Genomic DNA, 230,686 nt, shown 5'->3' on the forward strand with positions numbered 1-230,686 from the left:
GATTTACGAACATAATAATCATTTCAAATCGTCACGCTCAAAAATGACTCTTAAAATACAGATTTACAATAATTTCAAAGAACTTGTTTTATTTTTTAGTGGACACTAGTGGGTTTTGTATTAAATAAAACTATGGTTTACAGGATATACAAACCAAAACTATTTAGAATACGGTAGGTTTCATTTAGGTAACGGTAGAAAGGGGTGTTGTTTTAGAAAATATAATCTAGATAACTGTCTTATTTGATGATTTCAAAATTAGCATCAGGATATGATTTTGCAAATTCGGTTGGGATTTTTGTTTTTACTTTTTTAATCTTTTATCTAGTAATTAATGCCCAAAGTTTATTAATAAAATTGTGCCCTATTTTTTTTAAATTTTGCATCTTTCATTTTTTTAAAATTATAACCAATATTTCCTCGTGTAATATTTCTAATTCCTTACTTCTAAAAATAAAAACATGAAATTTAAGGTGGCTTTAAGTTATAGGTTTTTACTTTTTAATAACCTTGCTCGTGAGAGTTCCTTGATCAGAATTTACTTTAAATAAATAGGTAGCTGATGGAAAACCAGAAACATCAATAACAGTAGTGTTGTCTAGTTTTTGATTTAATAGTATTCTACCGTTAATGTCTGACACTTGCAAATTAGCATTGTTCAAGTTGTTTAGCTCGATAGTGACATTGTTTGTGGTAGGATTTGGGTAAATTTTTAGGTTGTTTTTTACCACAAAACTACTAGTACTCAAAGTACCTACACTTATATTTACAGTTGAATTAGTGGTACCGCCCATAGTATGTGCAGTTATCACATAGTTAGTTGCTGGCGATGTACCTGTTGGGGTGCCACTTATTATTCCTGTTGTAGAGTCAAAACTTAAACCTGCTGGTAAATTTGGCAAAATTTCATAACCTGTAAGTGTAATTTTTCGTATTTTGTTATTTTGACGATCGGCTACATATATATTTCCTGAAGAATCTAATGCAACTCCTTTAGGAAAATAAAAAGAAGCAATTGCAAGTGAGCCATCAGTAGAACCTGGTACTCCATTATTACCAGCAACGGTAGAAACAATTCCAGCTGGTGTAATTTTACGAATACTTTGATTGAAATGATCTGCTACATATATATTTCCTTTAGCATCTATGGCAACACCTGAGGGTTGGTTAAAACCAGCGGTTGCAGCTGGGCCGTTAGTATAACCTAGTACTCCACTACCAGCAACGGTAGAAACAACACCAGCAGGTGTAATTTTTCGAATTTTAGTATTACCTGAATCTGCTACATATATAATTCCAGTACCATCTATGGTAACGCCAGAAGGGTCTGAAAAACTAGCGGTCGCAGCTGGGCCGTCTGTTGCACCCGTTGACCCATCACCAGCAAATGTAGAAACAACTCCAGCGGGTGTAATTTTACGAATTTTGTTATTGAAACTATCTGCTACATATATATTTCCTGTATCATCTACGGTAACGCCAGAACATCCGTAAAAACTAGCGTTTGCAGCAAGGCCGTCATTAGAACCCGCCAATCCACTACCCGCTATGGTAGAAACAATTCCAGTTGGTGTAATTTTACGGATTTTGCGACTACCTATATCTGCTACATATATATTTCCTGTAGCATCTATGGTAATGCCAGAAGGGCCGTAAAAACTAGCGGTTGCAGCTGGGCCGTCTGTTGCACCCGCTGATCCATTACCCGCAAAGGTAGAAACAACTCCAGCGGGAGTTATTTTACGAATTTTTTGATTGTAAGTATCTGCTACATATATATTTCCTGTAGCATCTACGGTAACGCCAGAAGGACGGTAAAAACTAGCGCTTGCTGCTGTGCCGTCTGTAGCTCCTATTGCTCCACTTCCTGCAAATGTACTTACTTTGCTAATAGGTATTGGGCAACCCGTATTAACTGGTGTTAGTGGACTTATGATTGTTCCAACTGAATAAGTGTTTGGAGTTGTATATGTAATAGCAGGCGTTGAAGTTATTGTAACCGTTACCGCAGTTCTAGAACTTTCACATCCGTTTAAAGTTTGTGTTGTATAATAAGTTCTGGTAATTAATGCTGTTGTTGTTGATAGAGCAGTTCCACCTGTAGGATTCATATACCATTTTATGGTAATTCCTGTTGCAACTAAATTGGCTACAGTTCCTGAATTACAAAATGTTTGCGCAGCAGCAGTTGAAGCAGGAGTGCTATTTATAGTTACAGATACCGCTATTCTAGCACTTTCGCACCCGCTTATCGTTTGTGATACATAATACGTTCCTGTAGATAATGCTGTTGTTGCAACTAAAGGCGTTGTACTTCTTGAAGTTGAATACCATTGAATTGTTGCTCCAATAGTTTCTGTAAATGTTAAGCTAGCTATCGTTCCTGAATTGCAAAATGTTTGTGCTGCAACCGTTGGAGCTGGAGTGGTATTTATTGTAACCGCTACCGCTGTTCTTGCACTTTCGCAATCGTTTAAAGTTTGCGATACATAGTACGTTCCTGTCGCTAATACAGTTGTTCCCGCTAAAACAGTACCTCCCGTTGGGTTTGAATACCATTGTAGGTCAGTTCCTGTTGCAACTAAATTAGCTACCGTTCCTGAAACACAAAATGCTTGTGCAGCAACCGCTGGAACTGGTGTGGTATTTATAGTAACCGAAACCGCTGTTCTTGTGCTTTCGCAACCGTTTAATAATTCACTTACAAAATAAGTGCCTGTTGCCAGAGCTGTTGTTGTAGGCAACGCTGTTTTTTCAACTAGACTTGTATACCATTGCAGTGTAGTTCCTGTAGCTGTCAAATTTGCAATAGTTGCTCCACTACAAAATGTTTGTGCAGCAGAAGTTGGTGCTGTTGGTGGTGGAGTAGTACTCACTGTAACTGCTACTGCAGTTCTTAAACTCTCGAAACCGTTCTCTGTTTGCGACACATAATACGTTCCTGTCGCTAATGGTGCAGCTCCTGCCAAAGCCGTACCTAATGTTGCGTTTGCATACCATTGTAGTGCCGTTCCTGTCGCAACTAGATTCGCTACTGTTGCGCTACTACAATAAGTTTGAGCTATTGCTTGTGGTCGCGATGTTGGGCAATTTATTAGCGTTGGTATGTTTTTATTTGCTGTAGTACCATCGCCAAGAACACCATATGCGTTATAGCCCCAAGAATAAGTGCCAGTAGCGTTTTGTATAAAGGAATGACTTGATCCAACCGACACAGTTTGTGCTGAAGTAGTTGATAACAAAGGTGTTGTTTGTATTGTCAAAGTACCATTTCCCAATTGCCCGCTACTATTAACTCCCCACGCCAATAATAATCCGCCAGTTTGTGTACCAACAGAAAAACCTGTGCCTCCTCGAACAGAAGTCCAAAGTGTTGACGTGCCTATTTGGGTTGGAACATTTTTTTTAACAGTAGTTCCGTCACCAAGTTCCCCATACTGATTTTTGCCCCAAGCCCATAATGTGCCATTAGTTTTTATTGCTAGCGAATGAGATTCCCCTGTGTCAATTGAACTCCAATTGGTATCTGTACCTATTTGTACCGGTGCGTTTTTTTGCACAAATGTTCCATCACCTAATTGCCCATCATTATTTGTACCCCAAGCCCATAAAGTGCCATCTGTTTTTAATGCTAAAGTAGAACTGTAGGTATAATTGGAAACATGTAATGATATAGAAGACCAATTTGTATCTGTACCAATTTGTGTGGGAATTAGTTTGGTTACTGTCGTTCCATCTCCAACCTGACCAACAGCATTGTAACCCCAAGACCATAAGGTGCCATCTGTTTTTATTGCCGTAGATACCTTGGTTCCTGCTGCAATTGTTAACCAATCCGATTGCATGCCAATTTGTTTAGGCAATATAGAAAAATCACCTGCAATTCCGCTTCCAAATGAACCGTCCGAGCTTAGTCCCCAAGCCCACAAAGTGCCATCTGTTTTTATAGCTAATGCGTGAATAGATCCCGCCGAAACGGCTTTCCAATTTGTACCAGTCCCAATTTGTACAGGGGTAGAAACATCACCTGCTCCGCCTGTTAAAAAATCACGCCCCCATGCCCATAAAGTTCCGTCTTGTTTTATTGCAAGGGTATTTTGATACCCCGTTGAGATAACTTTCCAGCATTGTGCATTTCCGTTTACTGCAAAAAGGAGTAAAAAAATAAGGAGTATAGTTTTCTTCATAGTTTCTAGATTTATATATCTAATAAAACTATGGGAAACTATATATACAAACCAAAACCCTTTAGAATACGGTAGGTTTCATTTAGGCAACGGTAAAAAAAAGTATTTCTATTGTAGAATTGTTACTACAAGTACCACTTTATGACCTTTACGAATGGCATTAGGAAAGGCATCTTGTTGTATAATTGAGAATGTTTTTTCGGGATAGGATCGTTGTAAAATTTCCATTCTTTCCTTAATAATTAATATCCCTTTTGAAATGTGACTTACATTATTTGGCTTAGTGTGGATTATCCCAAAACCGTTATCAATAACCGCTATGGTTAGCACATCTTTTTTTAAGTAAATGTTTATATCGATCTTTCCGTCATTTTCCTTTAAATGTGAAACACCGTGAAGAATGGCATTTTCTATGAAAGGTTGCACAATCATATTTGGTATTTTAGTTTGATAAATATCAATTTGATCATCAATATTGAAATCAAAATCAAAATTATTGAATCGTACTTTTTCTAGTTCTAAATAAATTTTTAGTCGTTTGATTTCGTCCTCTAAACTAATAAAAGGTTCTGAGGCGTGTGATAAAAACAACCGAACCAGTCGCGCCAGTTTTCCTAAATACTCACTACTTTTTTCTTTTTGATTGCTATTTACAAAATATTGGATTGCATTAAGGGAGTTAAATACAAAATGCGGATTCATCATTGCCGAAAGTGCACTTTGACGCAATTCTGCAACTTTGTTATTAGTTATAATTTCTTGCTGTTTCTTGCGCTTGATCTTTGCAATTTGATAGCGATAAATAAAATACATGAGCCCCAAAACGAGTATGTTAGCTATAAGAATAAACCACCATTTCAGATAGAAAGGAAAAGCTCTATGGATCTCAATTTTATTAGTCGCCCAATCTGAATTGACGTCCTTTACTCGAAAAATCAGTGTGTTTTGCCCATACGAAAGCGATTGGAAATCAACAGTCGTGCTTTGTGAATTTGTCCATGCAGTGGTGTTTATTTTATATTGAATTATTTGATTTTTAGGGGAATTGTAATTTTGAATTACCAGTTTTATCTTGACTAAATTTTGATCAGCAGGTATTTCTAATTTCTTAACTTTTGATTCATAATAAAACACATCAAATATTGGTTTGTCTGATTTTTTTTGAAGTGACACGTTGTTTATTTTTCCTAACCCATCTTTTGTGGCAACTAATAATTCATTATTAAAAAGGGCTACATTGTATACATCGTTATTAGGCAAAAAATTGTGTTTATTTAAAACCTGATTTCCATTTGCACTTATTTTAAACAAACCATTATTAGCACATAAATAAACAGCCTCACCAATAGGTTTTATTTTATGAATTACATCGATATTCATATTGTTGATTTGGGTAATCCTACCTACAATTTTTTCATTGTAAACCTTGTAAATACTATTGTTTGCAGCAATCCACATGGTGTCTTTTATAAAAATAAAATCTTCGATGTATCCTTTGATTTTAAATTTTAAATCCCTTTTTACAGAAATAAAATTGTCATCAAAAGTTCTAATATTTATTTTTTCGGAATTGTTAAAATAGTACTCATTTTGATATAAAATAATTTGTTTTATTTTCTCTTTTTTTTGAATTTTTGAACTGATGGATTTATAATCAAATTTCCCTTTTAGTAAAATGTTTATGGATGAATTTCCTGCAAAAACATAATGCTTTTCTCGTTCATTTTTTAAAAGTAGTTTACCAGTAACTTTTAATAACTGTAATTTTTTATCCCAATGTATGGGCTCTTGTAGGGGTAGGTATAAAATGGGGACATTGTTATAGTTGCCAATTCTAATTTCTAAGGATGAGTTCTGTAACAGATTTAATGTCTCGTTTTTATACGAATACAATCTAAATTTTGAAGAAACAAACAATGATTTTTTATCCTTTGAATGGGCAAATCCGTTAAAATAATTTTCTTTATTCTTAAATCGAAAAGTTTTTATTAAAGTATTTGGAATGCAAAAAAGCCCATTTTCATTGGTCGCAATCCATATTTTTCCTTTTCTGTCGCAATACAAAAAATTAATATTTTCAGTTGTGTTCAGTCCTAAATTCTCACTAATAGAACTCCAGTATTTGTTATTTAAAATGAAAAGTCCTTTACTCTGAATGCTTAACCAACAATTGTTTTGAAGATCTACAATAAAGTCATTTTTGTAAATTGGATTTACAGAAAGAGATTGGGGTAGTTTTATTTTTTTTATCACTACTCCCTTATAATCTATCAAAAAAAGAAAATTTTCATCTAGGACCCAAACCTCACTTTTTGTAAAAACTACTTTATGTATAAATCTGACTTCATTAGGTATTGGTACTTTATATTTTTTATAAATTAAATGATTGCCTATAACTTGAATTTCTTTCTTGTTTTGAACTAATATGGGAGGAGCTATTTTTTTTGAAATTTTAGAATTTTTAGATTTTGAAATTCTCCAGTCACTTTTGCTTACTTCGCTGTATGCGTAACATTTATTGGTATATCTGTTTTGCAAAGTGTAAAGAAAAAACTTGTCCTCAGTCTCTATAATTTGGGTGTGGTATTCTGAAAATACACTCGTGTTTTGAATCTTATTATTCTCATATTTTTGAAGTTTTGCTCCATAATTAATAAACCAAAGAACTCCTTTTTTGTCCACGTTAACAGCTACAATATAAGGATTTATTAATCCGTCTTTTACATTCAATGTTTTGAAATTATTTCCGTCAAAGAAAGTCAAGCCATTGTCTGTACCTAAAATAATTTCTCCGTTTTTATTTTCGGTGATACAATAAATAGAATTGGTTGGCAAGCCATCATCAGTAGTAAAATGGTTGAATTTATATTGAATTTGAGCATAGGAAAAGGATGAAAAAATTGTTGTAAATACTATTAAAAATACACTTTTCATTAATTATTTTTTTAAAAAATCATTTAATGTTTTGTAATTTCTTCTCGAAACAGGCAATTGTGTTCCTTCATTTAATTCCAAAAAATAAGCTTCTTTGGATACTGTTTTAGAAACAAATTTTAGATTCACAATAAAGGACTTATGAATTCTAAAAAAGTCATTTTTTAAAATGCTTTCAAAATGCTTTAAGGTTTTGGCAACGGTTAGTTTTCTTTTTTTAGTGAGATATATTGTCGTGATATTATCGAAACCTTTTAGATACAAGATTTCATCAAAATCTAAAATAGATTTTCCGCCTTCGTAAGTTAGTGTTAGTTTATTCGCGATGTCAGGTTTATATATTTCAGATACTTTTGCAATAGCAATCTTTAATTCTGAAATAAGTATGGGTTTCAAAATATAATCTAAGGCTCCAACACGAATGGCATTTATTGCAAAGTCTTCGTGTGCGGTGACAAATATTACCTGAAAGTTTCTCACAGGAAAATGAGCTAACAAATCGAATCCATTCTCTATCGGCATTGATATGTCTAAAAATAGTACTTGAATAGGATTGTTCTCTAAAAATAACTTTGCATCCTCAGTAGTTTGAAATAATCCTAGAATTTGTATTTCTGGGAAATTTTCAATCAAGATTATTTCTAAATTTTTTAGATTTAGGATTTCGTCATCTACAAGTATGGTTTTTATTCGTGTCATATATTCCCTAAATATAAAAAAAAGTGATTAGGAAATCATCTCTTTAGCATTTTTTTTGAGGGTTACTCAAAAAGCGGTTCACAGTTAATAGCTAAAATTGTATTTTAGAAATTGTATGGTTAAGCCTTTTAAATATTATGAGTTATTAAAAACGATTTGGTAAGTTTTGAATTGAAATAGTAGTTTCATTTGTACTTCAGAAAGTAACTAACAAAAGTTGTTTTTGAAGTACTAAAATCAGGAAGTTCTATCTATGTTAACAAGGCTGTTTGGAGTTTGATTTTAGTCAAATTAAAACAAAAAGAATACAAATCATATAAAGAAATCGACACTAATAAAAGTGCAGATACTAATCATTGATACCTATGCCTATTTAAATGCGTAGGAATTTGTCAAGACTGAAATAAAATGCTGTAAAGTTCAAAATTAGTATGGGAATATATTGGAGATTTACTGCAATACTTCAAACTAATGAACTTTCAAAAGGAGTTTATATCGTTCTAACAAGTATTGACGAAAAAGTAGTTGTCCAAAAACTGATCAAAGAATAAATTTGTTTGGATTAATAGTAGAAGAAAAATGTTAGAAAAATTCATTAGAATTATTGATGTACAACAATCATAAAAAAGCATTGGAGTTTTACAAACAAAGAATATAATTTTTCCAAATAAAAGAAAACCCGACTTGAGTTAACAAGTCGGGTTTTTTGATGCTTTGTAACGAGTTAATTTTTTATGATTTTTACTGTTTTTTTAATTTCACCTGATTTTACTTTTAAAAAATAAACGCCTGTAGATAAATTAGATGTATCAATTTCAGTACTTAAACTATTTAGTTTCTTGGTTAAAAGCGTTTCCCCTTTAACAGAGATAAAAGTAACTTCGTCAATAACGGAATCATTTGAAATTGTAATACCGTTTTTCACGGGATTTGGATAATAAGAAAAGTTTTTGAATGCCAATTCATCTATTCCTAATGTGCCTGATTTTACAGTTACCGCGAGTCTTTCTATACTTTCAATTCCATTGATGGTTTGTGAGGCATAATAGGTGGTTCCATCTACAATGACAGTAGTTAATGGCAAAGGAGCTTCACTTGTTTTATTTGTTTTTCCAGCCAATGGATTCTGATTCAAATACCATTTAATATTTTGACCTTCAATGACAAGATCAGCCAGTGTTTGACCAGCCTTAAATTCTATAGTTAATTTGGTTTGTCCATTTATTAAAGGTGAAGGCGTATTTACAACAATTGCATTTTGGGTTATACATCCATTATAATCTCTTGTAGAAACAAGGTAATTTCCTGGAGCTAGATTATTAAAGGTAGCATTAGCTGTGAAAGTCCGTCCATTATCTATTGAATATAAATAAGGTGGTGTTCCGCCAGATCCAGTAGCAGTTACAGATTGATTGTTGCTCACAGTTGTGACTGTTAAAGGACTTGGTCCTGTTACAGTTGTTGTAATAGTAGCCATGCAATTATTAGAATCTGTTACGGTTATGACATACGTTCCAGCTGGTAAACCTGTAAACATAGAACCGTTTTGGCTAGGTCCATTAATTAATGAATACCTATAAGGAATAGAGCCTCCAGCAGTAAATACTGTCACAGAGCCATCAGCGTTGCCGTAACAATTTACGTCGATTTTAGCAGCAACGATCACAAGAGGAGTAGGTTGATCAATAGTTATGACAATACTAGATGTATTTACACAACCAATGGCATCTTTTACATCGAAAGCGTAGGCACCAGCAACTAAATTATCAAAAACATTATTTGGTGTAAATGCACTTCCATTTTTAGAATACGTGTATGGAGCAGTGCCACCAGATGCTGTAACTGTTACAATACCTTTGCTTGTACAATCTATTTGTTTAACGATCGAAGCAGTAGGGATTAGAGCGGTGTTTACTATCAAATTAAAGTAATTTGTGGTACTGTTGCCAAGATTATTAATTCTTGCATAAATGGTTTGTGAAATTACTCCGTTAGCTGGAGTAACAGTAATTGTAAAACTGGTAGGGTTAGAGATTGCATTCGTACCGCTTGAGGCATCTGCGGCTGTAAGATGGTAGGTTACTGTAGTCTGATTAGGGTTTAAATTCCCAATTAGTAAAGTGTAGTTTTGTATTAAGTTAAAAATTTTATTGCCAGCACAATTCGTCAAATTAGCAACTTGAGCATAAAAACTTAATGACGTGAATAAAAAAAGGGAAAGTAAAATTTTCTTCATAAGTGAATGGTTGTTATAAGAATGAGAACAATTGTATGATTTTTAAGATAAATTATTTTAGCAAATATAAGCAATTGTTAAAGTAGTCAATGATTCCTTTTCCTTTCATCAAAATATCGGCGCCAATGATTCCATGAACGGGTTTTGCTTTGTGTTGCGTTAGCGCTTCATTTACATGTGATAAATCAAAAATAACGAGTTCAAAATTAGAATCTTTCCAAGAACCCAGTTGCAATTTATTTTTTAAAGCCAATTGTGTAAACATTCCCGTGGCTCCTGCTCCTGCAGCCTTAGTCTTTGATTTTTTGGCTTCTAATGCAAATAAATTGACACTCTCAAATCCCACGCAGCTATTTGAAGCTCCTGTATCCAGAATGAAATTCCCTGCTACACCATTGATTTTTGCTTTTATCAAAAGATGTTGTGTCTTGGTAATCTTGAATTTTATTATTTTGTAGTTTTCTTTTTTAAGAATATTTTGGAGGTTTTTCATTTTTGGAGCTTGTTGTAAAACAAAAATAAGCCAATCAGTAGCAACATTCCAATTCCGTAAAAGATATAATTTGTACTTTCAGTCTTATTTGTCAATGCGCCGTAATACACAAAAGCGCTCCAATAATAGGGTGATTTCTTCGTGTTTGATATGTTTTTATCGGCTAAAAAATCTAGTTTAGACTGGTGATTTGCCTCTAAATAGGAGTTGCCGTTATGGATATAGTGATAAAATTTGTCCATAAATAAAGCGGTTGTATAATCGTTTACTTTCCAGAGCGAGAATAACAAGTTTTGAGCTCCTGCAAATTGAAATCCTCTGGCAATGCTCATAGCACCTTCTGATTTGTATAGTTTTCCAATTCCCGTTTCGCAAGCGCTTAAAACAACTAAATCAGGATTGATATTTAAAGTATACAACTCCGAATATAAGATTTCCTGATCGTAAAATTTTATACTGGCAGGAGTTTCAGTATCTCCCGAAGATGCATGGGTAGACAAATGTAAAATGGAATAACTACCAGCATTTTCTTTAAAGTTTTTGAATGTAGCTGTGGAGTTTTGAAAGTACTTGCCTTTAAAATTATTTTTTATCGATTGCAATTCTTTTTTAGAATAGGTCAAAGTATAATTAGTTTTCTCAAAGATGGGAAACATACCCAAAACAGTTTTTTCTTGCTGTTGAATTGGTTTCTCATTTAAATAAAATGTGGCCGAATTAGTATACCCAATCTTGAAATCATGGAGTAAATAATGCATTTTAGCAAAATTTGTCGTTGAAGATTCTTTTGTTATCAACGCTTCAAAAGGTAGAAAATTCAAAATGCCATCAGGTATAATGATGAGGTTCTCCGCAATCGTATTTCTAGGTAATTTTAATAATTTATAAGTACTATTTCCATAATGATTATAGCCTGCAATATCATTTGTAATAGAATTAGCATTGTTAAAATAGTCGATAAATTGCATGATTTTTACACTCGTTTCAGCAGAATTGCTAAATGAGTTTAGGGAAATTGTATTATCAAGTATAGTAAAGGAATACATTTTATTATATCCCGAAAAATATTCTATCAGTGCAGCCTTGTCTTTTTTTAGTTTCAAATACAAGCTTTTCAAATCGATGTTTTCTTCACTACTACTTTGATTTTTGCTTCTGATTTTTTTTAGCGAAAGCATTAATTCGTTTTGGTTTTTTAAGGTTGCGTTTATTTGCGATACGTTTGCCATATCTCCTTTTTGTTGTTCTTTTAGAATGGTATTATTCCAATTTTGTAATTGTTCCAATTGTAATTTTTCTTCTCTAGAAGCTATTTTTTTATTAGAAAGAAAATTTCTTAAAACTCCAGATTTGGTTCGTTCCGCAAGTTGGAAAGCCTTTTCTATATAGGCGATTTTATTTTCTTTTTGGTACAGAGCCTCGTATATAGAAAGGCATTTTTCGGTACGATTTCTAATGCGAATTTGGCTAATAATTTTAGAGTTTTCATAAACGAGTAAGTTGGCAAACAAATCTTCGATTTGAAACGAATGTGCATAAGCTTGTAAGGCTTTTTTGGGTTGATTTTGTTCTAAAAAAATAACCGCCTGCAAATCAAGTGCGTCCAATAAAATTGTTTCGGCATAAAGGGATTTTGAGTTGGGTAAAATGCTTATTCGGTTAGAATAATTAGGAATTAATATCTTGAAAACATCAGAAATAATTTCGGTCGCTTCACCATATTTTTTTTGTTCCAATAACAAATTAGCTTCTTCGTATCTGAATTTGGCTAGTTTTTGAGGAGATACATTGGGGATTTCAGAAAAATAGTTGTTAGCTTTTTTAAAATAGGAATTAGCCAACTCGATTTTTCGCCATTGCAAATTCAATGCAGCTAAGTTTCGATAACAATTTGCAAGTGTTTCAGATTGCGATTTTTCAAATTGCAACAATTGGATTGCAGCAAAATAGGTTTTTTCTATTTTGTTGAAAATACTAGGAATTGGTTTAGATGAATTAGAGTGTTTATAGCTCCATACATAATTATTGCCCAAATTATTCAGTAGAATTCCTTTTTGAATGTTTGATAATCGCTCTGTTTGAATCGTTTTTTCAAGTAATTCTATTGCTAATAAACTTCGCCCAGAACTTTGATACACATTAGATAAATTTAAAATTGCTGCTAATTTCTGTTGCTGATTTTTAGCATTAGATGCAAGATAGAAGTATTGTTTAATAGTACTTTCTGCATTGTCGTAATCGCCTACAATGGTATATAAATTCCCCAATGGTTTCAAGCAAAACTCAACAATATCGTAATTTGTTAATTTATTTTTTTGAAAAACTTCTAAGGCTTTTTCATAACTGGAAATAGCTTGATTGGTTTTGCCAAATTGATTTTCATAGTAGGCTTTGTTGCAATTTAGAACAACGTAAGCCAAGAGAGTATTTTTGTTAGATGTCGCATCGAGCACAGTTGAGATGCTTTTATGAAACGTTTCTAATGTATTTAAATTTTCTTCAGTAGGATTTGCGGTAAACGCATCAAGGGCATTGTATATCCTATCTTCTACTGTATTTGGTTTTTGTCCAAAAATAGTTAGCGTGGTAAACAGTAGAAGAAGAAAAATATTTTTAACCATATAAGGAATGTAAGGTCATTTAAGTGTTGACTTTTGGGAGTATAATAGTGTGATAATTTCGTAATCGCACTTAATTATCACCTTAGATTTTAAAGATCGTAACGTAAAAAATCAGTGAGAATCCTTACCGCTAATTAGTTTTTTTCTAAAATTTCCAAATCCCATACAACTGAAAATAACTAAAATTTTCTTTAAAGTTTATAACATATCTTGCGCCTAAACTTGGACCAATTCTAGCAGCTCCAAGGGTTAAGTCTAAGATGAGACCACTTTTAATACTAGTAAAAGATTGAGAAGAAGCTGAAGATTCTGAACGAGTGCTGATCAAAAATTTATCGGTAATGCCTTCGTAGTTTTCTATTTTTTGGTTTGTATTTTGTTTGGCAGAAGCATTAATATTGGCTTGTACTCCTGCACCAACGCCAATGTAATTGTTGATGTTGTAGCGCAGCAATATAGGAACTTCCCAATTAACGTTTTCGTTACTTGTATTTGTGGTAGTGCGTTGCAATTGTCTGACTCCGTTTGGCGTCACTACAATTTCTTCTTGTTTTACAGTTGTATTAGAGTACGTATTTAGGCTATTTAAAAATTCTGCTTGCCAGTAATATCTGTAGGATTTAAAAGGCGAAACCGTTGTGCCCATAAAATAACTTTTAGAATTTTCTAAACTGGGATACCAGTTATATCCTGTTTTAATCCCTACAGAAATTCCCGGAAGGAATCGAGTGGTAGCATAATTGGTTAGGATAGGATCGTTCTTATCAAAAATAATTGCGGTTCTACTTTTGGTTTTTATTTTGTGAAAATCTTCACTGAACTTCATCGAGTATTTGACAAATCCTTTGGTGCTGTCAATTTCTTTGACATTTTTTTGGTTGCTGCCTGGAAGATAAATGTTTTTGAAAGTGAAAATGATTTGGTTTTGTTTTATGATTGTATCCAAGCAGCTCACGGTTGGTATTTCGTCTTTGGGACAAATAGGGCATTTGGGATACATATCCTCTATTTGAAAAGTTTTCTTGTCTAGCATAATCGGAATATCGGTTTCAAGTCGGATCATTCTTGCGGGCCCTTCACCGTTATTTTGAAAACGAGTTTTAAAATTCACCCTTTTAAAGCGGACCAATCTATAATTCATAAAGCTTCCGTTGGAGCCCATCTTATTTGGATCGTGAGAAGTTACAATTTCCATCTCCAGATTTTTAATCTTGTGGTTTTTAAAGCTTCGATTGGGGACAAATATACCGCGCATGGTAATCGTTGCACTAGTATCTTTAATCATTTCTGGAGTAGTTTGGAAAGTATAAAAAACATTGCGGGTTTCACTAGGATCGCAATCGTCAAATTCTAGAATAGAAACATTTTTATAGGTTTCGTTTGCTATTTTTAAACTTGCATCTAAGTCTTCTTCTGATGAAGTGTTTTTGTGTTTTTTGGCTGGAGCCAAAGGAGAGTCGGAAGCCAAATAGGAATCTGAATTGTCTAAGTCGTTTAGAGATACAATCGAATTTTCTTTGATTTCTCGTTCACCGGAATGTGTCCTGAAGTCAACCAATTCAAAATTATTGTTTTTGAATTGTTTTTCATTGTAAAAAAGATAGAGTTTACCATTAGAAACATAGTTTTCCATATTTTGATAACTCACAATTACCACGATTTCTTGCTCCGGTATTGGATCTCTATTTTTTTGAATTGCAAACCCATTTTGTTCTTCTATAGATGCAATATTTTTATAGGTATCAGTATCTATTTCATTTACAACGACTTTTTTAGGCCTGGTTGCTGGTGGTTTTCCGTTGTCATAATTGTTAGTTACGGTCAATCGGGAAGTATAGGTTCCTTTTTTTTTGTAGGTGTGTTTGGGTTCGGCGTCTTTGCTGTAATGACCATCTCCTAATTCCCATAAATAGGAATAACTGGGTTTAGGTGCGCCAGCAATAGGGATAAGTGGCGGAGTTTCTGGTTTGAAAGAAACGAGATTCCCTTTTTGATTGTAATTAATAGAAGCTCTTCGGGTGACCGTATCTTTAACTTTTGTTTGCGAAAACAACAGCATTGACCAAAGGCAAACGGCGAATACTAAAAGTGGTTTCATATTCTGGTTTTTTTTAGCCCTGATAGCAGTGGAAATCCTTTTTATTGGCCTTTTTGGCGAATAAAAAGATTGCAACGGATAGCAGGATTAGCTCCTAAGAACTAACTTATTTGGTTTAAATTGGCATTGGTGACTGTTAAAAATCTTTTAAATGTAAAAAAAAGTGGTGAGCAAATCACCACTTTTCTTTAAAAATATATTTTGTAAGTTATTGAATCGCATTGATTGCGGCTATTAATTGAGCTTCGGTGCCCACTGTAGTTTCAGCAAGAGTAAAGTTGTATACGGCTCCGGATGTAATTGTAACTCCTTTGATAGCATATTTCCATTGGCCATTTTCTTCTGTTACAAATATGATGTGACACGCTAAACCAACAGGTATTTGTCCGTAGTGCTCACTAAATAATCCAGCAGCAGTAAAGGTGTCTAATTTTGCAAGAGCATTTGTGCCTTCGCCATCATACGATAAGTAAATAGCACTATTGGTATTGTCATATCCTTCTGGAGCACCCACAAGAATCGATGTTTTAGGTCTTGGGTCGCTATAAAAACGATCTACATTAGTCCAGCCAAAGTTTCCAAAAGAAACGTAATATCCGTTCTGCATAGCTTCTACACCGCCTTTTACACCATTAGCTCCTGTAGCATCTCGAGCATCTTTCCACGCTAGTTCATCTTTAGTATCAATAACGCCTTCCCACAAAGTCATTAACGCATCTCTACCACCAGTTAACGTATTAGGAACGTTAAGGATAATGTTAGCAGTGGTTTTTAAATCGACTCCGCCTTGACTTGCTTTGATGAAAAATTCACCACCAGATTTTAGCATGGCATGACTTCCGTCTGTTTTAATTCCCATAGTAGGTTTGTTAGTAACTAACATGGATCCTTTGTCAAAAATTTCTACGTAAGTGATATCAATTGGTCCTGTTACAGGACTTCCGTTTTTAGTAAGTGCGTTTCCGTTTATGGTAATTGATACTCCTTTTGCTGATGTCAAGCTGATGGTTCCGTTTCCTGCTGTTGCAGTAAATTTTTGTATTTTGCCTGTTAAAGCGTCTTTTGTAATAGCAGTAAATTCAGCTGCTGAGGGTGGCGTGCTTGCCATTTCGTCATCGTTGTTACAGCTTACTAATGCAATTGTTGCTAAAAATACTAATCCGATGTTTTTAAAATTTGTTTTCATAATTTCTAATTTTTAAATTGTTGTTTACTTGTTTTTTAATAGATACTTTTTGGTTTGAAATTGTTACCCTGTTTTTCGATTTTTTATTTTGTTGATTTCTTGGGCTTCTTAACTATATCAATTTGTTGTAAAATTTGTTACCCTTGTTTTTGAAAATTAATTATCGTGTAATTAATGCCCAAAGTTTCGTGATGAAGTTAATCCCTATTTTTTTCAACTTTTTCATAATCTAAATGTTTTATAAGTTTCAATTGTTGATCTATACCGTTATATCAACTTGGGTTTATATTTGTTACCCCTATAATCTGAATTTATTTCAGATTCTTTTTTTTACATTAGCATATAAATATTTTTGTATGGCTAAAATTAAGCTTCATCCCGACCAGATGTATATTGAAGGACTTGCTAATAACAACTCGGCAGTTATTCAATCCATCTATAAAAAGTTTGTTCCTAAAGTTGTTTCTTATATCAGGAACAATTCTGGTGATGAAGATCAGGCGCAAGATGTAGTTCAAGAAGTTTTGATACTCTTGTTTAATCAGGCCAAAGCCAAAAAACTGCAGCTCACCTGTCCGTTTGATGCATACTTTTTTTTACTCTGCAAAAGAAAATGGTTAAATGAGTTGAAAAAATCAGTTAATAAAGGGGTAACATTACAAGAGGATTTCACATCTACTACTGAATCCACACAAGTAATGCTTGCCGAAACGGAACTTTTCGATGAGAAACAAGAACTTTTCGATTTGATGTTTCAAAAATTAGGCGATAAATGCAAGGAAGTTTTACAGTTGAGTTTTTCTTTACAATCTATGGAAGAAGTGGCCAAAAAACTGAATGTAACCTATGGTTATGTCCGCAAGAAAAAATCCTTGTGTACAGGACAGCTTACTCAGTGGATTCAAGAAACCAATCGCTTTAAATTATTAAAAAATTAACTAGCCATGAACGAGGAACAATATATTGTATTTGATCAATACCTTCAAGGAGAATTATCACGTGAAGAACAGTCACTGTTTGAGAAAAACGTAATCGAAAACCCAGAGCTGGCATCGGCATTCGAAACTTTTCAAGAAATACAAGGACAATTAGCAAATAAATTTGGAATCGAGCAAGAGCGAAATGCTTTCATAGCAAATCTGAAAACCATTGCAAGTAACCAGTCTGAAACCAATCGTCCAAAAGTGGTGTTTTTTAAACCGTGGATGTACGCCGTGGCAGCGTCGGTTGTTGTAATGATGGGATTGTTTGTTTCTCAATTTAATTCCAATCCAAGCTTTGAAGAGTATAACCAACACGAAAATGCTTATTTTACGGAGAGAAGTGAAGCAGATGGTACCTTAAAAAAAGCGGAGATTGCATTTAATGCCAAAGAGTATGCAACGGCAATTCCTATTTTTGAAGCACTCTTAAAGGTAAATAAAACTCCGGAAATTCAGTATTTTTATGGAATAGCATTGTTAGAAAATAATAATATAAAAGAATCTGAAGTTGTTTTTAAAGCACTACAATCAGGAAATTCCATTTATGTAAACAAGGCTATTTGGAGTTTGGCTTTGGCCAAATTAAAACAAAAAGACTACACATCCTGTAAAGAAATCTTATTGACTATTCCTGCAGATTATGAAAATTATGATCAAGTTCAGGATTTGATTCAGCAACTAGATTAGAATGCTGTTGCAACGATTTTCACTATCATTTTACCATTTCCTTTGCGCTAAATTGTGTCTTCTTTAGTAATAGTTGTAATTTTGCAGCCTTAAACAATACCATTGGAAGGACAGATAACAATCACCGATACGCATACCCATTTATACGCAGAGGAATTTGATCAAGACCGAAATGAAATGATGCAACGCGCTATGGATGCGGGTGTTTCTCGATTTTTTATTCCTGCAATCGATTCTACGTGTACGCAAGCCATGTACGACTTAGAAAACGATTATCCTGAAAATGTATTCTTGATGATGGGACTGCACCCAACGTATGTGAAGGATGATTTCTTGGAGGAATTACAGCATGTGGAGGACGAACTAGCCAAACGAAAATTCTATGCAATTGGCGAAATTGGTATCGATTTGTATTGGGACAAAACCCATTTGCCTCAGCAGCAAATCGCCTTTAGAAAACAAATTCAATTGGCAAAACACTACAAACTACCTATCGTGATTCACTGTAGAGAGGCTTTTAATGAAATATTCGAAATTTTAGAGGAAGAAAAGTCGGATGATTTATTTGGTATTTTTCATTGTTTCACTGGTACTTACGAGCAGGCATTACAAGCGATTTCGTATAATATGAAGTTGGGAATAGGTGGTGTGGTGACTTTTAAAAATGGAAAAGTAGATCAGTTTTTGAATCAAATCGAACTAAAGCACATCGTTCTGGAAACAGATTCCCCTTATTTAGCTCCGGTTCCATACCGCGGTAAAAGAAATGAAAGCAGTTATATTGTTAGTGTAGTCGATAAGTTGTCTCAAATTTATGCCCTTTCGGCAGATGAAATTGCGGCAATTACCACAGCAAATTCGAAAGCTATTTTTGGGATTTAAACTAGAATTTACCTTATTTTGATATTTTTTTTGTTCATTTGCCCACACAAAAATTGAGAACCAAAATGCAGAAATTTGACGCTATTCGGCCTTTTTATGATTCCGAAATAAACGAAGCTCTTCAAAACGTAGTGAATCATCCTATGATGAAAGCATTGATGAACTTTACTTTTCCAGATGTTGCTGATGAGGTGTGGAAAGAACAACTTCGAAAAACGCACTCCATTAGGGATTTTCAGTGTAATTTTATTTACCAATCTGTACAAAGAGTACTGGAAAAAAGTTCAGATGGCTTAACCACCTCTGGTTTTGAAAACTTACAACCCAATACTTCCTATTTATTTATATCCAATCATCGGGACATTTTATTAGATACAACCTTGCTAAATACCGCTCTGTTTGAGCATGGTTTGGTCATGACAGCATCGGCTATTGGTGATAATTTAGTCAAAAAGGCGTTTTTGAATACCTTAGCAAAACTAAACCGAAACTTTTTAGTACAACGCGGCTTAACGCCAAGAGAGATGTTGCAGAGTTCTAAATTGCTATCAGAATATATCGGGAACTTGTTACAGCACGAAAATAGATCCGTTTGGATCGCTCAACGCGAAGGTAGAACCAAGGACGGCAATGACGAAACCAATCCAGGTGTTTTGAAAATGCTCGGAATGGGTTCTGATGAAAAAAACTTAATGGATTATTTCAAAAAAGTAAAAATTGTTCCGGTTTCTATTTCCTATGAGTACGATCCTACTGATGCGTTGAAAATGCCACAATTAATGGCTGAGGCCAATAATGAAGTGTATGTCAAGGAAAAAAACGAGGATTTCATGACGATTCTTAGTGGCGCTCTGGGGCAAAAAAGACGCATTCATATTCACGTAGGCAAAGTTTTAGATACTGAAATTGATGCTATCAAGGCCGATAATGACAGTTCTAACAAGCAAGTAGTTGCTTTGGCACAAGTTATAGATGATGCTATTTTGGGTAATTACCAGCTTTGGCCAACGAATTTTATTGCCTACGACATTGTACACAAAACAGATCGATACGCACATTTATACAGCGAAAATGAAAAGTCATTATTTGAACGCCGTCTTGAAATGCGAATTGATCATGACAACCCAGTCGCTCTAGAGGGCTTTCTGGCTATGTACGCCAATCCGGTTGTTAGTACTTTAAAATATCATGATGTCTTATAAAGCGAAAATACTTTTGCTCTACACTGGCGGGACCATCGGTATGAGTAAAGATTTTGAGACAGGCGCGCTCAAAGCTTTCAATTTTAGTAAATTATTGCAGCGTATACCAGAGCTAAAACAGTTGGATTGTGAGATTGAAACCATTTCATTTGAAAATCCCATTGATTCCTCTAATATGAATCCGCAGGAATGGACTAAAATAGCCACCGTAATCGCTGATAACTACAAGCTATTTGATGGATTTGTGGTGCTTCATGGTTCTGATACGATGTCGTATTCTGCATCAGCATTGAGTTTTATGCTGGAAAATTTAGCAAAGCCAGTAATTTTCACAGGTTCTCAATTGCCAATTGGCGATCTGCGTACGGATGCCAAAGAAAATTTAATCACGGCTATCCAAATCGCTTCTTTGAGAAATGAAAACGGTCCGGTAATTAGTGAAGTAGGGCTTTATTTTGAATATAAGTTATACCGCGGGAACAGAACGACTAAGATTAATGCAGAGCATTTTAAAGCATTTACGTCACCTAATTATCCACAATTAGTAGAATCAGGAGTGCATCTAAAATGGAGCGCTGATCTTTTTTTACCAAAAAGTACTACAAGCGAAATTATAGTTCACAAAAACTTAGATACGAATGTAGCCATTATAAAAATGTTTCCCGGAATTAGCGAAGCTGTGCTCGAGGCGATTTTGAATATTCCAAATCTAAAAGGAATTGTTTTAGAAACCTATGGTGCAGGCAACGCACCAACCGAAGATTGGTTTTTAAATCTATTAAGAGAAGCAATTTCCACAGGTTTACACATCGTGAATGTTACACAATGTTCTGGCGGAAGTGTCAATATGGGACAATACGAGACTAGTACAGGTATGAAAGAAATAGGCGTTATCTCTGGAAAAGACATCACCACCGAGGCTGGAATTACAAAATTGATGTATTTATTGGGGCAAAATATTCCTGCAAAGGATTTCAAAACCGTGTATGAGACTTCTTTACGAGGTGAAATGATATAATATTAGATTTTGCTTTTCTAAACCAGATTTTTTTGTGTTATTTGCAAACCAAAATAGAGAGGTGTCCGAGTGGTTGAAGGAGCTAGCCTGGAAAGCTAGTATGTGGGTAACTGCATCGTGGGTTCGAATCCCATCCTCTCTGCAAAAAAATAAATGCTTCCTGCAAGGGGAGCATTTTTTGTTTTATGGCGTGGCAAACTTTTTAGTTTGTCTAAGCCATAAAACAAAAAAGGATCAGGCATTAAGTGCCGAGCATTAATTTTTTTGTGAGACGCCCTTCTTGGGATCAACGGAGTTAATCTCTAGCTATGGCGTGGCAAAATTTTTAGTTATTCTAAGCAATAAAACAAAAAAGAATCAGGCATGAAGTGCCGAGCATTATTTATTTGAGAGATGCTCTTCTTGGGATTAACGGAGTTAATCTCTAGCTATGGCGTGGCAAACTTTTTAGTTTGGATAAGCTAAAAAATTAAAAGAAGTAAATTTGTTTTGCAGGCGCCTGTCTAAGTAATCCGCGTTGTAAACGCTTTGTTTTCGTTAATTAAGTAAGTAGGTTGTCATTCCGACGAAGGAGGAATGGCAACAAACGCGAGCAACAAACAGAGATTCCTCCTTCGTCGGAATGACAAATAAACTCTTAACTTAATGACATTCAACGAGCATCAGTGAGGTTTTAAGAAAAATCAATGGGATGAAACAAATTATTACCTAAACCAAAAGGGACTAGCTTTAAATGCTGTAATCGTCCAATTATAATAGCTGGATGGGTTTGGAATTTTTTAGCGTATCTAATGATGTCACTTTCAGTCAATGATTGATTGCTAACAATCTCTTTTTCTTGTTGTTTATTCAAAAGATAATCAGCAGAAAATGCATTTGCGTCTTCTTCATAGACTTGGTTTTCGCCGTCATATTCGATATTCTCAATTGAAATATATTTTTTACCATGAAGTAAAATGTGTCCAATCTCATGGAAAAAAGTAAACCAAAATATATCATTTCTCTTATAACGCCCGCTTAATTGTACTAAAGGAACGTCGTTTAACCATCTTGTAGAGCCGTGAATTGGAGCTTTAGGCAAACAGGGTGTATGCACCACTTTAACCCCCGCATAATTGCATAAATCTTGTATTTGAGTGAAAAAGTCTGCAGGTTGAGAAACCATTATCGTTTTTACCTTTGGCAAAATTTCGGTTAATTTCTTTTTATTAAATTCAGGGATGTTCAAAGCTGCAGCTTGAATTTCCCCTTGCCGTAACCATGCTGCTATTGCTCCTGCATTTTCATTTTCTTTCAATGAAATTCTGAAATTCACTAGTAGTTTTTGATTGTGGTAAAAATCGTAATATCCTTTCGTATTAGAAACTGCAAAATACTCAAATAAGTGTATTACCTTTTCTTCTTTTTTTATAGTTGGTTTAACCCAACCCAGTGCAGCCATTTTAGCGTAAGGAAATGTTTTAGACCATGCCACACTTTCTTCAATTGTTTTTTGATATTCCACTCTAGCCAAGTATTCATCGTAGGTTCTTTGTCTATTAATCCAGAAATGGGAGGGGATTTTTAATACTTGTTCAAATAAAATTCCCATTTCGGGAGTGATGCTGCTTTTTCCATTCAAAACATCTGAGATTGTTTTTTCAGGTTTACCAGTTCTTACCGCAAATTCTTTTGCTCCCATTTCTTTTTCAGCTAAAATTTCAGCTAAAGTAGTTCCCGGATGTGAAACTGATTGAGGGTAATATTGGGTAATTGTTGCCATTTGTGTTTGTGTTAATGATAATCTTCAATTTCGATTATTTCGACTCCTTTTATCTCTATCCAGAGGTATTGACCATTTTCGTTGGTAGGGATCGGGTCTTCGTGAGGTTCAAAAATTAAACGATACGGATGGACTAAATTACATGCCCATTGTCCTTTTCTATTCCCAACTAATTCGTGGTAATTGCCAGGTAAATATCTAACATCTTCTAACGTTTGTGCTGCTGCTAAATCATCAAGACGCTGTTTGTATAAATTAGCTTCTCGTTTGCCAAGTTTTTTTTCTGCTAATCGATCATCGTTAGCATACTTTTTTAATTTGTTATCATCAAACGTAATTGTCATGCAAAAGTATATTATTTTATTAACAGTAAGTGTTAATTAAAATTATTTTTCATATCTCAATGGTATCAATTTCCTTCATAATCCTATCGGTCTCACTTATCGCCACAATAATCTTTTGATAATGTAAAATATTATTAACTGATAATTTTTCCTTTCTTACACGCGGTACAACCTATTTTTCATCTTTAGGCTTGGCAACATCTTTAGGCTTTAATGAGAATTGTGGCGTAGGAGCAGTTCTTCCTGCCGTAATTTCACCCCCTATATTTTCACTTTTATCTAGTTTTTCAATAGTTTCTTTCAATAAATTTATTGTCTTTTTATCAAGCATATTTTATTTTTTAGGATCATTATTTGGTCTGCTTTGAGGAGGTTGTGGAATTGTTCGACCCTTTTCTTCTGTTGAGGGTGCTGGTTGCGTCGTTGGTCTAGGTGTTGTTTTGTCGCTCATGTTGAATAAATTTATAGTTACAAATGTTAAAATGAAAATCACTCCAATTATTAAACTCCATATTGAGGTTCTATTTAATCGATTGATTATTGTATTACGCTTTTTTATGTTTTTAAAAACTTCCTCATACTTTTTCTCGTCAATTTCTTGAATTGTTAAATCAGAATCTATAATAGATTTATAGTGTGAGTAAAGATTGGAAAGTAATGTTACAACAAGAAGAATTAAACCAATGACATAAAATGCTTTAAATATTGTCCTATCAACGGTAATAATTTTTTCTAGAAAAGTTAATGATAATACAATTCCTCCCGAAGCTAGTAGGTTGATGTATTTCTCGAAATCATCTTGACTTTTACTTTTATTGTCATAAACTGCATTACGGTAATCTATCCAATCTTGTCTTTCTTTTTCTTCTAAATCTTCCATCTATATTTCAATGGTATCAATTTCCTTCATAATCCTATCGGTCTCACTTAGCGCCACAATAATCTTTTGGTAATGCAGAATGTCCTCAAAAGATAATTCTCGTTCCTTGCGGTCTTTAAGCCATTTTTGAGCGGGTTGGTAGCCACCGATGTAAAAGTTCCAAGCGACTTTGGGAACGTTGTCAAAATATTGGGTGTCGTTTATGTACACGCGCCCCATTGGTTCGACGGTATCATTATGGGTTATAGTGTCGTTCTCCATTACAAAGTTGCGTTGTTCGTACTTTGGTTTACCTACAACATTATCACCATCTTCGGGATATTCTGTGATGTAATTTTCTACTGTTTCACTTTCTAGTAAATGGATTTTACGTAATTCGCCACCTAATGCTACTAACTCATAAAACTTTTTAATATCAGTAGGATAAGGCACTCTTGGAAAATCTATTTTTAAAAACTCTTTGTATTTCTCTCTGTACGTTGGACTGTGTAATACCGCATAGATATAATCCAAAATATTTAGAGGTGTAAATTGATCGGTTTCTACGGTTGTCGTGCCATCAAATTCCTCGGGATTAAAATACATACCCAATTGCTCTCCAATTTGATTAACAATTTCCATGTTTAAGTTTGGCGTGCGAACTACTTCATCTAATAAGCTTTGTTGGGCGTTGGTTTCTGGATATAAGTATAATGGAAATGTATAAGGATTTGCATTAGCTGTTTCTGTTATATGTAAATCATTTATAATATTGGTTATAAATGTATGTTGATAATTTTCAGTTTGACATTGCCTATTTGTAATTAAGCCATAGTTAGAACCTTGTAAAAAATGTTTCATAACATTATAAACTGGATATGCTAAAAAACCTCTTACTTTATTAGTGTGATAAGTCCATTTAGTATCAAATGGTCGGTAATTTATTTTTGTGATAAATTCATCTTTAACTCCAAATTCAGAAATATTTTGTTTTGCTAGACTAACTTTTTGATCTCTACTTTCATTAATTACGTTGTATTTATTTTTTATTTCTTGTTCTGGTAATTCTTTAAAATCATTTAATATCTTAATCAAGTCGTTTTTATTCTCTTGGAATGCAATTTTATCTCTTTTTGAGCAAATTCCAACTCCATTTAAAATAAATAAATCTTTGATATTAAACCCTTTATTGTATACTTCGTTTAAATTAAAATTCTTATTAACAAAAAAATAATTTGGTTTTAAATTTAGTAACTTAATATATGGAATAGTTTTTAATGAATTTTCTGTAAGAAAATCATATTTAAAATCTCTTTTACCAAATAAATCATAATTGAAAATTTCACCTAACTCATCTTCTTTTTTCTTACCCGTCTTTATAAAAAGATTAATAGAAACACCTTGCATAATATCAAAGACATTCTGATCTACAGAACCATCTGGCGAAACTTCTTTTTTAGTAGAATTTCCATGTAAATCTATGGTGTAAATTTTATCAAATGAATTTAACAAACTCCAACGCATACCCCTAAAAGTCGGGTTGTCTAAAAAACTATGAGGATTGATAAAAGCTAAAATACCACTTCCGTTTTTATCGATAAGATGTTGCCCAAATCGAATAAATTTATTTTCATCAGCATTTATCCATTTTGAATTTCTTTCTTTTAATTTTTCTTTTCCTCCTGGTTCTTTTTTATAATCTTCCATGAGGTTCATAATCCATTCGCCTTTGTTTTTACTTTCGCCTAAATAAGGTGGATTCCCGATCACAACCATAACAGGAGCATCACGTTTTATAGCATTGGCTTGATCAGCTTCGTCACTCAACCAGCTGCTAAATAAAGTTTGTGTGTCGGGGTGGGCTTCTTCTAAACTATTGGTTAGGAAAATTCTAAAACGTTGGTCATCGGTGGGTTTGTAACCTGTTTCGGTTAGTAACATGTCCATTTTTAGGTGTGCCATAGCGTAAGAGGCCATTAGCAACTCAAAACCATTTAAACGTGGTATTAAATCATTAGTGACGTACTTGCTCCAAATGCCTTGTTGCCCTTTGAATTTCTTGTGAATGTGTTTTACCACTTCGGCCAGAAAGGTTCCTGTTCCGGTGGCGGGATCTAAGATTTGAACTTTGTGAACTTCGACTTCGGTTTCTACTTCTACAATTTTAGATTTAGCACCTGTACCAGTTTGGGTAACGGCTTTTTTCTTGATTTTTATTTTACTTGTATCGGCCAAACCTTGTGGTAAGTTGAACTCGGTTTTTAAAATATCATCTACAGCACGCACTATAAAATTTACTACAGGTTGTGGCGTGTACCAAACTCCACGAGCTTTACGCAAGGCTGGATTGTATTCTCCCAGAAAGGTTTCGTAAAAATGCACCACGGGATCTTCTTGCTTGGTGCTTTTCCCGAAGTTCTTCATAATATCCTCGACATCACTTGCCAAGAAAATAGAAATTAATTCATCTACTATCCAAACCAAGCGCGTATCTAAATCAAAACCTGCTATATCTTGAAATAATTTTCGTAAAAAAGGATTGCTTTTAGGTATAAGTGTGGCAGCTTCTTCTCTTGAAAAATTTTCTAATGTTGGGTCGTGATAACGAGCGGCAAACATTCCGTAGGCAATGGTTTGTGCATAAATATCGGCGAAAGCTTTATTGTCGATATCATGAATTAACATTTGCTGAAACGACAACATTTGCGATTTTAGTTGTGAACGGTTGTTATTTTCATCATCATTGATTAAAGATTTTTCAATAACATCGGCCATTAACTTTGCTTTACCGGCCATCATTTGCGCCAGCTTTGTGGGGCTTTTAATGGTTTGCGATATGGTTTCGGCAAAGTTTTTAATCAAGTTTTTAAACTGGTCGAAGTTTTCGGGAATGGCAACAATTTGCGTCTTAAATTCCCCTCCTTTGGAGGGGTGCCCATCGGGCGGGGTGGTTGCTTTAAGTTCTGCAATGGCTATTTTAGTAACAAATTCACCATCTTTATAAAAATGGAAATCCATGTAATCGGTAAAAATCAAATTGGTCAAACCCGCTTTGTATCGATCAAACTGTTCTTTGAGTTTTTTATCCTTTAGATCTACGCCAATATCTTTGGCTTCTACATACCCAACAGGAATGTCCTTGCGCGTCAATACATAATCAGGTGCTCCACAAGCCACTCTAGCTGGCTCATTCGTTACTAAAACATCTGGCAAAATAGCCATTAAAAGATTCTGCAAATCCCCACGGTAAGAGTGTTCTCGTGCGTTACCGGTTTGAAATAAAGTATTTATTTTAGTAATGTATTGTTCAATGGTCATGTAGCGAATTTTTCTTGTTTGATTTTTTACAGGCAGTAATCTCTTTAATAACAGTTTTAAAATCATGGTATTTTAAATGCTGGTATCAATTTTTGTAGGTACTGATATGTAATGATGCTTTACTATAGCGTTTGAAGGCTAAATGTAAGAAATTCGGAGTTGAATTTCATAATATCTTATCAACAAAAAAGAAATTGTACAATAAACACGGAACGGGAGTAGGGTTTTGACTTACTTACTGGCGCTGGTTCAATGTCATTAAGTTAAAGAATAATCCCTATGATTGTGTCATTCCTACCAAGGAGGAATGGCAACAAACGAGCGCAACAAACAGAGATTCCTCCTTCGTCGGAATGACAAATAAATACTTAGCTTAATGACATTGGGCCCTCGTTTGCAACACGTACGTACTTACCTTATAAAAAAAGTCGTAACGTTTTTAACACGGCTTACTACATCCGCGATCAGGTATTTACCAATCAAAATAGTAGAGGTACACTATTTAAATTTAGAGTGTCAAATGTAAACTTAGGTGTTTATTTACATGCTAAAGAGTAGCCTCTAGGTTATGAAGGGAATTATTTTAATACAGTAATAAATGTGCGCTGCATACTAAGGAAATGCTATCTTTGTTACTAAGTCTGTAGAGTAATCTAAGCCGTGTAATCCATTAAATTAAGTAGGATAGAATGATAAAAGTTCTAAAAAAATATAGAAACAGTTTTCTTGTAGGGTTTATTTTTATTAGTATGTCTGCTTTTGGTCAAGAGAATGAAACTCCTGAAGAAAAGGCAGTTGTTAAGGTAGATTCCTTATACCGCGAAGATCAGTTTTATTTTAGCATTACGTATAATATTTTGAGGGACAAACCAGCCAGTTTGTCCCAAGCTAAGTTTTCATCAGGATTCTCGGTAGGATTTTTAAGAGACATGCCCATTAATAAGTCTAGAACGGTTGCTGTTGCCTCTGGTGTGGGTTTCACCTACAACAACTTCAATCAAAATCTAGCGATTGCCACTGTGGGAGACAAGCAGTTGTATAGCTACATTGATGCCGAAACCACGTACAACAAAAACAAATTTTCGCAACTCTCCATAGATGTTCCATTGGAGTTCCGTTGGCGAACATCGACCTATGCGAGTCACAAATTTTGGCGCATTTACGGCGGATTAAAACTGAGTTATTTGCTCTACGACAACGCTATTTTTGATGGTGCTGGTGGCAAAGTTACTGTTACTGGCAATACCGATTTCAACAAAATGCAATACGGAACGTACATCTCTGCGGGATACAACACCATTAATTTATATGCGTATTATGGTTTGAATTCATTGTTTAAATCAGCTCAAGTAAATGGTGAGCCAGTAAACGTGAAGGCCCTAAATATTGGAATCATATTCTATATTTTATAACCAAAGAACAAGTAAAAGCAACTGTGGTACGGCGCCTAAAACAAACCCAAGTATTAATTCAGTATTAGTATGGGCTTTCATTTCTAAACGGGAGGAAGCCACAAATCCATTCAGGAGGAGGAGCACAGTGATTAAAACAGTATTTGGATTTTGAAAATGCAAACTCAGTCCAATTATAAAGACCGTTAACGAACTGATGGAGATCATGTGAAGACTCGCTTTTATATTGGCAAATAAAAGAATAAGGGCCAATAATGTACTCAAAAGTGCCGCTAAAAGGAAAAAATGTAACTCAGGATACCGGTCAATAGTAATGCTTTTTTTTACCAAAATAATCAGCAAAAAACAATGAATCAGTAACGGGATTTTTCGTTGGGATGCCTTGGCAAGCATTATCGAGTCTATATTACCAGCTGTTTTCAGTAATAAAAAAACCAACAAAGGCAATAGCACCGTTACCACCACAACTTGAAAAAACACAAATAATTTTTCCTGACTTGTAAACTCACTATCGGTAAAGAACAAGTAAAACAGTGCGGCCATAGCCGGAATGAATATCGGATGGAAAACATAAGAAAACAAAGGAAGAATTTTTTTCAAAGCATCTATTTTTAGCTAAAAACAAATATAAGTACTCTGCAAAAATAGTAAAACAATTGCTACTGTTTCGTGATAGAAATATAAAATATCGCTTGGTACAATCCATTCGGCAATATTCTTTTGGGCGTGTCGCGTTGTCTCGGCAAAAAGCCGCTACAAAGCGTCGGGCTTTCTGTTCCCGCTTTTTACAATCCCCTAAAAACGGGATTGTAAAAGAGCTCCACTACAATCCCTCACGCAAAAAAAAGACGTTCAATATAAAAAACTCGATCTCTTTTTTACATTTAGCCAGTACGTGTAGCGCTTCATTTTGAAAAGAAATGGTATTTTTGATTATCTTTTGTGTAATCCAGTGGTATAAACAATACCTCATACATCAAGAACTTATTTCAATCTTTTTCTATTTTCATGAGCAATAAAATTCTAAATAGTATACAAAACAGCACTTCATCTTTTGTGGGTAATGCTGCAGCTATAAAGCTAGACAACATTTCTATAGACAGCCGCTCGCTACAAAACGGTGTACAAACCTTGTTTTTTGCATTGGTAGGACCCAATAATGATGCGCATGCATACATCAAGGAGTTGATTGCAGTAGGAGTGCAGAATTTTGTAGTTACCCATATTCCAGAGGGATGTAAAGGAAATGCTAATTTCTTTGTTGTCGAAAATACTACGCGTGCTTTGCAAGAATTTGCAGCCAATTATCGGGGCTTTTTTAATTTTCCTATCATCGGGATAACGGGAAGTAATGGCAAAACGATTGTAAAGGAATGGCTAAATTTTTTATTGAGCCCAGATTATAACATCATCCGAAGTCCAAAGAGTTACAACTCGCAAATTGGTGTTCCGCTATCTGTTATAGCAATCAACGAGCAACACAATCTGGGGATTTTTGAAGCCGGAATTTCAACGGTTTCCGAAATGGAAAAATTAGAGCAAATTATCAAGCCTACCATTGGAATTCTAACAAATATAGGCACAGCACACGATGAAGGTTTTGCCAACAGTCAAGAAAAGATAAAAGAAAAATTAAAACTTTTTGAACACGTTCAGGTTTTAATGTACCATAAAAACGAAAGTATTGATGCGCATGTCAAGCCAAACATAAAAACATTTACATGGAGTTGGAATGATGCTGCTGCCTCAGTTTTAGTTTCCAAGAAAGTTGTTTTAGAGAATGTTATTTTGAAAATTCAATTGGGCAAAAAGCAGTTCGATGTCAAAATTCCTTTTCAAGATGAGGCATCAATCGAGAATGCAATCTCTTGTTTGATGGTTTTGTTATATTTTGAATACGATGAAGCGACTATTCAAAACCGAATGGAATTGTTATATCCCGTAGAAATGCGCTTGAAAGTCAAAAACGGAATCAATAATTGCAGTATTATCGATGACAGTTATAGTTCTGATTTTCAATCCTTAAAAATAGCATTGGATTTTCTAGAAAGTCAAAAACAATATAAGAAGAAAACCGTGATTTTGTCTGACATTTTTCAAAGTGGTTTGCCTAAGGACGAGTTGTATGATAAAGTGGTAGATTTGATTATTGCTCATAAAATTGATCGTGTCATCGGAATTGGTGAAACCATTTCGGCATTCAAAACTAAATTTGCCAATGCAGTTACTTATAAAAACACAGCTAGTTTTATAACTGATTTTGATACGCTCGATTTTAATAACGAAACCATTTTGATCAAAGGCGCGAGGACTTTTCAATTTGAAGAAATTGTTTATTTGCTGGAAGAGAAAACACACGAAACAGTGTTAGAAATTAATTTGAATGCGATAAGTCATAATTTAAATTTTTATAAGTCGAAGCTGAAACCACAGGTGAAAATGATGGTCATGGTAAAAGCGTTTGGTTATGGCAATGGCGGACTCGAAATTGCAAAATTACTCGAGCATCACAAAGTAAATTACCTGGGTGTGGCTTTTGCCGATGAGGGAATTGCGCTAAAAAACGGTGGAATTACGTTGCCTATTATGGTACTTAATCCAGAAAGCACTAGTTTTTCAGCTATAATTCAACACCAATTAGAACCAGAAATATACAGTCTTAAAGGATTGTATGCTTTTCTTAAATTAGCCAAACAAAAAAACTTATATCATTTTCCTATTCATATAAAAATCGATACCGGTATGCATCGCTTAGGTTTTGAGGAAAATACCATCAATGAGTTAATTGCTGCGCTACAAGGAAATGAAACAGTGCACGTAAAAAGTATCTTATCCCATCTCGCGACCAGCGATGATCTCGAACATATGCATTTTGCAAATACTCAGATTACTTTATTCGAAAAATTATCCTCAAAGCTGCTTCTTGAATTGCAAATAAAACCATTGCGGCACATTCTAAATACCTCAGGAATTAGTAATTTCAAAAACGCACAATATGATATGGTTCGATTGGGAATTGGATTGTACGGCGTGTCAAATGATGCCGAAGAACAAAAACAACTCGAAAATGTAGGTGCCTTAAAAACGGTTATTTCACAGTTAAGAACTATTTCGGCCGGAGAAAGTGTAGGGTATGGACGCCGTTTCATCGCCAATAAAACAACTACAATTGCTACAATTCCTATCGGTTATGCAGATGGAATCTCGAGAAGTTGGGGCAATGGTGTGGGACATGTTATGGTCAAAAATATAAAAGCCCAAATTGTTGGCAGCGTTTGTATGGATATGCTAATGATTGATGTTACGGGAATTGATTGCAGAGAAGGGGACGTAGTGGTACTTTTTGGTGAAAGCCTGAAAGTAAATGAAATTGCAGAAAAATTAAATACAATTCCTTATGAAATATTAACGAATGTATCTCAACGGGTAAAACGAATATTTTTCAGGGAATAAATGCTGCTGTAGTAGTTTCTTTGCTAAAGTGTTAAAATTTAAGTACGTTAGCATCTTCAAATAATTATAAACTTAAACTATTTTCTATGGGATTTTTTGGTGATTTTAAGGCTTCTTTAATGAAAGGAGACGTTTTAAGCTTAGCAACGGCAGTTGTTATTGGTGGCGCTTTTGGTAAAATAGTCGGTTCAGCTGTTGATGATGTCATTATGCCAATCGTTGGATTACTTACTGGTGGAACCGATTTCACAAAAAAGTTCGTAACATTAGATGGTAATAGTTATGCTGATTTAGCGGCTGCAAAAGCGGCTGGTGCTGCGGTGATAACTTATGGAAATTTAGTGCAAGCTATTATTAACTTTGTTATTATTGCTTTATTTATTTTTGTGGTGCTACGAGCTGCTGAAAAAGCAAAGAAAAAAGAAGTAGTTGTTGTTGCAGCTCCAGCGGGACCAACTCAAGAAGAGCTGTTGACACAAATTAGAGATTTGTTAAAAAAGTAATTTCCGCTACATTATATATTCTAATTTATCCTGAATATATTTCAGGACTAAACCGCTTCGTAACCGAGGCGGTTTTTCTTTAACAGTGTGTCTAAAATAGTATCGGCTTTTTTACCATTAAGAAATTAAGATACATTGAGAAGCACTTTAAAGCTTGATTTTCATAATTTCTTAATGGTTAAATAGTTATTTCACAAGTTCACTAAGCAAAAAGGAACAATAACTAGAGACAATTGTACTTTTTATTTTCATGCTTTTACTCAAATGTTACAAATTAAACATTTTGTTATTTTTTGTGAACCCACTTGTTTTGATTTCAATATTACTTACTTTTGCACTTCAAATTTAATATTCACCCGAGCCTGAAAAGCGAACGGACGAAGTAATACTAAAAATATACTATGAAAATAGCAGTTGTAGGAGCCACAGGAATGGTAGGCGAGATCATGTTGAAAGTTTTAGCCGAAAGAAACTTCCCAATAACAGAATTAATTCCAGTAGCATCAGAACGTTCTGTTGGGAAAGAGATTGATTTTAAAGGTCAAAAATATACCGTTGTGGGGTTGCAAACTGCTGTTGACATGAAAGCAGATATTGCTTTATTCTCCGCAGGTGGTGATACTTCATTAGAGTGGGCTCCAAAATTTGCGGCAGCAGGAACTACGGTTATCGATAATTCATCGGCTTGGAGAATGGATCCAACTAAAAAATTAATTGTTCCAGAAATCAATGCAAGCGAATTAACAGCAACAGATAAAATCATCGCTAATCCAAACTGCTCTACCATTCAAATGGTTTTGGTATTGGCTCCCTTGCACAAAAAATACAACATTAAACGTGTGATTGTTTCTACATATCAATCCATCACTGGTACAGGCGTAAAAGCGGTACAGCAACTCGAAAATGAATACGCAGGTGTTCAAGGAGAAATGGCCTATAAGTATCCTATTCACCGTAACGCGATTCCACAATGTGACTCTTTCGAGGACAACGGATATACTAAAGAAGAGATGAAATTGGTTCGAGAAACTAAAAAAATATTAGGGGATAATACCATTGCTGTTACGGCCACTGCGGTTAGAGTACCAGTAGTAGGCGGACACAGCGAAGCAGTAAATGTTGAGTTTACAAATGATTTTGATGTAAATGACGTGAGAAATATTTTGCATCATACCGATGGAGTAGTAGTTCAAGACAATACAGACACGTATACGTATCCAATGCCTTTGTACGCAGAAGGAAAAGATGCTGTTTTTGTAGGTAGAATTCGTAGGGACCTAAGTCAGGAAAACACTCTGAATATGTGGATTGTAGCAGACAACTTGCGAAAAGGAGCGGCTACAAATACCATTCAAATTGCTGAATATTTGATTGCAAATAAATTGGTGTAAGTTATACTTAATGTTAATGATACAAGGCGAACTACTGACATAAAACAGCTAGTTTGTTAAAAAACTACAACTTTCACCGTTGTAGTTTTTTGTTTTATTATCTTTGGCCGCAATGAAAAAGAAGTTTTCTATATTTAGTTTAGTGTTAACGATGACAGTGTTATTTTCGATGCTGTTTCAATCGGTGCATAAATACGAACATATAGCACAACAACTTTCTGAAGTTCAATGTGTTCACAAAAAAAACTCATCCACCGAAATAACGCATCAACATCATGGTTATGATTTTTGTGGTGTTTGTGCTTTTAAAGTGAGTAGTTTTACTTTTTTATTATTGCCAACCTTCGAATCCAATACTTCAGAATTACCTCTTAAAAGAAGTGCTTTCACATCTACTGAAATCACACAATTTTTCAAAGGAAGCCTTTTTGCGCTTCGAGCTCCACCCTTAGTTTAAATAGTATTTTAGAACAATATATCATTTTCAATTTTGGAAATGATTCACATGTTTATATATTTTGAACAAGGAAAATGCAAACAAAAATTTTTATTTTTATCTGCTGCTGTTTCTTTTGTGTCGTTGGTTCTGCACAAAATGCTGTAAGTGGTCAAATTACCGTTTCAGGAGGAATCCCTCTTGCAGGCAGTCACATACACATTGGAAAAAAGACAGTATCCTCGGATGTTTCTGGAAATTATACGATCAGAAAATTACCAACAGGAAATATCAAAGTGTTCGTTTCGTATGTTGGTTATAAATCTGTTGATACACTTGTAAATTTATTGGGTGACCAAGTTTTGAACTTTACTCTAAAAGAAAATACGGACCAACTTCAGGAAGTAGTCGTAAGGCAAAAAGCCAATACGCTGAACAAATCGATTTTGGAACAAAAGATCAAAACGGAAACAATTGAAAAATTTAGTAACCAGACTCTTGGAGATATTCTAAAAGAAGTAGCAGGTGTTTCAAGTCTTAAGACGGGAAGTTCCGTGGTGAAGCCCGTTATCAACGGTTTGTTTGGAAGTCGGGTTCCAATCATTAATAACAATGTACGATTAGAAGATCAAGAATGGGGAACAGAACATGCACCCAATTTTGATGTAAACGCTGCCGGGAAAATAACGGTGATTAAAGGCGCTTCCGGATTACAGTATGGCGGTGATGCCGTAGGAGGGTTAGTAGTTATAGAACCGATTTCGGTAAAAAGGGACACGCTGTTTGGCAAAACCATTCTGAATTTGGCGTCCAATGGCAGAGGCGGTTCCGTTAGTTCAAGTTTGCATAAAGGAAATGATAACGGATGGAGTTGGAACGCTTTGGGAACATTCAAGTATTCAGGCGACAAAGAAGCACCGGATTATGTATTGTCCAATTCAGGAAATCGGGAAGCTAATTTTTCTGGAGATGTAAAATTCACTGGAAAAAAATATGATATTTCCGGTTATTACAGTTTTTACAATACTACGATTGGTATTTTGAGTGCGTCGCATACTGGTAATGTAAACGATTTATACAATTCCATTACCAATAAAACTCCTTTCGTTGTGAATGATTTCACCTACACCATTAAAAATCCAAAGCAGAAGGTGCAGCATCATTTGGCTAAGTTGAACTACAACTATTATTTCGATGAAACGACTTCTTTGGCTGTGCAGTACTCTTTTCAGTTCAATAAGCGATTGGAGTTTGATGTACGAAGAGGAAATTCTAATGATGTAGCCGCTTTAGACTTGGAGTTGACCACGCACACCATTAATGTAGATTACAAAAAAACGTTACATGACTGGACTTTTAAAACTGGATTCAACACTTCCTTCCAGAATAATTTTGCAAATCCGGCCACTGGAATAGATCCGCTGATTCCTAATTTTGAACGAATCGAATTTGGAACGTATGGAATAGCGAGTTATGATTTGTCCGATAGCTTTTCTGTCGATGCAGGACTGCGTTATGACTTTTCGCGAGTGGATGCGGCTAAGTTTTATTATAAATCCAGATGGGAGGAAAGGGGTTACGAAACTGAATTTGCTGATTTTATAGTGCGTGAAGACGGTCTTAAATGGTTAGTAAAGCCTAGTTTTACATTTCATAATATCTCAGCCAGTGCAGGGTTTCACAAGGAATTTGAGGCAGATCTGAATTGGTATTCTAATATTAGCCTAGCGACAAGAAACCCAAATCCATCGGAGTTCTTTAGTGACGGTTTGCATCATTCTACGGGCATAATCGAGTTAGGAGATTTAGCTTTAGACAAAGAACAAGCAATCAAATTATCGACGACATTGCAGAAAAAATGGACTGCTTTCTCGGTTGAGGTGAATCCTTTTATCAATAGCATCCGTAATTTCATGTTCTTGCGTCCTATTGATTTTGAAACTACTACTCGTGGTGCTTTCCCTGTTTGGGAATACCAGCAGACCAATGCAAGATTGACGGGAGTTGATGTTCAAACCCATTGGAAAATAAGCAAACAATGGCAACATGATTTTGCCTTGGCCTATGTTAACGGGAAGGACATCACTAACAAGGAATCTTTAATCGATATTCCGCCCTTGAATGTGAGCAATAAAATTCAGTTTGCAAAAACGGAGTGGAATGATCTAAAACTCGAATTAAAGAGTGAAGTGGTGCTGCGTCAAAATCGATTTCCTGACAATAATTTCATTGCAAATATTATTGTGAATAATGAGTTGGTACCCGTTCTGGTAGACATCAGCACACCGCCACCAGCTTATCAATTGTTGCATTTTTATTCGGAAATGAAATTCAAAACTTTCGGTAAGACCAATGCAACGATCGCATTTTCTGTTCAAAATATTTTAAACACTAGTTACAGGGACTATCTCAACAGACAGCGCTTTTTCGCCGATGAAATGGGTAGAAACTTTCAAATTCAATTAAAATTCAATTATTAAAAAAGTAAAAAAACAAATAATCATGAAAAATTTAAAAATTGCAGCATTAACATTAGTATCCCTTTTCTCTTTAGCTTCTTGTAACAATGATGATCCTGTTGCGGTAAATGAAGAAGAAGTAATCACAACGGTGACTACAACTTTGACCGCTGGAAGTCAGACGGTGACTTTGACTTCAAGAGATCTTGACGGAGATGGGCCAAATGCACCTGTGGTAACAGTTTCTGGAGATTTATTGGTAAACACTACCTACACGGGAACAGTACGTTTCTTAAACGAGGCCGTGACGCCACTTGATGATATTACATTGGAGGTAAAAGAAGAAGGTGATGAGCACCAATTGTTTTTTCAAACTGCTTCAGCAATAGGAGCTTTTACTTATGCCGATGCCGATGTTAACGGTAAGCCTATTGGTTTGGCTTTTACTTTAAGAACAGGAGCAGCTGCTGCAACAGGAACTATTACTGTAGTTTTGAGACATGAACCACTTAAAAGCGCAGCTGGAGTTGTAACTGGAGATATTACAAATGCCGGTGGAGCAACAGACGCACAAATTACATATCCAGTAGTACTTAGATAGGTTTGAAACGATTTGTTATAGATTTTCAAAACGCTACTCGAAAGAGTAGCGTTTTTTGGTTTTAAGTGCAAAAAGTACGGATTACTATTTTAGTGCTTTTTTTGTATTATTGTATAAAGAATTGAATTAATTTTTATTTACCTAAATAATGATGCTACAAAACCAATCTGTAATTCCTGATATTAAAGCCATTATAGCAGCTTCAAAAGACAAAGCGATTAGAGCGGTAGACACTGAAAGAACATTGATGTACTGGCATATTGGGCAACGTATTTTCGAGGAGGAACAAAACGGAAAGGATCGTGCAGACTATGGAACCTACTTAATTAAATTTCTTTCTCAACAATTACAACCAGAATATGGGAGTGGTTTTTCAGTGAGGCAATTAGAGAGATACCGACAGTTTTACCGGATTTTTCCAATTGCGTCCGCATTGCGGACGCAATTGAGCTGGACACAATATAAATTACTTTTGGCAATTGATAATCAGTATAAAAGAGAATTTTATATTGCGGAAAGCGTAAAAAATAATTGGACGTCAAGACAACTCGAACGTCAAATTAACAGTAGTTTATACGAACGCCTTTTAATGAGCAATGATAAAGAAAGCGTACTCGCTGTTGCCAAAAATGAAAAACTGCCTTCGGATGCAAAAGAGATTATAAAAGATCCGATGTATCTTGAATTTCTGGGGTTAAAACGGGAAGCAGCTTACTATGAAAGAGATTTAGAAAGCGCTATAATTACTCATTTGCAAGATTTTTTATTGGAACTAGGAAATGGTTTTTCATTTGTGGCGAGACAAAAAAGAATTCACATTGACGGCGATGAATTTTTTACCGACTTAGTTTTTTATAATCGAATATTACAATGCTTTGTCATTGTCGAAATCAAAACAGATAAACTTACGCATCAGGATATTGGCCAACTACAGATGTATGTCAATTATTACGACCGAGTAGAAAAACTGCCTCGTGAAAATCCAACTATTGGAATTTTGCTTTGTGCAAATAAAAATGATGGAGTTGTAAAATTTACGCTGCCCGAAAACGAGAGAAATATTGTAGCCAGTCAATATAGATTATACCTACCTACTGAACAACAATTGCTAGAAGCTGTGAAAATAGAGTTGGAAAATTTTGATTCAGGAAAAGAAAATAAGTAAGTAAACGATATAACTGTAGCAAAATACGTTATTCGCAAGAGTAGCGTTTTTCTCTGCACCATAAAATAAGTCTTTAGGCTGTTGTTTTTTAACATGTAAGTCATATTAGTACAAAGCTCAAAACGTGACACAAACGAATTCGTTTTAAACATAAATGACCTTAAATGCCTAATATGGTTTATTATTTTTTTGCTGCACACGTCAATTATTTCTAAACTTAAAAAAAACTTATATGGTTAATTTTTTTACCTTCTAAGTTGTGCAAGTAGTAGTCACATTGTCATTTAATCCTAATCAAAAAACAAACACTTTTTTTGGTTTTATTTAAGACTTTCCCACCTTTACAACACTAACTATTTCCCTATTTTTGTAATAACCTAAAAAATTAACTAATGAAGAATTCCTTTTTAATAATGGCTGTAACCTCTGCAATGGCAACTTTTGGCCAAAATAAAAACGAAAAAATAACATACCCCACTACTAGCAAAGGGGCAACTGTTGATGCGTATTTTGATACGAAACTTCCGGATCCGTATCGCTGGCTTGAAGACGACAAATCAGCTGAGACAGGTGCTTGGGTCAAAGCCCAAAACGAAGTAACCTACGGATATCTCAACCAAATCCCGTTTCGTGATGCGTTAAAAGCAAGAATGGAAAAACTGTGGAATTACGAAAAAATAGGAGCGCCTTTCAAAGAAGGGAATTTCACGTATTACTATAAAAACAACGGTTTACAAAACCAATCGGTGTTGTATCGCAAAGATGCCAAAGGAACTGAAACTGTTTTCTTAGACCCAAATACGTTTTCTAAAGACGGAACCACATCGCTTGGCGGATTGGATTTCTCCAAAGACGGTTCAAAAGTAGCCTACGCTATTTCAGAAGGCGGAAGCGACTGGAGAAAAGTCATTATCATGGATGCCATGACTAATAAAATAATCGAAGACACGATTGTCGATGTAAAATTCAGCGGCGTGTCTTGGAAAGCAAACGAAGGATTCTACTATTCTAGTTATGATAAACCAAAAGGAAGCGAATTATCGGCAAAAACCGATCAACATAAATTGTATTTCCATAAGTTAGGAACGGCACAAAAAAACGATAAAGTAATTTTTGGTGCCGACCAAAAACGCCGTTACGTAGGCGGTGGTGTGACTGAGGATGATCGTTACCTTATAATTACGGCGGCAAATTCTACCTACGGGAATGAGTTGTACATCAAAGATTTGACAAAACCCAACAGTCCTATTGTGACTATTGTGGATAATTTCAAAAGCGACAACAACATCATCGAAAACGAAGGTGGAAAATTATTCATAGAAACCGACCTGAACGCGCCCAACAAACGCATCGTTACCGTGGATGTCAACAACCCAAAACCAGAAAACTGGAAAAATTTCATTGCCGAAACAGAGAATGTGTTATCTCCATCAATAGGTGGCGGTTATTTCTTTGCAAATTACATGAAAGATGCCGTTTCATTAGTAAAACAATATGATTATTCCGGAAAATTGGTTCGCGAAATCAAACTACCAGGAGTGGGAACAGCGGGCGGTTTTAGTGGAAAGAAAAAAGAGAAAAATCTTTATTTCTCGTTTACAAATTACATCACACCCGGTTCTATTTTTAGTTTAGATACACAAACAGGAACCTCTGTTGTGTATGAAAAACCAAAAGTAGATTTCAATACCGATTTGTATGAGTCTAAGCAAGTGTTTTATACCTCAAAAGACGGTAACAAAATCCCAATGATTATCACCCACAAAAAAGGATTAAAACTAGATGGAACCAACCCAACCATGCTTTACGGATATGGCGGATTCAACGTGAGTTTAACGCCAAGTTTCAGTATTGCCAATGCCATCTGGATGGAAAACGGAGGCGTTTATGCCGTACCTAATTTACGTGGCGGTGGCGAATACGGGAAAAAATGGCACGATGCAGGAACCAAAATGCAAAAACAAAATGTATTTGATGATTTCATTGCAGCAGCTGAATATTTAATTGCTCAGAAATACACTTCTTCACAATACCTAGCCATTCGTGGTGGGTCAAACGGAGGATTGCTGGTAGGTGCTACCATGACGCAACGACCAGATCTAATGAAAGTCGCTTTGCCAGCAGTGGGCGTGATGGACATGTTGCGTTACCACACCTTTACCGCAGGAGCAGGTTGGGCGTATGATTACGGAACGGCGCAGGACAGCAAGGAAATGTTTAGTTACATCAAAGGCTATTCTCCCGTACACAATGTAAAAGCGGGAGTTCAATATCCAGCAACAATGGTCACAACGGGCGATCACGATGATAGAGTAGTGCCGGCACACAGTTTCAAGTTTGCTGCCGAATTACAGGAAAAACAAACCGGAACCAACCCAACCCTTATTCGCATTGACATCAATGCAGGACATGGCGCCGGAAAATCCGTAGCAGCAACCATACAGGAAAACGTCGATATTCAGGCCTTTACCTTATTCAATATGGGCGTAACCGAATTGCAAAAATCACCTAAATAAGATTTATTTTTAGGAGCTTTTTCCTGCTGTACACTGTATCTTTTCCTCCGCCGAAAGTGGCGGAAGGAAAAGGATGCCGTTCCCATCAGGGCTAGGGCATTCGATTCCTCAAGACGATTGTCATTGCGAGGAACGAAGCAATCACATCACAAATTGATAAATTTTCAAAAAACGCTATTCTAAAGAGTAGTGTTTTTTTTGTAATTACCAAATTTTCATATAAAATTTTACTTACATATGAAGATTTTGGAATTAAATCCAGGTTAATATTTTTTTTATTAATAAATTTGAATGCTTTACAAATTTTCATGAAAAATAAATTTACCTACATAGATCTTTTTGCGGGTTGTGGCGGATTGTCACTAGGGTTGCATCAAGCTGGATGGCAAGGCATTTTTGCTGTAGAGAAAAGTCCTGATGCGTTTAAAACCTTAGAACACAACTTAATTAAAAATAAAAATCATTTCGATTGGCCAAAATGGTTACCTACAAAGGCTTTAGAAATAAATTCAGTACTTGATAGCTACAATTCTAAATTAGAAAAACTCAAGGGAAAAGTGACAATGATAGCGGGAGGACCGCCTTGTCAAGGGTTTTCTATGGCAGGAAAACGAAATGAGTTTGATTTAAGAAATGACCTTATAAACTCCTATATCAATTTCGTTAAAATTGTTGAACCTAAAATTATTTTCTTTGAAAATGTGAAGGGGTTTACAATGGAATTCAAGAAAAATAAAGAAAAAGGAGTTGCCTATTCTTCACAAGTGACTCAAAAGCTTGATGAATCCGGATATTATGTGAAAGGACAGTTGGTGAATTTTGGAGATTATGGAGTTCCTCAAAAAAGAACCCGTTTTATTCTTGTGGGCATAAAAAAGACTTTGAAAAATGCTACACAAGAAAAAGTCGAAAGCTTTTTTGACTCTTTAAAAGAAAATCGCTTTGATTTTTTAAAAGCCAAAGGCCTAAACGTAGAAACTAATTTACAAGATGCGATTTCTGATTTGTTCAAAGGAAACGGATTAAAAGAAACTCCAGATTTTCCAAGTTTTCAATCTGGAATTTACGGAAAAGAAAAAGGTAATTATCAAAAACTAATGCGCGAGGGGATTGAAAATACCATTGCGGATAGTCACCGTTTTCCAAAACATTCTCCAGTAATCATTGAAAGATTTAAAAATATACTGGAAGAAACTAAAGGCAGAAGAAATTTAAACATTAGTAAAGTAATTCAAGAGAAATATAAAATTAAAAAACGTACAGTTATTCCTCTGAATAGTATAGATAAAACTCCAACAATAACCACACTTCCAGATGATTATATACATTATTTAGAACCTCGTATTTTAACGGTTCGTGAATATGCAAGGATTCAATCTTTCCCTGATTGGTATAAATTTCAAGGGAAATACACTACAGGAGGAAAATTAAGAACTCAAGAAGTACCGAGATACACACAAATAGGAAATGCAATTCCACCACTTTTTACTGAACAAAGCGGATTGATTTTAAAACAACTTATTTAAAAGAATGCAAAATCCATTATCATTCAAAGTTAGTTCTGCTTTAAAGAATATCATAGGAAGTGATTTAATCAATGATGATTTTATTGCTGTTTTTGAATTAGTTAAAAATGCTTATGATGCGCATGCAACCAAAGTTGAGATTATATTTGAAGATATTTATTCTAGTAGAGGTAAGATAACCATAAAAGATAATGGTAAAGGAATGAACTATGACGACCTTATTAACAAATGGTTATTTGTAGCTTATTCAGCAAAGATTGAAGGAACTGAAGAAGATAGTTATGATTATCGTGATAAAATTAAAGTAAAAAGAGCATATGCAGGCGCAAAAGGAATTGGTCGTTTTTCATGTGATAGACTAGGAAGTAATCTTTATTTAGAAACCATAAAGGATGAAATAAATCCAAAAGTTGAAGTTTTAATAACTGACTGGAATAAATTTGAAGGAGATATTAAAGACGAATTTGTTAACATAACTGTATTACAAGAAACGATTGAAGAAAGTAATTATGATATTGAACACGGAACAATTCTTGAAATTACTAATTTAAAAAGTAAATGGAATAGAGAAAAATTTCTTCAATTAAAAGATGCTCTGTCAAGATTAATAAATCCTAATACGATTAATGAAAATGATTCATTTAATATAACATTAAAAGTAAAAGAAGAGGTTGAAAATGATAAAGATCAAATTTTAAAAAATAGAAAGCAAGTTAATCATCCTAAGAGTCCAATAGATCCAAATTTAGTAAAATACATAAAGATTGTCAATGGAGATATTCAAAATTTAATATTTGACACTTTAGGCATCAAAACTACTTACATAGAGTCAAAAGTTTACGATTCAGAAATAATTACTACTTTATTTGAAGCAGGCAAAATGGTTTATTCTGTAACTGAAGAAAATCCATTTAAAAACTTTAAAGATTTGAATTTTTCAATTTATTATTTAAATGTATCTGCTAAATCAACTTTTAGCAGGAGAATGGGGTTACAACCTGTTGAGTATGGACATATATTTGTTTATAAAAACGGTTTAAGGATTTTTCCATACGGTGAAAGAGCAAAAGATCCATTAAAAATGGACAATAGAAAAGCACAAGGACATAGTCGATATTTAGGAACTCGAGAAGTTATTGGTTATATTTCAATTGAAGGAAAAAACAATAATCTTCGTGAGACTTCAAGTAGAGGGGATGGATTAATAAAAACAGAAACTTATTTTGAATTAGAAAATTGGTTTTACGAAACTTTAAAGAAATTAGAGAAGTATATTATTGACGTTACTGATTGGGGAAATTCACTTTCTCCAGAAGAATTTATAAATTTTGATAATGTTTTCATCAAAAACAAAGGTCAAGAAAACGAAAAAATCAATGACATCAACGAAAACTTAAGAAAGTTATTAAATGGATTAACCAACTCTAAAAATGTTTTGCGATTTGAGGTTTCAGATGAAATATTAAGCATTTTAAATAAAAAATCTGAAAACTCTATAAATACAGTATTAAGTAATCTTACTGAACAAATTAAAACTGATTCTTTTAATAAAGACGAAGTCATTAGTACAATTAAGAAAGCTGAAAAAAAGATTGATGAATTACGTAAAGTAAAAGAAGAAGCAGAAGCAGAAGCTTTTGAAAAGTTAATTGAAAACGAAAAACTCTCCAAAGAATTAAGTGAAGAAATTACAAAAAAACTTTTTGACAACTCAATAAATAATAGAGATAAAGAAGATTTGTTGATGTTACAGCATCAAATTGTTCATACAGCTGGAAATATAACTTTTAGCCTTGATGAATTAATAAAATCAATAAATAGCAATATTTCTAAAGAAAAGCTTATTGAAGAAGTTCTTAATATTAATCTTGAGGTAAAGAAAATATTGAGTGCCTCTAGATTTGTTACAAATGCAGGATTTAATCTGGAAAGCGAAAAGATAACCGAGGATATTATTCAATTTACTTATGATTATGTTTTAAATAATTATATTCCTGCAAACTCATTTATTCATCAAAAACAGCCAATCAAAATAAATTTTGAACAACCACAAAATTTGAAAAAAATAATAAAATTTATGCCTTTAGAATTGACTGTTTTATTTGACAATCTTTTTACAAATTCTAAAAAAGCTAAAGCAAAAAATATTGATATTAAATGGTTGAAAAATAAAGATAGTTACGTATTGACATTTAAAGATGATGGTGATGGTATTCCTGATGAAATAAAAGATAAAATATTTGAGTTTGGTTTTACAAAAACAAATGGCTCTGGAATTGGTTTATCGTTAGCTAAACAGACTTTAGCTAAATTAAAAGCCGAAATAATTGTTAATACAGATTATAGTAAAGGTGTTGAATTCTTAATAAAATTTCCATTATGAAATTAAATTATAATATTATTTGGGTTGATGATAAAATAGATACCAGACCATACAAATCAATTAAAAAAGAAATATTTAATTTTATTACAGAGGAATTTTTCAATTGCAAAATAGAAGAAGCTGAGGATTTTAATGAATTTGTTCAATTGTTTACTGACAGCACAACCTATGACTTAATAATAACTGATCTATCATTAAACAGTGGAACAACTGGTAAACAAGTAATTGATTACATAAGAGATAATAAACATAATCATACTGAAATATTTTTTTATTCAGCAAATACTCAATTAAGACAACAGGAATTAATTAATAGTAATAGAATCACATTCTACCAACTTACAGAAGGGAACTATAACGAATTAAAGAATGAGATAATTGATTTAGTAAAATTGACAATTTCAAAATTTCAACATATTGTCTCAATGAGAGGATTAATAATGAACGAGGTGAGTTCTCTAGATGCTCAAATGTTAGACATCGTAAACACTTACATTGATAATACTGGAGAAGAAAGTATTATTAATAGTGTTATTGATGATTTAATAAGTTTTCATTCTGAAAAATTAAAAAATTCCGAAAAGTACAAACAACAAAATAATATTAGTAAAGTATTATCGGATCCAGTACTTTTTTCTTCATTTCAAAGAGCTAATGCAATTGAAAATATAATTAATGCGATTGGTTGTGAAAATTTTATAGATGATTTCAAAACAAATGTAATTAAAACTAGAAATAATTTTGCTCATGCTGTCTTCATAAAAGATAAAAAAACTGGGAGAGAATATTTTCAAGATAAAAAAGGAGGAATTGATTTTAATGAGGAAAAATGTAGAGATATTAGAAAAAACATCAATACTCACAAAGAAAATTTAGATAACTTACAATCAAAAATTGGTTAGATGAAAATTCGAAACCTCTGGACTCGTGAAGAATTAATACTTGCTTTTAATTTGTATTTAAAAATTGAATTCGGGAAAACTCATAAGGGTAATCCAAAAGTTATTGCTTTGGCAAATATATTAGGCAGGACGCCAAGTTCTATCGGGATGCGATTAGGTAATTTTGCAAGTGTTGATCCCTATCATCAGAAAAGAGGGGTAGGTGGTTTAAAAGGAGGGATGAATCAAGTTAAACCAATTTGGGATGAATTCTTTCATAATCAGGAAGAACTGGTTTTTCTCAGCGAACAAATTTTAGCTCAAAAAGAAAATACTTCCATAGAAAATAAATACCAAGATATTCTTTTCGACTTAAAAGGATTAAAAGGAGAAACGGTTATTCGTGAAGTGAAAACTAGAGTAAATCAGTCTGTTTTTAGACAAATGGTTTTAACAAATTACAATACTCAATGTGCAATTACGGGAATTGATATTCCTGAATTATTATTAGCAAGTCATATTGTTCCTTGGTCAAAAAATGAAAACGAAAGATTAAATCCAGAAAATGGAATATGCCTTTCTGCTCTCTATGATAAAGCTTTTGATAAAGGATTGATTGGTGTTAACTCAAGCTACCAAGTAATATTGTCAAATAGTCTAAAAAAGAAGAAGGAAACTTCTTTTTACCAAAATCATTTTGTTTCCATTGAAAATCAAAGAATTGTTGATGGAATTAAATATTTGCCACGAAAAGAATTTTTAGAATTTCACCTTGATACTATTTTCGAAAAATGAAAAAACCAAATTTATTTGCAATATACAGAAAAGGGGAACATCTAGGAAACGAAAGAGGGTTTTCAACTGCAGATGCAATAAAGAAATATTTGATTGCTTCATCTTTTGAAACTCTTTTGGATGATTCTGAATTTGTATCTCAATATTCAAGTAATCTTGCGGTTGAATATGTTCATTTCCCCAAGTTTAATTCTGATAAAAAAGAGATTTTAGAAGTCCAAAAAAGTAAATTTGATTATTGGGCATTCATAGAACAATACTGTCCAAAATATTCTTCATCTCATAGTGTTTTACTTAGTGATATTTTAACTAGAAAGCTTCATGGAGAAGAAATTTGTGAAGAAGATGAAGAATTAATAAAAGATTGGGATGTTAGAAAGGAATTATTTGAACTTGATAAAGAATTACTTTGTGAGGCTTTTGAAAACTTTTTCAATACTGTTTATCCTCAATAACTTCGATAATTAAGTGTGCTTTATTTTCACAATGTTTTATTAATTGGTTCGGTTTTTCATACTGCAATCGGTAAATTTGAGAATAGAACATTAAATAAATAAAAACATGACAGTACAAATCAACACAGACAACAATGTAGAAGGACACGCACGTTTGAAAGCGTATATAGCTGAGGAATTAGGAACCGCTTTAGCGCGTTTTGAAGATAAAGTAACCCGTTTAGAAGTGCATCTTGCAGACGAAAACAGTGATAAATTCGGAATCAACGACAAACGATGCCTTATCGAAGCCAGACCAGTAAATATGCAACCCGTTGCAGTTACCAATCACGCCGATACTACCGAAAAAGCTTTTCACGGTGCCTTAGACAAAATCAAAAAAGTGTTGGACACGGCTTTTGAAAAACAGAAAGCGTATTAAATAGTTGCCTTTTGGCAAACAAAAAAATGACACTGTCTAAATAAGATAGTGTCATTTTTTTTTGGTTAAGATTCTTTAGAATTGGGATAGTGGTTTTAATAATTTTAGCAGTAAATTAGGACTTTTAATTTAATATCGAAAGGCATTGAGAAGTAGCAATTTGAGAAAATGTAATTATAGAACAAAATGATGGAAAACATAAAATTATTTGAAAGCCAAAAAATACGTTCCTCATATGATAACGAACAAGAGAAATGGTTTTTTTCAATTGTAGATATTATTGCTGCTTTAACAGATAGTAATAATCCACAAGTGTATTTGCGCGTTTTAAAAAAACGACTTTTGGCTGAAGGAAATGAAACCGTTACAAATTGTAACGGTTTGAAAATGGTAGCTCCTGATGGTAAGATGCGTTTAACAGATGTTGCTGATACAGAGCAACTATTCCGTTTGATTCAATCTATTCCTTCACCAAAAGCAGAGCCTTTTAAACAATGGTTAGCTAAAATAGGCTACGAACGCATAGAAGAGAGTCAAGATCCAGAAAAGGCAATTGATCGTGCTATGGAAAATTATTTGAAATTAGGATACTCTACAGCATGGATTAATCAGCGTCTAAAAAGCATCGAAGTTAGAAAAGAACTCACCGATGAATGGGAAAATAGAGGTGTAAAAAAAGGGCAAGAAATGGAACGAAGTGGAATTCTTGAACTCCTTACAAAAAATAAAAAGCATGTAAGAAATTTGCCTCACTTACTGATATAATTACCCAAGCTTGGAGCGGAAACACAGTAAAGCAGTACAAGAATTTAAAAGGCTTAAAAAAAGAAAACCTAAGAGATAATATGACCAATTTAGAATTGGTATTAAATATGTTGGCGGAAGCAACCACAACAGAAATTAGTAAAGAAAATAATCCTAAAACATTTACTGATAATAAAAAAATGGCCCGAAAAGGAGGCGAAATTGCTGGAAATACCCGAAAGCAAATTGAAGAACAAACGGGTAAAAAAATTGTTAGCCCACAAAATGCTAAAGTTTTAAAAGAAGATAAGAATAAATTAAAAGAATAGTTCTAACAACAAATTGAATGCTTAACTAGTTTTAAAGTTGTTTTAAATAATAGCCTTTTGGCACGCCAAAAAAATGACACTGTCTTATGGAGATAGTGTCATTTTTTTTGGTTGCTATTTTCTGGAAAACAGAGCAAATTTTATTTATCAAATAGTAGAGCTGCTAGTTTTTCATCTCTTTTATACACATCTTCATAGAAATGAATCACTCCGTCTGCGTCTACCCATGCGGTAAAATAACCAATATAAACGGGTATTTTATTTTTGAGCGTGTACCAATATTCTTCTCCGCCGTTTATAGCAGTTTCTATCTTTTCAGGATTCCATTTTTTATCGTTTTTCATAATCATGGCAGCAAGTTCTTTTGGTTTGGCTACACGAATACAGCCGTGGCTAAAAGCGCGATCCTCTTTCCCAAATAAACTTTTGGAAGGCGTATCGTGCAAATAAATCGCATTCGAATTAGGAAATAAAAACTTTACTAATCCCAATGAATTTTCGGGTCCGGGTCTTTGTCTTACATAACTATCCTTCCATTCCATGTTGTGTTCAGCCAAGTAGTTTGGATTCTTCTCAATGGCAGGAAGAATCTCTTTCTTAAGTATACTGGCAGGCACATTCCAATACGGTCGAAAAACAATATATTTCATTGGTGCACTAAAAATTACGGTTTTGTTCAGCGCTTTTCCAACTACAACCTTAGATACTAATTCTGGTTTCCCATCTCGGAAAAAAGTTAATTCATATGCAGGTATGTTTACCACAATTAATTCGTTTGATTTAGTAATATCATTCGAAATCCATCGGCAACGTTCCATGTTGATCATAATGTTTTTAATGCGTTCAGCAACGGGCACATTCATGTATTTGATGTGCTCTGGTAATATTTTTTTGTTGAGTGTATTGCCACTTCTCTTTTTAAATTTTAATATTCCATCTGCTAATTCAGCGTCATAAACGGCGCTTTTAGAATCTCGTGAAATATCATTAGTAATAAAAAGACGTGTTCTTATTTGTGCAATTGCGGTGGCACTATCACCCACTTTATAAGACTTAACGGTTGAATCTAGTGCGATGGCTTTCCATCCTCCTTTTTTTTGTAGTGCTCGGTATTCTTGCAATACTTTTTTTAGCAGGTAATACTGTTTCAATACACCTTTTTCTTCTTTATTTATTAATGAAGGATTGATTAACAGCGAATCTAAATAATTGACATAGGATTGTCTTTTTCGAGGCAAAAACCAACCTAAATCTTGTGTTTTTTGAGTGCTGATGCCATCGTATACTTTATCTGCATAAAAAAAGTACAGCGCAGAACTAAACAATTCAGTGTTAATACTTGCTTTTTGATTGTCTTCTGGATTGTCATAAATATCATCTAATTTTTCCTTGTACGGAATTTCAGCTTCTAGTCCTTCCTGGCTCATGTTATTTACTTTGTTGTATAGCAAGCCAGCAAATTCATTGAGACCATCTTTATCAAACCAAATGTAATGAAACTGATGTTTGCGGTATAATTGTTCTACTTCGCTTTGGTAATTTTTTAGTTTTGGATATTTTTTAAAAAAAGTATTGATTTGAGTGCTGTCAAAAGCAACTTCAACGGTATTTAAACTTGGTGCACTTGCAGCATCATTGGGATTATTTTTCTTTTTACAAGAAACAATTGTCAACAGCATTGTAAAAACAATAATAAGTATTGGGGAACATAACTTTCTCATAATTGGAACTTTAAATCTTAAATTTTTCTGTTTAAAGCAATACAAAAGTACGTCAAAACTTGATATGTAATTTTGAATTAACAGGACTGGTCTGCATGCATATTTTTTTTTGAGACAGATTATTAAAAACAATTCAAATATAAAACATTGCAAATGAAACGATTGTATTTGTTTTTTTTATTTTTTAACAAAATTCTAAATTAAATCGAACCGTGAAAATCCAAAAATTATGAAAGGAATTAAGTAAATCTTCAAAGTTTTTTATTCCAAAAGGCGTAAGGTCTATTGATGTGTTATGTTGTCGAAACTATTATATCAAATCGATTCTTTCCGCTTCGCTCAAAAAACGCTGTAGTAAAGATGTAACTCTGTCTTGTGAATGCGCAGTAAAAGACAACACGGTAATGTCTCAAAAAATAGTGCTATTGCTTTACGTATTTTGGGTCTTGTGGGTTTGATCTCAAATGACAGTTTGTTGGTTGTGTAATTAGGTATTGTGCGATTGATTTCTGTATTGTGTGTTTTTATGCTACCTTTATTCGACACAAAAAAGGAGTACGCGCATACTACTAGCTTTTGATGGAGAAATAAAAATAATACCGAATAAAATGAAAAAACTACTAGCTGTTTTGACTGTAATAACCGTACTAGGTTGTAAAAGTGTGATGGTAAATCAAACCGATTCTATAAACGAAATCAATGTCACATTAGATGCTTGGCATAAAGCTGCAGCAGATGCTAATTATAATACGTACTTTAACTTAATGACTGATGATGCAATTTTTATTGGTACTGATGCAACAGAAAATTGGAATAAAACAGCATTTCAGGCCTATGCAAAACCACATTTTGATAAAGGGAAAGCGTGGAGTTTTACAGCTTTAGAACGCCATATTTATTTTGATAAAACAGGAAAAACCGCTTGGTTTGACGAATTGCTGAATACTCAAATGAAAATTTGTCGCGGCTCAGGTGTGTTAGTCAAAATAGGACAAGAGTGGAAAATAAAACAATACGTTTTGTCTATGACAATCCCAAATGACAATTCCAACAAAGTGATTGAATTGAAATCAGCAAGCGAGTCGGTTATTATCGATAAGCTTAAGGCTCAAGGAATAAAAAACTAAGAGCTGGTTCTGTTTTAAGTAAATAATAGATTTCGTTATCGAAAGTTGCCTGCTGATTTTTCATTTTTTTGCTACTTTGACATTCGGTCTTATATATTTCCTTAATTTTGCCGAAATATTCAAAAAAGTGGGAAGCAAAAATAAATTAAAGAGGTTCAAGGAAAACGAGACATTTGTTAATGTTTTTCAACCAACGAGAGAAGAGGTAGTAGGTGATTTATTTCCTTTGAAAGGCAAGTGGAATACAGAATTCTTCAAAAATGACAATCCATTAGTGTTAGAGCTAGGTTGCGGAAAAGGAGAATATTCTGTTGGACTTGCAGAACGATATCCGAATAAAAATTTCGTAGGAATCGATATTAAAGGAGCTCGTTTTTGGCGTGGTGCCAAGACTGCTGTAGAAACTGGCTTACTTAATGTTGCTTTTATTAGAACCCAAATTGAATTAATCAATCATATTTTTGCTGAAAATGAAGTAGATGAAATCTGGATCACTTTTCCAGATCCGCAAATAAAATACAAACGAACCAAACACCGAATGACAAATTCAGAGTTTTTGCAGTTGTATAAAAAAATCCTCAAAAAAGACGGAGTTGTTAACTTAAAAACCGACAGTGAGTTTATGCACGGCTACACACTTGGTTTACTTCATGGCGAAGGTCACGAAGTTTTATATGCCAATCATAATGTGTATGTAAACGAGGGAAGTCCTGAGGAAGTGACTGCATTTCAAACTTTTTATGAAAAACAATATTTGGAAATTAACAAAGCAATTACGTATATTCGATTTAAAATTAAAGAATAGTACTGCTTTTTTAATGTTTGTATTTTGCCTATGAATTTAATTACTTCCTTGTTTCTGGGTTTTGTTACTGCTTTTGTAGGGATTACGCCTCCGGGTTTGATTAATATGACAGCAGCTAAAGTGAATCTAAAGGAAGGTAAAAAAAGTGCCTATTGGTTCGTTCTTGGAGCGGTAATTATCATTTTCTTTCAGGCTGCTATTGCAATACTATTTGCACAATTTATAAAAGAACGTCCCGAAGTTATTGTACTGTTGCGCGAATTTGGTTTTGTAATATTTGCTTTATTGACAGTCTATTTTTTATTGATTGCCAAAAAGCCAAAGAAGAAAAAAGAAATAATTAAAAAAAGGAGCACTTCGACTCGTTTTTTTCTTGGTATGCTGCTTTCAGCGCTCAATTTTTTTCCAATTCCATATTATGTTTTTGTTAGCGTAACTTTGGCGTCCTATAATTTGTTTTATTTTGATACCACTTATGTCTTTATTTTTGTATCGGGAGTAGTATTAGGTTCTTTTTTGGTATTTTATTTTTACATAACTTTTTTTCAAAAAATACAAAATAAGACCGATTATTTAATGCGCAATATGAATAGCATTATAGGCGGTATAACGGGTTTGGTATCTTTGATCACACTAATAAATATTATCCGGTATTATTGGTAGTAGATTTTTAATCTTCAAAAAAGCAAACTTTCTTTTTATCAAACATAAAGCCATGTCCGACGATAACTTTTTTGAAAGGGTTTACGCTGTAGTACGGCAAATTCCATACGGCAAAGTGACCTCTTACGGCGCTATTGCAAAAGCTTTAGGCACAGCTCGATCCGCTAGAATGGTGGGTTGGGCCATGAATGCGTCTCATACTTTAGGTGATGTTCCAGCACATCGCGTGGTCAATAGAAATGGATTGCTAACTGGAAAATTACATTTTGACGGAACAAATTTGATGCAACAGTTGTTGGAAAACGAGGGCATTGTTGTTGTTAATAATCAGATTGTAGATCTTGATTCGGTTTTTTGGGTTCCCGAGATCCGAATGGAGTAGCAAACTTTTCTTTGATTATAAAAGTGTTGAATTGGTTGATAAATAGAAAAGCAGGGCTATAAGTAGTGGCAATTTGCAAATCAATAAATGCAATACAAATCCTTTAAAATAAGAACTTAAACTGCTATCTTTGTAATCTGAAATCAGATTAAATAAAGATAATATTCTGGTATGCAAATACTAATAGAAAACAGTTAAATAAAAATGAAATTAGAAAGAAAAGACATTCTTAAAGCATTAGAAACCATAACCATAGCTGGAGAAGGGAAAAACATGGTGGAGAGTGGCGCTATTGCAAATGTGATTACTTTTGGTGATGAAGTGGTTGTAGATTTAATCTTGCACACACCAGCAATGCACATTAAGAAGCGCGCAGAAGATGATATCAAAAAAGCAATTTTAGAATTAGTATCAACAGAAGCTAAAATAAAAATTAACAGTAAAGTTGACGTTCCAGACAAGGTAGAAATCAAAGGAAAAGCTATTCCAGGAATCAAAAATATAATTGGTGTTGCTTCTGGTAAAGGCGGAGTTGGAAAATCAACAGTAACAGCAAATTTAGCGGTGTCACTAGCTAAAATGGGTTTTTCAGTAGGAATATTAGATGCTGATATTTATGGGCCTTCGATGCCAATCATGTTTGATGTCGAGAACGAAAAACCAATTTCAGTTACCGTAGATGGCAAATCTAAAATGAAACCGGTAGAAAGCTATGAAGTAAAAATACTGTCAATAGGATTTTTTACAGCACCAAGTCAAGCAGTAATTTGGAGAGGACCAATGGCTTCTAAAGCGTTAAACCAAATGATTTTTGATGCAGATTGGGGAGAATTAGACTTTATGTTAGTCGATTTGCCACCAGGTACTGGAGATATTCACCTTTCTATTGTTCAATCCTTGCCTATCACAGGTGTAGTAATTGTAAGTACACCACAAGCAGTAGCTTTGGCCGATGCAAAAAAAGGAGTTTCGATGTTTATGTCTGAAGCGATAAATGTTCCTGTTTTAGGAATTATAGAAAACATGGCGTATTTCACACCAGAGGAATTACCAGAAAATAAATATTACATTTTTGGAAAAGAAGGCGCAAGAAATCTTTCTGAAGATCTTGATGTTGCCTTTCTTGGAGAAGTGCCAATTGTGCAATCCATTCGTGAAGCCGGAGATTATGGCCGTCCGGCAGCGATGCAAGAGGGTTCCGTTATCCAAACTGTTTTTGAAGAAATCACTAGAAATGTAGTACAGGAAGTTGTTAATAGAAATGAAAATTTACCAGCGACTGAGGCTGTAAAAATTACAACTATGGCAGGTTGTTCCGCAGTAAATAAAAAATAGAAATTAGAATCTTTTGAAAATTAATTATAATCTTTCAATTTTCTAATCTTTCAATCTTTAAATAAAGAAAATGACAACAGAAGAATTAACAATAGAAGTTCAAAAAGCACTCGAAGAAATTAGACCTTTTTTGAACTCAGATGGCGGTGACATCACACTAATTTCCATCGAAGATGATAAGCATGTAAAAGTGCGTCTCGAGGGAGCTTGTACCAGTTGCAGTGTCAACCAGATGACGTTGCGTGCCGGGGTAGAAACCACCATTAAAAAATTTGCTCCACAAATAGAAACTGTTGTTAATATCCTATAAACGGTATTAAGCGTTCCTTTTAAATAGAAAAGATAAAAAAGACCTATGTTTTTCTACTAAAAGCATAGGTCTTGCTATTGTCTCAATGAAACTCTCAACCCACAACTGATTTATGGATGTATTAATAAAGATAAAAGATAGAGAAGGAGTAGTACATGAATTGCAGGCTCCCACCGATATGGCTATGAATATTATGGAACTTTGTAAAGCGTATGAGCTTCCAGTTGAAGGAACTTGTGGCGGAATGGCTATGTGCGCTTCTTGCCAATGTTATGTTTTGAATGATGTGCCGCTGCCAGAAATGAATGATGATGAAGAGGCTATGTTATCAGAAGCATTTTATGTAAAATCAAATAGCCGTTTGGGTTGTCAAATTCCAATAACCGAAAGCCTCGAAGGATTAGAATTAGAGTTGGCTCCGGAAAATTAGTTTAAAAGCGAGAAGAAATTCTCGCTTTTTATTTGTAATCTTTTAAGTTGGTTGGACCTTCCAATACTTCTCTAACAACTTGCAAAATGCCATCTTCTTTGGTATCAATAAACCATTTTATTAGGGTGATCGTTCCTGCCACAATTTCTATGCCCGTAATACTTCTCGGATGTACACAACTTCCGTCATTGAAATAGGGTGTCGAATTTAGGCTTGGATAGGAGAAACTAGGGCGATGCGTGTGTCCAACTATTGTTATTTTACGACCGTTATTTTCACTCCATTTTTTGATGCGGAGTTCAATTTTTATGCGCTCCATATAATTTTTAGCAGGACTTGTTGGATCTGAAATCCCCCATATTTGCAATGGTTTCCATAATATTCGTACCATAAACCGATTGATTTTCCAACCGATGTAATTCATGAAATCAGCCTGATGGCCGTGTGTCAAAAACAATTCTTGATTGGTATCTTCATGAACTAAAACGAGTGCTTCATGACATTTAATACCAGTAAATAAAGGTTCTTCTTTGTCGTTTTGCGTATTGGTATAAGTAGAGAGTGTTTTTTGTGCGTGCGCGTTATCTTTAAAAGTCATTTCATGGTTGCCCCAAATTTTGTAATATCTTTTAGAATCATGAAATTTTTTAAGTAATAAATAAACGCTTTTGTGTGCCTCAAAAATGGTTTTAAAAAAGATGTTTTCCCAAAGTTCATCACCATCCCCGAGTTCAAAATAGGTAAATCCATCATTGTAATACTGGGTCATTGCATGAAAATAAACATTTCGATTGCTGGCAAAGTCATCGGCAAAGCTGTTGTCACTGCGATGGCAATCACTAAAGAGAATAAACTTCGATTGATCGTTAAAAGGAATTCTCTGTGCTTCTATAAAAGCTCTTGTTAATCGTTCTTGCGAAGCCATTTTTTTAATTTGAAAACTAAAGATAAACAAAATAGCCCTTAATGCTAGGGTATCTTTGAGGTTTCGTAATTCTAATGTTTTTAATTGTGAATTGCGGTAGTCGCTGTTGGGAACATTCGTTCTACAAATAATGAATAGGCCAGATCAGAAGGATGTAAACCATCTGAAGCCACTAAACTTTTATTAGCCAAACCCTGTCTAGTACTATCAGTGATGAAAATAAAAGAAATGGAATTTGCTTCACAATAATTTTGCGCATACTCATTGTAGCGGTCAATCTGTGATGAAATAGCAGCGGGGTTACTTGATGCTTGCCCAAAAGGAGTAAAAGCATAATCTGGTATCGAGACCACAATTACGTTGGATTTATCACCTTTTGCAAAAGCAATAGCTTTGTTAACAAGTTCAGGGAATTCTTTTTCATATAAAGAAAAAGGCTTGTTTTGATATTGGTTGTTTACACCAATAAGTAAAGTGACTAAATCGTAATTGGAAGATGGATTTTGAGCGCCAATAGCCGAAAGCAAGTTGGTTGTAGTCCAGCCTGTTTGAGCAATAATTTTGTGCGAATACGTATTTTTAGGATTTAGATTCACTAGTTTTTTTGATAGTTGCGCTGGAAAACAACATGTTTCACAAACACTTTCTCCTATGGTGTAACTATCTCCAAGAGCGAGATAAGTGTAGGCCTTACCTTGTATCGGCGGCGCGGTTTGTATTGTTTGAGAAACATCATTTTCTACACTACAGCTTACAATGATAAGCAACAAAAATAACGCAACTAGTACTTGAAAATTTTTTTTCATTATTTTGAAATTAATGGGAATTCGTTTCCAAATAATAGTTACGTATATAAGAAACTATTGGTTTTACGCCAGTTCTACTTTTAGAATAAGGGATTCTTCTATGGCATCCCACAATCCAATTCTTTTTTCTAAAGCCATTTTCGATACTTCTTCAACATCAGACCATTTTTGAGCATCAGATTCGCAAAGTTCCGTGATCATTTTCATGGCCATAGGTCCGTGATCATCAGCATCTAACTCGATATGTCTTTCAAAATAGTATATCAATTTGCTTAAATCAGTATCAGGGAAATTAGCCTGAAAATTTTTCAAAATAGCAGTAAACATACTCGGAATCAAATCTTCTCGTCCAAAAGTGAATGCTGCAGCAATTTCATGTGATTTTCCTTCCTCAATAACTCGGAAAGTAAAATCTAAAAAGGATTTAATATTGGGGTGTAAATTGCTTTTTTTGATCGCTACAAAAATATTTTTCAGTGAATTTACTTCTGTTAAAAAATGTTCAATTCCATTCGTGCTTGCTCCGCATGCTTTCATCGCTTCGATGTACATTTCATAATGACTAGAACGTTGGCCATCGATTGTCAAATCAGACTCTTCAGCAACCACAATCTCATTGATCAAATATCTAGTTTGTGGATTGGTTGTAGCGAACCACGGAGTTGTCGTACACGTTAATTTAGATTGTAAGGCTTTCAATAAAGACATAAAATCCCAAACGGCATAAACGTGATTTTCAAGAAAACAATGTAAATCCTCAATCGATTTAACTTTGTTGTACAAAGAATGTTGTAACAATAGTTCTTTTTGTGGCTGAATACTATTGTTTATTGTGTCAATATTCATAGGTGGTATTTTTTAACAAATGTAAAAAAGCTCCTTGTTTCCAAGAAGCTTTTGTAATCAATTTTACTAATTCTTTTATAACTGTTTAGTATTAAAAGAATATAAACTCTCGTATGTTAAGTTACGAATTTTCTATAATTCTGGTTTTTTTTAAAACAAAAATGATTTAATATATTTGATACTATTTAAATGCAGGAATTCCGGTAATATCCATTCCTGTAATCAATAAATGAATATCGTGCGTACCTTCATACGTAATTACAGATTCTAAGTTCATCATATGTCTCATTATAGAATATTCACCTGTAATTCCCATTCCGCCTAACATTTGTCGGGCTTCACGAGCAATATTGATGGCCATATCTACATTGTTTCTTTTAGCCATAGAGATTTGAGCGGTTGTAGCGCGTCCTTCATTTCGTAGAACACCAAGTCTCCAAGTTAGCAATTGTGCTTTGGTGATTTCCGTAATCATTTCGGCCAATTTCTTTTGTTGTAATTGTGTTCCTGCGATTGGTTTGTCAAATTGAATTCTTTCTTTAGCGTAACGCAAAGCGGTATCGTAGCAATCCATAGCTGCACCAATAGCGCCCCAAGCAATTCCGTAACGTGCAGAGTCAAGGCAGCCTAGTGGTGCACCTAAACCAGATTTATTGGGTAAAAGGTTTTCTTTTGGAACCTTTACGTTGTCAAAAATTAATTCTCCAGTTGATGATGCACGAAGGGACCATTTATTATGAGTTTCGGGAGTAGTAAAACCTTCCATGCCGCGTTCTACGATTAAACCGTGAATTCGTCCTTCTTCATTTTTTGCCCAAACAATAGCGATATCTGCAAAGGGCGCATTTGAAATCCACATTTTGGCACCATTCAATAAATAATGGTCGCCCATATCTTTAAAGTTTGTAATCATACTTCCTGGATCAGAACCGTAATTAGGTTCTGTTAAACCAAAACAACCCATGTATTCACCAGTAGCCAACTTTGGTAAATATTTCATGCGTTGTTCTTCGTTTCCGTATTTCCAAATAGGATACATAACTAACGATGATTGAACAGATGATGTAGAACGAACACCAGAATCTCCGCGTTCAATTTCTTGCATGATTAAGCCGTATGATATTTGATCTAAACCAGCACCGCCATACTCTTCCGGTATATAAGGACCAAAACCACCAATTTCTCCCAAACCTTTTATAATTTGTTTCGGGAATTCAGCCTTTTGAGCGTATTCTTCTATAATAGGAGATACTTCACGTTTTACCCAAGCACGTGCAGAATCGCGCACTAGTTTGTGTTCTTCGTTTAGTAAATCATCTAAGTTATAATAATCTGGAGATTGGAATAAGTCTGGTTTCATGGTTTTATGAATTTTATAGAGCACAAATTTACATAAAGAAATATAACAAAAGCATTAACAATTGTTATATTTTTTAAAAACTGGTTGTTTTGTACAATTAATTTCTAATGTACGACTAAAGTTTAAATTAAACGGACAACTACGAAAATTTAGGTTTTGTTTAAAAGAAGTTTTACATCTTCAAATAAAAATCCCTAGTCAACGTAATGTACAGTGGGGTATATTGATGTCTTGAAGTTTCAATAATTAGTTCGTCAACTGGAAAATTAGGAGTTTCACTTCGGCTAAAAGCCAATAAACTACGTTTGATCTCTGAATTTGGTGTTCCTTTTACGTGAGTAATTTTTAAAAGGTATAGTTCATACTCTTTGGCTATAGCCAAGAAATGAGCTTCTTCCTTATATGGAATGATTACGGAGAATATTCCGTTTTCAGACAGTAATAAATCTGCGGCCTCAATTAATTCTTCAAAAGGCATAGCGTCAGCAAAACGGGCTAGATCGCGCTGTTCGTTATCAGTTTTATAATCTTCAGTATAAAATGGAGGATTGGAAACAATTAAATCGTACTCGTCTTCAGGCTCTTCTATAAATTCGTCTAAGCCAGCATGAAAACAAAACAAGCGATCGCTCCAAGGAGAATTTTCAAAATTATCTACAGCTTGCTCGTAGGCGTCTTCGTCAATTTCTAAAGCGTCAATTTGTTCTGCGTTGCTTCGTTGTGCCAACATCAGTCCAATTATACCTGTTCCAGTTCCAATGTCTAAAATACTAAATGGATTGTTATCAATTGGCGTCCAAGCACCCAATAAAACGCCATCAGTACCAATTTTCATGGCGCAGCGATCTTGTTCAACAGAAAATTGTTTAAATTGGAATTTAGACATGAAGACAAAAAAATTAAACCATTAAGAAATTAAGGGAATTAAGAAAAAAACGTAATGAACCTTAATTTCTTAATGGTTCAAAAAATAAACTAAAGGTACATTTCAATTAACCCTTCTGGTAAATCCACGATGACTTTTTTGTTTTCACGATCAATTTTAACCAAGAAATGGTCAATCATAGGGATAAGAATTTCTACATCACCGTTTAAAACTTCAAATAGAGGCTGAGCTGTAGTGTCATTTATGGATTCAATTTTTCCAACAACGCCTAGTCTTTTGTCTTCGACCTCAAAACCTATTACTTCGTGGAAATAGAATTTATTGCCGGTAAGTTTTGGCAACATATTTAATGGAAGATATAAGTCGTTTCCAATAACCGCATCGGCATCTTCTTCGGTATTCATATCTTCAAAACGAATTCTAAGGAAATCGTTTTTGTGCAGCGAACTGCTTTCAATAAAAAATGGAACCAAGTGTTTGTTGCATTCAACAAACACTGATTCCAAGTTTTCGTATAACTCAGGTTCGTCCGTGTCTAAATATGCAAGAACTTCCCCTTTGAAACTAAATTTTTTAGCGATTTTACCTAAGTAGAAACAATCTTCTTTACGCATTGTCGCCTTCTAAATTATGCTTCAGTTGTTTCGTTATTTTCTTCTGCAGCAGGAGCTTCTTCAGCTTCAACTTCAGCAACTTCCTCTTCAACAGCAGGAGTTGCAGCAGCGATAGCATCAGCCTCAGCTTGTGCGGCAGCAGCTAAACGTTTAGCATTAACTTCTTGCTCTGCTTTGAAAGCTTTAGCTTTTTCAGCAACTTGTGCTTTAGTCAAACCTTCTTTCTTAGCATCAACTTTTCCAGCTTTAGCTTCTAACCAAGCAGCTAATTTTGCATCCGCTTGTTCTTGTGTCAAAGCACCTTTACGAATACCTCCATCAAGGTGGTGTTTCAATAAAGCTCCTTTGTAAGAAAGAATAGCTTTAGCAGTATCAGTTGGTTGTGCACCATTGTGCAACCATTTTACTGCACTTTCAAGGTTTAACTCGATAGTTGCTGGGTTTGTGTTTGGATTGTAAGTACCGATTTTTTCTAAGTATTTACCATCTCTTTTTGAGCGAGCATCTGCTGCTACAACCCAGTAAAAAGGTTTTTGTTTTTTACCGTGTCTTTGTAATCTAATTTTTACTGACATAATCTTGTGATTAAATTTTGAGGTACTCGACCTCGATTAATTAAGGGTGCAAAGATACATTTTTTATCGATAAATGCTAACTGCTGTACTATTTTAATGAAGTTTAGGGTATTAACCAAAGCGATAGTTTTGTTTTTTGTAGCAATTGTCTTTTATTTTAGGTCTAATGTCCTATTTTTGTTCCTCACAAAAGTGATTTATTATGAAAAAATATTTTTTGATAACCCTTGTTTTTTTTGGTTTGCTTTCCTGTGAGGACGACGTTCGTTTCAACAATCCTTCTTTTCAGGGTTTAAAAGACAATGTGTTTTGGAGAGGTGTGCGATCAAAAGCTACTATTGCTTCAGATGGATCCTTATTAATAGAATCCCTTATTGTAAACGAAACGATTTCTTTGAAAACTGCTGCTGCTGAGCCTCAAACTTATTTTCTTGGAACAAGTGAGGCAAGTAAAGCAATTTGTACCGTTACTGGTCCGGCTACTGGAATAGTAACATATACAACAGGTTTTGGTGTTGGTCAAGGCCAAATTATAATCACAGAATACGACGCTATCAATAAGACTATTACTGGGACTTTTAAGTTTAGTGCTGAAAACACCAATAGAAGTTCTCAAGCGAATGCAACTGTCAATTTTCAGCAAGGTGTTTTTTATAAAATTCCAGTGCAAAAACCTTTGGTTCCCTAATTTTTTTACTGTTATCTTATAAATACTAATCATTATATAGTTTCACTATTACAACTCTTATTTTTTTAAAAGTGAAATAAAACATAAATTAGCTAATATATAGTGGATTAGAGAAAAATAGCATTACATTTGTTGTATTATTTAAATAAGTACATATGAATATTTTTGTTGGAAGCCTTCCATTCAGTATTGAGGAAGCAGATTTAAGAGAGTCTTTCGAGGCTTACGGAGCAGTAGATTCAGTTAAAATTATCTCAGATAAATTTACAGGAAGAAGTAAAGGTTTTGGTTTTGTTGAGATGCCAAACGATGACGAAGCTCAAAAAGCAATTGACGAATTGAACGGAGCTACTGTTCAAGGACGTGCAATAGTAGTAAACAAATCTGAGCCTAAACCAGAAGGTGAAAGAAGAAGTTTTAACAATAACAGTCGTGGTGGAGATTCACGCGGTGGTTATGGTGGTGGAAACAGCCGTGGTGGAGACAACCGTGGTGGTGGAAACAGAGGAGGATATTAATATTTTTTTCTAGCTATAAAAAAAGGTGTCAATGAAAATTGACACCTTTTTTGTTTGGATACGGTAGAGGCGCACTGCAGTGCGTCTCTACAAAAAAACAATTTGTTTTACAAATTAGCAACCAACCAGTCGCCAACCTCACTCGTTTTATAAGCCTTAGAATTCTTAGCAGCTAAATCTTCAGTTACAATTCCTTGTTCTAAGGATTTGTTAACTACTGATCGAATGGAATTTGCTTCGTCTTTTAATCCAAAAGCATCTTCAAACATCATCGCTGCGGATAATACTGTCGCTAATGGATTTGCAATATTTAAACCAGTAGCTTGTGGATATGAACCGTGGATAGGTTCGTACAACGAAGTATGTTCTCCAACAGATGCAGAAGGCATTAATCCCATGGAACCAGAAATAACTGAAGCTTCATCGGTTAAAATATCGCCAAATAAATTCTCCGTTATTAAAACATCATATGAGTTCGGCCACTGCACTAATCGCATCGCAACGGCATCAACAAATTCATAACTTACCGTAACTTCTGGATACTCTTTTTCCATTGCTTGTACTGTTTCTCGCCACAGGCGCGAGGTTTCTAGAACGTTAGCTTTATCAACGCAGCATAGTTTTTTAGTACGAGTCATTGCTAGCTCGAATCCTTTTTTAGCTAAACGTTTAACTTCAGATTTGGTGTAAGTACAGGTATCAAAAGCTGTTTCGCCATTGTCTTTCCTTCCTTTTTCTCCAAAGTATATTCCGCCTGTCAGTTCTCGTAAAAAAATTAAATCCGTTCCTTCGATACGTTCTCTTTTTAAAGGAGAATGGTCAATTAAAGACGGGAATGTAAAAGTGGGACGTACATTAGCAAACAAGCCCAACTTTTTACGCATCAATAACAATCCTTGTTCAGGCCGTATTGGAGCGGTTGGGTCATTATCGTATTTGGGATGTCCCACAGCGCCAAACAAAACAGCATCTGCAGCTAAGCAGATTTCGTGGGTTGCATCAGGATAAGGAACGCCTACGGCATCTATGGCGCAAGCACCAGTAAGTGCAGGTGTCCAAGTGATTTCATGGTTGAATTTTTCAGCAATCGCGTCAGAAACTTTCACGGCTTCATTGATTACTTCGGGTCCTATTCCGTCTCCGGCTAAAAGTGCTATTTTTAATTTCATATTAATTGTGTTTTCCTCGCTCCAGCCCCCTGCGAAGGAGGCGGAGACTGGGTGTTGAAGGATTGGATTTGTCGTTTGTGTTGTATTTCTTTAATTTTATTTCAAATTTTCAAGCTCCAATTTCGGCTTGGCTCCCTCCCTTTCGGTTAGTTCTGAAGATTCGGGATTGGAGGGGATTACATTCAGCATTTTTTGTGTTGCAATAATGGCAGCAACGGTTTGATCAGAATCCAAACCACGCGTTTTAAACTCTTTTCCTTCGTTAGTCCATGTTATGATGGTTTCACATAAGGCATCAGAACTACTCCCGGGCGGAATCCGGACAGCATAATCAATCAGCCTTGGTAGTTCTAAATTTTTACTCTTATATATTTTTGCCAAAGCATTCATAAATGCATCAAATTGTCCGTCACCTTGCGCGTGTTCTTCAATGATTTCTCCATCAATTTTTAAAGACAAAGTAGTTGATGGACGCAGTCCTTTGGCATGCGATAAGATATACGATTCTACTACGATTCTTTCTTGGTATGACTGGCTGTCTAAAACATCTGAAATGATATAGGGTAAATCTTCCTTAGTAACCGTCTCTTTTTTATCACCTAATTCAATAATTCGTTGTGTGACAAGTTTAAGATCTTCGGGATTAAGTTGCAAGCCTAGTTCTTGTAAATTTTTTTCAATATTGGCTTTACCTGATGTTTTTCCCAATGCATATTTTCGCCTTCTGCCAAAACGCTCCGGAAGCAAATCATTAAAATACAAATTATTTTTATTATCTCCATCGGCATGAATTCCAGCTGTTTGCGTAAATACATTGTCACCTACAATTGGCTTGTTTGCTGGAATTCGGTAGCCCGTAAACGTCTCGACTAACTTACTTACAGAATACAAGGAAGATTCTTTAATGTTAATTACTACATGTGGTAAAAAATCATTTATTACAGCAACTGTACTTTCTAGAGGTGCGTTTCCTGCTCGCTCTCCCATTCCGTTTACGGTCACGTGGAGCCCATGAATACCTGCTTTTACTGCTTCCATAACATTAGCAATACTTAGATCGTAGTCGTTGTGTGCATGAAAATCAAAATGTGAGTTTGGGTATCGAGTTATGATTTTCGAAATAAATTCAAATGTTTCTGAGGGAATTAAAACGCCCAAAGTATCTGGTAGTAAGATTCTTTTGACGGGTTGTTTGGTTAAAAAGTCTAAATATGCAAACACGTATTCAGGAGAATTGCGCATTCCGTTACTCCAATCTTCTAAATATACATTGGTCTCTATATTATTTGCTGTCGCCAAAGCAATAGTATGTGCTATTTCAGTAAAATGTTGTTCGGGCGTTTTTTTTAACTGATGAGTTAAATGATTCAAAGATCCTTTGGTTAATAAATTTTGAACAATTGCGCCCGTATTTTTCATCCATTCGATAGAAAGTCCATTATCAACAAAAGTCAATACTTCGATTTGGTGGGCGTATCCTTTTTCTTTAGCCCAAGTCATTATCCCTTTTACACCTTGAAATTCACCTTCACTCACACGCGCTGAGGCAATTTCGATTCTATCAACTTGTAATTCTTCCAGTAATAATTGCGCAATGGTTAATTTTTCTGCAGCAGAAAATGACACTCCTGATGTTTGTTCTCCATCGCGAAGTGTGGTGTCCATTATTTCAATTTTTCTTTTTTCCATTATATATGTACTGCTAAAAGCGGCTGTGATTCTCATAATTAGAAGCTTTGCTTTTTTATTTTCTAAAAATTTAAAAGCAGCAATCTAGCTTGACAACAGTAGCAAGCGTAATATTGATAAATTATACTTGTATGTTTTTAGTAAGGAAAGGCATTGGCAAATTCAACAATTTCCTTTTTTATGTTTTGCAAATAGTCAATATCATCAAAACCATTCAATATGTTATTTTTTTTGTAACCATTAATATCAAAAGACTCTTTAGTGCCAGTTGCTAGTAAAGTGATCGTTTGTTCAGGTAAATTAATCTCCAATTCTGTTTTGGGATCTGCTTCGATAGCTTTGAAAATAGTTTCAGCAAATTCAGGGCTTACTTGCACCGGTAAAATGCCAATATTTAAACAGTTCCCTTTAAAAATATCTGCAAAAAAGCTAGAAATTACGGCACGAAAACCGTAATCATAAACTGCCCAAGCGGCGTGCTCACGGGAGGAACCAGAACCAAAGTTTTTTCCACCCACTAGAATCTTACCAGAGTAAGTGGTGTCATTCAAGACAAAATCTGCTTTTGGCGTATCATCTGAATTGTATCGCCAGTCTCTAAAAAGGTTGTCGCCAAAGCCCTTGCGTTCTGTTGCTTTCAGGAAGCGAGCTGGGATAATTTGATCGGTATCTACGTTTTCTATAGGTAGCGGTACCGCATTGCTTGTTAGGATATTAAATGTATCGTATGCCATTTTTATTTTTTATTAGCCCCCCAACCCCCGAAGGGGGAGTTGTTGGAGGCGAAAGTTGTTTTTTTAATTGTACTATTTATTATGTTGGGAATTCCCCCTTCGGGGATTAGGGGGCTTACATCAACTCTCTTGGATCTGTTAAAACTCCTGTGACCGCTGCTGCTGCTGCCATAATTGGACTAGCAAGTAAGGTTCTGGAACCGGGACCTTGACGTCCTTCAAAATTTCGGTTGGAAGTACTTACTGCATATTTTCCTGGAGGAACTTTATCGTCATTCATAGCTAAACAAGCGGAACACCCGGGTTGGCGCAATACAAATCCAGATTTGGTTAGGATGTCTAATAATCCTTCTTCTTTAATTTGTGCTTCCACAACATGAGATCCAGGTACCAGCCAAGCGGTTACATTATCTGCTTTTTGTCTTCCTTTTACAATTTCTGTAAAAGCTCTAAAATCTTCAATTCTACCATTGGTACAACTTCCTAAGAAAACAAAATCGATAGGTTTGCCAATCATCACATCGTTTTCTTCAAAACCCATATACGCTAAAGATTTTTTATACGTTTCGGCTCCACCTTGTTTTTGACTAGCGGTCGGAATAGTTGCAGAAATACCAATTCCCATTCCTGGATTTGTACCATACGTTATCATAGGTTCAATGTCTGCAGCATTTATAGTTACTTCAGAATCAAAAACAGCGTCCATATCGGTTTTTAATGTTTTCCAATATGCAACTGCTTTGGTCCAAGCTTCACCTTTCGGCGCATACAAACGTCCTTCTAGGAAATCAAAAGTTTTTTGGTCTGGAGCAATCATACCACCACGAGCCCCCATTTCGATACTCAAGTTGCAAACCGTCATGCGACCTTCCATAGACATGTCTTCGAAAACATCTCCTGCATATTCGACAAAATAACCGGTACCGCCTGAAGTTGTTAATTGAGAGATTATATAAAGCGCCACATCTTTAGGGCCAACACCTTTGCTCAATTTACCATTTACGTTAATGCGCATTTTTTTTGGTTTGGATTGCATGATGCATTGGGTTGCTAAAACCATTTCGACTTCAGAAGTCCCGATGCCAAAGGCAATAGCACCAAAAGCACCGTGAGTTGAGGTATGCGAATCGCCACAAACGATGGTAGCTCCTGGCAAGGTGATTCCGTTTTCAGGTCCTACCACGTGTACAATTCCATTTTGTGCATGTCCTAAACCCCAGTGTGAGATACCATATTCAGCAGCATTATCTTCAAGTGCTTTTAATTGATTCGCTGATAAAGCATCTTGAACCGGTAAATGTTGATTTATTGTGGGTGTGTTGTGATCCGCAGTGGCAAAAGTGCGCTCCGGATATAAAACTGAAATTCCTCTTTCTTTTAAACCTAAAAAAGCCACTGGGCTAGTCACTTCATGAATGAAATGGCGGTCAATAAAAAATACATCAGGTCCATCTTCAATTTTACGCACCACGTGTGCATCCCATACTTTATCAAATAGTGTAGAACTCATTTGTACTGTTTTTAATATTTCTTAGTCAAACTGACTGTGATTATAACTAATAAAGCAAATCTAAAAAAAGTATTAAATCTACATTTTTGAGTATTTCATTTTTTACGATGCCCAAAATCTCATCCGGATATTTATTAGTTAAATTTTGTCTTTTAGACTTCTTTTTTAGTACTGTGTTTTTTATTTTTATAAAATGTATCGACAGTTTTTTTATTTTTTGATAATTAAGAAATAGTTAGTATTCAGGTCTTAAAAGCCGTTATGATTGTGAATGTTTAATTAAATGGGATTAAAAGTGATTTTTTTTAATTTTAAATTCATTTTTTGACTTTTGTTTAAACTGTTTTTAAACTTGATTTTAGTAATAAGTCAACTTTTTTTTAATTGTATTTCAGTATTTTTTTCGATGAAATACTACGACATCCAAAAATTAATATGTAGTCATCTTATCTTTATAACAAAGTACGATTGAGGTGATTTGTTCCAATTGATTGTAGTTTTAGTAGGAGAATATTTTTGTAAAATAAATTTGTTTTTTGTTGATAACTTAGGTTCAGTTCTACTCAAAAAAAACTAAATTTGAAATTCATTTTTTGCGATTTTTTAAAATCTCAAACACTTCAAATCCAGATATGTACTTAATATTCGATACCGAAACTACAGGATTACCAAAGCGCTGGGGCGCACCCATTTCTGACACAGATAACTGGCCACGATGTATACAAATCGCATGGCAGTTGCACGACGATATGGGAAAAGTCATCGAGCATCAAGATTATTTGGTGAAGCCCGAAGGTTTTAATATTCCTTATGACGCGGAACGCATTCACGGTATTTCTACAGAATTGGCTGAGGCCGATGGAATTTCGTTGGCGGAAGTTTTAGAAAAATTCAATATCGCATTAGGCAAAGCCAAATTTATTGTGGGTCAGAATTTAGGTTTTGATATCAATATTATGGGTTGCGAATTTTACAGAATGGGAGTAGAAAGCCAAATGAGCTCGATGCCTATTCTGGATACGTGTACTGAAGTTACCGCTTCCTTATTGAAATTGCCAGGTGGTCGTGGTGGTAAATTTAAACTGCCTACGTTAACGGAACTGCACTCGTATCTTTTCAATAAACCTTTCGGTGAAGCGCACAATGCGACTGCCGATGTCGAGGCAACTACGCGTTGTTTCTTGGAGTTAATACGTCGCGAAATTTTCACCAAGGAAGAACTCGATGTTCCAGCTAGTTATTTTAAAGATTTTCAAAATAAGAACCCAAGTGAGATTAAACTCATTGGATTAAAACATATCAATCTCAAGGAAGCTTCGGATAAAATTCGTCAGCAGTTTGGAGAAAAACAAGCGCCAGCCGTTTCCAGAGCAGAACTTTCTAAGAATAAAAAGGGGCTTATTGATACTCCTTTCGTGCATTTGCACAATCACACGCAGTTTTCCGTTTTGCAGTCTACCATTAGTATTGCGGCATTGGTAAAAGCGGCAGCACAGCAAAAAATGCCTGCGGTTGCCATGACGGATCATGCCAATTTGATGGGTGCTTTTCATTTTGTCCGCGATATTTTATATCATAATAAGGCGGCTGAAGCCAAAAATAAAGCGGCTGTTGAAAATGGTGAAGAACCTACCGAAGTTCCGATGAAACCAATTGTAGGTTGCGAATTTTTTGTGTGTGAAGACCATAAAAACAAATCGGTTAAGGACAACGGATATCAAATAGTACTTTTGGCGAAGACCAAAAAAGGCTATCATAATTTGGCTAAAATGTCTTCGATTGCGTATACGGAAGGATTTTATTATGTACCTAGAATCGACAGGAAAGTCATTCAGGAATTTAAAGAAGATATTATTGTTTTGTCTGGAAACTTGTATGGCGAAATTCCAAATAAGATCCTCAACATTGGTGAAAACCAAGCTGAAGAAGCCTTGATCTGGTGGAAAAACGAGTTCAAAGACGATTTCTATATTGAGGTTATGCGTCACAATCAAGAAGATGAAAATAGGGTGAATGCGTCTTTGATTTCATTGGCAAGGAAACATGATGTCAAAATTATTGCGACAAACAATACCTTTTATATAGACAAAGAAAATTCGAATGCTCACGATATTTTACTGTGTGTGCGTGATGGCGAAAAGCAAACTACGCCTATTGGTCGTGGTCGCGGCTATCGTTACGGACTGCCCAATCAGGAATACTATTTCAAGTCTGGGGACGAAATGAAACAGCTTTTTGCAAATTTACCTGAGGCGATTTCGAATATTTCGGAGATTGTGGATAAGATTGAAATTTTCGATTTGGCTCGAGAAGTGTTACTTCCAAAATTTGAAATCCCGGTTGAATTTAATAATCCTGAAGACGCAGTCGATGGCGGAGTACGAGGTGAAAATGCGTATTTGAGGCATCTTACTTTTGAGGGTGCTAAAAAGCGGTATCCAGTAATTACTGAAGAAATTCAGGAACGATTGGATTTTGAATTATTGACCATTTCTAATTCTGGTTATCCTGGATATTTCTTGATTGTACAGGATTTAATTGCCGAAGCCAGAAGTATGGGCGTTTCGGTAGGTCCAGGCCGTGGTTCTGCGGCTGGATCGGTGGTGGCGTATTGTTTGAAAATTACGAATATCGATCCGCTAATGTACAACCTGCTTTTTGAGCGTTTCCTGAATCCAGATCGTGTGTCACTACCCGATATTGATATCGATTTTGATGACGAAGGCCGTAGTAGTGTAATGGATTATGTTATTCGAAAATATGGGTCGAAACAAGTAGCGCAAATTATCACCTATGGTAAAATGGCCACCAAATCGGCTATTCGTGATACGGCTCGTGTACTTGATTTACCATTATTCGAAGCCGATAAAATTGCCAAATTAATTCCGGGCATGATGCCTTCTAAGTGGAATTTGGCACGTTTTTTAAATGAAAAAGAAGACATTATAAAAAAAGCTGTTCGGCCCGAGGAATACGATAAAATTAAAGAATTAATAGGTCTTGCCAATGAAGATGATTTGGGTGGAGAAACCATTCAGCAAGCTAAAGTTTTAGAAGGGAACTTAAGAAATACTGGGATTCACGCTTGTGGAGTAATTATTACGCCAAGTGATATTACCAATTTTGTTCCTGTGGCTACAGCCAAAGATTCGGATTTGTATGTAACTCAATTTGACAATTCCGTCGTGGAAAGTGCTGGTTTATTGAAGATGGACTTCTTGGGTTTAAAAACCCTGACGCTGATAAAAGACACAGTCAAACTGGTAAAATACAGAACGGGAATTGATCTCGATCCAGATGCATTTCCAATTGATGATGTTAAGACGTATGAACTTTTTCAACGGGGAGAAACGGTAGGGATTTTTCAGTATGAAAGTCCAGGAATGCAAAAGTATATGAAGGAATTGAAACCAACGGTTTTTCCCGATTTGATTGCCATGAATGCCTTGTATCGTCCGGGACCTATTGCTTATATACCGAGTTTCGTAAAGCGAAAAAACGGTGAAGAAGAGATTATTTACGACCTTGAAGCTTGTGAAGAATTATTAAAAGATACCTACGGAATCACCGTTTACCAAGAACAAGTAATGCTTTTGTCCCAAAAACTGGCAGATTTCTCTAAGGGTGATGCTGACGTTTTGCGTAAAGCGATGGGAAAAAAACAGAAAGATGTTTTAGATAAAATGAAACCGAAATTTATCAGTCAGGCTGCCGCCAAAGGACATGCGGAAGATAAACTTGAAAAAATTTGGAAAGACTGGGAAGCTTTTGCGGAATATGCGTTTAATAAATCGCACTCGACATGCTATGCTTGGATTGCCTATCAAACAGCTTATTTAAAAGCGAACTATCCTGCTGAATATATGGCTGCGGTGCTTTCGAATAATATGAGTGATATCAAGCAGGTTTCCTTTTTTATGGAAGAATGCAAGCGAATGGGGCTACAAGTTTTAGGGCCAGATGTGAATGAATCGTTTTACAAATTCACTGTAAATGATAATTACGCTGTTCGTTTTGGAATGGGTGCTATAAAAGGAGTGGGTTCTGGGGCAGTTGCAACGATTGTTGAAAACAGAAAAGATGGAAAGTACAAATCGATTTTTGATTTAGCTAAGCGAATAGATTTGCGTGCTGCCAACAAAAAAGCGATTGAAAATCTGGCTTTGGCAGGAGGATTTGATTCTTTTTTGGGGACGACACGAGCACAATATTTTCATGATGATGGTGATGGAATTACCTTCTACGAAAAAGCGATTCGGTATGGTGTGAAATTTCAAGAAAATGAGAATTCTGCTCAAGTAAGTTTATTTGGAGATGCTAGTGACGTGCAGATTGCGGAGCCTATTGTGCCACCGTGCGAGGATTGGAGTACGATGGAGAAATTAGCAAAAGAAAAAGAGGTTGTTGGGATTTACATCTCGGGACATCCGCTAGACGATTATAAATTTGAGATGAAATATTTTTGTAACGCGAAGTTAGAAGCGTTGAGAAATATGGATCTTTACTTGAGTAAAAATTTGAGTTTTGGAGGAATTATCAATAATGTGCAGCATCGAATAGCTAAGAATGGCAAGGGCTGGGGCATGTTTACACTCGAAGGGTATGATGAAAGTTACGAGTTTCGAATTTTTGGAGAAGAGTATTTGAAGTTTCGTCATTTTTTTATTCAAAATAATTTTACGTACATGAAAGTGTTGGTAAAAGAAGGTTGGACAGATCGCGATACAGGTAAAAAAGGAGAGCCACGGTTGCAATTTGTTGAGGTCAAACAATTACAGGATGTACTGGAAACTTTTGCTAGAAAACTAGTTGTGCTTTTGAATATTGCCGATTTAGAGGCGGATTTTATTCATAAATTGAGTCATCTTTTTCAAGACAATAAAGGAGATAATACGGTTTCATTTGAAATCATGGAATTAGAAAAAATCAAGCGGATTGTTGAAAATGCAGCAACAAATATAGATAATGACGAAGAAGCCTTTGTAGAAGTAAATGACGATACTGAAATGGAAGGTAACGAGATTTTAGAGACAACAGTATTAGCAAAAGTAGAGGAGGTTGAAGAAATAAAAGTAATAACAAAGCTAACAATGCCGAGTAGAAAATTAAAAATTAAAATTTCGAATGAATTACTAATGGAGCTCGAAAAAATGCAAGTAAATTTTAAGTTGAATTAAATAAGTTCTTTTTCGTCTCTTTTTTCTATTGTAAATCATAGCGATATTTTTTCCTTCTAAATAAATACAGCTTTTTGGATTTTGCAACTTATTGATTATTAAATAATCATTAGTTTTAACATATTTCAGAAGTGATTTAATGAATAATTTTTAGTCTAAATGACCTATTTTTGCAAAAATGTTAAAAAAAGGTGTTATGAAAAAGATGTTATTTGTAGTGGGATTTATGATTTTTTCAATCGCGATGATTGGACAAACAGAGAAAAAAGAAAGTTGGTATTTTAAATTAGGAGGATCGTATTTTATGCAAACGGCGGCGACAGAATTTCCAGTGGTTTCAGGTCAGTTGCCAAACACGGATGTTTACGCTTCAAATGGAACAACTTTACTTTCAAGAGAAACAAATCACGGATCTTTTGGTGAAGGATTTAGAGTAGGTGTAACAGGAGGTTACCGTGTTTCTTCAAGGTTGGGTTTTGAGATGGGATTTAATCATTTTAAAAGCAACAGTAAAACTATGGTAGAAACCGTTAATAGGTTAGTGGCTCCTGGTCCTGTTTTCGCTTCAGGGAAAGCACAGGGAACAATTACCGCATTTGATTTGGCTCCAGCAATTGTTCTATTTTTAGGGGAATCGAAAGGTTTTGAACCATATACAAAAGTAGGGGTAATTGTGCCGGTTTCTGGAAATTTAACCATTGAAACAAACAGAACATATACAACTCCTAGTGGAAATGTAAATACATACTCTAAAGAAAAAGTATTGCCAAACCCAACTGTAGGTTTTATGGCAGTTGTAGGTACTTCTTATAAACTAGGAAAAAATATTTCAGTGTATGGAGAATTAGAATACCGTAATTTCACAGTACATGGAAAGTCTAAAGAAACAGAAGTTTATACAGAAAATGGAGTTGATAATTTAAATACGCCTACATCGTTTCGTCCCGATGCATCTTATTCTGTAAACCACGTTAATTATGTAGATCAAATTAATAGTACTTCAAATAACAAAGCGACAAATTCTGCCGGTTTTGATAGTACGAAAGCTTCTGATGATATAAGCTCTTATGTTGGTATTAGTGGTCTAGGTTTAACTCTTGGATTAAAATATAGCTTGTAAAATAGCTTTTATACGTGAAGGGATGTTTGTGAAAGCATCCCTTTTTTATTTTAAAAAAATAATATTGGAGAACACGGATTTTTAGCCCTGATGGTAGCGGCATCCTTTTCCTTTTTTCTTTAAAAAGGAAAAGATATAGCGAACAGCAGGAAATTGCTCCAGAAAAAGCATTAATTTATAAAGCAAATAGGTATTGATAATAGATTAATAGTCAAAACTAATTTACGAATAGTGTTTGATTTGTTTTTAATTTCTAAATTTGTAGTTGGGTTTGAAACATCAAAATAGTCAAACCATAAACTCTAAATAAAATATTATGGCATTAGCAATAACGGATGCTACTTTTGAAGAAGTAGTTTTGAAATCAGATAAACCGGTGATGGTTGATTTTTGGGCAGCATGGTGCGGACCTTGTAGAATGGTAGGTCCAATCATTGATGAATTAAGCAACGAGTACGAAGGAAAAGTTGTTATAGGAAAAGTTGATGTTGACGCAAACCAAGAATTTGCTGCTAAATACGGTGTTAGAAATATCCCAACAGTTTTGGTTTTTCATAATGGTGAAGTAGTAGGAAAACAAGTAGGAGTTGCTCCAAAGCAAACGTATGCTGATAGTTTAGATGCTTTGTTGTAAAATAGAGTAGGATTGATATAAAATCTACTGAGATTTAATTAAAAGGTTTGGCGCAAGTCAAGCCTTTTTTGTTTTAGTTAAATTTAATTCAGCTTCTCTATTGATTATTTTAATCTTTCAATCCTTAAATTATTAAATTTTTCATTCTTTTTAAATACATTTGAGATATGAAGATAGAATCGCAAATAGAGAAAATTTCCAGTTTTCAGCACCTAGAGTTGCTGGCTAATCAGGTCGTAGAAGGTTTTATTTCGGGTATGCATAAAAGTCCGTTTCATGGCTTTTCGGCAGAGTTTGCAGAGCACAAAGTCTACAATGTAGGCGAAAGTACCAAGCATATTGATTGGAAATTATATGCCAAGACCGATCGTTTGTACGCCAAACGATTCGAGGAAGAAACCAACCTGCGCTGCCATATTATTATCGATAATTCGTCATCGATGCATTATCCTAAATTGAAAGAGAACCAGCAGTTTTTTGAGAATAAAATTGGTTTTTCAGTTTTGGCCTCAGCAGTTTTAATGAATTTGTTGAAGAAACAGCGGGATGCTATTGGATTAAGTGTGTATTCAGATACTTATGAGTACTATGCGCCTGAAAAAGGTAGTGATCGCCATCATAGAATGATTTTGAATGCGCTAGAAGGATTATTGACAAAGCCAGTTGCTAAAAAAAGTACTGATACGGTTACCTTTTTGCATCAAATTGCTGAAAAGATTCACCGACGTTCCATGATTATCTTATTTACAGATATGTTTCAGTCCAGTGCTGATGGATCAGAAGAAGCCTTGTTTAATGCTCTGCAGCACTTAAAGCACAACAAGCATAAAGTAGTTTTATTTCACGTTGTCGATAACAAAACAGAGTTGAATTTTGACTTTGACAATGCTCCCAGGAAGTTTATTGATGTAGAAACAGGAGAAGAGGTAGCTGTTTTTGCCGATACAGTCAAAGAAGAATATGAAAAACAGGTGGAAAGTTACTTTAAAAAATTAGCATTGACCTGCTCACAAAACCGAATAAAGTACATTCCAGTAAGCGTTGGTGAAAATTTTGAAAAAATTTTAATGACATACTTAGTTGAAAAACAAAACTTTGGCTAAGAGATCTAAATTTTATCAAATATTTTTTAAAAAAACGCTTGTGTAAACGGAAATCTATTGTATCTTTGCCACCGCAATAACGCAGAGGTTTGGTAGTTCAGTTGGTTAGAATACATGCCTGTCACGCATGGGGTCGCGGGTTCGAGTCCCGTCCAGACCGCAATATTGGGGAAAGCCTTTCGTAACAGAAAGGCTTTTTTGTCCCTTTAAGGTTTTTAACGTTAGTTGTGTTGTTTGCTACGAATTTGTAACTCGTAGCGGGTTTAGTAGTTAGACCAATGAAAAGCTTTCCACCCTGGTGGATAGCTTTTTTGATTTTAAAGTAGGTTCGTTTGCTGAATAAAGAATCTAAATCACTTTAAAAGAGCTCGGATTTATGTTGCCAAACAATCCACAAAAACAATCCCAAATACAGTACGCAAAGTATAAATTTCATGAAGCTTGATGCTAGAAAGCCTATGAACGAACCTACGGCTGCTTTTAAAGCGCGTTTGTGATCATTGAGATCAAATATAAGCTCACCTATCAATGCGCCAATAAAAGGTCCAATAAGGAAGCCAAAAGGTATTGGAGCAAGAATACCAACGATTAATCCAATAGTAGTTCCCCATACCCCATAAGAGCTGCCGCCAAATTTTTTAGTGCCTTTGGCTGGGATTACAAAATCTAAAACAGAAATAATTATTGTAATTAACAATGTAGCGCCTAAAACCCAATAATTTGCTGGTACAGCAACTGTAAAGTACAAGAGTAGTAATCCAACCCAACTTAATGTAGGTCCAGGCAAAACGGGTAAAAAACTACCCAAAACCCCTAAAATCATACAAATAAAACCAAGAGCAAAAAGCAGTACATCCATACATTTATTTTTAGTAATTTTGAAAATACAAAATCAGCATTGTATTTAACTCATGAAACAGGTCCAATTTAATAAAGCATTATCGATTATCGTCTTTTTTACTTGTTCGTATTGGACTATACATGCCCAAGAAATAAAAGTTACGGATAAGGATATGTCTATAAAAGAAATTATTTACAATGAAAATAGAGTAAAAGTATTAAATTATTCTTTGAAAGAGTTTGATGCGCTTTTTTTTGAATTTTTTGATAAAAAATCAAATCCATCGCTACTGTTGACAAAACAGGAATTCTATACTTATACCATACAAATCGCTATTTTTTCAGATCGTTTGGCGGCATTGTATCCAGATCAAAAAGAAATTGCTGCTACAAACAAAAAGAAATGGTTTGCAGAAGCCTATGAAGATTATTTAGTTTTGAAAGCATCTCAAAAAAAATAAGTGTAATTTTAGATCCTATTAGTTCCATTCAAAAACAAAACCTTGAAGCAGTATTATCTCTTTTTCGTATTTCTCATTTTTAATTCCTGTCAATACTTTGACAAGCAAATCCCTTCGGAAAAGGAATTGTTACAAAAGGAATTGAAATCCATCAACTGGAAAGAAGTAGATGAATACCCATCGGTAGTTGATTGTGAAAAAATAGAAGATAAAAAGCAACGTCAACAGTGTTTTTTCGAAGTTTTAACGCAGCTGATTCAAGATAAGTTACGTGTTGATACCCTTTCAATTCTTTATCCTGAACTGGACACAATAGAGGTAAAGGTCACTATTTTTCCTAATGCTACAATGCAATTCGAGCCTCAATTTCCTAAAGATTCGGTTGCCTATGACAAAACTAAAATCGATAGTATTCTTAAAGTCCGTTTAGTTGATTTTCCAAAAATTAATCCCGCCATCAAACGTGGAATTCCTGTGAAAACGCAATTTATACTGCCAGTAATTTTAAAAGTAGAGTAGTTTTATTGTTCTTAGCGAAGTTTAATGAGGAGCTATTTCCAGCTGTTCACTATATCTTTTTCTTTTTAAAGAAAAAAGAAAAAGGATGCCGTTACCATCTGGGCTATGGTTGTAGTGCAAATCAGAATCTTCTCCCCTTCCATTCGTATTCTCCAAACAAAGAATACAGAGCCACGCTTGTACTAAAAAAAGGATAGAACAAACTGCTCAAAATCAAATACCTGATTTTTTTTTTGGTTAAAAAACGATTGGTTTTGTAAATCAAAATGGTGTCTACAGTAAACTTTGATGCGATGATCAAAATGATAATCGAAATAGGTACTACACCAAAGAACCAAAGTCCAATACTTAAAACCCAACATAAATTCCCTGCAAATACTAGCAGTCCCAATCCCTTCCCGAAAGCACTCTGATACGAACTTGTTTTTGAGGCCCATCGAACGCGCTGATAGCACAATGATTTCCAATTATCCAATGGTTTTGTAATGACAATGTTATTTATAGATTTTAGATAGCTTACTTTTTCAGGGAATTTAGCAATCGCTTTTTGCAAAAGGAAAACATCATCGCCACTAGCAATTGTATCGTTTCCATGAAAGCCATTCAATTCCTGGAAAAAGGATTTGGTATACGCAAAGTTGGCGCCATTGCACATAAATCCTTTATTAATACCAAAACTCCCAATGGTAGCGCCTTGTAAACTTGCTATATCCAATTGCTGGAAATGATGTAAAAATGAATTGTCACAAGTATACGTTACTGCTCCGGCAATCATGGCAACATCATGAAGCTGAATGTAATTATCCAAGGTCAATAACCAGTTTTTATCAACTACACAATCGGCATCGGTGGTGATAATCCAGTCTGTATTTATAATTTGCATCGCGGTTACAATGGCATCTTTTTTAGGTGAATTGGAAAACCGATCGTTAGTTACGATTGAAACTTTAAACTTTAAACTTTTGACTTTAAACTTTTCCTTAGAATCATCATCAACTAGAATCACTTCGAATAAATCTATTGGATAATTCAACCTCGAAAAACTGTCTAATAGAAGCGGCAAGTTTTCATTTTCATCCCGAAATGGAATGATAATGGAGAATTTTGTTTTTGGCGTTAAGCCGATACTTTCGGTTGTATTCACCTTGGTAAAACCATAAATCAGTACTAGTATCGCCAAGCAATAGATGAGGGTTATGAGGAATAAAACAATTGGAATCATAATTATTTTATATAGTTTCGTCTTCCTCTCCTTTGGAGAGTCCCGAAGCTTCGGGAGGGGAGAGGATTTTAAAATTCAAGACAAAATAACTACCAATTACAACTGGTAATACCACATTGAGAAACCACATCAAAGTAGAAATGAAAATTACAATCCATTCGTTGACGCCTAAAATCCCAAAGAAATAAACAGCAACACTTCCTTTAACGGCAAAGTCCAAAAATTGAAAAGTAGGCAGCGAAGACGCTAGAAAATAAACAGATGAAATCGTAGCAATCATCGTGAGGTATGGCAAATCAACATCAAAAGCCAAAAATAAAAAGTAGTATTGGTGCGAGAAAACCAAATAACGACAAATACCCAAAAAGATGTTTTTTTGATGAATGGATTTTGGAATTTCATTAATCTTATGAATCAGTTTTTCGATTGAATAACCTTTAATTGTGATTTTTTTGACTAAAAATAAAACTAGGAAAAGCAGTAGTAGCACTGCAAGAAGCAGCACTGCCGTTTTTGTCGTAATCACATGGTATTGCGCATTAAAATACAACAACCCAATAAATCCAAAAATAACGGTTAGTATCATTTGGATTCCGTTACAAATTAGGTTCAGGAAAATTACTTTTTTTGTATTATATTTTTCGAAAAACAATGCTTTTCCAGCATATTCGCCTATTCCATTTGGTGTAAAAAGTCCGGCCGTTAATGCGCCAAGAACTTGTTTAGTTGCTTCGCCCAAAGATATTTTATGGATAAATGCTACTAGGTTTTGCCATTTCAAGATTTCAAAAAACCGATTTAAAACACTTAATAACAAAATAAAGGCGATCCCACCAATGGATTTATTTTTTTGAAATATAACAATGAATTTTTGCCAGTCGAGTTTGTCGTTATTGGCAAGTTGATTGTAAATAAAATAAAACGCACCGCCAACGATCAAAAGTTTGATTAGAACTACGAGTAATTGTTTAGTTTTGTGTGGAATTGAAATCATCGTTACAAAGAAACGAAAACTTTGAACTTCGAACTTTAAACTTTAAACAAATCTTTTGTCAAACGAACGCATCATATTAGGAATTGATCCTGGAACCACAATTATGGGTTTTGGATTGATAAAAATTGTCAATAAAAAAATGCATTTTTTGCAGTTAAATGAGTTGCAATTGTCCAAATACGACAATCACTATCAAAAACTAAAAATCATTTTTGAACGAACCATTGAATTAATTGATACACACAATCCGGATGAAATTGCAATTGAAGCTCCTTTCTTTGGCAAGAACGTGCAATCGATGCTGAAGTTAGGTCGCGCGCAAGGTGTGGCCATGGCGGCTGGACTTTCTAGAGACATACCAATTACAGAATACGAACCCAAGAAAATAAAAATGGCAATCACCGGAAACGGAAATGCTACAAAAGAGCAGGTAGCCAAAATGCTACAACAACTTTTAGGGCTGAAAGAATTACCTAAAAACCTTGATAGTACAGACGGATTGGCAGCAGCAGTTTGTCATTTTTTCAATTCTGGAAAAGTGATAGGTGAAAAAAGTTATACTGGGTGGGATGCTTTTGTGAAACAAAATGAGGAAAGAGTTAAAAAATAGCCAGACTATGCTTAGATAATCTAGCTACTAAATATTTGAAATTCTAATTACTTTATTTCTTCGTATTGATAATTAAAAGCACCATTGGTAATAGTGTAATTAGTATCGGTTTGATTTGTAAAATTCGAAGAGGTGGTAAATTTGAAGGTTCCTTTAACAATTTTTGTTTTGGCATTAACTTCTGTTATTGTAATAGTCCCTTCCTTAGTAAATTCAAATACATCATTTGAATTATCTGTTAAATCTATGGCGTGTGATGTAGGATTGTTTTCATCTGTGGTAAATGCATATGTTCCTACTGCAATTTTTGTCCTTTTTAACCAAATATTAATTTCAGGATCTCCAAATATTCCACCTTGACGACCTTGAAGCATAACAAAATCCTCTTTTGGATAATAAGACCAAATATTTGTAATAGAAAATAGGTTATTACCAAAAGGATTGTTGGCACTAAAAGATTTGCCATTAATTGTAGCTGTCATAGCAAATTCTGATTTGGTATCCGAGCTATTGTTGTCATCAGAAGAACAAGAAAAAATAATAAATGGTACGATAAGAAGTAATTGAGTAATTTTTTTCATAATAGAAATAATAAGTTTGGACAAATTTAGATAATTATTTCTATTTTAGTAAGAATATTAGTTAATTTAATTTTGGTAACATTCTGCTTAGAAAAAAAAATTATTATTTCCCGACAAAAGGAACGGGTACCCAATATTGTTATGAAGTTAATGAAGAATACTAGATTTAAAAGATAATTTTAATTTTATTAAGGATTAATGATATTTATTCAAGAGCAAGATTTAACTTGCTCTTTTTTTATTATGTCAGGAATCTACATTCATATCCCTTTTTGTAAGCAGGCATGTCATTACTGTGATTTTCATTTTTCGACTTCGATGAAGAAGAAAGAGGAGATGGTTATGGCTATTGCCAAAGAAATTCAAATGCGTAAAAGTGAGTTTGATAATCAAGAAGTCGAAACCATTTATTTTGGTGGAGGAACGCCAAGTGTTTTAACTTTTAAAGAAATTAATTTGTTGATTGAGTCAGTTTACAGTCATTATTCAGTACTTGAAAACTCCGAAATCACGCTCGAAGCCAATCCGGATGATTTGTCAAGTGAGCGAATAATTGAATTGTCTAAAAGTAAAATAAATCGTTTAAGCATAGGGGTTCAGTCGTTTTTTGAAGAGGATTTACAACTAATGAATCGCGCTCATAATTCGGCGGAAGCCAAAAAATGTTTAGAAGAAGCGACCCAATATTTTGATAACATTTCGCTGGATTTAATTTATGGAATTCCTGGCATGAGCAATGAGAAATGGAAACAAAATATCGAAACTGCACTGTCTTTTGGAATACCGCACATTTCAAGTTATGCTTTGACAGTAGAGCCTAAAACGGCGTTGAATAAACTGATACAAACGGGAAAAATTGCTGCTCCTAAAGATGAAGTAGCGCAAGAACATTTTGCTGTTTTGGTACAAACGCTCGAAGCCAATGAATTTATACACTATGAATTGTCAAATTTTGGCAAAGCCAATTATTTTTCAAAGAATAATTCGGCGTATTGGTTGGGGAAAAAATACCTTGGAATTGGTCCTTCGGCCCACAGTTATGATGGTGTTTCAAGAAGTTGGAATGTTTCGAACAATGCTATTTATTTAAAATCGATTCAAGAGAATAAATTGCCAAATGAAATAGAAATTCTTTCGATTACGGACCGGTATAATGAATATATTATGACTGGTTTGCGGACTATTTGGGGCGTTTCTTTGGATAGAATTGAAACCGAATATGGAATGGAATATTTAAACTATTTGAACAAACAAGTTCGTAAATTCTTGGAGGATGACTTGGTGTTTGTCGAAAATAATATCTTAAAACCTACCGCTAAAGGAAAGTTTTTGACCGATGGAATTGCAAGTGATTTGTTTTACTTAAATTTAGAATAGAAATTAACCACAAAGAAACAAAGATGGCACAAAGTTCACTAAGCTTTTGTGTGCCTTGTGACTTCTTTGTGAACTTAGTGTTTAAAGAAATATGATAGCAAGCATCAACAACGAATTTAAAATCGACTTATCAAAACCCATTGATATTTCGATTCCGTTAACGAATACCGATGAAAATCCAATTGCTTGGTATATCGAGAAGCCAGTCATTGAACCTGTAGTTTTTGGGGATTGGATAGGCAAAGTTTCGGAAGGGAAATCATCAACCAATTTCAACAATATTTTTTTCAATCCGCACGGACACGGAACGCATACGGAATGCTTGGGTCATATTACACGGGAATTTTACAGCATCAATCAATGTCTGAAACAGTTTTTCTTTATGGCTGAATTAATTTCGGTTCAACCAGAATTACAAGAGGAAGATTTGGTGATTTCTAGAAGCCAAATTGAAAAGGCTCTGAATGGTAAAACTCCTGATGCAATTGTTATTAGAACATTACCTAATTTAGAAGGGAAAAAGCATTTGAAATATTCGAATACTAACCCGCCTTATCTGGAGGATGATGCTGCGCGTTTCATTCGCAAAAGCGGAATAAAACATCTATTGATTGATTTGCCAAGTGTCGATAAAGAAAAGGACGATGGAAAATTAGTAGCGCACAAAGCTTTTTGGAATGTAACCGATGTTAATAATCTGAATGCTGATGCACGATTGGACTGTACGATTACGGAGATGATTTTTGTTTCAAATGAAGTGAAAGATGGTGCTTATTTGCTGAATTTACAAATTGCCTCTTTTGAGAATGATGCGAGTCCTAGTAAGCCTGTTTTGTACGCTATTTTGAAAGATGAATTATAAATTTTGAATGTAAATAACTTCAAAAAATGAACTTAGAAACCTACTACGAATATTGCTTGTCTAAAATAGGAGTGACGGAACATTTTCCTTTTGACGAAGATACTTTAGTTTTTAAAGTGGGCGGAAAAATGTTTGCATTGTCCTCTTTAAGTCAATGGGAAAAAGGACAACCATCTGTTAATTTGAAATGTGATCCAGAGCGCGCTGAGGAATTACGCGCCGAATACGATGACATTCAGCCTGGTTTCCATATGAGTAAAACCCATTGGAACACCATTGCTCTGAATGAATCAGTTTCGGATGCGCTTGTTAAAGAGTTGATAGATCATTCCTATGAATTGGTTTTCATAAGTTTAACTAAGAAAAATGCAAAACGAAATCCAAGAATTAGACAATTAGGCATTACTTTTGCGATTAAATGTCTAATAAAACTATAAACACTGATATAAATTCAGCTTATCATATGAAAGAACAATTTAAGAAGTTTTTAAACGAGGAACAAGATCCAAAGGCTATTGAAAAAATCGCTGCAAAATTGAGTGATTTATTAATGAAAAATGAAGAGATAGGGTATATCGCAGTGCAAAAAAAACCGGCTTTAACGGTTTTACCCGATGGTATTGTGATGACCAATAAAAGAATTATCATCTGTCAGCCTAAAAACCTAGGACTTTCAATGAATTTTATTGATTATACTTGGGATGAGATTGAAGGTACTTTTGTAAAAGAGAACATTCTGGGTTCTGAATTTTCGTTTACAACCAAAACCAACATGGAAGTTTCTATCGATTATATTCCTAAAATTCAGGCGCGTAAAATTTTTACATACGCAAAAGAGCAATTGGATGTTTTGAAAAGTGGTTCGGCATTACATGCGACAGTTATTAATGAAGTTCCTGAAATTTCGATAGAAGACGAAGTGGAGGTTATTGAAGAAATGGACACGGAAGAAGTGACTAGTTTTGCTGAAATAATGCCTGTTTCTCAGCCTCATTTCACTGCTGAAAATCACGATTTTGAATCGATTGCAACAAGTCCAAAAGACAAATCTTTAAGCGATTTATCACAAGATGAACTGTTTGAAAAACTACAGAATTATAAAAAATTACTAGACAACGGATTGATTCTACAAGGCGAATACGACGCTTTCAAAAAAGAGATTTTGAGTTTTATGTAAGTTCTCTTAAAGGTCGAAAGTCTTAAAATCAAAAGTCTTAAAGTTAGAAGGTTATTCTTGACTTTAAGACTTTTGACTTTTTAACTTGAGGATTACAGTGTTCTTTTTTGCTTTTCTACAAAATTATTAGATTGTAATTCCAGTAAATCAGTGGCGTTTTTTCGCTGTAAATCATACAGTTTTTTATCGTCAGCTATATCGCCGTAGACTTTGTCGTGCATCGTGGCGCTAGTTTTTACAAGCAGAGTACGTTGGTATTTATCTTGTTCAATAGTTGCTTTCAATGCGGTTTCAAGATCTTCCAGTTTATAATCGTATTCCCCTTTTGGAGATAAAAGTTTAGCAATAATTGGAGAAGTTTCAATGGCTAAAAACAAAAGCATAATAAAAAACGAAGGCAGCCATGGTAATTTATCCAAGGCATTGATTCGTGCCATTAAACCGTCAAATCCATCAATAATAGGCTGCGTTTCGGTAACTTTCTTATCTAAATCGGTTTGCAGCGTTTTAGTGTTTTTCTCCATAACAGCAATTTTAGCCAAGTTGGTTTTTTGCAAGGTGTCCAGTTCTTGTTTTGCTACATCATGTTTGGCTATTTTTTCTTTAAAAACGGGGCCTTTGCCTAGCTTTTTGGTTCCTGCAGTTCCTTCGGCTTCTGTGATGTACGTTTCATAAAGCGTATTGACTTCTTTCTCTTTGTTTGTGATTTCTAATTTTAGTTTATCGATTTCTGTTTTATTTTTATCCAAATCCGATTTGAAATAATTCGCTACTTCCTTTTTATTATTTAGAGCCATCGCATTTTTCTCTTTCAACAAAACGGTATTGATTTCTTTCTCGAAAATTTTAATTTCTAATGGTTTCGAAATGACAATCGCAATGATGATGGCCAAAATAATTCGTGGAGTAGCTTGTAAAAATTCAGCACCAAACTGGTCTCTTTTTCGAATAGTAGAAACAATAAAACGATCTAAGTTAAAAATTAGCAGACTCCAAACAATACCAAAAGCGATAGCGGGATAGATGCTGTCAAATACGGTGAATAAGGCATACGCACTAGCTAAAAAAGCCATTACTGCAGTAAAAAAAACAGTGGCGCCAATACCTACATATTTGGTTTGTTCGCCTTCTGAGCAGCCGTCAAGTAGATCTTTGTCTGCGCCAGAGCAAAGGATGAAAAATGATTTAAACATGATTGATTATTTTTTGATGATTGTTTACAAATTTAACGCCAAAAAATGAATCATGGTATAAATACTTGATTTGTTTTTGATTACGATAGTTTTTACAAAAAAATAGAGCCGCTCTTTACGAACGGCTCTACTGGATTTGAATTAATAGTAACTTAAGCGTTTGGTGCTCCTGCCATAATCTCGGCATTGGCAAATTCTTCAAATTTGGCGAAGTTAGCTTTGAATTTGGCGGCTAACTCTGCTGCTTTAATATCATATAATTCTGGGTCTTCCCAGGTGTTTCTTGGATTCAATATTTCACTTGGTACATTTGGACAGCTTTGTGGTTTTGCAATTCCAAATACTTTGTGGTTTTCATAAGCCACGTCGTCTAATTCCCCGTTTAATGCTGCGGTAATCATGGCGCGTGTATATTTCAACTTCATTCTGCTTCCTATTCCGTAAGGTCCGCCAGTCCATCCTGTGTTGATTAGCCATACTTTTACATTGGCATCTTTCATTTTTTTACTCAACATCTCTGCATATTTTGTTGGGTGAAGTGGCATAAAAGGTGCTCCAAAACAAGCAGAAAAATTTGGTTGCGGTTCCGTTACTCCTGCTTCAGTTCCTGCCACTTTTGCGGTGTAACCAGAGATAAAGTGGTACGCAGCTTGGCCTGGAGTTAGTTTTGCAATTGGAGGCAAGATTCCAAAAGAATCAGCTGTTAGGAAAAATATATTTTTCGGGTTTTCTCCAATAGATCCTTCTTGGATGTTGTCTATATGATAAATTGGGTAACTAACGCGAGTGTTTTGAGTGATTGAAACATCTTCAAAATCAACTGTTTTTGTTTCTTTGTCTAAAACTACATTTTCTAATATGGCGCCTTTTTTTATCGCTCTAAAAATATCTGGTTCATTCTCTTCAGTAAGGTTTATGACTTTAGCATAACAACCTCCTTCAAAATTAAAAACGGTGTTTTCATTGGTCCATCCGTGTTCATCATCACCTATTAATTTACGGTTTGGATCTGCAGATAAAGTTGTTTTTCCAGTTCCTGATAGTCCAAAGAAAATAGCAGTATCGCCACCTTCCCCTACATTGGCACTGCAGTGCATAGGTAATGTATTCTTGAAAACAGGTAAAATGAAATTCAAAGCAGAGAAAATTCCTTTTTTCATTTCTCCAGTATATCCGGTTCCGCCTATTAACACTACTTTTTTGGTGAAATCTAAAATAGCAAAATTGCTTTGGCGCGTTCCATCAATAGCAGGATCAGCCATAAAACTTGGAACGCAAAGTACAGTCCATTCTGGTGCAAAATTGGCAAGTTCAGCTGCTTCAGGTCGTAGGAACATATTGTAGCAAAATAAATTTGCCCATGGCGTTTCAGTGATTACGCGAACATTTAATCTATAATTTGGGTCAGAGCAAACGTATGCATCTCTTACAAAAACTTCTTTGTCAGCTAAATAAGTGGTTACTTTATTGCACAAAGCTTCAAAAGCAGCAGGTTCAAACGGAATATTTACTTTCCCCCACCAAACTAAATCTTCACTAATACTATCTCTTACGATAAAACGATCTTGAGGAGAGCGACCGGTATATTCACCTGTGTTAACCGCTAAAGCGCCTGTGGAGCTTTCTACTCCTTGATTAGTTTGTATGGTAATGTTGTGTAATTCTTCTGGAGATAACTGGTAGTGAATTTTGGTACTTTCAATTCCTAAATCTTTTAACGAAATCGATTGCGTGAAAAGGGTGTTGTTGTCCATAAATTTATTGTGTATAGTTACTTTTTTATAGAGTGCAAAAGTAGAAATTATATTTCAGTTAGTCTTTAATTCTTCTGATTTTGTGATTTTTATTTAACAGTGTTACTAATAAAAGTCCCCAAGCCATTATTAATAGTAGCCCGCCAATGGGTGTTACAAATCCGATGCGTTTAAAATCAAATGCCATAAGGTCATTTGTAGCCAATAAATAAATCGAACCAGAGAATAAAATCACGCCACTTAGTACTAAATAATAGATTGTTTTTTTAACCGCATCAGTTAATTCATCATATAAACCGATAAACAATAAAAACAACGCATGATACATTTGGTAGCGTACACCAGTTTCAAAAGTGGCCAACTGCTCTACCGCTAGGAATTTTTTTAAGCCATGAGCTCCAAAAGCGCCTAAAATAATGGCGATGATTCCCAAGATAGTGGCTGTTGTTACAATTTTTGATTTCATAGTGTTGTCTTTAATACAAAAGTATTTTATATCCCATACATATAAAAGGATTTGCGGGCTTAGTTTTACTCTACAAAGAAAAAATCGGCACTGTAATTTTGAATTTTAGAAATAAAACCGACTTCATTTGTTATAAATACAACAATTATGTATGTTTGTGTTACAAATATTTCAAAATGAGACAAATTTTAATCATCGGTGCGGGAAGATCAGCTTCATCTCTTATTCAATATCTTTTAGACAAATCCGAAAAAGAGAAGTTGCACCTTGTTATTGGTGATTTATCATTGGCTTTAGCCCAGCGTAAAACAAACGATCACAAAAACGCAACTGCAATAGCTTTAGATATTTATGATAATGAGCAACGAAAAAAAGCGATTGAAAATGCCGATATTGTCATCTCGATGTTGCCCGCTCATTTGCATATTGAAGTAGCAAGAGATTGTATTGTGTACAAAAAAAGTTTAGTTACTGCCTCCTATGTTAGTGATGCCATGCAGGAATTAGATGAAGCTGCCAAAGCAAATAATCTAATTTTCATGAATGAGATTGGACTTGATCCTGGAATTGATCACATGAGTGCGATGAAAGTGATAGATGCCATCAAGGAGAAAGGTGGCGAAATGATTCTTTTTGAGTCGTTTTGTGGCGGATTAGTTGCACCCGAATCGGATACGAATCTTTGGAATTATAAATTTACTTGGGCGCCGCGCAATGTGGTGCTTGCCGGTCAAGGTGGCGCTGCCAAGTTTATACAGGAAGGAACTTATAAATACATTCCGTACTGTAATTTGTTTCGCAGAACCGAGTTTTTACAAGTAGAAGGGTATGGTCGTTTTGAAGCATATTCTAACAGGGATTCGCTCAAATACCGCAGTGTGTATCGTTTAGATAATGTGCTTACGTTGTACAGAGGAACAATCCGAAGAGTAGGTTTCTCTAAAGCGTGGACCATGTTTGTGCAGTTAGGCATGACCGATGACAGTTACATAATGGAAAACTCAGAAAACATGAGTTACCGTGATTTTGTAAATTCATTTTTGCCGTATCACCCCACAGATTCTGTCGAAATCAAAACCCGTTTAATCTTAAAAATTGACCAAGATGACATTATGTGGGACAAGTTGCTAGAACTCGACTTGTTTAATCCTAATAAAATAGTGGGTTTGAAAGATGCTACACCCGCTAAAATTTTAGAAAAAATATTAACCGACAGTTGGACGCTCGAAGAAGACGACAAAGATATGATTGTCATGTACCATAAATTTGGTTATGAATTAAATGGCAACAAAGAGCAAATAGATTCAAAAATGGTTTGTATTGGCGACGATCAAACCTATACCGCCATGGCAAAAACAGTAGGATTACCCGTAGCGATGGCCACATTATTGATTTTGAATGGCAAAATTACCACGCCAGGCGTTCAATTGCCCATCCGCAAAGAAGTATATGAACCTATTTTAAAAGAATTAGAGGATTATGGCGTTATTTTCAAAGAAATTGCCATGCCGTATTTAGGATATAATCCAGATAAAGAGTTTAGTTAGAAGTAGTAATTATTAGTTTTTTTAGATTTTAGTTTGCTAAATCCGCTCCTTGTGATGTAAATCTACAGTTGCGGATTTTTTATGAATTTCAGCGAGTTTGTATTGGGATTTGGGCGTGACCCTGTAGTTGGCTTCGTCGTTCCTCCTAGCCACTTTGGGTCGGGCTGTTCGCTGCAATCTTTATGTTTCTTTAGAACCTGAAATAAATTCAGGTTAAAAAACACAAAGGATTTTCGCTGCCATCCCTCACGCAAGACATAGCAATGACGCGTCTTTTTTTTAATGACTTGTAAGAAAATCTTAATATATTTGAAAAATACGAAGTGAGGCAAACCTTTGTCAATATACATTGGTTTAGGTGTAAATATGAAGGTTTGTTTTGCTTATGAACTAGTTGTACGTCAGCTTAAAAAAAATCGTACTAAATAAAAGCCAAAAATGAAAGAAAAGCTAATTCAACTAAATAAGTCAAATAAAATTGAGAAATTTTCAATGTTCTTAATTTTACTTTTAATTCTACTTTTAGTTGCGATTTTCGCACAATACCATTTTACAAAATTAAATCTTACGAATCCGTTAATACCAAAATACATCGATTTTGAATTTTTTGAACCATATGCAAAAAAAGGTTTTATAATTTCAATTGGATTATTTATTGCTCTAACATTAAAATTCTTGAAACAAAATCTCTTGTCTTTAATCGTTTGTTCAATAATCATATGTGTTTATATTTTTACAGATTTCAATCCTGATTTTAGTAATTACACAAAATAAAAACTGAAAAATTCTATATCGTAATGAAAATTCGTAAATTTGAGATATGGAAAAAAAGAAATTTATAGAGCAACATTTTATTATAGATAGTTTGACTAATTCTATCTTAAATACAATCTCTGGCGACAGTTTCCAAACCGAAGTTATTCTACTTACAAAATCAGACTTAAAAGATATTATTAAAAAAAATGGTTGGAATTTTGATTGGAAATCTGAATTTAACGACATTAAAAAAGAAGTCTATAAATTAACCATTGAACATAATACAAATATTATTCAAGGATTATTAAGTATAACGATTGAAGCTGACCATATTTATATGGATTTATTAGAAAGTTCTCCATTCAACATTGGCGAAAACAAATTGTATGAAGGAGTTGCAGGAAATTTAGTTGCTTATGCTTGTAAGCTTTCTTTTCAGAAAGGATTTGACGGATTTGTTGCATTTACAGCAAAAACGCAATTAATTGAGCATTATGAAAAAACTTTAGGTGCATTTCATTTTAAAAATCAAAGAATGATTATTGATACTGATGCTTCAAAATTTTTGGTAGAAAAATATTTTAAAAACTAAAAATATGGGATTAATTAAAGAACCGAAAGGAATTGATTTTATTATTAAAAGCAAACCTTTGACAGATATAGAGCGAAAAGAAATTAGTGAATACATAAAATCGAAAAAAGAGCAATCTAAGACTCTTGAAGCGAAAAAAACTTTTATGAAACCGAAAATTAAGGTGTAAAATTTTGCCAATCGCCCAACAGCGAGAGATTCGTTGTGCGCGCTGCAGGAGCAATGAAACTCTGTTTGAATCCTCCATGGCGGACAAGCTGGAACCGGTCACTGGCAGGAACTATGGAGTTCTCTAAAATTTTTTAGAGATAATATAAAAAGGATTTAGCATCCTCTTTTTTTTGAAAAAGGATTTTTTGGGCGTGACCCTGCAAATTGCTTCGTCGTTCCTCCTCGCCACTATGGGTCGGGCAGTTCGCTGCAATCTTTGTTTTTTTTTAGAACCTGAAATAAATTCAGGTTAAAAAACACAAAGGATTTTCGCTGCCATCCGTCACGCAACGCATTTCAATGACGCGCCGTTTTTTACTAAATTTTAAGAAAATTTTAATATATTTGGGTAGCGCATTGCGAAACAACTTTTGCTAATCTACCCATGTTTAGGTGTATAAGAAGGTTTGTTACGCTTACATATCAGTTACCTGCAACCTTAACGCAACAGAATACTATGATAGACAAAATTGAATTAAAATCTGGATCATCTACAGGTCAGAAAAATCTAAATATTGACATTACACCTATAACTGTATTTGTAGGTCCGAATAATTCAGGAAAAAGCAGAATTTTAATTGAAATAGAAAACGCAATTAGAAATGGACAAGAACAAACTGGAGATTTAATTCTAAACAAAATAACATATACTTCTTTAATTGAAAATGAAATAGAAGAGGAAATTAACAACATAGAAGAATATCCCACATTAAATGACAATATTCAAAAAGGAAATAAAATTATTGGAAAACTTAATCCTCAAGATAATCAAGCTAAACGATTTGAAATAAATCCGCAAGATTTAATTAGAGAATCCTTAAACCCAAATTCACAAAGAAATTGGACTTTTCCAAAGTTCTTAAGTTTATACACTATTAGATTAGATGGAAGTAATAGATTAAATCTTTTAAGAGAACAAAGTGCTGGCGATTTACAATTAACACCTACAAATCATTTAGCTCATTTATTTTTAAATAACTCACTTCGGTCTGAAGTTAGAAGAATTATTTACGATGCATTTGAAAAGTATTATGTGATTGACCCAACTAAATCAGGATATCTAAGAGTTAGATTATCCGATACAGCACCAAAAACAGAACAACAAGAAAGAGGTTGGGATCAAGATGCTATTGATTTTCACAAGAAAGGTTTATTAATTGAAAACACTAGTGATGGCGTAAAAGCCTTTACAGGTATAATCACAACTATTTTAGCAGGAGATCCAAAAATAAGTTTAATTGATGAACCAGAAGCTTTTTTACACCCAGCATTGTCAAATAAACTTGGAAAAGAAATAGGACAATCATTACGGAATACAAATAAAAGACTTATTGCCGCTACACACAGTTCGTCTTTTTTAATGGGCTGTATTCAGTCAGGTTCTCCATTAAACATAGTCAGGCTAACTTATAAAAATGGAGTTGCAACATCTAGAATTTTAGAAAAGGAAAAAATTCTTTATTTAATGCGCCACCCTTTACTTCGTTCTACTGGTGTCTTAAATGGTCTTTTTTATGAAGCTGTAATTGTTACTGAAGCTGATTCAGACCGAGCTTTTTATCAAGAAATTAATGAAAGGTTAATAACAAAGAATGACCGTCGAGGTATTTCTAATTGTTTATTTCTGAACGCACAAAATAAGCAAACAGTATGGGATATTGTAAAACCTTTGAGAGAGTTAGGTATTCCTGCTGTAGGTATTGTAGATATTGATGTATTTAAAGAGGGTGGTCAAGTATTTACTAAATTACTTGAAGGAGCATATTTACCATCATTAAACCATAAATCTTTTCATAACCAAAGAAAAGAAATTTATGATAAGTTAAATGAAACAGAAAAAAGATGGAAAATTGAAGGTGGAATTGAGGTATTAGAGGGCGAAAATAAAGAAGCCTGTGAAAATTTTTTGAATCAACTAGATGAATATGGAGTTTTCATAGTTCGTAACGGAGAATTAGAAAGTTGGTTAAAGCATATGAAAATTGCTGGACACGGCTCTAAATGGTTAATTGATATTTTTTCTAAAATGGGCGAAAATCCTGATTCAAAAGATTACTTACAACCAGCAGGCAATGATGTATGGGAATTTATAGGTAAAATAAAAGAATGGATAGAACTTCCAACTAGAAAAGGTATTCCGAAATAAAAAAGGTAGCAGGTAACCGCCAATTTGAGTTATCTGGTATTTAGTGGTATTACCGTTTCGCATAAAGTTTTCGTTAAGCCGAAAATTGAGAGTTTACGAACTTCCAGCCATCTCAAAGCAGCAAAACGTTTAGTTTGATAAATCCGCTTCAAAAGAAGCGGATTTCTTTTTTACGATTATGATTTAGATTGAATCGTTATTGGTAAGCTGTACATTACTCTAACAGGGACGCCGTTCAGTTTTCCGGGAATCCAGTTCGGGCATGTTTTCAAAACACGTATGGCTTCTTCACCGGTTCCAAAACCAATATCACGTATGTTTTTTATGTCGCTTAAACTGCCGTCTTTTTCTATAACAAAGGTGATGTATACTTTTCCTTTTAAGTTAGGCTGCTTTGGAGTTTTAAAATTATTGCCAACAAATTTGTAAAATTCCATTATTCCTCCTGGGAAATCAGGTTTGGTAGTTATTCCTGCAGTATTGTAAATGTCAGTTTTGGTTGTCGCTTTAGCTTTATTTGGTTGCATTTTGATTGCTACTTCTTTGACCTTTTTTTTGCCCATTACTGTAATGTTAATTTCTTTACCTGGAAATTTCTTGTAGGCATTTTTTAAATTACTATTAAAATAGTTGTGTGTGTATAAATTATATTGATATTCTTGTGGATGTTTTTTTGTTCGTGCATTTTTGTAAATAAAACTTTTGGAGAATGATGCTATGTCATCAGCTTTGTATCTGTTTAATGTTGAGTTTGGGATATTTTTTCCGTCAATCCAAAAGGCACCATTTTTTTCGTTTTTCCAACTTTCAAATTCTTTTTTTGATGGTGACTTTTTTTGAGAAGGAGTTGGAAGATAGAATAGGAATCGTTTTTTTTCTTCTAAAGATAATTCTTCATATTTTTTATCAATTAGGATCTTTTTATTCTTGTCTTTAACAATTAATCGGACTCCGCTATAGTAAGAATCTCTTTTTTGTTTATCGGAAATGGTATTTTGCGCATTGCTTTTTGCATTGTTAACTTGTTTTTCTTGGGCAATACTTTCAACACATAAAAGTAAAATTAGACCAGTAAAACAAGGTAGCAAGATAATTTTTTTAAGTATTGCTTTTGATTTTGATGTGGTTTTTGTCATCATAAGTAATCGTTTTTTAGTTATTAAATAATTCAAATTACTGGCCAAGTAAAAAGTTTGGTTCTCGTTCGCTTTCGATAGCAATAAAGATTGATAGAACGGAACATTGTTATAGGATTTCACTACTTTCTCGTCAGCAAGAAATTCGTGGTTGAGTTGTATGGCTTTTTTGTAAAAAATAAAAAGAGGGTTGAACCAAAAAACGGTTTTCAATAGTTCGATGAATAAAATATCCAACGTGTGTTTTTGAGTCACATGCGTGAGTTCGTGCGTGTACAATTCGGCTTCGATTTGACGGTTGTTGTATTCCGTTTCGTTGATGAAAATCGTATTCAAGAAAGTATGCGGCAACGTTTTTTCGGGGACCAAAATCAATTTGGCATTCTTATAATTAATTGGTGTATTCATCTTCATTTTAGACGAAATCTTGATGATATTACTGAAAAAACGAATCGCCAAAACGAGTGTTACTACAGCATACAAACTCCATATTCCTATAACCAAATAGTTTGTTTCCTCCAGTATTACAGCACTTCCTTGCAGTATCAGGATATTTCCCGGATTGACTGTAGGCTGCGATATTTCCTGAATGACTTCGATAGTTATGAATGGAAGTACCATCGAAAAAACAATACTGAACAACAAGTAAAACCTATTGAAAACGTGTATTTTTTCTTTTTCCAAAAACAAATAATACACTGCCAGTAGCGCGAATAAAGTAATTGTCGATTTAATTAGAAAGTCGGTCATTTTTTCTTTTTTAGAATTTCACTGTCTATTATATATTTCTTTGCACCTCATTAATAATTACTGGTTTTGTAACTGTGCCTTCTTTTATTGTTTTCTCAATTACTTTGAAAAAAGCTTTTTTGTCTTTATCCTTTAAATGCTTTTCAAAATAAGAGTTGCTAAATAGTAGATAATGATTTAAATCAGTTTCAATAGATTTGCCATTTAAAGTTGGATTGTAATATCTTGAATATCTTACAATATAATGTGCGTTATATTTTTTTAAATCGATATTGTTGATTTTTTTGCCGTCTAATATTCCTGAAAATCTAGTGTCATTTATCCAGGCTTCAAATTCTTTGTTCGTTGGACTTTTCCTTTTGATTTCCGCTGGAGCATTGCCAATATAAGATCTCTTTTCATTTAGCGTAAGAACTTCATATTTTTTATTTATTAAGACTTTTTTGCGGTTGTCTTTTACAATTAATCGAACGTCTTCGTAATAGGCATCTCTTTTTTTATCCTCAGATAGTGAGGAATTATCCTTGTCATTTGCTGGTTGTGTAATTGTTTGGACGCATAAAAATAGTACTAGTCCAGTAAATAGCGGAATCAAAATGATTTTCTTAGCAATTGATTTCGAGCTTGATGTGGTTTTTGTCATCATGAGTAATCGTTTTTTAGTTATTAGATAATTCAAATTACTGGCCAAGTAAAAAGTTGGGTTATCGCTTGCCTTTGAAAGCAATAAAGATTGGTAGAACGGAACATTGTTATAGGAGGTCACTACTTTTTCATCGGCAAGAAATTCGTGGTTGAGTTGTATGGCTTTTTTGTAAAAAATAAAAATAGGGTTGAACCAAAAAACGGTTTTCAATAGTTCGATGAATAAAATATCCAACGTGTGTTTTTGAGTCACATGCGTGAGCTCGTGCGTGTATAATTCAGCTTCAATTTCACGGTTGTTGTATTCTGTTTCGTTGATGAAAATCGTATTCAGGAAAGTGTGCGGCAATATTTTTTCGGGAACCAAAATCAATTTGGCATTCTTATAATTAATTGGTGTATTTATCTTCATTTTAGACGAAATCTTGATGATATTACTGAAAAAACGAATCGCCAAAACGAGTGTTACTACAGCATACAAACTCCATATTCCTATAACCAAATAGTTTGTTTCCTCCAGTATTACAGCGCTTCCTTGCAGTATCTGGATATTTCCCGGATTGACTGTAGGCTGTGCTATTTCCTCAATGACTTCAATAGTTATAAATGGAATCACCATCGAAAAAACAAGACTGAACAACAGGTAAAACCTATTGAAAACGTGTATTTTTTCTTTTTCCAAAAACAAATAATACACTGCCAGTAGCACCAATAAAGTAATTGTCGATTTAATTAGAAAGTCGGTCATTTTTTCTTTTTTAGAATTTCACTGTCTATTATTTTCTTTAGATCTTCCAGTTCCGTTTGAGATAAATTGGTTTCAGTGGTAAAGAAAGAAGCAAATTGTGACGCCGAATTATTAAAGAAATTACTAATCAATCCGTTGACGTGTTTCGAGAAATAATCGGTTTTCTTGACCAAAGGATAATATTCCCGAGAGTTTCCAAATTCATTGTAGGCCACAAATTGCTTGTCGATCATTCTTTTTAATAAAGTAGCGATGGTTGTGGTTGCTGGTTTTGGTTTTGGGTAGGCTTCAAGCAAGTCTTTCATGAAGGCTTTCTCGAGTTTCCAAAGGTGTTCCATTACTTGTTCTTCGGCGTTCGTGAGTTGTTGCATGTTTATTTTTTAATTGGTGTAAATTTCTTGAATGGGTATTCCCTTTTCGTAGATTTTGGTTCCTAGCAAAACTCCTTCGGAGTCGTAAAATATCCATTCTCCTGTGGGTAGCCATTCTATTTTTGACTCGATTACCTCTTTTTTTGAAAATCCTATTTGTTGAATTTTTCCTGTATTGTGATATTTAATCACATGGCAACTGTTTTTTTTATATTTTTCTTTTGAAAGTAATCTATCGTTCATAAACTCTTTCCAAGTTCCAATTTTTTCTCCTTTTTTGTATCTTCCTGTTGCGACAGATTCGATATTCATGAAGTTTTCGGTTTGAATCCATTTACCTGTTTTTAATCCGTTTTTGGTTTGATTTATTTTGCAACTAGTCAAGCTTATGCAAAAAAGAATGATGATGATTATATACTGATTTTGGATTTTCATTTCTACAGATTAAAACATTGCTCTACAAATGTAGAATAAAAAATGAAATAAACAAATTTTTAAGAAAAATAATTTGGTGGTCAGGGATTTACAAGAGGATTTGGTGTTTAAGTCATGTTAACTCCTTAGATCGATTTAATAATAGGCTCTAATGTAGCCATAAGAATTTTGTTTATATTTAAAAAAGGCAAACGAAACATACACTCGATATGTTGACCAAGTATTTTAGTACCTAATAAGTTCGGTGTGAAATTTTAAATTTCAAATAGTGCATTTGAGATATGAAATATAAGAAATGGAGTTTAGAAAACCACTTAAATATCAAAAAGTGGAAAAAAGCGAAAGAAAATTAAAGTTAATCACACAAATCAAATATTACCTTATCATCTTGAAGTATAAAATTGTTGTTATTCCAAAACTTAGAATCTTCTTTAAGTGTAATATTCTGATTTATTTTTTGAAGATGGCGCTCAATTTTTTCTACATTGGAATATTTAACATCAATAGACATTACATTATTCACTAAAAAGTTTTCACTTAAAATTACATTATCGGCTATTGATGTAATTATTGATTTATTTATGACATTACAATAATTTATAAAATATTTACCCTCATGTATTTTATATGTAAAAATTATTTTATGCAGCATTTGAGCCATTTTGTCTTTTTCATTTTTGATTTCAGAAGGCTCTCTTACAACGCAATGTTCATATTTTAGTACCGCAAAAGTTTCAGTATCTATATATAATATTCCAGATGATTTTTTTGGAGCAGGATAACCATATCCGGTAGAATATGATCCAGGCGAATTATTGACGAAACTAATTTTATAAACTTTTCTATCGTTATATAGCAAGACTTCCTCTTTTTTTAAATTGTAAGAAGACGTTTTATATAGTACATTAGATTTACTCAATATTACATCTCTGTCAAAAATAAACGCAAAATTAGTTATTTTACCATACTGATTATTAATATTATCTTCAGCTAATGTACGCATTTGTTGTATTTCACCATATAATTCTTCGTCAGGTGTATTTACTCCTTTCATTCCATTAGAATTGTATGTATTTATAACCGCTTCTATGTTGGATGTAATTTTATTTTTTTTGATGATTTGAGTTCGGAAATAAAATTTTTGATTGTATGGATCTTGGTAATAGTTAAGTTCAATATTATTTCTTGCTTTTGTAACAATATCTTCGGCGGTCAATGATTTTCTTGCGGAATTAACGACAACTTCATCTAAAATTATCCCTTCAAATTTGTGTGATCTTAGTCTAATGTTTATCTGGTTTTTATTAGTACTTATTATGCTCGAAATATTGATTGTGTCCGTGGCGTATCCCATTGCGGAAATTATTAATTTGTCTTGAAAATCCTTTTTTTGAATAGTAAAACTAAAAGCACCATCTTTATTGGCAACAATACTTCTTTTAGTTTTCACTAGGGATACTTCTGCATTAGGTATTACTTTTCTATTTTTAGAATCTATTATTTTTCCAACAATAGAAAACACTTCTTCTTTAGAGTTGTTAATGACCGGTTTTGGATAACTTCTTATCTCTGGTTGGTATGATTTTTTAATAAACAGCAATCCATCAAATATAAAGCCCCATTTTGCCTTGAAAGGAATATTTCCTAATGCAGAACAATAATAGCTATTGTTGTCATTTTTATTAAACTCAAAAAAAGTTTTTGAAGTAGCTTTATCATATAGCTGATGCTCTATGCTATTAAATGGCGGTTGCAGTATAGGAAATGGTTTTTCATCTACAATACCGTATTCTCCTTCATAAGATGAAAAAGCAATGCTATAAATTTGCTCGCCAAAGTGCTTTTTTAGTAACTCGCCCATTGGAATTGCTCCTTCAAGTAATTTTGAGCCGTCACCTGTTTTGTAATCAGTATATCCAGTATTTTTTATTTCATTATTAGCATATTGTTTGAAGTAATCTTCTGTCTCGTCTGTATATTCAAATTGGTTGATTTTTTTAGAAAAATGGTAAGAAGCTCCCCAGCAAATCATCTTATCGTTAGGGTAAATTTCAGATAAAAAAATAAGATTTTTTGCCATTTGCTCATCTCTAGGATTTTGAACAGCAATTTTTTGTTTTTGTAATTGCATAATATCAAATGACACATCGGCAATTTTACTAATAAAAACTTGTTTCATTATTTTTTCATCAAAATTTACATTTTCAATTTTATTGAACGAATTCATTACAAAATCAAAATTTTTATAAAGTTCAAGGGAATCTTTTTTATTAGATGCTACATCTTCTAAATCCCTTGAAACAAATGATTTTTCTATACTTATGATTACATTTTCAGGAAAAGTAATTTTTCTATTTTGAAATAATTTTATTAAATCATCCATATAATGATTCTTAAATATAGACCCTTCTTGGGAATCAAAACCTAGAATCTTTATAGGATCATTTTGTTTTGCTCGTTCGTTTACATAATCCATTAAATTTTGGAATGCTTTTGTGTCAGACCATATTCCAAAAACAGCTTCACTGAAAATTGAAATGTTTGATTTGTTTTCAGAATACTGTTTAAATGCTTTATAATGGTCATAAAAACCACTTTCAAAAACAATTGTATTGTATCCCATTTTTTCGTGAAGGTATTTTACAATTTCAACTTTTTCGTCAAATGTAGCTCCGTCTCCATGTGATTGTTCTCCTAATAAAACTATCTTTTTTGATTTAATTACATTTTCTAAAAAAGAGTAATTATTCGCAGTGTTTATTATGAAAGACTTCCCTTCAATTGGAGTTTGAGGAAAAACAAGGTTGTAAAACAAGCTTATAAGAACAGTTGTGAATATTTTCATATTATTTTTGAATCATTTTAAGATACTATTTCGCAAATCGAAAGATACCGCCTTTCATTACGCTATTGTTTTGTAAATTTAATGATTATATTTTAAAGAAAATAAAGATAAAAAATGATTTCAAAAAACCATCAATGCTAAGTCGCTTGGATATGCATAAGGTGTACCTGATGGCGCAGAATTACTACGTCAGTTCGGCTAAAGCCTCGGGTGCATTCTGTGCCGACTGCTATTGAGAACAACCAATCAAAAAAACATTGCTCCATCAAACAAGAAAGAGTATAATTTTTTACACAATGTAGCTTCTTAATTGGTTTTGTTTGTTCAACTTTGCGGGCACGGAATGCAATTCCGCGCTATCAAATCGATAAATTTAGTACGTATTCGCGCGATCGGAGATTCTCAGGTGACTGATTTTAGTTTTTATCAACTAGTGTTTTGTAGCCATAACTTAGAATTTCTCGAATCGATTGAGAAATTTTAAACATCCACCAAACATTACTAATATACTTTTTATGGATTTTAGATTTACAAAATATAGCTTTATTAATGCGCTATGGTCATTGATACCAATTTTTCCAACTTGGACATTGTTTCCTGGTCTTCTCGCGGCAATGGGCTTAGAAAAAATCACTAGTAACTGTGAAACTGGCTATTTAATTGTTCTTTGGATTTCAGCAGTAACGGTAATTGGAATGATGGTTTTCTATGGCTATAGGTTGGACAATATTTTGCTAAAGACTGAAATTGAAGTTAAACGTAATTTTAGATTTTATTCTTTGATCATATATACCTTATCAAATACTGTTTTATTAATTACTTTGCTTGGTGTGGATTTGGCATGTTACGGAGACGGCCAAACCTTGTTGATGTGCATCTTTTCAGGACCACTTGCAAGCTTAGTTCTTATTGCTTTTGGGTTTCTATTGGATTTAAAATAAAGTATTTCCACAATTTTTCTACAACTAAAACTATCTTATCTCCTTTAAGAAATCTATCAACGAGCAATAGTTGCGTTAAGGATGGAAGTGGAAATCCTTTTTATTTTTTTGTTTCAAAAAATAAAAAGATTGAGAACGGACAGCCTGACCCGCTATTTTCGCGGGGAACGCCCAAAAAAAATCCGCCCTGTTTAGAGCGGATTTAGTATTTATGGAAAGGAATTTATTTTGATAACTCCACGAAATATTTATAAAACAACGGAATGGTTTCAATTCCTTTTAGGTAATTGAAGATCCCGAAGTGTTCGTTTGGCGAGTGAATGGCATCGCTGTCCAGACCAAATCCCATGAGGATAGTTTTGCTTTTTAGTTCTTTTTCGAATAACGCTACAATAGGAATACTTCCTCCGGAACGCACTGGAATTGCGGGAACGCCAAAGGTTTCAGTATACGCCATGTTTGCGGCTTTGTACCCAATGCTGTCTATTGGGGTTACGTAACCTTGCCCGCCATGATGCGGTTTTACGAGTACGGTTACGCCTGCAGGGGCAATGCTGGTGAAATGTTTGGTGAACAATTCAGTGATGTGCTCCCAATCTTGATTCGGAACCAAACGCATGGAGATTTTGGCGAATGCTTTGCTCGCAATGACGGTTTTTGCGCCTTCTCCGGTGTAACCGCCCCAGATTCCGTTAACGTCTAGTGTAGGCCGAATGGAATTTCTTTCGTTCGTTACATAGCCTTTTTCGCCGTAAATGTCGTTTAAGTCGAGTGCTTTCTTATAGTTTTCAAGGCTAAAAGGCGCTTTGGCCATTTCAGCTCTTTCCTCCGTAGATAGTTCTTCTACATTATCATAGAAACCGGGAATGGTAATGTGGTTGTTTTCATCATGAAGCGATGCAATCATTTTTGCCAACACATTGATTGGATTTGCTACGGCACCTCCGTACAATCCGGAATGTAAGTCGCGGTTTGGACCTGTAACTTCAACTTCTACGTAGCTTAATCCACGTAAACCAGTGGTGATCGACGGTTGCTGATTCGAAATCATTCCGGTATCTGAAATTAAAATCACATCGTTTTTAAGTTTTTCTTGGTTGCGTTCTACAAACCAGCTCAAACTTTTAGATCCAATTTCTTCCTCGCCTTCAATCATAAACTTGACATTACAAGGCAAAGTGTTGGATTGAAACATATATTCTAATGCTTTTACGTGCATGTACATTTGACCCTTGTCATCACACGATCCACGGGCAAAAATAGCGCCTTCGGGATGAATGTCGGTTTTTTTGATTACGGGTTCAAATGGGGGTGAAGTCCAAAGTTCCAATGGATCTGGTGGTTGTACATCATAATGTCCGTACACTAAAACGGTAGGTAAGTTAGGGTCGATGATTTTTTCGGCATACACAATTGGGTAGCCTGGTGTGTCGCAAATTTCGACTAGATCGCAGCCGGCTTTCTCTAAACTGGCTTTTACGGCATCGGCAGTTTCAAAAACATCATGTGAGTAGGCGGTGTCGGCACTTACAGATGGAATTTTTAGTAATTCGATTAACTCGTTGATAAAGCGATCTTTGTGTTCTTGAACGTATGCTTTAATATTTTCCATTAGGTGAATTTTGTTTGTATGTTCAAAAGTACAAAAAGAGTATGAATATTTTTTATCAAAATTGTTTTGAAAATAAGAAGTTAAGTGTATCTTTGCACCCACAATTGCGCGGATATGGTGAAATTGGTAGACATGCCAGACTTAGGATCTGGTGCCGCAAGGCGTGTAGGTTCGAGTCCTATTATCCGCACAAAAAAGTCCAAACGAAAGTTTGGACTTTTTTTGTGGGAATAGACGAGAAGTTCATCCCGAGATTATCGGGAAGGAGTATTATCCGCACAAAAAAAGCTTCTCAATCGAGAAGCTTTTTTTATAGTTTTATGTGTAATTTATTTGTTTTCTATCCACGCATTTATTTTCATCTCTAATAATGCTAATGGCATTACACCTGATTCTAATACTTTTTCATGGAATTTTTTAATATCAAATTTAGCTCCCATTTTAGTTTCGGCTTTTTTGCGGAGCTCCATTATTTTTAACTGACCAATTTTATACGAAAGTGCCTGTCCAGGAATAGCCATGTAACGCTCTATTTCAGGGATAATACTCGCTTCACTTTCGGCTTCATTGGCTAAGGAAAACTGGATAGCTTTCTCTCTCGACCAACCTTTAGCGTGTAAACCAGTATCTACCACTAATCGAACCGCTCGGTGCATTTCATTGCCCAGCATACCAAAATACTGATACGGATCTTGATACAATCCTAACTCTTTACCTAAACTTTCTGTGTATAATGCCCAGCCTTCGCCGTAAGCACCAAACCAATTGAATTTTCTAAAATCAGGCAAACTTTTGTTTTCCTGCTGCAAGGATATTTGGAAGTGATGACCCGGAATCGCTTCGTGCAAAAACAAATCTTCGTCACCATACATATTATAATTTGCTACATCTGGAATAGGAACATAAAAAATTCCTGGTCGCGTTCCGTCAGCCGTTCCTTGATTATACTCGGCACTCGCTGTTTGTTCTCTAAAAGCTTCTGTGCGTCTGATTTCAAATTTTGTTTGCGGTTGTAACGCAAATAATTTGTCTACGTTGGGTTTAATACGGGTGTAAATACTTTGAAAATTAGCAATAACCTCTTCTGGTTTGGTGAAAGGTTTTAGTTCTTTTTTGTTTCGAACCTCTTCAAAAAACTCGATTAATGTACCTTTAAAACCCACTTGAGTTTTTACCTTTTCCATTTCGGCTGTTAAACGGGCAACTTCTTTCAATCCTAATTCATGAATGGCTTCGGGAGTCATATCAGTAGTGGTCCATTGCTTTACGTAGGCAGCATATAAATCTTTTCCAAAAGGCAAACTGCCTATTCCGCTTGTTGTTCTAGATGCAGGAAGAAATTCCTTGTTTAAGAAATCAGCCATTTTTTTATACTTCGGAATCAATTTGTCATTGATGGTGGCAGTATACTTGGCGGTTAAATCTTTTTTGATACTTTCGGGGAAAGAGTCTGGCATCAGTTTAATGGCAGAGTAAAATAAATTATCTTCGATTTTGGGTGTCGCCATCTCTGCAAATTGCGGAATTAGTTTTACCGTCAGCGATTTTGGTAATACTACTCCTTTTGCCATTCCTTTTTTCATGTAGACCATTGCCGAATCGATCCAAACGGAGTACTTATCCATTCTCTTCAAGAAATTGGTGTAGTCTTGCTCTGTTTTAAAAGGTTGTGCGTTAGTTCCTCCTGCAAATTGTCCCATCGTAAGGTGTGTACCCCAAAATTGATGTACAGGAAGTAAATTGGTAGGCTGTTTGAGTAGATTTTTTCCAATCTCAACTTCCCATTTTATGATTTCGTAGCTGTTTTTTTCTTCCGCTGTTAAGTTTTCTTTTGAAATTGTATTTAATGCTGTTTCGTATTTGTCATAAAAAGCAGCTTGCGATTTTCTATAACTGTCTGTCATTTCAAATTGCAACTGATCGTTATATTGATTTTGACCACTTTGTGTTGCTCCTAAAGGATCCATAGCGTTTTTGTCGTCAAAATAGCTTTTTGTTAAACTTGTAAAATCTTGTTTTTTGTCTTCAGATTTACAATTAATAAGCAGCAACGATGCTGTTATTGAGAAGAAAAGTGTGGTTATTTTTTTCATTATTTAGATTTGATTATTAGTGAAGCTAATTTATCCAAAAATAATTAATTATTACCCCAAATATATTGCTATTGTAATGCGGTACATGGACTTTTTATATTTTCATTCCCTATCAGTCAAAAAAAATCCCATTCGGTTTAAAACGAATGGGTTCTTAGGTTTCTGTTTTGGGATATACGTAGAATACCAGATTTGAAAAAATCAATTTTTTATCCGTGATACACTCTCGAGGCAATTATTTTATTTTCTTTAATGTCTAGGACTTCCGCCACTTGCAGGTCAACTTCACCAGTAACAGTTCTGGTATATTCCATGAATACGCGGTCTCCATTTGCGGTAAGCGATTTTACTTTGTAGTTTAAACTGGGTAAGCGTTCAAAAGCATCTTTCCACCAGCTACGCAAAGCTTCTTTGCCGCTAACAAAACCATCACTTTCGGGATGTTGCATTTTTAGTTTTGGACTAAAATGTACTGCTTCATCATCGTATAAGGACAATAATTTTTCTAATTCTTTATTGTTGAAACTTTCAAACCATTTAAAAGCAATTGATTGTAATTTTTCTGGCGTCATACTATTGTAAGATTGTGTTTTTAATCAAAAAATCCCCTTTCGCTATGCGAAACGGGATTTACTATTTATAATTTGAAAATGTATTAAACGTTTTTCAAATTGATGATTTCTTGTTCGGTAAGCAACCTCCAGTTTCCTCTAGGTAAATTCTTTTTGGTTAAACCTGCAAAAGAAACTCTGTCGATACGCAGTACATCATAACTAAAGTGTTCAAAGATAGAACGAACAACTTTTACGTTAGCTGATCTTAATTGCAATCCGATTTCACTTTTTGCCTCGCCTTCTATGTAACTTACGTCTTCTACAAAAACACGGTGACCGTCTAGTGTTAATCCTTTTTGGATTTTTTCTAAATCTTCAAATTTTAAGTTTTTATCTAATGAAACTTGGTAAATTTTAGATGATTTTTGACTTGGTAATGTAAACTTACGAATCATGTCCGTGTCGTTCGTGAACAATAACAATCCTGTTGTGTTTTTGTCCATTCGTCCTACTGCACCAATTTTTGCAGTAGTAGAACCTTTTACCAATTCCAATACATTACGGTATTCCTGACCTTCGTCCATCGCAGTGGTGAAGTTTTTAGGTTTATTCAGCAAGATGTACACTTTTTTCTCTGGAGTCAATGTAGATCCATCAAAATTAACAACATCCCCTGGTTTTACCATGTATCCCATTTCGGTTACAGGAATTCCATTTACTTTTACAGTACCAGATTGAATGTAAATATCCGCATCACGACGCGAGCACGCACCAGAATTTGCAATATATTTATTCAAACGAATTTCGTCTTTTACTTTCGGTCTCTTTGGTGCTTGATTTGGTTTTTTCTCTACTTTATCAGTAGCGATATCGGCAACTTTAGTAGTAACTTTAACTTTTTTTGGCCCTTGGGCGCGCTTCTGCATGGCAGGTTTTGGCTTATTCGAACTTGGTCTTGAGCTAGCTGCTCTTGGACCACTTTTCTTATTATTGCCTTCCTTGTTATTCATAATATTCCAATAATTTGTGCAAAGATACTATTTATATACTTGACAATCAATAACCGCCAATTATAAAAACGTTAACTGGCTAGTTAGTAAGCTAATTAATATATTTAAGTATCGTTTTTTTTGGAGCTAATTCCCGCTATCCGTTGCAATCTTTTCTTTTTTAAAGGAAAAAAGAAAAGGATTTTCACTACTATCGGGGCTATCTTCAATGAAACATTTGGTAGTCTTTCAGAGTGTTTTTACAACGCTTTTAAATGCTAAAACTAGAATGAATCTAAACCGTCATCAACAATCTTTTCCCGTGCCATAAAACACTTGGATTAATCAAGACAATGCAAAAGACTCCAGCTACGATAAGAAATTTTAAAAGATTATGAAGCAACAAGAATTGTAGCTTAGTATTTGACTTCCACAGGTAAATCAGAAAAAAAATAAGTACTATCAAACAGGAATAAAAGTAGCCGTCCATGTAGCCTACATCGTAAATTTCGATCAAAAGATAAACAGGAAGTACTGTCAAAATAGTCAAAAGAGTAATTATTTTTTTTGATGTTTCCTCGCCGTAAACAATGGGAATCGTTTTGTAGTCGTTTACTAAATCCCCCTTAAGATTTTCTAAATCTTTAATCATTTCCCGAATGAGTAACAGCAAAAATAAAAAGGAGGCATGCGCAAAAATTACTCCAAGTTGCTGTTTGTAATTTTCAATTTCTTCAAATGGAATTCGGGTGTAAAAATACAGAAGTATCGCAAAAAAAGGCAAAACAGCGAGTAAAGCAGCCATTAGATTTCCTATGATTGGGTATTTTTTTATTTTATGGGAGTACAACCAAATGAAAAATATATATCCTGAAAAGAATAAAAATACACGCCACGAAACAAACAAAGCCATCAAAGCGACAATGAAATTAAGTGTAAAATAAACGTTTAATTTTGTTTTTTGACTCACCAATCGATCCAACATTGATTTAGTAGGGCGGTTGATTAAATCCTTTTGACTATCGTAAAAGTTGTTGATGATATATCCAGATGCAATCGTTAGTGAAGATGCGAAAACCAGAATAAATAAATTGTAATCGAGTAAAATATCGAGTGCTCTTATTTCAGGGGCCAAAATAAATACTGCCGAAAGATACTGGGCTAAAATAATGATGGGAATGTTGTATCCGCGCACAACAGAGAACAAACTTGCAATTTTCATTATTAGAAGTTTGTGTTGCCTGCTTAACATTTAGATTTATTTAATAAGATATGGTTCCCAATACTAAAGATACTGCTTTAGGTTTTCTTTTCCCTCTCTTTTGGAGAGGGTTTTGGAGAGGGTGACTAAAACTGATAAACTACTTCTAGTTTGTAATCTTTAAGAGAAGCTTTCGCTTTTTCTAAGTCCTCGGTAAAACCAAGAATGTAGCCACCACCGCCTGATCCACATAATTTTAAATAGTAATCGTTACTGTCAATACCTTGTTGCCAAATTCCGTGAAATTGCTCTGGAATCATAGGTTTAAAATTGTTTAAGACTACTTTTGAAAGCTTCTTAGTGTTCATGAATAGCGATTTCATATCTCCGCCTAAGAAATTTTCAACGCATGCATCGGTGTATTTAACAAATTGATTTTTCAACATGGTTCTAAAACCTTTGTCTTTTAGGTTTTCCATAAAGATATTTACCATCGGAGCGGTTTCGCCCACAATACCTGAATCTAATAAAAATACAGCACCTTTACCATCAAAACTTTGAGTAGGAATTCCCGTTGCTTCAATGTGATCTTTAGAATTAATTAAAATTGGAATACTCAAGTAACTATTCAAAGGATCTAAACCTGAACTTTTCCCGTGGAAAAAACTCTCCATTTGAGAAAAGATATTTTTTAACTGCAGTAATTTTTCACGGGTTAGGTTTTCTAAAACCGTGATTTTATTGTTTGCATATTTGTCGTAAATAGCAGCTACTAATGCGCCACTACTTCCAACTCCATATCCTTGTGGGATGCTAGAGTCAAAATACATTCCGGTTTCAACATCTTCTTTTAAAAGAGATAAATCAAAAGTAACAAGTTCTGGTTGCTCGTTTTGCAATGTTTCTAAATATGTAACAAAACGTTTCAAGTGACGGTTTGATTGGATTGCTTCGTGAGAGGGATTATCCTCTTTTTTTAGCGCACCATTATAAAAATTATATGGAATTGAAAGCCCTTTTGAGTCACGAATGATTCCGTATTCTCCAAAGAGTAATATTTTTGAATAAAATAAAGGTCCTTTCATATGTATTTTAAATTAACAATTTGGGGTTGGTAATTGTAATGTATTTATTTTTATATATCCAATTGATCGCCTCGATTGTCTTCTTGGATTTTAATTTCAATTTGTTCTTGTTCTTCGGCTGATAGTTCTGTCCAAACGGTTTGTTGTTGTTTTTCAAAAACGTTTCTTACAGCTTTTAATAAAGTGGCATCAGTAGTTGCAAGTAACATTTTGATCAATTCTATTTTTTCTGATTGAATATCCATCAACTTTTTTTTAAGAATGTTTAAAGATACACAAAAAAAGATTAAACAAGCGCTGCTCCGTTTCCTATTTGATCACAAATGTACTGCCCATTTTGACAATAGCCAACTAATTCGTCTTTAATAAATTGCAAAACTTTTTCGCTAACGTTTTCGGGATACAAAACATGTACATTGGCACCAGCATCTAGCGTGAAACAAACGGGTATTTGCGTTTCATTCCTAAATTTCCAAATAGCATTAATGATTTGTAATGTGTTTGGTTTCATTAAGATAAAATACGGCATCGAAGTCATCATCATGGCGTGTAATGTCAAGGCTTCGCTTTCTACAATTTTGATAAATGAGTTTAAATCACCACTTTCAAAAATAGTAATTAGCGCATTTAAATTTTCATGCGCTTGTGCAAATCGCCTTTCGGCAAAAGGATGGTTGTGCATCAAGTCATGACCAACGGTACTTGAAACTTGTTTTTCGCCTTTGTCAACCAGTAAAATTGTGTCTTGAAAATTCGAAAAATTAGCATGAATCGCATGCGGAAATTCTACTCCAAATAAGTCTGAACTTCTAGGAATATTGGCTTGGTTTCCCCAAACCACAACTTGTCCTTTTACACTTCGGCAAGCACTTCCGGAACCCAAACGGGCTAGTAAAGACGCTTTTTGATAGAAATAATCTTCAGACATTGCTGGGTTTAACGCTTTTTCGAGGCTCATTAAATTCATTGCCAAGGCTGCCATTCCTGATGCCGATGACGCAATTCCGGAACTGTGCGGAAACGTATTTTCGGTATCAATCGTAAAATGATAGTCTTTTAAAAACGGCAAATAGATTTCTATTCGCTCTAAAAACTTTTGAATTTTCGGTTTGAAATCTTCTTTAGGTTGCCCTTCAAAAAGCAAATCAAAAGAAAAAGAACCGTCGTTTTCTTTTTTTGCGAAAGCCAATTTGGTAATCGTTTTGCAATTATTCAATGTAAAACTCACCGATGGATTAGCTGGAATTTGATTCTCTTTTTTCCCCCAGTATTTTACAAGTGCAATATTACTGGGTGCGCTCCATTGAAAATTCCCGCTTTCAACAGTATTGGTATGTAATAATGGAATAAAATCGGTTGCTGCAATCATAAAAATGAAAAATTTACGCAAAGATACTTTTTTTGAGTTATTTGTTTATTCGATTAGATAGTTATTCAGTAGAAATATTTGAGTAAATTTGAACAATAAAAATAATCTATTTAGACCATCAAGAATTTTTTAATCATTAATTAGTTAAGTTTCATTAAAGTTTGATCTTAATTTTTTTTTATTTCTTAATGGTTATAATTGTAAAGTGAATACGAGAATCAAAAAAATCATATTTTCTTATAGGACTAATATGTTTTGAAAAATTAATATATTTTAAAAATATAAAAATGAATAAAATCACCCGAATATTAGCAGTTGTCGTTACGTGTCTTGCCATTGGTTATTTCTCTGGAATGGTTACTCGTTCAGCTATTACGACATGGTATCCTACATTGATAAAACCTAGTTTTAATCCACCCAATTGGATTTTTGCACCGGTTTGGAGTATGCTTTATGTGATGATGGGTGTGGCCGCAGGATTGGTTTGGGACCGAATAGAAGTTGAGAAAGAAGCCGTGAAAAAAGCGTTGCTTTTCTTTGCAATTCAATTGGCACTTAATGCTTTGTGGTCGTATTTGTTCTTCGGATTACAAAACCCAATGCTTGCTGGACTAGAAATAATTGTATTGTGGTTGATGATTTTTGAAACCTACATTCAATTTGCAAAAATTAATAAAATTGCAGGGTACTTGTTTATTCCGTATTTGGCGTGGGTGAGTTTTGCTGCGGTGTTGAATGGAAGTATTTGGTGGTTGAATAGATAGTTGGAAGTTTTTAGTTTTAGTCATTTTTTCATGGAATGAATAAACGCTAGCTTCTTTTAAGTTTCATAACTTTTTAAACTCAATATTCTTGGTGGATAAAAAATCCATCATCGATAAAACTGTACTATTTTCCAGTAGTGTTTTCGATTTTGGGTCGGCTTCACAAAACTGGAGGAAAATAGCTATTTCATCTGATTTTAATTTTAAAGTTTCGATATAAAATTTTTGGTCACAACTGGATTTAGCTAGTGTTATAAAATCTATATCGGTTATTGCTACTTTTTTAACTTCCTCTTTTTCTTTTAGGAATAGCTTAAGAATCATCCCTCCAATTCGCATTAAATCCATGCCGTTTTCAATACTCCCTGTGTAAACACCAGGATTTTTTAATTTTTTTGCATTTTTCTCTAATGTGTATTGATCAAGTTTGGCTTGTTCCCATTTTTCATCTTTACTTAGTTTTATTGATGGCATGCTTTGAACTATTACTTCTTTAAGTTCTTCGACTTTTGGGGATAATGAGATTTTAATGGCACCTTGGTTTAATACGGCTATCGAAATTTTCATTTCTTTTATTTCATGATTTTTAGCAACAAAAACCAATTGGTCGTTTACATTGATACCAATGGTAAACTTTCCTTCAGCATCGGTCAAAGTAACTGTTTTTGCGGTTGCGTTGATTACCTCAACTTTGGTTGCCGCGGTTTTGTCAAAGTAGACTTGCCCCCGAATACTTTTGTTTCCTTGTGCTAGCCCACTTTGATATAATATAAAAATGAAAATAGAAGCGAGTAGTTTTGTTGTCATAAAGATTTGATAATACGGGCGTAAAGTTATCAGAATCTTCTTAAATAAAACTTAGTGGATTTATAAACTCTTGTTAATACTGTTTTTAGATAGCATTAGCCACAATATACCCACTTGTCCATGCATTCTGAAAATTGAATCCGCCAGTGATGGCATCGATATTTACAATTTCTCCAGCAAAATATAGATTTTCATGCAATTTGCTTTCCATGGTTTTGAAATTGATTTCCTTTAAATCGATTCCACCAGCGGTTACAAATTCTTCTTTAAAAGTACTTTTTCCGTTGACTTGAAAAGTTCCTTTTGTTAATTGATTGGCTAGATTTTGCAAGTGCGTTTTCGACAAGTCGGCCCATTTGGTCTCCACTTCAATTCCGGAAGCAAGAACCAAGCTTTCCCATAGTCTATTGGTAATTTCGAAAGGGGATTTCTTAGAAACCGATTTTTTAGCGTGTTCCTGTTTTAAGTCTTTTAATTTTTTCTCAACATCCGCTGTGTCTTCATCATTCAACCAATTTACAAAAATGGTAAACAGATAATTTTTGTCATGCAAGATACGGGCGCCCCAAGCGGAGAGCTTCAAAATTGCCGGTCCGCTCATTCCCCAGTGTGTAATTAATAAAGGTCCTGTCGATGTGAGTTTGGTGTCTTTTACGGTTACGGTTACTTGTGCCGCAACTCCGGGTAATTCTTTTATTCTGGAATCTTTGATGTTGAAAGTGAATAGGGAAGGAACGGGGCTAACTACTGCATGACCAAAATTTTGAAGCATCTCCCAAACTTTCGGATTGCTGCCCGTGGCTAGAATTAACTTTTCGACAATATAATTTTCGGTTTGTGTTTCTATCTTCCAGACGTTTTCTTTTTTAAAAATAGATTGTACACTTTGTCCGGTAAGAAGCGAGATTCCTAGTTTTTGAGTTGCTTTCAAGAAACAATCAATAATGGTTTGTGACGAATTCGAAACAGGGAACATGCGTCCGTCTGCTTCAATTTTAAGTTCTACGCCATGTTTTTCGAACCATTCAATCGTGTCGCCAGAGCAAAACTGATGAAACGGACCACGTAGTTCTTTTTCCCCACGAGGGTAAAATTTCACTAATTCGTTCGGCTCAAAAATAGCGTGCGTGACGTTGCATCTTCCACCGCCGGAAATTCTAACTTTTTGCAAAACATCTGCACCGCGTTCTAAAATTGCGACTTTCAGTTTTGGATTTTTCTCCACAATATTAATTGCTGTAAAAAAACCCGCTGCGCCGCCGCCTACTATTATTATATCAAAATTCTGATTCATTTTTTAACCATTAAGAGAGTTAAGATTTTTAAGTTTACTCATCAGCTAACCTTGAAAAATATTCGTTAATTAAAGGTTTGCATGATTTTGTTATATTGAGAGTATTAAAATTGATGAGTAGCCCTTGTGGAATACTTAATAGTTTCATGTAGGTTAGTAGTTTAGCTTCATCAATTGGGTGAAATTTTTCAACTGTTTTTAACTCTACAATGATAGTGTCATTTACTAGTAAATCCAAACGTAATGGGTGCGCGAGTTCTAAATCATAGTAATTTATTTCAATATTTAATTGTTGTTTTACATTATACCCGTTTTTTTCTAGCTCATATTTCAAGCATTCTTCATAAATTTTTTCTAGTAAACCTGGTCCTAGTTTTTTATGAACTTTTATGGCGTAACCAATAATTTCATAAGATAATTGCGTTATCTCTTTTTTTGTCATAAACTTAATTATTTACCTCGTTGCTTAATTGACTTAAATCGCTTATTGGTTTAAAAATAAAATGTTGTTTGGAATAATGCCTCTGATAATATTAAAATTTAACTTCATTTTTTTAACCATTAAGAAAGTTAAGATTTTTAAGTATTTGTTGTAAAATAAACTATTTAACTCGTTACTTGATTGACTTAAATCACTTAATGGTTTAAAAGAAAATATTTTGTTGAGGATACAAAATTAAATTAAAATATCCTGGTTCATATTCTATTTGGGAAATCAGTGATGATTCCGTTTACGTGGAATGTTTTTATTTTTTGTATGTCTTCTAATTCATTGATGGTCCAGGGGAAAACCTGCAATCCTTTTTCTTGTATTTGCGCGGTGTTTTCTTTTGTCAATAAATGAAAATGTGGGTGAATGGATTTTGCCTGAATGAATTTGGCAAAAGCCAAAGCCAAGTCTAAATCGGTTTCTGTTAATACGCCAATAGGAATTTTATCATTTAAAAATGCCACTTGCTGCAACGCATTCCAATCAAAACTGGAAACTAAAAATCGGTCGTATTTCCAGCCTTTTTTAGCGACATACTTTTCAATTAGTGAAACTACTTTATCCGTAGCCTCATAACTTTTGATTTCAATATTGATAAAACAGTCTTGGTTTGCCAAATCAAAAACCTCTTTCAAAGTTGGAATTTTATGTGTACCATCTATTCGAAAAGCATTCAATTCGCGCAAAGATAATGTATTTACAAAACCTTTTCCGTTGGTCGTTCGGTCAATGGTTTCGTCGTGAATAACGATTATTTCACCATCAGTACTCAAATGCACGTCGAGCTCAATGCCGTCCACTTGCATGTCTAATGCTTTTTGGAAAGAGACTAATGTATTCTCAGGTTCATATCCTTTTGCGCCACGATGTCCAATTTTGAGCATTGTCTATAATTTTTGGTAAAGGTAAACATAAAAAAAAACGCCTTCATTTCTAAAGGCGCTTGGATGAAATTATTTTGAAAATTATTTATTTAATTCCAATAAAACAATATCGAATTCAGTATTGATTGTCACTTTTCCATTTACAACTCGTACTTCTTTTCCGGAGTATGCATCTGTTAATAAGGTGCCGTTCGCAAAAATGGTTTCAACTGAAATTTCTTTGGCACCAATTTTTAAATCCAATGCAACTACCACTTTATCGATATATTCTCCTTTAGAAAATGTTCTGGAAAAAGTATACGGTTGCGTCGAAATTTGCTGGTGAATTCCTGCTCCAACTGATGGATGATTTTTTCTGAATTGACCTAATTTTTGCCAATGCAACAATGTTTTTTGAGTTTCAGGATTTGATTTTATGGCCTCCCAATTCATAAAAGATCGTAAAGTTGCATCGCCTTGTGTTCCTTCAATTACTAATGAACGAGCGCTTTCGTCACCGTAATATACTTGTGAAACTCCAGGCGAAAGTAATAATTTAGTTCCTGTTTCTCTGTTTTTATTGCGTTTGGCATCAAATGGTGCGCCATCATCGTGCGAAGACATATAGTTCAAAACGCTATATTTTTTTAACTCATTGTTCAGCTTGTTTGAATATTTAGAGAAAATAAATTCATAGTCTTTCTGGGCATCCCATTTGAATTCGAAATTGATCATGTTGTTAAAACCATTGATGAAATAGTTTACTTTTTTGTCTCCAAAATCAAAATCTTGTCCGCCGCTAATTCCATAATTATAGACTTCGGCAATGGTGTAAAAGGAATTGTTGTCTAATACTTTTGTTGGGTTGTTTTTCTTCCAAGTTTCAAATGCGTACTCACATTGGGTCTTGAAATCGGCCCAAACCGTTTCATCGGTGTGTTTTACAGTGTCGCCTCTGTATCCGTCAATTCCGTATTCCGTAATATAATCCGTCAACCATTTGATGATGTAATATTTTGGAGCTCTTGGATATCCAGTGCGAGCAAAAAACGCATCGATTTCTTTTATTTCTTGTTCGTAGCGGCCTTCTTTTTTCCATTTTTCGGCAAGAAAAGGAGGTAAAGCAACATTTTGTAGACTCTCTGTTTTTATATCCGGAAGATTAGAAACTAGCGTGCAGGCAGTTGTGTTCTCAAACGATTTGTAATCGCAATTGGGTCCCGTTCTCACCCAGTCATTTGGCCAAACCGTATCTTCAGCAGTAACAGGTCCTGTATGATTGATTACACCATCCAGAATAATTCTGATTCCGTGTGCATGTGCTTTTTCTACTAATGCTTTTAAGTCTTCTTTGGTTCCAAAGTTAGGATCTAAGTTCGTCCAGTCTCTGGCCCAATACCCGTGAAAGCCATAACTTAAGCCTGTTCCTTCGTCAACACCATCGTGAATTTGTTCCACTATTGGTGTAAACCAAATGGCATTGATTCCTAGTTTATCAAAATAGCCTTCGTCAATTTTTTGAGAAATTCCTTTGATATCGCCACCTTCAAAACCACGAAGTTTTCCTGTCGTTTTGGTTCTATTGAAGTTTACATCATTTGAAGCATCACCATTGTTAAAACGGTCTGTCATCAGGAAATAAACATTCGCCCCTTCCCAAACGAAAGGTGTTCTGTTACTCTCAGCAATCTTTTTTGTGCTGGAACAACTGCTTAAAATTGTCATGGTTAATATTAAAAGTGTAATTGAATATTTTTTCATTTTTTTAGTATTAAATGATTTGTTTCTTAGCTGTTTGATGTGGTTTGTGTTACTTCAATTCTAAAATCAAAACCGATTTAGGTTCTATTATTATTTCGTTTGATACGTCAAATGTAAGTTCAGAAATGACATCTTTTCCTGTTTTGAAGTTCTTAATGTTTTCTTTGAATCTATCGGTTTTTATTGTTTTAGTTTCGTTGCTGTTGTTTATTAAAACCATCACTGTTTCATTATTGTTGTATCTAAAATAGGCATACACATTGTTCTCTGGAATGTAGTGCGTCATTTTTCCAGTATGAATAGCTGTTTTTGCTTTGCGCCAAGTGAATAATTTAGTCGTAAAATCAAAGTATTCGTTTTGGGTTGCAGTTCGTCCTTCTTTGGTAAATGCATTGTTCGAATCTCCATTCCAACCGCCGGGAAAATCTTGACGAATAGCTGCATCTCCCTTGTCCTTATTGCCTGCCATGCCTATCTCGCTACCATAATACAATTGTGGAATACCACGCATGGTTGCTAAAACGGTCATGGCCATTTTATATTTTCTTATGTCGTTTCCGTACGTTTCATTGATTCGATTGGTGTCATGATTCTCCGCAAAGATTAAGATGTTGCTTGGGTTTGGATATAGAAAATCATTAGTGAAATTGTCATACAATTTCATCATTCCTTTATCCCAACCGCCATCGTCTTCGTTGAATGCTTTTGTTGTGGCTTCGTAAAGTGTAAAGTCCATTACACTTGGTAAGTAAGAATTATAATTTTGGATGGCTGCAATTTTACTGTCCTTTTGCCAATACGCCATTTGCGCCTGACTTTGCATCCATATTTCGCCTACAATATTAAAATTGGGATATTCATCGGTGATAGATTTGGTCCAAGTTGCAATTCCTTTTGGATCTGAATAGTTATAGGTGTCTACTCTAAATCCATCCAAATCACATGATTCAATCCACCAAATCGCATTTTGAATGAGGTATTTTAAAGTTAATGGATTTTTTAAATTCAAATCAGGCATGGTGGGAACAAACCAACCGTCTATCGCTGTTTTTTTATCAATTTCAGCTGCGTTGATGTCATGAATTACTGTTCGCTTGTGATTGGTTTGGGTGTAGGTTTCAAATTGATTGATCCATTCTTTTGTAGGTAGATCTTTGATCATCCAATGTTCAATACCCCAATGATTGGTTACATAATCCATCACGAGCTTCATTTTTCGTTTGTGCATTTCTGCTGCTAGTCTTGCATAGTCTACATTGGTTCCATAGTGCGGATCAATTTTATACACATCAGATTGTCCGTAGGTGTGATACGAATAAGCTGCATCATTATCCTCGCAAAGTGGCGTACTCCAAATTGCAGTAGCGCCAAGTGACGCAATATAATCTAGGTTTTTTATGATTCCTTCAATATCGCCACCGTGTCTTCCGCCAGGTAATTCTCTGTTGTGTTTTTCTTTGGTATTGTTTTCATTATCGTTATTGTTGTTACCATTGGCAAATCGGTCAGGCATTAATAAATACATCATATCCGAAGAATCAAAGCTTTTGCGTTCTGCAGAATTTTCTCTTCGTTTCTTGAGACTGTATTTTTGTGTAATGGTTGCTGTGTTGTTTTTAAAAGTAAAATCTAAATCAGATGCAGTCACTTTTTTGGTGTCAATGGTGACAAAAATATAGTTGGGATTTTCGGTTTTTGTAATGTTCGTAATTTTTATACCATTAGAAACGGAAACTTTATTTTGTGCAATATCTTTCCCGTAAAATAGTATTTGCAATTCTGGATTTTGCATACCTGCATACCAAAAAGGAGGTTCCATTTTGTCGATTTGAGCGTTTAAAGTTAAAGACATAAAAAAAAGGAATAAAGTTGTTTTTTTTAGGAAGCTTTTATTTTGTAGCAATAAAGGAATCATTTTATTCATTATTAAGTCTGTTTTTAGTGTTTTAATTTTTTTCTCCTCAAGACGAAGTTGAATTCTCTCTTGAATTCTCTCTTGTATTTTAAATGGTTACAAATCAAACAATCCCAATGAAAATTGGGATTGTTTTTAATGTTACATGTCTTTTAATCAAATGTTAGAAGGAACGATACTTGCGAACAATTTTTGATTATACTGTAGCTAAATGTTCCGAGTTAACCAAAACTGGCTTTCCATTTACCATGATTTCTAATTCGTGATTGCCATCAACTGAAAAAATAGTCTCTTTATGATTGATTGCGACTGTCAAAATCTGGTTTCTGAAATTAATTTTAAACGAATACCCCTTCCATTCTTTTGGAATTTTTGGGGAAAAATGAAGCGTATCGTCTTTAATTCGCATTCCTCCAAAACCTTCCACAATGCTCATCCAAGTTCCTGCCATTGAGGTAATATGACAGCCTTCTTCCACTTCTTTGTTGTAGTCATCTAAATCCAAGCGTGAAGTTCTTAAATAGAACGTGTACGCCATATCCATTTTGTCTAATAAAGCGGCTTGAATTGAGTGTACGCAAGGCGAAAGTGAACTTTCATGAACGGTGAACGATTCGTAAAATTCAAAGTTGTTTTTCAGTTCTTCCTTGCTAAAATGATCTTCAAAGAAATAGAAACATTGCAAAACATCAGCTTGTTTGATGTATGGCGAACGTAAAATTCTATCCCAAGACCATTTTTGATTGATTGGTCTTTGGTTTGTGTCTAAATCGGCTACGCGAACCAATTCCTTGTCTAAGAAACCATCTTGCTGCAAGTAAACGTTATGTTCTTCCGAAAAAGGAAAGTACATAGCATCCGAAACTTTTTTCCAAGATTGCAATTCCGCGTCTGTGATTTTTACTTTTTCGGTAATTCTCTTGTGATCAACGGGATATTCCAGAGATACTTTCTGAATTTGTTCGTACGTATATTCCAAACACCATTTTGCAATATAATTGGTATAGAAATTATTGTTTACGTTGTTCTCGTATTCATTTGGACCCGTAACTCCAAGGATTACGTATTGGTTTAAATTAGTAGAAAAATTCGCTCTTTGATACCAGAAACGAGCAATACCAATAAGTACTTCTAATCCTTTTTCAGGAATGTAACTGTAGTCTCCTGTATATCTATAAAAGTTATAAATGGCAAAGGCAATGGCTCCGTTTCTATGAATTTCTTCAAACGTAATTTCCCATTCGTTATGGCATTCTTCACCGTTCATAGTAACCATTGGGTACAAAGCAGCGCCATTTGTAAATCCTAATTTAGCGGCATTTTCTATTGCTTTGTCTAATTGATTGTAGCGGTACGTCAATAAATTTCGGGCTACTTCTTGGTCTTTGGTTGCCATGTAAAACGGAATGCAATAGGCCTCGGTATCCCAATACGTAGATCCACCATATTTTTCACCAGTAAATCCTTTCGGTCCGATATTTAATCGAGAATCTTTTCCTAAATATGTTTGGTTCAACTGAAAAATATTGAAACGAATTCCTTGTTGTGCTTTTACATCGCCATCAATAGTAATGTCTGACATTTCCCAAATTTTCGCCCACGCATCAATCTGCTCTTGTAGTAATTGGTCATAGCCCAAAGTTAAGGCGGCTTGTATGGCTTTTTCGGCAGCGGTTACCGTGTTGTCATGGTTTAAAGAAACCGTGTAACCACCAATTTTCTGAATGGATGATTTTTGGCCTTGAGCCACAATTACATCATAGCTAAACTGAATTTTATCTGCAGTTGCGTCAATATTGGATGGCGAAATACTTGTTTTTTCACCATTTGTCAAAATGTTATTGTGCATGAAAGTGGTCACCTTGAAATACGTTTTGAAGGTTTGAGCCGTTACAAAAGCTTCATTTCCTGATTTTTTAACATCAAGAGGTTCCCAAAATTTTTCTTCCCAATTGGCATCTTCATTGCTAACACCAGCGTCGATATAGGGCTTGTAAACTATTTTTGAGTCCTTGTTCAAAGACGTAATTTCGTAATTGATAACTCCCACTTCGTCTAGAACGATTGATAGAAAACGACGAATAGAAACTGCGATTTCGGTTCCGTTATTTAAAGTAGCTTCAAAAGAACGATGGTACCAGCCTTCTTTCATGTTGAGTTCCCGACGAAAATTTTTCACGTTGGAACACGCATTCAGATCAAATTTTTCCCCGTTGATTTCAATATCGATTCCAATCCAGTTGGGTGCATTTAAAACTTTAGCAAAATATTCTGGATAACCGTTTTTCCACCAGCCTACTTTTGTCTTGTCGGGATAGTAAATTCCAGCAATATAACTTCCTTGGAATGTTTCGCCAGTATAATTTTCTTCAAAATTAGCACGTTGTCCCATAGCACCATTGCCAATGCTGAACAAACTTTCAGACGATTTCACGCGCTCTACATCAAATCCTTCTTCTATGATGGACCAATTGTCTGGTTTTATATAATCTTGATTCATTTTTTTCTAATTTAAAATTCAATGATTTTAAAATTCAAAGATTGTTATGGTTCACATACAATCTGATCCTTTTTTCTTGTTTTTGAATCTTGTTTTTTATTCTTTAATCAATTCTTCTATGAAGTGCGTGTCAATTGCGGTAAAATCTTTAAAGATATATTTTGCTTCATGCAACGTAGATGCTTCTCCAATTCCTATGCTGGTCATATTCCCAATATTGGCAGCCTGAACTCCCGCCACTGAATCTTCAAAAACGATCGAATTTTCTGGAGTAATGTTTAGCAATTTTGCAGCCATCAAGAAAACTTCCGGATCTGGTTTGGCATTGGTCACATCATTTCCATCTACAACTGCATCAAAATACGAAAGCAAACCTATTTTTTCTAGAATAGGTCGGGCATTCTTGCTAGCTGAACCTAGTGCAATAGGTTGGTTGTTGTCTTTCAGAAATTGTAAAATTGTAAAAACTCCTGGCAGAATTTCACTTTCATCCATATCAACTAAATACGATAAATAGTCTTCGTTTTTTTGAAAGAGCCATCGGTCTTTATCTTCTTGCGAAGTGGTTACTTTTCCTAATTCTAATATAATGTCTAAAGAGCGTACACGGCTAACTCCTTTTAATAATTCATTGTGCTCGAGTGTAAATTCGATATTCAATTCATTCGCGATTTTTTGCCACGCTAAATAATGGTATTTAGCCGTATCTACAATCACCCCGTCTAGGTCGAATATAAATGCTTTCGTATTCATTATTGTTGTTTTATTACGTCATCAACATCTTTTACTTTCACTACTAAAATTGCAGCAATCAAGAAGCTGATGCCACTTGTAACTAATGCAAATATGGCATTGTCATTGTATACATATTTAACTAACGGTCCGCCAATCAAGGCATTGATAATTTGGGGAATAACGATAAAGAAGTTGAAAATACCCATGTAAACTCCCATTTTCATTGGAGAGATTGATCCGGCTAATATGGCATATGGCATCGATAAAATACTTGCCCAAGCGATTCCAACACCAATCATCGATAAGATAAGCCAGTCTTCATTGGGTACAAAATAGACGGAAATTAATCCGAGTCCACCAATAATTAAGGAGATAGAATGCGTTAATTTTCGTCCTATTTTTTTTGCAATATACGGTAGTGCAAAGGCATAGAAAGCAGAAACTAAATTGTAAATTCCAAAAAGGACTCCAACCCAGTCTCCTGCGTTTTGATAAGCTTCACTTTTGCTGTCTGAAATAGGTAAGCCATAAATATGATGTGCTATAGCTGGAGTGGTGAAAACCCACATTCCAAAAAGACCAAACCAAGAGAAAAATTGTACCCAGCTTAATTGTCGCATTGTGGTAGGCATTTTTCTGAAATCTTCAAAAATGTCTGATAAACTGGATTCTTTAGCATTGGCATCTGCAATTTTAGTTTCCCGATGTGCCATTTCATCCTCAAATTGTAGTAATTCATCGGGAGAATATTCTTTGGTCGTAAATATGGAAACCAAAATCGAGCCAACAAGAATAATGGCTCCAATTACAAATGATAAAATCAAGTGCATAGGAACGCCGCCATCCTCATTTCGGTTGGAAACACCAAACCAATTTGTTAAAACATACGGTAACCATGAACCAATAACAGCACCAAAGCCAATTAATGCCGTTTGTACGCTAAACCCCAGTGTTCTTTGGTCTGTTCTTAAATTATCTCCCACTAAAGCTCTGAAAGGTTCCATGGCGATATTAAAAGACGCATCCATAATCATCAGCATTCCGGCACCAACCCATAAGGCAGGTAGAAAAGCGATAAAAATTTCGGCTTGAGGCATTAATATTAGTCCAATTGAGGCTAACAAAGCACCTACTAAAAAGAAAGGTTTTCTTCTTCCGAATTTCCCCCACGTTTTGTCGCTGTAATGTCCTATAATAGGCTGAACGATAAGTCCCATAAGAGGGGCAATTATCCAAAACCAAGATAGTTCATGTACATCTGCGCCAAAAATTTGAAGAATTCTGCTGGCATTAGCATTTTGAAGGGCAAAACCCATCTGTATTCCTAGAAATCCAAAACTCATGTTCCAGATTTGCCAGAAACTTAACTTACGCTTTTCCATTATCGTAATTTAAAAAAATTAATACGATAAGCGCTATGCTTATCAAAACTTACCTTATTTTCGAAGTAAAAGTTAAAGCTTTGATGGGTAAATATAAAAATATATTTTTAACTTTTGTTTGGGGTAAACAAAAATTCGAGATCTTTTTCAACTACAACCTTGTAGTTGCGAAAAATTAACATTTAAAGTTTAATAAGTTGATTCTCTTTCTATCAAATGGGTTTCAATTATCTCTGTTTTGTAATTTTCGTCCTCTTCCTCTTCTTCTGATTCGAGTCTTTCAATTAACATTTTGGCGGCTTTATTGCCCATTTTAATTCCATTCTGGCTTACAGTTGAAATAGTAGGTGTAGAATATTTAGAAATAATACCATCTGTGAAGGCAATAACAGCAAGGTCTTTTGGGACATTTAACCCAATTTTATTGGCAGTTTTGATAATGGTTACCGCAAAAAGTTCGTTTACTGCAAAAACAGCATCAATGGCTTTATCTTCTAATAATTTTCCAATGGTGATTTCGCAGGTATCAATGTCTTCAATTTTTATGATTAGATTCTCATTAAATGGAATTCCGTTGTCTAGAAGTGCTTTGATATAGCCATCGGTTCTCAGTTTACCCACAGATACGTAATCAACTGTGGTAACCAAGGCAATTTTTTTCCGTCCTTTATTAATCAAACTTTGTACCGCTTCGTAAGCAGCGTGTTTGTCATCGATAATGACTTTATCACAAAGAATATCATTGGTTACACGGTCAAACATAACTACAGGCATTCCTTGATTAATCACTTCGGTAATATGGTGAAAATCACCTCTGAATTGGGTCTCCTTAGAAAGTGACATGATAAAACCATCAATACTTCCATTAGCGAGCATTTCCATATTAAGAACCTCTTTGTCAAAGGAATCGTCCGAAAGGCAAATGATGACACTATAGCCGTGTTCATTGGCAACTTGTTCAATTCCATTGATGACCGTGGAGAAAAAGTGGTGTACAATTTCAGGAATAATGATTCCTATAGCTTTGGTCTTTCTATTTTTTAAGCTCAGTGCAATATTATTGGGTTTGTAATTATAAAATTTGGCAAAAGCCTGCACTTTGAGTCTGGTTTCTTCGCCTATTTCAAGGCTGTTTCGCAATGATTTTGAAACGGTAGAAATGGAAACGTCTAATTCTTTTGCAATTTGTTTCAGCGTTATTTTCCTTTTCATATTGTTTTGGGGGGAATAAATTTATTTCGTAATAAAGATAAAATTAAATTTTAGAAATGATAATTAAAGTGACAAAAAATTATGTAAATCAGAAAGTTTTCAACACTATTACGTTTTCGTAACTCAAATAAGAATTCCTATTGTTGGGGTATACTAAATTTTACATAAATTTAACATTCGAAGTACTAGTTAAACTTAAAACTAAACCAAAAAATTAAATTAAATTAAACAAAAAGTATGAAAACAATTTACAAAAAGTTGTTAATTTTAGTACTGCTACTCCCTTTTAGTATTCTGGCTCAGAATACTGTGGGTGGATCTGTTGTTGATAAAGTATCAGGACAGCCTCTTCCGGGTGTAAATGTAAATGTTCAAGGTTCCTCTAATGGTGTCTCAACAGGTTTTGATGGTACATATCAGTTGACAAATGTCAAAAACGGAGATAAAATATTATTTTCTTACATAGGATACAAAAATAGCGTTGTAGGCTATGCTGGTCAAAAATCACTAAATGTTACATTAGAAGAGGACGCCAATCAATTGAAAGAGGTTGTAGTACAAGTCGGTTACGGTACCGTTAAGAAAAAGGATGCCACAGGAGCAGTGACCGTTTTAAGTACTAAAGATTTTAATAAAGGAGCTAACGTTACTGTTGAAAACTTACTAAATGGTAGAGTTGCTGGTGTGACCATTAATACTAGTGGCGCTCCAGGTTCAGGTTCTCAAATTAGAATTCGTGGAGGTTCCTCTTTATTTGCAAGTAATGATCCATTAATTGTTATTGATGGATTGCCTATAGAGAATAACTCAGACAAAAACTTTGGTTCAACTTCTATTTTAGCATCATTAAATCCTAGTACTATAGAATCCATGACTATATTGAAAGATGCTTCTGCTACCGCAATTTACGGTTCGCGTGCGTCAAATGGTGTTATTATCATTACTACAAAAAAGGGAGGAAAAACACTTGCGGTAGATTACAACTTTCAATACGGAAGTGGGGAACTCGTTAAAACCACAGATGTATTTGATGCTGCGGCTTTCCGAGCAATTATTGCAGAAAAACGTCCTGCAGATGTATCAAAATTAGGAGCTGCTAACACTGATTGGCAAAAAGCGATTTATAGAAAAACAGATTTTGTTGACAACAATATTTCTTTGAGAGGAAATTTATTTAATGCGATTCCAACTCGTCTGACAATAGGGAATACGTATCAAGAAGGATTGCGATTAACGAATATGTTTAATAGAAGTACAGTTGGTCTAGCATTAAATCCATCTTTTCTTAAAGATCATTTGAAAATAAAGTTAAATGCTAATTACTCTAACGAGAAAAATAGATTTGCAGATGGAGTAGAAGGTGCAGCTATTAGATTCGACCCTACACAACCTATTTACAGTGCTGGATCAATCTATGGCGGTTTTTTTGAGTATTACAAACCTAGCAACGGTGAATTGTCTGCTCAATCACCGCGTAATCCAGTTGCTCAATTATTGCAAACTTTTGATAGAGGAATTAATAATAGGTTTTTTGGTAACTTTGAATTAGATTATAAACTTCATTTCTTTCCTGCTTTGAGAGCGGTTATAAATGCTGGTTTTGATCAAGCCAATGGAGAAAGATCCAAAACGGCTTCTAGATTTGCTGCTAGCTCAGGTGCAAATAACAATATTCCTTTTGGAACAAATGAATTTTCAAAAAGCGAAAGAAAAAACAAGCTGCTGGATGCTTATTTAGTGTACAACAAGACATTTGATAAACTTGTTTTTGATGCTACAGTAGGATACTCATATCAAAAATGGGATTCATACAATTATGTTTCAGGAAACACAAATGATGCAAATTTACAACCAGCTTCTGAAGGTGGTTTCCCGAGAACTACAATTGATATAGATAGAGTAAATGTTGGATTCTTTGGTAGATCTAACTTGAATCTTAATGATAAATATCTATTAACTGTATCATTTAGAAGAGACGGTTCTTCACGTTTTGATAAAAATAATAAATGGGCAAATTTCCCGGCAGCCGCATTTGCTTGGAAAATAAAGGAAGATTTACTGCCAAACTGCACTACAGTATCTGACTTGAAATTTAGAGTAGGGTACGGTATTACTGGACAACAAGAAGTTGGTAATAACAATGACTATTTACAACAATACAATCTAGGAAGCGGTAGCTCTCAATATTATTTTGGTACAGTTGCTTTGCCTATTGCGGTTTCGGCAAGACAAAGTTCGGATTTAAAGTGGGAAGAAACAACAACGTATAATGCAGGTTTAGATTTTGGATTTTACAACAATCGGGTTTCTGGAAGCGTAGAGGTGTTTTACAAAGACTCAAAAGATTTATTAGCAGATGTAGCTACGGCAGACGGAAGTAATTTTTCGAATAGATCTTGGCAAAACATAGGAAGTTTTATAACAAAAGGAGTCGAATTTTCTGTAAGTACAGACGTTGTAAGAACAGATGATGTAAATTGGAATTTAAATTTTAATGCTACCGCTTTTGAAAGAAAGCTCACTAGTTTAAATCCTGTTTCTATTTTTGTAGGAGATAATTTGGCTGGGACAGGAACGCAAGGTCAAGTGCATCAAGTAGGTTTTGCGCCTAACTCATTCTTAGTACATAAGCAACTATATGATGCTAGCGGTAAACCGGTTGAAGGTGCCTACGAAGATTCAAATGCTGATGGTATAATCAATTCAAATGATAAGTATATTTATAAAAATCCAGATCCAAAAGCAATTTTTGGTTTTGCATCTACCTTAAATTACAAGAATCTTGATTTCTCTTTTAATTTAAGAGCAAGTGTTGGGAACCGTGTTTTTAATGCAGTTAATGCTGCAAGAGCACAATACAGACAATTAGTACCCGATTCTCAATTAGGAAACATTCCAATATCTGTTTTAGATACTGATTTTACAACAACATCAAATGTAGTTTTATCAGATTTGTATGTAGAGAATGCTTCTTTTTTAAGAATGGATAACATCACATTAGGATATACATTCCCAAAATGGTTGGAAGGGAAAGCTTCTTTACGATTATTTGCTGGAATGCAAAATGTATTTGTAATTACAGATTATTCTGGATTGGATCCTGAGGTTGCTAATAACGGAGTTGATAATACCATATACCCTAGACAACGTTCTATTTTAGGTGGGGTTAATGTTAAATTTTAATAAACAGATCATGAAAAAAATAAAATTTATTTACGTTCTATTCGCATTCGCGGCATTGCAATCGTGTACTAGTGATTTAGATGTAGTTTCTGAGGACCCACGTGTTCTTTCTCCTGAAGAATTATTTGCTACGCCAAAAGGATACAAACAAGCACTTGCTGGAGTATATGGAAATCTTAGTTTAACAGGAACAGGTGATGCAGGTTCTTCGTTTTTACAAGGAATAGATGCTGGAACAAGCCAGTTTGGAAGGTGTATGTGGTATTTACAAGACTTGACTACTGATGAGGTAATCTGGACGTATGAAAATGATGGAGGTGTAGCTGAATTGCAACGTAATACGTGGACTGCTGCTAATCCTATTTTACTAGGAATGTTTAGTAGAACTATGGCTGAGGTTGCGATTGCCAATGATTTTTTAAGACAATCTACGCCTGCCTTACTAAATTCTAGAGGGATTACTGCTCCTGCTGATGTTGCTGAAATCAATTTTTACAGAAATGAAGTACGTGTCTTGAGAGCTTTTGCTTATTACAATATGATGGACTTGTTTGGGAAAGCACCTTTTGTAACTGAAAATGATCCTTTAGATTTTAAAGGACCTCAATACGATAGAATGCAATTGTTTACTTTTATTGAAAAAGAATTAAATGAAGTTATTCCGAACTTGAAAGCGGCAAGAACAAACGAGTATGGAAGATTAGATAAAGCGATGGCTCAAATGATCTTAGCTAAAATGTATCTAAATGCTCAAGTGTATATTGGAACGCCAAAGTATACGGAATGTATGGCTAAGTGTGCTGATGTAATTGCTGGGGGTTATGTTTTAAAAACTAATTATTTAGACAACTTCAAGGCAGATAACCATACGTCATCTGAAATGATTTTTACTTTGCAATCGGATGGTGTCAGAACACAAAACTATGGTGCTTCTACGATCATTATCAACGGTCAAGTTGGATCACTTGAAGGCAATGGTGCTGAGTTTGGTGTTGGTGGTTTTGGAGGTGCTTTGAGAATTAGAAAACAATTAGTAGAAAAGTTTGATGGATCTCAATTTGCAACAGATGTAAGAAAAACATACACTGCTGGTTCAAGATCAATTGATATTGCTGACCCTACAAATGCGGCGCAAGGTTATATTTTACATAAATTTTCAAATAAAACAAGTGCAGGTGTTGCTGGTTTAAGCTCAACATTTGTAGATACTGATTTTCCATTGTTTAGATTGGCAGATGCGTATTTAATGTATGCTGAGGCACAAATGAGAAAAGATGGTGCTACAAATGCGAACACTGCTAATACTGCTTCAGCGCAATCGTTGACCTATATTAATGCATTAAGACAGAGAGCTAACAATGGTTCAACGGTTGCAAATGTGAATCAGAGTCAAGTGAATTTAGACTTCATAATTGATGAAAGAGCTAGAGAATTACATTGGGAAGGACACAGAAGACAAGATTTAATTCGTTTTAATAAATACGGTGGCGGAAGCTATAATTGGGCCTGGAAAGGAAATATTGCTAACGGAACTTCCTTTGGAACCAATTTAAATGTTTTTCCACTTCCTTCAGCTTCAATAGCAGCAAATCCAAATCTGAAACAAAACATTGGATATTAGACTAATATAAAATTTATAAAGATGAAAAACACAATTAAATTAGTAATTGCTTTCATCAGCTTCCTTACCTTATCATGTACGGAAGATGTTGAAACTAAAATTGCAGCTGAGAAAGCAACTGGAATTACCCTATTGGCTCCTACTTCTAGTTTTAATTTAGTTCTAGAAGGGACTAAGTTAAATGACTTAGCTACAACGTTTGTATGGAATGACACTTCAAATAGCACTGCGGGTACAACTGTAAGCTACACTATTGAAGCAGCTAAGGCAGGTACAAATTTTGCTGTACCTGTGGTAATAGGAACACCAACAACCAGTTTGTTTAAGGATGTAACAGTTGGGACTCTTGATGCTGTAGCGAAAACATTGGGTTTGCCTTTCGTTGTGGAGAGCGCTATTGATGTTCGTGTTAAATCATCAGCTGGAGTTTCAAACGTTTTTACACTAAAGGTTACTCCTTACCAACCAAATTGGGGAATTATCGGGAGTGCAACGCCAAAAGGGTGGGATGCAAGTACGGATATGACGTACAATGCTGCAGCTGGTACCTATTCAATTTCACTTGGTTTAACTACTGGAGAATTAAAGTTTAGATTAGATAACAGTTGGGCTACTAACTTTGGTGATGATGGAAATAACCTATCACTTGACGCTGGTGGAAGTAACATTGCCGTAACTGCAGGAGATTACACCATCACGGCTAACTTTACTACTAAGACGTACACAATAACTCGCCTTACTAATGCGTGGGGAATTATTGGAGACGCAACTCCAACAGGATGGGGTGCAGACACCCTTATGGATTATAATCCTACGACTCAAAAATATTCTATCACTGTGAAAATGAAAGCAGGTCAGTTTAAATTCAGATTAAATCGTGATTGGGGAACTAATTATGGCGATAATGGAAACAATTTATCCCTAGATTCAGGAGGTGATAATATTGCTGTAAAGACTGCCGGGAATTATTATATCACGGCTGATTTTAATGGATTGAATTATACTATTAAACAATTATAAATACAAACAGTATGAAAAATATATCTAAATTATTAATTGCTATTTTAAGTATAGCATCAGTTTCATGTACTGATGAAATTTCAAATAGAGAAGAGTTAACCGCTAGTGTGGCTCCTCAGTTATTAAGTCCAAAATCAGGCCTAACATTCGTTTTAGATAAAGACAAACCAAATGATATGGTAACAACCATGGTTTGGAATTATGCAGCCTATACAGGTACTGCTACCACCGTGAGTTATAGTATTGAGTTTGCTGCAGCAGGAACTAAATTTGCTGCCCCAACGGTTGTTGCAACTTCTATGGAGCGTTTTAAAAATTTTAAAGTAGGAGAATTAAATGCTGCGGTATTAGCTGCGGGTTTTGCTCCTTTTGTTGAAAGTGCAATCGATGTGCGTATTAAGTCTACAGTTGGTACTTCGGGAAGTATTGCTCAAAATTCTAATTTTTACACTATTAAAGTAACGCCATATCCAGCTTGGCCTAATTGGGGAATCATAGGAAGTGCTACCATAACAGGATGGGATTCTGATACTAATTTAGACTACAGTTTAAGCACCAAAACATACTCTATTACTATGAATATGAAAGTTGGCGAGTTTAAATTTAGACTAGATGACGGATGGAGTACTAATTTTGGAGATAATGGTAATAATTTAACATTGGATGCAGATGGTGCTAATATTCCAATTACAGTTGCAGGATCTTACAAAATAACTGCTGACTTCAATGCCAAAACGTATAAAGTTACAAAACTATAATTTTGTTGATTAACCTGAAAGAAGCTGTTCCATTTATTGTAACAGCTTCTTTTTTTTAAAAAAGTGTACTTGTATTTTGTAAAATCGATATTCTCTTTTGATTTTAAAAATAGTACATCATCTCAATTATAGGTAAAGTTTTGCCTATCAGGTCCTTTTAAATTCTAATTATTTATGAAAAAAATTATATTTTTAACGTTGTTGTTTTGCTCAATTACAGCATTTGCTCAACAACAAACAGTTATCAGTAGCATTAATCCTCCTACTTTTGAAGAAACTACTTCTATCACAATTACTATTAACGGTAGTAGTGTAGATGAATTTGCTTGGGGAGTATCTGGAAATGCTTTGTATATGTGGGCATGGTCTTTTGACATCAATGATGCAAATATTATTGATTGTCCTACTAATGGTGCTTGGACGGCGTCCAGTGAAGCGAACCGCTTTACGTACAACGCAGGTTCGGATACTTATACTAAAACCATTACACCAACTACTTTCTATAGCAGAACCGCAATTGGTAGAATAGGGTTTTTGGTCAAAGCCAAAGACGGTACGGGTGATAAAAAATCGCAAGACATATTAACTGAAGTTGGAAGTTTTCAAGTAACCTTAACTGCTCCTGCAGAAAATAGTGCTACAATAATTACATCTGGCGGAAGTTTGAGTATTGCTGCAACTAATACTGGCGGAAATGCCAGTTATGTGCTCAGGGCTAACGGTACAACTTTAAACACAAATGCTGCTACTTCGAACTACTCATATAATCATACGAGTATTGCTGTAAATCAAAATTATGAATTGCAGGTTACACAAGGAACTACAGTTATCACAAAAAAATTCAGCGCCATTGTAAACCCAAATGCGGTTAGCGAAGCATTGCCAGCTGGTTTAGTAGATGGGATTAATTATAATACCACCGATGCTACAAAAGCTATTTTAGTTGTAGATGCGCCATTTAAAGATTTTGTTTATGTGGCCGGAAGTTTCAATAATTGGCAACCTACAGCGGCATACGCTATGAAAAAAGATCCTGCCTCGACAAAATTTTGGCTAGAACTTACTGGTTTAAGCACTCCTGCTACGTATACGTATCAGTATTGGGTGGTAGACCAATCGCCTATGACAGGAACGCCTTCTTTAGTGAAAACTGCAGATCCTTATTCTACTTTAGTGTTATCTCCTTTTGATGATGGAGGTATTCCGGCTGCAAGTTATCCTAATTTGCCTGCTTATCCAGTAGGACAAGAAAGAGAAGTTACCGTTTTACAAACAGGAAAAGCTCCTTATACTTGGAGTGCGGCAACAACAAATTTTGTGAAACCAGCTAAAGAAAATTTAGTGGTATACGAATTGTTGGTGCGTGATTTTGATGCTAACAGAAGTTACCAAGACTTAATTAATAAGATTGATTATTTTAAAAATTTGAAAATTAATGCGATTGAGTTAATGCCGGTAATGGAATTTGAGGGCAATGAGAGTTGGGGATACAATACCTCTTTTCACATGGCTTTGGATAAATTCTATGGTACTTCTGATAAGTTAAAAGAGTTTATCGATTTGTGTCATCAAAATGGAATTGCAGTTATTCTTGATGTGGCGCTGAATCATGCTTTTGGAAGAAATCCAATGGTCAGAATGTGGATGAACGATTCTGATGGCGATGGTTGGGGTTCACCATCTATCGAAAATCCGTATTTTAATACAACGGCAATGCACAGCTATAGTGTAGGTGAAGATTTTAATCATCAACAGGCAAGAACGCAAAATTATGTGCAGCGTGTCATTAAACAATGGGTAGAAGAATATAAAATTGACGGATTTCGTTGGGATTTAACCAAAGGGTTTACTCAAAATTGTCCTTCTAATGTAGTTGGTGGTCAAGAGAATTGCACGGGTAGCAGACAACAGGATAGAGTAGATGTATTACGAAAATATGCTGATTATTCTTGGAATTTAGACCCAACACACTATGCTATTTTTGAACATTTAGGAACTAATGATGAAGAACAGCAATGGGCCAATTATAGATTGAATGAAACGCCTAGCAAAGGAGTTGTGATGTGGGGAATATTGACCAACGATTATAACAATTTAACAAAGGGCTACGGTGGTAATATTTCAAGAATGGTTGCATCTAGTAGAGGTTTTAATGCACACCGCTTGATGGGATATGCAGAAAGTCATGATGAGGAACGTTTAATGTATAATAATCTACAATCGGGTAATGGTTCCGCTACGACTCATGATGTGAAAACATTGTCTGTGGCGTTATCCAGAATGTCTGCTCTAGGTGCAGTTTCTTTATTAGTTCCTGGGCCTAAAATGATTTGGCAATTTGGCGAATTGGGATGGGAAAAATCAATTTTTTCTTGTAACAATGGATCGGTGAATACCTCTTCAGATGGTATATCGGGTGATTGTAAATTAGATACTAAGCCTCAACCGCAATGGACTTCTAATTGGCTCGGTGATAGTAATAGGAATAAAATTTATACCGACTGGTCTAAAATGATTACTATGAAAACCACAGAACCTGTGTTTTTAGGAACAGCCAGTATTAGCAATACGAGTACTTTATTACCGAATATTAAAATTGCGAATAATGCGTTGACATCGACTCAATTAAAGGATGTTTTAGTGTTGGCCAATTTTAATGTCACAACTCAAAATGTACCTACTGGCTTTCCCTATCCTGGAACTTGGTATAACTTAATGGATAACACTTCTTTTGTAGTTAGCGATGTCAATGCAACAATGTCAATACCAGCAGGAGAATTTAGAATCTATGGTAATAAAGTCGCTTCATTGGCGATTGCTGATTACGAAAAAGCAACTACAATTGCTTTATATCCAAATCCTGCATCTGATTATTTTACCTTAAACGAAACTGCTTCTAAAGTGCAGATTTTTTCTATCACGGGACAATTGGTAAAAAGTTTTGATACTAATCAATCGGCAGGATCTGAATTTTCAGTTAGTGATTTGAATCAAGGTCTTTACATTGTAAAGGCGTTTGATGAAAATAATGAAATGACGATATTAAAATTATTGAAAAATTAAGAATGTTTTGAATTAGTGAAAAACGGCTGTCTCTAAAAAGACAGCCGTTTTTGTATAAAAAAAACTGCTCCAGAGCTGAAGCAGTTTTTTAACAACAAATTAAAACCTAAAATTAAATTTTACCCTCTTTAATTTCATCAACAATTTCAGGATTCAACAAGGTTGAAGTATCTCCAAAATTAGAGTAATCGCCTTCGGCTATTTTACGTAAAATTCTACGCATGATTTTTCCAGAACGGGTTTTTGGTAAACCGGAAACAAACTGGATTTTATCCAACTTAGCAATAGGACCTATGTGATCAGATATGTGTTGATTAATTTCTTTGCTCAGATTTTCTCTATCGCGATATTCCCCCGTTTCTTTTAGAATTACAAAACCATACAAGGCATTTCCTTTGATGTCATGTGGGAAGCCAACAATAGCACTTTCAGCAACTGCAGGATGCTCATTGATAGCATCTTCAATAGGTGCTGTACCTAGGTTGTGACCAGATACAATTACAACGTCGTCTACGCGGCCCGTAATTCTATAATATCCAACTTCGTCACGTAAAGCGCCGTCTCCAGTGAAATATTTACCTGGAAAGGTAGAAAAATACGTGTCTTTATAACGCTGGTGATCGCCCCAAATGGTTCTGGCAATTCCGGGCCAAGGGAATTTAATACATAAACTCCCGGTAACTTGATTGCCTTCAATTTCGTTGCGTTTTTCATCCATTAAAACGGGTTGGATTCCTGGTAATGGTAAAGAAGCATACGTAGGTTTTGTAGGCGTTACAAAAGCAATTGGCGAAATCATAATTCCTCCGGTTTCGGTTTGCCACCAGGTATCCATCACCGGACATTTCTTGTCTCCTACGTGGTTGTTGTACCAGTGCCAAGCTTCCTCATTGATGGGTTCTCCCACGGATCCAATCACTTTCAAAGAGGTCAATTGGTATCTTTGTACATATTCGATGCTTTCTTTTGCCAAAGCTCTAATGGCTGTTGGTGCCGTGTAAAATTGGGTGACCTTATGCTTTTCGATAGTCTGCCAAAAACGACTGAAATCTGGATAAGACGGAACGCCTTCGAAAATTACCGTCGTAGCTCCATTCAATAACGGTCCGTAAAGAATATAGGAATGTCCGGTAATCCAACCAATATCAGCGGTACACCAAAAAATATCATTGTCTTCATAATTAAAAACATTCTTAAAAGTATAGGCAGAATACACCATGTAACCTGCTGTAGTGTGTACCATTCCTTTTGGTTTTCCGGTAGAACCGGAAGTGTAAAGGATGAATAATGGATCTTCGGCATCCATGATTTCAGCCACATTATTGTCCGAAGCTTGGTCTAAAAGTGGTTGCAACCATTGGTCACGACCTTCTTTCATCTCAATAGTTGAGTTGATTCTTTTAGCAACTAAAACGTTCTCCACACAGGGACAATTTAATAAAGCTTCATCAACAATACTTTTTAAATCAATCGTTTTGTTTCCGCGATATCCACCATCAGAAGTGATGACCATTTTACATGCGCTGTTGTTGATTCTAGCCGCCACAGCCGAAGCAGAAAATCCTGCAAAAACAACCGAGTGAATCGCTCCAATTCTGGCACAGGCCAAAGTGGTGATGGCTAGTTCAGGAATCATGGGTAGGTAAATACAAACGCGATCTCCCTTTTGTATGCCTTGTTCTTTTAGTACGTTTGCCATTTTGCAAACACGCTCGTGCAGTTCATTGTAAGTGATGTGCAACGCCTGCTCTGTTGGGTCATTTGGTTCAAAAATGATAGCAGTTTTATCTCCTTTTTTGGCAAGATGCCTGTCGATACAGTTTTTTACAATGTTTACTTTAGCATTAGTAAACCATTTTATATCGGCTTCAGCCATATTAAAGTCTACAACTTTATCCCATTCTTGGTACCAAGTAAAATTTTCAGATGCCACTTTGTCCCAGAATTTTTTGGGTTCACGAACTGATTTTTTGTAATGTTTAAAGTATTCTTCTAAATTATTAATTTTATAGTAACTCATGATTTTGGTAAATATTAAATATTATAAACGCCTATTTTATACTTTTTTAATGCGGTGATTATTTCTTCCACAATGCTTTCATCGTCAATGGTGGACGGAATCTGAAATTCATCGCCATCTGTAATACTACGCAATAGTTTTCGCAGGATTTTCCCCGAGCGCGTTTTTGGTAATCGCTGCACAATAACTACATTTCGTAAAGAAGTTACAGCTCCAATTTGCTGCCGAACCAGCTTAATGATTTCTTGTTCCAATTGGTACTGTTCGATTTCATCTCCTGATTTGGTCACCACCAAAGCCAAAGGAATTTGCCCTTTCAACTCATCGTGAATTCCAATAACGGCGCATTCAGCAACAGACTGATGGGAAGCAACAACTTCCTCCATTTCAGCTGTTGACAATCGATGTCCCGCTACATTTATGACATCATCCGTTCTTCCGGTGATGAAAACATAACCGTCTTCATCTTTGTAACCACCATCGCCAGATAAATAATAACCGTCAAATTTGCTGAAATAACCGGTTTTGAAACGCTCCTCGTTTTCCCAAATTCCTAACATATTGCCCGGAGGTAATGGCAGTCTTACAACAACCAAGCCTTCTTCATTGGCGCTTAATTCGTCACCATGTTCATTAAAAATCCGAATATCATATCCACAAACTGCTTTTGTGGCAGAGCCGGATTTCACCGGCATTTTTTCAATACCAAGAGAATTGGCAATCATTGGCCAGCCTGATTCTGTTTGCCACCAATGGTCAATTACAGGAATAGGAATGTGTTGTTGATACCATTCTAAAGTGGCATTATCACAGCGTTCGCCCGCCAAGAATTGATTTTTTAAACAACTTAAATCATATTGTTTGATGAATTCTCCGTCGGGATCTTCTTTTTTGATGGCTCTGATGGCGGTAGGAGCCGTAAACATCGTACCTACTTTATGTTCTGCTATTATTCTCCAAAACGTACTCGCATCAGGAGTTTTTATGGGTTTCCCTTCAAAAATTATGGTTGTATTTCGGTTTAATAATGGTCCGTAAAGAATGTAGCTGTGCCCAACTGCCCAACCCATATCTGATGCTGCCCAAAAAGTCTCATCTTCTTTTACATTGTAAATGTATTTCATGGAAAATTTCAATGCCACGGCATATCCACCAGTATCTCTTACAATTCCTTTCGGTTTTCCCGTAGTGCCAGATGTATATAAAATATACAGCGGATGATTCGAATTCACAGGAACACAAGCGGTTTCTTCGGATCCGTACACTAAGGCATCGTAATCTACATCGTACTTTTTAAACGGAATTCTCGCACCTAATTTTCTGTTGAAAACGATTACTTTTTTTGGTCGGTGTAAAGCGAGTTCAATAGCTTCGTCTACCAAAGGTTTGTACGCAATTAAACGGTCGACTTCAATTCCTGAAGAAGCGGTAATAATCGCTCGGGGTTTGCAATCGTCAATTCTAATTGCCAATTCATGTGGTGCAAAACCTCCAAAAACAACCGAATGAATCACTCCAATTCTCGCGCAAGCCAACATGGCAAATGCAGTTTGAGGAATCATTGGCATGTAAATTATGGCAGTATCTCCCTTTTTCAATCCTAGTGATTGCATCCCTCCGGCTAATTTTGCGACTTCTGTTTTTACTTCTGAATAGGTGTATTTTTTTACAGTTTGTGTTACTGGGGAATCATATATAATGGCAACTTGGTCGCCATGTCCGTCTTGAATGTGCTTGTCTAATGCGAGATAACAAATATTCAATTCACCATCTTTGTACCAAAGTGGATATCCATTTTTATCTTTCGACAAAATCGTTTCCGGTTTACTATACCATTCAATTTCATCGGCCTGTTCCGCCCAAAATGCTTCTGGTTGGTCGATGCTTCGGGTATAAATTTCTTCGTATTTCATGGTGTTGAATTTGTTCCTTATTGAATTAAATCCTGTACTTGTTCTACTAATTTTTTGACTGAAAAAGGCTTGACCACATATAAATTTGCACCTAATGCAAGTCCTTTTTCAATGTGTTTTTCTTTGTTTTTTGCCGAAAGGAAAATGACTTTGCAGTGCCGCAATCGTTCGTCTTTTTTTATTTGTTCCAATGTGGCAAAACCATCAACCATAGGCATCATTACATCCAGAATAATCACATCCGGAAGTTGTACTTCTAAAATATCTAAAGCCTCTTGGCCGTCGCGTGCTATAAAAACTTCAAAATTGTTCTTTTTGAAAGTATATTCTAGAGCCATTACAATATTTGGCTCGTCATCTACAATTAAAATCTTCTTCATTTTTCAGCTATTTTCTGTTGTATTATAATTGGGTAATGTAAAGATGAAAGTGGCTCCGTCAGTTATATTATTTTCACTCCAAATGCTTCCTTTATGGTGTTCTATAATTTGTTTACAAATGGCTAATCCTAAACCGCTTCCTACTGGTTTTTTGATATTCTGGTTTCTGGATTGATAGAATTTATCAAAAATCGCTTCAGTATCTTCTTCTTTAATTATTTTACCGTTATTGTGAATTTTGACTTCTATATTGGTTTCATTTTCAAGTATCGAAATAACTATTTTTCCATTTGTTTCTGAACAAAACTTTATGGCATTCGACAACAAATTATGAATCACCTGAACAATTCGTTCTTCGTCATAAAAAGCTCTTATTGTCTTGTTTGAATCATCAAATTCAATGTGTATTTTTTTATTTTTAATTAATTGATTTAAGGATTCTAAGGTGTTTTTAATGGTTTTTGTAATGTTGTTTTTAGACAAATAAATCTTTTGTTTTCCGGTTTCAAATTTTTCTAAATCCAGAATTTTATCAATCAAACGATTCAAACGATCGGATTCCGATATGATGTTTTGCAAAAACTGCTTTCTCAATTCTTCCGGAATGTCATCATCATCATGAAGGATTTCGCTCGCTGCACGTATTGCGGTTATTGGTGTTCTCAATTCATGAGTAACCGTATCCAGGAATTCATCTTTTTGAATGTCTTTGTTGACCAGTTCCTGATTGGCATTTTTGAGTTGTTCCGATATTTTTTTTAATTCATTCGAAGTATCTGTCAGCTTTTTGTTGATAATAATGTTTTCTTTGGACTCCTCCAAAATTCGCAATACTTCGGGCAAACTGATTTTATCTTCTTTAACTACACTCGATATTAATATTTTGGCGGAAGCCGTACCAATGTGACCCGTTAATAAATTTTCGGCAAACTTTATAAATCGGGCATCGGCAGTCGTAATATTTTTATCGATGTTGTATTTTAAATTGAAAATAGTCAACGCTCGTTTTGTTCGGTCTTCGCCAAGAAATCGCTGCAACACTTTTTGAATATCCGAGATGTAAGCGGTCCCTTTCCACACAAAAGCGTTTTCGTGATTGGTAATGTATTTATCAATATCCACAAACATTTCGGCATAATTGCGTTCTCTGTAATTTCCTTTAAAACTCACCGATACTGCTGCATAACTCATGATGTTAATTAATAAGCTCCAAAAAACAGCATGCGGAATAGGTTCTAAATAATCCAATCCAAAAAGTTGAAATGGCTTTAAGAGGGAAATTCCCCAAGGTCCTTCGGTAACAAAAAGACTGACTGAATTAGTCATTCCGGTTGCATACGGAATTAATAAGGTATAAAAACAAACAGCAAATCCGAGAATAATTCCGGTGATAGCGCCATTTTTAGATCCTCTTCGCCAAAAGATAGCGCCAAAAAAGGAGGGCGCTAATTGGGCAATTACTACAAATGCTACTAAGCCTATTGAAACCAGTGAATAGTCTAGAATAAATAATCTGTAGATGGCATAGGCCAAAATAATTAGAGAAAAAATTCCAATTTTACGACTGTTTACGATGCGTTTGCTATTTTTTTCTTGAGATGAATTTTCTAAGGAACCTATAAAGCCATACGGAATCAATAAGTTGTTACTTAACATTGTGGCTAGAGATATAGACGAAACGATAATCATTGAAATCGCTGCAGAAAATCCACCTAGAAAGACCATCACTGTCAATATATTATTGTCAAATAACTGAGGAATCAGCAGTGAATAGGTGTCTGCATTATGGTCTTTTCCTTCAAAGAGAATATTACCGCCCCATGCTATTGGGAATACAAAAAGGTTGAAAAGTAGTAGGTACAATGGAAAAAGCCAAATGGCTGTTCGGATGTGACTTTCTTTATTGTTCTCGACAATCGCAGTGTGGAATTGTCTTGGCAAAAGGAAAATAGCAAACATGGATAGAATACAAAGGAAAAACCAGTTGATTCCGTTTGTAATGCCGCCAATCGTATTTTTTTTGTCAAAATCCTTAAGAACAGCCGCTTTTTGATAAATATCATCAAAACCGTCAAAAACAAAATAGGTAACATAAATACCTACGATCAAAAAGAAAACTAACTTCAGGATAGATTCCATAGCCACGGCGGTTACTATTCCGCGTCTTTTTTCGGAAGCGTCTACATATCTTGTTCCGTAATAGGAGGCAAAAAGGGCTAGAGCAAGACATACGTAGGTTGTAGTATCAGTAAAAATATTTGAACTTGCTTGTGTTTTTGTAACAATATGAAAGGTATCTGATATCGATTTAAGTTGTAGGGAAATGTAAGGTAAAATACCAGAAATACAAACTATGGTAACTAATGCTCCCAGAAATCTGCTGTTTCCGTATCGTAAAGAAATAAAATCTGCAATGCTGGAAATTTTATTTACTCTCGAAATTCGGATAATTTTCTTAAGAATAATCATCCACGTTGGGATAATTAATATGGGGCCTAAATAAATGGGTAAATAACCCAAACCAGATTCTGCAGCAACACCAATACTTCCGTAATAGGTCCAGGCTGTACAGTATACGGCTAATGAAAAGGAATAAATGTAGGGATTATTTGTCCATTTAGAATGGCTTCTTTTTTCGGACCAATAGGCAATGTAAAAAAGAATCGACAAATAAAGCACCAATATTAATAGGAGTCCAATGCTATTCATAATATCTTTTTATAATTAGGTACGATATGGCGATTGAAAACAGCCAAGCCGAGAAGATATAAATATAGATTATTGGAAATCCAAAAAGTGGTTGTGAACTGTCAAATAACAGCAAAAGAGGCGCATTCAAAGCCAATAACATTAGCATTGAAAGGATAACCAACTTTTGTTCATGTCTCTTTTTCATAGGGTGATGCAGTTTGTTTTGCAGCGGAATGTGCTTTGGTCTTTTTGTTATAATTCTGTTTTAGAATCGAAGGCTTAAATTAAAAAAAAACAAACAACCTCTGCAAATTCATGCAGAGACTGTCTATTTTTGGTAATGGTTTGGTTAACTGTCTTTTTCATCGTAATCTCCCATTAAGGAGTAATAACCAAAAGTGCCGAGTCCTAAAACCACAAGCGGTAGCAGTATGAAAAATATGATTATTCCGAAAACTAAATCTTCCTGTTTGCCGGAGGTTAATTTTCCTCCAAAAATGTCAATGCAATAGTAGGCCGTAGCAACTGCTAATGCAATCCAAACTAATCCTAAAAGTCTTTTTATCTGATTCATATGTTGATTTTTATTGTTTTTTATCGGTCATATGTAATTCGCATATCATCATTGGTGTTTGCGACCCAATTACAGTAATGCTCATTTCATAGTTGTGTTTTTATTCGTGAGCGTTTTTATCTTTATTTTTAATGTAAACCATTCCAACTACAAAACTGACTGCAGCGATAACAATTGGATACCAAAGTCCTTCCAGGTAAAACTCCGGATGGCCTAAGTCTTTTGCATTTGTCACAAAATAGGTTGAAATAGCAGGAAGTAACCCTCCAAAAATCCCATTTCCTACGTGATATGGCAATGACATTGATGTGTATCTAATTTTTACCGGGAACATTTCAACTAAGAACGCTGCAATAGGACCATAAACCATAGTTACAAAAATTACTTGTACAAATACTAAAAATATTAAAGCCCAATTGTCACTGGAGTTAATTTTAATAGTGGTTTTAGTTTCTGTTTTAGGTTTACCATCTACAACTTTAGCTGTACCGTTTTCTAAAGATACCGTTTTTACTTCTACTAATGTTGTTCCATCTGCATACCCTTTGTTAGTAGTATAGATAGAATCCATGGTTTGCTTTTTATTTTCTTTCAATTCAGCAAGTACCGTAGTTTTTTCGACCATTTCAGTTTTGTTTTTCACCGATGTGGTTTCGTACATTTGTTTGTAGATTGGTCGGTATAATAAAATGGCCAATAACATTCCGCCCATCATAATGTATTTTCTACCTACTTTATCACTCAGCCAACCAAAAAACACGAAAAATGGGGTTCCAAGAATTAAAGCAACTCCTAATAAAGTATCCACTTGAGAGGAGTCAATGGACATTACTGTTTTCATGAAATTCATTGCGTAAAACTGACCAGTATACCAAACAACACCTTGTCCCATTGTAGCTCCAAATAAAGCCAATAATACAAATTTCATATTGTAACGATTTCCAAAACTTTCTTTCAAAGGATTTGTACTTGTTTTTCCTTCGCTTTTAGCTTTGGCGAAAACAGGTGATTCATCCATGTTTTTACGAATCAAATACGAAACTCCAACCATAACTATGGATAACCAAAACGGAACTCTCCAGCCCCATTCATCAAATTGTTCGGGCGTTAAGATATTTCTTGTAGCAAGAATCACCATCAAAGAGATGAACAAACCTACCGTTGCAGTAGTCTGAATCCAAGAAGTCCAATATCCTCGTTGTCCTACAGGAGCATGCTCGGCCACATAGGTTGCGGCTCCGCCATATTCACCACCCAGTGCAAGACCTTGTAATAAACGAAGAATTAATACTAATAAAGGAGCCATGAATCCAATAGTTTCATAACTTGGGATACAGCCTATAAGGAAAGTTGCTCCACCCATTAATAAAAGCGTAACCATAAACGTATATTTTCTTCCAATTAAATCGCCTAATCTACCAAAGAAAAGGGCTCCAAATGGTCTAACTACAAACCCTGCAGCAAATGTTGCCAAAGTTGACAGGAAAGCCGCTGTTGGATTATCCGAAGGGAAAAATTTAGTTGAAATTACAACGGCTAAACTTCCAAAGATGTAAAAGTCATACCATTCGATCATAGTACCCATTGAGGATGCGGAAATAACTTTCCAAATTCCTTTTGTTGATTTTTCTTTCATGTATTGTTATTTTAAAAAATTGATTAAAGATAAATTTGAAGTTGTACTATGAAGTCTCCTAATGATCCTGAGCGGTTTGTTAGAGAGGTGTATACGGGTCTAGTAGAATATTGTGCCGTTATTTTGGCATGGTGTCCATCTAGGAAAAAGTTAGATCCTACGTCAAACTGTGTGCTTGATTGTTCCAAAGCATCAAAGTTTTTATAGGTAACAGCACCAAAAGGCTGGACACGAATTTTAGGTTTTGCGTCTTTACATGGTAATAAAACGCCTGCTTGTGTGTACCAAATATTTCCGGATCCCATTGTTGGCTGTGCATTTCCAGCTCCTGCTATAGCTCTACTCCCTGTGAAATTTGGATCTACTGAGCCAATATTCATAATACCAACATTACGCAAATAATTAGGACCAAAATCATAATCATATAATACACTGTAAGCTGTAACGGCCATTTTGTTTTCTTTTTTTCCAATAGGCATATCAAGAAAAACATCGGCAGAGAAAAGTTTGATGTCATGTTTGTTGATAGTGCTGTTTACAGAAGATTTAGTTGCATCTGGAGCAGTGTAAAAACCAGCGCCAATGTTGAATACTTTTTTAGTTCCTAAATAGCTACCTACTTTAAAAGGCAATACATTGGCTTCTTGCTCTAAGAATTGATACTCAAAATAACCCGCTTTAGACCATTTAGTGTTGCCACTATTGTCAACCGCTACTGCATCATCGGCCACAGTTACATTAGTAGGAACTAAATTTGTAGCATACGGTTTATTATAACTCATTCTGTACTCTAACTTACCGTATTTCCCTTTAGCAAATAAACCCACTTGTCTGGCAAACTGATCGGAGTTCTCTATTAAAGGCCAGTTAAAAATAGGGGCATCTATGGTTAAGAAGTTTAGCGTTGAAGCCATCGTTAGTCTAGACAATCCCATGTAGTAGTGCAATCCAGCACCGAGTGTAAAACTAAATTTCTTATCTTTTTCTGGCAATACAACTGCATATTCATTCCATGCATCATGAAAGAATAAGCCAGGTTTTTTTCCGGCACCGTAGCCACCAGTACCTGAAGTTCCTGCTGCGCCACCGTTAATAAAAGTTTGGTTGTTGATTCCAAAATGGGTTAAAATCATGTATCTTTTGGATACTTGAGCATACGCTAGAAAACGCAAACGTCGATTACCAATGTCGGTTGCAGTTGATGCTGGCTCTCCTCCAATCATGGTTCCAGGATTCATCTGTGCAGAACGAAACCAAATTTGGTTCCACGCAATCACTCGCATGAATTTGGAACCGTCTTCGTTCAGGTTAAATTTCAATCCAGCGCCATAGTCAGTGGAGCCTTGTGAAAATCCTTTGAGTGACAGTAAGAGTACTGCCACCATAAAAAATATTTTTTTCATAAATAAAATTTGGTTAGTAAATGGTTGGTTAATAAAGTGCCAAATTCTATTATTTTATTGTTAAAAAAAATTTAGATATATTTATGTGTAAACTGCTATAGTTAATCTTTAAATCGCTCCCATTTTATCAGCATAAACTTATCGCCAAGTTCCGTGATAATCATTCCTGCTCCGGATAATTGTTCTTTGTTTTTAAGGTATTCAATAAGCTCTAAATGACTTAATATCTTATAAGTAGGATGGTAGTTGGCATGCGATGGTTTTTTTATGTTGAAGGTCTTAACCCAGTTGCTTACAGTGACGTGGGAGACACCTATAATTCGCTCAATTTCACGAAAACTCAACCCTTCAAGGTAGAGTTGCAATGCCTTGGTTACATAGTAATCATCGATCTTTTTGCCTATTTTATTTACCGTAAAAAAATAGGTACATTTTTTACATAAGTACCTTTGTTTACTGTTTATTATGCCACTTTTTATAATGTGGTTATTTTGGCATTTCGGACACGTTAAAAGTTCCATATATATAAATTTTGCATAAATATAGCAATTTAGCAATTATATAAAAATGAATTGTCCAAGTAATCTGTTTTAAATTAATAAAAGATGCATTTTTATTATAAAAAATGTATGTGGTTGATAATTTTTATCCTTTTAAACAAAATATTTCACTTTCAACTGTATGTATGTCTTGAAATCGATTTGTTTAAGAATTCGCTCTATTGGTTTTGATACGATTTTTAATGTAAAAGATATTTTATAAAAAGAATATAACTAATATTGTTTATAGGCACGAGGGGTATGCGCGCGGTCAATGTCATTAAGCTAAGGAATAATCCCTATGATTGTGTCATTCCGACGAAGGAGGAATCTCAACAAACGTGCGCAACAAACAGAGATTCCTCCTTCGTCGGAATGACAAATAAACACTTAACTTAATAACATTGCGGCACGATAGATTCTGGAATTTTAGTAGTTTAACTTGATCAACTGTTTGAGGGAATAATGTATTGCAATGGATCCGTTTCGCGTAAGGTTCAGATTGTGAAAACGGTATTAGGAAAATAGTTCGTGATTTTTAGCCCTGATGGAAGCGGCATCCTCGGAGCGTAGCGAAGAGATACAGCGTACAGCAGGAGGATTTATTCTTGAAAACGGCAATCATTCTGCTCCAAATTGTAAATTGAACCAAACCTTTTTAGTAGTTTTACTGTAACACATTTGTAATATGACACTCTTACTGTTGAATCTATTGTAAAAAATATACTTTATGAAAAAAATCATTTTAAGTGCTGTTGTGCTTTGTTCAACGTGCTTGTTACAAGCACAGTCCATCAATACAATTATTAATAAAAACGACGTTACTAAAATTGAGAAAACACTCGCGGCAGATGATATGCAAGGCCGTAGAGCATTTACTCCGGGTATTGATAAGGCTTCCTCTTTTATTGAATCTGAATTCAAGAAAATAGGCTTACAAACCTTTAACGGTGCGAAAAATTTTAAGCAGGAGTTTTTCATGACCGAGTCTAAAAATAGTAGTATCAATGTGCTTATTGATGGTAAAACAATGGATGAAGTAGATGTAGTTTCTTTTTCATACCAACCGCAAGTCCTTATGACTGAAAAAAGTGACGTTCAAGTTGTGAAAATTAATGCTGGAGATAAATTTGGTCCAAAATTTTACGAATACTATCAAAGCGGCAAGAATCTTTTGGTTTTAGTAGATGCCTCTTTCAAATCCCGAATTCAAAATATAAAGCACATTCCGCAAATGAGTGCTAATCCTGCTGGAAATACAGTAGTTTTTGTTTTTGGAACAATGGAAGCAACACAATTCTCTATTGAAGGTACTAACGTAGTAACAAAAAAAGCATTAAATAATGTAGTAGGTGTCTTAGCAGGAAAAAGTAAGCCAAATGAATATGTAGTGTTTTCTGGGCATTATGATCATTTAGGTGTTGGGTCACCGGCCGAAGGAGAGCAACATGATGCAACTGATTCTATTTACAATGGTGCCAATGATGATGCTGCGGGAACAACAGCCGTGATCATGTTGGCCAAATATTTTAAAAAACTAAATAATAATGAGCGCACAATCCTATTTACAACATTCGTGGCTGAAGAAATAGGAGGTTATGGCTCTCAATATTTTTCAAAACAAATAGATCCAGCACAAGTTATGGCTATGTTTAACTTGGAGATGATTGGAACAGAATCAAAGTGGGGTAAAAATTCTGCTTACATAACTGGTTTTGAAAAATCAAGTATGGGTGAAATACTTCAGAAGAATTTACAAGGATCAGCGTTTAAATTTTATCCGGATCCTTATCCAGAACAACAATTATTTTATCGTTCAGATAATGCTACGCTCGCTAAGCTTGGCGTTCCAGCACACACAATTTCTACTTCAAAAATGGATAACGAACCTAATTATCATAAAGTAAGCGATGAAATAGAAACTTTAGATATGGTAAACATGACTGAAATTATAAAAGCTATTGCAATTAGTTCGGCTTCAATCATCAACGGAAAGGATACGCCATCGCGTGTTGACAGTAGTGCTTTAATTAGAAAATAATAAACTTCTACATTTTCATTTCTAATGCTGAGAATGTGCTACAATGGGTAATTATTTGCAATTTATATGCAAATAATTGCCCATTTTTGTTTGGTTGATTTTGCTTATTTTTATTTGATTTTTTAATAATTTGAAAAGGATCTCATAGCCACGGACTGTATAAAATGATGTTCCTTAGTTATAGCAAAGTTTTATAAATCGATGGTAAACATAAAAGTTGTGTTTTAAGTGATGGCTAAAATTTAATGACGTAATTTAATAAAGCACTAAATTTTTTTGAGACAGATTTCAAAAATTAGCAGAAATTAATTCGTTATGTAATTTTAAAAATCTTTTTAATCCTTCTAGTCTGTGGTAAAAACTCTTTTAATAATTGCGACAATATATCTTTCTTGCTAGTTAATGAATGATTTAAGTGTAAAGTAATTTTAGTTTAGAAGCCAATTTTTATAATCAAAAATTGCAATTTTTCAGGTACACTACATAAAACAAAAAACCCACTAATTTCTTAGTGGGTTTTGTGGTACCTCCAGGGATCGAACCAGGGACACATGGATTTTCAGTCCATTGCTCTACCATCTGAGCTAAGGTACCTCGCTGTTGCGGGTGCAAATATAGAATCATTTTTAGTTTATCCAAAACATTTTTTAAAAAAAATCAATTCGTACCTTCGCCTCCATAAAGACTTAGTTATGATTTTAGTTATTGATGTTGGAAACTCCCGAATTAAAGCCGCTGTTTTTGAGGGTGATACCCTTTTTGAAATTTTTATTTTTTCAAAGATTGAACTGCAAAAAAAAATTGAAAATATTTTAAAAAATTTTGAGAATATAGCAGATTTGGTCGTTTCATCTGTTGGTGATGTCGAAAAACAATCTTTTTTGGAGTATGATAATAGTGTAAATGTTCATTTTTTAAATCATGACGATCCTTTTCCGTTTAACAATAGTTATGCAACACCTGCAACATTAGGGATAGATAGAATGGTTCTTGCTGCAGGAGCAACATTGCAGTTTCCATTGATGAATCGATTGGTTATCGATGCAGGAACGTGCGTTACTTATGATTTTATTGATATTGAAAATAATTATTTAGGTGGCGCCATTTCGCCAGGATTGCGATTACGCTATGAAGCATTACATAATTTTACCGCCAAGCTTCCCTTATTGTCTTTGGATAGTCCAAAAAATTTCATAGGAAACGCTACAACGGAATCCATTCATTCTGGTGTAGTGAATGGTCTTGTATTTGAAATCGATGGTTTTATTGAGGCGTACAAAGCAAAGTATTCAAATTTTATAATAATTTTAACGGGTGGAGATGCAGATTTTTTGGCTAAACGATTAAAAAATACCATATTTGCCAATTCAAATTTTCTTCTGGAGAGTTTGAACCAAACATTTCAATATAAAATCAAAAATGATTAAAAAAATTCTAGTAAGCGCTTGTTTGCTTTTATCATTAGTGTCTTTTGCACAAGAAGGCACATCATCACCGTACTCTTTTTATGGGATTGGGGATGTAAGGTTCAGAGGAACGCTTGAAAATCGTTCTATGGCTGGTGTTGCTGTGGAGCAAGATAGTATTCACATGAATATTCAGAATCCAGCAAGTTACGCAAGGCTTTTTCGTACAACTTTTACTTTAGGTGGTACGTATGCGACAGCAACTTTAAAGAACGCAACAGAATCTGCCAAAGCCACAAGAACAACACTAGATTATATGGCAGTTGGATTGCCTTTGGGTAAGTTAGGAGTTGGTTTTGGATTGATTCCGTATTCTTCTGTTGGATATAAAATTAAGTATGACGCAGAAAATGATACAGAAAACAGCAGACGTTTTAATGGTACTGGTGGTTTAAACAAAGCATTTTTGGGTGTTGGATATCAAATAAATCGTAACTTAAGTGTTGGTGCGGATGCAAATTATAATTTTGGAAAAATCGAAAGTACAAGCTTTGAGTATATTAACGGAGTTCCAGTAGGGACACGCGAATTGAATTCAGCGGATTTATCAGGAGTAAATTTTAATTTTGGAATGATGTATCAAACCAGGGTTTATAAAAAAATATCAATTTTTAGTAGTTTAACGTATTCGCTAGAAAGCACTTTAAATTCTAAAAATACTCGAAATATTGCTACAGTAGTTTTTAATTCGAATTTTGATTTGGGAGTTGTTGATGCTTTGGATGATGTAAAGTCAGAAGTTAGTCTAACCATGCCAAGTAAAATAGCCTTGAGTGGAGGAATAGGAGAAGCTCGAAAGTGGCTTGTAGGAGGGAAAATTGCTTACGGCAAAACTTCAGGTCAAGCAAATAATTATAACGATCAGGCTAATGTGGGCTATGGTAAATACGGTAGCGTAAGCTTAGGAGGTTATTTTATTCCGAATTATAATTCGTTTACGAGTTATGCTAAAAGAATTGTTTACAGAGCTGGTCTTAAATATGAAAAAACAGGATTAGTGATCAACAATGAGTCTATCAATGATATGGGACTGACTTTTGGTTTAGGATTGCCAATAACAGGGACGTTTTCGAATGTAAATTTTGGTTTCGAACTAGGAAAAAAAGGGACCACAAAAGCAGCTCTTGTTCAGGAAAACTATGCAAATTTAAGTGTGAGTTTCTCACTTAACGACAAATGGTTTGAAAAACGAAAATTCAACTAACAACAAGGATTGGTAGCAGTGCCAGTTGTCTATGCAAAGTATAGCGTATGACTTTAGTCCAAAAAAAGTATATCAAATTAGTTGTCACGGTATTTGCCGTGACACTGTTTTTTGGGTGCGAAAGTAATTTTAAGGAAATTCAAAAAATTAACTTCTCTGAATTTGTTCCTGGTAGTGATGCAGATATGGTAAATTTAAAGTATACCGACTCAGGCAGAATTACAGCCATTTTAGTTAGTTCTAAAATGTTAGATTACACCAGTGTTGATTTTCCTTTTACTGAATTTCCAAAAGGGATTGACGTCACTTTATTTGATAAAAAGGCAATGAAAACATTCATAAAATCCAATTATGCGATTTCCTACAAAGGAACCAACATTATTGATTTGCAAGGGAAAGTAAAAATTTCTACTGAAGATGGGAAAACCTTAGAGACGGAGCAATTGTATTTTGATCAAAAAAACGAATGGTTTTTTACAGAAAGAAAATTTAAATTATCAGATCCAAAGGGAACTTCCAATGGGCAAGGAATCGATTTTAGCAAAGACTTTAAAGTGATAAATTCCCAAAAAATAACTGGCGAAATACAATCTGCCGATTAATATCAAAACAATATGAACTACTTAAAATATACACAATACGTTTACCTGGTTTTTGGAGCGTATTTTATTTACGACGGAATTACTAAATTAAGTGATCCCTCAGGAACCTTTTGGTTGAGTTTCATGATTGCAGGATTGGCTATTTTTATGTTTTTCTTTAGACGTAAATTTGCCAAAAAATTTGAGGATCGAAACAAAAAATCCTAGTAAATGGAAATTAGTATTATCATATTGTGTCTAATACTAAGTGCTTTTTTTTCAGGAATGGAGATAGCCTTTGTCTCTTCCAATAAAATTTATCTTGAGATTGAAAAAAAACAAGATAATTTCGTTTCAAAAATTCTGACAAAGCTTACAGAAAAACCAACTAATTTCATCGTTACAATGCTTATTGGTAATACCATGGCTACAGCGGTCTATGGCTTTTTTATAGGCAAACTTGTGCTGCTGTGGTTGGGGGATTTGTCATTTCATTTTTCTAATAGGTTTATTCTGCTGTTGCAAATCGTGATTTCGACATTCGTAATTTTAATTACTGCAGAGTTTCTTCCCAAAGTTTTTTTTCAAATTTATGCCAATTCTTTGATTAAGATTTTTGCTGTCCCAGCATTTGTATTTTACAAGTTTTTCTATTTGATAGCGGCCTTTTATATCGGGGTTTCAGATTTTGTCTTACGCAAATTCTTTAAAACAGATGGAGATACAATTCAGTTGTATTTTAGTAAAATCGAGCTAGGGAATTACATTACCGAGCAAATGAGTAGCGTGGAGGATAATGAAATGGTAGACTCTGAAATACAAATGTTTCAAAACGCACTAGAGTTTTCAGGTGTAAAAGCGAGAGATGTAATGAGTCCGCGTACTGAGATTATTGCTGTTGATCTATTTGATTCTATTGAAAATCTTAAAGAATTGTTTATCGAGACAGGCTATTCAAAAATAGTAGTGTATCAAAATTCGCTAGATGATATTATTGGGTATGTGCATTCATTTGATTTGTTTAAAAAGCCAAGAAATATTAAAGAGGTGGTGATTTCGGTTGAGTTTGTTCCTGAAACTATTTTTATAAAGGATGCTATGAATTTGCTAACTAAGAAACGTAAAAGCGTAGCAGTAGTTATAGACGAATATGGCGGAACCTCAGGAATTATAACTATTGAGGACATCGTAGAGGAGCTTTTTGGGGAAATAGAAGACGAGCACGATTCAAATGAAGAGCTGATAGAAAAAGACTTGGGTGATGGGGTTTTTATTTTTTCTACTCGATTTGATGTTGAATATTTAAACAATACCTACAAATTTGCTATACCAGAAAGTGATTCCTATGGGACACTCGGGGGTTTTATTGTCGATTTCACAAAAGAAATTCCTCAAAAAGGAGAGGTGATTACCATTGGTAGCTATCATTTTATCATTGAAGAGGCCACAAATAAGAAAATAGAATTAGTAAAAATGACACGGCAAGAGTGATTTTTTTTAGGAAAATAAAATTTCTTGCAAAATAAAACGCTACTAGTATAATTATTAATTAGATAATTGTATTTTCGCAAACTGATTATAAAAATTAACAACAAAAAAATGGCAGTTTTACAAAAAATTAGACAACGTTCACTTCTTCTCATACTCGTTATTGGGTTTTGTTTATTAGCTTTTATCATAGGTGATATTTTTAATAGCGGTGGTTTCAATAGTACATCAAAAGATGTAGGAAGCATTGATGGAAAAGATATTTCTTTTGAAGATTTTAGAGTGAAAGTAAGTAATGTAGAAAAAAGTGGGCAGGGTATTACTTCAACGGAGGCAGCAAACAGAGTTTGGGAGCAAGAAGTTTCTGTGGCTTTACTAACAACTGAATTTGAAAAACTAGGACTTAGAGTAGGTGAAAAGCACTTATTAGAAGTTTTGAAAGCGGATCAAAACATTGGAGGAAATCCATTATTTTTAAATGCTGCAGGTGTATTTGATGTTGTAAAATTCAAAGAATATTTCAAGGCAAACCCTGCTCAAGCTCAATTCTTAAAAGATAGAGAAAAGGATGCCGACTTGAACGCAAAATACCAAATGTATACTACCATGATCAAAGCCGGTGTATACACAACTGAAAGCGAAGGAAAGTTTAAATACGAAATGGAATCAAACAAAGTGAACTTTGCATATGTAGCAGGTTTATACTCTACAATTAAGGACAGTGATGTAAAAATCACAGATGCTGAGATTGTTGATTTCATGAAGAAAAATGAAAAAAAATACAAAGCAGAGGAGTCTCGTGAAGTAGAATATGTTTTGATCGAAGATAAAGCTTCGCCTGCTGATGAAACAGAAGTTAAAACAAAAATAAATTCATTGTTGTCTGGAAGTGTGGTTTACAACCAAGCTACAGGTAAAAACGATACGTTGCCAGGATTTAGAAGTACTGCAAACACTATTGATTTTGTGAACTCTAATTCAGATGTTCCTTACGATTCAACTTATATTGCTAAGAAAGATTTACCTGCTGTAGATGCAGATAAGTTGTTTAACCTTCCTGCAGGTGCTGTTTATGGTCCGTATATATTTGGAAAATACTACTGTATTTCTAAATCTTTAGCTATGAAATCTGGTGTTAATTCAAAAGCAAGTCACATTGTAATAGGTTATGAAGGTTCTCAAGCTCAAAATCAAAAAGAAAAAAGAACGAAAGAGGAAGCTAAAGCTAAAGCTGAAGGTATTTTGGCACAAGTAAATGCTAATCCAGATAGTTTCATGATGTTGGCTTTTACTAATTCTGAAGATCAGACAGCGCAACAAGGTGGTGATTTAGGATATTTTGGTCCAAACCAATTGCCAAAACCTTTTAATGATTTCGTATTTAGTAATGGTATTGGTAAAGTTGGTTTAGTAGAAACTGCTTTCGGTTTTCATATTATTAAAATCACTGACAAGCAAGACGGAATCCGTTTGGCTACCGTAGCTCAAAAAATCGAAGCGTCAGAAGCAACTTCTGATAAAATTTTTACGCAAGCAACTAAGCTAGAAATGGATGCCGCAGATAAAGATTTTAATAAAGTAGCAAAAGGAATGGGACTTACTGTTGCTCCAGCCGTTTCTGTAAAAGGAATGGATGAGAACTTCGGAACATTAGGGAAACAAAGAACTATTGTAAGATGGGCTTTTGAAAAGGACGTAAAAATTGGATCGGTAAAAAGATTTGAGGTGGCTAATATTGGTCACGTAATTGCTAAATTGAAAAGCATTGACAATTCTGGATTAGTGGCAGTTTCTGTTGTTCGTCCTTATGTGGAGTCTATCCTTAAAAACAAGAAAAAAGCAGAGTTGATCAAAGCTAAAATGACAGGTTCATCATTAGAAGTAATTGCGAAAGCAGTGGGTGGAACGGTTCAGCAAGCTACAGATTTAACAATGGAAAATACCATGTTACCTAATGTAGGTCCAGAGGCAAAAGTAGTGGGGAGCGCATTTGCACTTCAGGCTAATAAATTATCTGCACCAATCGAAGGAAACAGCGGTGTTTATGTTGTAAAAAACGTGAGTACTGTAAAAGCGCCAGTTTTAAAAAGCCACGCTGCTTATGTAACGAAATTGAAAGCGCAAAGTGCTTCTGATGCAAACAGAGTAATTCCTGCATTGAAAGCTAACGCTAAAATTGAAGATAACAGAATAGATTTTAGTTACTAATTTTTTTAGGAGGTGATTAATTCAAATAGAAATCCCGATGCATTTAAATGTATCGGGATTTTTTGTAATAAAAATTAGCAGTAAATTTTATTAGTAGTGACTATAATTGTTAATAACTTTTTGTAGTAATTTTATTCTAGTCTTTATTTAGTTTATATTTGCATACAATGTTAAATTAATCTCATCAAACGAATGAAAACAAAACAAAACAAAACAAAACATAGCAAAAATCGCAATATCTTTAGTGCTCTGTTTTTTTATGATCTCATGTGCTAATGAAGATGTTGACCAAATTAAAGACAATAAAAGTCTAGATTTTAATGTAGGGGTAAAAAATGGACGTTTATTTTTTTTAAATAAGGAGTTATTGACTAGCATTTATAGTAAATATGCAAATGCATCTGACGAAAGTGTAAGTCGATTAATTGATCCTTTTATTGATAAAGGATTTCATTCATTAAGGCCAGTAGTTACCGCTGATAATGATGAACGTATTTATAAGTATTACACTGAAAGGCTTCGAGAAAATACTTATTTATCAAAATTATCAAAATCAAAGAAAAATCTTCGATCATTATATAATGAAAATGATGTTTTGAATTATCTTGATGATTTGGAGGATGTTATAGGTGATGATACTTTTGCCGCATTTCTAAACTCTAATGGCGAAATTCAAGTTGGGAATGAAATTTTTAAATATACTGATGTTGGATTGTTTATAGTTAATGAAGATAAATATACAGTATTAGAAGATTATTTAGAATTTAATAATATATCAAATGATCTCATGTTTGAAACGGCGGTGTCTTCACAAATAATGATTTCTAATGAGTTTCCCGATTCAGGCGTAACACAAATTAATTCAGATTTGTCATATTTTAACGTACAAATAAATTCTTCCAATACTGTCGCTTCTGGTAATTATAACGTCACACCAGGATCAGCTGTTTCATCAGATCCAAGTTACAATTCATTTATTTCTAATCTTATAAGTTGTGATCCTCGAAGTGGTCTCTTTGGTAGTTTATTTGGTGATAATAATGTTTGTATTGATCATTATGAGGATAGAAGGCGTGTGAAAACAAAAGCATTTAATTATAATTATTTATTGGTTTATCATTTAGGAGTAAAATGTGTCAATCAGTATAGAGGATGGACTGGTTTGTGGCGAGTTGAAGCAGCCGATGAAGTACGTCTAGTAGTAGAAGCAGCGCAATTTGAGTACAATTTAGATGCTTTATTAGGCAATAATGCTGTGACTAATCTTACCAAAGAACGCTCATATTTTATGAATAATCAAAAAGCTTTCTTTTCAGGACCTAACACGATTAATTTCAGTAATCAGTGGGGAGCTCCTTTAGTATCTTATATTAATCAAACGTCTTTACCCCAAGTTTTTCAAAATACTGGTAGCGGTCTTACATTTGAGTTTTTTGGTAGTGGAGATACATGGTTAGATGAAAAAATTCAAAAAGGTATAGATAGTAACTTAAATGCTACTAAGCTTAATTCTTATTTTTATAACGGTCTCTTTTCTACAGTTAAGGGTCAATTACAAAGTGCCTTTGGTTCATCAATAGTTGTACCAGATAATAGAACATTTGTTGTTAAATATCCGCTAAATGGTAAAATGATTATTCAAAAATCTGTAAATTCGACGGGATTTAATGTAGGTGTCAGAAAGCAAACTTTTGATTGGGGAGTTCAACTTTGTCTTAGTGGTGGTATTGATGATTGGAATATTAAACCAGAGACGAGCTGCGGTGTTTTGGTAAAACCTACAAATTATAGAGTAAAAATAATTGGTGCCGTTAGAAGAGGGAATAATTGGCATGGAAGTAAATTTAGCGATGGTATTGATTAAAAGCATTAAATTTTGTTTTGTGATAATAACGGTCAATTCTTTTCTTGTATTTTCACAACAAAGCAAGAAGAGAAATGTAATTGAATATTTAAATATGTCATCGTTTTCGCTGGCTAAAAATCATGATAATTACTATTTCAGAACCGATAAAATGAAACATAACGGTACAAGTGTTGGTTTTGATATAAATACTATTCATGGAATTAAGTTTTTTGAATTAGTTTCAATTTCTGGCGGTATTGCTATAGATTTAAATTTGAATGAGAATATTTTATCCAATCCTTATTTCTTTGATTTTCGAATTTTTTCAAATAGGACTGGACAAGATGGTTTTTTTGTGTACATACAAAGTGGTCGTAATGTTAGATGGTCAAATTCCTCAGTAAATAGTATATCTAATTCAAAGTTAGGAGTAGGTGTAGTTATAAAACAGACTGAGCATAAAACAATGTATGTTGACGTATTTAGCAAATCGCGTCAGCTGGAAACAAAAGATTTTGTTCAAAAAGGGTATTATACTGTGAATGGCTACGGATTGTCTTTCGGATTAATTTTTAATTAAATAAAAAAAATGAAAAAAAAATTTTTTGTAATTATCGTTATGTATTTTGGTTTTATATCTAACGCTCAGACAAGTGGGGTAGAAAAATCAGTTTTTAATCTACAATCTGGATTTCTTGGAGCTTGGATCAATCATGAGTCAAGATTATCTAATGAGCTGGCTTTAAGAGCGGAAGTTGGATTTGATACTGGTATCCGTGGAGGTTCTTTAGTAGGAAGCACAATTGTGGGCTTTTCTCCAGTCCTTTCTGTTGAGCCAAGGTGGTATTACAACATCAAGACAAGAGAGTCTAAAAGTAAATATGTAAAAAAGAATAGCGCTAACTTTATAACTATTGGTATAAAGTACAATCCTGATTGGTTTGTTATTTCAACTACAGACAACCTAAGTGTTGCAGAGCAAATTTCGTTCATTCCTAAATGGGGTATAAGACGTTCAATTGCCAAGAGTAAATTTAATTACGAAGTTGGTCTTGGAATCGGAAAACGTTATTTGATAGATTTTGAACAGTGGGAAACTGCTGCAGATTTACATTTAAGATTAGGATATTCATTTTGATTTTGACTTATTTCTATAATAAAATTGATAACTCCAATAATTTTGACAAAGTCAGATTGTTGGAGTTTATTATTTTAAGTCATAGAGATTTAAAGAAATTATTTTAAAATCATTTCATCATAAGGAATTATAATGTCATATCCTTTTGCTTTAAAATAAGTGGTTCGGTTTTGCTCTGATACTGCCATTACAAAATCGCCACCCCAAGCACCAAGACTTTTAATTATGCCATCAAAATCAGGAAACAGTGATTCTTTGATGGTTGCTGTTTCTAATAGGATGCTCATTGCAATCTCATGTTTTTGCAGTGCTGTCGCAAATGATTGGATGGTGTTAGCCTCTAGAACTTGCGCGGTTAAAGCGTTATTGTTACTAATGGTTTTAGCCAAACTATTTTTTTTATTCACCTCGTATGCAGCAATAGCATTTTTGCTACTTTGTTTTTTATTTAGGTATACAAAGTATAAATGATTTGTAAATGGAGGGTTAAAAGTAACTTGTTCAATAGTAGGAACGCCTTGATCCAAATGGTATACAATAGGAGTGTCATTTTGTGCGCAGGCGATGTCATAACCGCTACCGCCAAAACTGTTTTTAAGCAACGTAAAGGCATCAATTTGCAGCCACTGCGCAATATTGTTTATCAACGTAGATGACGTTCCTAGTCCCCAGCTTTTAGGAAACCCAAGTTCTGTCGTTATATTATAACCGTTTGAATTTGAAATAAAATCTGGATTTAGTTTGTATGCCTCGTGTAAAATGGTAATCAATGTAGCTTTTACCGACTCATTTTCATCTGTTATTCCGCTAGAAATAGCAGCAAATGAAAGGGTGTCTTTAAACCAAATACTGCCATCGGCATCATAACTTTTCCAGATGATTTCGTTGTTATTTCCATTTTCAATGATGAGATTTTGACCTTTTTTTGTTGGTAATGCAAAAGCTTTGGCGCCATCAAGAACAAGATATTCTCCCGTGATTAAAAGTTTGCCGTTGCTGTAGAATTTTTTTTTCATTGTCTTTGCGAGGAACGAAGCAATCTTATTTTTTGTTGATTCGAGATAAAATTATTTTCTTAAACTTTCAATATATGTGACCACGGCATTGTGCGTTACGGGATTTTTCTTGAAATGTTTCTGAATCATTAGGCGTTCTGAATCAGTGGCTTCAAACTGATTGATAATGTTGTTCAAATGCATTTTCATGTGTCCTTCCTGAATTCCAGTAGTCGTCAAAGAGCGTAAAGCTGCAAAATTCTGTGCTAATCCGGCCACAGCTACAAACTGCATTAATTCTTTGGCAGATGGTTTTTCCAGCATTTCCAATGATAATTTTACTAATGGATGCAACGAGGTTAACCCGCCGACAGTTCCTAACGCTAAAGGAATTTCCATCCAAAAAGTAAAAGTATCATTTTCGATTTTGGCATGAGAAAGACTCGAGTATTTTCCATTTCTAGAGGCATAGGCGTGTATTCCGGCTTCGACAGCGCGGAAATCATTACCCGTAGCCAATACAACGGCATCTACACCATTCATAATTCCTTTATTATGTGTTACAGCACGATACGGCTCGACTTCGGCGATTTGAACGGCTTGTACAAATTTCTCGGCAAATTCCTGTGGATGTAAAATGTTTTTATCTTCCAAGTCAGCTACTGCACATGATACTTCTGCTCTTACGATGCAATTTGGAACATAATTAGATAGAATACTCATCACAACTTCAATCTCTTTTTCCGTTTCTGTGAACAACGTATAATTGTGTGCTTCTGTTTTTAATGTTTTAGAAAATTGTTCCAAACACGAATTGATGAAATTGGCACCCATGCTGTCTTTGGTTTCAAAAGTAGCATGTAGCTGAAAATAATTAGGCAACAAATCGGTTTTGTCTTTTAGAATAATGTCTAAAATTCCACCACCGCGTTTTTGCATATTTGTGGTAATCGATTCAGTTTCTGAGAAAAATTTGTTTTTGTGTTGAGCAAAAAACAAGTTTAATTTGGAAACATCTCCCTTGTAGATAAAATGAACCTGCCCTATTTTTTCAGTATTAATGACGGTAGCCTTAAAGCCGCCACGAGTAGACCAAAATTTAGCTGCTTTTGAGGCAGCTGCAACCACTGAGCTTTCTTCAATGGCCATGGGAATGGTGCTGTATTTTCCGTTAATGAGAAAATTAGGGGCAACACCAAGCGGAATGTAGAAATTAGTGATAGTATTTTCGATGAATTCATCGTGTAGTTGCTGTAGTTTTTCGTCAGAATTCCAGTAGTTTTTCAGCAAGGCAACGGCATCCGTAGGTGTTGAAAAATATTCATTGGCAATCCATTTTATTTTTTCTTCTTTGGATAATTTAGAAAATCCGCTAATAGCCTTGTTCATTCTCAATTGATTATGGTATAACTGGTTGCAAATATACGGTTTTAGCCCTTTTATTTACAATCAAATTTATCGTAGCTCTAGGTTGTTGTAAATGATACTTTTTACATTTAACATATTAAATGACCATTAATTGTAATTTTTTCACTAAAATTGATGGTTTTTATCTTTAAATATTTATCATGCATTCTAAAAAAATTATAACTTTATTTTTGTTCTTATGTTTTACGGTTGTGGGTCAACAAAAAATCACAATTGATGAAATGTATAACGGTACATTTCGTGCAAAGGGCATGGATGAATTACAGTCCTTGATAAATACAAATCAATACACGGTCTTAAATGCAGACAGACAGAGTAGAAGCATGCAGATTGATTTGTATGATTTTGCAACCTTAAAAAAAGTAGCAACACTAATTGATACGAAGGCACACAAAGAGTTGGCACAGGGGATTGATAGTTATACGTTTGATGCTACTGAAAAATTGATTTTAATTGCTTGCAACACCAATCAAATCTTTCGCCACTCCTTTACTGCAGATTATTATTTGTACGATATCGCCAATAAAAAACTAAAGAAATTATTCGATTTTCAAGTGCAAGAACCAACTTTTTCTCCTGATGGAAAAAAAATAGCGTATTCCAAAGAAAATAATCTGTTTGTATATGATGTAACTACAACAACATCGACTCCAATAACTAGAGACGGACAAAAAAACAGCATTATCAATGGTATCACGGATTGGGTTTATGAAGAAGAATTTGCTTTTGTAAAAGCATTTGATTGGAGTGCTGATAGTAAGAAAATAGCCTACATTCGTTTTGATGAAAGTCAGGTTCCTGAATTTTCGATGTCCATGTTTGGTAAAGACTTGTATCCTGCAATGCAAACATTTAAATATCCTAAAGCGGGTGAAAAGAACGCAGTAGTATCGTTGCATGTTTATGATATAAGTTCGAATGCAGTGAAAAACATAAATCTAGGAAATTACAATGATTTTTACATCGCCAGATTAAAATGGACGAACGATGCCAATACGTTATCAGCTCAAGTTTTGAATCGTCACCAAGATAATTTAGACCTCGTTTTTATTGATGGGAATTCAGGTGCTGTGAAAGTAGTTTTAAATGAAAAAGATAAAGCATACGTTGATGTAACTGATAATTTAACATTTTTAAAAGACAACAGTTTTATTTGGACTTCTGAAAAAGATGGTTTCAATCATATTTATTTATACGATAAAAATGGAAAACTGAAAAACCAACTGACCAAAGGTGCCTGGGAAGTAACAAAATACTATGGTTTAGATGAAAAGACAAATACAGTTTTTTATCAATCTGTAGAAAATGGTTCTATTAATAGAGACGTCTACAGAGTAGGCCTAGACGGAAAAAATAAAATTCGTTTGTCTCAAAATATAGGAACAAATGCAGCGACTTTTAGTCCTAATTTTCAATACTACATCAATACTTTTTCTAGTGCTTCGCAACCTACAACCTACACTTTGAACGAAGCCAAAGCGGGTAAACAAGTTCAGATTATTGAAAACAATGAAGCATTAGCAGTAAAGTTGAAAGGATATAATTTGCCTTCTAAAGAATTTTTTGTTTTAAAAACAGAAAAAGGAAATGAATTGAATGCTTGGATGATTAAACCTAAAGATTTTGATCCTACTAAAAAATATCCTGTTTTCATGTACCAATATTCAGGTCCAGGTTCACAACAAGTGAACAACGAATGGAATAGTACAGATGATTACTGGTTTATGATGTTATCACAACAAGGATATATTGTGGCTTGTGTTGACGGACGCGGAACCGGTTTTAAAGGAGCTGCGTTTAAGAAAGTAACGCAATTGCAGTTAGGAAAATTCGAAGTAGAGGATCAAATTGACGCTGCTAAAGTAATAGGCAATTACTCATTTATAGACAAATCTAGAATTGGTATATTTGGCTGGTCGTATGGAGGATTTATGTCGTCTAATTGTATTTTGAAAGGGAGTGATGTTTTTAAAATGGCAATTGCAGTAGCTCCCGTTACCAACTGGCGTTTTTATGATAGTGTATACACGGAACGTTACATGCAGACACCACAAGAAAATGCAAACGGTTATGATGACAATTCACCAATAAATCATGTAAATAAACTCAAAGGAAAATTTCTTTTGATTCACGGCTCAGGAGATGATAATGTACATGTTCAAAATTCCATGCAAATGATGGAAGCCTTGATTCAAGCCAATAAACAATTTGATTCGCAAATTTATCCAGACAATAATCACGGTATTTATGGTGGAAAAACTAGAATTCAATTGTACACAAAAATGACTAATTTTATTAAAGAAAATTTATAACGGCGCTTTATGACGAACGATGCATTGAATAAGGAAGAATTTTTTGGACATCCAAAAGCGCTTTTTATACTGTTTTTTACCGAAATGTGGGAACGTTTCTCCTTTTATGGAATGAAAGCCTTGTTGATTTTTTATCTGACAAAGTACCATTTGTTTTCAGATACTTCGGGGAATTTATTAATTGGTAGTTACGCAGCTTTAGTGTACGCTGTTCCCGTAATAGGAGGTTTTATAGCCGACAGGTATTTGGGATTTAGAAAAGCAATTGTTTTTGGAGGCATAATGCTTGTATTAGGTCATTTAGGAATGGCTTATGAAGGGAATGCCGCCGCACAATCCATGACTGGCGAGATCACACGAGACAATACGGCCTTGCAGATATTCTACTTTTCTTTGTCGTTAATAATTGTTGGTGTTGGTTTTCTTAAAGCAAACATCTCGTCATTAGTAGGCGAGCTCTACGAAACAGGAGATAAAAGAAGAGATTCTGGATTTACATTGTTTTACATGGGAATCAACTTAGGTTCATTTTTGGCTACGCTAATTTGTGTTTGGCTTGGTGAAAAATATGGTTGGAGTTATGGTTTTGGTGCTGCAGGTGTCGGAATGTTTTTTGGATTATTGACTTTTATTTCCGGAAGGAAATTATTAATGGGCAAAGGAGAATCGAACAACGCTTCGTTTTTAGAGATAAAATCATTCGGACTTAAGAATGAATGGTTAATTTATGCGGGAAGTGTTTTGTCTACAGTATTGTTTTGGCAAATGGTTCAAAATCACGATGCGGTTTCTTGGGCTTTAAAAATTGCAGGTGGGATTTCTTTTGTATATATTGTTTATTATGCTATAACGCATTTAGATGGTAAAGCACGTCATCAATTGATAGCTCTAACCATTTTGATTGTATTTACGATTGTCTTCTGGGCATTGTTTGAACAAGCGTATACCTCTATGAATTTATTTGCGGATAGAATTTTAGATAGAACTATTTTTGGTTATGAAGTTTCTGCTGGACAGTTCTTAAGTTTTAATGCCTTATTTATTATTTTATTGGCACCCGTTTTCGCTTGGATATGGCCTAATTTGGGAAAATATAATCCTAATACAGCCGTAAAATTTGCTTTAGCATTAGCTTTAGTCGGTTTAGGTTTTGGAGCGTTAGTCATGGGAATAAATCTTTCTGGTACTGGTAAAGTAGCTGCTATTTGGTTGATATTAGCCTATTTTTTACATACTTGTGGAGAGCTGAGTTTATCGCCAGTAGGACTTTCTGCAGTAACTAAATTATCTCCAACAAAAATTGTTGGGTTTATGATGGGCGTTTGGTTTTTGGCAACAGCCAGTTCAGAATTTATTGCTTCTATTTTAGCAAATATAGCTTCTGTCGATACTTCAAATGGTACAGCGCCAGATTTGAATTTAGCAAAACAGAGTTACTTAGTCCTTTTTGAATATTTATTTTACACAGGACTTGGTTTCGGAGTGCTACTGTTAGTACTTTCGCCAATAATAAAAAAATTAATGCACGGAGTAGATAAAGAATTAAACAATTAATAACATGAGTCAAAATACTACAGATCAATTTTTTAAAAGTACCGTTTTAGGACATCCAGCGGGATTATTCGTTTTGTTTTTCACAGAGATGTGGGAACGTTTTTCATTCTACGGAATGCGTTCTTTATTGATATTATTTTTAACCGCTTCCTTTACAGATGGTGGTTGGGAATGGACTCGTGAAAATGCTTCTGCATTATTTGGATCGTATGTAGGTTTGGTTTATTTATCTACTATGTTGGGTGGTTATTTTGCAGATAAAGTAATTGGTTTTAGATGGGCAGTAGTTGTGGGTGCAAGTTTGATGACTTTAGGTCATGCTGCTATGGCTGTTGAAACAGAATTTTCTATTTATCTAGGATTGGTATTATTGGTTTTTGGAAATGGTTTTTTCAAACCAAATATGACCTCTATTGTATCTGAAATGTACAAAGATCGTCCTGAAAAGAAAGATGGTGCGTATACATTGTTTTATATGGGTGTAAATGCTGGAGCGTTCTTTGGGATTTTATTATGCGGTTATTTAGGTGAAAAAGTAGGATGGACATACGGGTTTGGTTTAGCCGGAATCTTTATGTTTTTTGGAATGTTGCAATTTTGGTTGTCTCAGAACATCTTTGGAGATATTGGTTTGAAACCCAATAAAGAAAGTAAAGCAAAAGCAGAAGCTTTGGATACCGATAAAAGAAATCCTTTTTCTCCTATACAATTAGCAGCAATTGCTTTCTCTTCTATTTTAGCTTTGTTATGGTTATTGAACGATCCTGCTTCAAAAATATCAGGTGGTAAAGTAAATGTTTTTGCATTCCTTGGCGAAAACGGTAACGCTATTGCTATTCTTTCAGCACTGGTAGTATTTATTCTTCTTTTAATTTATCGCTTTACTCAATACTCAAAAATCACTAAAGAAAAATTAATTGCGGTGACATTTTTTGCTTTCTTGACTATTTTCTTTTGGGCTATATTTGAACAATCGCCAAACAGTTTAACCATTTTTGCGAGTGATTATACAGATCGTGTTTTAACGGGTAATTGGAGTGTAGTTTTTTTAGTAATGAATTCTTTGATTACGATTTTACCATTAGTAATTATTACTTGGGTATTAATATTATTATTCAAGCAAACTTTCAAGTTGTACGCTGTTGCCAATATTATTTTGAGCATCAGTTTTGTTATAATTTGGGCAATTGCAATCTGGATGTTAGCCAAAGATTATTACACGGCAGGATATTTAACTTTGTCTGATGAGACGTTGCAAGCACTTAAAATTGATAAAGTAACAACGGCATTGACCGAAGTTCCTGCTACTTGGTTTTCTACTTTAAACTCTTTATTTATTATTTCTTTAGCGCCGTTATTTTCTAAATGGTGGGAGAGTAAATACAATCCTTCAGCCAATTTAAAATACGGAATTGGAATGGGGTTATTAGCGCTTGGAATGGCTTGTGTTGCTTTTGGTGCAAGCGGAATTGAAGCTGGTGCGAAAACTGCTTCTGTAAGTATGATTTGGTTGATTCTAGTGTACCTGTTTCATACAATGGCTGAATTGTGTATATCTCCAGTTGGATTATCTTATGTGAGTAAATTAGTTCCGGCTCGTATGATTGCATTTATGTTTGGTGTTTGGTACTTAGCTGTAGCAATCGGTATGAAAGGAGCAGGTATGTTTGGAGAAAATATTGATAAAATTGCCAATGAACACGGATTGAGTTACTTCTTTTGGATGTTGACCATCATTTCTATTGTAGTTGCTTTATTCTCTGTTGCGATGACTCCGGTTATTAAAAAATTGATGCACGGTGTTCGATAAATTTTAGGCACCATTTTTGATTTTGAATCAATAAAATTATAAATATGAAGAAAATAATAGTTGCTTTGTTATTGTTTGCAGGCTCGTTTGCCGCCGAAGCACAAGAATTAGTTTGGGAAATCAATGTCACTAAGGCAATGGCAATTTCGAATGAAACCAAGAAACCGCTATTGTTATTTTTTACGGGTAGTGATTGGTGCGGATGGTGTATTCGTTTGCAAAAAGAGGTTTTAAAAACACCAGAATTTGCTACTTGGGCAAAGGAAAATGTGGTTTTAGTAGAGTTGGATTATCCTAGTAGAGCGCCACAAACTCCTGAGATTAAAAAGCAAAATGAAGAATTACAAATGGCTTTTGGAATTCAAGGGTTTCCAACCATTATATTGGCAAATGCTACGACCAAAGAGGGCAAAGTTAATTTTGAAGGCATTGGAAGGACCGGTTATGTAGCTGGCGGGCCCATTGCTTGGTTGGCTGTTGTCAACGGCTTTCTTAAAAAATAAAAGTAGTATTTACTTAATTTTTTAAATTATATGGAAGGTTTTTGTATTATACTTGTCAGGTGTGTTTGTTTTTTGTTATTTTTAGAAAAATATTCCAAAACAACCCCTTATGACTACTAAACTACTATTGCCTTTTTTATTACTTATTTTTTTTAATTCTAACGCTCAAGTTTTTAACTGGATTACTGATGTTGATAGTGCTATTTCAATTAGTAATAAAGAGAACAAGCCTATGCTCTTGATCTTTACAGATGCTAATTCCAGCAAAAGCCCATTGTTTGCTCAAATTTTTAATACATTAGATTTTGCTATTTGGGCTAGAGATAATGTGGTTGCAGTAAAATTAGATTTAACAGATGACGAATCCAATGGATCTTTAGAACGTAGTTCGTCATTAAAAAAAGCTTTTGGAGTACAGGAATTGCCTACAATATGCTTTGCTAAGGCAAAAATTAGAAAGGAAAAAATTAATTACGAATTAATAGGTAAAATTGGGGTTAAACCTGAAGGTGTTAAATCTTGGATTGCTAATGCAAAAATAGTTTTGGCCGGACCTGTTGAAGAATAGTTTTTACTGTAATTTATAAAATCCCTTTTCAACAGTTGCGTGAAAAGGGATTTTCTTTTTCTCGCAACTTGACTTCCATACTTTTTGAATGGTTTTGTAATTGGATGCATCAGCGACAATTATTTTTGGCTGTAGGGTCATTATTAAACGATCTACATTTATTCTAGTAGAATGGGTTAAGATGATAACATCTGGTTTGATGTTTTTTGGATAAATGCCTGAACTGTCAATAATGAAAATCCTTTTTTCGTTAAAATAAAAAAAGTTTTGTAATTTTTTCTTCGTTTCAATAGCACTTAAACTGCCTATACGGTAGGAGGTTATTGTGTTGTTTTTTTGAATGTTTTGTAAGATGCTATCAGTAGCATAAACCGTTATATTTTGTCCATTTCTTTCTGTGAGAATTGTGTTCTTCTTTACATTAAAAACAATCAATTCTTGTTCGTTTTGAGTTTTCCATTGCTTGCCTAAGCAACATATTTGTACTGTAATGATAGCAATTAGCATTAACGCTAGTTTGTTAAAAGTGGGTTTTTTTATCCAAACGATAGCAGTTGTAATGACAAAGTAACTGCTCATCATCACAGAATAATGCAAAGGGATATCATGAATTATAAATTGTTCAAAAGATGCAATTGAATTGATAATTTTATTCAAGTAAAATATGCTTTGTTCTAATAATTGAGAGAGGAACAAAGGAATGCTGTTTAACGCTGCTAAAGTCATCACTACAACACCCAAAATCATAATAATACTTAATAGCGGAATTACCACGAGGTTGGTGATAAAAAATAGTCCGGGAAATTGATGAAAGTAATAAATACTTAGCGGTAGTGTTCCTAATTGTGCTGCAAATGAAACGGTAAGAATATCCCAAATGTATTTTGTAATTTTATGTTGGGGCGTCCAAATCGAGGCTAATAGCGGTTGCAGCCAAATGATAAAGAACAAGGCCAAATAGCTTAATTGAAAACCCACATCAAAAAGGAACGATGGTTCGAAAAGCAAAATCAATAACATGGAGACAATTAAAGTATGGTAAATATTATCGCTACGACGTAAATGATTTCCTATGGCCACAAATGAAAACATAGTCACGGATCGAACAACGGACGGTGCTAAACCTGCAAGAAGCCCAAAAGAGAACAAGCAACACAGAATAATTAGTAATTTAATAAAAGAGCCGCGTTTTGTATTAGGAATAGGTTTTAAAATAAAAGTTGCAAAAATTAAAATAAAGCCAATATGTAGTCCTGATACCGATAAGATATGTACTGCTCCAGCATATTGGTAATCCCGAATAATATGTGGGTCAATATCCTGTTGTTGTCCCATTATTAAAGCTAATGCAACGTTTAATTCTGTTTTATGGAAGTTATTTTTTTCTAAATTATGAATGATTCGTGCTCTTAATTTTGAGGAATAATACCAAATATCTTTCTTAATTTCTGAACCAATTTTTATATCAAGTGCATCAGCATATAATTGCGCATAAATTTGTTTATTTTCTAGATATTGGCTGTAATTAAACTGATAGGGATTGTTAGGAGGTCTATTTTTAGACAAAACAGATTTAATTAGTAATGGTGTCCCAATTTCGAATTTTCGACACAAACTGTCCTTTTGTATGTTCAAAATAATCCTCCCCGTTTGCTTTTCTTTACCTACAGTGTTAATCTCTGCTATGTAGCGATCACTAAAGGCATTACTTTTCAGTTTTTCACGAATAATGAGGGATATGGGACTCGGTTTTTCAAATATTGTAGTATTGTGTATGTAGTTGCTTTTTTGGTAGCGATGGGTATGAATTATTTGTGTTGAAATTCCGATTATAAAAGAGAGCACGTAAGTGCATAGACCAAAGTAAAAAGTATTCCACCTATTTGTTTTAAACAAAAAGAATAATACTCCAAAAGCACTTATGGATGTGGCTAGTAAAAAACAATACACAAAGTCTGGTAGTGGAAAGTAATTGGCATAAAGGATGCCTATTACAAAACCTAATGTTATTCTTGTCAACGGAAAATCGAGTACTTTCATGTATCTAAAGTACGCATTTTTAGTAAGAAACAACTTTGTATTTTATGTGTGGTTTATGAATTTCCTTGTTTTAAAGGATTCGATTCAATTGCGCAAAAGTTTTTTTGTAATACGGTTCTTTTGTAGAGGAAATAATTACACCTTTTGATGTAGAGGAATGAATAAATTGAATCTCATTATCTGTAGCTTTAATTACAATTCCTACGTGGTTTATTTGTGATTTATTATTGGTTTTAAAAAAAATTAAGTCTCCTTTTTGAATTTCATCTCGATTTGGATCTAAAACGGTGCCTACTAATGATTGCAGATAAGAGTTACGAGGCAATGTTATATTTTGCAGTTCGAAAACGTGGTAAACCAAACCAGAACAATCAAAACCTGAAGCAGTTGTGCCACCATACTTGTATTTTGCTCCTAGATTTTCAGTTGCTTTTTCAACAAGTTCTTCGGCTTGCCGATTTGTTTTTCTTTTGGCTCCTTTAACTATTTTTTCTTTTTTGAGTTCTGTTTTTTTAGAGGTGACTATTGGACTACTCGATTTACAAGCCGAGAAAAAAATAAGAACTAGTAGTAAGCCTGTAAAATGTTTCAAAAGAGTTTTTTTTGATGAATAGAAACTTGTTATTGTAAATCATTAATAATTAATGCAGCTGTTTTTTCACTCGCGCCAATTCCGCCTAATTTATTTTCTAATAACGCATATTTTTCTAAAAGCGTATTCCTATGGTTTACTTCTAGTATTTTTGTCAATTCTTCTCTAATGCGTTTTGTGGTGCATTCTTCTTGAATTAATTCTGTGACCACCTCTTCATCCATTATTAAATTTACTAATGAAATGTATTTGAGTGTAATGATTCGTTTCGCAATTTGGTAGGAGGCCCAACTGCCTTTGTAACATACAACTTCTGGGACTTTAAAAAGTGCCGTCTCAAGAGTTGCAGTTCCAGAAGTAACTAATGCTGCAGTTGAATTTCGTAATAAATCGTATGTTTTATTGGAGATGAATTTTATGTTTTCCTGCGAAATAAAATCTTTATAAAAATTAAATTCTTGACTTGGAGCGCCAGCAATTACAAATTGGTAAGCAGGAAAATCATTAACAACGCTTAACATTACAGAAAGCATTTTTGTAATTTCTTGTTTTCGGCTTCCTGGTAAAATGGCGATTATTGGTTTTTGATCCAACTGATTTTCTCTTCTAAAAGTAGTGGCATCGATCGCAGGCTGATTTTGAATAGCATCGATTAGCGGATGTCCAACGAACGCAACAGGGAAGTGATGCTTGTCTTCGTAAAATTGTTTTTCGAAAGGCAAAATCACGTACATTTTATCAATATCCCGTTTGATAGCGCTTATTCTACTTTCTTTCCATGCCCAGATTTGCGGAGAAATATAGTAATGTGTTTTCATTCCTAATGCTTTAGCCCATTTTGCAATGCGCATATTAAAACCAGGATAATCAATAAAAATTAACACATCAGGCTGAAACTCTAGAATGTCTATTTTACATATTGTAATATTATTCAAAATAGTTTTTAAATTAAAAATCACTTCGATGAAACCCATAAATGCCAACTCTCGATAGTGCTTAACAAGAGTGCCGCCTTCATTTTCCATCAAGTCTCCACCCCAAAATCGAATGTTGGCATTGGGATCTTTTTTGTATAATTCTTTCATCAAATTTGAACCGTGCAAATCTCCAGACGCTTCACCTGCGATAATATAATATTTCATGCTTTATTGATTAGGAATTTATGAGTAGGATAACAAACCAGTCACGTTTTTGTTTTTGTATCGTTATTTTGCAATCGCAAAGATAAACTTATATTATTTCTTAAATAAATAGGGTTAAAAAAGTCATCGTTATCACTGCTAAAACAACACCTCGTGCCATTGTTTCTCTATTTAATTTTAGCAAAACTCCGAAAGTTATTAGTGTCAAAATGGTTCCCAAGGTTATGATTTTACCAAGCTTTCCTTGCGAATACATGATTTGGATTCCGGCTGTAAAAGTAAAGTCAGTGAAAAGAGTTATAAAAATATAACTTCCCAATAAGGTTGTAACAAATCCGAGGATAAATCCTAAAAACAAGTCTTTTTTATTCATTCCATTTCCAAGTGTTAAGTTCTTGTATCGTGTGATGGGCCGTCAAGTCAAATTGCACTGGTACAACCGATATGAAATCATTTTGTAGCGCCCATTCATCGGTATCTTCTCCCTTGTCTTGGTTTACAAATTCTCCTGCAAGCCAGTAATAGTCTTTTCCTTGAGGTGTTTTTCGCTTGTCAAATTTCTCTACCCAAAGCGCTTTCGCTTGACGACAAATTCGGATTCCTTTAATTTCTGATTCTTTTAACTTAGGAAAATTCACGTTCAAAACGACACCATTAGGCAGCCCGTTTTCTAAAACTTCTAAAGTTATTTTTCGGATAAAAGATTTTATGGTTTCAAAATCGGCATTCCAGTCATAATCCAATAATGAGAAACCAATTGCAGGAATTCCTTCTATGCCTGCTTCAACGGCTGCGCTCATTGTTCCAGAATAGATCACATTTATAGAGGAATTGGATCCGTGGTTTACACCAGAAACGCAAAGATCCGGTTTGCGCTTTAGGATTTCATTTACGGCAAGTTTTACACAGTCAACCGGTGTTCCAGAGCAACTGTACTCTAAAAAAGGATCACTCTCTTTTGAGATTTTATTGAGATATAACGTACTATTTATAGTAATGGCGTGTCCCATAGCGCTTTGTGGCTTGTCTGGTGCTACCACTACGATTTCGCCAATTTCGGACATAACATCTATTAAAGCACGTATTCCTGGTGCAGCTATACCATCATCATTGGTAATCAAAATTAAAGGTTTGTTTTTCATCATCATTTAGGGTTCAAAAAGCGATAGTATATTTATTTTTTGTAAGACAAATGTAACTACATGTATCTGAATTTATAAACAAAAAATAAAAATAGTTAATGTTGTTTTATTTACGTTAAAAGGAAAGAACATTTTTATATCTTTAACAAAAATTTATGCGAGTTATGCCACCGTTGGCACAGTTTTTACTGTACTTTAGATAAAAAAATTCATGAATACTATTGTTACCTTTATGAAAAGAAATTATAAAATACTTCTAGTTGTTTTAGGCCTATCGGTTACACTATTTGCATTCAAAATGAATGCTACAAAGACAACAGATCCAGAAAAAGATAAGTTACTATTAGAGTTGTTGACTTTTGTTATCGAGAAAGGACATTACAGTCCCTCGACGATTGATGATGCCTTTTCTAAAGGTATTTATAAAGATTATATTCAAGCTTTAGATCCTTCTAAACGTTTCTTTTTGCAATCGGATATTGATGAATTTTCAAAATATGAACTACAATTAGACAATCAGTTGTTGAATAAAGATTTGAGTTTTTTCAATCTTACTTACGATCGTTTGGTGAAACGTATGGAAGAAAGTACTAGAATTTACAATAGTGTATTAAGCAAGCCTTTTGATTATGCTGTGGATGAAAGTTTTAATATCGATTACGAAAAAGCGCCTTATTCCAAAAACGCAGCAGAGCTTAACGATAAGTGGCGCAAGCAAATTAAATTATCTACACTTTCTTCCCTTGTTGATAAGCAAAAACTTGAACAAGACAAAAAGAAAAATGACCCAAAGTATCAAACGAAGTCTTATTATGCTTTAGAAAAAGAAACTAGAGAAAGTTCTAAAAAAGCACTTGATGAATATTTTGGTTTTATCAAAGATTTAGATAGAAATGATTGGTTTTCAGTATATATTAATTCTATAACCGCTCGTTTTGATCCGCATACCAATTATTTTGCAGCAGAAGAAAAAGAGCGTTTCGATGTAAGTATTAGCGGTAAACTGGAAGGAATTGGTGCTCGTTTACAAAAAAAGAATGACCTTACAGAGATTTCTGAACTTATTTCTGGCGGTCCAGCCTGGAGAGGAAAAGAGTTAGAAGCTGGAGATTTAATTATGAAAGTTGCTCAAGGCAAAAGCGAAGCAGTTGATGTAGTTGGAATGCGTCTGGATGATGTTGTAAAGAAAATAAAAGGACCAAAAGGTTCTGAAGTGCGTCTTACAGTTAAAAAAGTAGATGGTACTATTAAAATTATTTCTATCATTAGAGACATCGTTGAAATTGAGGAAACGTATGCCAAGTCTAGTATTGTAAACAAGAACGGATTAAAGTATGGCGTCATTTATTTACCAAAATTCTACATTGATTTTGAAAATAAAGACGGTAGAGATGCAGGTAAAGATATCGCATTAGAAGTGAGCCGATTGAAAAAAGCTGGAGTCAACGGTATTGTTCTTGACGTACGTGATGATGGTGGTGGATCGTTGTCAACAGTTGTTGATATTGCTGGATTATTCATTGAACAAGGTCCTATTGTTCAAATAAAATCTGCGGGTATTAGAAAAGAGGTTCTGTATGATCGAGACAAAAAAATTGAGTGGGATGGTCCTTTAGTGATTATGGTGAATAGTTTTTCAGCATCAGCATCAGAAATTCTTGCAGCAGCTATACAAGATTATAAAAGAGGTATAATCATTGGTAGTAAACAAACTTACGGTAAAGGTACTGTTCAAAATGTAATTGATTTAAATCAGTTTGTAAGAAGCAATGCAGTAGGCGACCTTGGAGCTATTAAAACGACTACTCAAAAATTTTATAGAATAAATGGTGGGTCTACACAATTAGCAGGAGTAAGCAGTGATATTGTTATGCCAGATCGTTATACTTATTTAAAAATGGGGGAACGTGATATTGATAATGCTATGCCTTGGGATAAAATTGACCCTACTGATTATACTATTTGGAATAACAATTCTAATTTTAATCAAGCCATTACAAATAGTAAGAATAGAATTAGTATTAATCCAAACTTTCAATTAATTGAAGAAAATGCAAAATGGATTGATAGTAGAAGTGAAGAGAATGTGTATAGCCTAAACATCGATAAATTTAAAGTTGCTCAAGCTGAAATTGAAGAGAAAGCTAAAAAATACAAACCACTTGTAAACTATAAAAGCACATTGAGTTTTTCTTCTTTACCAAATGAAATGGAAGCTATGAGTAAAGATGCCTCATTAAAAGAAAAAAGAGACAGCTGGCATGAGGCTTTGTCAAAAGATATTTATATGGAGGAAGCAATAAATGTTTTGGATGATTTGCAACCAAGATCAATGTCGGCAAAAGATATACCAGTTAAAATTAAAAAGGATAAATTGGCTAAATCATAAATAGGCATTGTTTAGTAAGATATAACATTTAGTAAAGCAAAACGCTCCATAAATTCACTGAGAATTTATGGAGCGTTTTTATTTTGAAATTAGGGTATATGAACTTTTTAAATAAGTAAATTGATAGTATTAAAAATGAAATTGAAGGTTGGTTTTTGAGAAATTGACAGTAATTCTTAATGTGATATGCGTATTTATAATAGAAATAATTAATAGAATCAAACATGAAATGGAAATCTTTTGGTAGCGTAGTTGTTTTTAGCAGTATTGTTTTATTCGTATCCTCTTGCAAAAAGGATGAAGTAACAAATCTGTCAAAAGATAATGTGAGTAGTGGTCGCCCTTTCGCTATTGATAGTAGCGCGTTAGACGAATCTAAAACAGAAAGAGCAACAACAAGAGCGTTAGTTTTTGATTTTTTGCCTGTATCTATCACCAATCAAATAGTAAAGCATCAGTATTATTCTTTATCCTATAATGAAGAGTATGAACAAGCAGAATGGGTTGCCTATGAGTTGAAAAGTAGCTATGTTAAAAACAATAATTTCAAACGCCCTTTTTTTATCAAAGACATCAAAGTTAAGACTGGCTCTGCTGATTGGAGAAATTATAAAAAGTCATCTTTAGATAAAGGACATCTTTGTCCAGCAGGTGATATGGAATTTGATGTAAATGGATATAATGATACTTTTTTGACGTCCAACATTGCACCGCAAGAGCATAATTTTAATAATGGAGTATGGAATAGGTTAGAGCAGAAAGTGAGGTATTGGGCAGTTAAATATGATGGTCTTTATGTGGTGACAGGTGGTGTTTTAGAACCTAATTTGGCAACTATTGGTATAGAGAAAGTGGCTGTTCCTAAATTATTTTATAAAATAGTGCTCAGCAAATCAGAGAAAAATTGCAAGATGATAGGGTTTTTAATCCCCAATAAAGAAAGTAACGCACCTTTATATAAATTTGTGGTATCGGTAGATGCTATCGAAAAAGTAACGGGTATTAATTTTTTTCCAAAATTGAATGACGTACTCGAAAATACATTAGAAAAAGGAAGTAGTTATAAAAACTGGAGTTTTGAGTAATCTAGTTTTAATTTTTAGCGTTCAGTATTAAGTATTTGTTCATATTCTAAGCACATTATTTGTATTTACATTAGTTAATTTTTACCATTCGTTTACTTTATTTGCATCCATTTTGATAAAAATAAATAGTAAAATTGTAAAGCCCCAAAGTCCAGACCCTCCGTAAGAGAAAAACGGAAGTGGAACTCCAATAGTAGGGAAGATGCCTGAAACCATGGCAATATTTACAAAGAAGTGGGTAAATAAAATTCCTGCAACACAGTAACCATAAACCCTACTGAATTTTGTTTTTTGTCGTTCTGCTAAGTAAATTATTCTGAGCAACAATCCTGCAAATAGCGCCATTACAACTAAGGAACCAGCAAAACCCCATTCTTCGCCTACTGTAGTAAAGATATAATCGGTGTGCTGTTCTGGAACAAAGCCTCCTTTGGTTTGTGTGCCTTCGAGAAATCCTTTTCCTAACCATCCACCTGATCCAATAGCTATTTCGGATTGATTGGTATTGTATCCGGATCCACTCATATCTACAGATTTTCCTAGTAGGATGTTAAATCGGTCTCTATGATGTTGCTTGAAAACGTTATCAAAAATATAATCTACAGAAAATACAAAGCCTGATATTAGCACTAAAAGAATACTGCTAACCACTATATTTCTATCCGCTAAGCGGGATTTAAAATGCACTAATACTAAAACAAGTAAGGCAGATAATATTACATATTGTGGTTCTAGAATTAAGGTTAAAACAAATAATAGTACGGTGATAAACCCGGTCCAAACATACCAAGACGGAAGTCCTTCGCGATATAAAACGATAATGAATATGCTATAAATTAAAGCACTTCCTGGATCTGGTTGTGGTAATATAAGTAAAACTGGTAATAAAAGGATTGCAAGTGCCTGTATTTGCCTATTGGTTTCTTTAAGACTTATTTGTGTATCACTTAGAAATTTTGCTAATGCTAATGATGTTGCTGCTTTCGCAAATTCAGATGGTTGTATGGTAAAACTTCCTATTGCATACCAGCAGCGCTGTCCTGCAATCGTTTTTCCAAATAAGAATAGTCCTGCCAGTGTTAGCAGGGATATTCCAAATATAATTGTAGCATATTTTTCGTAAAATTTCCCATCAACAGACAAAACAATAAATATTAAAGGTATGGTTAATACAATAAAAATTAATTGTTTTTCATAGGTATCCTCCATGGAAGATAGTGACGAGGAATAGATGTTGAGCCATCCCAAAATAACCAATAAAGCATAGATTATAATGCTTATCCAGTCAATATTATTGGCTATGCTTTGGTTTTTCATTTTAGTTAAATGGCTTGTTTATTCGTTTTTGTAGTGTCTATTTTTGCTTTGACTGCAGGAATTGCTGTTTTCTTTTTTTGGAGTGAGTCAGCAATGCGTAGTTGTAATTTTATCGCTTCTGACAATCCCCCTAATTTAGCGTAACGGCTTTGTAAACTTGTTGCAAGTACTCTTTTTTCTAGATCTACTCTAGTTATTTTTTGATGAAGGTATTTTTCAATTAGTAAACTGGCAATAGGTCCAGCAATCGCAGATCCGAATCCACCATTTTCAATCATTACAGCAATGGCAATTTTTGGATTTTCCATTGGTGCAAAAGCTACAAAGATAGAATGATCTTCCATTTTTACACGCATCCCGCCAATTTTGGCATAATTTTCTGCAGTACCAGTTTTCCCACAAATAGTAATGCCATCCACTCTTAGCGCACTAGCAGTTCCTAAATTATACACATCAAACAAGCCGCTAATCATAGGTTTGAAATGTTTTTTATCAATAGAGGTAACGTGTTTAGTTGTGAATTTTTCATCAATTTTATGACCTTCTATTCTTTTGATAATATGAGGGGTGTAATAATAGCCTTCATTTGCTACCGTTGCCATCATATTCGCTAATTGAATGGGAGTCATCAGTACTTCCCCTTGACCAATAGCATTAGATATGATCGTTGTTCCTCTCCAGCCGCCATTTGGATACACTTTTTTATATGTTTTTGAATCTGGGATGTTCCCTTTTTTACCTGTAGGTAAATCATAACCCATAAATTGACCCAGACCAAAACTTTTTACGTGATTGGACCAAATGTCTACTGAAATAGCAGGTTTAGCATATTTGCCAATTGTTTTCAAATAGGCATTGGAGAAATAAGCGTTACACGATTTGTAAATTCCATTGTGTAATTGTAGTGGTCCAAATGATTTGCAGTGGCATTTTTGAAAACGACCTCGGCCATAACTAAATCCACCGTTGCAGAAGAAAGTGGTCTGCTCATCGACTACACCTTCCTGCAATGCTATAAGACCAGTAAGTATTTTAAATGGTGATCCTGGTGGATACTCGGCAAGTAATCCACGATCATACAACGGTTTTGCTATGGAGTCGCGGTATAATTGGGTATAGTTTTTAGAGCGTTGTCTACCAACTAGTATTCCTGGATCATAAGATGGAGCGGTTACTAATGCTAATATTTCACCACTACTTGGTTCAATGGCAACAATCCCACCTCTTTTGTTGATCATTAATTCTTCACCGTATTTTTGTAATTCAGCATCTAGAGTTAGATTGATATCTTCTCCTTGTACCGCAATGGTGTCGTATTTTCCATTTTTATAGGAACCGATTTCTCGGTTAAATTTATCTTTTTGAATGTATTTGACGCCTTTAATTCCGCGTAAAAGATCTTCGTAACTTTCTTCAACTCCCTGTCTTCCTATTAAGTCACCACTATTGTAATACGGATTTTTTGCGACCAGCTTTTCATTTACCTGTGTGATAAAGCCAAACACGTTTGCACCAAAAGCCACTTCGTAGTCACGTAAGGAACGTTTTTGAAAATAGAAGCCTTCATACTTTCTTATTTTTTCTTGAAAAGCAGCAAATTCGCTTTTATTCAATTGTGGTAAAAAAACAGAAGGTAATCGCGGACTGTAAACTGTAGCTTTCTCTATTTTTTTTATAAAATCTTCTTTTGTAATGTTCAATAATTGACAGAATTCTAAAGTATCTGTGTTTTTTACCTCTCGAGGAATAACCATAATGTCATAGGAAGCTTGATTGGCAACCAATAACTTTCCTTTTCTGTCATAAATGTAACCGCGTTCTGGATAATCATATTTTTTTTTAATGGCATTGTTTTCCGACTTTAGCTTTAAAGTATCGTCAACAATTTGCAAATAAAAGATGCGTACTACAAGCAAAGAGGTTGCTAGAATGATTAAAGAAGGCAACAAGACTTTTCTCATCTTTTGTTTGGCTTAATAAGGTAAATGATAATAATAGAAATAATTAGTGTAAACACAGAACTTAATACAGATCTCAGTAATACATCAAAAATTAAGCTAAACTGGAAAGCTTCTAATAAAAATAGTGTAAAATGATGTATGACTATCGATAGTAAAATAAACGAGAACCGCTCTGGTGTTAATACGTCATTTAATTTCACTGTTTGATACTCGTAACTTAAACCAAATGAAAATTTAAAAATAGAGGTTCTAAAATAGGCTAGGATCAAACAGGCAGTGGCATGTATGCCTCCTGAATTGCTAAACATATCCATCATAATTCCGAGTAAAAAACTAGCTACTACAAGACCTGTCTTGTTACCATTTACGGGATAAAGTATGATAAACAATATATACGGAAAGGGGCTTATATAGCCTAAAAAATTCATATTGTTGAATATGATAATTTGAAATGCTAATAATAGAATAAATCGAAAAATATTGACTAACAATGCGCTATTCATCTTTACCCTTTTTTTCTAAATTAGTAATCTCTTCTCGATCTTTATTTTTTATGATATAGACATGGCCTAAGTTAGTCATGTCATTAAACAGTCTCACAGTTATCGTGTAATAATTTGTTTGATTGTCTATTTCTATCTTGTCAATTGTTCCAATATTGATATTTTCTGGGAAAATTACAGATTGTCCACCGGTAACAATGGTATCTCCTTTTCGTATTGCAGCTAATCTAGGTACATCAACCAATTGAACGAATCCGGTACTTTTTCCGTTCCAAATCAAAGAGCCAAAATGATTTGATTTCTTGATTTTGGCATTGATTTGTGATTTTTTGTTTAAGATACTAATGACAGTAGCATAATTAGGAGAAGTGTTTTCAATAATACCAACAATTCCCAAACTGTTTATTACGCCCATATCTGGTTTAATACCTTGTAACTCACCCGAATTTAAAGTTAGATAATTTTCATGAACATTATAGGAGTTGTGTATCACTTTTGACACTACAATATCACTTGGTTTAACACCTTTAATGCTGTCTAATTTCTGGACTAAAGAGGTGTCTTTACGATTAAATAAAAGATTTTTTAGCTGTGCGTTTTCAAGAGCAAGAGCATCATTTTGTGTTTTTAAATTTAAATACTCGTTTAGAACATTTACCCTTTCATAAACTCCTCCACTTAAAAAATTTGCAGAGCTGATGATTTTGCTCCTGTGGAAAGAATGGGATTGAATGGTGAGGGTTAACGAAACACCCAAAAGCAGCAAAAACAGTAACCGATTACTGTTTTTAAAAATAAAATTAAATATTTGCTGCATTTCTTAGCGGTATAATGTAAATAACTGAATGTATTTTATAAGTCTAAAAACAACGTACTTCTCAAAGTAAGAAAGGAATACCTTAAAAATTACTTAATTAGAATGCTCTTAAATTTTGTAATGTTTTTTAGAGCCATTCCAGTTCCTCTTACAACTGCTCGTAATGGATCTTCAGCGATGTAAACAGGCAAGTCCGTTTTTTGTGAAATTCTTTTGTCAAGACCTCTCAACATAGATCCTCCACCGGCAAGGTAGATTCCGGTGTTGTAGATGTCGGCGGCTAATTCTGGTGGTGTTTGAGATAAAGTTTCCATAACAGCATCCTCAATCCTTTGAATGGATTTGTCTAATGCCTTTGCAATTTCTCTATAAGAAACTTCAACTTGTTTTGGTTTACCAGTAAGTAAATCTCTACCTTGAACAGACATGTCCTCCGGAGGAGTTTCTAGATCTTCGATAGCGGCACCAATTTGAATTTTTATTTTTTCAGCGGTACTTTCTCCAACAAAAAGATTGTGTTGAGTACGCATGTAATATACGATATCATTAGTAAAAACGTCACCAGCAATTTTTACTGATTTGTCACATACAATTCCACCTAAGGCTATTACAGCAATTTCAGTTGTTCCACCGCCAATATCAACAATCATGTTTCCTTTAGGTTGCATGATGTCAATGCCAATTCCAATAGCTGCTGCCATTGGTTCGTGAATCAAATATACTTCTTTACCATTTACTCTTTCACAAGATTCTTTCACAGCTCTCATTTCCACTTCGGTAATTCCTGAAGGAATACAAACTACCATTCGTAAAGCGGGAGTAAACATCCTTTTTTTCAATGCAGGTATGCTTTTTATGAACATACTAATCATTTTTTCTGAAGCATCAAAATCAGCAATTACACCGTCTTTCAAAGGTCTTATCGTCTTAATGTTTTCATGTGTTTTTCCCTGCATCATGTTGGCTTCTTTACCAACAGCGATAATTTTGCCTGAAATTCTATCACGAGCAACTATCGAAGGACTGTCTATTACAACTTTATCATTATGTATGATTAAAGTATTAGCGGTACCAAGGTCTATCGCGATATCCTCGGTCATGAAATCAAAAAATCCCATAAGTTTTTTAAGGGTTAAAAGTTATAAAATTGTGACGAGCAAAGTTAAACAAATTAATGTTTAAAATGACGAGTTCCTGTAAATACCATAGCAACTTTATTTTCATTGCAATAATTAATACTTAATTCGTCTTTAATTGAACCTCCAGGCTGAATTACAGCTGTTATACCCGCTTGTTTAGCGAGTTCTACGCAATCAGGAAAAGGGAAAAATGCGTCACTTGCCATTACTGCACCCTGTAAATCAAAATGAAAATTTTTCGCTTTTTCTATGGCTTGTTGTAACGCATCAACTCTTGAGGTTTGTCCTGTTCCAGAGGCAATAAGAGTTCCGTTTTTTGCAAATACAATAGTATTGGATTTGGTGTTTTTACAAATTTTAGAGGCAAAAATTAAATCTTGAATTTCTTGTTCACTAGGTTCTGTTATTGTAACGGTTTTTAAGTCTTGTTTATTGTCAGTAATATTATTTTTGTCCTGAACTAAAATTCCGTTTAAGCACGTACGAACTTGTTTTTGTGGTAATGTTACTTCATTTTGAACTAAGATGATTCGGTTTTTCTTTTCTTGTAAAACAGCAATAGCCTCATCATCATATTTGGGTGCAATTACCACTTCGCAAAATAATTTATTGATTTCTAGAGCAGTATCAAGATCAATTTTTGTATTTGAAATTAAAACTCCTCCAAAAGCAGATGTTGGATCGCAAGCTAAAGCCACAGCATAGGCTTCGCTAATTGAAGTTCTGGTAGCCAAACCGCAAGCGTTGTTGTGTTTTAAAATGGCAAAAGTTGGGCCATCATTTTTAAATTCAGCAATTAAATTTACCGCAGCATCTACATCTAGTAAATTGTTATACGACAATTCTTTTCCATGAATTTTTTTAAACATGGCATCAAAATCACCAAAGAAAAAGCCTTTTTGATGTGGATTTTCACCATATCTTAGAACTTGACCATCAGCAATACTTTCTTTGTAAATTGTTTCGTCGGTATTGAAGTAGTTAAAAATTGCAGCGTCATAATGAGAAGAAACATGAAATGCTTTAGTAGCCAATAATTTTCTGTTTTCTAGTGTTGTAGCTCCGTTTTGGGTTGTAATTAAATCTAAAAGCAAGCCGTATTGATCTACCGAAGCTACAATTACAGTGTCCTTGAAGTTTTTTGCAGCAGCACGAATTAAAGAAATTCCGCCAATATCGATTTTTTCAATAATATCAGCTTCGCTTGCGCCCGAGGCAACTGTTTTTTCAAAAGGGTACAAGTCAACAATTACTAAGTCAATTTGTGGAATGTCAAATTCGATCATTTGCTGCACATCACTCTCGTTGTCTTGGCGGTTTAGTATTCCGCCAAAAACTTTTGGGTGTAATGTTTTAACTCTACCACCAAGAATAGACGGGTAAGAAGTGACATCTTCGACAGGAATTACAGGAATTCCTAAATTTTTTATAAAATCCTCCGTTCCTCCTGTAGAATAAAGTGTAACATTTTGACTGTTTAGTTGTCTTACTATAGGTTCTAATCCTTCTTTTGAAAAGACAGAGATTAATGCCGATTGAATTTTTTTTGTTGTGTTCATTATGTAGTTATAGTTATAAAATGCAAAAATAGTTTTTTAATGTGAAAATAAAGCCATTTGAAAATGAGATAATAGTGATTTTTCATCCCTATTTTTGAGTAAAGATATAATAATTGACTCGGTCAGCAACGAATACATTTTCCATTAGGATATTGAATCCTATTTATTGAATTTTACTTTAATATAAAAAATAATTTATGATAGTTTACTTTCGATTGTTAAAAGAGAGTTTGGGTTTTGCTATGAATGCCTTGCGAAACAATAAGTTAAGAACTTTGCTTTCTTTGTTAGGAGTTACGATTGGAATTTTTTCTATTATAGCGGTCCTAGCTGCTGTTGATTCCTTGGATAGAAAAATAAAAAAAGATATTGGTAGTTTAGACAACAGTACTGTTTTCTTTTTTAAATATAGTTTTGGACCCACAGATGTTCCAGATTGGAAGGTTGAACAATTTCCGGATGTAACTTATGAGGAATATAAATTTTTAAAAAATAGTTTAACTGATGTTGAAAGTGTTTGCTTTCAACTTTATGCTGGACGACAAACTATAAAGTATGAATCAAAAACAGTAAGTTCAATAGCTGTAGTTCCTTGTACTTATGAATTCTCTGATATTGAGAAATTAGATTTTAAAGAAGGACGTTTTTTTAGTGAGCAAGAATCAAACTCAGGTAGTAATAATGTTGTAATAGGTCATGAAATTGTAGAGTCGCTTTTTGATGGGGTTTCTCCGCTAGGTAAGGAAGTTAGGTTGTACGGACAACGGTTTAAAGTGGTTGGTACTCTAAAAAAAGTAGGGGATAGAATGATAAGCTTTGGTTCTAATCCTGATCATACCATTTATCCTACGGTAAATAGGATACGAGGATTGTTTGGGGATAATAATAGATCATTTACTCCAATAGTTGTTATAAAGCCAAGTAAAGGTATTGATGTAGAAAATCTTAAAGCACAAATTACATATAAAATCAGAAATTTTAGAGGAATTAAGTCAGGACAGATCGATACTTTTTTCGTCAATTTTCTTAAAGGCGCAACTGATATGATTGATGAAACTATAGGTTTTATGAATATAGTCGGGTGGATAATTGCAGGATTTTCACTTCTTGTGGGTGGTTTTGGTATCGCCAATATCATGTTTGTTTCCGTTAAAGAGCGTACTAATTTAATTGGGATTCAGAAGTCATTAGGAGCCAAAAACAGGTTTATATTGTTCCAGTTTTTATTTGAAGCTATTATTTTGTGTCTTATTGGTGGAGTAATTGGATTGCTTATGGTTTGGATTATTGCATTTATTCTAACAAATGTTTTAGATTTTGAATTTGTTTTAAGTGCAGCAAATATTATTTTGGGAACGGGATTAGCAGTCATAATTGGATTAATATCGGGAATATTGCCAGCTATTTCTGCTTCAAAACTAGACCCTGTTGAAGCAATTAGAACAGGGATGTAATAACAGTTGATCTTTCATCTTTTACTCATTTTTTTAGTTTGATAAAAAAAGTCATCTTTTTTAGCATGTTAGTGCTCTCGCTTTTTGGATACGCACAAAATCAGAGGGATACTACCCAGCTTGCTGATGTTGTCTTGACGTACAAAGTGCCTGTACCAATAGTTTCATTGCCGTTTCAAGTAGTGGTAATCTCTGCTGCACAAATGGATTTTCAAAATTTTCAAAGTACCGCAGATGTTTTGTCTAATTCAGGCTCATTATTTGTTCAAAATTCGCAACAAGGTGGCGGGAGTCCCGCTATTCGTGGCTTTGAGGCCAGTAGGGTTTTGTTATTAGTGGATGGTGTTCGTTTGAATAATTTGATATTTAGAGCTGGACATCTTCAAAACGTTATTACGGTCGATGAGAGTATGCTTGATAATGTAGGTATTTTTTATGGTCCTGCTTCTACATTATTTGGTAGTGATGCACTTGGTGGTGCCGTTAGCATGACAACAAAAAAAGCAAAGTTTTTAGATGAAGTCCAGAACAAATGGACAGGAGCTGTAAATATGCGTTACAGTACGATTAATCAAGAGCAATCTATTGCTTTAAATTTGAATTATGCTTCCAAAAAATTTGCCGCTTTGACTCTAGTTTCGTTTAATGATTTTGGAGATTTAAAAATGGGAAAAAATAAAAATCACAAGGAAGATTTTTTTGGAGAACGCCCATTTTTTGTTGCGACAATAAATAGCTTGGATCAGTTGGTTGCGAATAAAGATAAATACGTTCAAAAAAACACAGCATTCAAGCAATACAATCTCATGCAAAAATTAAGCTATAAAACAAATTTAGGTTTTGAGCATGGTTTGAATTTACAATTTTCTACATCAACAGATATTCCTCGTTACGATCGATTGACTGAAAAGGATCCTTCAACAGGTTTAAGGCATGCGCAATGGTATTATGGTCCACAAGAGCGAGTATTGGGGATTTATTCTTTGAATAAGGAAAAGGCTTTTATTTCTAGCGACTTGAAACTAACTGCTGCTTTTCAAAATGTAAAGGAAAGCAGGCACAACAGAAGGTTTGGAAACTATAATTTACAAAGTAGAGAAGAAGAAGTAAAAATGTATTCTCTTGCGGTGGACTTGGCTAGGAAATTTAAAAGCGGAGAGTTGTTTTACGGATTAGAATCGTATTATGAAAACTTGAATTCTTCAGCCTATTCTACTAATATAAACACTGGCTCAAAAAATTCAATCAGCACACGATATCCCAATGGAGATAATGCAATGTTGCGAAACGAAATCTATATTTCCTATAATGATAAAATAGCCGACAACACATTCTGGAATTTAGGCGCTCGTGTTGGTAATACCGCTCTAAAAAGTACTATTGCTGATAATTCTTTTTTTTCATTACCATTTTCGAAAATAGAACAGAATAATTTCACGTATAGTGGTACTGTAGGAATTGTTAAAAATACATCAGAGCATTTTGCTTTAAAGGCAAATGTATCTAGCGGATTTAGAGTTCCAAACATTGACGACTTAGCCAAAGTTTTCGAATCAGTAAAAGGAACGCTTATTGTTCCTAATTCAAAATTGAAACCAGAAAAAACTGTTACTGCTGATATCGGGATTGTTATGCAATCTAATTCTAAAAAAATAAAATTTGAAAACACGTATTTCTATACCAGAATGTATGATGCTATTGCAACATCGCCATTTCAATATGAGGGGCAAAGCGTGATTTTATATGATGGAACATTAAGTAATGTTTTTGCAAATCAAAATAAGGGAAAAGCTTTTATTACGGGATTGTCCACTAAATTTAGTGCGATGGTGTTATCAAAAGTAAAAGTCGATGCTAATTTTAATTATAATTTGGGTAGAATTATTGAAGAAGGTGCACCACAAGCTCCATTAGATCATATAGCGCCTTTTTTTGGGAAAATTGGTATTCTGTATGCGAATTCTAGGGCAAGCATAGAAGCCTACTTATTGTACAATGGTAAGAAAAAAAGAAGCGATTATTCTTCAAGTGGTGAAGATAATTTGCAATATGCACCGGTTAACGGAATGCCAGCTTGGGAAACGTACAACGTAAAAACTAGTGTTGAAGTGTATCACAATGCTACCTTATTTGTAGGTGTCGAAAATATTTTAGACACCCAATACCGCACATTTTCTTCTGGAATTAATGCCCCGGGAAGAAATATATATGGGGGATTTCGATACAATTTTTAAAAAAGAGTATTCCTTAAAATAAAAATTCCTGTTTGCATTAGCAAACAGGAATTTTTATTTTATGAAGATAAGCATTTATCTAATGGTGTTGTTTTGAATTAAATCAATATACAAGTTGATCTTGTCTTTTAGTTCTTTTCGCGGAGTAATAAAGTCTAAGAAACCATGCTCAAGTAAAAACTCAGCAGTTTGGAAGCCTTCTGGTAAATCTTTACCGGTTGTGTCTCGTACTACTCTTGGGCCAGCAAATCCAATTAACGCACCTGGTTCGGCAATGTTAATATCGCCTAGCATCGCGTAAGAGGCAGTTGTACCTCCAGTTGTAGGATCTGTACATAATGAGATGTAAGGAAGTTTTGCCTCGGCAAGTTGTGCTAACTTAACAGATGTTTTGGCTAATTGCATTAAAGAATAAGCAGCTTCCATCATTCTGGCGCCACCTGATTTTGAAATCATCACAAAAGGCAAGTTGTTTTTAATTGCGTGATCAATTCCTCTTGCGATTTTTTCTCCAACTACAGCTCCCATAGAACCACCGATAAAAGCAAAATCCATACAGCAAATCACCAATTCTTTCCCTTTTGATTTTCCAACACCGGTGCGGACAGCATCTTTAAGTTTGGTTTTTTCCATCACATCTTTCAATCGATCTGCATATTTTTTTGTGTCTACAAAATGCAAAGGATCTTTAGAGGTCATGTTTTTATCAAGTTCAACAAATTCATTGTTGTCAAATAAAATTTGAAAATATTCAGTACTTCCAATTCGAACATGAAAACCATCTTCGGGACTTACAAATAAGTTACGCGCTAGTTCATCAGCATCGATAATTTTTCCAGTTGGAGATTTGTACCAAAGTCCTTTTGGAATGTCCATTTTGTCTTCGGTAGCAGTAGTAATCCCTTTTTCTTTTCTTTTAAACCAAGCCATATCCCTAATTATTATAAATTATAAATTTTGAATTATAAATTATTCCATAGTAGAATTTAAAATTTATAACTCAAAATTTAAAATAGTTTAAAGTGTATTTACGTTATTTAAATCTGCAAATGCTTGCTCCAATCTTGTATTGAAAGTGATTTCGCTTTCACGCAACCATTTTCTTGGATCGTAATGTTTTTTATTAGGAACATCGGCACCTTCTGGGTTTCCAATTTGAGTTTTTAAGTACTCAATATTTTTTACCATATAATCACGAATACCTTCTGTAAATGCAAATTGCAAGTCGGTATCAATATTCATTTTTATAACTCCGTAGCTAATGCCTTCTCTAATTTCTTCAAGTGTTGAACCAGATCCACCATGGAAAACGAAATCTACTGGATTGTGACCAGTATGGAATTTATTTTGAACAAAATCTTGAGAGTTTTTCAAAATTTTCGGTGTCAATTTTACATTTCCTGGTTTGTATACTCCGTGTACGTTTCCAAAAGCGGCTGCAATTGTAAAACGAGGGCTTATTTTAGAAAGTTCTTCGTATGCGTATGCAACTTCTTCAGGTTGTGTGTATAATTTTGAACTATCAACATCAGAGTTGTCTACACCATCTTCTTCACCACCTGTAATCCCTAGTTCAATTTCAAGAGTCATTCCCATTTTGCTCATTCGCTCTAAATAGCCTTTGCAAATTTCGATGTTTTCTTCAATTGGCTCCTCAGATAAATCAATCATGTGTGATGAATATAACGGTTTTCCAGTTTTAGCAAAATGTGCTTCTGAAGCGTCTAATAATCCATCAATCCAAGGCAATAGTTTTTTTGCACAGTGATCAGTATGTAAAATCACGGTTGCTCCGTAGGCTTCCGCCAAAGTATGAATGTGCAATGCACCAGCTATTCCTCCTGCGATTGCCGCTTTTTCACCTGCATTAGAAAGTCCTTTTCCAGCGTTGAATTGTGCTCCACCATTCGAAAACTGAATGATAACTGGTGCGTTTAATTTTGCTGCAGTTTCAAGGACACAATTAACGGTGTTCGATCCGGTAACATTTACCGCTGGAAGTGCAAATCCTTTTTCTTTAGCATAATTAAAAATTTCTTGAACTTGATCTCCAGTTGCTACGCCAGGTTTTATATTGTGTGCCATTGTGATTTTTTTAGTTATTTTTATTAGTTTTTAGTTTTGCAAAAATAAGAATTAATTAGCATTAGAAGGGATAATTTATTCCAAAATTTAAAACCGAGTTGGCAAAGTTGTAATCTCTAAACCATCTTTTGTTGATTTCATCAGCAGGATTGTAGGTTTTAAATCCAAAATCAAAACGTATTACAAAAAAGCTCAAGTCGTATCTGAGCCCAAATCCTGTTCCCAAGGCAATGTCTTTTAAATCTTTGAATTGGGTGAAAGTAGATTCTTCATCTTCAACATTATCTAATACGTTCCATATGTTTCCTGCATCTGCAAAAAGAGCTCCTTTCAAACTGCCTAATATCTTAAATCGAAACTCTGCACTAATCGCAATTTTCATATTGGCCTCATTAAAATCATCTAAAGCACCACTGCTTCCTGGTCCTAAACCATAAGGTTGCCAAGCTCTGTTGTCATTAGATCCGCCCGAAAAATAACTTCTGGAGAACGGTACATAATCAGAGTTGCCAAAAGGGATTGCTATGCCAAAAAAAGATCTAAAGGCTACTATTTTTTCTTTGGATAAATCCCAATGTTTGATGTAATCAAATTCTGTTTTGATGTATTCAGAATATTCTAAATTGAAAATCTCATAATTTCCATTAGAGTTTTTCTTTTGATTGGTTGTGGATGCAACAGCTGTTAAAACAGTTCCTGCCGATTCTATCTTGGTCTTAAAAAGATAAAAATTGTTGTCTGCTAAATCCTTTTTTGTCGTTTTTGAAAAAGTAAAACTGGTAGCCAAAATGAAGTCATTTTCTGTAAGTCGGAGTCTTCGTTCCTCAATACTTTTTACAGCTTGAAAATCTTCCAGCTCTAGTGGTTTCAAGAAATTGGCATTGCCTGTCAGCACATCGTTAGTGAACCCATCAGTTCCTTCTTCAATTAGTAAATCTTGGTCAATGCTATTGTTGTAATAGGATGAATTGGTATTGTATTCTTTGCTAATTTCGTTCAACGCATTATAACTAGAACCGTATACATTAAAGTAATTCTGCGGGTTTAGGTTGCGCACAAACTGTGTGTTGAACAAATCAAATCGGGCAGTTGAGTTTCTAGTCGGGGTCCAATTGTAGGATAAAGTACTAGTGAAATTTTCTTTGTCTAAACCAATATTTTGTTGTTTTGCAAAACCCAATGTGATTAACGTTGACGGAATCATACTTTTTGGAATAATTTTTTCAGTACTGAACGGCATGAAAATCCTAGGAATGTTCAGTTTTAAATCTAACCCATACTCTGAAACATTAAAGAAAGTATTATTAGGATTAGCTAATTTTCTAGAAGATCCAATATTTCCTCTTACAGCAAATTCTAGTGTTTCTGCACCATTAAATATATTTCGTACCGTTTCTGACACGCTAACTCCAATACCAAAATTTTGTATGTTAGAGTGGGTAACATCTAAATTGGTACCGAAACTATATTTTTTTCGAGGGGTCAAATACACTTTTGCAATTAAGGATTGTGCAGTAGAGTCTCTTGGATCAACTTCATATTGTATCGATGGGTAATTAAAGATTTTGAGATTGTTTAAATAACGGGTGGTAAGTACCGTTTTATAATCTGCAAACAAGCCGCCTTTGGTAATGAAGATCGCATTAGTAATAGCTTTTGGTTTGTATTTTAATTTATCTTGGCTGTATAAGTTAAAGTTTTTATAGGTAGTACTATCTGTGATTTTTTGGTTGTTGGTGCTTGAAGAATAATCCGTATAAATATTTACATCACTTATTTTGTAAATTTTAAAAGGTTCTGTTCTGCTCGAATCTTGTTGTTGGTAGGAGTAATTTGCAATTCTCAAATTGATATTGGCCTGATTCACTTTCTTAATGGTGTCTATGTCAAAGGTCACATAATTAGGCTGAAAATAATAAACACCGTTGTTTCTAAAATGAGTGTTAATGCGATTTTTTTCATTGTCAAAATCTTCTGTTTTGTATTGATTCCCAGATTTTATGAAGGTATTAGATTTGCTGGTTTCGTATAAAGAATCTAACGCTGGTGTTAAAATAGTAGTTTTTAAAGAATCTAAAAAATAGGCACTTCCAGATGTAATAGCATATTTTATTCTTCCTTTTTTGACACTCAACGTGTCAATTTTATAGGAAGCATCCACATTAAAAAAGCCATTATTAAAATAATAATATTTGAGGCGCAAAAGGGATTTGTTGGCTCTGTCATTATCAATAATAACGGGTGGTTCTCCAGTTTTTTTTAGGAAATCATGAATTCCGTAATACCAGAATGATTTGCCAAGTCTGTTTACTTGCTTTTCAGACAACCATTTTGATTTTCTTCTAAATTTTTCTGGATTATTTGTAAATTTAGCTTGATACGTAGAGTCCGGATTTAGATTGGCAAGATTATACAGATTCAATCGCAAGCGATAGCCTAATAAAGTACTGTTTGGTTTTTGATACAGTTGATTAAAAACAGTTTCGTCCTTAATTTTTTTGTCATTTACGGCAATCTCGTTTTTAGTAAGCAGCAATTTCCCCTCTGGAACTCTTTTTACAGCGTTACAAGCGCAAATTAGTATTGCAATTAGAATAAATGCAGTTATTTTTGTAGAAGTTTTTTTCAAGTGTTCTAGAATATTTAATCCAAAAGTACATTATTTTATGGTTAGTAAAAACCAAATAAAGCTTATAACGAGTTTGCAGCAAAAAAAATATAGAATTGCCAATAAATTATTTTTTGCCGAAGGCGTAAAAGGGATTCAAGAGTTATTATCTTCTAATTTTGTACTAGAACATTTGTATACGACCCAGCATGATTTTGAAGAAGTGGCAATGTTTAAAAAAACGATTATTCAAGAAAGTGATTTAAAAAAAATTAGTGCATTAGCAACCCCAAATACCTGTTTGGGAGTTTTTAAGATGCCTCAAGAAGAATCAATTACAACAACTGGATTAATCCTTGCGCTCGATACTATTCGTGATCCAGGAAATTTAGGAACTATTTTGCGTTTGTGTGATTGGTTTGGCATAAAGCAAATTCTATGTTCTAAGGAGACTGTAGATATTTATAATCCAAAAGTAGTCCAAGCTACTATGGGTTCTATCGGTAGGGTCAATGTGAATTACATTGATTTAGAGCATTTTATTACTGAGTCGAAATTGCCCGTTTTTGGTACTTTTATGGACGGCGATAATATTTACAAATCGGTTTTGCCCCAGGAGGGAATACTAATTATGGGGAATGAAGCCAATGGAATATCAGTTGAATTAGAAAAATTGGTACAAAACCGACTTACGATTCCTCGTTTTGGAGCAGTTCAAAAAACGGAAAGTCTTAATGTCGCTACGGCAACTGCCATTGTATTGAGTGAGTTTTGTCGGAGCTAAAATTTATTTTTAATGCCATTTAAAGTCTGAAAATAACACTTTTAAAGTGACTTTAATGGAACGTGAAATTAATGAACACAGCACGAGTTTTCAAAGATTCTATATTGCTGGTCCAGGGACTATTTGGGTCTTTGTCCCTAATTAATTCATCATTCATACCAAAAACACCTCTGATTGATGGTGAAAATATGAAGTATTCAGAGAAAAGATCAATTCCAAAACCCAATTCATAATTGGTTGTCCATGATTTTACTCGAAATCGTTGTTCTAGATTGTCGTCAATTAGTTTGGAATTACTAGATAAATTCAATGTTGCAGATACGCCTCCTAGTGCATACGGACGAATATTACCGGTACGCAAAGAGGAGAATTTCAACAATAAAGGAAAGTGTATGTTAGTGCTATTTACCTCTCTTAGCGCATCACTATTTTTTGTAAAAGCTGGATTTGGAGGATAATACAAATCTCTTTTTGTGTAATACAAGCCAGGTTCAAATCGTAAATTAATGTATTCTTGAAGTTTTAAATCACCTACGATCCCTACGTTAAATCCGGTAGTTTTTTTAATGAGAATATCAGGTCCTACTGTTTTGTAATCAATTTTGAAATCATAGGAGTTGAATCCGAGATAAAATCCGTAGTATACTCTCTTCTTTTGAAAATTTTCCAAATTAATAATAGGGTCTTTGCTAAAAATGTTTTTAGAATTTTGTGCGTATCCTTTTATTACAAAAGCAAAAAATAGTAAGACAATTAATTTTTTCATGTTTATGCTGAAATCTTCAATATTATTTTTTAGAAGCAGAGTAAATGGTAGCAACACCAAAAGTTTGTGGCAAGGCTACCACATCTATAAACCCAATTTTTCTTAAAATATTGTTTAAAGCTTCTCCATATGGAAACGCAGCAGCAGACTCTGATAAATAGCCATAGGCAACAGTGTCTTTAGAAAAGATCTTACCAATTATAGGAAGTATGTTTTTACTGTAAAAATTGTAGCCTTGTTTGTAAGGTGTTTTGTCTGGGACAGAAGTTTCTAGGATTACAAATACGCCATTTGGTTTCAAAACTCTCAAGATTTCAGCCAAACCTTTTTCTAAAGTCTCAAAATTACGTACACCAAAAGCAACAGTAATTGCGTCAAAGTAGTTGTCCTCAAAAGGCATGTTTTCAGAATCACCCAAAATCATTTCGATGGTGGTAGAAAGGTTTTTTGAAGCAATTTTTTTTACGCCTACCTCTAGCATACCAGCAGAAATATCTAAACCAATAATTTTTTCTGCTTTTGTCTGCGCCATCAATATTGCCAAATCACCTGTTCCTGTTGCAATATCAAGAATTATCTTTGGATTTGATTTCGCAACCATATGCAATACTTTTTTACGCCATTTGATATCAATACCAAAAGAAATGACACGATTTAGATTGTCATAATTTCCAGAAATGGTGTCAAACATTTGTGCGACTTGTTCTTTTTTACCGAGGGCTGAATCTTTATAGGGCGTTATTTTCTCTGACATTATTTTATTTTGTGCAAATATAATACAATCTTAATGAACTTAAAATGAGTTTCAAAAAATTGAGACAAGTTTATCTTTAGTCAAAAAAAGAAGATTGTGTTATTAATTTTCATTTCAATTGAAATATCACTAAAAGTGGGTATTGCGTTAAAGGATTTAATTGTACAAATTTGTAATTCAGGAAAATAACCATATTAAATGATTAAAAGAGAATTGATCAACCAAATCAAGTGGATAATTCTAGCGTTTTTTATCTCATTTGTTCTTGTTAGCTGTTTTGAAAATACTGTTTTAAACGGCAGTGTTGTTGTTAAAGCGCCAAACACGTTCTTAGGATTAAATTTGTTTTTGGAAATTTTAATTTTTTTCGTCTTTAGTACCTTCGTGGTATTTGGTATTAAAGGCTTTTTTGAGATGTATTCTCAGAAAACATCAAATGTAATAATTCTCGTTTCTGGAGTTTTACTACTATTTGTAAATTTTATTTTATGTTATCAAATACTCTTTCAAGAGTAGGTCATCTCTTAAATCAATGGTAAAAAAAAACATCCCGTAAAAAGGATGTTTTTTTGTTTTATTTTCTAAGAAAAGTTTGAAAGGTAAAATCATACATATGATGATCGTCTTTACTATTAAACACAGAATCAGAAAGTTCCCAAATTTTAAAATCGATATCTGGAAAGTAAGTATCTGCCTCAAAAGACTGGTGTACACTAGTAATGTCTAGTTTATCAGCATAGGGAAGTCCTAAGGTATAAATTTCACCACCACCAATGATATACGTGTCTTGATCTTTGGGACAAACCGCTAGCGCTTGGTCTAAACTATCCACTATTATACATCCTTCTGCTTTGTATCCTTTTTCTCTGGTGATTATAATGTGTGTTCTGTTTGGTAATGGTTTTGGAAAACTTTCAAATGTCTTTCTTCCCATTATAATGTGGTGTCCAGAGGTAAGTGCTTTGAACCTTTTGAAATCATTAGGTAAATGCCAAAGCAAATCATTGTTTTTTCCCAATGCATTATTTTCGGCAACGGCTGCAATCATTATTATCATTATGAATCTACTTTTTTTATTGGTTATCGTTGTTAACCTGCGTTTGTAATTGATCAATTTTCTTTTGCTGTAGCGATACAAGTCGGTCTATTTGCTCTCTTTCCCAATTTTTGTTCATAAAACGATCTGTTATGAAAATTTTTATAAAATGTAGAATAAATAGGAACAACCAGATTGTAATTATCCAAATAGACCAATGAGAATCTACAGCAATTTCGAAAAATTTATTAGCAATAAATAGCATTAAACTTCCTAAAACGAAAACAACAAAATGGAAATAGAGTCCTTTTTTTTGTTTTATTCTTCTTCGGGCATATTCGTACTGCTCGTGTAGTTCTTTTTCCATCAATTATAATTTTGTTTATAAAGGTAAAATATATTTTGGAAAGGCACTATTTTGCCAGTTGATAATTTGTAATGAAAACGTTTTCGGATTTCCGAATAGTAAATTTAGCTATTTTTAATTATTAAATCAGGTATAAATTAACATACTTTACACCATTTTATTAAATTTTCTAGTTGGTGTTGAAACTTCACTTTCTTTTATTTACTTTGCCATATAAATCTATAAATGAAATAGTTATGGCTATCAAAAAACAGTTTGTAAAAACAAAAGCAGTATGTAAAGTTACTTTTTCAGTTGCAGCAAAAGAAGCAAATCACGCTTCGGTTGTAGGGGATTTTAATAACTGGAATAGTGCTGAAGGAACTTTGAATAAATTAAAAAATGGTACGTTCAAAGGGGTATTTGATGTAAATAGAAACGCTTCTTATGAATTTAAGTACGTTATTGATGGCACATTTGTCAATGAGCCTGACGCAGATTCTTTCAAATGGAATGCATTTGCAGGAAATGAAAACGGTGTTTTAGTCGTATAACTAAAACACCGTTTTTTTATTCTTTAAACAGCTACAGTACCTTTTATGATAGGATGCGGTTCATAACCTTCAAGTGTGAAATCTTCGAAATCGAAATCGAAAATATCTTTTATATCTGGATTTAAAATCATTTTTGGTAATGGTTTTGGCTCACGGGACAATTGCAATTCGAGTTGTTCAAAATGATTGTTGTAAATATGCGCATCGCCAAAAGTGTGAATGAATTCCCCTGGTTCCAAGTCGCAAACCTGCGCAATCATCATCGTGAGTAGCGCGTAAGAAGCAATATTAAAAGGAACACCTAAAAAAATGTCAGCACTTCGCTGGTACAATTGACACGATAATTTACCGTCCGAAACATAAAACTGAAAGAATGCATGACAAGGAGGTAAAGCGGCTTTATTGTTAGCTACATTATCGTCAAATGATTTTGTAGTGTCAGGAAGAACTGAGGGATTCCATGCCGAAACCAGCATTCTGCGGCTGTTAGGATTGGTTTTTAACTCTTTAATCAATTCTGAGATTTGATCAATCTCTTCACCGTTCCAGTTGCGCCATTGCTGGCCATAAACGGGTCCTAAATCGCCATTGGCATCAGCCCAAGCATCCCAAATTTTAACTCCATTTTCTTGTAAATACTTTATATTGGTATCTCCTTTTAGGAACCAAAGTAATTCGTATATAATCGATTTTAGGTGTAATTTTTTAGTAGTAACCATAGGAAAACCATCCTGCAAGTTAAAACGCATCTGATATCCGAATACGCTTTTTGTTCCAGTACCTGTACGATCCCCTTTTTGACAACCGTTTTCCATAACGTGTTGTACTAAGTCTAAATATTGCTTCATTGTGCTACAGTTCTATAAATGGTAATCGATCTAGTTTTTATATATTTTTCCGTCTTTCATCACAAAAATAACTTTCTCAAGTGTTGAAATGGTAAGCAACGGATTTTCATTTACTGCAATAATATCTGCCAAAAAATTTTCTTTAATTTGACCTACTTCATTGCCAATGCCCAATAACATCGCATTAGTAATTGTTGCTGATTGAATGGCTGCTAATTGTGGCATTCCAGCATCTACCATATAGCCAAATTCTTTAGCATTGATGCCGTGGGGATAAACGCCAGCATCTGTTCCAAAAGCTATTTTCACTCCTTTTTGGTATGCTTTTGTAAAGGTAGCTTTTAGTTGTGGACCTACTTCTCTAGCCTTGGGAACCACAATTTCAGGATAAAATCCATTAATCTCTGCATTTTTTTCTACTTCTTTACCGGCAGTAAGCGTAGGGACTAAATACGCATCGTATTTTTTCATCATTTCCATTGTCTCTTCACTCATAAAGGTACCGTGCTCAATGGTTTTTATGCCGCCAAGTATGGCTCGCTGCATTCCTTCATCACCGTGTGCGTGAGCGGCAGTTAACATGTTATAATCTTTGGCAGTTGTAGTAATGGCTTTGATTTCTTCTAAAGAAAATTGTGGATTTTTACCGCTTTTCGCTACGCTTAAAACACCGCCTGTAGCTGTAATTTTGATTACATCGGCTCCTTCTTTGTATCGTTCTCGCACTGCTTTAACAGCATCTTCGGGGGAATTAATTACACCTTCGTGTGGGCCAGGATCTCCTACAAGTTTTCGGTTGCTTCCGTTCGTTGGGTCAGCATGTCCGCCTGTAGTGGCAATAGCTTTCCCTGCAGTAAAGATTCTAGGACCTTTTACAATTCCTTTGTTAATAGCATTTCTAATGGAGACATTAACACCTGTTCCGCCTAAATCACGTACCGTAGTGAATCCGGCTAGAAGCGTAATTTCGGCACAACGAACTGCCTGAAAAGCGATGTCAGCCTCGTTTTCCAAATATTTTGACATATAGCTTTTTGTGTTTTGTTCGCCTTCAATATGCACATGAAGATCGATTAAGCCTGGGAGTACATACTTGTTTTTAAGATCAATTTCAATGTCTTCGGATTTGGTTTTAACAATAAAACCATCCTGAATTTTTATGATTTTGTTTTTAGAAACAACTATAGTTTGGTTGGATAATTCTTTACCAGTAAGAGTATTGAGAATTTTTCCGCAGTGGAGGTAATAATCTTGGGAAAATGCAATTGTTGAAATGAATAGGGATGCGACAACACCTAAAATTTTTGTTTTCATAGAATAATTTTTATGACAGATGTGAATAAAAAATAGATAAAACAGCATTTTTCACTACATCTTAATTTTTTAATATTTAATCTCTATCAAAGAAAGTCATAATGAAACGCAATACTAAAATTATCTTTTTGAAATTTCATCTCTAATTTTAGCAGCTTTCTCATAATCTTCATGTGACACGGCTTGGTCTAACAATTCATTCAATTCTTGCAAACTGTGTTTAGAATAGGTAGATCCAGATTGATTGCTTTCTTCCTCACGACCAAAGGTTTCTGGATTAGACAATACGTCATCAATTTCTTGAGAGTCTTTGTTGGGTTCTAATGGATTTGCTTTGAGGTATATTCCTGCTTTGTCCAAAATGTTTTTATAGGTAAAAATTGGAGCATTGAAACGTAGCGCCAGAGCAATTGCATCAGAAGTTCTTGCATCGATAATTTCCTCAATTTTATCTCTCTCGCAAATTATACTGGAATAAAAAACACCATCAACTAACTTGTGAATGATGACTTGTTTTACTACTATATCAAAACGCTCAGCGAAATTCTTGAAAAGGTCATGAGTTAAAGGACGCGGTGGTTTTATTTCTTTCTCTAAAGCGATAGCAATGGATTGAGCTTCAAAAGCACCAATGACAATGGGTAATTTTCTGTCACCATCGACTTCGTTCAATATCAAAGCGTAAGCTCCGTTTTGTGTTTGACTGTATGAAATTCCTTTTATGGATAATTTAACTAAGCTCATAATTGTTGTGATGGAAAAGTACGGTGTACTTTTTTTTAATAAAAATAAGGATGCAATTTTTTGATAATACACCATAAAAAAAGCTGTCCAAAAGCAAAGGTACGAATAACTTTTATTTTTGGACAGCAATAATTGTATTGTGAATATTTTAGAAATCTAATTCTGAGCTTTGAATGCTTTGAATTTTTCTATCAATTGTGGTACTATTTCAAAGGCATCACCTACAATACCATAATCAGCTACTTTAAAGAAAGGCGCATCAGCATCACTATTGATAACTACTTTTACTTTTGAGGAGTTGATTCCTGCGATGTGTTGTATCGCTCCCGAAATTCCAATGGCGATATACAAGTTTGTAGCTACGGGTTTTCCAGTCTGCCCTACGTGTTCTCCGTGAGGTCTCCATCCTAAATCTGAAACTGGTTTTGAACAAGCGGTTGCAGCTCCAAGAACTGTAGCTAATTCTTCTACCATTCCCCAGTTTTCAGGACCTTTTAATCCACGACCTGCTGAAACAACAATATCAGCATCAGCAATAGAAACTTTTCCAGATGCTTTTTCTACTGATTCTACTTTTACGCCAAAATCATTGTCGCCAATAGTAGGATTAAAATCCTCTTCGGTAAGTGTCGAAGGAGTTTCGAAAATCCCGTATGAGTTTTTTGCAAGTCCAAGTACTTTAACTTCAGTTTCAATTTCTGTAATGTTGAATGCCTTGTTCGAGAACGCCGTTCTTTTCACTTGAAAAGGAGTTGTCGAGATTGGTAGTCCAACTACATTTGATGCATAGCCAGCTTCTAGAGCTACTGCTACTAGAGATGAAAGATAAATACTGTCTGTTGTAGAAGATAGCAAAACTAATTTTACGTTTTCTTTTTCAGCAGCTTGTTTGATGACATCAGCATAGGCTTTTGCAGTAAATCCAGATAGTTTATCATTGTTTACTTTTAATACTTTGTCTACACCGTATTTTGATAACTCTGAAACATCTCCGGCATTTACCGTAACCGCAGTAACCGTTGTGCCTAAAGTTTCAGCTACTTTTTTCGCATAAGAAGCTAGTTCAAATGCTACTTTTTTAAATTTTCCTTCTGCGTATTCCGCGTATATTAATATTGACATAATTTTTTATTTTAGTCTTAAAGTTTTAAAGTCTAAAGTCTTAAAGTGAAATTAATGTAAAATTCTATCCTTTTGACTTTTGACCTTCGACGTTATGACAGTTAGATTACTTTTGCTTCGTTGTGTAGTAAATTAATTAACTCATCTAAATTATCAGCTGAAATTAATTTAACTGCTGATTTAGCTGCTGGTTTTTCAAATTTCACTGCTTTGGTATTAACATTTGCAGCTACTGGCTCCAAGATCGTTAAGGCTTTTGTTCTTGCCGTCATGATTCCTCTCATATTTGGAATACGCAAGTCTTTTTCTTCAACCAATCCTTTTTGACCACCAATTATTAATGGTAAACTAGTTGCTACTGTTTCTTTTCCCCCATCGATTTCGCGAACTGCTGTTACGCTAGTTCCATCAACAGTTAGGCTTGTACAAGAATTTAGGAAATTGTAACCTAAAATTCCAGCCATCATTCCTGGAACCATTCCTCCGTTATAGTCTAATGATTCTTTTCCGGCGATAACAACATCGTATCCTCCGTTTTTGATTACCTCTGCTAATTGTTTGGCAACGAAAAATCCGTCAGTAGGAGTTGCATTTATTCGAATGGCTTCGTTAGCACCAATGGCTAATGCTTTTCTTAAAGTAGGCTCTGTATCTGGTCCTCCAACATTTACAACGGTTACCGTTGCGCCTTGTTGTTCTTGAAACCAAATAGCACGTGTTAATCCAAATTCATCGTTTGGGTTAATTACATATTGAACACCGTTTGTGTCAAATTCAGAATCACCGTTAACAAAGTTAATTTTTGATGTAGTATCAGGAACGTGACTGATGCAAACTAATATTTTCATACCTATATTTTTTATTAATCTTAATTTCTTTTACAAATTTAAAATATTAATTTGAATAATATACTATGCGTGCATAATATTTTTTGTTAACTATTTCGTTTTCGTTACTTTACAGTTTAAATTTAATATTTAACAAATAATAACCTGTTAGCGATTGAGAAATTCTTTCTTCTGTGAAATTATCGAATCGAGTTAGTGTAATTTGTTCGTAATTTTTAATGTTCAGAATGTCGTATGCTATTACGCTTATTTCGACTTGTGACTTTGGGAAATTTACACGAAGTCTTGGACTGAGCTGATAAATTTCGTTAGATGAAGTGGAAGCGCTTATTTTTTTGTAAGAGAATTTATTTACGAATGATATAGTATTGGAGATTTTAAAACTAGTTTCGATAAAAGGATTTAGTATTGAAATGCGATTATTAAAAAGGACATCTTTATATACGTCTTTTGATACTGCCACTCCGGTTTCAAATTGTAAACTGGTTTTTCTTAATCTTGATATAAACGAAAGATATCCAGAAGTCGATTCTGTTTTTAAATTTTGATTAAGGTTATTTGAAAATAAAATTTTAGAACTAGAGGAATAGGAAGTACTTGCTCTAATTGAAAAGGGAACGAAAGAAAGTGTTTTCTCTGAATAAAGCATCGAGTTAAAACGGTTTTCAAATGGAGCCGTCTGATATTGAATCAAATTTACCGCTGCATCGGCACTGGAGTTATTGGAAATGATATTTGTTGCCTTATAATATGAAAGATTAGAAATAATGGATAATTTTCTTTTATTGTCAAAATAGAAATAATCAATTCCTACTTGATTGTTTGGTGATACACTGTTTAATCTAAGGTTTACATTTGAATAAATGGTTCTGTAATCACTAATAACACTGTTTGGTATTAGATTTTCTGCTTGTGTGAGGCCGTTGTTTCTCGAAAAAGATAATTTGATATAATGAGTGGAGCTAAAGTCTGTTTTTAAGCTTATTTTGGGTGTAAATAACCATTTTGTATCGGTTGAATTGTCCATTTTGAATTGAATTCTGGAGTAGGATAAAGCAGATGAGAATGTCGTTTTGGCTGAAAATTTAAATTTAGTTTGTAATCCAAAACTTTGAATGCTGTTTTCTGTGACTACGTCATTTTCAAATTGCGAAAACTGCTTTTCGGTACTTTTATAATTATCTTTTCTTGAAGAGGACTCCATGAAAAGTGAGTTAGCTGTTTTTTTTACATTGAAGGTGTAATTGGCATTCACATCTATATTGTTCTTGTTTAAGTCGCTATTCTGAATGATTTTGTAAGCATTATTCTCAAAGTTTAAAGCTAAAAAAGGAAGGTTGGATTCGATATTTAAAAGGTTTGATTTTTTGAGAATTTGCTGTTTTAAAGAAAAATTAAAGCCTCTGTTATTTTCGAAAAGTGTAGCGAAATTCAATTGATGATTGACTGTGTAGTCTGTTAGTTCTGTCGCATTATTTAATTGGTTAGCGTTGTTGTCAATTTCAATTAAATTGGTTTTATTTATGCCCGAAAAGAATCCTTTATAGCTGATTAATGTTTTTTCATTTGGTTTGTGGGCAATATCTATAGAGGAATTAGTAAAAACGGTTTCTTCAGTACTAAATCTGCTGTCTTTATTGGAGAAAACACCAGAGTTGGAGGAGTAGAATTGCGTATTTGACTGTTGTTCAATTTGATCTACGCTATTAAAAATCGAGTAGAAGTTTACCTGCGTTTTTTTATTGGGTGAATATTTCAGATTTAAACCAGTGAAATAGGAGGATCGTTCTTTTACATTATTGCCAATAGTTAAAAACCGAGGTAAATCATCATTTTTCGAAAATGTGGTTTCACCAATAGTACCCTCTTCTTTTTGGTTTGTAAATTTGGTGTAATCGTCAATGTTCATGGAAAGTTCCCCCGTATTATTAGAATCGCTAATCAGACTAAATAACGTTTTTTTGCTAAAATTGAATAGTGTGGCGTGTAATTTATACTTGTTATCGCCAGCTCCCACGGATACGTTTCCTGTAAGTTTATTTTTAAATAGTTCTTTGATGTTGATGTTTAATGCAGTAATCTCAGATTTATTGTTTTTTTTAATAGTCTTAAATTCAGTATAGTTTTTTATTAATTCAATATTTTTAACCATTTCAGCAGTGATGTTTTCGGTGGCTATTTTTTGTTGGTTAATAAAAAATTCCTCTCCATCAATTAACAGTTTGTCTACTTCTTTTCCATTTGCTTTGATTTTGCCTTGCGAGTCTATGTCTAGGCCAGGTAATTTTTTGATGACATCTTTCAAAGTTTCTTCGGTACCATTTAGAAATTTTTCAATCCGGTATCTTAGTGTATCGCCAATTTCAGTCATTCCCGCAGCCTCGTTCTTAATGATTACATTTTCCAGATCAATTTTGTTTTCTTCGAGTGTAATTTTGCCTACGTCTAGCAAATTATTTGTTATTTCAATTTCCTTTGTGAACGACTTGAAACCCAAATAACTTATTTTTAGTATATATAAACCTTTCTTGTCTACCACTAGGCGAAAATTTCCTGAAGTGTCAGAAAAGGAAAAAGCGAAAATTTCATCATTTTTAATATCTTTTAATTGTACAGTTGCCTGACCTATTGGTTTACTGGAGATGTCCACGACTGAACCGGTCACGTTATTTTGAGAAAATATAGGTACAGCAAACAATAAAAAAAAGCAGAGAAACTGCTTTTTTAGTGAACAAATATCCTGAAAAAAATGAATCATTATTTGTTACTTTGTTTCGAATAGTCACTGAAACTCATTTCTGTAGCTCTGTTGTTAGGTTCTTCGATTGGTGTGTTTTCTTTGTTGAAAATCAATTTGTCAAAAGTTAAAACTGTAATGTCACTAATCTCCACTTGTATTATGAATCCGGGTAAGCCGCTGTAGTGCATGGGTCCATCGTTAATTGGTATATCTTCAGTGTACCAAGCAACGATGGATTGATTGGAGTTGAATGTGGTATTGATTGTTGTTGCTTTTTTACAAACATAACCGTTAATAGTTTGGCTTTCGCTAATTAATTTCCATTTAAATACGGGTAATGATTCTTTTATATTTATGTCCTTATTATCTTGAGTAAAAACAATTTTTAATTTTTTTAAGTTGAAATCTTTAAATCTATTGAAAGAGGAAGGTCGACTTATGGACGATGTTGTTTGGTGTTTTATTCCATATTTTTCAATATAGGTTGTATCAATTGAGGATTTTTCGTTAGAAATTAAATTTTGTATTGATTTATTTTCTGAAAACACATAGGAATAAGTCATAGGTTTTGCTGCTTTTTTTGACAATTCTGTTTCGGTTCCAATTCCTTTTAATGGTGTTTCAGTTAGAATGCCTTTTAAAGTTTGGCCATAGGATTGATCTACAAGTATTGATAAAAAAAGAAATAATAGAAGTTTGATTTTCATGAGATTTGGTTTGATGAAATTTGACTTTGCAAATGGTTTTGATTATTCCTTTTGTTGTAAAAAGAACGATGTAAATTAAAATTAAAAAAATTGTTTTTGAAAGATTTTTTTGAATAATTTATGATTTATTTTATTGAAAATTAACTTTTAAAATTAGATTTTTTTTTAAAGAGGACTTGTTCAAAATGTAAATGCTTAGTATTACATCGTTTTCGTAGCCCGGATAGCAGCGGCATCCTTCTTGTGGCTCTTTTAGCCACAAGAAGATACAGCGAAGAGCCGGAAATAGCTCCTTAAAATAGCGCTTGAAATCCTGAATTAATTTAGATAAATTTATGCTTTTAAGTGATTTAAAATATTTATTTTTGCTGTTCGAAAATTAGACACATACAACATAAAATATGAGAACGATACAATTTAGAGAGGCCATTTGTGAAGCGATGAGCGAAGAAATGCGTCACGACGAGTCCATATACTTAATGGGTGAGGAAGTTGCAGAATATAATGGTGCTTACAAAGCATCTAAAGGAATGCTTGCAGAGTTTGGTGAGAAAAGAGTAATTGATACTCCTATCGCAGAGCTTGGTTTTACTGGTATTGCAGTAGGATCTGCTATGAACGGATGCAGACCAATTGTGGAATACATGACCTTCAATTTTTGTTTAGTGGGGATTGACCAAATTATAAACAACGCTGCAAAAATGCGTCAGATGACTGGAGGACAGTTTAATGTACCTATCGTTTTTCGCGGACCAACAGCTTCAGCAGGACAATTAGGAGCTACGCACTCGCAAGCATTAGAAAACTGGTTTGCGAACACGCCGGGTCTTAAAGTGGTAGTTCCATCTACAGTTTATGATGCAAAAGGATTATTGAAAGCCGCTATTCGCGATAATGATCCTGTAATTTTCATGGAATCAGAACAAATGTACGGTGACAAAGGAGAAGTGCCAGATGGTGAATATACAATTCCGCTTGGAGTTGCTGATATCAAACGTGAAGGTACCGATGTTACAATTGTATCTTTTGGAAAAATCATCAAAGAAGCGCACATTGCTGCTGACGAACTGGCTAAAGAAGGCATTTCATGTGAAATTGTCGATTTGAGAACGGTACGTCCTATGGATTATGAAACGATTTTAACTTCGGTTAGAAAAACAAATAGACTAGTAGTTCTTGAGGAGGCTTGGCCTTTTGCAAGTGTTGCTTCGGAGATTACCTATATTGTGCAAGAGCGTGCTTTTGATTTTCTAGATGCACCTATCCAACGTATCACCACAGCAGATACTCCAGCACCGTATTCTCCTGTTTTGTTGAAAGAGTGGTTGCCAAATGCTGGTGATGTTGTAAAAGCAGTAAAAAAAGTGATGTATAAAAAATAATCAGTTCCAAATGATTTGATATTTAATATGTTTTATAAAAATGCTCATTAAGTATTCAATATGGCACTAGCTTAAATTAACTATATTTGAAACTTCATCAATTTTTTAATTTGATGAAGTTTTTTTTTGAATGATTATGAAAAAAAATTTCTTGTTTTTTCTGTTTTTTGTAGTGATCTCGACTACAATTGCTTTTGCTCAAACCAAAGTGAGCGGTGTTGTGGTAGATAAACAAAATCAACCTATTCCTTTTGCGAATGTAGTTTTCAAGGGATCTAGTGAAGGAATAGTGACTAATGAAGATGGTAAGTTTTACTTAGAATCCGCCAAAACGTACGTTACGTTACTAATTTCCTCCGTAGGATTTTCTGAAAAAGAAATAACATTAGACAAAGCAGTCAATTATAATTTCAAAATTCAGTTGAGTGAAGCCGAAAGTTTGAATGAAGTAGTTGTTTTTGCTGGTAAAACTTCTAAAAAAAATAATCCTGCATTAGATATTTTGCGCAAAATTTGGGAACGAAAGCGTAAAAACGGTCTGTTTATGTACAACCAATACCAAATGGAAAAGTACGAAAAGATAGAATTCGACATGAACTCTATTGACAGTGCTTTTATGAAAAACAGGGTGTTTAAAGGAATGGAATTCATTTTCAACCAAATGGATACTTCGAAAATTACAGGTAAAACGTATTTGCCTATTTTTATCAATGAATCATTAATTGATGTTTATGGAGATGCCAAATTAAATAAAGTAAAGGAGAAAATTAAAGCAAATAAAACATCTGGATTTAATGGGAATCAACAAATTTTATCTTTTGTAAAAGACTTGTATTCGGATTACAACATCTACAATAACTATTTGACTTTTTTTGACAAAAGTTTTACCAGTCCGCTATCTAAAACAGGGATTGATGTTTATAATTATGTCTTGAAAGACAGTGCTTTCATTGACAAAAAATGGTGTTACAATATTGTTTTTTATCCAAGGCGTAAAAACGAATTGACTTTTAAAGGGGATTTTTGGGTGAATGACTCCACATTTGCCATCAAGAAAATAAATATGGCAGTTACTAAAAGTGCCAATATTAACTGGGTAAAAGATATTTATTTAGAGCAGGAATTTGAAGTTGTAAGTGATTCTGTTTTCTTGTTGACTAAAGATTATTTGATGTCTGATTTTGCTTTAAACAAAAAAGAAAGTTCTAAGGGTGTTTATGGGAAACGCACCAGTTTTTATAGAAATCATCAGTTCAATAAAGAGTTGCCAGTAGCATTCTACAAGGATGAGGTCAATTATATGGATGACGAAGTCTATAAAAAATCAGAGGAATACTGGAATGAGAATCGTTTTGAGAATTTAAGCAAAGATGAATTGGGCGTATACAAAATGCTTGATACGTTGCAAACAGTAAACCGATTCAAGCAATTATACAGTACGGTTTCTATTTTAGGAAGTGGATATGTAGAGTTTAAAAATTTTGATTACGGACCTGTTTTTTCAAGTTTTGGATACAATGAAGTCGAAGGTATTCGTTTGCGTGTTGGCGGTAGAACGTATTTTGGGCCGAATGATCCATGGCGTGTTCAAGCCTATACTGCTTATGGATTTGATGATGATAAGTTTAAATACGGACTCTCTGGAAAATGGATGGTCGATAAAAAAAATAGAGTCATTTTGTCTCTCGGGAATAGGCGAGACATAGAGCAAATAGGAGCTAGTTTAACTACTACAAACGATATTTTAGGCAGAAGTTTTGCCTCTTCAGCAGTGTTTTCGTCAGGTAGTAATGGAAAATTGACGAACATAAACTTAACTAATATGGCAATAGAAATGGAGCCTATTAAAAATTTAGTGTTGCAAGCGGGAATTTCCTACCGCACACTCGAGTCTGCTTCGCCTACATTTAGTCTAGACTATTACACGGATATCGCGAATGGAATTACAAAAAGTGATGTTAAACAATCTGAAGCAAACTTTCAAATTGAATATTCTCCAAAGCGTAAGACAATCGGTTTTGGTGTAGAAAGAAGCAATGTAGACAGCCCTTATAGTCGTTTTTTTGTTAATTACAGTCACGGATTCAAAGGACTTTTAAATAGCGATTTCAAATACGATAAGCTGCAGTTGTATTACAAACAACCCATCATTATTGGGCCCTTAGGAAGATCAAATATCATTGTAGAAGTGGGTAAAACCTTTGGGAAAGTGCCGTTGGGATTGTTGAGTGTAATTCCAGGAAACCAAACCTATTTCACCATAGAAAATACGTTCAGCAACCTTAATTTCTATGAATTTGTCTCAGATCAGTATGCTACTTTACAGTGGAATCACAATTTTAACGGTCGTATTTTTTCTAGAATTCCGTTTATGCGCAAACTCAATTGGAGAGAATTAATTTCGATAAAAGGTGTTTATGGAAGTATTTCAGATGAAAATAGAGCCATCAACGCATCAGGATTAGTTTACAATGCGCCAGAAAAAGGGTATTGGGAATACAGCGCTGGTATTGGAAATATCTTCAAAGTATTCCGAATTGATTTTGCTTGGCGAGCCAATTATCTCAACGTGCCCGAAACTAATCGTTTTACTATAAAAGGATCGTTCGGATTTAATTTCTAGGAACTATTCCAGCTATTCGTTTCAATCTTTTACTTTTTTAAAGAAAAAAAGGAAAAGGATTTACACTGCAAGCGAAGTTCGCTGAACTCCTATTAAAAATAGATATTAAGTGAAGTAATTTGGGCTAATAAAAGTAAAAATATGCAAGATGCCATTGATTTCCTTTTAGCTAAAGACACCGTTTTCAAAACTATTATTGAAAAATATGGGTTGCCAACAATTCCCTTTCGGCCTCAGGGTTTTGAGACTTTGGTTTTATTGATCTTAGAACAACAAGTCTCGATCGATTCGGCCAAAGCTACTTTTTTAAGATTGCGAGAAAGGATACAAGTCTTTGAACCATGTGTATTATTCGATTTATCTGATGCCGAATTTCGAACTATTGGTGTAAGCCGCCAAAAAACAAGCTACATCAAAGCTTTGGCTACAGCCTTAATCAATAAAGAACTTGATTTAGATAGTTTGCCTTCAAAAACAGCGGCACAAGTGCGGGAGGAACTCATTAAAATTAAAGGAATAGGAAACTGGACCATCGATATTTATTTGATGTTTAGCTTGCAAGCACCAGATTTATTGCCATTAGGCGATGTAGCGGTAGTAAATACTATTAAAGAATTACTCGATATTCACGATAAGGAAGCGATGGAAACGCATGCTTTACAATGGAGTCCGTTTCGATCTTACGCAACCTATCTTTTGTGGCACTATTATTTGAACAAACGAAACAGAACAATCACATACCAATATTAATTTTATAAAATTTAATACAGAGATAACACTGTTTTTCTATTGTAAAAACGTAATGATTGCGTACTTTTGCACCCTTAATTATAGAAAAGAAAAATTACAATGACTGCAGACAAATTAACGACTTTCGATGTACTTATCGAAATTCCAAGAGGAAGTAGAAACAAATACGAATATGATTTCGAAATAAAAAGAATGCGTTTTGATAGAATGTTGTTCTCATCTATGATGTACCCAGCAGATTATGGATTTATCCCAGAAACATTAGCGTTAGACGGAGATCCACTAGACGTTTTGGTTTTAGTAACCGAACCTACGTTTCCTGGTTGTGTGATGGAAGTAAAGCCTATTGGTGTTTTCCACATGGCAGATGATAAAGGACCAGATGAAAAAGTAATTTGTGTACCAGTATCAGATCCAATATGGAATTCATTAGAAAACTTATCAGATATCAACCCTCACTTATTAAAAGAAATTGAGCATTTCTTTCAAGTGTATAAAGACCTTGAAAACAAACAAGTTGATGTTGAAGGTTGGGGAGATGTAAACGAAGCATACGCAATAATCAAGGAGTGTACAGCTCGTTTTAATGAGATTCCAAATAAACCTGAAGGATTATTTAGCATCAAATAAATAATTTTCATAATTTTTATAAAAAAAGCAATATTCCGTTCGGAGTATTGCTTTTTTGTTTAAATTCGTTTGGTTACACTATAATTATTAACTAAAAACCAAACCAAAATTATGAATACAATAATGATTTATTTGCCAATTGCCATGGCATTCATTGGACTGGCATTTATGTTTACCAAACGCGCATGGGTTTTAAAACAAGATCCAGGTGACGGCAAGATGAAGGAGATTTCAGATTACATTTATGAAGGCGCCTTGGCCTTCCTTAAAGCAGAATATCGTTTACTAACGTTCTTTGTTATTGGTGCCAGTATTGTTTTGGCGGGGATTTCATTTATCGTTCCTACTACACATATTTTAATTGTTGTTGCGTTTATTTTTGGTGCATTTTTCTCTGCTTTGGCAGGGAATATGGGAATGAAAATCGCTACCAAAACGAATGTTAGAACTACCCAAGCCGCACGTACGAGTTTGCCTCAAGCCTTAAAAGTTTCTTTTGGCGGCGGAACCGTAATGGGATTGGGAGTTGCAGGATTAGCGGTTTTAGGATTGACTACTTTCTTTATATTTTTCTTTCATTTTTTTATGAATGGCGTTTGGACTTCTACTGAAGACATGACAATTGTTTTAGAGACATTAGCAGGTTTTTCTCTTGGAGCAGAATCAATTGCTTTGTTTGCTAGAGTTGGTGGCGGAATATATACTAAAGCAGCCGATGTTGGTGCTGATTTAGTAGGTAAGGTCGAAGCAGGAATACCAGAAGATGATCCTCGTAATCCCGCTACAATTGCGGATAACGTAGGGGATAATGTAGGTGACGTTGCGGGAATGGGAGCAGATTTATTTGGTTCGTATGTAGCGACAGTTTTAGCAGCGATGGTTCTTGGGAATTATGTGATCAAAGACATGGGCGGAAACATTCAAGATGCTTTTGGCGGAATAGGACCTATTTTACTACCAATGGCAATTGCCGGTTTTGGAATATTATTTTCGATTATCGGGACAATGTTGGTAAAAATATCAGATGATAATGCTAAAGAAGCACAAGTTCAAAAAGCATTAAATATAGGGAACTGGGTTTCGATAGGATTAACCCTAATTGCATGTTATTTTTTAGTGGATTATATGTTGCCTGAAACTATGAAAATGGATTTCTTTGGCGAAGGCACTAAAGAAATTTCATCGATGCGTGTTTTTTATGCGACTATTGTCGGATTAACCGTTGGTGCAGTTATTTCATCGGTTACGGAATATTATACGGGCTTAGGTACAAAACCAGTTATGGCAATTGTACAAAAATCGAGTACGGGAGCAGGAACAAACGTAATTGCAGGTTTGGCAACGGGAATGATTTCTACTTTCCCAACAGTATTGTTATTTGCAGCAGCAATTTGGACTTCCTACGCTTTAGCAGGATTTTATGGTGTGGCATTGGCTGCCTCAGCAATGATGGCGACAACAGCAATGCAATTGGCAATCGATGCTTTTGGACCAATATCAGATAATGCGGGTGGAATTGCAGAAATGAGTGAATTACCAAAAGAGGTACGTACCAGAACCGATATTTTGGATTCAGTAGGAAACACCACTGCAGCGACCGGAAAAGGATTTGCAATTGCTTCGGCTGCTTTGACTTCACTAGCTTTATTTGCTGCTTATGTTACTTTTACAGGTATTGACGGAATCAATATTTTTAAAGCACCAGTTTTAGCGATGTTATTCGTAGGAGGCATGATACCTGTAGTTTTCTCGGCCTTAGCCATGAATTCTGTGGGGAAAGCGGCAATGGATATGGTGTATGAAGTACGTCGTCAGTTTAGAGAAATTCCAGGAATCATGGAAGGAACTGGAAAACCAGAATATGCAAAATGTGTGGACATTTCTACTAAAGCGGCTTTGCGCGAAATGATGTTGCCAGGAATATTGACTATTGGTTTCCCTATTGCTATTGTACTTCTTGGGAAGTTAGTCTACTCTGATAACAACCAGTTAATTGCTGAAATGTTAGGTGGTTATATGGCTGGAGTTACTGTTTCGGGTGTGCTTTGGGCGGTATTCCAAAACAATGCCGGTGGTGCTTGGGACAACGCTAAAAAATCATTTGAAGCTGGAGTACTAATTAATGGTGAAATGACATATAAAGGTTCTGATGCGCATAAAGCTGCAGTGACTGGAGATACTGTTGGTGATCCTTTCAAAGACACTTCGGGGCCATCTATGAATATCTTGATAAAATTGACTTGTTTAATAGGTTTGGTAATTGCTCCAATATTAGGAAATGGTTCCCATACAATTTCAGAAAAAGCGGCTTGTTGCGCAGCTACTGAAATGTGTGCTTCGATGTCTAAAGAAGAATGTATGACCAAAGGATGTGAAAGTAAAACATGTAAGTTCATGGGTGCAGGTACTTCGGAAACTGTAACAAATTCTAAAGAAGTATCCATCGAAAAAACAAATGTAGATGGAAAAGTAAAAGCGACTATCAAAACAACTATTAACGGTAAAGAAGATATTCAAAGTTTTGAAGGTACTGATGCAGAAGTTCAAGCTAAAATTGATGCTGCGAAGTAGAATTTTCTAAAGATCAGATTAACAAAAAATGCCTTGCAATTTGCGAGGCATTTTTTTTGAAATTATAAAATTATTGTTTTAACGCATATTCTTTGATTAAAGTTGAAGCTGGAATATGAAGTGTTTTTGTCAAAACTCTAATTTGTTTAATTGTTAAAGCTCTTCTACGTTTAAAAATTTCAGTCACTCTAGAGCGACTATTCAAGATAACTCCTAAATCAGCATCTGTAAGTTCGTTTTGTTCCATCATGAACTTAATCGCTTCAATTGGATCTGGCTCAGGAATAGGATAATGTATTTGTTCATATTTTTCTATTAAAGTGACTAGAATATCTAATTCATCGCCTTCATCTGTATTTGGTTTAGCGTCAAAAAGAACATTGATTCTTTCTAAAGCTAAATCATAATCTTTTTCTGTTTTTATAAGATTTATTTCCATTTTTTATAAGTTTTTAATGTCTTTCAAATTGTCATATTCAGGATGAGTTCCTATTTTGGAACAAAAAAAATATTTTTTTGAATCGATTAATTAATAGAAAAATATTTTGAAGATGTTTTATTTAAAGTTGATCCTTAATTTTAATCAATTCTTTTTCAATATTTAGGTCGATAAAGTCAGATTTTAGCATACATTTCAAAAGTCTTTTTAAAAAAGTATTGGATAGTTTTTCTTTTAAAATAAGATTTCTTTCGTTGTATTTTAGAAAAGAAGATAGGTTTTCTTTACGAACATTATTTCTGAAAAATATAAAAGTGTCTTTGTCAAAACTAAATTGATTTTTCCCTAAAGCTGTATTCTTTTGAATAAAAAAGTACGGAATGTTTCCTGCAACTAAGCAACCAAAATTCTCAGAAGGTAAATTCAATTTGTTTTGTGATGTTGTTAAAGTATGAATGATATAAGCAAACTCCTCATTACGATTTAATACAATCAAGAACTTGTCTTTACTGCCATTTCCATCTTGAAACTGATAATCTTCAATTAATAATAAATGGCCTTGTTTTAAAATTTCGTCAAGCATATCAAATCTAGCTTATGCTTTCCTGAAATGATAAGGCCTCAAAAGAAGATTTTGCAGCCATTTGTAAAACAGGGTTGTTTTCTAACAAATCATTGAATTCAATAGAATGATTTGTTCTTTTTCCTATTTGCTGAAAATGATTAATCAAATTATGTTCAGAAACCATTTTGTGCCATAGTGACCCTTCTTCATGCAGAAAGTTAATCAACTCTGTAGCATTCCAATTTCCATATTTAAAAACTATGGTTTCTAATAGATTTAATTCATATCTATTAAAAATGGTTTCGTCAAAATCACCATTAGGTTTTAAGAAAACCTCTTCAGAATTTCGGTCAGTATTGAATTTTTTTTCTAGTTGAATGGAATGTAGTAATGATAATTCTTTTCCCTGATAACAAAAGACTTCTTGATGTTTGATTTCATTGTAAACATCAATGGCAACTGGACCATTTTCCCAAACTTTATAATCCAACCAAGTTACAGGAGTTCCCGTTTCCTTGATGGAGGTTTCATCCAGAATGTACAATAGTTTCAACGTTTTGGTCATAGATAAATAGTCTATCTGTGACGCAAAATAGTTTAAAACATTGCTGATTTTATCGTTATTTATTCTTCTAAACATACGTAAATATAAAGAAATAGTTCAATATTCTTTGTTAAAAGACTGCAAATGTACGGTTTATTTGCTGATTTTTAAATCTTTGATTAATTCTGTAGGTTCTACTTCAAGAGCTGATGCAATTTTAAAAAACAAATTCATTGTCATTCCTTGATTTTTATCAAAAATTAAGCGGATTGTTTTTTCATCACAACCTACTTTTTTTGCAAACTGAAGTTTATTCCCTTTATATTTTTCCATAAAGAGAATATAGATTCTTTTGGTTAAGGTTTCTTTTATATAGTCTAGTTCTGTTTGCACAAAACAAATAAAACCATCCCAAAGAAAATAAATGATTTTACTATTCGGAGTTTTGTCCGAAAATTATATATTTGGGCAAAGTAAAAAATAAATGCCTACACTAAACTGGATTGGTAAAGACAAAATTATCAATCATCATCAAGAAGTTCCTTATAAAGTTTTAAATCACGAATATGGTTTTTCTGAAAATGAAAAATCGGAAACTCCTATTGGTTTTGGAAACCATATCATCAATGGGGATAACCTTGAAGCGTTGAAATCTTTATTACCCAAATACGAAGGAAAAGTTAATTGCATTTATATCGATCCGCCATACAATACAGGAAATGAAAGTTGGGTATATAATGACAATGTGAATTCTCCGAAGATTAAAAAATGGTTAGGCAAAGTCGTGGGTAAAGAAAGTGAAGACTTGACCCGACATGATAAATGGTTGTGTATGATGTATCCACGATTGAAATTGCTTCATAAATTATTGGCTAAGGATGGAATGATATTTATTTCGATTGATGATAATGAAGAAGCCAATTTGAAGCTTATGATGGATGAGATTTTTGGTAACAGAAATTTTATAGGAAGGTTTATTTGGAAAAAAAAGAAACAACCATCATTTCTAGCAAAACATATCGCAAACATTACAGAATTCATATTTGTATATGGTAAAAATAGTAATCTAGTTGATAAACTAAGTATTGATAATGTCTCAGATGAAACTAGAAGAGTTGATAATGCGGCAAATGATATTGGATTAAGAAAAATAAAAAAAGGTATAATTGCTAAAGTTGATGTAGAAATTATTCAAAAAGGGATTTATCAAAATAAAACAATGCAATTAGAATTTTTAGATGATGTTTTAATAAAAGATTTTAGAACATTAAATGACTTTAATGTCAAAGGAAATTTTAGAAACAAACAAGAAGATTTTGATAAGTTTTGTGATGAAGATTTACTATTTATTACAAGAAATTTTGGTTTCAGAAGATTGCCAACATTTGAAGAACAAGATAAAAAAAAGACAGTTGTTGATTTATTGTTAGATTGGGGTGATAACCAAGATAGTGATAAGGAGTTACAAAGCATATTTAAAGTAAAACCATTCGATTATCCAAAACCGTCATTGTTAATTTCAAATTTAATTAAATCTGTTACGTACAACAAACCAAACTCCATAATCCTAGACAGCTTCGCAGGCTCAGGAACTACAGCCCACGCCGTTTTAAGCCTTAACAAACAAGACGGAGGCGATAGAAAATTCATTTTAATAGAAATGGAGGATTATGCTGAAACCATTACTGCCGAACGTGTAAAAAGAGTCATCAATGGCTATGCAGACAAAGAAGGGACTGGAGGTAGTTTTGATTATTACACTTTGGGAGAACCACTTTTTGATGAAAACAACAATCTTAACGAAACAATAGATATTGAAAAAATCAGGGAATACGTTTGGTTTACGGAAACTCGAATTCCATATACAATTCAAAAATTGACTACTCCTTTTTTAGGAATCCACAACGACACCAGTTATTATTTCATTTACGAAAAGGACAACTTAACCACACTCGATTATGAATCTTTAGCGGAATTTGTACAACAAAAAGCAGAGCGATATATCATTTATGCTGATAATTGTTTATTGCCCGAAACTTTTATGAAAGAAAAAAATATTGAGTTCAAGAAAATCCCTCGTGATATAACTCGTTTTTAACTATGGAATTAAAAACCTATCAAAAGCAAGTCATCGAAGATTTGCAACAGTATTTCGAGTACTTGCAAAACCATAAAAAAGCGGATATCGCTTTCAATTCTTTTTGGCAGGAAAAAGTGGGTTTCTACAATCCATTAACTGGTGAAGGAATGAGGCCGTATCAAAACACCGTTCCAAATGCCGTTCATTTAAGTATAAAAGTGCCAACTGCGGGAGGAAAAACCTTTCTTGCCTGCAATGCATTGAAAACTATTTTTGATGCAATGCCAGAAACTAAGACAAGAGCGGTTGTTTGGTTGGTACCCTGGAGCAATTTATTAGATCAAACGGTACGAAACCTTTCTAATCCCGATCATCCCTATTGTCAAAAATTGAATTCGTTGTTCAATAATCGTGTTCAAGTTTATGAAAAACGGGATTTATTGCAAGGAGCTAATTTCAATCCATCATCAGTGCAAGAGCAACTGAGTATTATGATTGTAAATTTTGCTTCCATAAGAGCTAAGAATAAAGAGGACAGAAAATTTAATGAGCAAAATTCAAATTTATCCAGTTTCTCCGATTCTATTGCTGACGACATTGTTTTAGACGGGACTGAAAAAGAAGCATTAATTAATGTTATTAGAAGTTTAAACCCAATTTTGGTTGTTGACGAAAGTCATAATGCCGAAAGTGACTTGAGTGTCGAAATGCTGAATAATCTTAACCCAAGTTTTATTTTAGATTTGACCGCAACACCTAAACAAAATGCTAATATTGTGAGTTTAGTTTCGGCTATTGAACTCAAAAAAGAGCACATGGTTAAATTGCCGGTCATCGTTTACAACCATCAAAATATAGAAGGCGTTATAGAAAGTGCGTTGCATTTGCAAAACAAATTAGAGACAGAAGCTAAAATTTTGGAAGAAAATGGAGGGAAATACATTCGTCCAATAGTTTTGTTTCAGGCACAACCCAAAGGGAAAGAGGATAATACGACTTTTGAAAAATTGAAAGTACAATTAATTGCTGTTGGAATTCCAGAGGAACAAATTAGAATAAAAACGGCTAATAAAGATGAGTTGAAAAACGAAGATTTAATGAGCAAGGATTGTCCAGTTCGTTATATTATTACAATCAATGCTTTGAAAGAAGGTTGGGATTGTCCGTTTGCTTATATCTTGGCTTCCTTGGCTGATAAATCTTCGGAAGTTGATGTTACTCAGATTTTGGGTCGTGTTTTACGTCAACCGTATGTTATGAAACACAACAGTACAATGTTGAATTTATCGTATGTAATTACAGCTTCGGTTAAGTTTCAGAATACGTTGCAAAATATCATCAAAGGTTTGCAGCAATCCGGTTTTAGCGAAAAAGATTATCGAGAAAAAGACATAATGCCCGAATTTGTAAAAGAAGAAGTTAAGCAGGAAACATTAGATAATTTCTTTTTTCCAGAGCAAATAGAAGTTGTAAAAGAAGATCTGATTGATGTTCAAAAAATTCAATTCAATCCCAATGAAATAAACAACTCTCCTAATATTGCTGTATTTGAAATGGAAAAAATGGCAATTGAAGACAGTCTGAAAATGGAGATTCAAATCGCAAATCAAGATGATTCTAACACAATTCAACAAATATATTCAGAGGTTGGTATGAAAGTGAAACAATATAAAATGCGCGAAAGTGTTGCTGAACAAGCTTCAACAATTGTATTGCCAAAATTTGTAGTTGAAGTTCCTCGAAATGAATTTCTTTTAATGGAACAAGGCGGCACGCAATTGTTAGACAGAGTCAATCTTTTGAAAGAATTTAAGCTTTCGGATAAAGATATTCAAATTGCTTTTAAAAGTATTTCTTCTGATTTATATAAAATTGATACTGAGAAAACGAACGATGGCGGTTATAAAATGGTTTCTTTCAAAATAGAAAATGCGGTTCAAGAAAAAATGACGGAATACATCTTAGCTAAACCTAAAGAAGGACAAATTAAAGATTTAGCATATTTTATAGTTAAACAAATTGACAAATTACCACCTATTGCCGATAATGAAATTAAGAAATACGTTAATAGGATTTTAGAGAACATGTCAGCACAAGAGTTGATAGATTTCAATCAATATAAGTTAACATACTCTGATTCGATTAAGGAAAAAATAAATCAATTGGCCGATATGTATGCGGAAGAAAAGTTTAATGATTGGCTAGAAATTCCTAAAATTAGAACGGAGCCCAATTGGAAATTTGATAAAGCCATCATTCCGTCAAGAATTGGAAATGACATTGGTAATTCATTGTATGTTCACGAAGGCGATATGAACGGATTAGAAGAGCAATTTATTTTGGAAATTTCCAGTTCATCAAATATTGCTTTTTGGCATCGTAATTTAGGAAGAGGTAAGGGTTTTTCTTTGAATGGGTATAAATCAAATCATTATCCCGATTTTATATTGGTTACAAAAACCAATAAAGTAATTGTAGTTGAAACCAAAGGTTCTCATTTGAATAATCCAGATACTGCAGCAAAGTTGAGATTGGGAAAATCTTGGGCACGACTTTCTGGATCTAATTATAACTATATGATGGTTTTTGATAAAAATGCAATTGATGGCGCCTATAATTTAGAGAAAGCAATAAGTTTGATAAAGCAAATGTAGTTTCGTGAAAGTCTAACAAAAAATGCCTTGCAATTTGCAAGGCATTTTTTATTTCTATGTTTTTTATTTAATTTTTACTCCCTTTCCTTTGGAGAGTCCCGAAGCTTCGGGAGGGGAGAGTATTAAAACAACCCATGCAACTCCGCATCAATTCTATTGAAAATAGTCCCTAAATCCTCTGGATTATCCACAAAATTGATGTTGTCTACATCTATAATTAATAATTTTCCTTTGTCATACGTTTGAATCCAGCCTTCGTACCGTTCATTCAAGCGACTCAAATAATCAATAGAAATAGAGTTTTCATACTCACGACCGCGTTTGTGTATTTGTCCCACTAAATTAGGAATTGAGCTTCGCAAATAAATCAGTAAATCTGGTGCTTTTACAGTAGATTCCATCAATTCAAAAAGAGAGGAGTAATTCTGGTAATCACGATTGGTCATTAAGCCCATCGCATACAGGTTAGGTGCAAAAATATGTGCATCTTCATAAATGGTTCTGTCTTGTATGATTTTTTTACCGCTTTCGCGAATTTGCATCACTTGACGGAAACGACTGTTCAAGAAATAAATTTGTAAATTAAAAGACCAGCGTTCCATTTGATGGTAAAAATCATCCAAGTAAGGGTTGTCGACTACATCTTCATAATGGGGTTCCCACTTAAAATGTTTGGCTAATAAACGCGTTAAAGTTGTTTTTCCTGAACCTATATTTCCTGCTATTGCTATGTGCATTACGGTATTGTGATTTTATAATTTGTAATTCCTGAAGTTGTAAAAATAGATAAAATTTGGTCCTTATAGTAGAATTTTTTAAACGATTTTTCTGCAATTTCAATTTCAGTTTTTTGCTCTTTTTGTACGTCAATGAATTTTAAAACACCATTTTTGGAGTACAGGTATTGATTGTCATTTACTATCACAATCAAATCATAATCTGGGATTAGACCTTTCTTACTGACTTTTCCAAAAATATCGCAGCTGTACCAATTATTTGTACTGTCAATCCAGTAAAAGGTATTAAAATCTGAGGTGTAGTAAGCAATGCTATCCGTTAACGGAACGGAAATCGGTTTGTAATTTTGATTTAAATAATCAAAAAGACCTATCTGCTGATTTAAGCTATTGTATATCCAAAATTGATTTTGCGAAGCGATACCAATAGCTGTAACTACAATAGGAACTGAACTTTCGGAAAAATTGACTTTTTGAATTTCATTCAATTGATTGTCTAAAGTGACAACGGTATTGAAGTTCTCATAAAACAATACAATTTTAAGCGGATTTTGAAGATCAACTTTCGTGATCTTGCCTAAAGTAAAGTTTTGGTATACGAAGGTTTCGCGTGTGCCGATTTTAGAAAAAATATTGTTTTTAACGGTATAATAAAAACCAAAAGAATCATAACCCAAAAATTCATCTGCATCAAAACGAATCGAATTAACAGCAACAAGATTTGGTTTTTGATTTTGACAAAAAACAATTGTAACTGAGCTGATAAAGAGTAAAAAAGCGAATTTATTCATAAAGTAAAAATACAAATAAATCTTTTCTTTTATTGGCTGATCCATTTTATTATGGATAAAAATCGCTATTCATAAGAAAATAAATAGTTGTTATGGGCAAAGCAGTTTGTACCCTTGGTTCCGAACATTTATAATTTCTATTGAGTCGTCTTGATCTAATTTTTTTCTCAATTTGGTTATAAAAACATCCATGCTACGAGTGGTGAAAAAATCTTCGTTCCCCCATAAAAGATTCAAAATAATAGAACGTTCGATAATACGGTTTTTGTTTTGAAACAAGCAATATAAAAGTTCAGACTCGCGATTGGTTAGTTTTTGTACAGTATTTTGTAAAACTAATTCCTGTTTTACCCTACTAAAACTGTACTTTCCAATTTTAAGAATTGTTTCTTCTTGTAGAAATTCATTTCTGTGTAACAAAGCTTGTATTCTGATGATCAATTCCTCCATGCTAAATGGTTTTTTGAGATAATCATTCCCTCCACTATTGAAACCCTCAATTACGTCTTGTGTTTGCGATTTTGCGGTAAGAAAAATAATTGGAATATGCTTATCTGTTTTTCGAATTTCTGCAGCAACGGAAAAGCCATCTTTAATAGGCATCATAACGTCTAGAATCATTATATCCGGTTTAAGCTCATAAAAAGTGTTTATCGCTTCTTGTCCGTTATTACAATTAAAAACCTTAAAATTCCTTGTTTCAAGACTTTCTTTTATAATTTGAGCTAGCGTTTCTTCATCTTCAGCTAATATGGCAGTTATTTTATTTGGGGTCATTTAAATAGATGGTAAAAGTGGTTAATTCAGGACTGCTTTCAACTTGAATATTGCCACCATGTTTTTCTATGATTTTTTTTGTATAGAAAAGACCTATGCCAAAGCCTTTTACAGTGTGGATATTCCCTTGGGATTCTCTGAAAAATTTGTCGAAAATAAAAGAGAGATTTTTCTTTGCAATGCCATTTCCATTATCGCTAACTCTTATTTTTAATTCATCGTGGTTTATATGTAGATTAAATTTTATCGAACCACCTCCATGTTTAACGGCGTTATCAATTAGATTAGAAATAGCATTTTCAAAATGAAAGAGATCAATATCAAGTAAGATGTGATCAAGGTTGGTTTCGAAAGTGAAAATTTTGTTAGGATTTGACTTTGCAAAAGTATCAACTAGCTCGTACAATAGTGGTACAATGTTTTCTCTTTGTTTTTCTAATTGTAATTGTCCATCTTCTAGGTAAGCGGTTTCTAAAAACTTCTCGACTAATATTTCAAGTTTTTTTAATTGACCTTGTGATATCTCAACGTAGCGGTTTGTTTTATCAACGTCCTTTTCATTGTTAAAGAACTTTATTCCTTCTAATGCGGCAGAAGCAGTGGTTATTGGTGTTTTAAATTCATGAGTTATATTACTGATTAAATCATTTTTAATGGAGTCAATTTTTTTCTGTTTCCTTATGATATGAACTAAATATAGTAGGCAGCTGATAACAGATAATGAGAGAATTAGTGATAGCAGTATTCCCGCTAAACTGTATTTAAACAGTACATATTTTGGATTTGAAAAGCGTACAACGAGTTCTTCGTTTTTAGGCAGGTATTTTGAGTTCGATTTTATTTTTAAAGGTAAAATAGAATTACTATCATTTTTGTAATGATCAAAAATAGCGTTTGAGCGGTAGTGTTCTATTTTATAGGAAAGATTAATATTCTTATCTTTAAGTTTATTATCGAATGATTGGCTTACCAACAGAAAATCGATAGAATCTCGAACAGTTGCAAAAGAAATAGTATTTTTTTTGTTTTTAAGGTTAGCAATACTGTCAAAAGCTTTAATGCCCTTAAGTGTTCTTGTTTTTAGGTTTTTATCTTTAGTTTTTATACGAGATTGTATCTCTTTTTTTATCAATTCATTATGTGTTAGTACAAGAGAATCCGGAGTAACATCGTAACTTACAAAAAGGCTCGGAGCCGAATTGCTTTTCTTGCTTGTTGGCTTCTTTTTGTATTTCGAGATTTCTTTCTTAAAAGCGTCACTTTTAATTAATTGATCAAAAAAATCAGATTCACTTAGGTTAACATCTTGATTTATAAAGATCACATAATCATCTTTAATGCCCAATTCATAATAATTAGCAACACTTTTATCAAAAGCTACTTGCACGTCATTAACAAGTCTTCGCTTGTTTTCGTCGTAGTTTTTTATATTCCAAAATAATTGAATGGCAATTGTAATAACTATTACAACAGTTATAAAACTGACTACTAAATTGGTTTTTATGTTTTTCATTTCACAAAAATAGGGACTTATTAATCAATATAAATATGGTTAACAAACGTTAACTTTCATTAACCATTTAACATGAATAATAGTGTTTGATTTGCATACTAATAAAAAAAAACACTATGAAAAAACGATTTAATTTAGTTGTGCTTGTCGCGAGTTTAGCATTTTCGACAGCAATATTTTCTCAAGATTTTCAAGGCATTGTATATTATGAATACAAAAAAGATATGGCTGGGAAGGTTACTTTTCAGACCTCAAATGGTTCTGAGAATTTGAATGAAAATATGATGCAAAAAATTAATAAGAGTTTTGAAAAAACTTTTGAACTACGCTTTAATCAAACAGAAGCAATTTATCAAGAATTTCAAAAAGTTACGATGAAAAACGGTTCCGCTAACGCTGCAGTTGATAAGTTGTATTCAAACGTATCTAAAAAGGTATTGATTGAAGAGGTTGAGAACGAGTGGGACTCCAAGAAATATTTGGTTAGAGATAGCTTATCAAGGTACAATTGGACACTGGAAAACAGCACAAAAAAAATAGGAGACTATGTATGCTACAAAGCAATTTCTGTTGTAAAAGTTGCAGAAAAAGACCTTGCAGATTATGAAGATCAAAGATTAAAAAATAGTTTAAAGAGTATCAGTTTATTAACATTAGAACCGCCAAAAGACCGAATTATCATTGCTTGGTATGCGCCTGCTATTTTAGTGAATCATGGTCCAGAAAAATATCAAGGGCTGCCCGGATTGATTTTAGAGGTTAATGATGATGGTGCGTTATGGTCGTGTTCAAAATTAATTTTAAATCCGTTAAAAAAGACAATTGTCAAAATTCCAACAAAAGGAAAATTCATTTTAAAAAAAGAGTATGATATTTTAGTAGAAAAACTATTAGAAACGATAAAAGACGATGATGGTGTGATTCAATTGCAAAGTCAAGAAGATTAAACTATTTATAATTTTTTGAGTCTTAACGGATATGTTTTAAATCTTTGTAACAAAAATAGTAATTTTCACTCTTATCTATTAAAAACCATCAAAATGCAAAAATTAATTTTCACATTAGTATTAGCTCTAGCATCATTTATGGGGCTTCATGCTCAAGAATTTCAAGGTATGGCGGTGTACGAGTCAAAAACTAGCACAGCGGATTTTAAATCGCGAATGGAGGGCAACAAAAATATGACTCCAGATATGCAAAAAATGATTGAAGAGCGTATGAAAAAAATGTTTGAAAAAACATTTATTCTAAATTTTAATAAATCGGCATCAATTTACAAAGAAGAAGAAAAGTTAGAGGCTACAGCACAAGCTGGCGGTGGAATGCGTATGATGAATGCGATGAGTGGCGGCGGCGGTACTTATTATAAGAATGTAAAAGAGAAAAACTATACCGTTGATAAAGATTTTATGGGAAAAGAGTTTTTAGTTAAAGATTCTTTGCCAAGTCTAAAATGGAAAATGGAAGCGGAAACGAGAGTTATAGGTGGATATACTTGTTACAAGGCTACAGCTATTAAGGCGGCAAGTATGACTGATTTTAGAAATTTCCGACCTAAAAAAGAAGAAGCTAAAAAAGAGGGTGCTGAAAAAGCGGATGATAAATCGGCTTCGGATAAGAAAACCAACTTTATGGATGCCATAGAACTTCCCAAAGAAGTTACAATTACTGCTTGGTATACTCCTGAAATTCCGGTTAGTCAAGGACCAGAAGGATATTGGGGTTTGCCTGGATTAATTCTAGAAGTTAACGATGGGAAAACCACAATTTTGTGCTCTAAAATTGTCTTGAATCCAAAGGAAAAAATAGAAATTAAAGCATTAACAAAAGGGAAAGTAGTTTCTCAAAAGGAGTATGATGATGCTGTCATAAAAAAAATGGAAGAGTGGAGAGAAATGAATCAAGGACGTGGTGGTAATAATATGGGAACCTTTCGAATAGGCGGATAAGACAGTTTTAATTTTAAAATCAAAAAGTATCAAATGAAAAAAATTCTACTGTTTATTGCCCTTGTGTTGGGATCAATTTCTTACGGACAAAATATTAAAGTTGAAGGAGTAATTCAGGATATAAGCAAAGCACCTTTAGAAATGGCCAATGTTATGGCGGTCAATCAAGCCACCAAAGCCATGGATGCGTATGCAATTACTACCGATAAAGGGAAATATAGTTTGAACTTAAAGCCCAACTCTACCTATGTTATTAAGCTGAGTTATCTTGGAATGCAAAATAAAGAAATCACGGTGGTAACTAAGGCTGAAAACATGATGCAAAACATCACCATGGAATCTGGTGGAATTGAGTTAGATGGTGTTGAGATTGTCCGTGAAATGCCTGTTTCTATAAAAGGCGACACCATTGTTTACAATACAGATTCGTTTAAAACAGGTGAAGAACGAAAACTAGAAGATGTTTTTAAGAAACTACCAGGTTTTGAAGTTATGGCTGATGGTCAAGTACAAGTTGAAGGTAAAAAAGTAACAAAATTATTTGTCAATGGCAAACCATTTATGGATGGTGATACTAAACTGGGTTCAAAAAATATTCCTTCGGATGCGGTAGATAAAGTGCAAGTGTTGCGAAACTTCAATGAGGTGTCGCAAATGAAAGGGCTCGAAAATAATAATGATGATATTGCGCTTAATATCAAACTCAAAAAAGGGAAAGATAAATTTTGGTTTGGAGATGTAAGTGCCGGTTTAGCAAACGATAAAGGCTATATTTTTAATCCAAAAGTGTTTTACTATTCCCCTAAAACCAGTATCAACTCCATAGTAAATTTGAATAATATTGGTGAGGTTTCTTTGACTTCAGCTGATTTTTTCAGGATAAATGGAGGCGCCAGAAATACTATAGGCAGAAGCGGAACTACTTTAAATTTGAATCGGAATTTCTTTGGGCTTTTTGGCGGCGATAATGTGGCCAAGGCAAGCGATAAATTTGGAACCTTAAACATCAATCATTCTGTTTCTAAAAAATGGACGTTGACTGGTTTTGCTGCCTATTCCTCTACATTTAATCAGTCGATTACGAACTCTGATCGTGGTATTTTTGAACCCAATACAACAAATATTGCAACGCTCGAAAATAGAAAAAATAGCACCGATTCTAGAAATAATGCTTTTATCTCTAAGGTAGGTTCAAAGTATAAAGCTAATGATAATTTTCAGCTGGATTACGATGTTTTCTTTAGAAAAAACGATCAGCAGGATGTTGATAACAGTCAAAGTAATTTTAGTTCTTTTGCTAATGGAAATTCTTTTAACAGCTCAAACACGGTTATTGCATTTCAAAATCAAGCTCCAGTTTCATTCAATCAAAGTTTGAATTTATTTTATACGCAAAACCCCAAAAATACTTGGGTAATTGAAGTGCAGCATCAATACGAGGATGAAGATCCCTTTTACAATCCGCAATTATCGGTTAATCCATATCAAAACAATAGCTCGCAAGATCCAAATGATCCAAGTGCTGTTTTTGTAAATGAAAACAGTTTAAAGATTGAGCAGTCTCGATTTGTAAAAACGAATAAAGTAGATGCTAAAGCTGATTATTATTACCAAATCTCTAACAAAAGTATACTGAATGTAACGGCAGGAAATTCTAATGCATTTCAAACTTATAATTCAAGTCTGTTGCAAATTTTGGAGGATAAATCAGTTAATCCAGTAGAACAAGCAGCCTATAACAATGATGCTCGCTACGCTTTTAATGATGTTTTTTTAGGACTTCATTACAAGTTCATAGTTGGTAAGTTTACCTTTAATCCTGGGTTTTCGATCCATCAATACAACACCAACAATCAGCAATTTGGTACTCGGTATCAATTGAATTTCAGTAGATTTCTTCCTGATATGTTTGCCCGTTGGGATTTAAAAAAATCAGAAAACATAACCTATAATTTTAATGTTCGTAATGGGTTTAATGATATAAACTCTTTAGTCGAAGGGTTTATTTTTACTAATTTCAACAGTATTGCAAGAGGAAATTCTCAACTGCAAAACTCACTAGTTACCAGCCATAGATTGAATTATTCGAAGTATAATTTGTATAATTTCACTACCATTTTTGGAAATATTTCGTACACAACCACAAAAGATCCAGTAGTGAATGGGATATCTTTTCAAAGTATTTATTCTACCTCTGACCGTTTGAATTTAGACGCAGAAAATGAAAATTTAAATGGGAATTTGTTTTATAGCAAGAGTTTCAAGAAGTATTATAAAGTAACAGGCGGTATAAATGCTGGATGGAATAAAAACTTTGTTTTAAACCGAAGAGTTGCCAATGGTGCTACGCAGGAGTTTATTCAAGGAATCGAAAACGTAAATCATAGTTACAACCTAGCATTTGCAACGCAATTTAAAAAATATCCAAATATTGATTTAGGCTACCGAATTAATTTTTCAGAGCAAGCGTCAAACAAGTTTACTACGCAAACGCCAACGGTTAAGCTGAACTACTATTTTTTGAATGGATTAAATGTCAATTGGGATTATTCATTTAATCGCTTTAAAAATGAAACTTCTGGGTTAACAAACGATTTTGAAATCATGACGGCAAGCTTAAATTATATCAAAAAGGACTCGAAATTCGAGTATAGAATACAGGCAAATAACCTTTTAAATACGAGATCAAGATTAAACAACTCGTTTAGTGTAAATGGTTTTAATGCGAATGAAACTATTATTTTACCGCGTTTTGTGACCTTTATTTTAAAGTACAATATATAGCCAAATTAAAAGGGGATTTTGACTGAACAAAATCCCCTTTTTTATTTTAAGTCTATATTGAATTACAACCTAAAAGCAGTTTTTACTTGGTCTACAAAATCTAGTTGTGGATGAATTGTATTTTTTCCATTTCCATAATAATTTATAAGCCATCTGTAATGGAAACTTTCGTAGCATATTTTGTAATTCATTTTTTTTATATGTTTGCAATATAAAATTATTCTTACGGCCGTTTAAGATTCTCTCTTTTATGCCGAAAAATAAAAGAGTATGTTTCAAAATACAAATAAAAATGAAAAAGATTAAATTATTGACTGTAGTTGCATTTTTTGGGATAGGTATTTTTCTGTTAACTCCGGCTAAAGCACAACCAACATACTAATTTTATGCGGGAGAACTTTATATGACTACACATGAGATAACTTCCGTTGTATTTTTTTATAAATCTTATCCAATTGCGACAGGAGTCTCATGTAGATAGAAAAATTAGATCTATGCGATAGTCAAATTTGACTCGAATATTATAAATAAAATATGAAAATTATAAAACTTGTATTAGTAACAGTTGTTGTTTTTTGTTGTACCGGTATTGTTTTTTCACAAACAATTTCTGGAGTGGTTCGAGATTCTCTTAATGATAGACCCATTGGTCAGGTCAATTTTAATTTAATTAAATCTAAAACTGTGTTTTCAAGTAATGATCAGGGATTATTTCATTATAAGTTAAATAAAGAAAATGAGCTAATGACTGTTTCTTATTTAGGATATCAAACGATGTCAATTGACCTATCTAAATATAATGAGAATAAAGATTATAAAGTAAATATTGCGTTATTACCACTACCATTTGAACTAGATTCAGTAACTGTGTATGATAAAAAATTATCATATTCAGTTATAGCATTACCAGTAAAAGAGGCATCTACATTCAACCGCAATCTTTTAAAACACAGTGAGTGTGTTTTAATCAATAATAATTTAGGAAAGGAAGGGTTTCTAAAAGACATTTCGGTCAATTTTGAGACAAAACATAATAGCTATAAGCAAACCGCTTTAATTCATTTTATATTTAATTTCTATGAATACAATGTTTTAACTAATACACCAGGTGATCTTATTGAAGTTGTTAATGTTGTGGGTGAGACAAAAGGTAATTTTTTTAGAAGATATTTTAACTTAGAGAAGTATAGAATTCCATTTGCTAAAAATGGTGTTTGTGTTAGCTTAATTGTTGTCGAGAGAGATGAAATAGACAATTTAACCGCAAGCAATGATGTTAATAACGTCTATAAGTCTGTCTCGGATTTATTCACTTTTTCTGAGAGTGTCTCTAACTCTCAAACACCTTTATGGATAAAAGGTAATAAATACCCTTACGAGTGGACTAATGATAAATTGAAATATTTGACAAATAATATTATAGGTTGTGATGTTAGTTTCAAAATTAAAGTAAAATCGCCAAGATGAGTTTTAATAAAGTTAAACAGGACTTGATTATTTTGTATCTTATAAAATTGTCGTGTGTACACTAGAGACAAAACAGTGTAATTTCATAAAGACTAAAATTGAAAATAGAGTATTTCTTTTTGGTAGTATGCAGTTGACAGATGACATTAAATTATTATGTACTTACTTTGTCAACTAAACATTTTGTAATTTCGATATTGAAAAGCACGAACGATTTTTTTTGAAAAAATTATTGTGATTGAATCAAATTTTCTGCGTCAAAATAGTATAATTCATATCCAATATATTGCACGTAACAAGATTAAAGTATTTTTTTGTTATGAGTAATTTAAATAAAGAAATTAGTTTAGATTTTATAAGAAGAATTAATTAATCCAAAATAAAAAATGCCATTTCGAAAATTTATCGAAATGGCATTTTAAATATAAAGATACTTTTTACAACCCAAAAGCAGTTTTTACTTGGTCTACAAAATCTAGTTTTTCCCAAGTAAACAATTCAACGGTAACGGTTTTTTCGTTTCCACCTGGAGCAGAAAATGTTTTAGTAACCGTTTCTGGAGTACGTCCCATGTGCCCGTAAGCAGCAGTTTCGCTATAGATTGGGTTTCTTAATTTTAAACGTTGCTCAATAAAGTACGGACGCATATCAAAAATAGCTTCTACTTTTTTAGCAATTTCACCGTTTTTCAAATTTACTTTTGAAGTTCCGTAGGTATCAATAAAAATACCCATTGGTTTAGCCACACCAATAGCGTACGAAACTTGTACTAAAATCTCATCGGCAACACCAGCTGCCACTAAGTTTTTAGCAATATGACGTGTTGCATAAGCGGCACTTCTATCTACTTTACTTGGATCTTTACCAGAAAACGCGCCACCACCGTGAGCTCCTTTTCCACCGTACGTATCTACAATAATTTTTCTTCCAGTCAAACCTGTATCCCCGTGCGGCCCTCCAATTACGAATTTCCCCGTTGGGTTAATATGGTATTGAATGGTATCATTAAATAAATGAGCGTGTGTTGGATTTTTAGCAATAATTCTCGGGATCAAAATTTCAACGATATCTTTTTTGATTTTAGCAAGCATTGTTGCTTCTTCATCAAAATCATCGTGCTGTGTTGAAATTACAATCGCATCAATACGCGTAGGTTTGTTATCATCGCTATATTCTAAAGTTACTTGAGATTTAGCATCAGGACGTAAATACGTAATTTCGTTATTTTCACGTCTTAAAATCGCTAATTCTTGTAATAATTTATGAGACAAATCAAGTGCCAATGGCATGTAATTTTCAGTTTCATTAGTAGCATAACCAAACATCATACCTTGATCTCCAGCACCTTGCTCTTCTGGATTTGCCCTATCAACACCTTGGTTAATATCAGCAGATTGTTCGTGAATAGCTGAAAGAATACCGCAAGAATTGGCTTCAAACATATATTCGCTTTTGGTATAACCAATTTTTCTGATTACATCACGAGCGATTTGTTGTACATCTAAATAGGTATTTGATTTTACTTCACCTGCCAATATCACTTGACCTGTTGTCACTAAAGTTTCACATGCTACTTTAGAATCGGCATCAAATGCCAAAAAATTATCAATTAATGCGTCTGAAATTTGATCTGCAATTTTGTCTGGATGTCCTTCGCTTACAGATTCTGACGTAAATAAATAGGCCATAAGTACTTTTGTTTTAAAATTAAGCGAGAAAAAATAATTGCTGAAAAGGACTAAAGGAGCGTTTCTGCTTTAGCATTTTTTTCTACTGAAAATAGATCAGTACTCATAATGAATCAGTATCATTATGAAGAGGTTGCAATCAGTTCAAATTTTTCCTCTAATATTCGGGTGCAAAGGTATGAAACCATTTTGAATTGCAAATTAAACTTCATTTTTTTTTGTAGTTAAATCTTTTTTAGAATAGTGAATTCAAAAATCTTTTTTGAATTTATTTTAAAAAGGGGTTTGTTTTTTTAAAAACTAATTTAGATATTTGATAATCAAATCAATGAAACATGAAAATGAATATGTGCAATATGTATAAAGATGAAGAGGAGTTCTCCTCTGGGTGTTATATTGTATAATTTCAATAAAATTATAAAGCAATAACTTCCCACTAAAAAGGGAAGTTTTTTTTTGAACAAAATTTCAGAATACCATAAATTTAAAACAAATATGCATTACCAAATATTTGAAATCACAAGAACATATTTTGACAAAAAATTATTTTGTTCTGGTGCCATTTTATTGATTTTGGACTGCTAATCCCAAAAGTATAAGTTATAGGATAACTTGAATGCCCTTTTGGATTAGCCTCTAAAAGGGTTTTTCTCTTTTAGAACTTTTGATTTTAAAATGTAAAGTAAGTTGTATGGATATTTTCGATACACTAATTCATTCAGGATTGAAATTAAAAAATGGATGTATTAAAATGAATTGTGTCATGTAGTTTATTATTTGTCGCAAGGTATTCGTATCAAAATGAGGTGCTTTTTTGCAGAGAATCTTGATTTATTATTGTTAAAGTTGAGGTTTGCAATAGTTTTAATGTTGTTGTTTTGGCGGGGTGTGAAATGGTTTTGTTAGCTGGTGCCTCGTCAAAATAACAATGGAGAAAATACAAACAAATCTCTTTTTCTAAATGGATAAGAAAAAATAGATTGCTTATAAAAATTTGCTTGCTAACTAAATTAGTATTTAATTTGCACACATAAAGTTCACAACTGTATTGAAATGTTATAAAGAAAGGCAGAGGGATTAGACCCGATGAAGCCTTAGCAACCCTTCGATTTATCGAAGAAGGTGCTGCATTCTACCACGCTCATCGTGGAAAGATAACACTAAGAATTTGTCTAGTTACTACCTAGCTTTCTTTCTAATATTTCCAAACACAAGTCCTAATTATAACAGATTTGAAATTGGAAAATAAACCAACAACAATTACATTATACAATTTCACCACGGAGTCAGGTGCAATTTATGATGCTCTAAACTTAAGTTATCAAGTTTTTGGGTTGCCATTACATACTGCTCCCATCGTTTTGGTCAATCATGCGCTAACCGGAAATTCACAGGTTGTGGGCGATAACGGTTGGTGGAATGATTTAATTGGTGTGAACAAAACTATTGATACTATAAAATATACCGTACTTGCTTTTAATGTTCCTGGAAATGGATTTGATGGCGCTGTAATTGAAAATTATCTTGACTTTACAGCAAGAGACATTGCTAGAATTTTTATAAAAGGCATTCAATTGCTCGATGTTGCAAAACTCTACGCCATTATTGGAGGTTCTGTAGGTGGCGGAATTGCTTGGGAAATGGTTGCATTAGAACCAACAATAACCCAAATATTAATTCCAATAGCTACCGATTGGAAAGCAACCGATTGGCTTATTGCCAATTGTTTTTTGCAAGAACAAATTCTGAATAATTCATCTAAACCCATTCAGGATGCCCGCACACACGCGATGTTGTGTTATAGAACTCCAGAATCATTTGCAGCAAAATTTCAGCGAACCACTAATGAGGAGTTAGCTATTTTTAATGTTGAAAGTTGGTTGTTGCATCATGGCGAAAAATTGCAGCAGCGTTTTCAATTGGCTTCCTACAAAATGATGAATCAATTACTGAAAACAATTGATATTACTCGCAATAGGTCTTCGTTTGAAAATACAATCGAAACTGTTGAAGCAGAAATTCACATCATAGCCATCAATTCGGATTTGTTTTTTACAGCAAGTGAAAACAAAGCCACTTTTGAAATAGTACAAAAACAGAATAAAAAAGTCAGTTATCAAGAGATTGTTTCCATTCACGGACACGATGCTTTTTTGATAGAATACAAACAATTACACAATTTGCTTAAGGATATTTTCTAAAGCTACAAACACACAACACAATGAAAATATTAAAATTTGGAGGTAAATCGTTATCAAA

General features: G+C 34.1%; 189 protein-coding genes, 4 tRNA genes and 1 riboswitch (1 of these 194 cut by a window edge). Of the genes, 91 read left to right on the forward strand and 102 right to left on the reverse strand.

Going from position 1 to position 230,686, the window contains the following annotated elements:
• Positions 1 to 494: 494 nt before the first annotated feature.
• The 8 genes from ACNQGB_RS05235 to ACNQGB_RS05270 all read right to left on the reverse strand — a co-directional run bounded on the left by ACNQGB_RS05235 (position 495) and on the right by ACNQGB_RS05270 (position 16,454).
• Positions 495 to 4,187, reverse strand: a complete 3,693-nt coding sequence (locus tag ACNQGB_RS05235) for an Ig-like domain-containing protein (RefSeq protein ID WP_417945173.1) — start codon at positions 4,185 to 4,187, stop codon at positions 495 to 497.
• Positions 4,188 to 4,295: 108 nt separating this feature from the next.
• Complete coding sequence (locus ACNQGB_RS05240) at positions 4,296 to 7,121, reverse strand: sensor histidine kinase (RefSeq protein ID WP_417945172.1); 2,826 nt, start codon at positions 7,119 to 7,121, stop codon at positions 4,296 to 4,298.
• 3 nt (positions 7,122 to 7,124) lie between these two features.
• A complete protein-coding gene (locus ACNQGB_RS05245) occupies positions 7,125 to 7,820 on the reverse strand; it encodes a LytR/AlgR family response regulator transcription factor (protein ID WP_417945170.1) in 696 nt (231 codons plus the stop codon).
• 724 nt (positions 7,821 to 8,544) lie between these two features.
• Positions 8,545 to 10,056, reverse strand: a complete 1,512-nt coding sequence (locus tag ACNQGB_RS05250) for a T9SS type A sorting domain-containing protein (RefSeq protein WP_417945169.1) — start codon at positions 10,054 to 10,056, stop codon at positions 8,545 to 8,547.
• Positions 10,057 to 10,108: 52 nt separating this feature from the next.
• On the reverse strand, positions 10,109 to 10,549 hold the full coding sequence (locus ACNQGB_RS05255) for a retropepsin-like aspartic protease (RefSeq protein WP_417945167.1): 441 nt from the start codon (positions 10,547 to 10,549) through the stop codon (positions 10,109 to 10,111).
• Positions 10,546 to 13,170, reverse strand: coding sequence for a CHAT domain-containing protein (locus ACNQGB_RS05260; protein ID WP_417945166.1), 2,625 nt, complete (start codon positions 13,168 to 13,170; stop codon positions 10,546 to 10,548). Before ACNQGB_RS05260 ends, ACNQGB_RS05255 begins: the two co-directional genes overlap by 4 nt.
• Positions 13,171 to 13,315: 145 nt before the next feature.
• Positions 13,316 to 15,268, reverse strand: coding sequence for a PKD domain-containing protein (locus ACNQGB_RS05265; RefSeq protein WP_417945165.1), 1,953 nt, complete (start codon positions 15,266 to 15,268; stop codon positions 13,316 to 13,318).
• Positions 15,269 to 15,476: 208 nt separating this feature from the next.
• Entirely contained in the window at positions 15,477 to 16,454 is a 978-nt protein-coding gene (locus ACNQGB_RS05270; RefSeq protein WP_417945163.1) for a hypothetical protein, read from the reverse strand.
• A gap of 356 nt (positions 16,455 to 16,810) precedes the next feature.
• On the opposite strand from ACNQGB_RS05270, the gene ACNQGB_RS05275 reads away from it, so the two are divergent.
• The 6 genes from ACNQGB_RS05275 to ACNQGB_RS05300 all read left to right on the forward strand — a co-directional run bounded on the left by ACNQGB_RS05275 (position 16,811) and on the right by ACNQGB_RS05300 (position 21,368).
• A complete protein-coding gene (locus tag ACNQGB_RS05275) occupies positions 16,811 to 17,392 on the forward strand; it encodes an RNA polymerase sigma factor (protein WP_417945161.1) in 582 nt (193 codons plus the stop codon).
• A 6-nt stretch (positions 17,393 to 17,398) separates the two neighbouring features.
• On the forward strand, positions 17,399 to 18,124 hold the full coding sequence (locus tag ACNQGB_RS05280) for a tetratricopeptide repeat protein (protein ID WP_417945159.1): 726 nt from the start codon (positions 17,399 to 17,401) through the stop codon (positions 18,122 to 18,124).
• Between the two features lie 114 nt (positions 18,125 to 18,238).
• Positions 18,239 to 19,006, forward strand: coding sequence for a TatD family hydrolase (locus ACNQGB_RS05285; RefSeq protein WP_417945179.1), 768 nt, complete (start codon positions 18,239 to 18,241; stop codon positions 19,004 to 19,006).
• A gap of 65 nt (positions 19,007 to 19,071) precedes the next feature.
• Positions 19,072 to 20,208, forward strand: a complete 1,137-nt coding sequence (locus ACNQGB_RS05290; RefSeq protein WP_417945158.1) for a 1-acyl-sn-glycerol-3-phosphate acyltransferase — start codon at positions 19,072 to 19,074, stop codon at positions 20,206 to 20,208.
• The gene (locus ACNQGB_RS05295) at positions 20,198 to 21,226 is read left to right on the forward strand and encodes an asparaginase (RefSeq protein WP_417945178.1); all 1,029 of its coding nucleotides are present in this window, start codon (positions 20,198 to 20,200) and stop codon (positions 21,224 to 21,226) included. Before ACNQGB_RS05290 ends, ACNQGB_RS05295 begins: the two co-directional genes overlap by 11 nt.
• Positions 21,227 to 21,281: 55 nt before the next feature.
• Positions 21,282 to 21,368: transfer RNA gene (locus ACNQGB_RS05300), tRNA-Ser, on the forward strand.
• Positions 21,369 to 21,899: 531 nt separating this feature from the next.
• Here ACNQGB_RS05300 and ACNQGB_RS05305 read toward each other — a convergent pair.
• From ACNQGB_RS05305 to ACNQGB_RS05325, 5 genes are all read right to left on the reverse strand, one after another.
• Entirely contained in the window at positions 21,900 to 22,988 is a 1,089-nt protein-coding gene (locus ACNQGB_RS05305; RefSeq protein ID WP_417945156.1) for an ImmA/IrrE family metallo-endopeptidase, read from the reverse strand.
• 11 nt (positions 22,989 to 22,999) lie between these two features.
• Entirely contained in the window at positions 23,000 to 23,332 is a 333-nt protein-coding gene (locus tag ACNQGB_RS05310; RefSeq protein ID WP_417945154.1) for a type II toxin-antitoxin system RelE/ParE family toxin, read from the reverse strand.
• Between the two features lie 172 nt (positions 23,333 to 23,504).
• Positions 23,505 to 23,663 carry a hypothetical protein gene (locus ACNQGB_RS05315; protein WP_417945153.1) on the reverse strand — a complete coding sequence of 53 codons (159 nt, stop codon included), beginning with the start codon at positions 23,661 to 23,663 and terminating at the stop codon, positions 23,505 to 23,507.
• A gap of 3 nt (positions 23,664 to 23,666) precedes the next feature.
• Complete coding sequence (locus ACNQGB_RS05320) at positions 23,667 to 24,212, reverse strand: hypothetical protein (RefSeq protein ID WP_417945151.1); 546 nt, start codon at positions 24,210 to 24,212, stop codon at positions 23,667 to 23,669.
• Entirely contained in the window at positions 24,213 to 27,509 is a 3,297-nt protein-coding gene (locus ACNQGB_RS05325) for a type ISP restriction/modification enzyme (RefSeq protein WP_417945149.1), read from the reverse strand. It lies immediately after the preceding gene.
• Positions 27,510 to 28,198: 689 nt separating this feature from the next.
• On the opposite strand from ACNQGB_RS05325, the gene ACNQGB_RS05330 reads away from it, so the two are divergent.
• Entirely contained in the window at positions 28,199 to 28,921 is a 723-nt protein-coding gene (locus ACNQGB_RS05330; protein ID WP_417945148.1) for a porin family protein, read from the forward strand.
• On the opposite strand, the gene ACNQGB_RS05335 is transcribed toward ACNQGB_RS05330, so the two are convergent.
• Positions 28,916 to 29,521, reverse strand: a complete 606-nt coding sequence (locus ACNQGB_RS05335) for a hypothetical protein (RefSeq protein ID WP_417945146.1) — start codon at positions 29,519 to 29,521, stop codon at positions 28,916 to 28,918. The two genes, ACNQGB_RS05330 and ACNQGB_RS05335, sit on opposite strands and share 6 nt — an antisense overlap.
• A gap of 408 nt (positions 29,522 to 29,929) precedes the next feature.
• Between ACNQGB_RS05335 and ACNQGB_RS05340 the strand changes: the two genes are divergently transcribed.
• The 16 genes from ACNQGB_RS05340 to ACNQGB_RS05415 all read left to right on the forward strand — a co-directional run bounded on the left by ACNQGB_RS05340 (position 29,930) and on the right by ACNQGB_RS05415 (position 48,979).
• A complete protein-coding gene (locus ACNQGB_RS05340) occupies positions 29,930 to 32,374 on the forward strand; it encodes a bifunctional UDP-N-acetylmuramoyl-tripeptide:D-alanyl-D-alanine ligase/alanine racemase (RefSeq protein WP_417945144.1) in 2,445 nt (814 codons plus the stop codon).
• An 86-nt stretch (positions 32,375 to 32,460) separates the two neighbouring features.
• Complete coding sequence (gene mscL, locus ACNQGB_RS05345; protein ID WP_417945142.1) at positions 32,461 to 32,877, forward strand: large conductance mechanosensitive channel protein MscL; 417 nt, start codon at positions 32,461 to 32,463, stop codon at positions 32,875 to 32,877.
• Positions 32,878 to 33,278: 401 nt separating this feature from the next.
• Positions 33,279 to 34,268, forward strand: coding sequence for an aspartate-semialdehyde dehydrogenase (locus tag ACNQGB_RS05350; protein WP_417945140.1), 990 nt, complete (start codon positions 33,279 to 33,281; stop codon positions 34,266 to 34,268).
• Between the two features lie 112 nt (positions 34,269 to 34,380).
• Positions 34,381 to 34,725 (forward strand): hypothetical protein, encoded by a 345-nt coding sequence (locus tag ACNQGB_RS05355; RefSeq protein WP_417945138.1) that lies wholly within the window; start codon positions 34,381 to 34,383, stop codon positions 34,723 to 34,725.
• 74 nt (positions 34,726 to 34,799) lie between these two features.
• Positions 34,800 to 37,184: a TonB-dependent receptor gene (locus ACNQGB_RS05360; RefSeq protein ID WP_417945137.1), complete on the forward strand. Its 2,385-nt coding sequence runs from the start codon at positions 34,800 to 34,802 to the stop codon at positions 37,182 to 37,184.
• A 22-nt stretch (positions 37,185 to 37,206) separates the two neighbouring features.
• The gene (locus ACNQGB_RS05365) at positions 37,207 to 37,764 is read left to right on the forward strand and encodes a type 1 periplasmic binding fold superfamily protein (RefSeq protein WP_417945135.1); all 558 of its coding nucleotides are present in this window, start codon (positions 37,207 to 37,209) and stop codon (positions 37,762 to 37,764) included.
• Between the two features lie 151 nt (positions 37,765 to 37,915).
• Positions 37,916 to 38,929, forward strand: a complete 1,014-nt coding sequence (locus ACNQGB_RS05370) for a PDDEXK nuclease domain-containing protein (RefSeq protein ID WP_417945176.1) — start codon at positions 37,916 to 37,918, stop codon at positions 38,927 to 38,929.
• 413 nt (positions 38,930 to 39,342) lie between these two features.
• Entirely contained in the window at positions 39,343 to 41,445 is a 2,103-nt protein-coding gene (locus tag ACNQGB_RS05375; RefSeq protein ID WP_417945174.1) for a prolyl oligopeptidase family serine peptidase, read from the forward strand.
• 308 nt (positions 41,446 to 41,753) lie between these two features.
• Complete coding sequence (locus ACNQGB_RS05380; protein ID WP_417945134.1) at positions 41,754 to 42,971, forward strand: DNA cytosine methyltransferase; 1,218 nt, start codon at positions 41,754 to 41,756, stop codon at positions 42,969 to 42,971.
• A 4-nt stretch (positions 42,972 to 42,975) separates the two neighbouring features.
• A complete protein-coding gene (locus ACNQGB_RS05385; RefSeq protein WP_417945132.1) occupies positions 42,976 to 45,354 on the forward strand; it encodes a sensor histidine kinase in 2,379 nt (792 codons plus the stop codon).
• On the forward strand, positions 45,351 to 46,256 hold the full coding sequence (locus tag ACNQGB_RS05390; RefSeq protein WP_417945130.1) for a hypothetical protein: 906 nt from the start codon (positions 45,351 to 45,353) through the stop codon (positions 46,254 to 46,256). Before ACNQGB_RS05385 ends, ACNQGB_RS05390 begins: the two co-directional genes overlap by 4 nt.
• Positions 46,257 to 47,030, forward strand: coding sequence for an HNH endonuclease (locus ACNQGB_RS05395; RefSeq protein WP_417945128.1), 774 nt, complete (start codon positions 46,257 to 46,259; stop codon positions 47,028 to 47,030).
• Positions 47,027 to 47,485, forward strand: coding sequence for a hypothetical protein (locus ACNQGB_RS05400; protein ID WP_417945126.1), 459 nt, complete (start codon positions 47,027 to 47,029; stop codon positions 47,483 to 47,485). The genes ACNQGB_RS05395 and ACNQGB_RS05400 overlap by 4 nt, the downstream gene beginning before the upstream one ends.
• A 106-nt stretch (positions 47,486 to 47,591) precedes the next feature.
• On the forward strand, positions 47,592 to 47,906 hold the full coding sequence (locus ACNQGB_RS05405) for an HPF/RaiA family ribosome-associated protein (RefSeq protein ID WP_099713737.1): 315 nt from the start codon (positions 47,592 to 47,594) through the stop codon (positions 47,904 to 47,906).
• Positions 47,907 to 48,095: 189 nt separating this feature from the next.
• The gene (locus ACNQGB_RS05410; protein ID WP_417945124.1) at positions 48,096 to 48,671 is read left to right on the forward strand and encodes a BRO-N domain-containing protein; all 576 of its coding nucleotides are present in this window, start codon (positions 48,096 to 48,098) and stop codon (positions 48,669 to 48,671) included.
• 80 nt (positions 48,672 to 48,751) lie between these two features.
• Positions 48,752 to 48,979: a hypothetical protein gene (locus ACNQGB_RS05415; protein ID WP_417945122.1), complete on the forward strand. Its 228-nt coding sequence runs from the start codon at positions 48,752 to 48,754 to the stop codon at positions 48,977 to 48,979.
• 140 nt (positions 48,980 to 49,119) lie between these two features.
• Here the strand turns inward: ACNQGB_RS05415 and ACNQGB_RS05420 are convergent, their stop codons facing one another.
• Positions 49,120 to 50,700, reverse strand: a complete 1,581-nt coding sequence (locus ACNQGB_RS05420; RefSeq protein ID WP_417945120.1) for a L,D-transpeptidase family protein — start codon at positions 50,698 to 50,700, stop codon at positions 49,120 to 49,122.
• Positions 50,701 to 51,308: 608 nt separating this feature from the next.
• On the opposite strand from ACNQGB_RS05420, the gene ACNQGB_RS05425 reads away from it, so the two are divergent.
• The 7 genes from ACNQGB_RS05425 (at position 51,309) to ACNQGB_RS05455 (ending at position 55,752) form a co-directional block, all read left to right on the forward strand.
• Entirely contained in the window at positions 51,309 to 51,827 is a 519-nt protein-coding gene (locus ACNQGB_RS05425) for a nuclear transport factor 2 family protein (RefSeq protein WP_417945119.1), read from the forward strand.
• 127 nt (positions 51,828 to 51,954) lie between these two features.
• On the forward strand, positions 51,955 to 52,632 hold the full coding sequence (gene trmB / locus ACNQGB_RS05430) for a tRNA (guanosine(46)-N7)-methyltransferase TrmB (protein WP_417945118.1): 678 nt from the start codon (positions 51,955 to 51,957) through the stop codon (positions 52,630 to 52,632).
• Between the two features lie 30 nt (positions 52,633 to 52,662).
• Positions 52,663 to 53,295 (forward strand): LysE family transporter, encoded by a 633-nt coding sequence (locus tag ACNQGB_RS05435; RefSeq protein ID WP_417945117.1) that lies wholly within the window; start codon positions 52,663 to 52,665, stop codon positions 53,293 to 53,295.
• A gap of 52 nt (positions 53,296 to 53,347) precedes the next feature.
• Positions 53,348 to 53,677: an MGMT family protein gene (locus tag ACNQGB_RS05440; RefSeq protein ID WP_417945115.1), complete on the forward strand. Its 330-nt coding sequence runs from the start codon at positions 53,348 to 53,350 to the stop codon at positions 53,675 to 53,677.
• Positions 53,678 to 53,881: 204 nt separating this feature from the next.
• Complete coding sequence (locus ACNQGB_RS05445; protein ID WP_417945114.1) at positions 53,882 to 55,012, forward strand: Mrp/NBP35 family ATP-binding protein; 1,131 nt, start codon at positions 53,882 to 53,884, stop codon at positions 55,010 to 55,012.
• A gap of 70 nt (positions 55,013 to 55,082) precedes the next feature.
• The gene (locus ACNQGB_RS05450; protein WP_073205171.1) at positions 55,083 to 55,322 is read left to right on the forward strand and encodes a NifU family protein; all 240 of its coding nucleotides are present in this window, start codon (positions 55,083 to 55,085) and stop codon (positions 55,320 to 55,322) included.
• 112 nt (positions 55,323 to 55,434) lie between these two features.
• The gene (locus tag ACNQGB_RS05455) at positions 55,435 to 55,752 is read left to right on the forward strand and encodes a 2Fe-2S iron-sulfur cluster-binding protein (RefSeq protein ID WP_309756649.1); all 318 of its coding nucleotides are present in this window, start codon (positions 55,435 to 55,437) and stop codon (positions 55,750 to 55,752) included.
• 28 nt (positions 55,753 to 55,780) lie between these two features.
• Here the strand turns inward: ACNQGB_RS05455 and ACNQGB_RS05460 are convergent, their stop codons facing one another.
• The 7 genes from ACNQGB_RS05460 to ACNQGB_RS05490 all read right to left on the reverse strand — a co-directional run bounded on the left by ACNQGB_RS05460 (position 55,781) and on the right by ACNQGB_RS05490 (position 61,764).
• On the reverse strand, positions 55,781 to 56,677 hold the full coding sequence (locus ACNQGB_RS05460; protein WP_472777078.1) for a serine/threonine protein phosphatase: 897 nt from the start codon (positions 56,675 to 56,677) through the stop codon (positions 55,781 to 55,783).
• Between the two features lie 80 nt (positions 56,678 to 56,757).
• Positions 56,758 to 57,483 (reverse strand): SGNH/GDSL hydrolase family protein, encoded by a 726-nt coding sequence (locus ACNQGB_RS05465; RefSeq protein ID WP_417946486.1) that lies wholly within the window; start codon positions 57,481 to 57,483, stop codon positions 56,758 to 56,760.
• Between the two features lie 63 nt (positions 57,484 to 57,546).
• Positions 57,547 to 58,329, reverse strand: coding sequence for a DUF3050 domain-containing protein (locus ACNQGB_RS05470; protein WP_417946485.1), 783 nt, complete (start codon positions 58,327 to 58,329; stop codon positions 57,547 to 57,549).
• A gap of 181 nt (positions 58,330 to 58,510) precedes the next feature.
• Positions 58,511 to 59,689, reverse strand: coding sequence for an acyl-CoA dehydrogenase family protein (locus tag ACNQGB_RS05475; protein WP_417946484.1), 1,179 nt, complete (start codon positions 59,687 to 59,689; stop codon positions 58,511 to 58,513).
• Positions 59,690 to 59,861: 172 nt separating this feature from the next.
• Positions 59,862 to 60,575, reverse strand: coding sequence for a tRNA1(Val) (adenine(37)-N6)-methyltransferase (locus tag ACNQGB_RS05480; RefSeq protein ID WP_417946483.1), 714 nt, complete (start codon positions 60,573 to 60,575; stop codon positions 59,862 to 59,864).
• A gap of 89 nt (positions 60,576 to 60,664) precedes the next feature.
• Positions 60,665 to 61,189, reverse strand: a complete 525-nt coding sequence (rimM, locus tag ACNQGB_RS05485) for a ribosome maturation factor RimM (protein ID WP_417946482.1) — start codon at positions 61,187 to 61,189, stop codon at positions 60,665 to 60,667.
• Between the two features lie 14 nt (positions 61,190 to 61,203).
• Entirely contained in the window at positions 61,204 to 61,764 is a 561-nt protein-coding gene (locus ACNQGB_RS05490) for a 30S ribosomal protein S16 (protein WP_417946481.1), read from the reverse strand.
• Positions 61,765 to 61,966: 202 nt separating this feature from the next.
• Between ACNQGB_RS05490 and ACNQGB_RS05495 the strand changes: the two genes are divergently transcribed.
• The gene (locus ACNQGB_RS05495) at positions 61,967 to 62,452 is read left to right on the forward strand and encodes a DUF6252 domain-containing protein (protein ID WP_417946479.1); all 486 of its coding nucleotides are present in this window, start codon (positions 61,967 to 61,969) and stop codon (positions 62,450 to 62,452) included.
• A gap of 155 nt (positions 62,453 to 62,607) precedes the next feature.
• A complete protein-coding gene (locus ACNQGB_RS05500; protein WP_309758564.1) occupies positions 62,608 to 62,970 on the forward strand; it encodes an RNA recognition motif domain-containing protein in 363 nt (120 codons plus the stop codon).
• 107 nt (positions 62,971 to 63,077) lie between these two features.
• Here ACNQGB_RS05500 and leuB read toward each other — a convergent pair whose 3' ends face one another.
• The 4 genes from leuB to leuC form a co-directional block, all read right to left on the reverse strand.
• Entirely contained in the window at positions 63,078 to 64,139 is a 1,062-nt protein-coding gene (gene leuB / locus ACNQGB_RS05505) for a 3-isopropylmalate dehydrogenase (protein WP_417946478.1), read from the reverse strand.
• A gap of 96 nt (positions 64,140 to 64,235) precedes the next feature.
• Positions 64,236 to 65,828, reverse strand: coding sequence for an alpha-isopropylmalate synthase regulatory domain-containing protein (locus ACNQGB_RS05510; RefSeq protein WP_417946488.1), 1,593 nt, complete (start codon positions 65,826 to 65,828; stop codon positions 64,236 to 64,238).
• A gap of 137 nt (positions 65,829 to 65,965) precedes the next feature.
• Positions 65,966 to 66,562, reverse strand: a complete 597-nt coding sequence (leuD, locus tag ACNQGB_RS05515; RefSeq protein ID WP_417946477.1) for a 3-isopropylmalate dehydratase small subunit — start codon at positions 66,560 to 66,562, stop codon at positions 65,966 to 65,968.
• 115 nt (positions 66,563 to 66,677) lie between these two features.
• A complete protein-coding gene (gene leuC, locus ACNQGB_RS05520; protein WP_417946475.1) occupies positions 66,678 to 68,072 on the reverse strand; it encodes a 3-isopropylmalate dehydratase large subunit in 1,395 nt (464 codons plus the stop codon).
• 632 nt (positions 68,073 to 68,704) lie between these two features.
• Between leuC and dnaE the strand changes: the two genes are divergently transcribed.
• The 5 genes from dnaE to ACNQGB_RS05545 all read left to right on the forward strand — a co-directional run bounded on the left by dnaE (position 68,705) and on the right by ACNQGB_RS05545 (position 76,266).
• Complete coding sequence (dnaE, locus tag ACNQGB_RS05525; RefSeq protein WP_417946473.1) at positions 68,705 to 73,249, forward strand: DNA polymerase III subunit alpha; 4,545 nt, start codon at positions 68,705 to 68,707, stop codon at positions 73,247 to 73,249.
• Positions 73,250 to 73,445: 196 nt separating this feature from the next.
• Positions 73,446 to 74,369 carry an outer membrane beta-barrel protein gene (locus ACNQGB_RS05530; protein ID WP_417946471.1) on the forward strand — a complete coding sequence of 308 codons (924 nt, stop codon included), beginning with the start codon at positions 73,446 to 73,448 and terminating at the stop codon, positions 74,367 to 74,369.
• Between the two features lie 316 nt (positions 74,370 to 74,685).
• Complete coding sequence (gene trxA, locus ACNQGB_RS05535; protein ID WP_066083169.1) at positions 74,686 to 75,003, forward strand: thioredoxin; 318 nt, start codon at positions 74,686 to 74,688, stop codon at positions 75,001 to 75,003.
• Positions 75,004 to 75,170: 167 nt separating this feature from the next.
• Positions 75,171 to 76,106 (forward strand): DUF58 domain-containing protein, encoded by a 936-nt coding sequence (locus ACNQGB_RS05540; protein ID WP_417946469.1) that lies wholly within the window; start codon positions 75,171 to 75,173, stop codon positions 76,104 to 76,106.
• Positions 76,107 to 76,192: 86 nt separating this feature from the next.
• Positions 76,193 to 76,266: transfer RNA gene (locus tag ACNQGB_RS05545), tRNA-Asp, on the forward strand.
• Positions 76,267 to 76,464: 198 nt separating this feature from the next.
• Here the strand turns inward: ACNQGB_RS05545 and ACNQGB_RS05550 are convergent.
• Complete coding sequence (locus tag ACNQGB_RS05550) at positions 76,465 to 76,965, reverse strand: DUF456 domain-containing protein (protein WP_417946467.1); 501 nt, start codon at positions 76,963 to 76,965, stop codon at positions 76,465 to 76,467.
• 52 nt (positions 76,966 to 77,017) lie between these two features.
• Between ACNQGB_RS05550 and ACNQGB_RS05555 the strand changes: the two genes are divergently transcribed.
• Positions 77,018 to 77,407 (forward strand): hypothetical protein, encoded by a 390-nt coding sequence (locus ACNQGB_RS05555; RefSeq protein ID WP_417946466.1) that lies wholly within the window; start codon positions 77,018 to 77,020, stop codon positions 77,405 to 77,407.
• A 42-nt stretch (positions 77,408 to 77,449) separates the two neighbouring features.
• Positions 77,450 to 77,926 (forward strand): hypothetical protein, encoded by a 477-nt coding sequence (locus tag ACNQGB_RS05560; RefSeq protein ID WP_417946464.1) that lies wholly within the window; start codon positions 77,450 to 77,452, stop codon positions 77,924 to 77,926.
• A 121-nt stretch (positions 77,927 to 78,047) separates the two neighbouring features.
• On the opposite strand, the gene ACNQGB_RS05565 is transcribed toward ACNQGB_RS05560, so the two are convergent.
• A complete protein-coding gene (locus ACNQGB_RS05565) occupies positions 78,048 to 79,148 on the reverse strand; it encodes a glycosyltransferase (RefSeq protein WP_417946463.1) in 1,101 nt (366 codons plus the stop codon).
• A gap of 7 nt (positions 79,149 to 79,155) precedes the next feature.
• Positions 79,156 to 80,142, reverse strand: a complete 987-nt coding sequence (locus ACNQGB_RS05570) for a hypothetical protein (RefSeq protein ID WP_417946461.1) — start codon at positions 80,140 to 80,142, stop codon at positions 79,156 to 79,158.
• A 55-nt stretch (positions 80,143 to 80,197) separates the two neighbouring features.
• Between ACNQGB_RS05570 and ruvC the strand changes: the two genes are divergently transcribed.
• Positions 80,198 to 80,752, forward strand: coding sequence for a crossover junction endodeoxyribonuclease RuvC (gene ruvC / locus ACNQGB_RS05575; RefSeq protein WP_472777079.1), 555 nt, complete (start codon positions 80,198 to 80,200; stop codon positions 80,750 to 80,752).
• Between the two features lie 47 nt (positions 80,753 to 80,799).
• On the opposite strand, the gene ACNQGB_RS05580 is transcribed toward ruvC, so the two are convergent.
• Complete coding sequence (locus ACNQGB_RS05580; protein ID WP_417945034.1) at positions 80,800 to 81,333, reverse strand: Riean_0653 family protein; 534 nt, start codon at positions 81,331 to 81,333, stop codon at positions 80,800 to 80,802.
• A gap of 243 nt (positions 81,334 to 81,576) precedes the next feature.
• Here ACNQGB_RS05580 and hemW point away from each other — a divergent pair, with 243 nt between their 5' ends.
• From hemW to ACNQGB_RS05600, 4 genes are all read left to right on the forward strand, one after another.
• A complete protein-coding gene (gene hemW / locus ACNQGB_RS05585; protein WP_417945040.1) occupies positions 81,577 to 82,710 on the forward strand; it encodes a radical SAM family heme chaperone HemW in 1,134 nt (377 codons plus the stop codon).
• A gap of 91 nt (positions 82,711 to 82,801) precedes the next feature.
• Entirely contained in the window at positions 82,802 to 83,572 is a 771-nt protein-coding gene (locus ACNQGB_RS05590; protein WP_417945033.1) for a cyclase family protein, read from the forward strand.
• A 26-nt stretch (positions 83,573 to 83,598) separates the two neighbouring features.
• Positions 83,599 to 84,009 (forward strand): MmcQ/YjbR family DNA-binding protein, encoded by a 411-nt coding sequence (locus ACNQGB_RS05595; protein ID WP_417945031.1) that lies wholly within the window; start codon positions 83,599 to 83,601, stop codon positions 84,007 to 84,009.
• 26 nt (positions 84,010 to 84,035) lie between these two features.
• Positions 84,036 to 84,749 (forward strand): PH domain-containing protein, encoded by a 714-nt coding sequence (locus ACNQGB_RS05600; protein ID WP_417945030.1) that lies wholly within the window; start codon positions 84,036 to 84,038, stop codon positions 84,747 to 84,749.
• 92 nt (positions 84,750 to 84,841) lie between these two features.
• Here the strand turns inward: ACNQGB_RS05600 and ACNQGB_RS05605 are convergent, their stop codons facing one another.
• From ACNQGB_RS05605 to ACNQGB_RS05615, 3 genes are all read right to left on the reverse strand, one after another.
• A complete protein-coding gene (locus ACNQGB_RS05605; protein ID WP_417945028.1) occupies positions 84,842 to 85,942 on the reverse strand; it encodes a DUF4407 domain-containing protein in 1,101 nt (366 codons plus the stop codon).
• A 152-nt stretch (positions 85,943 to 86,094) separates the two neighbouring features.
• Positions 86,095 to 87,696 carry a phosphoenolpyruvate carboxykinase (ATP) gene (gene pckA, locus ACNQGB_RS05610; RefSeq protein WP_417945027.1) on the reverse strand — a complete coding sequence of 534 codons (1,602 nt, stop codon included), beginning with the start codon at positions 87,694 to 87,696 and terminating at the stop codon, positions 86,095 to 86,097.
• A gap of 58 nt (positions 87,697 to 87,754) precedes the next feature.
• Complete coding sequence (locus ACNQGB_RS05615) at positions 87,755 to 88,162, reverse strand: DUF423 domain-containing protein (protein WP_417945025.1); 408 nt, start codon at positions 88,160 to 88,162, stop codon at positions 87,755 to 87,757.
• Between the two features lie 176 nt (positions 88,163 to 88,338).
• Here ACNQGB_RS05615 and ACNQGB_RS05620 point away from each other — a divergent pair, with 176 nt between their 5' ends.
• The 4 genes from ACNQGB_RS05620 (at position 88,339) to ACNQGB_RS05635 (ending at position 93,413) form a co-directional block, all read left to right on the forward strand.
• Positions 88,339 to 89,709, forward strand: a complete 1,371-nt coding sequence (locus ACNQGB_RS05620) for a saccharopine dehydrogenase family protein (protein WP_417945024.1) — start codon at positions 88,339 to 88,341, stop codon at positions 89,707 to 89,709.
• 820 nt (positions 89,710 to 90,529) lie between these two features.
• On the forward strand, positions 90,530 to 91,057 hold the full coding sequence (locus ACNQGB_RS05625; RefSeq protein WP_417945023.1) for a hypothetical protein: 528 nt from the start codon (positions 90,530 to 90,532) through the stop codon (positions 91,055 to 91,057).
• 4 nt (positions 91,058 to 91,061) lie between these two features.
• Entirely contained in the window at positions 91,062 to 91,226 is a 165-nt protein-coding gene (locus ACNQGB_RS05630) for a hypothetical protein (RefSeq protein ID WP_417945021.1), read from the forward strand.
• 498 nt (positions 91,227 to 91,724) lie between these two features.
• Complete coding sequence (locus ACNQGB_RS05635) at positions 91,725 to 93,413, forward strand: ATP-dependent nuclease (protein ID WP_417945019.1); 1,689 nt, start codon at positions 91,725 to 91,727, stop codon at positions 93,411 to 93,413.
• 176 nt (positions 93,414 to 93,589) lie between these two features.
• On the opposite strand, the gene ACNQGB_RS05640 is transcribed toward ACNQGB_RS05635, so the two are convergent.
• The 5 genes from ACNQGB_RS05640 to ACNQGB_RS05660 all read right to left on the reverse strand — a co-directional run bounded on the left by ACNQGB_RS05640 (position 93,590) and on the right by ACNQGB_RS05660 (position 100,343).
• Positions 93,590 to 95,299 carry a M56 family metallopeptidase gene (locus ACNQGB_RS05640; protein WP_417945017.1) on the reverse strand — a complete coding sequence of 570 codons (1,710 nt, stop codon included), beginning with the start codon at positions 95,297 to 95,299 and terminating at the stop codon, positions 93,590 to 93,592.
• 28 nt (positions 95,300 to 95,327) lie between these two features.
• Positions 95,328 to 96,692: a M56 family metallopeptidase gene (locus ACNQGB_RS05645; protein WP_417945015.1), complete on the reverse strand. Its 1,365-nt coding sequence runs from the start codon at positions 96,690 to 96,692 to the stop codon at positions 95,328 to 95,330.
• Positions 96,689 to 97,063 carry a BlaI/MecI/CopY family transcriptional regulator gene (locus tag ACNQGB_RS05650; RefSeq protein ID WP_121363828.1) on the reverse strand — a complete coding sequence of 125 codons (375 nt, stop codon included), beginning with the start codon at positions 97,061 to 97,063 and terminating at the stop codon, positions 96,689 to 96,691. The genes ACNQGB_RS05645 and ACNQGB_RS05650 overlap by 4 nt, the downstream gene beginning before the upstream one ends.
• Positions 97,064 to 97,072: 9 nt before the next feature.
• Positions 97,073 to 97,498: a toxin-antitoxin system YwqK family antitoxin gene (locus ACNQGB_RS05655; protein WP_417945012.1), complete on the reverse strand. Its 426-nt coding sequence runs from the start codon at positions 97,496 to 97,498 to the stop codon at positions 97,073 to 97,075.
• 355 nt (positions 97,499 to 97,853) lie between these two features.
• Complete coding sequence (locus ACNQGB_RS05660) at positions 97,854 to 100,343, reverse strand: erythromycin esterase family protein (protein WP_417945010.1); 2,490 nt, start codon at positions 100,341 to 100,343, stop codon at positions 97,854 to 97,856.
• A gap of 515 nt (positions 100,344 to 100,858) precedes the next feature.
• On the opposite strand from ACNQGB_RS05660, the gene ACNQGB_RS05665 reads away from it, so the two are divergent.
• Positions 100,859 to 101,284, forward strand: coding sequence for a hypothetical protein (locus tag ACNQGB_RS05665; RefSeq protein ID WP_417945008.1), 426 nt, complete (start codon positions 100,859 to 100,861; stop codon positions 101,282 to 101,284).
• A 223-nt stretch (positions 101,285 to 101,507) separates the two neighbouring features.
• Here ACNQGB_RS05665 and ACNQGB_RS05670 read toward each other — a convergent pair whose 3' ends face one another.
• Entirely contained in the window at positions 101,508 to 102,896 is a 1,389-nt protein-coding gene (locus ACNQGB_RS05670) for a dipeptidase (protein ID WP_417945006.1), read from the reverse strand.
• Between the two features lie 108 nt (positions 102,897 to 103,004).
• On the opposite strand from ACNQGB_RS05670, the gene ACNQGB_RS05675 reads away from it, so the two are divergent.
• Positions 103,005 to 103,086: transfer RNA gene (locus ACNQGB_RS05675), tRNA-Leu, on the forward strand.
• 139 nt (positions 103,087 to 103,225) lie between these two features.
• Here the strand turns inward: ACNQGB_RS05675 and ACNQGB_RS05680 are convergent.
• The 7 genes from ACNQGB_RS05680 to ACNQGB_RS05710 form a co-directional block, all read right to left on the reverse strand.
• Positions 103,226 to 104,989 carry a DUF885 domain-containing protein gene (locus tag ACNQGB_RS05680; protein ID WP_417945004.1) on the reverse strand — a complete coding sequence of 588 codons (1,764 nt, stop codon included), beginning with the start codon at positions 104,987 to 104,989 and terminating at the stop codon, positions 103,226 to 103,228.
• Positions 104,990 to 105,198: 209 nt separating this feature from the next.
• Positions 105,199 to 105,561, reverse strand: a complete 363-nt coding sequence (locus tag ACNQGB_RS05685) for a nuclear transport factor 2 family protein (RefSeq protein WP_417945002.1) — start codon at positions 105,559 to 105,561, stop codon at positions 105,199 to 105,201.
• A gap of 83 nt (positions 105,562 to 105,644) precedes the next feature.
• A complete protein-coding gene (locus tag ACNQGB_RS05690; RefSeq protein ID WP_417945001.1) occupies positions 105,645 to 106,553 on the reverse strand; it encodes a pseudouridine synthase in 909 nt (302 codons plus the stop codon).
• Between the two features lie 274 nt (positions 106,554 to 106,827).
• Positions 106,828 to 107,784, reverse strand: coding sequence for a geranylgeranylglycerol-phosphate geranylgeranyltransferase (locus ACNQGB_RS05695; RefSeq protein WP_417944999.1), 957 nt, complete (start codon positions 107,782 to 107,784; stop codon positions 106,828 to 106,830).
• A 95-nt stretch (positions 107,785 to 107,879) separates the two neighbouring features.
• Positions 107,880 to 108,818: a mevalonate kinase family protein gene (locus tag ACNQGB_RS05700; protein WP_417944997.1), complete on the reverse strand. Its 939-nt coding sequence runs from the start codon at positions 108,816 to 108,818 to the stop codon at positions 107,880 to 107,882.
• 50 nt (positions 108,819 to 108,868) lie between these two features.
• Positions 108,869 to 109,063: a hypothetical protein gene (locus ACNQGB_RS05705; protein WP_417944996.1), complete on the reverse strand. Its 195-nt coding sequence runs from the start codon at positions 109,061 to 109,063 to the stop codon at positions 108,869 to 108,871.
• Between the two features lie 41 nt (positions 109,064 to 109,104).
• On the reverse strand, positions 109,105 to 110,187 hold the full coding sequence (locus tag ACNQGB_RS05710) for a diphosphomevalonate decarboxylase (protein WP_417945038.1): 1,083 nt from the start codon (positions 110,185 to 110,187) through the stop codon (positions 109,105 to 109,107).
• A gap of 287 nt (positions 110,188 to 110,474) precedes the next feature.
• Here ACNQGB_RS05710 and ACNQGB_RS05715 point away from each other — a divergent pair, with 287 nt between their 5' ends.
• The gene (locus tag ACNQGB_RS05715) at positions 110,475 to 110,951 is read left to right on the forward strand and encodes a TspO/MBR family protein (RefSeq protein WP_417944994.1); all 477 of its coding nucleotides are present in this window, start codon (positions 110,475 to 110,477) and stop codon (positions 110,949 to 110,951) included.
• A 63-nt stretch (positions 110,952 to 111,014) separates the two neighbouring features.
• Here ACNQGB_RS05715 and ACNQGB_RS05720 read toward each other — a convergent pair whose 3' ends face one another.
• The 10 genes from ACNQGB_RS05720 to ACNQGB_RS05765 form a co-directional block, all read right to left on the reverse strand.
• A complete protein-coding gene (locus tag ACNQGB_RS05720; RefSeq protein WP_417944993.1) occupies positions 111,015 to 111,758 on the reverse strand; it encodes a hypothetical protein in 744 nt (247 codons plus the stop codon).
• Between the two features lie 85 nt (positions 111,759 to 111,843).
• Positions 111,844 to 113,052: a BaiN/RdsA family NAD(P)/FAD-dependent oxidoreductase gene (locus tag ACNQGB_RS05725; RefSeq protein WP_417944991.1), complete on the reverse strand. Its 1,209-nt coding sequence runs from the start codon at positions 113,050 to 113,052 to the stop codon at positions 111,844 to 111,846.
• 34 nt (positions 113,053 to 113,086) lie between these two features.
• Positions 113,087 to 113,494, reverse strand: a complete 408-nt coding sequence (locus ACNQGB_RS05730; RefSeq protein ID WP_417944989.1) for a GxxExxY protein — start codon at positions 113,492 to 113,494, stop codon at positions 113,087 to 113,089.
• Positions 113,495 to 113,748: 254 nt separating this feature from the next.
• Entirely contained in the window at positions 113,749 to 114,426 is a 678-nt protein-coding gene (locus tag ACNQGB_RS05735) for a glycerophosphodiester phosphodiesterase (RefSeq protein ID WP_417944987.1), read from the reverse strand.
• Between the two features lie 81 nt (positions 114,427 to 114,507).
• Positions 114,508 to 116,166, reverse strand: a complete 1,659-nt coding sequence (locus ACNQGB_RS05740) for an alpha-amylase family glycosyl hydrolase (protein WP_417944985.1) — start codon at positions 116,164 to 116,166, stop codon at positions 114,508 to 114,510.
• Positions 116,167 to 116,215: 49 nt separating this feature from the next.
• Positions 116,216 to 117,985 (reverse strand): glycoside hydrolase family 13 protein, encoded by a 1,770-nt coding sequence (locus tag ACNQGB_RS05745; RefSeq protein WP_417944983.1) that lies wholly within the window; start codon positions 117,983 to 117,985, stop codon positions 116,216 to 116,218.
• Between the two features lie 292 nt (positions 117,986 to 118,277).
• Complete coding sequence (locus tag ACNQGB_RS05750) at positions 118,278 to 120,581, reverse strand: glycoside hydrolase family 65 protein (protein ID WP_417944981.1); 2,304 nt, start codon at positions 120,579 to 120,581, stop codon at positions 118,278 to 118,280.
• A gap of 96 nt (positions 120,582 to 120,677) precedes the next feature.
• Positions 120,678 to 121,334: a beta-phosphoglucomutase gene (gene pgmB / locus ACNQGB_RS05755; RefSeq protein WP_417944979.1), complete on the reverse strand. Its 657-nt coding sequence runs from the start codon at positions 121,332 to 121,334 to the stop codon at positions 120,678 to 120,680.
• Positions 121,334 to 122,698, reverse strand: coding sequence for an MFS transporter (locus tag ACNQGB_RS05760; RefSeq protein WP_417944978.1), 1,365 nt, complete (start codon positions 122,696 to 122,698; stop codon positions 121,334 to 121,336). The genes pgmB and ACNQGB_RS05760 overlap by 1 nt, the downstream gene beginning before the upstream one ends.
• Before the next feature lie 189 nt (positions 122,699 to 122,887).
• Positions 122,888 to 123,910: a LacI family DNA-binding transcriptional regulator gene (locus ACNQGB_RS05765; protein WP_417944976.1), complete on the reverse strand. Its 1,023-nt coding sequence runs from the start codon at positions 123,908 to 123,910 to the stop codon at positions 122,888 to 122,890.
• Positions 123,911 to 124,147: 237 nt separating this feature from the next.
• Between ACNQGB_RS05765 and ACNQGB_RS05770 the strand changes: the two genes are divergently transcribed.
• The 5 genes from ACNQGB_RS05770 to ACNQGB_RS05790 all read left to right on the forward strand — a co-directional run bounded on the left by ACNQGB_RS05770 (position 124,148) and on the right by ACNQGB_RS05790 (position 133,555).
• On the forward strand, positions 124,148 to 127,093 hold the full coding sequence (locus ACNQGB_RS05770) for a SusC/RagA family TonB-linked outer membrane protein (protein ID WP_417944974.1): 2,946 nt from the start codon (positions 124,148 to 124,150) through the stop codon (positions 127,091 to 127,093).
• 10 nt (positions 127,094 to 127,103) lie between these two features.
• Positions 127,104 to 128,714, forward strand: coding sequence for a RagB/SusD family nutrient uptake outer membrane protein (locus ACNQGB_RS05775; RefSeq protein ID WP_417944972.1), 1,611 nt, complete (start codon positions 127,104 to 127,106; stop codon positions 128,712 to 128,714).
• Positions 128,715 to 128,735: 21 nt separating this feature from the next.
• A complete protein-coding gene (locus ACNQGB_RS05780; protein ID WP_417944970.1) occupies positions 128,736 to 129,734 on the forward strand; it encodes a SusE domain-containing protein in 999 nt (332 codons plus the stop codon).
• Between the two features lie 11 nt (positions 129,735 to 129,745).
• Positions 129,746 to 130,492, forward strand: a complete 747-nt coding sequence (locus ACNQGB_RS05785) for a SusE domain-containing protein (RefSeq protein WP_417944968.1) — start codon at positions 129,746 to 129,748, stop codon at positions 130,490 to 130,492.
• Positions 130,493 to 130,666: 174 nt separating this feature from the next.
• Entirely contained in the window at positions 130,667 to 133,555 is a 2,889-nt protein-coding gene (locus ACNQGB_RS05790) for an alpha-amylase family glycosyl hydrolase (protein WP_417944966.1), read from the forward strand.
• 112 nt (positions 133,556 to 133,667) lie between these two features.
• Here ACNQGB_RS05790 and acs read toward each other — a convergent pair whose 3' ends face one another.
• From acs to ACNQGB_RS05830, 8 genes are all read right to left on the reverse strand, one after another.
• Positions 133,668 to 135,575 (reverse strand): acetate--CoA ligase, encoded by a 1,908-nt coding sequence (gene acs, locus ACNQGB_RS05795; RefSeq protein ID WP_417944965.1) that lies wholly within the window; start codon positions 135,573 to 135,575, stop codon positions 133,668 to 133,670.
• Between the two features lie 14 nt (positions 135,576 to 135,589).
• Positions 135,590 to 137,488: an acetate--CoA ligase gene (locus tag ACNQGB_RS05800; protein ID WP_417944963.1), complete on the reverse strand. Its 1,899-nt coding sequence runs from the start codon at positions 137,486 to 137,488 to the stop codon at positions 135,590 to 135,592.
• 17 nt (positions 137,489 to 137,505) lie between these two features.
• A complete protein-coding gene (locus ACNQGB_RS05805; protein ID WP_417944961.1) occupies positions 137,506 to 137,868 on the reverse strand; it encodes a response regulator transcription factor in 363 nt (120 codons plus the stop codon).
• A gap of 3 nt (positions 137,869 to 137,871) precedes the next feature.
• Positions 137,872 to 140,577, reverse strand: coding sequence for an ATP-binding protein (locus ACNQGB_RS05810; protein ID WP_472777080.1), 2,706 nt, complete (start codon positions 140,575 to 140,577; stop codon positions 137,872 to 137,874).
• A 331-nt stretch (positions 140,578 to 140,908) separates the two neighbouring features.
• Complete coding sequence (locus ACNQGB_RS05815) at positions 140,909 to 141,133, reverse strand: DUF6814 family protein (protein ID WP_417946554.1); 225 nt, start codon at positions 141,131 to 141,133, stop codon at positions 140,909 to 140,911.
• 100 nt (positions 141,134 to 141,233) lie between these two features.
• Positions 141,234 to 142,769, reverse strand: coding sequence for an MFS transporter (locus ACNQGB_RS05820; RefSeq protein ID WP_417946552.1), 1,536 nt, complete (start codon positions 142,767 to 142,769; stop codon positions 141,234 to 141,236).
• A gap of 23 nt (positions 142,770 to 142,792) precedes the next feature.
• Positions 142,793 to 144,172: a porin gene (locus tag ACNQGB_RS05825; RefSeq protein ID WP_417946550.1), complete on the reverse strand. Its 1,380-nt coding sequence runs from the start codon at positions 144,170 to 144,172 to the stop codon at positions 142,793 to 142,795.
• A 101-nt stretch (positions 144,173 to 144,273) separates the two neighbouring features.
• Entirely contained in the window at positions 144,274 to 144,693 is a 420-nt protein-coding gene (locus ACNQGB_RS05830; RefSeq protein WP_417946548.1) for an IS1/IS1595 family N-terminal zinc-binding domain-containing protein, read from the reverse strand.
• A 565-nt stretch (positions 144,694 to 145,258) separates the two neighbouring features.
• Between ACNQGB_RS05830 and ACNQGB_RS05835 the strand changes: the two genes are divergently transcribed.
• Both ACNQGB_RS05835 and ACNQGB_RS05840 read left to right on the forward strand, forming a co-directional pair.
• A complete protein-coding gene (locus ACNQGB_RS05835; protein ID WP_472777081.1) occupies positions 145,259 to 145,387 on the forward strand; it encodes a hypothetical protein in 129 nt (42 codons plus the stop codon).
• A gap of 54 nt (positions 145,388 to 145,441) precedes the next feature.
• Positions 145,442 to 146,752, forward strand: coding sequence for a M28 family peptidase (locus ACNQGB_RS05840; RefSeq protein WP_417946546.1), 1,311 nt, complete (start codon positions 145,442 to 145,444; stop codon positions 146,750 to 146,752).
• Positions 146,753 to 147,273: 521 nt separating this feature from the next.
• Here ACNQGB_RS05840 and ACNQGB_RS05845 read toward each other — a convergent pair.
• Positions 147,274 to 147,346 (reverse strand) — tRNA-Phe (locus ACNQGB_RS05845).
• Between the two features lie 98 nt (positions 147,347 to 147,444).
• On the opposite strand from ACNQGB_RS05845, the gene ACNQGB_RS05850 reads away from it, so the two are divergent.
• From ACNQGB_RS05850 to ACNQGB_RS05890, 9 genes are all read left to right on the forward strand, one after another.
• Positions 147,445 to 148,179 (forward strand): type III pantothenate kinase, encoded by a 735-nt coding sequence (locus tag ACNQGB_RS05850; RefSeq protein ID WP_417946544.1) that lies wholly within the window; start codon positions 147,445 to 147,447, stop codon positions 148,177 to 148,179.
• Positions 148,172 to 149,422: a hypothetical protein gene (locus ACNQGB_RS05855; RefSeq protein ID WP_417946542.1), complete on the forward strand. Its 1,251-nt coding sequence runs from the start codon at positions 148,172 to 148,174 to the stop codon at positions 149,420 to 149,422. Before ACNQGB_RS05850 ends, ACNQGB_RS05855 begins: the two co-directional genes overlap by 8 nt.
• A 47-nt stretch (positions 149,423 to 149,469) precedes the next feature.
• On the forward strand, positions 149,470 to 150,024 hold the full coding sequence (gene lptC, locus ACNQGB_RS05860; RefSeq protein WP_417946540.1) for an LPS export ABC transporter periplasmic protein LptC: 555 nt from the start codon (positions 149,470 to 149,472) through the stop codon (positions 150,022 to 150,024).
• 12 nt (positions 150,025 to 150,036) lie between these two features.
• Complete coding sequence (locus ACNQGB_RS05865) at positions 150,037 to 150,231, forward strand: hypothetical protein (RefSeq protein ID WP_309755206.1); 195 nt, start codon at positions 150,037 to 150,039, stop codon at positions 150,229 to 150,231.
• Positions 150,232 to 150,234: 3 nt separating this feature from the next.
• Complete coding sequence (locus ACNQGB_RS05870) at positions 150,235 to 151,494, forward strand: hemolysin family protein (RefSeq protein ID WP_417946539.1); 1,260 nt, start codon at positions 150,235 to 150,237, stop codon at positions 151,492 to 151,494.
• A gap of 108 nt (positions 151,495 to 151,602) precedes the next feature.
• Entirely contained in the window at positions 151,603 to 153,699 is a 2,097-nt protein-coding gene (locus ACNQGB_RS05875) for a peptidylprolyl isomerase (RefSeq protein ID WP_417946538.1), read from the forward strand.
• Positions 153,700 to 153,958: 259 nt separating this feature from the next.
• On the forward strand, positions 153,959 to 155,563 hold the full coding sequence (locus tag ACNQGB_RS05880; RefSeq protein ID WP_417946536.1) for a hypothetical protein: 1,605 nt from the start codon (positions 153,959 to 153,961) through the stop codon (positions 155,561 to 155,563).
• Positions 155,564 to 155,657: 94 nt separating this feature from the next.
• Entirely contained in the window at positions 155,658 to 156,125 is a 468-nt protein-coding gene (locus tag ACNQGB_RS05885) for a hypothetical protein (protein ID WP_417946535.1), read from the forward strand.
• A gap of 9 nt (positions 156,126 to 156,134) precedes the next feature.
• Positions 156,135 to 156,683, forward strand: coding sequence for a hypothetical protein (locus tag ACNQGB_RS05890; RefSeq protein ID WP_417946533.1), 549 nt, complete (start codon positions 156,135 to 156,137; stop codon positions 156,681 to 156,683).
• A gap of 98 nt (positions 156,684 to 156,781) precedes the next feature.
• Here the strand turns inward: ACNQGB_RS05890 and ACNQGB_RS05895 are convergent, their stop codons facing one another.
• Together ACNQGB_RS05895 and ACNQGB_RS05900 are read right to left on the reverse strand one after the other, a co-directional pair.
• A complete protein-coding gene (locus ACNQGB_RS05895; protein ID WP_417946532.1) occupies positions 156,782 to 157,699 on the reverse strand; it encodes a GYDIA family GHMP kinase in 918 nt (305 codons plus the stop codon).
• 51 nt (positions 157,700 to 157,750) lie between these two features.
• Positions 157,751 to 159,067, reverse strand: a complete 1,317-nt coding sequence (locus ACNQGB_RS05900; protein WP_417946531.1) for a hydroxymethylglutaryl-CoA reductase, degradative — start codon at positions 159,065 to 159,067, stop codon at positions 157,751 to 157,753.
• Between the two features lie 179 nt (positions 159,068 to 159,246).
• Between ACNQGB_RS05900 and ACNQGB_RS05905 the strand changes: the two genes are divergently transcribed.
• The 5 genes from ACNQGB_RS05905 to ACNQGB_RS05925 all read left to right on the forward strand — a co-directional run bounded on the left by ACNQGB_RS05905 (position 159,247) and on the right by ACNQGB_RS05925 (position 165,853).
• On the forward strand, positions 159,247 to 161,418 hold the full coding sequence (locus tag ACNQGB_RS05905) for a S9 family peptidase (protein WP_417946530.1): 2,172 nt from the start codon (positions 159,247 to 159,249) through the stop codon (positions 161,416 to 161,418).
• Between the two features lie 9 nt (positions 161,419 to 161,427).
• Positions 161,428 to 162,972 carry a peptide MFS transporter gene (locus ACNQGB_RS05910; RefSeq protein WP_417946529.1) on the forward strand — a complete coding sequence of 515 codons (1,545 nt, stop codon included), beginning with the start codon at positions 161,428 to 161,430 and terminating at the stop codon, positions 162,970 to 162,972.
• 4 nt (positions 162,973 to 162,976) lie between these two features.
• Positions 162,977 to 164,782 carry a peptide MFS transporter gene (locus tag ACNQGB_RS05915; protein WP_417947870.1) on the forward strand — a complete coding sequence of 602 codons (1,806 nt, stop codon included), beginning with the start codon at positions 162,977 to 162,979 and terminating at the stop codon, positions 164,780 to 164,782.
• A gap of 44 nt (positions 164,783 to 164,826) precedes the next feature.
• Positions 164,827 to 165,285, forward strand: a complete 459-nt coding sequence (locus tag ACNQGB_RS05920) for a thioredoxin family protein (RefSeq protein WP_417946831.1) — start codon at positions 164,827 to 164,829, stop codon at positions 165,283 to 165,285.
• A gap of 109 nt (positions 165,286 to 165,394) precedes the next feature.
• A complete protein-coding gene (locus ACNQGB_RS05925; RefSeq protein WP_417946830.1) occupies positions 165,395 to 165,853 on the forward strand; it encodes a thioredoxin family protein in 459 nt (152 codons plus the stop codon).
• 3 nt (positions 165,854 to 165,856) lie between these two features.
• Here the strand turns inward: ACNQGB_RS05925 and ACNQGB_RS05930 are convergent, their stop codons facing one another.
• From ACNQGB_RS05930 to surE, 5 genes are all read right to left on the reverse strand, one after another.
• The gene (locus ACNQGB_RS05930) at positions 165,857 to 167,893 is read right to left on the reverse strand and encodes a ComEC/Rec2 family competence protein (protein WP_417946829.1); all 2,037 of its coding nucleotides are present in this window, start codon (positions 167,891 to 167,893) and stop codon (positions 165,857 to 165,859) included.
• A 70-nt stretch (positions 167,894 to 167,963) separates the two neighbouring features.
• Entirely contained in the window at positions 167,964 to 168,485 is a 522-nt protein-coding gene (locus tag ACNQGB_RS05935; RefSeq protein ID WP_417946828.1) for a C40 family peptidase, read from the reverse strand.
• Between the two features lie 29 nt (positions 168,486 to 168,514).
• A complete protein-coding gene (gene lpxB, locus ACNQGB_RS05940; RefSeq protein ID WP_417946827.1) occupies positions 168,515 to 169,627 on the reverse strand; it encodes a lipid-A-disaccharide synthase in 1,113 nt (370 codons plus the stop codon).
• 100 nt (positions 169,628 to 169,727) lie between these two features.
• The gene (locus ACNQGB_RS05945) at positions 169,728 to 170,000 is read right to left on the reverse strand and encodes a hypothetical protein (protein ID WP_417946826.1); all 273 of its coding nucleotides are present in this window, start codon (positions 169,998 to 170,000) and stop codon (positions 169,728 to 169,730) included.
• Entirely contained in the window at positions 169,993 to 170,772 is a 780-nt protein-coding gene (surE, locus tag ACNQGB_RS05950; protein WP_417946824.1) for a 5'/3'-nucleotidase SurE, read from the reverse strand. Before surE ends, ACNQGB_RS05945 begins: the two co-directional genes overlap by 8 nt.
• A 208-nt stretch (positions 170,773 to 170,980) precedes the next feature.
• Between surE and ACNQGB_RS05955 the strand changes: the two genes are divergently transcribed.
• Positions 170,981 to 173,158, forward strand: coding sequence for a carboxy terminal-processing peptidase (locus ACNQGB_RS05955; RefSeq protein WP_417946823.1), 2,178 nt, complete (start codon positions 170,981 to 170,983; stop codon positions 173,156 to 173,158).
• Positions 173,159 to 173,382: 224 nt separating this feature from the next.
• Positions 173,383 to 174,243: a DNA/RNA non-specific endonuclease gene (locus ACNQGB_RS05960; protein ID WP_417946822.1), complete on the forward strand. Its 861-nt coding sequence runs from the start codon at positions 173,383 to 173,385 to the stop codon at positions 174,241 to 174,243.
• 81 nt (positions 174,244 to 174,324) lie between these two features.
• Here the strand turns inward: ACNQGB_RS05960 and rodA are convergent, their stop codons facing one another.
• The 6 genes from rodA to purH all read right to left on the reverse strand — a co-directional run bounded on the left by rodA (position 174,325) and on the right by purH (position 181,539).
• A complete protein-coding gene (rodA, locus tag ACNQGB_RS05965) occupies positions 174,325 to 175,560 on the reverse strand; it encodes a rod shape-determining protein RodA (RefSeq protein ID WP_417946821.1) in 1,236 nt (411 codons plus the stop codon).
• A 5-nt stretch (positions 175,561 to 175,565) separates the two neighbouring features.
• Entirely contained in the window at positions 175,566 to 177,521 is a 1,956-nt protein-coding gene (gene mrdA, locus ACNQGB_RS05970) for a penicillin-binding protein 2 (RefSeq protein ID WP_417946820.1), read from the reverse strand.
• A complete protein-coding gene (locus ACNQGB_RS05975; protein WP_417946819.1) occupies positions 177,518 to 178,024 on the reverse strand; it encodes a rod shape-determining protein MreD in 507 nt (168 codons plus the stop codon). The genes mrdA and ACNQGB_RS05975 overlap by 4 nt, the downstream gene beginning before the upstream one ends.
• Entirely contained in the window at positions 178,017 to 178,841 is an 825-nt protein-coding gene (gene mreC, locus ACNQGB_RS05980) for a rod shape-determining protein MreC (protein ID WP_417946817.1), read from the reverse strand. The genes ACNQGB_RS05975 and mreC overlap by 8 nt, the downstream gene beginning before the upstream one ends.
• Positions 178,842 to 178,930: 89 nt before the next feature.
• Positions 178,931 to 179,959, reverse strand: coding sequence for a rod shape-determining protein (locus tag ACNQGB_RS05985; protein ID WP_114754800.1), 1,029 nt, complete (start codon positions 179,957 to 179,959; stop codon positions 178,931 to 178,933).
• A gap of 53 nt (positions 179,960 to 180,012) precedes the next feature.
• Positions 180,013 to 181,539 carry a bifunctional phosphoribosylaminoimidazolecarboxamide formyltransferase/IMP cyclohydrolase gene (gene purH / locus ACNQGB_RS05990; RefSeq protein WP_417946814.1) on the reverse strand — a complete coding sequence of 509 codons (1,527 nt, stop codon included), beginning with the start codon at positions 181,537 to 181,539 and terminating at the stop codon, positions 180,013 to 180,015.
• A gap of 197 nt (positions 181,540 to 181,736) precedes the next feature.
• Here purH and ACNQGB_RS05995 point away from each other — a divergent pair, with 197 nt between their 5' ends.
• On the forward strand, positions 181,737 to 182,993 hold the full coding sequence (locus ACNQGB_RS05995) for an ABC transporter permease (protein WP_417946223.1): 1,257 nt from the start codon (positions 181,737 to 181,739) through the stop codon (positions 182,991 to 182,993).
• A gap of 65 nt (positions 182,994 to 183,058) precedes the next feature.
• Complete coding sequence (locus tag ACNQGB_RS06000; RefSeq protein ID WP_417946221.1) at positions 183,059 to 185,227, forward strand: TonB-dependent receptor plug domain-containing protein; 2,169 nt, start codon at positions 183,059 to 183,061, stop codon at positions 185,225 to 185,227.
• Between the two features lie 75 nt (positions 185,228 to 185,302).
• On the opposite strand, the gene accD is transcribed toward ACNQGB_RS06000, so the two are convergent.
• The 3 genes from accD to tamL all read right to left on the reverse strand — a co-directional run bounded on the left by accD (position 185,303) and on the right by tamL (position 189,941).
• Entirely contained in the window at positions 185,303 to 186,157 is an 855-nt protein-coding gene (accD, locus tag ACNQGB_RS06005; RefSeq protein WP_417946220.1) for an acetyl-CoA carboxylase, carboxyltransferase subunit beta, read from the reverse strand.
• Between the two features lie 87 nt (positions 186,158 to 186,244).
• Positions 186,245 to 187,312 carry a class II fructose-bisphosphate aldolase gene (fbaA, locus tag ACNQGB_RS06010; protein WP_417946218.1) on the reverse strand — a complete coding sequence of 356 codons (1,068 nt, stop codon included), beginning with the start codon at positions 187,310 to 187,312 and terminating at the stop codon, positions 186,245 to 186,247.
• A 61-nt stretch (positions 187,313 to 187,373) separates the two neighbouring features.
• The gene (gene tamL, locus ACNQGB_RS06015) at positions 187,374 to 189,941 is read right to left on the reverse strand and encodes a translocation and assembly module lipoprotein TamL (RefSeq protein WP_417946217.1); all 2,568 of its coding nucleotides are present in this window, start codon (positions 189,939 to 189,941) and stop codon (positions 187,374 to 187,376) included.
• Positions 189,942 to 189,978: 37 nt separating this feature from the next.
• On the opposite strand from tamL, the gene ACNQGB_RS06020 reads away from it, so the two are divergent.
• A complete protein-coding gene (locus tag ACNQGB_RS06020; protein WP_417946216.1) occupies positions 189,979 to 190,704 on the forward strand; it encodes an RNA methyltransferase in 726 nt (241 codons plus the stop codon).
• A gap of 52 nt (positions 190,705 to 190,756) precedes the next feature.
• On the opposite strand, the gene porT is transcribed toward ACNQGB_RS06020, so the two are convergent.
• The 4 genes from porT to ACNQGB_RS06040 form a co-directional block, all read right to left on the reverse strand.
• On the reverse strand, positions 190,757 to 191,470 hold the full coding sequence (porT, locus tag ACNQGB_RS06025; protein ID WP_417946214.1) for a type IX secretion/gliding motility protein PorT/SprT: 714 nt from the start codon (positions 191,468 to 191,470) through the stop codon (positions 190,757 to 190,759).
• A gap of 22 nt (positions 191,471 to 191,492) precedes the next feature.
• The gene (gene ubiE, locus ACNQGB_RS06030) at positions 191,493 to 192,224 is read right to left on the reverse strand and encodes a bifunctional demethylmenaquinone methyltransferase/2-methoxy-6-polyprenyl-1,4-benzoquinol methylase UbiE (protein ID WP_309754865.1); all 732 of its coding nucleotides are present in this window, start codon (positions 192,222 to 192,224) and stop codon (positions 191,493 to 191,495) included.
• A gap of 574 nt (positions 192,225 to 192,798) precedes the next feature.
• Positions 192,799 to 193,281, reverse strand: a complete 483-nt coding sequence (locus ACNQGB_RS06035) for a dihydrofolate reductase (RefSeq protein ID WP_417946212.1) — start codon at positions 193,279 to 193,281, stop codon at positions 192,799 to 192,801.
• Between the two features lie 16 nt (positions 193,282 to 193,297).
• Positions 193,298 to 193,627, reverse strand: a complete 330-nt coding sequence (locus ACNQGB_RS06040; RefSeq protein ID WP_417946211.1) for a 2TM domain-containing protein — start codon at positions 193,625 to 193,627, stop codon at positions 193,298 to 193,300.
• Positions 193,628 to 193,863: 236 nt separating this feature from the next.
• On the opposite strand from ACNQGB_RS06040, the gene ACNQGB_RS06045 reads away from it, so the two are divergent.
• Entirely contained in the window at positions 193,864 to 194,160 is a 297-nt protein-coding gene (locus ACNQGB_RS06045; protein WP_417946209.1) for an isoamylase early set domain-containing protein, read from the forward strand.
• A 23-nt stretch (positions 194,161 to 194,183) separates the two neighbouring features.
• On the opposite strand, the gene ACNQGB_RS06050 is transcribed toward ACNQGB_RS06045, so the two are convergent.
• The 7 genes from ACNQGB_RS06050 to ACNQGB_RS06080 all read right to left on the reverse strand — a co-directional run bounded on the left by ACNQGB_RS06050 (position 194,184) and on the right by ACNQGB_RS06080 (position 202,483).
• A complete protein-coding gene (locus tag ACNQGB_RS06050; protein ID WP_417946208.1) occupies positions 194,184 to 195,008 on the reverse strand; it encodes a thymidylate synthase in 825 nt (274 codons plus the stop codon).
• A gap of 30 nt (positions 195,009 to 195,038) precedes the next feature.
• Positions 195,039 to 196,322, reverse strand: a complete 1,284-nt coding sequence (locus ACNQGB_RS06055) for a metal-dependent hydrolase family protein (RefSeq protein WP_417946206.1) — start codon at positions 196,320 to 196,322, stop codon at positions 195,039 to 195,041.
• A 120-nt stretch (positions 196,323 to 196,442) separates the two neighbouring features.
• Positions 196,443 to 197,066: a bifunctional nuclease domain-containing protein gene (locus ACNQGB_RS06060; RefSeq protein WP_309755927.1), complete on the reverse strand. Its 624-nt coding sequence runs from the start codon at positions 197,064 to 197,066 to the stop codon at positions 196,443 to 196,445.
• Between the two features lie 156 nt (positions 197,067 to 197,222).
• Positions 197,223 to 198,188 (reverse strand): electron transfer flavoprotein subunit alpha/FixB family protein, encoded by a 966-nt coding sequence (locus ACNQGB_RS06065; RefSeq protein WP_309755929.1) that lies wholly within the window; start codon positions 198,186 to 198,188, stop codon positions 197,223 to 197,225.
• Between the two features lie 101 nt (positions 198,189 to 198,289).
• On the reverse strand, positions 198,290 to 199,036 hold the full coding sequence (locus ACNQGB_RS06070) for an electron transfer flavoprotein subunit beta/FixA family protein (RefSeq protein WP_417946204.1): 747 nt from the start codon (positions 199,034 to 199,036) through the stop codon (positions 198,290 to 198,292).
• A gap of 109 nt (positions 199,037 to 199,145) precedes the next feature.
• The gene (locus ACNQGB_RS06075) at positions 199,146 to 201,701 is read right to left on the reverse strand and encodes a carboxypeptidase-like regulatory domain-containing protein (RefSeq protein ID WP_417946203.1); all 2,556 of its coding nucleotides are present in this window, start codon (positions 201,699 to 201,701) and stop codon (positions 199,146 to 199,148) included.
• Between the two features lie 92 nt (positions 201,702 to 201,793).
• The gene (locus ACNQGB_RS06080; protein WP_417946201.1) at positions 201,794 to 202,483 is read right to left on the reverse strand and encodes a GLPGLI family protein; all 690 of its coding nucleotides are present in this window, start codon (positions 202,481 to 202,483) and stop codon (positions 201,794 to 201,796) included.
• A 401-nt stretch (positions 202,484 to 202,884) separates the two neighbouring features.
• Between ACNQGB_RS06080 and ACNQGB_RS06085 the strand changes: the two genes are divergently transcribed.
• The 5 genes from ACNQGB_RS06085 (at position 202,885) to ACNQGB_RS06105 (ending at position 210,439) form a co-directional block, all read left to right on the forward strand.
• Positions 202,885 to 203,865: a pyruvate dehydrogenase complex E1 component subunit beta gene (locus ACNQGB_RS06085; RefSeq protein WP_417946200.1), complete on the forward strand. Its 981-nt coding sequence runs from the start codon at positions 202,885 to 202,887 to the stop codon at positions 203,863 to 203,865.
• 136 nt (positions 203,866 to 204,001) lie between these two features.
• On the forward strand, positions 204,002 to 206,488 hold the full coding sequence (locus ACNQGB_RS06090; RefSeq protein WP_417946199.1) for a DUF5686 and carboxypeptidase-like regulatory domain-containing protein: 2,487 nt from the start codon (positions 204,002 to 204,004) through the stop codon (positions 206,486 to 206,488).
• A gap of 141 nt (positions 206,489 to 206,629) precedes the next feature.
• On the forward strand, positions 206,630 to 207,238 hold the full coding sequence (locus ACNQGB_RS06095) for a DNA-3-methyladenine glycosylase family protein (protein WP_417946197.1): 609 nt from the start codon (positions 206,630 to 206,632) through the stop codon (positions 207,236 to 207,238).
• 99 nt (positions 207,239 to 207,337) lie between these two features.
• Entirely contained in the window at positions 207,338 to 207,868 is a 531-nt protein-coding gene (locus ACNQGB_RS06100) for an inorganic diphosphatase (protein WP_417946196.1), read from the forward strand.
• Between the two features lie 111 nt (positions 207,869 to 207,979).
• Positions 207,980 to 210,439: a sodium-translocating pyrophosphatase gene (locus tag ACNQGB_RS06105; RefSeq protein ID WP_472777082.1), complete on the forward strand. Its 2,460-nt coding sequence runs from the start codon at positions 207,980 to 207,982 to the stop codon at positions 210,437 to 210,439.
• Positions 210,440 to 210,509: 70 nt separating this feature from the next.
• On the opposite strand, the gene ACNQGB_RS06110 is transcribed toward ACNQGB_RS06105, so the two are convergent.
• The 4 genes from ACNQGB_RS06110 to ACNQGB_RS06125 all read right to left on the reverse strand — a co-directional run bounded on the left by ACNQGB_RS06110 (position 210,510) and on the right by ACNQGB_RS06125 (position 212,320).
• A complete protein-coding gene (locus tag ACNQGB_RS06110; RefSeq protein WP_417946687.1) occupies positions 210,510 to 210,878 on the reverse strand; it encodes a helix-turn-helix domain-containing protein in 369 nt (122 codons plus the stop codon).
• 121 nt (positions 210,879 to 210,999) lie between these two features.
• Positions 211,000 to 211,461, reverse strand: a complete 462-nt coding sequence (locus ACNQGB_RS06115) for a hypothetical protein (RefSeq protein ID WP_417946686.1) — start codon at positions 211,459 to 211,461, stop codon at positions 211,000 to 211,002.
• 7 nt (positions 211,462 to 211,468) lie between these two features.
• Positions 211,469 to 212,083: a Panacea domain-containing protein gene (locus tag ACNQGB_RS06120; RefSeq protein WP_417946684.1), complete on the reverse strand. Its 615-nt coding sequence runs from the start codon at positions 212,081 to 212,083 to the stop codon at positions 211,469 to 211,471.
• Positions 212,084 to 212,140: 57 nt separating this feature from the next.
• Positions 212,141 to 212,320, reverse strand: coding sequence for a hypothetical protein (locus tag ACNQGB_RS06125; RefSeq protein WP_417946682.1), 180 nt, complete (start codon positions 212,318 to 212,320; stop codon positions 212,141 to 212,143).
• A 151-nt stretch (positions 212,321 to 212,471) separates the two neighbouring features.
• On the opposite strand from ACNQGB_RS06125, the gene ACNQGB_RS06130 reads away from it, so the two are divergent.
• Positions 212,472 to 214,085: a site-specific DNA-methyltransferase gene (locus tag ACNQGB_RS06130; protein ID WP_417946680.1), complete on the forward strand. Its 1,614-nt coding sequence runs from the start codon at positions 212,472 to 212,474 to the stop codon at positions 214,083 to 214,085.
• Between the two features lie 2 nt (positions 214,086 to 214,087).
• Positions 214,088 to 216,721, forward strand: a complete 2,634-nt coding sequence (locus ACNQGB_RS06135) for a DEAD/DEAH box helicase (protein ID WP_417946678.1) — start codon at positions 214,088 to 214,090, stop codon at positions 216,719 to 216,721.
• Between the two features lie 122 nt (positions 216,722 to 216,843).
• Here ACNQGB_RS06135 and ACNQGB_RS06140 read toward each other — a convergent pair whose 3' ends face one another.
• Genes ACNQGB_RS06140 through ACNQGB_RS06155 form a run of 4 tightly spaced genes read right to left on the reverse strand, consistent with a single transcriptional unit; the run spans position 216,844 to position 220,539 of the window.
• Positions 216,844 to 217,458: a deoxynucleoside kinase gene (locus ACNQGB_RS06140; RefSeq protein WP_417946676.1), complete on the reverse strand. Its 615-nt coding sequence runs from the start codon at positions 217,456 to 217,458 to the stop codon at positions 216,844 to 216,846.
• Complete coding sequence (locus ACNQGB_RS06145; RefSeq protein WP_417946674.1) at positions 217,458 to 218,294, reverse strand: hypothetical protein; 837 nt, start codon at positions 218,292 to 218,294, stop codon at positions 217,458 to 217,460. Before ACNQGB_RS06145 ends, ACNQGB_RS06140 begins: the two co-directional genes overlap by 1 nt.
• 45 nt (positions 218,295 to 218,339) lie before the next feature.
• Positions 218,340 to 219,026 (reverse strand): response regulator transcription factor, encoded by a 687-nt coding sequence (locus ACNQGB_RS06150; RefSeq protein ID WP_417946673.1) that lies wholly within the window; start codon positions 219,024 to 219,026, stop codon positions 218,340 to 218,342.
• Complete coding sequence (locus tag ACNQGB_RS06155) at positions 219,013 to 220,539, reverse strand: sensor histidine kinase (protein WP_417946671.1); 1,527 nt, start codon at positions 220,537 to 220,539, stop codon at positions 219,013 to 219,015. The genes ACNQGB_RS06150 and ACNQGB_RS06155 overlap by 14 nt, the downstream gene beginning before the upstream one ends.
• A 116-nt stretch (positions 220,540 to 220,655) precedes the next feature.
• On the opposite strand from ACNQGB_RS06155, the gene ACNQGB_RS06160 reads away from it, so the two are divergent.
• The 3 genes from ACNQGB_RS06160 (at position 220,656) to ACNQGB_RS06170 (ending at position 225,272) form a co-directional block, all read left to right on the forward strand.
• Positions 220,656 to 221,486, forward strand: a complete 831-nt coding sequence (locus ACNQGB_RS06160) for a GLPGLI family protein (RefSeq protein WP_417946670.1) — start codon at positions 220,656 to 220,658, stop codon at positions 221,484 to 221,486.
• A gap of 93 nt (positions 221,487 to 221,579) precedes the next feature.
• A complete protein-coding gene (locus ACNQGB_RS06165) occupies positions 221,580 to 222,488 on the forward strand; it encodes a GLPGLI family protein (protein WP_417946668.1) in 909 nt (302 codons plus the stop codon).
• Between the two features lie 33 nt (positions 222,489 to 222,521).
• The gene (locus ACNQGB_RS06170) at positions 222,522 to 225,272 is read left to right on the forward strand and encodes a carboxypeptidase regulatory-like domain-containing protein (RefSeq protein ID WP_417946667.1); all 2,751 of its coding nucleotides are present in this window, start codon (positions 222,522 to 222,524) and stop codon (positions 225,270 to 225,272) included.
• Between the two features lie 62 nt (positions 225,273 to 225,334).
• Here the strand turns inward: ACNQGB_RS06170 and ACNQGB_RS06175 are convergent, their stop codons facing one another.
• Positions 225,335 to 225,463, reverse strand: coding sequence for a hypothetical protein (locus ACNQGB_RS06175; RefSeq protein ID WP_417946665.1), 129 nt, complete (start codon positions 225,461 to 225,463; stop codon positions 225,335 to 225,337).
• Positions 225,464 to 225,806: 343 nt separating this feature from the next.
• On the opposite strand from ACNQGB_RS06175, the gene ACNQGB_RS06180 reads away from it, so the two are divergent.
• Positions 225,807 to 226,739, forward strand: coding sequence for a carboxypeptidase-like regulatory domain-containing protein (locus ACNQGB_RS06180; RefSeq protein ID WP_417946664.1), 933 nt, complete (start codon positions 225,807 to 225,809; stop codon positions 226,737 to 226,739).
• Between the two features lie 437 nt (positions 226,740 to 227,176).
• Here ACNQGB_RS06180 and metK read toward each other — a convergent pair whose 3' ends face one another.
• Positions 227,177 to 228,427 (reverse strand): methionine adenosyltransferase, encoded by a 1,251-nt coding sequence (gene metK / locus ACNQGB_RS06185; protein WP_417946662.1) that lies wholly within the window; start codon positions 228,425 to 228,427, stop codon positions 227,177 to 227,179.
• A gap of 1,053 nt (positions 228,428 to 229,480) precedes the next feature.
• A riboswitch (SAM riboswitch) is annotated at positions 229,481 to 229,588 on the forward strand.
• A 77-nt stretch (positions 229,589 to 229,665) separates the two neighbouring features.
• On the opposite strand from metK, the gene ACNQGB_RS06190 reads away from it, so the two are divergent.
• Both ACNQGB_RS06190 and thrA read left to right on the forward strand, forming a co-directional pair.
• Complete coding sequence (locus ACNQGB_RS06190; RefSeq protein WP_417946660.1) at positions 229,666 to 230,628, forward strand: alpha/beta fold hydrolase; 963 nt, start codon at positions 229,666 to 229,668, stop codon at positions 230,626 to 230,628.
• 20 nt (positions 230,629 to 230,648) lie between these two features.
• A protein-coding gene (gene thrA / locus ACNQGB_RS06195; RefSeq protein ID WP_472777083.1) for a bifunctional aspartate kinase/homoserine dehydrogenase I crosses the window boundary here: on the forward strand, positions 230,649 to 230,686 show its start. 2,377 nt of this gene lie beyond the right edge of the window; the window shows 38 of its 2,415 coding nt (coding positions 1-38); its start codon is at positions 230,649 to 230,651; its stop codon lies off the right edge, out of view.

Source organism: Flavobacterium frigidum, from assembly GCF_048286795.2.

Bases quoted from the DNA above. Each gene is read 5' to 3' on its own strand.
- ACNQGB_RS05235 (WP_417945173.1), bottom strand. From the start codon at position 4,187: ATGAAGAAAACTATACTCCTTATTTTTTTACTCCTTTTTGCAGTAAAC.
- ACNQGB_RS05240 (WP_417945172.1), bottom strand. From the start codon at position 7,121: ATGAAAAGTGTATTTTTAATAGTATTTACAACAATTTTTTCATCCTTT.
- ACNQGB_RS05245 (WP_417945170.1), bottom strand. From the start codon at position 7,820: ATGACACGAATAAAAACCATACTTGTAGATGACGAAATCCTAAATCTA.
- ACNQGB_RS05250 (WP_417945169.1), bottom strand. From the start codon at position 10,056: ATGAAGAAAATTTTACTTTCCCTTTTTTTATTCACGTCATTAAGTTTT.
- ACNQGB_RS05255 (WP_417945167.1), bottom strand. From the start codon at position 10,549: ATGAAAAACCTCCAAAATATTCTTAAAAAAGAAAACTACAAAATAATA.
- ACNQGB_RS05260 (WP_417945166.1), bottom strand. From the start codon at position 13,170: ATGGTTAAAAATATTTTTCTTCTTCTACTGTTTACCACGCTAACTATT.
- ACNQGB_RS05265 (WP_417945165.1), bottom strand. From the start codon at position 15,268: ATGAAACCACTTTTAGTATTCGCCGTTTGCCTTTGGTCAATGCTGTTG.
- ACNQGB_RS05270 (WP_417945163.1), bottom strand. From the start codon at position 16,454: ATGAAAACAAATTTTAAAAACATCGGATTAGTATTTTTAGCAACAATT.
- ACNQGB_RS05275 (WP_417945161.1), top strand. From the start codon at position 16,811: ATGGCTAAAATTAAGCTTCATCCCGACCAGATGTATATTGAAGGACTT.
- ACNQGB_RS05280 (WP_417945159.1), top strand. From the start codon at position 17,399: ATGAACGAGGAACAATATATTGTATTTGATCAATACCTTCAAGGAGAA.
- ACNQGB_RS05290 (WP_417945158.1), top strand. From the start codon at position 19,072: ATGCAGAAATTTGACGCTATTCGGCCTTTTTATGATTCCGAAATAAAC.
- ACNQGB_RS05295 (WP_417945178.1), top strand. From the start codon at position 20,198: ATGTCTTATAAAGCGAAAATACTTTTGCTCTACACTGGCGGGACCATC.
- ACNQGB_RS05305 (WP_417945156.1), bottom strand. From the start codon at position 22,988: ATGGCAACAATTACCCAATATTACCCTCAATCAGTTTCACATCCGGGA.
- ACNQGB_RS05310 (WP_417945154.1), bottom strand. From the start codon at position 23,332: ATGACAATTACGTTTGATGATAACAAATTAAAAAAGTATGCTAACGAT.
- ACNQGB_RS05315 (WP_417945153.1), bottom strand. From the start codon at position 23,663: ATGCTTGATAAAAAGACAATAAATTTATTGAAAGAAACTATTGAAAAA.
- ACNQGB_RS05320 (WP_417945151.1), bottom strand. From the start codon at position 24,212: ATGGAAGATTTAGAAGAAAAAGAAAGACAAGATTGGATAGATTACCGT.
- ACNQGB_RS05325 (WP_417945149.1), bottom strand. From the start codon at position 27,509: ATGACCATTGAACAATACATTACTAAAATAAATACTTTATTTCAAACC.
- ACNQGB_RS05330 (WP_417945148.1), top strand. From the start codon at position 28,199: ATGATAAAAGTTCTAAAAAAATATAGAAACAGTTTTCTTGTAGGGTTT.
- ACNQGB_RS05340 (WP_417945144.1), top strand. From the start codon at position 29,930: ATGAGCAATAAAATTCTAAATAGTATACAAAACAGCACTTCATCTTTT.
- mscL (WP_417945142.1), top strand. From the start codon at position 32,461: ATGGGATTTTTTGGTGATTTTAAGGCTTCTTTAATGAAAGGAGACGTT.
- ACNQGB_RS05350 (WP_417945140.1), top strand. From the start codon at position 33,279: ATGAAAATAGCAGTTGTAGGAGCCACAGGAATGGTAGGCGAGATCATG.
- ACNQGB_RS05355 (WP_417945138.1), top strand. From the start codon at position 34,381: ATGAAAAAGAAGTTTTCTATATTTAGTTTAGTGTTAACGATGACAGTG.
- ACNQGB_RS05360 (WP_417945137.1), top strand. From the start codon at position 34,800: ATGCAAACAAAAATTTTTATTTTTATCTGCTGCTGTTTCTTTTGTGTC.
- ACNQGB_RS05365 (WP_417945135.1), top strand. From the start codon at position 37,207: ATGAAAAATTTAAAAATTGCAGCATTAACATTAGTATCCCTTTTCTCT.
- ACNQGB_RS05370 (WP_417945176.1), top strand. From the start codon at position 37,916: ATGCTACAAAACCAATCTGTAATTCCTGATATTAAAGCCATTATAGCA.
- ACNQGB_RS05375 (WP_417945174.1), top strand. From the start codon at position 39,343: ATGGCTGTAACCTCTGCAATGGCAACTTTTGGCCAAAATAAAAACGAA.
- ACNQGB_RS05380 (WP_417945134.1), top strand. From the start codon at position 41,754: ATGAAAAATAAATTTACCTACATAGATCTTTTTGCGGGTTGTGGCGGA.
- ACNQGB_RS05385 (WP_417945132.1), top strand. From the start codon at position 42,976: ATGCAAAATCCATTATCATTCAAAGTTAGTTCTGCTTTAAAGAATATC.
- ACNQGB_RS05390 (WP_417945130.1), top strand. From the start codon at position 45,351: ATGAAATTAAATTATAATATTATTTGGGTTGATGATAAAATAGATACC.
- ACNQGB_RS05395 (WP_417945128.1), top strand. From the start codon at position 46,257: ATGAAAATTCGAAACCTCTGGACTCGTGAAGAATTAATACTTGCTTTT.
- ACNQGB_RS05400 (WP_417945126.1), top strand. From the start codon at position 47,027: ATGAAAAAACCAAATTTATTTGCAATATACAGAAAAGGGGAACATCTA.
- ACNQGB_RS05405 (WP_099713737.1), top strand. From the start codon at position 47,592: ATGACAGTACAAATCAACACAGACAACAATGTAGAAGGACACGCACGT.
- ACNQGB_RS05410 (WP_417945124.1), top strand. From the start codon at position 48,096: ATGGAAAACATAAAATTATTTGAAAGCCAAAAAATACGTTCCTCATAT.
- ACNQGB_RS05415 (WP_417945122.1), top strand. From the start codon at position 48,752: ATGACCAATTTAGAATTGGTATTAAATATGTTGGCGGAAGCAACCACA.
- ACNQGB_RS05420 (WP_417945120.1), bottom strand. From the start codon at position 50,700: ATGAGAAAGTTATGTTCCCCAATACTTATTATTGTTTTTACAATGCTG.
- ACNQGB_RS05425 (WP_417945119.1), top strand. From the start codon at position 51,309: ATGAAAAAACTACTAGCTGTTTTGACTGTAATAACCGTACTAGGTTGT.
- ACNQGB_RS05435 (WP_417945117.1), top strand. From the start codon at position 52,663: ATGAATTTAATTACTTCCTTGTTTCTGGGTTTTGTTACTGCTTTTGTA.
- ACNQGB_RS05440 (WP_417945115.1), top strand. From the start codon at position 53,348: ATGTCCGACGATAACTTTTTTGAAAGGGTTTACGCTGTAGTACGGCAA.
- ACNQGB_RS05445 (WP_417945114.1), top strand. From the start codon at position 53,882: ATGAAATTAGAAAGAAAAGACATTCTTAAAGCATTAGAAACCATAACC.
- ACNQGB_RS05450 (WP_073205171.1), top strand. From the start codon at position 55,083: ATGACAACAGAAGAATTAACAATAGAAGTTCAAAAAGCACTCGAAGAA.
- ACNQGB_RS05455 (WP_309756649.1), top strand. From the start codon at position 55,435: ATGGATGTATTAATAAAGATAAAAGATAGAGAAGGAGTAGTACATGAA.
- ACNQGB_RS05460 (WP_472777078.1), bottom strand. From the start codon at position 56,677: ATGGCTTCGCAAGAACGATTAACAAGAGCTTTTATAGAAGCACAGAGA.
- ACNQGB_RS05465 (WP_417946486.1), bottom strand. From the start codon at position 57,483: ATGAAAAAAAATTTTCAAGTACTAGTTGCGTTATTTTTGTTGCTTATC.
- ACNQGB_RS05470 (WP_417946485.1), bottom strand. From the start codon at position 58,329: ATGAATATTGACACAATAAACAATAGTATTCAGCCACAAAAAGAACTA.
- ACNQGB_RS05475 (WP_417946484.1), bottom strand. From the start codon at position 59,689: ATGAAACCAGACTTATTCCAATCTCCAGATTATTATAACTTAGATGAT.
- ACNQGB_RS05480 (WP_417946483.1), bottom strand. From the start codon at position 60,575: ATGTCTAAATTCCAATTTAAACAATTTTCTGTTGAACAAGATCGCTGC.
- rimM (WP_417946482.1), bottom strand. From the start codon at position 61,189: ATGCGTAAAGAAGATTGTTTCTACTTAGGTAAAATCGCTAAAAAATTT.
- ACNQGB_RS05490 (WP_417946481.1), bottom strand. From the start codon at position 61,764: ATGTCAGTAAAAATTAGATTACAAAGACACGGTAAAAAACAAAAACCT.
- ACNQGB_RS05495 (WP_417946479.1), top strand. From the start codon at position 61,967: ATGAAAAAATATTTTTTGATAACCCTTGTTTTTTTTGGTTTGCTTTCC.
- ACNQGB_RS05500 (WP_309758564.1), top strand. From the start codon at position 62,608: ATGAATATTTTTGTTGGAAGCCTTCCATTCAGTATTGAGGAAGCAGAT.
- leuB (WP_417946478.1), bottom strand. From the start codon at position 64,139: ATGAAATTAAAAATAGCACTTTTAGCCGGAGACGGAATAGGACCCGAA.
- ACNQGB_RS05510 (WP_417946488.1), bottom strand. From the start codon at position 65,828: ATGGAAAAAAGAAAAATTGAAATAATGGACACCACACTTCGCGATGGA.
- leuD (WP_417946477.1), bottom strand. From the start codon at position 66,562: ATGGCATACGATACATTTAATATCCTAACAAGCAATGCGGTACCGCTA.
- leuC (WP_417946475.1), bottom strand. From the start codon at position 68,072: ATGAGTTCTACACTATTTGATAAAGTATGGGATGCACACGTGGTGCGT.
- dnaE (WP_417946473.1), top strand. From the start codon at position 68,705: ATGTACTTAATATTCGATACCGAAACTACAGGATTACCAAAGCGCTGG.
- ACNQGB_RS05530 (WP_417946471.1), top strand. From the start codon at position 73,446: ATGAAAAAGATGTTATTTGTAGTGGGATTTATGATTTTTTCAATCGCG.
- trxA (WP_066083169.1), top strand. From the start codon at position 74,686: ATGGCATTAGCAATAACGGATGCTACTTTTGAAGAAGTAGTTTTGAAA.
- ACNQGB_RS05540 (WP_417946469.1), top strand. From the start codon at position 75,171: ATGAAGATAGAATCGCAAATAGAGAAAATTTCCAGTTTTCAGCACCTA.
- ACNQGB_RS05550 (WP_417946467.1), bottom strand. From the start codon at position 76,965: ATGGATGTACTGCTTTTTGCTCTTGGTTTTATTTGTATGATTTTAGGG.
- ACNQGB_RS05555 (WP_417946466.1), top strand. From the start codon at position 77,018: ATGAAACAGGTCCAATTTAATAAAGCATTATCGATTATCGTCTTTTTT.
- ACNQGB_RS05565 (WP_417946463.1), bottom strand. From the start codon at position 79,148: ATGATTCCAATTGTTTTATTCCTCATAACCCTCATCTATTGCTTGGCG.
- ACNQGB_RS05570 (WP_417946461.1), bottom strand. From the start codon at position 80,142: ATGATTTCAATTCCACACAAAACTAAACAATTACTCGTAGTTCTAATC.
- ACNQGB_RS05580 (WP_417945034.1), bottom strand. From the start codon at position 81,333: ATGAAAAAAATTACTCAATTACTTCTTATCGTACCATTTATTATTTTT.
- hemW (WP_417945040.1), top strand. From the start codon at position 81,577: ATGTCAGGAATCTACATTCATATCCCTTTTTGTAAGCAGGCATGTCAT.
- ACNQGB_RS05590 (WP_417945033.1), top strand. From the start codon at position 82,802: ATGATAGCAAGCATCAACAACGAATTTAAAATCGACTTATCAAAACCC.
- ACNQGB_RS05595 (WP_417945031.1), top strand. From the start codon at position 83,599: ATGAACTTAGAAACCTACTACGAATATTGCTTGTCTAAAATAGGAGTG.
- ACNQGB_RS05600 (WP_417945030.1), top strand. From the start codon at position 84,036: ATGAAAGAACAATTTAAGAAGTTTTTAAACGAGGAACAAGATCCAAAG.
- ACNQGB_RS05605 (WP_417945028.1), bottom strand. From the start codon at position 85,942: ATGTTTAAATCATTTTTCATCCTTTGCTCTGGCGCAGACAAAGATCTA.
- pckA (WP_417945027.1), bottom strand. From the start codon at position 87,696: ATGGACAACAACACCCTTTTCACGCAATCGATTTCGTTAAAAGATTTA.
- ACNQGB_RS05615 (WP_417945025.1), bottom strand. From the start codon at position 88,162: ATGAAATCAAAAATTGTAACAACAGCCACTATCTTGGGAATCATCGCC.
- ACNQGB_RS05620 (WP_417945024.1), top strand. From the start codon at position 88,339: ATGAGACAAATTTTAATCATCGGTGCGGGAAGATCAGCTTCATCTCTT.
- ACNQGB_RS05625 (WP_417945023.1), top strand. From the start codon at position 90,530: ATGGAAAAAAAGAAATTTATAGAGCAACATTTTATTATAGATAGTTTG.
- ACNQGB_RS05630 (WP_417945021.1), top strand. From the start codon at position 91,062: ATGGGATTAATTAAAGAACCGAAAGGAATTGATTTTATTATTAAAAGC.
- ACNQGB_RS05635 (WP_417945019.1), top strand. From the start codon at position 91,725: ATGATAGACAAAATTGAATTAAAATCTGGATCATCTACAGGTCAGAAA.
- ACNQGB_RS05640 (WP_417945017.1), bottom strand. From the start codon at position 95,299: ATGACCGACTTTCTAATTAAATCGACAATTACTTTATTCGCGCTACTG.
- ACNQGB_RS05645 (WP_417945015.1), bottom strand. From the start codon at position 96,692: ATGACCGACTTTCTAATTAAATCGACAATTACTTTATTGGTGCTACTG.
- ACNQGB_RS05650 (WP_121363828.1), bottom strand. From the start codon at position 97,063: ATGCAACAACTCACGAACGCCGAAGAACAAGTAATGGAACACCTTTGG.
- ACNQGB_RS05655 (WP_417945012.1), bottom strand. From the start codon at position 97,498: ATGAAAATCCAAAATCAGTATATAATCATCATCATTCTTTTTTGCATA.
- ACNQGB_RS05660 (WP_417945010.1), bottom strand. From the start codon at position 100,343: ATGAAAATATTCACAACTGTTCTTATAAGCTTGTTTTACAACCTTGTT.
- ACNQGB_RS05665 (WP_417945008.1), top strand. From the start codon at position 100,859: ATGGATTTTAGATTTACAAAATATAGCTTTATTAATGCGCTATGGTCA.
- ACNQGB_RS05670 (WP_417945006.1), bottom strand. From the start codon at position 102,896: ATGGAAAATATTAAAGCATACGTTCAAGAACACAAAGATCGCTTTATC.
- ACNQGB_RS05680 (WP_417945004.1), bottom strand. From the start codon at position 104,989: ATGAAAAAAATAACCACACTTTTCTTCTCAATAACAGCATCGTTGCTG.
- ACNQGB_RS05685 (WP_417945002.1), bottom strand. From the start codon at position 105,561: ATGACGCCAGAAAAATTACAATCAATTGCTTTTAAATGGTTTGAAAGT.
- ACNQGB_RS05690 (WP_417945001.1), bottom strand. From the start codon at position 106,553: ATGAATAACAAGGAAGGCAATAATAAGAAAAGTGGTCCAAGAGCAGCT.
- ACNQGB_RS05695 (WP_417944999.1), bottom strand. From the start codon at position 107,784: ATGTTAAGCAGGCAACACAAACTTCTAATAATGAAAATTGCAAGTTTG.
- ACNQGB_RS05700 (WP_417944997.1), bottom strand. From the start codon at position 108,818: ATGAAAGGACCTTTATTTTATTCAAAAATATTACTCTTTGGAGAATAC.
- ACNQGB_RS05705 (WP_417944996.1), bottom strand. From the start codon at position 109,063: ATGGATATTCAATCAGAAAAAATAGAATTGATCAAAATGTTACTTGCA.
- ACNQGB_RS05710 (WP_417945038.1), bottom strand. From the start codon at position 110,187: ATGATTGCAGCAACCGATTTTATTCCATTATTACATACCAATACTGTT.
- ACNQGB_RS05715 (WP_417944994.1), top strand. From the start codon at position 110,475: ATGAATAAAATCACCCGAATATTAGCAGTTGTCGTTACGTGTCTTGCC.
- ACNQGB_RS05720 (WP_417944993.1), bottom strand. From the start codon at position 111,758: ATGACAACAAAACTACTCGCTTCTATTTTCATTTTTATATTATATCAA.
- ACNQGB_RS05725 (WP_417944991.1), bottom strand. From the start codon at position 113,052: ATGAATCAGAATTTTGATATAATAATAGTAGGCGGCGGCGCAGCGGGT.
- ACNQGB_RS05730 (WP_417944989.1), bottom strand. From the start codon at position 113,494: ATGACAAAAAAAGAGATAACGCAATTATCTTATGAAATTATTGGTTAC.
- ACNQGB_RS05735 (WP_417944987.1), bottom strand. From the start codon at position 114,426: ATGCTCAAAATTGGACATCGTGGCGCAAAAGGATATGAACCTGAGAAT.
- ACNQGB_RS05740 (WP_417944985.1), bottom strand. From the start codon at position 116,166: ATGAAAAAATATTCAATTACACTTTTAATATTAACCATGACAATTTTA.
- ACNQGB_RS05745 (WP_417944983.1), bottom strand. From the start codon at position 117,985: ATGGAACCTCCTTTTTGGTATGCAGGTATGCAAAATCCAGAATTGCAA.
- ACNQGB_RS05750 (WP_417944981.1), bottom strand. From the start codon at position 120,581: ATGAATCAAGATTATATAAAACCAGACAATTGGTCCATCATAGAAGAA.
- pgmB (WP_417944979.1), bottom strand. From the start codon at position 121,334: ATGAATACGAAAGCATTTATATTCGACCTAGACGGGGTGATTGTAGAT.
- ACNQGB_RS05760 (WP_417944978.1), bottom strand. From the start codon at position 122,698: ATGGAAAAGCGTAAGTTAAGTTTCTGGCAAATCTGGAACATGAGTTTT.
- ACNQGB_RS05765 (WP_417944976.1), bottom strand. From the start codon at position 123,910: ATGAAAAGGAAAATAACGCTGAAACAAATTGCAAAAGAATTAGACGTT.
- ACNQGB_RS05770 (WP_417944974.1), top strand. From the start codon at position 124,148: ATGAAAACAATTTACAAAAAGTTGTTAATTTTAGTACTGCTACTCCCT.
- ACNQGB_RS05775 (WP_417944972.1), top strand. From the start codon at position 127,104: ATGAAAAAAATAAAATTTATTTACGTTCTATTCGCATTCGCGGCATTG.
- ACNQGB_RS05780 (WP_417944970.1), top strand. From the start codon at position 128,736: ATGAAAAACACAATTAAATTAGTAATTGCTTTCATCAGCTTCCTTACC.
- ACNQGB_RS05785 (WP_417944968.1), top strand. From the start codon at position 129,746: ATGAAAAATATATCTAAATTATTAATTGCTATTTTAAGTATAGCATCA.
- ACNQGB_RS05790 (WP_417944966.1), top strand. From the start codon at position 130,667: ATGAAAAAAATTATATTTTTAACGTTGTTGTTTTGCTCAATTACAGCA.
- acs (WP_417944965.1), bottom strand. From the start codon at position 135,575: ATGAGTTACTATAAAATTAATAATTTAGAAGAATACTTTAAACATTAC.
- ACNQGB_RS05800 (WP_417944963.1), bottom strand. From the start codon at position 137,488: ATGAAATACGAAGAAATTTATACCCGAAGCATCGACCAACCAGAAGCA.
- ACNQGB_RS05805 (WP_417944961.1), bottom strand. From the start codon at position 137,868: ATGAAGAAGATTTTAATTGTAGATGACGAGCCAAATATTGTAATGGCT.
- ACNQGB_RS05810 (WP_472777080.1), bottom strand. From the start codon at position 140,577: ATGAATAGCATTGGACTCCTATTAATATTGGTGCTTTATTTGTCGATT.
- ACNQGB_RS05815 (WP_417946554.1), bottom strand. From the start codon at position 141,133: ATGAATCAGATAAAAAGACTTTTAGGATTAGTTTGGATTGCATTAGCA.
- ACNQGB_RS05820 (WP_417946552.1), bottom strand. From the start codon at position 142,769: ATGAAAGAAAAATCAACAAAAGGAATTTGGAAAGTTATTTCCGCATCC.
- ACNQGB_RS05825 (WP_417946550.1), bottom strand. From the start codon at position 144,172: ATGAAAAAAATATTTTTTATGGTGGCAGTACTCTTACTGTCACTCAAA.
- ACNQGB_RS05830 (WP_417946548.1), bottom strand. From the start codon at position 144,693: ATGGAACTTTTAACGTGTCCGAAATGCCAAAATAACCACATTATAAAA.
- ACNQGB_RS05835 (WP_472777081.1), top strand. From the start codon at position 145,259: ATGGAAGCGGCATCCTCGGAGCGTAGCGAAGAGATACAGCGTACAGCA.
- ACNQGB_RS05840 (WP_417946546.1), top strand. From the start codon at position 145,442: ATGAAAAAAATCATTTTAAGTGCTGTTGTGCTTTGTTCAACGTGCTTG.
- ACNQGB_RS05850 (WP_417946544.1), top strand. From the start codon at position 147,445: ATGATTTTAGTTATTGATGTTGGAAACTCCCGAATTAAAGCCGCTGTT.
- ACNQGB_RS05855 (WP_417946542.1), top strand. From the start codon at position 148,172: ATGATTAAAAAAATTCTAGTAAGCGCTTGTTTGCTTTTATCATTAGTG.
- lptC (WP_417946540.1), top strand. From the start codon at position 149,470: ATGACTTTAGTCCAAAAAAAGTATATCAAATTAGTTGTCACGGTATTT.
- ACNQGB_RS05865 (WP_309755206.1), top strand. From the start codon at position 150,037: ATGAACTACTTAAAATATACACAATACGTTTACCTGGTTTTTGGAGCG.
- ACNQGB_RS05870 (WP_417946539.1), top strand. From the start codon at position 150,235: ATGGAAATTAGTATTATCATATTGTGTCTAATACTAAGTGCTTTTTTT.
- ACNQGB_RS05875 (WP_417946538.1), top strand. From the start codon at position 151,603: ATGGCAGTTTTACAAAAAATTAGACAACGTTCACTTCTTCTCATACTC.
- ACNQGB_RS05880 (WP_417946536.1), top strand. From the start codon at position 153,959: ATGATCTCATGTGCTAATGAAGATGTTGACCAAATTAAAGACAATAAA.
- ACNQGB_RS05885 (WP_417946535.1), top strand. From the start codon at position 155,658: ATGTCATCGTTTTCGCTGGCTAAAAATCATGATAATTACTATTTCAGA.
- ACNQGB_RS05890 (WP_417946533.1), top strand. From the start codon at position 156,135: ATGAAAAAAAAATTTTTTGTAATTATCGTTATGTATTTTGGTTTTATA.
- ACNQGB_RS05895 (WP_417946532.1), bottom strand. From the start codon at position 157,699: ATGAAAAAAAAATTCTACAGCAACGGCAAACTTTTAATCACGGGAGAA.
- ACNQGB_RS05900 (WP_417946531.1), bottom strand. From the start codon at position 159,067: ATGAACAAGGCTATTAGCGGATTTTCTAAATTATCCAAAGAAGAAAAA.
- ACNQGB_RS05905 (WP_417946530.1), top strand. From the start codon at position 159,247: ATGCATTCTAAAAAAATTATAACTTTATTTTTGTTCTTATGTTTTACG.
- ACNQGB_RS05910 (WP_417946529.1), top strand. From the start codon at position 161,428: ATGACGAACGATGCATTGAATAAGGAAGAATTTTTTGGACATCCAAAA.
- ACNQGB_RS05915 (WP_417947870.1), top strand. From the start codon at position 162,977: ATGAGTCAAAATACTACAGATCAATTTTTTAAAAGTACCGTTTTAGGA.
- ACNQGB_RS05920 (WP_417946831.1), top strand. From the start codon at position 164,827: ATGAAGAAAATAATAGTTGCTTTGTTATTGTTTGCAGGCTCGTTTGCC.
- ACNQGB_RS05925 (WP_417946830.1), top strand. From the start codon at position 165,395: ATGACTACTAAACTACTATTGCCTTTTTTATTACTTATTTTTTTTAAT.
- ACNQGB_RS05930 (WP_417946829.1), bottom strand. From the start codon at position 167,893: ATGAAAGTACTCGATTTTCCGTTGACAAGAATAACATTAGGTTTTGTA.
- lpxB (WP_417946827.1), bottom strand. From the start codon at position 169,627: ATGAAATATTATATTATCGCAGGTGAAGCGTCTGGAGATTTGCACGGT.
- ACNQGB_RS05945 (WP_417946826.1), bottom strand. From the start codon at position 170,000: ATGAATAAAAAAGACTTGTTTTTAGGATTTATCCTCGGATTTGTTACA.
- surE (WP_417946824.1), bottom strand. From the start codon at position 170,772: ATGATGAAAAACAAACCTTTAATTTTGATTACCAATGATGATGGTATA.
- ACNQGB_RS05955 (WP_417946823.1), top strand. From the start codon at position 170,981: ATGAATACTATTGTTACCTTTATGAAAAGAAATTATAAAATACTTCTA.
- ACNQGB_RS05960 (WP_417946822.1), top strand. From the start codon at position 173,383: ATGAAATGGAAATCTTTTGGTAGCGTAGTTGTTTTTAGCAGTATTGTT.
- rodA (WP_417946821.1), bottom strand. From the start codon at position 175,560: ATGAAAAACCAAAGCATAGCCAATAATATTGACTGGATAAGCATTATA.
- mrdA (WP_417946820.1), bottom strand. From the start codon at position 177,521: ATGAGAAAAGTCTTGTTGCCTTCTTTAATCATTCTAGCAACCTCTTTG.
- ACNQGB_RS05975 (WP_417946819.1), bottom strand. From the start codon at position 178,024: ATGAATAGCGCATTGTTAGTCAATATTTTTCGATTTATTCTATTATTA.
- mreC (WP_417946817.1), bottom strand. From the start codon at position 178,841: ATGCAGCAAATATTTAATTTTATTTTTAAAAACAGTAATCGGTTACTG.
- ACNQGB_RS05985 (WP_114754800.1), bottom strand. From the start codon at position 179,959: ATGGGATTTTTTGATTTCATGACCGAGGATATCGCGATAGACCTTGGT.
- purH (WP_417946814.1), bottom strand. From the start codon at position 181,539: ATGAACACAACAAAAAAAATTCAATCGGCATTAATCTCTGTCTTTTCA.
- ACNQGB_RS05995 (WP_417946223.1), top strand. From the start codon at position 181,737: ATGATAGTTTACTTTCGATTGTTAAAAGAGAGTTTGGGTTTTGCTATG.
- ACNQGB_RS06000 (WP_417946221.1), top strand. From the start codon at position 183,059: ATGTTAGTGCTCTCGCTTTTTGGATACGCACAAAATCAGAGGGATACT.
- accD (WP_417946220.1), bottom strand. From the start codon at position 186,157: ATGGCTTGGTTTAAAAGAAAAGAAAAAGGGATTACTACTGCTACCGAA.
- fbaA (WP_417946218.1), bottom strand. From the start codon at position 187,312: ATGGCACACAATATAAAACCTGGCGTAGCAACTGGAGATCAAGTTCAA.
- ACNQGB_RS06020 (WP_417946216.1), top strand. From the start codon at position 189,979: ATGGTTAGTAAAAACCAAATAAAGCTTATAACGAGTTTGCAGCAAAAA.
- porT (WP_417946214.1), bottom strand. From the start codon at position 191,470: ATGAAAAAATTAATTGTCTTACTATTTTTTGCTTTTGTAATAAAAGGA.
- ubiE (WP_309754865.1), bottom strand. From the start codon at position 192,224: ATGTCAGAGAAAATAACGCCCTATAAAGATTCAGCCCTCGGTAAAAAA.
- ACNQGB_RS06035 (WP_417946212.1), bottom strand. From the start codon at position 193,281: ATGATAATAATGATTGCAGCCGTTGCCGAAAATAATGCATTGGGAAAA.
- ACNQGB_RS06040 (WP_417946211.1), bottom strand. From the start codon at position 193,627: ATGGAAAAAGAACTACACGAGCAGTACGAATATGCCCGAAGAAGAATA.
- ACNQGB_RS06045 (WP_417946209.1), top strand. From the start codon at position 193,864: ATGGCTATCAAAAAACAGTTTGTAAAAACAAAAGCAGTATGTAAAGTT.
- ACNQGB_RS06050 (WP_417946208.1), bottom strand. From the start codon at position 195,008: ATGAAGCAATATTTAGACTTAGTACAACACGTTATGGAAAACGGTTGT.
- ACNQGB_RS06055 (WP_417946206.1), bottom strand. From the start codon at position 196,322: ATGAAAACAAAAATTTTAGGTGTTGTCGCATCCCTATTCATTTCAACA.
- ACNQGB_RS06060 (WP_309755927.1), bottom strand. From the start codon at position 197,066: ATGAGCTTAGTTAAATTATCCATAAAAGGAATTTCATACAGTCAAACA.
- ACNQGB_RS06065 (WP_309755929.1), bottom strand. From the start codon at position 198,188: ATGTCAATATTAATATACGCGGAATACGCAGAAGGAAAATTTAAAAAA.
- ACNQGB_RS06070 (WP_417946204.1), bottom strand. From the start codon at position 199,036: ATGAAAATATTAGTTTGCATCAGTCACGTTCCTGATACTACATCAAAA.
- ACNQGB_RS06080 (WP_417946201.1), bottom strand. From the start codon at position 202,483: ATGAAAATCAAACTTCTATTATTTCTTTTTTTATCAATACTTGTAGAT.
- ACNQGB_RS06085 (WP_417946200.1), top strand. From the start codon at position 202,885: ATGAGAACGATACAATTTAGAGAGGCCATTTGTGAAGCGATGAGCGAA.
- ACNQGB_RS06090 (WP_417946199.1), top strand. From the start codon at position 204,002: ATGAAAAAAAATTTCTTGTTTTTTCTGTTTTTTGTAGTGATCTCGACT.
- ACNQGB_RS06095 (WP_417946197.1), top strand. From the start codon at position 206,630: ATGCAAGATGCCATTGATTTCCTTTTAGCTAAAGACACCGTTTTCAAA.
- ACNQGB_RS06100 (WP_417946196.1), top strand. From the start codon at position 207,338: ATGACTGCAGACAAATTAACGACTTTCGATGTACTTATCGAAATTCCA.
- ACNQGB_RS06105 (WP_472777082.1), top strand. From the start codon at position 207,980: ATGAATACAATAATGATTTATTTGCCAATTGCCATGGCATTCATTGGA.
- ACNQGB_RS06110 (WP_417946687.1), bottom strand. From the start codon at position 210,878: ATGGAAATAAATCTTATAAAAACAGAAAAAGATTATGATTTAGCTTTA.
- ACNQGB_RS06115 (WP_417946686.1), bottom strand. From the start codon at position 211,461: ATGCTTGACGAAATTTTAAAACAAGGCCATTTATTATTAATTGAAGAT.
- ACNQGB_RS06120 (WP_417946684.1), bottom strand. From the start codon at position 212,083: ATGTTTAGAAGAATAAATAACGATAAAATCAGCAATGTTTTAAACTAT.
- ACNQGB_RS06125 (WP_417946682.1), bottom strand. From the start codon at position 212,320: ATGGAAAAATATAAAGGGAATAAACTTCAGTTTGCAAAAAAAGTAGGT.
- ACNQGB_RS06130 (WP_417946680.1), top strand. From the start codon at position 212,472: ATGCCTACACTAAACTGGATTGGTAAAGACAAAATTATCAATCATCAT.
- ACNQGB_RS06135 (WP_417946678.1), top strand. From the start codon at position 214,088: ATGGAATTAAAAACCTATCAAAAGCAAGTCATCGAAGATTTGCAACAG.
- ACNQGB_RS06140 (WP_417946676.1), bottom strand. From the start codon at position 217,458: ATGCACATAGCAATAGCAGGAAATATAGGTTCAGGAAAAACAACTTTA.
- ACNQGB_RS06145 (WP_417946674.1), bottom strand. From the start codon at position 218,294: ATGGATCAGCCAATAAAAGAAAAGATTTATTTGTATTTTTACTTTATG.
- ACNQGB_RS06150 (WP_417946673.1), bottom strand. From the start codon at position 219,026: ATGACCCCAAATAAAATAACTGCCATATTAGCTGAAGATGAAGAAACG.
- ACNQGB_RS06155 (WP_417946671.1), bottom strand. From the start codon at position 220,539: ATGAAAAACATAAAAACCAATTTAGTAGTCAGTTTTATAACTGTTGTA.
- ACNQGB_RS06160 (WP_417946670.1), top strand. From the start codon at position 220,656: ATGAAAAAACGATTTAATTTAGTTGTGCTTGTCGCGAGTTTAGCATTT.
- ACNQGB_RS06165 (WP_417946668.1), top strand. From the start codon at position 221,580: ATGCAAAAATTAATTTTCACATTAGTATTAGCTCTAGCATCATTTATG.
- ACNQGB_RS06170 (WP_417946667.1), top strand. From the start codon at position 222,522: ATGAAAAAAATTCTACTGTTTATTGCCCTTGTGTTGGGATCAATTTCT.
- ACNQGB_RS06175 (WP_417946665.1), bottom strand. From the start codon at position 225,463: ATGAATTACAAAATATGCTACGAAAGTTTCCATTACAGATGGCTTATA.
- ACNQGB_RS06180 (WP_417946664.1), top strand. From the start codon at position 225,807: ATGAAAATTATAAAACTTGTATTAGTAACAGTTGTTGTTTTTTGTTGT.
- metK (WP_417946662.1), bottom strand. From the start codon at position 228,427: ATGGCCTATTTATTTACGTCAGAATCTGTAAGCGAAGGACATCCAGAC.